A 230,686-nucleotide genomic window follows, 5' to 3' on the forward strand; every position below is an offset into this window, starting at 1 on the left:
AACTCGACAGCGTTACGGCGGTCATAGCGAAGGGGAAACGCCCGGTCCCATTCCGAACCCGGAAGCTAAGCCCTTCAGCGCCGATGGTACTGCACTCGCCAGGGTGTGGGAGAGTAGGACGCCGCCGGACATCATTCAGAAAGAGCCACCCCTACGGGGGTGGCTCTTTCTGTTTCCCGGGCGGCTTTCCTGTGCGGTCTCGGGATCCCCTCGGGAGTGCGTCCGTGCAGGTCAGAGGAGTGACTCGACCGTGTCGGCGAGCGTCTCGACCGGCAGTCGGCCGTCGAGGACGAGCGTGGCGCCGCGCCGCAACAATGGTTCGACGGTGCTGACGTATTCCGTGATCTGCGCGCGTTCGGCCGCACTCCTTCCGTAGGGGTTGGTCGTCCGCGTGGCGACGCGCGTGAGCAGGACGTCGAGCGGTGCGGTGAGCAGGACGACGTGCTCGAGGCGGTCGTAGAAATGCCTTTGGTTCTCCACCGCGCCCGAGATCACGACGTGGTCGTGGGTGGCGAGCAGGTGCGCGACCCGGAGTTCGTCCCAGGTGCCGTCAGAAGGAGCCCGCACCCAGGGGTGCGGGCTCCTTCTGTCGAGACGCCGGGTCCGGGTCAGCCGGCCTCGAAGACCACCACGCCCAGCGGGGGGACGCGGATCGACGCGGAGTACGGGCGGCCGTAGTGCGGCTCGGGCAGGGCCTCGATCTCGCCCAGGTTGCCCACGCCGGAGCCGCCGTACGCCTCGGAGTCGGAGTTGAAGATCTCGCGCCACCGGCCGCCGCGGGGCAGCGCCAGGCGGTAGCCCTCGTGGGGGATGCCCGCGAAGTTGACCACCACGGCGACGGGCGGGGAGTCGTACCCCTTGCGCAGGTAGGCGAGGGTGTTGCGGAAGGCGTCGTCGGAGTCGATCCACTCGAAGCCGTCGGGCGAGTGGTCCAGCTGCCAGAGGGCCGGTGTCTCCTTGTAGACCCGGTTGAGGTCCGCGACGGAGCGCATGACGCCCTGGTGGGCCGGGTCGTCGAGCGCGTGCCAGTCGAGGGAGCGGGACTCGGCCCACTCGGTCTGCTGCGCGAACTCGGAGCCCATGAAGAGCAGCTGCTTGCCGGGGTGGGTCCACTGGTAGCCGAGCAGCAGGCGCACGCCGGCGAGCTTCTGCCAGTGGTCTCCGGGCATCCGCTCGTACAGGGATCCCTTGCCGTGTACGACCTCGTCGTGGCTGATGGGGAGCACGAAGCGCTCGGAGTAGGCGTAGACCATCGAGAAGGTGATCTCGTTGTGGTGGTAGCGCCGGTGGACGGGCTGCTCGGCCAGGTAGCGGAGCGTGTCGTTCATCCAGCCCATGTTCCACTTCAGGCCGAACCCGAGGCCGTTGCCGTCGGTGGGGGCGGTGACGCCCGGCCACGCGGTCGACTCCTCGGCGATCATCATGATCCCGGGGGTGCGCCGGTAGGCCGTCGCGTTGGCCTCCTGGAGGAACGAGATGGCATCCAGGTTCTCGCGGCCGCCGTACTGGTTGGGCCGCCACTGGCCGGGCTTGCGCGAGTAGTCGAGGTAGAGCATCGACGCGACGGCGTCGACGCGCAGGCCGTCGACGTGGAACTCCTCGAGCCAGTAGGTGGCGTTGGCGACGAGGAAGTTGCGCACCTCGGACCGGCCGAAGTTGAAGACGTAGGTGCCCCAGTCGGGGTGCTCGCCGAGCAGCGGGTCGGGGTGCTCGTACAGCGGGGTGCCGTCGAACTGCGCGAGCGACCACTCGTCCTTGGGGAAGTGGGCGGGGACCCAGTCGACGATCACGCCGATGCCGGCCTGGTGCAGGGTGTCGACGAGGTGACGGAAGTCGTCGGGGTGCCCGAACCGTGAGGTCGGGGCGAAGTACGACGACACCTGGTAGCCCCAGGAGCCCCCGAACGGGTGCTCGGCGACGGGCAGCAGCTCCACGTGGGTGAAGCCGAGCGACGCGACGTGCTCGGTCAGCTGCTGCGCCAGGTCGCGGTAGGACAGCCCGACGCGCCAGGAGCCGAGGTGGACCTCGTACACGCTCATGGGTGCCGTGTGCGGGTCGCGGGCGCTGCGGGCGGTGAGCCAGGCGGCGTCGGACCACTCGTAGCGGGACTCGATGACGACGGACGCGGTCGCGGGCGGGATCTCGGTCCCCTGAGCCAGCGGGTCCGCCTTCTGGCGCCACGACCCGTCGTTGCCCAGCACCTCGAACTTGTAGCGTGCGCCGGCACCGACGCCGGGTGCGAAGACCTCCCACACCCCGCTGTCGCCGAGCGAGCGCATGGAGTGCGACGCGCCCTGCCAGTAGTTGAAGTCGCCGACCACGCGGACCGCGCGGGCGTTCGGGGCCCAGACCGCGAACGACGTGCCGTTCACGTCCCCGAGCTCCCCCGGGTAGCTGCGCGTGTTGGCGCCCAGGACGGTCCACAGCTGCTCGTGCCGGCCCTCGCGCACCAGGTGGCGGTCCAGCTCCTGCACCGTGGGCAGGAAGCGGTACGGGTCGTCGACGACGGAGGCGTGGCCGTCGTACGTCACCTCGAGCCGGTAGTCGGGGACCACCGCACCCGGGAGCACGGCCACCCAGACGCCGTCCTGCTCGTGCCGGGCGGCGACGCGTGACGTCGAGGTGGTCACGACGACCGACTCGGCCAGCGGGCGCAGGGTGCGGATGGTGACGCCGCCCCCTCCGACGTGCGGGCCGAGGACGTCGTGCGGTGCGTAGTAGGCCCCGTGGGCGACTGTGCGAAGGGTGTCGGCGTCGACGGGGACCGGGGACGGTGCGGCCGGGCTCATGCCCCTACCCAACCACCCGCAGGGGTTCCGCGCAGGACGGTCGCCCCGGTGACCTGCGTCTCAGGCACCGTCAGGCGTCGGCGGCCGGTGCTGTCGTCGTCGTACCGCGTGCGACCAGGCGGGGGAGGGGGGCCGTGTAGGAGCGGACGGTGCCGGAGGCGAGCAGGTTCAGGACGCAGTCGGCCACCTGGACCCCCATGGCGTGCACGTCCAGGCTCATGGCCGACAGGGCGGGGTGCGAGAGGCGGCAGAGGGCCGAGTCGTCCCACGCGAGCAGCGACAGCCGCTCGGGGACGGCGATGTCCATCTCGTGCGCGACGCCGAGTCCCGCGACGGCCATGACGTCGTTGTCGTAGATGATCGCCGACGGCGGCGTGCCCCGACCGAGCAGGACGCGGGTGGCGCGGGTGCCGGACTCCTCGCCGTAGTCGCCCTCGACCACCACGCCGTGCGCCCCGAGGCGTGCGCACTCGCCCATGAACGCGTCCGTGCGGGCCTGCGTGTGGGCCAGGTGGCGCGGGCCGCTGACGCGGGCCAGGCGACGGTGCCCGAGGCCGACGAGGTGGGTGACCGCGGTCCGCATCGCCTGGGCGTTGTCGATCCACACGTTGGCGAACGGAAGGTCGGGACGCGGTCCGCCGACGACGACGGTGGGGATGCCGAGCTCCGCCAGGACGTCGAGCCGCGCGTCCTCGAGCGCCACGTTGACCACGACGACGCCGTCGACCAGCTTGCCCTCGCCCCAGCGTCGGTAGGTGCGGATCTCGGCGTCGTGGTCGGGCACGACGTGCAGGAGCAGCGACCGCCCCTCGACCGCGAGCGATTCCTCGATGCCACCGATGAGCTCCATGAAGAAGGGCTCGAAGCCGAGCATCCGGGCGGGCCGAGCCAGGACCAGGCCCACCGCGTCGAGACCATTCGCCATGGTCGCGAGCGTACCTGCGGTGGGCTCCCGGTCAGGCCGGCGACTGGGTGAGGTCACGCGCACCGAGCCGGGGCACCACCACGTCGTTCGCGGACCGCAGCACGGGTTCCCGGGTGAGCTCGGCGGGATCGAACCGGGCCCGCGTGCGCACGAGGAAGGACGCGGTGCCGCCCGCGGGGATGTCGACCAGGGCGGTGTCGACGATCGCGTCGGGGTCGACGCGGTCGACGAGCAGCGTGACGTCCCGCGCGAGCGAGGTGGCCGTGACGTCGACCCGGTAGCCGTCCTGGACCGGCGTCACCGACGCGCGCAGCGGAGCCGGGTCGAGGGCCAGGTCGACGTCCTCGACCCACGTGTGGACCGCCTGGAGCGAGCCGAGCCGGACGACGAGCACCTCGTGCGCCGGGTCGTCGGGGGTCGCGACCGTCGTCGGCAGGGCGAACTGCCCCACCGACCACGCACCGACGGCGAGCGCGAGGTCCTCCTCCGCCAGCACGGTGCCGTCGAGACGCTGGCGGGACAGCCGGACGACGCCTTGCCAGATGACGGGGGTCTCGTTGACGACCGCCAGGACCTCGCGGCCCTCGCGCGGCTGCACGGTCAGCAGGCGGGTGGCGTACGCCGACCGCAGGGCGTACCAGAGGGGCTTGCGGCGCTCGTCGCCGTCGATCGCGGACCACGAGGTCACCGGCCAGCAGTCGTTGAGCTGCCAGACGATCGCGCCCGCGGTCCGGGGCCACCAGGAGCGGTAGTGCTCGATGGCGAACTGCACGGCGCGCGCCTGGTTGAGCTGGGTGGCCCAGTGCCAGTCGGCGAAGTCGTCGGGCACGCCCAGGTGCGGCTCCAGGCCGCGGTCGAGCTTGCCGTTGCCGTCCTCCGCCTTCTGGTGCAGCAGGAAGGCCGGGTCGTCCTTGGTCAGCGGGCCTCCGTCGACCGCGTGCACGGCGCGGGTCAGGGTGGCCCACGTGGGCGGTCCCTGGAACCCGAACTCCGAGCAGAAGCGCGGGACCTCGTCGCCGTAGACGCGGTAGTCGACGCGGTTCCACACCTCCCACTGGTGGTGCGTGCCGTGGTCGGGGTCGTTGGGGTGCACGTCCTCGAGGGCGAAGCCGGGGGAGTACGGGCTGCCGTCGGCGTAGGGCCGGGTGGGGTCGAGCTCGGCGACGACGTCCTTGAGCAGCTCGGTGGCGTAGCGGAACCCCCAGGTGCGCCCGTCGAGCGCCTCCTGCCAGTTCCAGTCCATGAACCCCCAGAGGTTCTCGTTGCCCCCGTTCCAGAGCACGAGGGACGGGTGCGGGGTCAGGCGGGCGACGTTCTCGCGGGCCTCCGCCTCGAGCTCGTCCCAGAGCGGCTGCTCCTCCGGGTAGGCCGCGCAGGCGAGCAGGAAGTCCTGCCACACCAGCAGCCCGCGTTCGTCGCAGAGCTCGTAGAAGTCCTCGGACTCGTAGATCCCGCCGCCCCAGATGCGCAGCAGGTTGAGGTTGGCGTCGACCGCCTGGTCGAGCCGGTGCGCCAGGCGCTCGCGGGTGATCCGGGTGAGCAGGTGGTCGTCGGGGATCCAGTTGGCGCCCTTGACGAAGATCGGGCGGCCGTTGATCCGGAACGTGAAGGCGGTGCCGTCCTCGTCCGCGCTGGTGTCCAGCTCCACCGTGCGGAAGCCGATCCGCCGGGTCCACGTGTCCAGGGGCTCCTCGGAGGCCGGGCCGGCGAGGGCGACGACGAGCTCCGCCAGCGGCTGGGCGCCGTGGCCGACCGGCCACCACAGCGGCGCGTGCGGGACCTCGAGCGCGACGACCGCGGCGCTGCGCGTGCCCGGCACGGTGACGGTGACGTCCGCGCCGGCGACGTGCGCGCGCACGGTCAGCGGCCTGTCGCCGCCGGGCAGCCCGGAGCGCTCGACGTCGACGTGCACCTGGACGTGACCGGTGCCTGCGGCGTCGACCGTGACGAGCGGGCGGACGGCCGCGAGGCGTGCGTGGGTCCAGCGCTCGACGCGGACCGGTCGCCACAGGCCCGCGGTCTGGAGGTCCGGTCCCCAGTCCCAGCCGAACGAGCAGGCCATCTTGCGGACCATGTTGAACGGCTGGTCGTACGCGAGCGGGCGGGCACCGAGGCGTGCTGCCTCCGCCTCGGCGTGCACGAGGGCCGACGAGAGCGCGACGGTGAGCCGCTGGGTGGTGGGCCGGAGCCGGGTTCGGACGTCGAACCGGTAGGAGCGGTGCTGGTTGGCGGTGCGACCGATCACGTGTCCGTCGAACGCGACGGTGGCGACGGTGTCGATGCCGTCGAACACGAGGTCGACGCGCTCGTCGGGTGCGGCCGGGGCGAGGTCCAGGTCGCGCTCGTACGCCCAGTCCGTGCGGCGCATCCAGGCGAGCTCCTCCTCGTGGCGGTCCAGGTACGGGTCGGGGATCAGCCCCGCCTCGAGCAGCGCGGTGTGGCTGGTGCCCGGCACGCGGGCGCGGACGCGGCGGCCGACGAGATCGGCGGGGACGGGGCCGGCGACGGCGGTCAGCGTCCAGCCGTCGTAGAGGTCCTGGGTGTGCATCGTCGAGCTCCTGGGTCCGGGGGTCCGGCGCGTGTCCGCCGCATCCTCGCGACGCACGTCGTCGGCTCCCCACGCGAGGGGCCGATCGTCTGGCAAGTACCCTGGACCCATTCTTAGACAACTGAATAAAGTAAGTCAATGACGCAGGTAGCGTGGCGCCGTGAGCGACGACACCACACGCACCGTGCCCGCCGACCTGATCCACCTGCGCGCCTCGGGCGTGAGCGTGGTGGTGGACCTGACCGGCGGCACCCTGCCGCGGGTCCTGCACTGGGGGAGCGACCTCGGTGACCTCGACGCCGCCGCGCTGGACGCCGCGCGCAGTGCCTGGCGACCGGTGCCGCACGGGTTCCCCGTCGACGGCGAGGTCGAGATCGCGGTGCTGCCGCAGGAGTCGGCCGGCTTCCTGGGCACCCCCGGTCTGGTCGGGAGCCGGGCGGGGCAGGACTTCTCGACGCAGTTCGCGGTCCGCACGCACGACGTCGCGACGACCGACGACGGCACGCAGCGACTGACCGTGCACGCGGTCGACGACGCCGCCCGCCTGGCCCTCACGCTGGTGCTCGAGCTGACCGCGCACGGCCTGGTCCGCCAGCACGCGGTGCTGACCAACGACGCGGACGACGTCTACGGGCTCGACGGGCTCCTGCTGACGCTTCCGGTGCCCGCCGTGGCCACCGAGCTGCTCGACTTCTCCGGCCGTTGGGCACGGGAGCGCAGCCCGCAGCGCACCGCGTTCACGCACGGCACCCGCCTGCGCGAGAACCGGCGCGGACGTACCGGGTACGACTCGGCGTTCGTGCTGGTGGCCGGCACCCCCGGGTTCGCGAACCGCACGGGTGAGGTCTGGGGCCTGCACACCGCGTGGTCCGGCAACCACCGGTCGCTGGCCGAGCGCAGCCACTACCACTCCGGTCTGCTCGGCGGCGGCGAGCTGCTCGGGTCCGGGGAGGTCCGGCTGGGTCGCGGGGAGTCGTACACCAGCCCCTGGGTCTACGGGTCGTGGGGGGTCGGGCTCGACGCGTTGGCGGGCCGGTTCCACGCCTGGATGCGCGCGCGCCCGCAGCACCCGCGCTCGCCGCGGCCGGTCACGCTCAACACCTGGGAGGCGGTCTACTTCCAGCACGACCTCGGCCGGCTGACCGCGCTCGCGGACGCCGCGGCCGCCGTGGGCGCGGAGCGGTTCGTGCTGGACGACGGCTGGTTCGGCGACCGGCGCGACGACACCCGAGCCCTGGGCGACTGGTACGTGTCGGCGGACGTGTGGCCGCAGGGTCTGCACCCGCTGGTCGAGCACGTCACCGGGCTCGGGCTCCAGTTCGGCCTCTGGGTGGAGCCCGAGATGGTCAACCCCGACTCCGACCTGGCCCGCGCGCACCCCGACTGGATGCTGCGCGTGCCGTCGCGGCTGCCCCGGGAGGCGCGGCACCAGCAGGTGCTCGACCTGGCCGTCCCCGAGGCCTTCGCGCACATCCTCGAGCGGCTCGACGCGCTGCTCACCGAGTACCCGATCGGGTACCTGAAGTGGGACCACAACCGCGACCTGGTCGACGCGGGCCACGGGGGAGCACCCGGCGTGCACGGGCAGACCGTGGCGATCTACCGGCTGCTCGACGAGCTGCGGGCGCTGCACCCGGGCGTCGAGATCGAGTCCTGCTCGTCCGGCGGCGCGCGCGTGGACCTCGAGGTCCTCCAGCGGACCGACCGCGTCTGGGCCAGCGACTGCATCGACGCGCTCGAGCGGCAGCAGATCCAGCGCTGGACCAACCTGCTGATCCCGCTGGAGCTGATCGGCGCGCACATCGGGTCCGGCCACGCGCACAGCACCGGCCGGCGCCACGAGCTGCCGTTCCGGGCGGCGACGGCGCTGTTCGGGCACCTCGGGATCGAGTGGGACCTGAAGGAGGCCGACGACGCCGAGCGCGCCGACCTGGTGTCGTGGATCGCGCTCTACAAGGCCGTGCGGCAGCTGCTGCACTCGGGGACGTCCGTGCACGCGGACGTCGTCGACCCGGTGCTGGCGGTGCACGGGGTGGTCGCGCGGGACCGCGCGGACGCGCTGTACGCGGTCGCCATGACGGGTCGGTCGACGAACACCGCCCTGCCGCGCGTGACGCTCCCGGGCCTCGACCCGGACGCGCTGTACGACGTGCGCCCGCAGGCGCCGGGTGACGCGGTCGACCACGCGCCTGCGTGGTGGTCCCCCGAGGGCGTGCGGCTGCCCGGACGGCTGCTGTCCGGGGTGGGCCTCGAGGCGCCCCTCCAGCTGCCGGAGCGCATCGCGCTGGTGCGGGCGACGCGCGTGTGACGCACGACGGGGCGGCCGGGACCGGCCGCCCCGTCGGCTACTTCGTCGCGCCCGAGGTGAACCCGTTGTAGATGTACCGCTGGAGGAACAGGAAGAGCAGCAGGATCGGGATGATCGTGATGACCACGCACGCGCAGATGGCTTCCCACTGCGAGCCGTACGGCCCCTTGAACGCGAAGAGTGCCGTGGAGACCGGGAGCGTGTCCGGGTCGTTCAGGTAGAGGTACGGCAGGTAGAACTCGTTGTAGATGCCGATGCCCTTGATGATCACCACGGTGGCGATCGCCGGCTTGAGGTTGGGCAGGATGATCTGGAAGAAGATCCGCAGGTGGCCCGCGCCCTCGATCATCGCGGCCTCGTCCAGCGAGCGCGGGATGCTGCGCATGAACTGCACGAAGATGTAGATCGAGACGATGTCCGTCCCCATGAAGAGCAGGATCAGCGCCCACCGCGACCCGTAGAGCCCCAGGCCGTTGATGATCTGGAACGTGGCCACCTGCGTGGTGACGCCGGGGACCAGTGTGGCCAGCAGGAACAGGATGAGGACCGTGCTGCGGCCCCGGAACCGGAACCGGTCGAGCGCGTACGCCGTCCCGGCGCCGATGAAGATGGTGCCGATGATGGCGGCGACGAAGATCAGCGCCGTGTTGAAGAACGCCAGCGCCATGCCGCCCCGCGTGAACGCGAGCGCGTAGTTGTCGAAGTTGAGCCAGTTCTCGGGCGGCTGGAACGGGTTCGTCGAGAGGAACTCCTGGTTCGTCTTGAACGACCCGAACAGGATCAGCCCGAGCGGCAGGAGCGTGGCGATCGAGGCGATGACGAGCGTGACGTACTTGGTCGTCCCGGCGGCGAAGGTCTTCACGTGAGGTCCACCTCCTCCTCGGGGACGAGCTTGCGCTGGAGCCAGGTGACCAGCAGGACGAACAGCAGCAGCACGACGGCCATCGCGGACGCGAGCCCGACCATGTTGCGCTGGAAGGCCATCCACACGGTCCGGATGACGAACGTCTCCGTCCCGTTGGCGCCGTTGGTCATGACGAACGGGATCTCGAAGACCGACAGCGAGCCGGAGATGCCGAGGATGAAGGCCAGGCCGACGATGGGCCGGATCGACGGCAGGATGATCGACCAGAACTCGTGCCAGCGGTTGGCGCCGTCGAGGGCGGCCGCCTCGTAGATCTCCGAGTTGATGGACTGGATCGCGCCCAGGAACATCACGAACGTCAGACCCGTGTACCGCCAGACGGAGACGGCGGCGAGCGAGTAGTTGGCGACGTCCGGGTCACCCGTCCACTGGTGGATGAGGCTCTCGAGACCGGTGTTCAGCAGCACCGTGTCGAGGCCGCCGCCCGGCTTGAGGAAGTTGAGGAAGATCAGGCCGATGGCGACGCCGTTGATGAGGTACGGGAAGAACAGGATGCCCTTCCACATGTTCTTGAAGCGGACCTTGAACGACAGGATCGTCGCGAAGTACAGGGCGAGCGCCATCTGCACGAGCGAGCCGACGATGTAGAACAGCGAGACGTAGAAGACCCGCAGGTTGTCCGGGTCGGTGAAGACCTCCACGTAGTTGTCGAGGCCGATGAAGTTCTTGGTCTTGTCCAGCCCGTCCCAGTCGGTGACCGAGTACCAGAACATGTTGATCACGGGCGTGTACGTCAGGAGCAGCAGCAGCCCGATCGGGACGAGCAGGAACAGGTAGGGCGTGAGCCGGCGGTACCACGCGGAGCGGGAGCCCGCCCCACCCGGAACCTTCCGGGTGGGGCGCGCCAGGTCCGGCTCCGCCGCGTTCGCGGCGACCTGGCCGGTGACGCTGGAGGATGCGGTGGTCATGGTGTCCTCAGGCGCCGGCGTCGGCGCGTCCCTCGGCCCACTTGGCGTTCAGGTCGTCGAAGATCTGCTCCTTGGTGCGGGCACCGGAGCGGGCGTCGTCGATGATCTGGAGGCGGTACTTGGGATCGGTGGTCACGATGCCCGACGCGGTGTCGATGTCCGCGAACAGCGACTCCTTGCCCTCGGGGGCGGGGTTCATCGTGATGAGCTCGACGTCCTCCATGAAGCTTGCGAGCGCGGCCGGGACCGCCCCGTCGATCATCGGCGAGAGGCCGACCTCTGCCTCGGAGTAGCCCGACTCGTGGTTGAACCAGTCGATCCACGCCCGGGCGGTCGCCTTGTTCTTCGAGTTCACGTTGATGCCGAGGTTGTAGTCGCCACCCGCAACCGCGTGGAACTTGCCGTCGACCTGGACGGGGATCGGCATGTAGCCGATGTCCTCCGGGTCGGCGCCCGCCGCCTCGGCGGCCGCAGCCATCTGCGGGATGGCCCACGAGCCGAGCTGCATCGTCGCGATCTCGCCGACGCCGATCATGCGCTTGGAGCCCTCCCAGTCGGTGGTGGTCGGGTCCGCCTCGGTGAGGCCCTGGGCGACGGCGTCATAGAGCGTGCCGTCCGTGGCGCCGTAGTCGGAGTCGTCCGTCCACGGCGTGTCGGACTGCGTCATCTCGTTGATGGCGTCCGGGTTCGCCGTGACCGCGCCGCGCCAGCCGTCCCACTGCGAGAGCGCCCACGAGTCCTTGTAGTTGGTGTAGAGCGGGGCGACCGCGATGCCCTTGTCCTTGATGGCCTGGAGGTCGTCGAGGTACTCCTGCGGGGTGGTCGGGAACTCCGTGACCCCGGCCTCCTCCCACACGCGCTTGTTGTAGAGGACTCCTTGGACGTTGCCGACGACGGGGATGCCGTAGGTCTTGCCCTCGAAGGACTTGTCGTTGATCCAGCGGTACTCCTTCTCCATCTCGGCCTGGTCGCCGAGCGGCTCGAAGAAGTCGGGCAGCTGGTCGGGGGTGACCGAGCCCGGGATGGCCAGGACGTCGCCGTACTCGTCGGTGTTCATCCGGGTCTTGATGGTGCCCTCGTAGTCCTTGACGCCCTCGACCTTGACGTCGGTGACCTCCGGGTACTTGGCCTTGAACTCCTCGACGTACTTGTCGAACGTGCCGTCCTCCACGCGGTCCGTGCGCCACGTCAGGACGGTGATCGAGCCCGAGGGGGTGCCGTCGTCGGCAGCCTCGTCTTCGTCACCGCTCGCGCCGCCCGAACAGGCGGCGGTGAGGGCAAGGATCGAGGTGGCGGCCGCCATCGCCATCAGGCGTGTGCGTCGCTTCTGAGGGAACATCGTTGATCCTCTCGTCGTGCCGGCACCTCCGCGTGCCGACCGGGGTCTGATGAGGCAGAGCGGCCCGGGGGCCGAGCCGCTGTGCTCCGTGTGGCATTCTTAGGCAAGTGAACAAAGTAAGTCAACGGGCGTGTCGTGGGCACGGCCGTCCGTTCCCGGATCGTTATGGTGTGCGACGAGGGGGACACCCCATGGAGGAGGACGGGTGAGCGGCTCCCAGCCGGGTCTCGGCGCCGCGCACGCGAGCAGCCGGTCGGCGATCCTCGACCTCATCCGGGCCGCCGGCACGATCAGCCGCGTCGAGCTCACGCGCGCGACCGGCCTCACGGCCGCCACCATCTCCACCGTCGTCCGGCGACTGATCGACGACGGCCTCGTGCTGGAGGTCGGCCGCGCCGAGTCCACCGGCGGCAAGCCCCGCATGCTCCTCCAGCTGGACCCGTCGGCGCGCTACGCCATCGGCGTCCACCTGGACCACGCCGGCATCACCTACGTCATCGCCAACCTCGGTGGCGCGATCGTCGCCCGCTGGCGCCGGCCGGGCGCGGGCTCGGACGACCCGCGCGAGGTCGTCGCCCGCATCGCCGCCGAGATCCGCACCACGGTGACGCGCGTGGGCGTCGACCCGGCACGCATCCTCGGGCTGGGCGTCGTCTCGCCCGGTCCCATCTCCGCGTCGACCGGCATGACGCTCACCCCGCCCGTGATGCAGCGCTGGACCGAGTTCCCGCTGGGCGCCGCGCTCGAGGAGGCCATCGGCCTGCCCGTGCTGCTGGACAACGACGCCACCGCCGCGGCGATCGGCGAGTACTGGTCGGGCGGCATCTCGACCGGGTCGGCGTTCGCCGCGCTCTACATGGGCACCGGGATCGGCGCGGGGATCCTCGTCGACGGCACGGTGTACCGCGGCTCCAGCTCGAACGCCGGGGAGGTCGGGCACATCTGCGTCGACCTCGACGGTCCCGAGTGCTGGTGCGGCAACCGCGGGTGCGTCGAGGCGCTGGCCGGGCCCGCCGCCGTCGTCGCTGCGGCGCGGGACGCGGGGATCGATCTGGCAGGCCGGAACGTCGCGGAGAACTTCGGCTCGCTCGCGCGCGCCGCCAGCCGCGGTGAGGCGCTGCCGATGGAGCTGCTCCAGCGGTCGGCCCGGTACCTCGGGGTCGCCGCGCAGACCCTGGCCAACGTGCTCGACCTCGAGCTGGTCATCCTCACCGGACCGGCGTTCGCGCTCGCGGGCTCGCTCTACCTGCCCGAGATCGAGCGTCGGCTGGGCCAGTCGTTCTTCGCCCGCGGCAGCCACCCCGTGCGGGTGATCATCTCCTCCAACGCTCCCGAGGCCGCCGCGGTCGGTGCGGCAGCGCTGGTGCTCCAGAGCGAGCTGGCGCCGCGGCAGGCAGGCGTGCGGATGCCGCTGGAGCTCCCGCTCGAGGTCACCGCGGGCTGATCAGCCGGTCAGCCGCTCCAGCCCCGCGAGGGGGATCGGCAGCCACGACGGGCGGTTGCGGGACTCGTACACGGCCTCGTAGAGCGTCTTGTCGAGCTCCAGCGCGCGCAGGAGCGTCTGGTCCCCGCCTCCGTACCCGCGCAGCAGGCCGGCGCGGGCGTCGGCCGTCCAGGACGCTGCGTCGGCGCCCGTGAGCCCGCCGACGGCCGCGGCGTAGTCGATCGAGCGCAGCAGCCCGGCGACGTCCCGCAGGGCCAGGTCCGGCCGGGTGCGCTGCGCGAGCGGGGCGAGAGGCTCGCCCTCGAAGTCCATGATGAACCAGGTGTCGTGCGACCGGAGCACCTGCCCGAGGTGCAGGTCGCCGTGCACGCGCTGGCGCGGCGGTGCAGACGACAGCGCCCGGACCTCGGCGACGACGGCCGCGACCCCGTCGGCGAACCGCGCCAGGGCCGGGACCGCGGACAGTGCCCAGGAGAAGCGGGCCGCGACCGCGCGGGCGACCTCCTCGGGGCCGTCGTCGGACGGGTCGACCCCGTACGCCTCGACCAGGGCGACGTGCATGGTGGCGGTGATCGCGCCCAGCTCCGCGGCCAGGGGTGCGAACGTCTCGGCGCGGCCCGCGTACGCGCAGGCCAGCTCGAAGCCGTCCTCGGCCGCGTCGACGAACGCGGCGAGGACCCCGAGGTAGCCGGTCACCGGGTCGCCGTCGTGACCGGGCCACTCGGCCTGCAGCCACGCCAGCGGCGCCGGCACGTTCGCCCAGCCGACGTCCACCAGGTGCCGGGGCACGTCGACGTCGGGGTTCTCGCCCGGGGCGATGGCGCGCAGCACCTTGAGGATGCCCGGCCGGGCGCCCGGCAGGATCACCGAGGTGTTGGACTGCTCGCCGGAGACCACCCGGGCCGCGGACACGTCGACCTCGGCACCCGGACCGTCCGCGGCCGCGAGCCACGCGCGCAGGAATGCCGGGTGGTGGGCGCCGTCCAGCACCGTCCGGCCGTCGAGGGTGCCGAGGGCCTCGGGGGACGGCTCGTCGGTGAGGACCAGCGGCACCTGCAGGACGACGTCGATGGATCCCGCGCGCGCACGGACCAGCAGGATCGTGACGTCGGGGGCGAGCGCGAACGACGCCACCGGCGACAGCTCCGCCGCCTGACCCTTGGCGGGGAACCAGCGGCGCGTGGGCAGCCAGTCCCGCAGCACGTCGAGCAGGCGCGCGTCGTCGGGGGAGGTGCGGGCGCTCAGGCTCACGGGGCGGTCAGCTCCAGCCAGTAGAAGTCGCGCGACCCGAGCGTGAACGAGGCGGTGCCGTCGGGCCGGATCGAGGCGAACGGAGCCCCGCCGAAGACGTCGTGCACGGACCAGCCGGCGCGGTCCTTCAGGGTCACCGTGGCCGCACGGGCGGTCGACGCCAGGTTGGCCACCACCAGGATCGTCTCGTCGGCGGTCCGCCGGCAGAACGCCAGCACCGAGTCGTTGTCGCAGGCCAGCACCTCGAAGTCTCCGGCGCCCAGTGCCGGGTGCAGGCGCCGGACGGCGAGCATGCCGTGCACCCAGTGCAGCAGCGAGGTGGGCTGCGCCAGCTGGGCCTCGACGTTGGTGTGGCTGAAGTGGTGCACCAGCGACTGGACGAGCGGCAGGTAGAGCTTGCCGGGATCCGCCGTGGAGAAGCCGGCGTTGCGGTCGGGAGTCCACTGCATAGGCGTGCGCACCGAGTCGCGGTCGGGCAGCCAGATGTTGTCACCCATGCCGATCTCGTCGCCGTAGTACAGGCACGGGCTGCCGGGCAGGGAGAGCAGCAGCGCGTGCGCGAGCTCGATCTCCTTGCGGGAGTTGTCCAGCAGCGGGGCCAGCCGACGCCGGATCCCGACGTTGGCGCGCATCCGGGAGTCCGGCGCGTACCAGCCGTACATCGACGCGCGCTCCTCGGTGGAGACCATCTCGAGGGTGAGCTCGTCGTGGTTGCGCAGGAACGTGCTCCACTGGGCGCCGTTGTTCGGGATCGGCGGCGTGTCGGCCAGGATGTCGATGATCTGCGTCGCCCGCTGGTCGCGGATCGAGTAGTAGATCCGGGGCATCACCGGGAAGTGGAAGCACATGTGGCACTCCGGCTCCTCCTCGGTGCCGAAGTAGTGCACGACGTCCTCGGGCCACTGGTTGGCCTCGGCCAGCATGATCCGGCCCGGGAACTCGTCGTCGATCATCTTGCGGACCTTGCGCAGGAACGCGTGCGTCTCGGGGAGGTTCTCGCAGTTGGTGCCCTCGGCCTCGAACAGGTACGGCACCGCGTCGAGGCGGAACCCGTCCACGCCGATGCCCAGCCAGAACCGGCCGACGTCGAGCATCGCCTCGACCACCCGCGGGTTCTCGAAGTTCAGGTCCGGCTGGTGGCCGAAGAACCGGTGCCAGAAGAACTGCCGCCGCACGGGGTCGAAGGTCCAGTTGGACGTCTCGGTGTCGACGAAGATGATGCGCGCGTCCGGGTACTTGGTGTTGTCGTCGCTCCACACGTAGAAGTCGCCGTACGGCCCGTCGGGGTCGGAGCGGGAGGCCTGGAACCACGGGTGCTGGTCGCTGGTGTGGTTCATCACCAGGTCGACGACGATGCGCATGCCGCGGGCGTGCACCTGCTCGATGAGCTCGGTGAAGTCCGCCATGGTCCCGTACTGGCCGGCGATCGCTGTGTAGTCGGCCACGTCGTAGCCGCCGTCGCGCAACGGGCTCGGGTAGAACGGCGGCAGCCACAGGCAGTCGATGCCGAGCCACTGGAGGTAGTCCAGCCGGTCGATGAGCCCGCGCAGGTCGCCGCTGCCCTGACCCGAGGAGTCGGAGAAGGTGCGGAGCATGACCTCGTAGAACACCGCGGTCCGGTACCACTCACGGTCCTGCGTGAGGCCGCCCGCGACCTCGACGGGGTGCGGCATCGCGGGCTGGCGACGAGCGGGCAGCGCGATCTGGGCGGTGGTGGGCGCAGGCTCGCGGGCGTGCCGGCCCGCGGGGGTCTCGGTCACGGCGCGACCAGGTTCACCACGTGAGCCGCCCGGATCATCGGGTCGAGCCGGACGAACACCGACGAGCCCCACTCGTACGCCTCGTCGGAGAGCACGTCGTGCGCGACCACCGGCCGGCCTGGATCGAGGCCGTACGCGTGCAGGTCGAGCTGCACCGTGCCCTCCCGGGCGTTCCACGGGTCGAGGTTGACGATGACCACGATGGTGTCCGCCCGACCGGTCGGCGAGTGCTCGGCGTCGAGGTGCTTGGAGAAGGCGACGAGGGCGTCGTCGGACGTCGGGAGCACCCGCAGGTTCCGCAGCTGCTGGAGGGCGGGGTGGGTGTGCCGCAGCTCGTTCAGGCGGCCGAGGAGCAGGTTGATGCCGATGGCGTCGGCCTTCGACCAGTCGCGCGGCTTGAACTCGTACTTCTCGTTGTCGATCTGCTCGTCGACGCCGGGCCGCGGCACGTCCTCGACCAGCTCGTAGCCGGCGTAGATGCCCCACGTCGGCGCACCCAGGGCGGCCAGCACGGCCCGGACGGCGAACCCGCGCACGCCCGTGGCCTGGAGGTACGGCGGCAGGATGTCGTGCGTGGTCGGCCAGAAGCTGGGCCGCATCCACGCGCCCTGCTCGCCCGAGACCTCCGCCAGGTACTCGGTGATCTCGTCCTTCGTGTTCCGCCAGGTGAAGTACGTGTACGACTGGTGGAACCCGATCTTGGCGAGCGTCTGCATCATGGCCGGCCGCGTGAACGCCTCGGACAGGAAGATGACCTCGGGGTGGTCGGCCCGCACGGACTGCAGGATCCGCGCCCAGAAGTCGAGCGGCTTGGTGTGCGGGTTGTCGACGCGAAACAGGGTCACCCCGTGGTCGATCCAGACCTGGAGCACCCGGCGGATCTCGGTGTAGATGCCCTCGGGGTCGTTGTCGAAGTTCAGCGGGTAGATGTCCTGGTACTTCTTCGGCGGGTTCTCCGCGTACGCGATCGTGCCGTCGGCGCGCGTGGTGAACCACTCCGGGTGCGCGGTCACCCACGGGTGGTCGGGGGAGCACTGGAGCGCGATGTCCAGGGCCACCTCCATGCCGAGGCCGCGGGCATCGGCGACGAAGTCGTCGAAGTCGTCGAAGGTGCCGAGCGAGGGCTCGATGGCGTCGTGCCCGCCGACGGGGGAGCCGATGGCGTAGGGCGAGCCCGGGTCGCCCAGGTCGGCGAAGAGCGAGTTGTTGGGGCCCTTGCGGTACGTCGCACCGATCGGGTGCACGGGCGTCAGGTAGACCACGTCGAAGCCCATGCCGGCGATGCGCGGCAGGTCGAGGGCGGCGGTGCGCAGCGTCCCGGAGTGCCACTGGCCGATCTCCGGGTCGTACTTGGCACCCTGCGAGCGGGGGAAGAGCTCGTACCAGGACCCGGCGAGGGCGAGCGGGCGGTCGACCACCAGCGGGTACGCGGGCGACCGGGTGACGGAGTCCCGCAGCGGGTGGGCGGCCAGGACCGCGTGCACCTGCGCCGACAGCCCGGCCGAGAGGCGCTCGCGCGGGGCGTCGCGGACGTCGCGCAGGCCGATCACCGCGTCGGTGAGCACGCGGGCTGCCGCGCGGGGCATCGCGTCCGCACCGGTGCGGGCTGCGGCGCGCTCGAGCAACAGCGCACCCTCGGCGAGCATCAGCTCGACGTCCACCCCGGCCTCGACCTTGATCGTCGCGTCGTGCACCCAGGTGCCGTACGGGTCCGACCAGCCCTCGACGCGGAACGTCCAGTCGCCGGTGCTCGTCGGGACGAGGCGGGCCTCGAACCGGTCGAGGCCGGGCGCGATGTCGACCATCCGCGCGCTCGCGCGGTCGACGCCGGTGGGATCGGTGAGCACCGCCGTGGCGCCCACGGCGTCGTGCCCCTCGCGGAACACGGTCGCCCGCACGGGTACGGCTTCACCGACGACGGCCTTGGCCGGGAACCGTCCGGCTTCCGCCACAGGAGAGACATCGACGACGGGGATGCGGCCGACGGAGGTGCCCAGGGGCACGGGGCTGATCGTCACACTCCCGAACCTATCCGTTGGTCCTGGTAGCAGGCATCTGGAGCGCCGGTTATGCGCCGAGCGCCCTGCCCACCGTGCGACCCGTGAACAGGCAGCCGCCGAGGAAGGTCCCCTCCAGCGCGCGGTGCCCGTGCACGCCACCACCGCCGAACCCCGCGGCCTCGCCGGCCGCCCACAGCCCCGGCAGCACCTCGCCGTCGGGGCGCAGGACGCGGCCCTCGAGGTCGGTGTGCAGGCCGCCGAGGGTCTTGCGGGTGAGCACCGAGAGCCGCACGGCGAGCAGCGGACCGTGCTGCGCGTCGAGCAGCCGGTGCGGCTTGGCCACCCGGATGACCTTGTCGACGACGTACCGCCGCGCCATCGCGGTGGCCACCACCTGGGCGTCCTTGCCCAGACCGGTCTCCACCTGCCGGTCCCGGGCGACGATCGTCCGCTCCAGGGCGGCGGCGTCGATCCGGTCGGTGCCGGACAGCGCGTTCATCTTCACGGCCAGCTCGGCGGGCGTGTCCGCCCAGAGGAACTCGTCGGACTTCTCCGCGAACGCCTCGACGGGCCCGACCGCGCCCGGCTTGACGCGCTCCAGCAGCAGCCTGACGTCCTTGCCGGTCAGGTCCGGGTTCTGTTCCGAGCCCGAGAGTGCGAACTCCGAGCCGAGGATCGTCTTGTCCAGCACGAACCACGAGTGGTCGTCGCCGCGCTCGGTGACGTGCTGCAGCGCGCCGAGCGAGTCGAAGCCGGGGAACAGCGGGGCGGGCAGCCGGTGCCCGTCGGCGTCGAGCCACAGGCTGCTCGGGCCGGCGAGGATCCGGATGCCGTGCCGCGACCACACCGGAGAGTGGTTGGTGATGCCCTCCGGGTAGTGCCACATCCGGTCCTCGTGCACGACGGCCGCGCCGGACGCCTTGGCGGCGGCGATGCCGGAGCCGTCCACGTGGTCCGGCACCCCGGCGAGCATCCGCGCGGGCAGCCGGCCGGCCGACGCCGGCCACGTCGAGCGGACCAGGTCGTGGTTGGCGCCGATGCCGCCCGTGGCGACGACGACCGCGGCCGCGGAGATCTCGAACGGTGCGGCGACCTCGCGGGAGCTGGGCACGGCGCGCGCCACGGGGTCCGCCACGAGCACGTCGCCCCGCACGCCGGTGACCCGACCGTCCGTGGTCACCAGGTCGGTCACCCTGTGCCGGAACCGCACGTCCACCAGTCCCTCGCGGCGGGCGTCGAGCAGCGCGCGGACGAACGGCTCGAGGACGCCCGGTCCGGTGCCCCACGTGAGGTGGAACCGCGGGACCGAGTTGCCGTGACCGTCGGCCAGGTACCCGCCCCGCTCGGTCCACTGCACCAGCGGGAACCAGCGCACACCCAGGCCGTGCAGCCACGACCGCAGGTCACCGGCGGCGAAGTCGACGAAGCCCTCGGCCCACGCGCGTCCCCACCGGTCGGAGCCGTCGTCCGCGAAGCCCGCGGACCCGAGCCAGTCGGCGAGCGCCAGGTCCGCGGAGTCCTTGACGCCGAGGCGGCGCTGCTCGGGGGTGTCGACGAGGAACAGGCCCCCGAACGACCAGAACGCCTGGCCGCCCAGGCTCGCGGCAGGTTCCGCGTCCAGCAGGGTGACCCGGCGGCCCGCGGCGACCAGCTCGGCGGTGGCGACGAGCCCGGCCAGGCCCGCGCCGACGACCACGACATCGGAGTGCGTCATGGTGGGCAACTCTACGATCCGTCTCGTGACCTATGTGCTGAGCGACGCCCTCGACCGCGTGGACCGGGAGGCGGTCTGGCGCCTGCTGTCCACCGAGGCCTACTGGGGTCGGTGGCGCAGCCGCGAGGACGTCGAGCGCCAGCTCGACGGTGCGTGGCGGGTGGTCGGCGCGTACGTCGAGCCCACCGGCGAGCTCGTCGGGTTCGCCCGCGCGGTGTCCGACGCCGTCGCCTTCGCCTACCTCGCGGACGTCATCGTCGACCCCGCGCACCGGGGAGCCGGGCTCGGCCGCCGGATCGTCGCGACGATGATCGACGAGGGACCCGGCGCCGACTTCCGCTGGACCCTGTTCACCGGCGACGCCCACGGCCTGTATCGGCAGTACGGCTTCACCGCACCGGACGAGACCGCGATGGTCCGCCCGGGCCGTCAGGGCTGAACGAGCACGTACACCCGCAGGCTGAGCGCCTCCACGACCGTGGCCTCGCCGGGCTCCGCGTGCAGGCTGCCCTCGATGGCCGCCGCACGCTCCTCCGCGGGGTTCTCCCAGACGGAGTCCCACGCCAGGCGCCAGCGGCCGCCGTGGTCGTCGGCCAGGATCAGGTGCACGGCGTCGAGCGACCCGTTGATCACCAGCAGCACGGTGTCCCGCTCGGGCAGCGGCGCGGTGCGCACCATCTGGAGGGTGCGGATGGACGGGTCGTGCCAGCGGTCGTGGTCGAACGGCAGGCCGAACGAGTCGAACCAGGCGAGGTCCGGGCGGCGTCCCGGCACCGCCGGGCGACCCGAGTAGAACTCCTCGGTGCGCAGGGCCGGGTGCTCGCGGCGCAGCAGGAGCAGCCAGCGCGCGGTGGCCAGCATGTCCTTGCGCCACGGGCTCAGGTCCCAGTGCACCCAGGAGATCTCGGTGTCCTGGCAGTACGCGTTGTTGTTGCCCTGCTGCGAGCGGCCCATCTCGTCGCCGGCGGTGATCATCGGCGTGCCCGCCGCGAGCACGAGCGTGGCGAACAGGTTGCGGATCGAGCGCCGCCGCAGGGGCACGATGTCGACCGCGGGCGAGTCGGGCCCCACGTGGCCCTCGATGCCGTGGTTCCAGGAGCGGTTGTCGTCGCTGCCGTCGCGGTTCTGCTCGCCGTTCGCCGCGTTGTGCTTGTGGTCGTAGGCCACCAGGTCGGCGAGCGTGAACCCGTCGTGGGCGGTGATGTAGTTGACCGACGCGCCCGGCCCCCGCACCAGCGGGGGGTCGCTGTGGCCGAACAGGTCCACGGACCCCGACAGGCGGGTGGCCAGGTCGCGGACGCGGTGCCCGGGCAGACCGTGCGCGGCGCGGCCGGGGTCGGCCAGCCAGAACGACCGGGCCGCGTTGCGGAAGCGGTCGTTCCACTCCGCGAACGGGAGGGGGAACTGACCCGTGCGCCACCCGCCGGGGCCGACGTCCCAGGGCTCCGCGATCAGCTTGAGCCCGTGCAGCGACGGCTCGGTGGCCATCGCGACGAGCGCAGCGTGGTCGGGCGAGAAGCCGGACGGGTCGCGGCCGAGCGTCACGGCCAGGTCGAACCGGAACCCGTCCACGCCGACGACGTCCGCCCAGTACCGCAGCGAGTCCATCGTCATGCGGACCACCTCGGACCGGCGGAAGTCGAGGGAGTTCCCGGTACCCGTGACGTCCGCGAGCGCGGCGGGCGCCCCGCCGTCGTGCGCGTAGTAGGTGGCGTTGTCGAGCCCGCGCCACGACAGGTGCTGGCCGGGCAGGCCGCCCTCGCAGGTGTGGTTGTAGACGACGTCGAGCAGCACCTCCAGGCCCGCCTCGTGCAGCGCGTGCACCGCGCCGCGCAGCTCGGCGAGCACGGCAGCCGGGCCGGCAGCCTGCGCGGCCGCCGTCGCGAAGGCCGCGTGCGGGGCGAAGAAGCCGAGCGTGCTGTAGCCCCAGTAGTTGGTCAGGCCCTTCTCGATCAGGTGCGGCTCGGAGGAGAACGCGTGCACCGGGAGCAGCTCGACAGCGGTGACCCCGAGGCCGAGCAGGTGGTCGACGACCGCGGGGTGCGCCAGGCCCGCGTAGGTGCCGCGCAGCTCCTCGGGCATCCGGTCGTCCAGCAGGGTCAGCCCCCGGACGTGGGCCTCGTAGACCACGGTGTGCGACCACGGGGTCCACGGGCGGTTGCTCGTCGGGTCCGGGCCGGGCAGGTCACGGGTGTCGACGACCACCGAGTACGGCACGTGGCCGACCGAGTCGCGGGGGTCGGCCGGGCCGTACGGGTCGCCCGCCAGGTCGGGGCCGACGACGTGGCCGTACGTCTGCGGCGTGTGCGCGACGTCGCCGACGAGCCCTCGGGCGTAGGGGTCGACCAGCAGCTTGGCCGGGTTGTAGCGCAGGCCCGCGGCGGGCTCCCACGGTCCCTGCGCGCGGAACCCGTACCGCTGACCGGCGCGGACGCCGGGGATCGAGGCGCTGAACACGCCGTGCACCGGACCGTCGAGGGGGACGCGTCGCTCGGCCGGACCGTCGAAGAGGCAGAGCTCGACGCCCGTGGCGTGAGCCGCGTAGACGGCGACGTCGATGCCCTCGTCGGTGGCGTGCACACCGAGGCGGGGCGCTCGGCGGCGCGGGGAGGGCGGGGTCACCCGGACATTGTGCGGGACACAACCCCACACGTGTCGGGTGTCTTCGCCCCTGGACGCGGTGTCCGTGGTCACGTGGGCGGACGGTAACGTTCCGCGGGTGAGGATCGTCGTCTGCGTGAAGCATGTGCCTGACATCCAGTCCGAGCGGGCCCTGGGCCCCGACGGTCGCGTGGTCCGCGACGGTGGGGACGGCACGATCAACGAGCTGGACGAGAACGCCGTCGAGGCGGCGCTCGCCCTGGTGGAGGCGTCGGACGGTTCGGTGGTGGCGCTGACCGTGGGTCCGGCCGACGCCGCCGACGCAGTCCGCCGCGGCCTCCAGCTGGGGGCCGACGAGGCCGTCCACGTGGTCGACGACGCGATCGCCGGGTCCGACGTGATCGGGACCGCCCGGGTGCTCGCCGCCGCCGTCCGGCACCTGGATGCCCAGGAGCACGTCGACCTGGTGATCACCGGCATGGCCGGCCTGGACGGGCTGACGTCCCTGCTGCCGACCGCGCTCGCCGAGCTGCTCGACCTGCCCGCCCTCCCGCTCGCCGCGGAGCTCACGGTCGAGGGCAGCACGGTGCGCGTCCGTCGCAACCTCGACCACGCGTCGGAGGTGCTCGAGGCCACCCTCCCGGCGCTCGTCTCCGTGACGGACCAGGCCAACGAGCCGCGCTACCCCAACTTCAAGGGCATCATGGCGGCCCGCAAGAAGCCGATCACCACCCTGACTCTGGCGGACCTGGAGGTCGACGCGTCCCGCGTCGGCGCCCTGGGGGCCCGCACCGAGGTGCTCGAGGCCGCCGCCCGCCCGCCCCGCGACAACCGCGTGCTGGTCCAGGACACGGGCGACGCCGGGATCCGGCTCGCGGCGTACCTCGTCGACAACCAGCTCGTCTGACGTCCCGAACCGAAGGATCACTGCCGTGACCGCACCCGTGCTCGTGCTCGTCGACCACACCGAGGGCGGGGCCGTCCGCGCTCCCGTGCGCGAGCTGCTCACGCTCGCGCGCGGACTGGCCGGCGACGCCGGTGTGCACGCCGCCTGGGCCGTCGACGGCGTGGAGCCGTCCGCCGAGGTCGTCGCCGAGCTCGGCGCGCTCGGGGCGACGCACGTGCACCGGGTGGTCGCCGACGCGGACCTGCACCTGTCGGCGGTGCTGGCCGAGGCGCTCGCGTCGCTGCTCGACGCGACCGGCGCCGGGCTGCTCCTGCTCGTCTCGTCGTTCGAGAACAAGGAGGCCGCCGCGCGCCTCGCGGTGAGCACAGGGGCGGGCGTCGTCACGGACGCGGACGGCCTCGCGCTCGTCGACGGCCGGTACGTGGCCTCCAAGACGGTCTTCGCCGGCACCTGGACCACGACGTGCGCGGTCACGGCGCCGCTGGCCATCGTCGCCCTGAAGCCCAACTCCGTGCAGCCGTCACCGGCCGAGGGCGCCCCGGCGCCGCAGATCGGCGAGCACGTGGTCGCCGTGAGCGACAAGTCGCGGCGCGTGACGCTGGTCGAGCGCACCGAGCGCCCCGCGAGCGGGCGGCCGGACCTCGGCAGCGCGAGCATCGTCGTGGCCGGCGGCCGCGGCACCGAGGGCGACTTCTCGGTGGTCGAGGAGCTGGCCGACGTGCTCGGCGGAGCGGTCGGCGCCACCCGCGTGGCCACGGACGAGGGCTGGATCGGGCACGACGCGCAGATCGGCCAGACCGGCGTCACCATCGCGCCTCGCGTGTACATCGGGGTCGGTGTCTCCGGCGCCGTGCACCACCGCGGCGGCATGCAGGCGTCCGGCACCATCGTCGCCATCAACTCCGACCCCGACGCGCCGATCTTCGAGATCGCGGACTTCGGCGTCGTCGGGGACCTGTTCACGGTCGTTCCCCAGGCCGCCGCGGAGATCCGCCGCCTCAAGGGCTGATCAGCTCGCGGCGTGGGTACGGTGCCCTCATGACCCGGCGCGCGCAGATGCTGGCGGTCGAGCTCGTCGAGCACGACGAGCTCGAGGACGCGCCGTCGACGCCCCCGCCCGCTCGGTGGCGGCCGCCGTGGCGGTGGGTCGCCGTGCCCGTCGCCCTCGTGCTGGCGCTGGCCGGGGCGCAGGCCGTCACCGACGCGCGCGAGCGGGCGCGCCTCGCGGAGCTGGCGGCCGTGCCCGGTGTCGTCCGGCCCGTCGACCGGGACCTGCGCGTGCTGTGGACCCCGCAGGACGGGACCGACTCGGTGCTGTGGTCGGGGATCGAGGCGGCCGGTGCGATGGTCGGTCTCGCACACGCCCCCGACGGCTCGCAGGCGGTCGTCGCGGTCGACCGGCTGACCGGCGACCAGCGGTGGACCACGCCGGTGGCCCCCGCGCCGGCGGTCGCTCCGGCAGATGGCGGCGGGAGCGGCGTCGGTGGCTGCGTCCCCCTCCCGGAGGTGTCCCGCCGCGTGCTCTGCCTGGTCAGCGACACGTACCTGGAGTACGGCGAGCTGTCCGTCCGGACGGTCGTCGGCACGCTCAGCCGGCTCGTCGTGGTCGACACCGGAGACGGGGCCGTGCTGGGCGACCACCCCGCGCCGGGCGCGGTGGCCTTCACGGCCCTCCCTGGGCTCGCCGTCGTGGGGGTCCCCGTGGGTGACGGCGGGCTCGTGGTGACCGCGTCCGACCTGGTCACCGGCGAGCAGGCCTGGCGGACGAGCCTGCCGGCTCCACCCCGGGATGCGGACGACGACCTGTACGTCGACGGGAGGATCTCGCTGTTCGGCACGGCCGAGGGGATGGGCGTGGTCCAGTCCCCGGGCCGGATGACCCTGCTGGACCCCGGCGGGGTCGTGGTCCGCTCGGGCATCGACGCCCGCTCCGGGTTCGAGGTCGACGCGGCCACCCGCACCGTCGCGGCGCTGTCGTTCGCGCCCGACGGCCTCCAGCGCACCACGTTCCTGAGCCGCGGGCCGGACGTCATGCTCACGGGCAACCGGGTGACGCTGTCCGCCGACGACGGCAGCGTGCCGGGGCTGGTCCTCATGTCCGACACGACGGTGCGCGCGTACGACCGAGGCCGGTCGACCCCGCGCTGGTCGATCTCGCACGCGGTCGCCGGCAACGCGCTCGTCCTGCGCGGCCGGGTGTACCTGAGCACGGACGTCGGCCTGGTCGCGGTCGACGCGCGTACGGGTGAGGAGCTCTGGCGGGCGTCGACCCCCGCGGGCCGGACGATGGGCGCGCTCGTCACCGACGGACGGCACCTGCTCAGCGCGCAGGAGCGTCCCGACGGCGCGGGTGAGGTGACCCAGGACGACTGGCCGGGCGTCGGCGAGCTCGTCGCCTACCGGTTCGCCGACGGCGGCGAGGACTGGCGCGTCGACCTGCCCGGCGACCTGCTGGGCGTGTGGTCCACCGGCTCCACGCTGGTCGGCTGGGGGCCCGCGGGCTCCTCCGTGCTGGGCTGACCGGGTGACTGCCGCGAAGTGCCGGACAGGGGGCCGTGCGCTCCGCTAACGTCTCGGTCGGTCCTGGCCGTGGTGCGCCGGGAGGGGCGCCCGAGGAGAGACCGTGATCCGTTACCTGCCCTACCTGATCGAGGCCGCTCTGCTGGTCTACTGCCTGATCGACTGCATCCAGACCGACGTCCCGCGCAACCTCTCCAAGACGACGTGGGTGTTCGTCATCATCCTGGTGCCGATCGCGGGCGGGGTCGCGTGGCTGGTGGCGGGGCGCCCCGAGCACCGGCCCGCGCGGAACGTGGCGTGGCCGTCGACGCAGACCGCGGGCTTCCCCGAGTACGAGCGGCCGCGCCGGTCGTCTCCCGACGACGACCCGGAGTTCCTGGCGGGCATGCGCGCGTCCGACGACGAGCACGAGAAGATGCTCAAGGACTGGGAGGCGCAGCTGCGCGACCGCGAGGCCAGGCTCAAGGACGACCCGCCACCGAGCGCCTGACGCTCAGGACAGCTCGCGCAGCCACCGGACCGTGGCGACGCCCTGCGCGGCCTGGAACCGCCGCAGGTTCGGGATGCCCAGGGGTGCGGGCTGCCGCGCGCTCCACGCGAAGTAGCCCGACAGGCCGGCCAGCCCCGCCCGCAGGTCGTCGTCGTGCACCCCGTCGGAGATCGCGTGGTTCCGGAAGTTGGTGGCCGGGTCGCCGCCGCCCTGGAGCGCGACGCTGGGCAGCATGAACGCCAGGTCCAGCCACGGTGCGCCGACGCTCGCGTGCGGCCAGTCGATGAGCCACACGCGGTGCTGGTGGTCGGGGTCGATCATCACGTTGTCGGCCCGCAGGTCGCCGTGCACCAGCGCGTCACCCGCGCACACCCGCAGCGAGTCCTGCTCCCAGCGGATCAGCTGCTCGACGTTGTCCAGCGCCCACCGACCGACGTCGCCCGCCAGCTCGGCGTAGCCGGTCTGCGTCTCGAGGTCGAGCGCGTGCAGCTTGCGCCAGCCCGTGAAGTCGTCGGCCAGCTGGTCGTCCGTGCGCGGCAGCGAGTGACCCGGGAGCGGCTCGGCGTCTGCAAGCGCTCCCAGCGCGTCCGCGACGGCCTGGAGGTCGACGGGCTTCCACGGCAGCTCGGGGGAGCGGCCGTGCACCACCTCGAACCCGAGGATGACCCAGTCGTCGTCGTCGGACGACCACAGCAGCCGCGGCGCGGGTACCTGCGGCGGCAGCGCGTGGGACACCCGGATCTCGTTGCGTGCCAGGTCCGGGGAGACGGGGTTCTGCTCCGCCGAGACGGCCTTGACGAACACGCCGCGCCCGTCGGCGAGCTCCAGCACGGCGGCGAACCCGGGGCTGAACCCGCTGGTCGCACTGATCTCCGCGGTCACCTGGGAGCCTGCCAGCTCGGCGATCCGACCTCGGACGTGGCGGGGCAGATCACGCCAGTCCAGCCGCTGGCCACTGAAGGCGAGCGGGAGGGCAATGACGTCGTCGGCACTCACGCGGCACATCCTGCCAGGTCGCGCGCAGCACCTACCGGGTGATCCCACCAGGTGTGCGGTCGGGGCCTGGGCCGTTCCGTTCGTAGACTGGAGCCGATGAGCGTGTATCTCGACCATGCGGCGACCACGCCCATGATCCCGGAGGCCGCGCGGGTGCTCGCCGAGCAGCTCGCGCGCACCGGCAACCCCTCCTCCCTGCACGCGTCGGGGCGTGCCGCCCGTCGCGTCGTCGAGGAGTCCCGCGAACGGCTGGCCGCCGCGCTCGGCGCCCGCCCCAGCGAGGTCGTGTGGACGTCCGGCGGCACGGAGGCGGACAACCTCGCGGTGAAGGGTCTGTTCTGGGCGCGCCGCACCCAGGACCCACGACGCCGCCGCCTGCTCGTGTCCGCGGTGGAGCACCACGCCGTCCTGGACCCGGCGTTCTGGATGGCCGAGCACGCCGGGGCGGAGCTGGTCCTGCTGCCGGTCGACGCCGACGGGGTGCTCGACGTCGACGCGCTGCGCGAGGAGCTCGAGAGCAACGGGGACCAGGCCGCGCTGATCTCGGTGATGTGGGCGAACAACGAGGTGGGTGCGCTCCAGCCGCTCGACGACGTCGTCTCGCTGGCCCGCCGGTACGGGGTGCCGGTGCACGCCGACGCGGTGCAGGCCGTCGGCCAGGTGCCGGTCGACTTCGGGGCCTCCGGGCTGGACGCGATGACGGTCACCGGCCACAAGGTCGGCGGTCCGGGTGGCGCCGGTGCGCTGCTCGCCCGCCGGGGCCTCGACCTCACGCCCGTGCTGCACGGGGGCGGGCAGGAGCGCGGGGTGCGGTCCGGCACGCTCGACGCGGCGCTGCTGGCGTCGTTCGGGCTCGCGGTGGAGCGCGCCGTCGGGGACCGGTCGGCGTTCGCGGCACGGGTGGGAGCGCTCCGCGACACGCTCGTCGCCGGGGTCGAGGCGCTGGTGCCGGACGCGGTGCTCCGGGGGCCGCGGGACACCGCCCGACGGCTGCCCGCGAACGCGCACTTCACCTTCCCCGGCTGCGAGGGCGACTCGCTGCTGTACCTGCTGGACTCCGCGGGGATCGAGGCGTCGACCGGCTCCGCCTGCCAGGCGGGCGTGCCGCGGCCCAGCCACGTGCTGCTGGCGATGGGGGTCGACGAGCTCGCCGCGCGCGGTGCGCTGCGGTTCAGCCTCGGGCACACCTCGACCGACGCCGACGTCGAGGCGCTGCTCGCGGTCCTGCCGGGCGTCGTCGACCGCGCCCGCGCCGCCGGGCTCGCGACCGTCGGGGCGGGCTCCTGATGCGCGTCCTCGCGGCACTCTCCGGCGGGGTGGACTCCGCCGTCGCGGCGGCGCGCGCGGTGGACGCCGGGCACGACGTCGTCGGCGTGCACATGGCCCTGTCCCGCACCCGCGACCAGTTCCGCACGGGCTCGCGGGGGTGCTGCTCGATCGAGGACGCCGGCGACGCACGCCGGGCCGCGGACGTGCTGGGCATCCCGTACTACGTGTGGGACCTGTCGGAGCGGTTCGAGGAGACGGTGGTCGCGGACTTCGTCGCCGAGTACGAGGCCGGCCGCACCCCCAACCCGTGCGTCCGCTGCAACGAGCACATCAAGTTCGCCACGCTGCTGGACAAGGCCGTGGCCCTCGGGTTCGACGCCGTCTGCACCGGCCACTACGCCCGCATCGAGACCCGTGCCGACGGCACCCGGGAGCTGCACCGTGCCCGTGACCTGGCCAAGGACCAGTCGTACGTGCTCGCCGTGATGGGCCCGGAGCGGCTGGCACGCTCGATGTTCCCGCTCGGCGACGTCGAGTCGAAGGAGCAGACGCGCGCCGAGGCCGCCGCGCGCGGGCTGTCGGTCTCGGCCAAGCCCGACTCGTACGACATCTGCTTCGTCGCCGACGGCGACACCCAGGGCTTCCTGCGCCAGCGGCTCGGGTCGCAGCCGGGCGAGATCGTCGACGCCTCCGGCACCGTGCTGGGCGCGCACGACGGCGCGTACGCGTACACCGTGGGCCAGCGCCGGGGGCTGTCGATCGGGCGGCCCGCCGCCGACGGGAAGCCGCGGTACGTGCTGTCGGTCGAGCCGGTGAACAACCGGGTCGTGGTCGGGTCGGCCGAGGATCTCGCGGTGCGCTCGGTGGAGGCGGACCGCGCGGTGTGGTTCGACGGGACCGACGAGTCCTTCGACTGCGCGGTGCAGGTCCGTGCGCACGGCGCCGCGGTGCCCGCACGAGCCACCCGCCGGGACGGCACCGTCGAGATCGCGCTCGACCAGACCGGTGCGCTGCGCGGTGTCGCGCCGGGCCAGTCGGCCGTGCTGTACGACGGCACCCGCGTGCTGGGCCAGGCCACCGTGACCGCCGCCCTTCGCTCACTGGGCGCCACCTCTGGTCTCGTCAGGTGAGCGGGGGACGACCGGGCGTCACAGGCACGGGGCCGTGGCCGGGTCTGGACGCGCTCGAGGCGCAGACGGTCGTCGTCGGCGACCTCGTCGACACCCCGTCCGAGGTGGCCGGTCTGCCGTTCACGGTGCTGCTGGCCGAGCGCGGGCCGTGGGGTGACCGGGTGGGCCGCGCCGCCGCTCTGCTCGCCGAGCTGCCCACCGAGCTGGGGCCGCACGGCTGGAAGCTCGCCGACCGGCCCAGCCGTGACGTCGCCCGGGCGCAGGCCTACCTGCGCGAGGACGTCGACGCGCTCGCGGTCGCCTGCCACGGCTGGACCGGCCCGCTGGTCGTGCCGGTCCTGGGGCCGATGACCCTCGCCGCCAACCTCTACCTGGCGCGCGGTGACCGCGTGGTGTCCGACCCCGGCGCCGTCCGGGAGCTCGCCGCGTCCCTGGCTGCCGGGATCGTCGAGCACCTGGCCGCGATCCGCCGGTCGGTGCCCGGCATCGAGCCCACCGTGCTCCTCCAGGAGCCCCTGCTGGCCCAGGTCATGGCCGGCGTGCTGCCGTCGTTCTCGGGCTACTCCGCGCTCCGCTCGGTGCCCGGGCCGGTGGCTGCCGAGCGCATCGGCGACGTGGCCTCCGCCTTGGACGGCGTCCGCGTGATCGTGCACGGCGGCAGCGCATGGACGTCGCTCGGCGCCATCCGGGCATCCGAGGTCGACGGGTTCGCGCTCGCGGTCTCCGCGCTCGACGAGCGCAGCTGGGAGAAGGTCGCCGAGGCGGTCGAGGGCGGGCTCGCGTTCTGGCCCGAGCTGCCCCCGCAGGCGTCCTCGCAGTGCGCCGGCCCGGACGTGACCGGTCAGGCCGATACGCTCACCCGGCCGTGGCGGTCCGTGGGGCTGGCGATGGCGGGGCTGCGCGACGTCGTGCTGCTGGCCGGCGACATCACCGGCCGCGGCAGCCCGGACGAGGCGCGGGCGGTGCTGGCCGGACTGGCGCGGGCCGCACGGATCGTGGCCGAACGAGCGGAGGACTGAGCGTGGCTGCTGCACAGCCGAGCGTGGGGCGCGCCCTCGCGCTCCTGGTGGCGTCGGGGGCGGCGATCGTCGGCATGGTCCTGCTCGTGATCTGCTACACGGGCATCGGGGTGACCAGCCTGACGTCCTCGGTCGACGACATGGACCCGTGCGTCGAGGCGTACTCGGCCGGGACCGACTCCGCGAGCGTGCGGTACACCGTCGCGCCGCCGCGGGCCATCTGCACGTGGGACGTGGACGGCGAGCCGACCGATGTGGTCGTGGCCGCTGCGTCCGTGCCGCTGTTCGCCACCGGTGCCGTGCTCGCCGTGGGCGGCGTGCTGGTGTGCGGGGTGCTGGTGGTCGGGCCGTGGCTGAGCCGACGACGGCGGCTCGACGAGGCGTAGGTCTTCGCCTCGATCGATCACCCACCACCGACCCTCACCTGCTTACTGCGTCGCCCGCCCGTACTCCGCGGCAACCGCGTCGAAGATGCTGGGACCCGAGGCCCCTGGCGCGACAGACATCCAGCAGCCGGGCACGAGCTGCAGGAAGTGGACGAGTCCGTCGCGGCCTTCCGCATCGACCAAGCCGCGAAGCTGGATCTCCAGCGCGTCCCACGGCATGCTCGCGAACGGCAGACCGCGGGAGTCGCCGCCCGCGCCCCCCGCGTCGACAGCTGCCGCGTCGACCGCATCCGACGTCAGTCGGGGCAGGTCGAGCTCTCCGGGCGGTGGGCCGCCGATGGGCCATGCCTCCAGGTGTGCGTACGCGGCACGGCACACCCCGATCTCCACCGCGATCTGCTGGGCCGTCCACGCCCTCTGATCGTCCGGTGCCGCCGCGATGACATCCCCCTTGAGCGCGAGCGCCTCGTCCACCACCGCTGGCTCGAGGCCCTCGAACAGGGGGTCTTCAGCGGCTAGAGGCCCGCGACCACCGACGCAGCCGCCCAGCAGCATCCCCACGGCCGCCACCGCCACGAGCACGTTCGTCCGTGTGCTGCGGTGCGCGTTCGCCATGGGGGCGACCATAGCGGCGCGACCGCGAGACGGACATCGTCGGCTGGTGGGCAGACGACGACCGCGAATCACCACGCCGTGGGTGCGCGGCGGCGAGTGCGCGCTGGCGGGTGCGTCGGGACAGCGCACTGTGGGCGGTGCGCGAGAGGATGTGCTGGTGAGCGACGAAGCACCCGCGCCCGTGAGCGCGTCCGCGGAGACCGAGATCCCCTCGCAGGCCCGCCACCGGTGGACGGAGCTGGCCGGCCTGATCGAGGCGGACCAGTTCGCGTACTACATCCGCGACGCCCCGGTGTCGTCGGACAAGGAGTACGACGAGCGGCTGCGCGAGCTGATGGCGCTCGAGGACGAGCACCCCGGCCTGCGCACCCCCGACTCACCGACGCAGCGCGTGGGCGGCACGTTCTCCACGGAGTTCGCCTCCGTCGAGCACGTGGAGCGGATGCTCTCGCTGGACAACGCGTTCTCCGACGAGGACATCTCGACCTGGGCCGGCAGGCTGCACCGGGACCTCGAGACGGATGCCGCCCTGCACTACCTGTGCGAGCTGAAGATCGACGGCCTGGCCATCGCGCTGCTGTACGAGAAGGGCCGGCTGGTCCGGGCCGCGACGCGCGGCGACGGGCGCACCGGCGAGGACGTCACCCTGAACGTCCGCACCATCTCGACCATCCCCGACGTCCTCGGCGGGGACCCTGCGACGCACCCCGACCGCATCGAGATCCGCGGCGAGGTGTTCCTGCCGGTCGCGGCCTTCACCGAGCTCAACGCGTCCCAGGTGGAGGCGGGCAAGAGCCCGTTCGCGAACCCGCGCAACGCGGCCGCCGGCTCGCTGCGGCAGAAGGACCCGCGGGTCACGGCGTCGCGGGACCTGCGGATGTACGCGCACGGCATCGGAGCGCTGGTCTGGGGCACCGGCCGCGGGACCGGGATCGAGCGGCAGTCGCAGGTGTACGACCTGCTGGCGTCCTGGGGCGTGCCGGTCTCCGGGCACACGCGGATCGTCGAGGGGCTGGACGGCGTGCGGGAGATGATCGCCTACTACGGCGAGCACCGGCACGACGTCGAGCACGAGATCGACGGCATCGTGACCAAGGTCGACGAGATCGCGCTCCAGCGCCGGCTCGGGTCCACCAGCCGGGCGCCGCGGTGGGCGATCGCGTACAAGTACCCGCCCGAGGAGGTGAACACCACGCTCCTCGACATCCGCGTGAACGTCGGCCGCACGGGTCGCGTGACGCCGTACGGCGTGATGGAGCCGGTGTTCGTGTCGGGGTCGACCGTCGAGATGGCGACGCTGCACAACGCGAGCGAGGTGGCGCGCAAGGGCGTGCTCATCGGGGACACGGTGGTGCTGCGCAAGGCCGGGGACGTGATCCCGGAGATCGTCGGCCCGGTGGTCGACCTGCGCGACGGCACCGAGCACGCGTTCGTCATGCCGACGCAGTGCCCGTCCTGCGGCACCACGCTGGCGCCGGCCAAGGAGGGCGACGTCGACATCCGCTGCCCCAACCAGCGGTCCTGCCCGGCGCAGCTGCGCGAGCGGCTGTTCCACGTGGCGTCCCGCGGGGCGTTCGACATCGAGGCGCTCGGCTGGGAGGCGGCCAACGCGCTGCTCACCGCGGGGGTGGTCACGGACGAGGGGGACCTGTTCGCGCTCGACGCGGAGGCGCTGCGCAAGGTGCCCCTGTTCACGCTCTCCACCAGCTCCAAGGTCGGCGGGGTCGTCCGCGAGGCGGGGGACCTGAACGCGACCGGCACCGCGCTGCTGGGCAACCTGGAGAAGGCGAAGCAGGCCGCCCTGTGGCGGGTGATCGTGGCGCTCTCGATCCGGCACGTGGGACCGACCGCAGCACGCGCGCTCGCGCAGCACTTCGCGTCGATCCCGGCGATCGCCACGGCCGGCGAGGAGGAGATCGGCGCAGCCGAGGGCGTCGGCCCGACGATCGCGACGGCGGTGGTGTCGTGGTTCGAGCAGCCCGGCGAGGACGACAAGTGGCACGCGGCGATCGTCGAGAAGTGGGCCGCGGCGGGCGTGCGGATGCAGGAGGAGCGCGACGAGTCCGCGCCCCGCACGCTCGAGGGGTTGACGGTCGTGGTCACCGGCGGGCTCGAGCGGTTCACCCGCGACGGCGCCAAGGAGGCGATCCTGGCGCGCGGCGGCAAGTCGGCGGGGAGCGTCTCGAAGAAGACGGACTACGTGGTGGTGGGGGAGAACGCGGGGTCGAAGGAGGCCAAGGCGCGCGAGCTCGGGCTGCGGATCCTCGACGAGGCGGGGTTCGAGCGGCTGCTGGCGGAGGGGCCCTCCGGGGTGGGAGACGCTCCGGCCGAACCTGCGGAGGCGTGAGGTGGCCGCCGGCGCCGTCGTCCGTGTGGCGGTCGGTGGGCAGGTGGCCGACGCCGGGGCGCTGACCGCCGAGGCCTACCTGGCCGACCGGCTGGTGGACGCGACCGACTCCTACGCGGACGAGCTGCGGGACGCGGAGCGCCGGGCGCGTGAGGCGACCCTGCTGGTCGCCCTGCTGCCCACGGACGACGGAGAGCCGGTGGTCGTCGGCACCGTCACGCTCGCGCCCTACGGCACGTCGTACGCCGAGATCGCGGAGCCGGGCGAGCTGGAGATCCGCATGCTCGCGGTGGCTCCGGAGGCGCGGCGGCGGGGGATCGCGGAGCTGCTGGTGTCGGCGGCGCTGCGCGAGGCGGTCGCCGGCGGGGCGCGCCGCGTGGTGCTCTCGACGCTCGACTCGATGGAGGCCGCGCAGCGGCTGTACAAGCGGCTCGGCTTCGTCGCGGTGCCGGAGCGGGACTGGGGGCATGTCGAGGTCCACCTGCGCGTGCACACCTGGACCCCGCCCGATGCGCCCGGGGCGCTGGTGGAGTCGGCGACGTGGCTGCCCGCCCGCGTGGTCGACGTCGACGGCTGGCGGGTGGGCCTGTCGGGTGGCCTGACGCGACGCGCCAACAGCGTGCTGCCGCTCGGTGCGCCCGTGGACGTCACGGCCGCGCTCGACCGGGTCGAGGAGCTCTACGCCCGCGAGGGCCAGCCGTCGATCGTGCGGGTGTGCCGCGCGTCGCCCCGCGGCCTGGACGACCTGCTCGCCCTGCGCGACTACGAGGTGGCGTCGCGCACGGACGTGCTGGTCCGGGAGCTCGACGGGATCGAGTTGCCGCACGGCGCCCCGCGCACGGGTGCGGGTCCGGTGCGCATCGCCGTCGCCGACCGACCGGACGACGCCTGGCTCACGGAGTGGTCCGGCTCCAAGGCCCGCCTGCACGCCACGGGTGCCGCCGCTCAGGCCGACGAGACGAGCCTGCGGCTGGCCCGCACGGTGCTCGGCGGCGCACCGGCGATCTACCTCACGGCGACCGATCCCACGGGGCTGGTCGGCGTGATCCGCGCCGCGTTCGCGGAGGACTGGGTGGCTCTGTCGTGCCTGGTCGTCGCGGCACGCGCCCGCCGCCGCGGACTCGGTCGGGCCCTGACCCTGCGCGCGCTGGACGAGGCCGCCCAGCGCGGTGCCCGGAGGGCGTTCCTCCAGGTGGAGGCGGAGAACACGGGTGCCGGGTCGTTGTACTCAGGCCTCGGGTTCCAGCCCGCGGAACGGTACGTGTACCGGGAGCGTCGCTAGAGCGGGTGGTCAGCGGGCCTCCCCGGCGGGGTCGAGCGCCTCGAGCAGCGCCCGGCGCGCTCCGGCCGTCCCGTCGCGTGGCACGCGCAGGTCCAGGACGACGCGACCGGGCCGGTCGGAGAGCACCACCACCCGGTCCGCCAGCAGCAGCGCCTCGTCGACGTCGTGCGTCACGAGCACCACCGCACGCCCGCGGCCCGCGAGGTCGAGGCCGGCGAGCCAGGCGTTCATGCGGCGTCGCGTGATCGCGTCGAGCGCGCCGAACGGCTCGTCCAGGAGCAGGATCGGGCGCCCCGGCAGGCAGGTCCGGAGCAGGGCGAGGCGCTGCCGCATGCCCCCCGACAGCTCGTGCGGCCACGCCCGCTCGAACCCCGCCAACCCGAACTCGTCGAACAAGGCCCGCGCCCGGGCGTCGGCGACCGCCCGGTCCATTCCCGCGATCCGTGCCCCGACCAGCGCGTTCGGGAGCGCCCGGCGCCACGGGAGCAGCCCGTCCCGCTGGGGCATCCACGCTGCGCTCCGGCCGCACGCCGTACCCGTGGAACGGCCCGTCACGGTCGCGCCGGGCGGCGTCAGTCCGGCGAGCACCCGCAGCAGGGTCGACTTGCCGCAGCCGGACGGGCCGACGACCGCGACGAACTCCCCGACCGCCACCTCCAGGTCGACCTCCTGCAGTGCGACGACGGCGCCCACCGCGCGGCGCCCCGTGCCGGGGAACGTCACGGTGAGCCCGGCGACCTCGAGTGCCGGCGCCGCCGCCGTCGGCGCCTCAGTCGACGGGGAGGTAGTCATCGGTCCACGCGGCGTCCGTGTCGAACCCCGCGTCGGCGAGGTCGTGCTCCTGCAGGAACCCGACGAAGTCGTCCCAGACCGTCGCCTCCTGGACACCCCAGTGCTCAGGGTCGTCGGTGTAGCGGGGGGCGAGCCACTGCGCGCTGAGCGTGAGCAGCTCCGGGTCGATCTCGGGCGCCGCCGCGTGGATCGCGTCGGCGGCGGCCTGCGGCTCGGCGATGGCGTCCTGGTACCCGTGCGTGAGGGCGGCGAGGAAGTCGCGGACCAGCGCGGGGTCGTCGTCGAGGTGCTGCTGCGAGGTGGCGACGAGCGGCGTGTACCAGTCGGGGATGCAGTCGGTGTGGTCGATGAAGGGGATCGTCGAGACGTCCAGGCCGTCGATCTGGCCGAGCCGGATCGTGTCCCACGCGTCGAACACCCACGCGGTGTCGAACTGGCGCTCCGTCAGGCCGATCCGGAAGTCGTCGCTCGAGAGCGGGGTCAGCTCGACGGCGTCCGGGTCGCCGCCGTCGCACGCGACGAGGGTCCGGATGAGCGCCTCCTCGAGCTCCGAGCCGTACGACCCGTACGAGTGGCCCGCCAGGTCGCGGGGCCGGGTCACGCCCGTCTCCGTCAGGGAGATCAGGCTCGACGTGTTGTGCTGGATGACGGTCGCCACGGAGACGACCTCGGCCCCCTGCTCCCGGGCGGGGACGAGTCCCTCGGCCACGGAGAACGCGAAGTCGGCCTTGCCCGCGGCGAGCAGCTGCAGGCCGGAGGTGTCACCGGGCTCGACGATCGTCAGGTCGATCCCCGCGTCGGCGAAGTAACCGCGTGCCTGGGCGAGGTAGAGGCCGGAGTGGTTGGTGTTCGGTGTCCAGTCGAGGATGACGGACACGGGTCGCAGCGCGGGCTCGTCGGCGGCGACCGCCGTGCAGGCGGTGAGCAGAGCGAGGCTCGCGACAGCAGCGAGGAGACGGGTTCTCACAAGGGGGTCCTTCCAGGACGAGAGGGGAGCGACGGCCGCTGCCACGGGGTGGCAAGCCGGGCGAGGCCGTCGACGAGCAGGAACAGCAGGCCGGTGAGCACGGCGACGAGGGCGACGGCGACGAGGATCTGGTCGACCTCGTAGCCCTTGCGCGAGCGCTGGACGAACACGCCCAGGCCGCTCTGGCCGGCGAGGTACTCGGCGACGACGGCCGCGCCGATCGCGTACGTCGCGGCCACGCGCAGGCCGCCGAGCGCTCCGGGCACGGACGCCGGGAGCTGGACGAGCCAGAACTGGTGGCGGCGGGTGCCGCCGAGCCCGGCGACCATCTCGGAGTGCTCCGCGTCGACGGTGGCCATCGCGGTCACGGCCGCCACCAGCACCGGGAAGAACGCCGTGAGGGCGACGAGCACGATCTTGGGCAGCAGGCCGAAGCCGGCCCACAGGATGAGCAGGGGCGCGAGCACCACCGTCGGCACGGTCTGCGTGAGCGTGACCAGCGGGTAGAGGGTGTCCGACACCCACGGGAACGCCGCGATGAGCACGGCGAGCAGCAGCCCGACGACGGCCCCGACGACCAGCCCGAGGCCGGCCTCGGTCAGGGTCGTGGCGACGTCGGTCCCGAGCAGCGGCGCGACCTCGACCGCGGTGCGCGCGACCTGCGACGGCGGTGGCAGGACGAACGCCGGGAGGTCGGACAGGCGCACCCCGACCTCCCAGCCGACGAGCAGGACGAGCCCGGCCGCCGCCGGTGCGACGACGCGGCGCCAGCGATGCCTGACGAGCATCGCGTCAGGCCCGGAACTTGCCCACGAGGTCCTGGATCGTGGGTCCGGTGTCGTCCTTGGCCTGCCCCACCTTGATCACGCTGGAGACGCCGGACGCTCCCGCCAGCACGGTCGCCTCGTGCACCGCGCGCAGCAGCGGCCAGAGCTGGTCGGGCGTGCCCTGGATGGTGGTGCCCATGGCGCCGACCTCGTAGACGAGTCCGGACTGCTGGATGACGGCGATGGCGGCGTCGACGTAGGCGTAGCGGTCGTCGTCTGTCCCGCTCGGGCGGGGAGAGACCTGGATCTGTGCGAGCACGGTGTTCCTCCGGGGGTCGGACCGGGCACGCTGCGCCGAGGTCCGTCCGCACGGGTACGACGACGACGGCGGCCCGGCGACGGACACGACCGCCCACGCCGCGCTCGGTGGCGCATCCCTCCGCTGGCATTACCCAGTTCAGGTTCTCGGGTCGACCTGCGCTGACACCGTGGTGTCGCGGCACGTCCTCTCAGCCCGGCTGTCCCGAGCTCCCCTGCGTTGGCAGGGCGAACCTACCCCTACCGGACAGCCCTGGCGGACTCCTTCTCACACTGCGGTCAGCGCCGCGGCGGGGGCAGGGTCGCGCGCCACACGTTGGCCGGGTCGAGGCCGGCCGGCAGCCCGGCCCGGGCAGCCGCAGCCTCCGCGAGCGCCCGCAGCAGCGCGGGGTCGACGGTCTCGGTGACGCGCGCGAGGACGCGTTCGTCCGGGGTCGCGACGAGCTCGAGGACGTGGCCGTCGATCGTGAGCGCGCCGGTGTACTCGCCGTCGGAGACGTCGGGCCACTCGAGGTGTGCCTGGACCTGGTCGACGTCCCTGAACGTCTCGACGTCGCCGGCCTTGTCGCGCAGGAACGTGCCGAGGCCGCGCAGGCGGTCGGTCGCGCGCAGGCCGTACGGCGCGTGGCGCGTGGCGGTGCGCCACATGCCGGGCCACGGCAGCCCGCGTCGGAGGGTGACCACGCTGCCGTCCTCGCACAGGACCCGGGCGTGCTGACCGGACCGGCCCGCCTCCTGCGACCTCCCGGCGAAGACGGCCGTCGCCAGCGTGGTGAGCCACTCCGACGGACGGTCCAGCCCGACGACTTCGCCGGTCGTGGCACCGATGGTGACGAGCAGGCAGTCGCCGTCCTCGACCGCGACGGTCAGGGGCGCGGCGCCGGCCGCGTGCGGCGTCACGACCGTGAACCAGGCGTGCGCTCTCTCGAACCACTCGAGGCGGACGTCGGCGACGTCGTCGCCGAACGGTCGCAGGGCGGCCAGGACCGTGGCGTGCACCGCGCGGTCCCGCTCGTCCGGTTCCGAGGTCACGGCTGCAACCTAGGGGATCAGGAGATCAGGGCGTCGATCGCCGCCGCCGACAGCACGTGCTCGGCGGCCATCGCGCTCGCACCGAGGACCCCCGCGCGGCCCTTGGTGCGGGACGCGACGATGCGCAGGTGCTGGGTGGCCAGCGGCAGGGAGCGCCGGTAGACCACCTCGCGGATGCCGGCCAGCAGGTGCTCGCCCGCCTCGGCCACGACGCCGCCGATGACGATGACCGACGGGTTGAGCATGCTCACGCACGCGGCGAGCACCTCGCCGATGTGCCGGCCCGCCTCGCGCACCTCCCGGCTGGCGTCGAGGTCACCCGCACGGACCAGCGCGACGACGTCGGCGCTGGTGGTGGCGTTCTTCAGGGCGCTCGCGATGGCCGGACCGCTGGCGACCGCCTCGAGGCAGCCGGTGTTTCCGCAGCGGCACGGCAGGTCCAGGCCGCCCGGCACGGCGATGTGCCCGAGGTCGCCGGCCGCGCCCTGGGCGCCGCGACGGATCTGGCCGTCGGAGATGATCCCGGCACCGATGCCCGTCGCCACCTTGACGAACAGCAGGTGGTCCACCTCGGGCCACTGCGACGTGTGCTCGCCGAGGGCCATGACGTTCACGTCGTTGTCCACCAGCACGGGGACGCGCAGCTTGCGGGACAGCAGCGCGGGGACGTCCGCGTCGTCCCAGCCCGGCATGATCGGCGGGTTGATCGGCCGGCCGGTCGAGTGCTCGACGGGTCCGGGGAGCCCGACGCCGACGCTCACGAGGTCGCTGACCGGGCGCCGGGCGGTCGCCAGCAGGTCGAGCCCGACCTCGACCACCCGGTCGAGGACCGGGCCGGGTCCCTCGGCGATCGCGATGGTCTCGTGGTGCTCGGCGAGCACGGTGCCGACCAGGTCGGTGAGGGCGAGCCGCGAGTGGGTGGCGCCGAGGTCGACCGCGAGGACCACGCGGGCGGCCGGGTTGAACGCGAACGTGGCGGGCGGGCGACCGCCGGTCGAGCTGGCCTCGCCGGCCGGTGCGACGAACCCGGAGGACAGCAGGAGGTCGACGCGCGTCGCGATCGTGGAGCGGGCCTGGCCCGTGAGGGTGGCCAGGTCAGAGCGGGTGCGCGGGTGGCCGTCGCGGAGGAGCTGGAACATCTCTCCGGCGCCCGTCGGCCGGGGAGCGACCTTGAGGAGCTCGTCCATGCGCACAGTGAACCATTCCGCCTTACGTAGGTCACGTTCCCGTAACCATGACACATCAGTGGCGACTTTTGCTTGACGCACGGCAGAAGTGGGTTCTACGGTCCTGCTCATGGTCAACGAGGACCCGCCGCTGCTCCAGATGCGCGGCATCGTGAAGCAGTTCCCGGGAGCCCGGGCGCTGGACGGAGTCGACCTGGAGATCCGGGCGGGCGAGGTGCACTGCCTGCTGGGTCAGAACGGTGCGGGCAAGTCCACGCTCATCAAGGTGCTCGCCGGTGCCCACCAGCCCACCGAGGGCGAGATCCTGCTCGACGGACAGCCGGTCACCATCACGCACCCGGTCGCGGGCCTCAAGCTCGGCATCGCGACGATGTACCAGGAGCTCGACGTCGTCGACGGCCTGTCTGTCGCGGAGAACATCTACCTCGGGCACGAGCTGGCGACCGGCGGCTTCTCGCAGCGCCGCGCCGCCACGGCCAGCACGCGGGCGCTGCTCAAGCGGCTCGGCCATGGCGACATGTCGCCCCACCGCGAGGTCGGCCGGCTCTCGGCCGCCGGCAAGCAGATCGTCAGCATGGCGCGCGCCCTGTCCCACGACGCCCGGGTGATCGTCATGGACGAGCCGTCCGCCGTTCTCGACGCGGAGGAGGTCACCAACCTGTTCCGTGTGGTCCGCGAGCTCACCGCGTCGGGCGTGGCCGTCGTCTACATCTCCCACCGCCTCGACGAGATCCGGCAGATCGGCGACCGGATCACCGTGCTCAAGGACGGCCGGACGGTCGCGACGGGGCTGCCGGTGGCGGACACCCCGACCGCCGAGCTCATCAAGCTCATGACCGGCCGCAACGTCGAGTACGCCATCCCGCCTCGCGACACCATCGCGCCCGATGCCCCGACCGTGCTCACGGTCGACGGGCTCGCATTGCGGGGGGCGTTCTCCGACGTCTCGTTCGAGGTGCGCGCCGGCGAGGTCGTCGGGCTGGCGGGACTGGTCGGCTCCGGCCGCACCGAGATCCTGGAGACCGTCTTCGGGGCGCGCAAGGCGACGGCCGGCACCGTTCAGGTCGGGGACCGCCGGCTGCGCGCAGGCTCGGTCAGCGACGCGGTCACCGCCGGCATCGGCTTGTGCCCCGAGGAGCGCAAGAGCCAGGGCCTGATCCTCGACGAGCCGGTGTACCGCAACATCACGCTCTCGACCTTCGCGCGCAACGCCACCGCGTCGTTCCTCGACGAGGGCGCCGAGCGCAAGGTGGCGCGCGAGCAGATCCACGCCCTCGACGTCCGACCGTCCGACCCCGACCGCAGCGCCCGCACGCTGTCCGGCGGCAACCAGCAGAAGGTCCTGCTCGCGCGCTGGCTCGTGCACGGCTGCCGGGTGCTGCTGCTCGACGAGCCCACCCGCGGCGTCGACGTCGGCGCCCGCGCCGAGATCTACGGCCTGATCGCCGACCTGGCCGCCCAGGGGGCTGCCGTCGTGGTCGTCTCCAGCGACATCCCGGAGGTGATCGGCCTGTCCGACCGCGTCCTGGTCGTCTCCGAAGGGCGGGTGGTCCACGACGGACCGGCGTCCGGCATCGACGAGCACCGCGTGCTCGACCTCGTCATGGAAGGAAGTGCCGCGTGAGCGAGCATGACGTGACAGCCCCTGCCGCCGACGAGTCCGCTCGGGTCGAGCAGGTGGCCAAGGCCGGTGAGACGTCCCGCGGAGGACTCCTCAGCGGAGCCACCGGGCGCAACCTCGGCCTGGTCATCGCCCTCGTGGCGATCTGCGCCTTCGGCGTCATCACCGCAGGCGAGCGGTTCGCCAGCATCGACAACGTGCTGACGATCCTGCGGCTCGCGTCGGTGCTCGGGGTGATCAGCATCGGCATGACCTTCGTCATCACGGGCGGCGGCATCGACCTGTCCGTCGGCTCCGTCATCGGGCTGGCGTCGGTGTGGGCCTCCACGCTGGCCACGCAGACCATGGCGGAGGACCTCCACTGGACGATTATGGTGCTCTGCGCGCTCGGGGTCGGCATCGGCGCCGGCCTGATCAACGGCGTGCTCATCGCGTACGGGAAGGTGGTCGCGTTCATCGCGACGCTGGCCATGCTCGTGTCCGCCCGCGGCCTGGCGGAGATCATCGCCAGACGGCAGACCCAGATCGTCAGGGTCGACCCGTTCCTCGACTTCTTCCGGTCGTCGCCGCTCGGCGTGCCGATGCTCGTGTGGATCTTCGTGCTCGTGTCCGTCGCCGGCTGGGTCCTGCTGAACCGCACCACGTTCGGTCGCCGGACCATCGCGGTCGGCGGCAACCCCGAGGCCGCGCGGCTGGCCGGCATCAAGGTCAAGCGGCACACGATGTACCTGTACGCCCTGTGCGGTCTCACGGCCGGCATCGGCGGCGTCATGATGCTCGGTCGCACCACGGCCGGCAGCTCCACCAACGGCCAGCTCTACGAGCTCGACGCGATCGCCGCCGTGGTCGTCGGCGGCACCCTGCTCATCGGCGGTCGCGGCACGATCGTCGGCACCTTCCTGGGCGTCCTGATCTTCACGACGCTGAGCAACGTGTTCACGCAGAACAACCTGTCCATCTCGGCGCAGGCCATCGCCAAGGGCGTGATCATCGTCGTCGCCGTGCTGCTCCAGCAGCGCATCGCCGAGCGCTCCCGCGCCGGAACCTGACCCCCCCAAGCCCCAGCTCCCCGCCCTGCCATGTCCCGATCAAGGAGGATCGTCATGTCTTCATCCACGTGCCGCAGGTGGCTCGCCGCCGCCGGCACCGCGGCAGCCCTCGCACTCGTCGTCGGCTGCACGTCCAACACCCCCGAGGCCGAGGACACCGGTGCCGCGCAGGCGCCGGCCGCCGCAGCCACCGGCAACGACGAGCCCGGCGACAAGGTCGTCATCGGCTTCTCCGCCCCGGCGGCCGACCACGGCTGGATGGGCTCGATCACCAAGTCCGCTGTCGCCGAGGCCGCCAAGTACTCCGACGTCGAGCTGGTGCAGGCCGAGGCCACCAACGACGTGAACCTGCAGATCAGCCAGATCGAGCAGTTCATCAACGACGGCGTGGACGCGATCGTCCTGCTGCCGTTCGACGGGGCCGCCCTCACCGAGGTCGCCATCAAGGCCATGCAGGCCGGCATCGTCGTCGTCAACGTCGACCGCGAGTTCGAGGACTCCGACGCTGCGCGCACGACGATCCTCGGCGACAACTACGGCATGGGCGTCAGCGCCGGTGCGTACATCTGCGGCGAGCTGGGCGGCACCCCCGACGCCAAGGTCGCGGAGATCGCCGGCATCGACTCGCTGCCCCTGACGCAGGACCGCAGCCGGGGCTTCTCCGACGCGCTCTCCGCCTGCGGCCTCGAGGTGAGCAACCGCGTCGCGGCCGACTTCACGGTCCAGGGTGGCGAGGCCGCGGCGGCCAACCTGCTCCAGGCGGCGCCGGAGCTCGACGCCATCTGGAACCACGACGACGACCAGGGCGTCGGCGTCATGGCGGCGATCGAGAACGCCGGTCGCGACGAGTTCATCATGGTCGGCGGCGCCGGCTCGAAGAACGTCATGGAGGCCATCCAGGCCGACGACTCCGTGCTCAAGGCCACGGTCATCTACCCGTCCACGCAGGCCGCGGACGGCATCAAGCTGGCCCGGCTGCTGGTGCAGGGCAAGTCGATGAGCGACCTGGTCGAGGTCGAGGTGCCGCGCACGATCCAGCTGTACGCACCCGTGGTCACCAAGGAGAACGTCGAGCAGTACCTGCCCACGGCCTTCGAGTCCTGAGCCAACCTGACCGAGCCGGGCGGGTCCCACCGCAGGGGACCCGCCCGGGGCCAGAAGGAGGAGTCGTGACAGAAGCAGTCCCACGCCTGGGCATCGGCATGGTCGGGTACGCGTTCATGGGCGTCGCGCACTCGCAGGCCTGGCGCAACGCCCCCCGGTTCTTCGACCTGCCGCTGCGTCCTGACATGGCCGCCGTCGCCGGGCGCGACGCGGCAGCCGTGCAGGCCGCCGCCGAGAAGCTGGGGTGGTCCAGCACGGAGACGGACTGGAAGGCGCTCGTCTCCCGGGACGACATCGACCTCGTCGACATCTGCACCCCCGGCGACACCCATGCCGAGATCGCGATCGCCGCGCTCGAGGCCGGCAAGCACGTGCTGTGCGAGAAGCCGCTGGCCAACTCGGTCGAGGAGGCCGAGGCGATGGTCCGGGCCGCCGAGCGCGCCCCGGGTTTGGCGATGGTCGGCTTCACGTACCGCCGCGTCCCCGCCATCCAGCTGGCCCGCACACTCGTGGCGGACGGCCGCATCGGCACGGTCCGGCACGTCCGTGCCCAGTACCTGCAGGACTGGATCGCCGACCCGCAGGCGCCGCTGTCGTGGCGGCTGGACAAGCAGAAGGCCGGGTCGGGGGCGCTCGGGGACATCGGCGCGCACATCGTCGACCTCGCGCAGTTCGTCACCGGGGAGTCCGTCACGGGCGTCTCGGCGGTGCTGGAGACGTTCGTCAAGGAGCGCCCGATCGCCTCCGCGCACTCGGGTCTGCACGGCACGGCGGGCACCGAGACCGGACCGGTCACCGTGGACGACGCCGCGATCTTCCTCGGCCGGATGTCCGGCGGGGGACTGGCCACGTTCGAGGCCACCAGGTTCGCGTGGGGCCGCAAGAACGCGATCCGCCTCGAGATCAACGGCTCGGCCGGGTCGCTCGCGTTCGACTTCGAGGACATGAACGTCCTGCACTTCTTCGACGCGTCGCAGCCCGCCGCCGAGGCCGGCTTCCGGCGGATCGTCGTCACCGAGCCCGAGCACGCCTACGTGGCAGCCTGGTGGCCTGCGGGTCACGGCCTCGGGTACGAGCATGCGTTCACGCACCAGGCGGTCGACCTGATCACGGCGATCGCGTCGCGTCGGCAGCCGGAGCCGAGCTTTGCCGACGGTCTCGCGGTGCAGCGGGTGCTCGACGCCGTGGAGCGGTCCGCGGCCGACAACAGCACGTGGACACCTGTGGCGAAGGAGAGCTGACCATGGCGCGACCGATCACCCTGTTCACCGGCCAGTGGGCGGACCTGCCGTTCGAGGAGGTCGCGCGACTGGCCAGCGGCTGGGGGTACGACGGCCTGGAGATCGCGTGCTGGGGCGATCACCTGGACCCCTGGCGCTGGGACGACGAGGAGTACGTCGCCGGGAAGCTCGCGCTGTTGGAGAAGTACGGCCTGAAGGTCTACGCGATCTCCAACCACCTCAAGGGCCAGGCGGTCTGCGACGACCCGATCGACCAGCGGCACCGCGACATCCTGCCCGACGTCGTGTGGGGCGACGGGGACCCCGAGGGCGTCCGGCAGCGCGCGGCCGAGGAGATGAAGCACACCGCGCGGATCGCCGCGAAGCTCGGCGTGAAGACCGTCGTCGGGTTCACCGGATCGAGCATCTGGAAGTACGTCGCCATGTTCCCGCCGGTCTCCCAGGAGGCCGTCGACGCGGGCTACCAGGACTTCGCGAGGCGGTGGAACCCGATCCTCGACGTGTTCGACGAGGTGGGCGTGCGGTTCGCGCACGAGGTGCACCCCAGCGAGATCGCCTACGACTACTGGACGACCGTGCGCACCCTGGAGGCGATCGGCCACCGCGAGGCGTTCGGGCTCAACTGGGACCCCAGCCACTTCATCTGGCAGCAGCTGGACCCCGTCGACTTCATCCTCGAGTTCGCCGACCGGATCTACCACGTCGACTGCAAGGACGTGAAGCTCCGGCTGGGCAACGGCCGCAACGGCCGGCTCGGCTCGCACCTGGCGTGGGCGGACCTGCGGCGCGGCTGGGACTTCGTGTCCACCGGCCGCGGCGACGTGCCGTGGGAGGCGTCGTTCCGGGCGCTGAACTCCATCGGGTACGACGGGCCGATCTCCGTGGAGTGGGAGGACGCGGGGATGGACCGGCTGCTCGGCGCTCCCGAGGCGCTGGAGTTCGTGAAGCGCAACGCGTTCGACCCGCCGACGGCCTCCTTCGACGCGGCGTTCAGCACGCGCTGAGCGGATGCCCGGGCGGATACTGGGGCGATGATCTCCGTCGAGCGTGCCCTTCAGCTCCACGAGGCCGGGCTGCGATGGCACCCCCTGCCGGGTGACCGGTTCGCGGTCCGGACGCTCGAGGACCAGGTGTTCACGATCTCGGACATGGTGGTGGAGCCGCACGAGTACCCGACCGGCACCGTCCTGGGCTTCAACGGGACCACGGAGTGGGCGCTCGACTCGGTCGCGCAGGAGGACGCCCTGTGGCTGCCCCGTGAGGACCAGCTGCGCGAGCTCCTGGGCGGCACGTTCCGCAGCCTCGCTCGGTCCACCGACGGGCAGTTCGGGGTGGTCATCGAGCACTCGGGCCGCCCGGAGCGCCTCTTCACCGCGGACACGGCGGCGGACGCCTACGCGCAGGCGCTGCTGGCGCTGGTGGCCGCCGCCGTCGACCGCGTGTAGTCCCGCCCACCCCTCGGTCCGGCCAGCGGCGGCCGTGAGGGTTTGCGAGGATGCGCGGCATGCCGACATCCCCGCACCACCCCCGTGCCCGCGCGTCGATCGCGGCGCTCAGCGTCGTGGCAGTCCTGGGGCTCACGGCCTGCACGTCACCTGAGCCCGACCCGGAGCCCGCGACGTCGGAGACGGCGACCGCCGACGCCAGTGCGTCGGCGACGCCAGAGGTGTCTGTCGAGCCGGTCGTCGCCACGTTGCCCGACGAGCGCGGAACGGTCGACGTCGCCGTCCGCTCGCTCGTCCTGGACGACAACGGCACGACCATGACCCTCCGCGTCGACTTCACGCCGCACCTGGTGAAGCCCGAGGACGGGATGACCCTGTCGATGATCAACAACTTCTTCTTCATCTTCCCGGAGCTGCTCGACCGTGAGCACCTCAAGCGCTACTCGGTGATCACCGGCGAGGGCCCCCAGGACTGGCTGACCAACGAGGACACCCGGACCGAGAACGACGAGACGCTCTCCTCCTGGTTCGTCTACGCGGCCCCCGAGGACGACGTCGAGGCGTTCACGCTGACCATGGACGGCTGGGCACTCGAGGTCCCGGGCGTCGAGGTGACCGCATGAGCGCGGTGCCGGTCCTCGTCGTGGTGGGCATGCTGCTGCCGTTCGCGTACGTCGACCGCGCCGACGCGCCCGAGCCGTCGGCCGAGAAGATCGAGCGCTCCGTCAGCACCTACTCCCTCGAGGGCAGTGTGGAGCGCGTCGAGCCCCCGAAGCCCACCTCCGCCGGCGTGACTCTGACCATCGGCTCCGACGTGCTCTTCGCGTATGCGAGCGCCGTCGTCGACGAGAGCGCGCAGGCTGCCGTCGCGGCGCAGCTGGACCAGATCCCCGCGGGTGCCCAGGTGACCGTCGAGGGCCACACCGACTCGCGGGGCGGGGACGCCGTGAACCTCCCGCTGTCCGCCGCCCGCGCGGAGGCCGTGGCGGCGGTGCTGCGTGCCCACCGTCCCGACCTGGTGCTGGCGGTCGTCGGCAAGGCGTCGAGCGAGCCGGCCGTGTCCGAGACGGACGAGCAGGCGATGGCGAGGAACCGTCGCGTCGAGCTCAGCTGGGCCGGCTAGGACCGTTCTGCTCGTTCCGGGGATAGCGCTGGACGGGGTCGTGGATCGGCACGAAGGTGCCCGCGTCGCCCGACACCGCCCACCCGGCAGCGTCTCCTCCGGGCGTCGCTCGGGGTGGGATCCGGATCGGCTGGGTGTCGCCGGGGCGGACGGGCGGCCAATCGGGCTGGCCGTCGGGCACCGCAGCCGGTCGGCGCACGGCGACGGACGGCGGCCGGAAGTGCGTCGCCTGGGCGGGCGTGAAGATGATCCCGCACAGCTCGCGGTAGGTGGCGTCGGGGTCGGCCACCCACGCGATGCGGCTCAGCGCCTGGTCCTGTCCGGCTGACTCCAGCGTGAACTCGCCGTAGCCGAGCACGCGACCGGCGATGGACCGCGAGTACCGCATGTCGGTGACCTTGACCAGCGGCATCATCGAGACCTTGTGCGTGATCAGCCCGTAGAGCATCAGCATGCGCTTGTCGGTGGCGACGAACCACTCGTTGCGCCAGTCGAGCACCCGCCAGCCGAGCCGGGTGAGCAGGGCGAACCACAGGAACCACAGCCAGGCCGACCGGTCGCCGACGACGGGGCCGGCCACGTCGACGAGCCACGCCACGAGCACGAAACCGGCGAGCGTGGTCACGCAGGGCTCCACGAGCTTGGCCCAGTGGGACCGGCGCGTCAGGACGACGCGCTCGCCGGGCAGCACGTACTTGCGCAGCGTCCGGTGCCCCGCAAGGGTCTGCTCGACGGTGGGCATGTCAGCTCACGTCACTCGGCCAGGTTGGCGAAGAACCGGCCGAAGCTGGAGAACGCGCTGACGATGATGTCCCACAGGGCGCGCACGAGGTCGGCGGCGCGGTCGGGGCTGGTGATGATGGCGTACACGAGGAAGATCGCGACGATCCAGAAGAGCGCAGTCTTGAGCTTCGGCGGCATAGGGGTCCTCGCAGGCACGGTGGGGGAGCACGGTCGGGGGCAGCGGCGGATCGCGACCCGCGGCGCAGGGGCCGGCCGACACCACCAGTCCCGGCAAAGCGTACTTACCGGGCGGTGCCGAGCGGGGAGCACACACCGGGAAAGTGAACGAGTGTCCGACTACCGGCCGTTCTGCTCGTACGCCGCGCGCAGCAACGGCAGGAGGCCCTCGACCTGGGAGACGTGCGTGACGCCGACCTTGTGGGTGGCGGACCCGGGCGCCTTCGCCGGCACGAGGTCGGGGTGGGACGGCGGGTCGACGAACCGCAGCCCGACGTACACCCGCGTGGCCGTGGTCGCGGCGACGGCGGCGAACTGGCGCGCGCGGACGAACGGGACGTAGGTCGACCGGCCCTCCCGGCGCACGTCCTCGCCGAGCCCCAGGAGTGCCGCCTCCAGCGCGTCGTACACGGGCCGCAGCCCAGCGGTGCGGCCGGCGTACTGGCGGTCGACGTAGCCGTCGACGTCCGGGCGCACCCAGCCGGCCCGCTCGGCGACCTCGAACGCGATCGTCCACCGGCTGTTCTGCGGGACGCCGTGCACGTCCTTGAGCCAGCGCCGCACCGCGTTCTGGTCCAGCGGGTCGACGCCGCTGGTGTCGTGCACCAACGTCGCCCACGCGTCGAGCGTCCGGCCGGTCCGGTCGGCCATGCTCGCGGTCACCGCTGCCCGCATGTCGTCGGGGCTCGTCGCCATGCTGCCCAGCGTAGGCAGCCGGTCCCCACCGTCTAGACTCCGACCCATGTCCACCCTCTCTCGCGACGAGGTCGCGCGCGTGGCGGGCCTGGCACGGATCGACCTCACACCGACGGAGCTCGACCGCCTCGCGGGCGAACTCGACGTCATCGTCGAGTCGGTCGCCCGCGTGAGCGAGATCGCCACGCCCGACGTGCCGGCCACCAGCCACCCCCTGCCGCTGACCAACGTGTTCCGCCCCGACGTGCCCGTGGAGCCGCTCGACCGCGCCCTCGTGCTCGCCGCCGCCCCGGAGCACATCGACGGCAAGTTCGCGGTCCCGCAGATCCTGGGGGAGGACGCATGAGCGGCGGGACCGAGCTGACTCGGCTGTCTGCCGCCGCGCTCGCGGACAAGCTCACGGCCAAGGAGGTGTCCAGTGTCGAGGTGACGCAGGCGCACCTCGACCGGATCGCCGACGTGGACCACGCGATCCACGCGTTCCTCCAGGTCAGCGGCGACGCCGCGCTCGCCGCCGCCGCGGACGTCGACGCCCGTCGCGCTGCCGGTGAGGAGCTGCACGCGCTCGCGGGCGTGCCGATCGCGGTCAAGGACGTCGTCGTCACCAAGGGCCTGGAGACGACCGCCGGCTCGAAGATCCTGAAGGGCTGGATCCCGCCGTACGACGCGACGCTCGTCGAGAGGCTCAAGGCCGCGGGCCTGCCGATCCTGGGCAAGACCAACATGGACGAGTTCGCCATGGGGTCGTCCACGGAGCACTCCGCCTACGGCAACACGCACAACCCGTGGGACCTCGACCGCATCCCCGGCGGCTCCGGTGGCGGGTCCGCCGCGGCGGTCGCCGCCTACGAGGCGCCCCTGGCGATCGGCACGGACACGGGCGGCTCGATCCGTCAGCCCGCGGCCGTCACCGGCACGGTCGGCGTCAAGCCCACGTACGGCGGGGTGTCCCGCTACGGGCTCATCGCGCTGGCGTCGTCGCTGGACCAGGCCGGTCCCGTCACGCGCACGGTGCTCGACTCCGCGCTGCTGCACGAGCTCATCGGCGGCCACGACCCGCGCGACTCGACGTCCATCGACGAGCCGCTGCCGGCGCTCGTCGCCGCGGCCCGTCAGGGTGCGAACGGCGACCTGTCGGGCGTGCGCGTCGGCGTCATCCGCGAGCTCCAGGGCGAGGGCTACCAGCCCGGCGTGCTCGCGCGGTTCGAGGAGTCGCTCGAGCTGCTGCGGGGGGCCGGCGCCGAGATCGTCGAGGTCTCCTGCCCGCACTTCACCTACGCGCTCGCGGCCTACTACCTGATCCTCCCCGCGGAGGCGTCGAGCAACCTGGCCAAGTTCGACGGCATGCGCTTCGGCCTGCGCGTCGTGCCCGAGGACAACCCGACGGCCGAGCGCGTCATGTCCGCCACCCGCGGGCAGGGCTTCGGCGACGAGGTCAAGCGCCGGATCATCCTGGGCACCTACGCCCTGTCGGCGGGCTACTACGACGCCTACTACGGCTCGGCGCAGAAGGTCCGCACGCTCATCCAGCGCGACTTCACCGCGGCGTTCGAGACGGCGGACGTGCTGGTGTCCCCGACGGCGCCGACCACGGCGTTCAAGCTGGGCGAGAAGCTGGACGACCCGCTGGCCATGTACCTGAACGACGTCGCGACCATCCCGGCCAACCTCGCGGGTGTGCCGGGCCTGTCGCTGCCGAGCGGGCTGTCCGACGACGGCCTGCCGGTCGGGTTCCAGGTGCTGGCCCCGGCCAAGGCCGACGACCGGCTGTACCGCGTGGGTGCCGCGCTCGAGGCGCTGCTGGAGAACGAGTGGGGCGGGCCGCTGCTGCTCAAGGCTCCTGAACTCGCAACAGAACTGGAGGCCGGAAAATGAGCACCCTGGTCGACTACGACGACGCCGTCGAGCGCTACGACACCGTCATCGGCATCGAGGTGCACGTCGAGCTGGGCACCAGGACCAAGATGTTCGACGGGGCACCGGCCGGGTTCGGCGAGGAGCCGAACACCTCGATCACGCCGGTCTCGCTCGGCCTCCCGGGATCGCTGCCCGTGGTCAACGGGCTCGCGGTCGAGTACGCGATCCGCATCGGCCTGGCGCTGAACTGCTCGATCGCGCAGACCTGCCGGTTCGCCCGGAAGAACTACTTCTACCCGGACGTGCCCAAGAACTTCCAGACCTCGCAGTACGACGAGCCCATCGCGTACGAGGGCTGGGTCGACGTCGAGCTCGACGACGGCAGCATCTTCCGCGTCGAGATCGAGCGCGCGCACATGGAGGAGGACGCCGGCAAGAACACGCACATCGGCGGCTCCGACGGACGCATCCACGGCGCCGAGTACTCGCTGGTGGACTACAACCGCGCGGGCATCCCGCTGGTCGAGATCGTCACCAAGCCGATCACCGGTGCCGGCGCCCGGGCGCCCGAGGTGGCACGTGCGTACGTGCAGACCCTGCGGGACCTGTTCCGTGCGCTGGAGGTCTCCGAGGCCCGCATGGAGCGCGGCAACGTGCGCGCGGACGTCAACGTCTCGATCCGCCCGACGCCCGGGTCGCCCCTGGGCACCCGCACCGAGACCAAGAACGTGAACTCGTTCCGGTCGGTGGAGCGGGCCGTGCGGTACGAGGTCAGCCGGCAGGCGGGCGTGCTCGACGACGGTGTGGCGATCATCCAGGAGACGCGCCACTGGCACGAGGACACCGGGACCACCGCGTCCGGCCGCGTGAAGTCGGACGCCGAGGACTACCGGTACTTCCCGGAGCCCGACCTCGTCCCGATCGCCCCGGACCGCGCGTGGATCGAGGAGATCCGCGCACGCCTGCCCGAGCTGCCGGCCGCGCGACGCAGGAGGCTGCAGGGGGAGTGGCAGTACGCCGACGCCGAGATGCGCGACGTGGTCAACGCCGGCGCCGTCGAGCTCATCGAGACCACGATCGCCGCGGGGGCCAGCCCGGCCGCCGCGCGCAAGTGGTGGATGGGCGAGCTGGCGCGCACTGCCAAGCAGCAGGAGGTCGAGCTGGCCGACCTGCCCGTGACGCCCACCCAGGTCGGGCAGCTCCAGAAGCTGGTCGACGACGGCCGGATCAACGACAAGCTGGCCCGCCAGGTGCTCGAGGGCGTGCTCGCGGGCGAGGGTGACCCGGAGACGGTGCTCGTCGCGCGCGGCCTGGAGGTCGTGTCCGACGACGGCCCGCTGCTCGAGGCCATCGACGCGGCGCTCGCCGCGCAGCCGGACATCGCGGAGAAGATCCGCTCGGGCAACCTCGGGCCGGTCGGCGCGATCATCGGTGCGGTCATGAAGGCGACGCGCGGGCAGGCCGACGCCGGCCGCGTCCGCGAGCTGCTGCTGGAGCGCATCGCGCAGTGACGGCACTGGTCAGCGCCCCGCTGCGGCGGGGCGCTGACCGTGCGGCGTGATCCGCCGGTAACGTCCCCGCCATACCCGGGCCGTAGCGTTCGCCGCTGGTGAGCAGGGACGAGGAGGCAGCGATGGAGAAGCCCACGCTCCAGGGCGAGATGATCGTGCTCCGACCGATCCGGGCGGATGACGCGGACGCGGTCTGGGAGTCGGTGAGCGACCCCGACGGGCGGCGACTGACCGGCACGACCGCGGTGTTCACCCGGCCCGAGATCGATGCCTGGTGCGAGGCGATCGCCTCCGCCGAGGGACGGATCGACCTGGCGGTCACCGTGAACGGGTCCGACGAGTACCTCGGCGAGATCGTGCTCAACGACATCGACGACGTCGTCGGGTCCGCCAACCTCCGGCTCGCGATGCGTCCGGGCTACCGCGGCCGCGGGTACGGCACCGAGGCGATCCAGCTGATGCTCGGGCTCGCGTTCGACGGCCTGGGCCTGCACCGGGTGGAGCTCGACGTGCTGAGCATCAACGCGCGCGCCAAGTCCCTGTACGAGAACCTCGGGTTCCGCATCGAGGGGCGTAAGCGGGACGCGTACCGCGACGGCGAGGGCTGGTGCGACGGGATCCTCATGGGGCTGCTCGAGGACGAGTTCCGGGCGAGCCAGATCCCTTAGCGGGGCAGGTACTTCTCGACGGAGGCCAGGTAGGCGTCCGGGTCGAAGTCGGGGAGCACCGACCACTGCAGGACATAGCCCTGCACGGCCGAGATCAGCAGAGGGACCTGCTCGGCGGCGAGGATGTCTGCCTCCTCGACCGCCACGCCGTACGTGCGCTGGTGCCAGACCGAGACGTAGGCGGTGAGCGCGCCGCGCAGCTGCAGGATGACGTCGAGGACGAGCGCGCGCAGCTCGGGCTCGGTGACGGCCTCGCCCCACAGCTGCAGGAGGACCGAGGGGTCTCCGACCTCGCGCCGCATGCCGGTGATGAGGGTGCGCGGCACGGTCGGCGGGGCAGCGAGCGGGTCCTGGTCCGCCAGGTTCCGCAGGTCGACGATCCTCGACCCGACGACTCTCGTGGCGACGTCGACGACGATGGCGGCCTTGCTCGGGTAGTGGCCGTAGATCGCGCCGGCGGACAGCCCGGACTCCGCGATGATCTCCGCCATCGACGTGGCCTGGAACCCCTTGCGACGGAACGCGCGAAGCGCGGCCTCGGCGATCTCGTCCCGCCGGGCGACGCGGTACTCCTCGGTGACCTTGGGCACGGTGCAGCATAAAAACGAATGATCGTTCTTGACAAGCGTGACACGGGAGGACGACGATTCTCTAGAAGAACGAACGTTCGCTTTAGACGAGAGGACCTGTCATGCACACGCAGCCGCACACCCCGTGGCGACGCCTGCTCGGCCTCGGCGCCGGCCTCGCTGCCGTCCTGACCGTGCTGGCGCTCGCCTTCCTGTGGCCGGCGGTCACGTCCGAGCCGCGGGACCTCCCGGTCGCCGTCGCCGGACCGCCCGCCGCCGTCGATCCGTTCGCCACGGCGCTCCAGGAGCGGGCGCCCGGCGCGTTCGACGTCGTGGCCGCGCAAGACCGAAGCGCCGCCGTCGACCTGATCGAGACGCGCGAGGCGTACGGCGCGGTCGTGCTCGGCGCGCAGCCGGAGATCCTCACCGCGTCGGGGGGCAGCCCGCTCGTCGCGCAGCAGCTCGCCGCCCTGGCGCCGGCCCTGCAGGCGCAGGTGGGGGCACCCGTCCGGGTGACCGACATCGCGCCCTTCGTCGAGGGCGACCCTCGCGGTGCCGTCCTCGGCGCGGTCACGTTCCCGCTGGTCATCGGCGGGATGATCGGCGGCATCGCGATCTCGCTCACCGTCGTCGGCGTGTGGCGCCGGATCACCGCGGTCGTCGGCTACTCGGTGCTCGGGGGGCTCGCGGTCGCGGGCGTCCTGCAGGGCTGGTTCGGTGCGCTGGCCGGCTCCTACGCTGTGAATGCGGGCATCGTCGCGCTCGCGATCCTGGCGGTCGCCGGGGTGATCGTCGGGTGCGTGTCGGTGGTCGGCCGCGCGGGGATCGCGATCGGGCCGGTGCTCTTCCTGCTCGTCGCCAACCCGATCGCGTCGGCGGCCCAGCCGTGGCAGATGCTGCCGACGCCGTGGGGTGCGATCGGCCAGTGGATGCCCCCGGGGGCCGCGGCAGCGCTGCTGCGCGACGAGTCGTACTTCCCGCACGCCGACACCACGCAGCTCTGGGTCGCGCTCGCATCGTGGGCGGTGCTCGGCCTGCTGCTCGCGACCGTGGGCCACTTCCGCGACGCGGGAGCGGCGACTGCCGCCGCGGTCGAGGAGGCCACCCCGGAGCTCGTGACCGTCTAGGCGTCGCGCCCGCGGTGGAAGTCGTCGAGGGCCACCTTGCGCTCCACCGCGTGGTCCACGATCGGGGCCGGGTAGTCCTCGGGTGCCTCGAGCCCCAGCCTCCACGGCTGGTGCACGGCGCGCCCGGGGATCCCGCGAAGCTCCGGCACCCACTCGCGCACGTAGGCGCCGTCGGGGTCGAACCGCTCGCCCTGCGTCACCGGGTTGAACACCCGGAAGTACGGCGCGGCGTCCCGGCCGGTGCCGGCCACCCACTGCCAGTTGAGCTGGTTCTGCGGCACGTCACCGTCCACGAGCCAGTCCATGAAGTGCTGGGCGCCCCGCTGCCAGCGCACGTGCAGGTCCTTGACCAGGAACGATGCCACCACCATGCGGACCCGGTTGTGCATCCAGCCGAGCGCGCGCAGCTGGCGCATGCCGGCGTCGACGAACGGGTAACCGGTCCGGCCCTCGGCCCACGCGGCGAACGACGCGTCACCGTCGTCCCACGAGTCCTCCGGGACCACGGCCCGCAGTGACCGACGCGCGGCACAGGGGTGGTGCCAGAGCACGTCGGCATGGAACTCGCGCCAGGCCAGCTCGGACCGGAACGTCGCCGTGTCGAACGGCGCCTGCGTCAGGTCCGCCAGGAGCGTCCGCGGGTGCAGCTCGCCGTACTTGAGCGGGATCGAGAGCATCGACGTGCCGTCCAGGTCGGGCCGGTTCCGCAGGGTGCCGTACTCGGCCAGACCGTCCTGCACGTAGGCCGCCCACCGGGCATGCGCGGCGCGCTCGCCCGCAGCGGGGAGGTCCACGTCCGTGCCCGGCTCGTCCGGGACGCCGTCGGACGGGACGTCGGCCCACGGCACCCGCTGCGGTCGTCGAGCAGGGACGGACCAGCCGTGGTCCAGCCACGCGCCGCGGAACGGGGTGAACACCTGGAACGGGGTGCCCGCCTGCGTGGTCAGCCGGCCGGGCGCAACCGCGTAGGGCGAGCCGGTACGGACCAGGGGGACGTCGAGGGCGCGTTCCACCGCCTCGTCGCGACGCCGGCCGTACGGCTCGGTCGCCGCCGTGACGTGCACGCTCGGCGCCCCGACCTCGCGCGCGACCGCGGGGAGCACCGACGAGGCGGCGCCGTGCCGGACGACCAGCCGGCCGTCGAGCGCCTCGTCCAGCGCGCGCAGGCTGCGCGCGAGGTAGGCCAGGCGCGGCGCCCCCGCGGCGCGCCACAGGGCGGGGTCGACGACGAACAGGGGCACGACCTCGTCGTCGGCGACTCGGGCCTCCTCGACGGCGGCGAGCAGCGCGGGGTTGTCCGCGAGCCGCAGGTCGCGGCGGAACCAGTGGAGCGAGGGCACCCGGCGACGGTAGCCGTGGGGCCGCCACCGCGCCGCCCGAGCGGCCGGGGTGGTGGACCGAGGGGCGCGAGGCCACGGGGGCGCGGGCGGTGCTGCAACGCTGAACGTCCGGTGGCAGGGTGGACGGATGGCTGACACCACGCTCCTGCGTCACTCCGACGTCACCGCCGCGGTCGACTCCCGGCACTGGCGTGTCCTCCTGCAGTCGCTGCGCGCCACCTTCGCGACGCCCGACTTCAGCACCGCCGCGGCCTTCGTCGCCCGGATCGCGGCAGCCGCGGACGCGGCGAACCACCACCCCGACGTGGTCCTGCGCTGGGGGCAGGTGACGGTGACCACCACGAGCCACGACGCCGGCGGGCTCACCCAGCGCGACATCGACCTCGCCGCCACCGTGAGCGCGCTGGCCGACGAGCTCGGGGTGACCGGCGACGTGCCGCGCAGCGAGATGCTGGAGATCGCCGTCGACGCGCTCGACATCGGCGCCGTGCGGCCGTTCTGGGCCGCCGTGATGGGCTACGACGTGACCGAGGCCGAGGACCTGGTGGACCCGGCGGGCATCGGACCGTCCATCTGGTTCCAGCAGATGGACTCGCCGCGGCCGCAGCGCAACCGGATCCACTTCGACGTCATCGTGGCGCACGACCAGGCGGAGGCACGCGTGGCTGCGGCGGTCGCGGCCGGCGGCCACCTGGTCAGCGACGAGCGGGCGCCGGCGTTCTGGGTCCTCGCCGACCGTGAGGGCAATGAGGTCTGCGTGTGCACCTGGCAGGCGCGCGGCAGGAGCTGAGCGCGGGCAGGCCGAAGGCCCCGGATCGGAGTGGAGGTTGATCCGGGGCCCTCGGCGGTCAGCAGGCGCGGGCCGTCAGCTCCGGCCTCGCGGCGAGGGCGACACGGTGGCCGCGGCCGTCGTGGCGCGCCCCTCGGGGTTGGTGAACACCGCGCGGTAGTCGGTGGGCTTGCTGCCCACCTTCACCGTGAGCGACGTCCGGTGGGCGCCCCCTACCCAGTGCCAGCCGCCGTGGCCGGTGCGCTGCTGCCAGCGCACGGTCGGCTCCGGGTACCCGGTGGCCGCCGCCGTGAGCGTCACCTTCGAGCCCGCCTTCGCGGTGACCGAGGTGGGCTGCACGGTGATGACCGGTGCCGCGCGGGTGATCCGCACCCGGGCGACCGCGGTGGTGGCCGAGCCCTCGCTGTTGGTGAACACCGCCCGGTACCGGCCACCGTCCGAGCGCGCGGTCAGGCTGACCGTGAGCGTCGTGGACGTTGCCCCGGGCACGTCCCTCCACTGCCACGGCAACCAGCCGCGCACCTGCCACTGGACCGTCGGCTCGGGGTACCCCGACGCGGCGGCGGTGAGCGTGACCTGCGACCCGAGGGCACCGGTGACGGACGCCGGCTGCTCGGTGACCACCGGTGCCGACGGCTCCGGCGTCACGGGAGCGACCAGCTGGGCGACGCCCCACCGCGAGGTGTTCTGGTACGAGCGCCCGGTCGGGTCGGACCAGGTCCGCACCGACCCGCGCACCCCGGCGGTGCCGTCGTTGACCTGGAAGTCCAGGCCCGCCAGGTCACCGGCGGTGACCGCGCGCCCCAGCGAGAGCGACGCCTCGACCACGTACCCGCCGTCGACCACGGCGGTCGCGCTGGTCAGGCGGTCACCGATCACCGCGAGGTCGCCGGAGATCGACACCGCGTTGAGGTAGTTGATCCGGTACTGCCCGTCGGCCGGGTTGTACGGACCGGACTTGGCGTTGACCGGGTCGAGGAAGATCTCGACCGAGTCCTGCTCCCACGCGTTGGAGCTCGTCGCGTCGAGCGACGGGTCCGTGACCTGCGCCAGCACGTCGATGCGGTCGTCGTGCCAGAGCACGCGCACGTCCGCGGTCGCGCCGGGCGTGCCCTCGACCTGCACGTCGGTCCGCAGCACGGGGGCGTCGGCCCACGCGTCGTCGACCGCACCGTCGATGTCCGGCGCCGCAGAGGTCTGGGGGACCGCCACGTAGCCGACCGGCTCCACCAGGGTGACGACGCCGAGCGGGCCGCCGGTCTCCTGGTGGTGGGCCAGGTCGTTCCAGGACACCAGCCCGCCGCTGCCGTCGGCGACGCGGACGTCGAACGGCACGGTCGTCCCGACGGCACCGGGTGCGGCGAGCGGCAGCTGCGCCACCGCGGTCCACCCGTCCGCTGTCGCGGTACCCGCCGCGCGGGTGACCACCACGGGGTCTCCCGAGCCGAAGAGCGTCACGGTGTCGGCCGCGCCGTCGTCCGTCGCGTCCACGACGTGCACGTACGCGGTGAGCTGGTCGCCGGACCAGCGCAGCTGGAACCCGGTCCCGCCGGAGATGGTCTGCAGCGGCAGCAGGCTCCACTGCAGGTCGTCCGGGGCGTCGGCCTGCGGGGCGTTCGCCTGCCGGGTGAGGGTCGGCAGCTGTGTCGGGTCGACGATGCCCCAGTAGGCCGGCTTGGCCTGCAGGTCGTCGTCGAACGGCAACGGTGCGCCGTCCCGCCAGCTCCGGCTGTCGTACGGACCCCAGATGGTGACGGCGAACAGGTCCGGGAACTCGCGCAGCATCGAGAAGACGCTGGCGTAGTAGTAACCCTGCTCGACCAGCTTCTCGGCGGTGACCGTGCCGTCGATCTGCACGTCCAGCTCGCTCACGTCCTGCAGCAGGCCCAGGGGGGCGAACGTCTGGAGCGTGGTGCGCAGCTGGTCGACCGACTGCGACAGGCTGATGTGGAACTGGTGCCCGACGCCGTCGACCGGCACGCCGTCGGCCAGCAGGCCCTCGACCAGGTCGAACATCGCCTGGCGCTTGGCGGGCAGCTCCGTGTTGTAGTCGTTGATGAACAGCTGGACGGGCCCGTCCGGGTCGCCGCCGTTGAACGCCTGGGAGGCGATCTCGAACGCGTCCGTGATGTAGCTCGCCCCGAGCGTGGCGAACCACGCGCTGCGGCGCAGGCCGTCGGCCTCGCTCTCGGCGATGACCTCGTTGACCACGTCGACGCTGACGATCGGGTTGCCGGCGGTGCCGAACTCCCCGTACGTGGTGCGGTAGTGGTCCGCCACGGTCTCGATGTGCGTCCGCATCCGCCCCAGCAGGAGGGCCTGGTCGTCGGCGCTGTCCGCGAGCGGCGTGCCGTCGGCGTGCTGGAAGAACCAGTCCGGCGTCTGGCTGTGCCACACGAGCGTGTGGGCGTGCACGCGCTGGCCGTTCGCGATCGCGAAGTCGATGATCTCGTCGGCGGCCTCGAACGTGAACGTGCCCTCCGTCGGCTGGATCGCCTCGGGCTTCATCGCGTTCTCGTGGGTGATCTGGTCGTAGTGCTTAGTGACCAGCTCTGCGCCCGTGCCCACGGTCTCGCGGGCGTCGATGGCGACGCCGACGGGCCACGGCAGCACGTCCTGCAGCGACGGGATGTCCTGCTGGACCGGGGGAGCGGTGGACCCGGTCACCACGATGTCGTCCACGAGGAACGACGGCGTGCCGGAGGCGGTCTCGACGTAGAGCAGTGCGCTCTCGGCCGCGGCCATCGTGTACGACGCCTGGACCTGCACCCACGCGTCCGCGGTCACCCCGGTCGCCGTGGCGACGGTGTCGTAGGACGACGAGCCGGCGTTGTCGCGCTGGACGCTGACGCGCACGTCGGCGGGAGCCGTCTCGCCCGCGGCGAGCTTGACCCACGCCGAGATCTGGTAGGTCCGGCCGGCCTGGAAGATGCCGGTCACCGGTGCGCCGAGGCCGTGCCAGGTGTCGGTGCGGCCGGACACGGAGGCCGCCTGCACGCCTCCGTGCGCCTCCGCCGTGGTGGTTGCGACGACCGGTGCGGTGCCGTTGCCGCGCGCGGTCCAGACGCCGAGACCGTCCTCGAACCCGGTCGACAGGGACGTGGTGGGGACGCCGGGGTCGTCGGAACCGCCCACGGGGAGCGTGAACTGCCAACCGGCGGCGAGCCGCTCGGAGACGACCGTGCGCACCGCGGCGAGGGTGCCGGAGCGGTCACCGCCGCCGTCGTGCGCGAGCACCACCTGTCCGGGCTTCATCGCCGCGCGCAGGTTGGTGGTCAGCGTCGGGACGTCCTGCGTCTCCCAGTCGCTGATCGTGTTGATCACCGCGAGCGGCTGCATGCCGAGCGACACGGCGACCGCCGGGGACTGACCCCAGCTGCCGTTGGGCGCCCGGAAGTACGGCACCTTGGCGTTCGGGTCGCCGAGCGCGTCCCGGATGATGCCCAGGTTCTCGACGAGGTCCGCCTGCACCTGCTCCGGCGTCCAGCTGCCCATGTCCGCGTAGCTGGTGGTGTGGTTGCACAGGGTGTGGCCCTCGCTCACGATGCGCTGGAGCACCGCGGCGCCGCCAGGGGCGGTGATGTTCTGGCCGATCACGCAGAACGTCGCGTGGAGGCCCTGCTCGCCGAGGTAGTCCAGCAGCGCCTCGGTGGTCGCGCCGTTGGGTCCGTCGTCGAACGTCAGCGCGGCGACGTCGCCGGTGCCCCGCGCGGCGGTCACGGGCGTAGCGGTCGGGTTCACGGCCCCGCCGGGCACGACGCCGGGCACGGGGTCGGTGCCGCCCGCGGCGGTGATCAGCACGTCGTCGACCAGGAAGCTCGGGTGCGCCGAGCCGATCACGCCGGCCTCGAGGTACAGGGTCGCGGCCGTCACGGCGGCGTCCTTGGTGTACGTGCCGCCCACCTGCACCCAGGCGTCCGCGGTCACGTCGACGGGGGAGCCCACCCAGGCGTACTGGTTGTCGGCCGGCGTCTGCTCCACGGTGAAGTGCACGGGCGCAGTGCCGACGGTGCCGGGGGCGAGCTTCACCCAGGCGGACACCGTGTAGGTGGTGCCGGCGTCGAACAGGGTCGCGACGTTCGTCGCGGGTCCGTTCCAGTCGCCGGTGCGCCCGGTGACCAGCAGGCTCCCGGTGCCGGCGTGCGCGTCGTCCGCGGTCACCGCCAGCGTGACCGGCCCCCGCGGACCCCAGGGGGCCGGGTCGGGCGACTCGAAGTCGTTCTGCAGGACCACCGTCGGCTCGGTCTCGGCGGCCAGCGCGGGCGGGGTCGTCGTCAGACCCAGTGCCACAGATGCTGCCACCGCGGTGAGGACTCGTGCACGTCTCATCAGCGCTCCTTTGCGCGATCGTCTCCACTCCGGGCGGGAGATTACGCACGAATGGGACGGGGCGCCAGGGATCTCGACAACGTTATTGATAACGTTATCGAATCGTGAAGTCGCTCCCGCAGGATCGTGCGGGTGTGCTCAGCGGCGCGGCGGCGCGCAGGACGCGCGGACCACGAGCTCGGTCGGCAGCCGCAGGTGCGTGGACCGGTCCTTGCCGTCGATCAGGTCCACCAGCAGGCGCAGCGCCTCGGCGCCCATCTCCTGGAGCGGCTGGTTGATCGTGGTCAGCGGGGGAGAGGCCAGCGCCGACTCCGGGACGTTGTCGAACCCGATCACGGACAGGTCGGCGGGCACCGACCGGCCGAGCTCGACGGCGACGGCCATCACCTGGATGGCCGAGAGGTCGTTGGCGGCGAACACGGCGGTGGGCGGGTCGTCGCGGTCCAGGAGCACCCGTGCGGGCGCGTCGGCCGTCTCGCGCCGGTACCCGCCGACGCCGACCAGCGACTCGTCGACCGGCAGCCCGGCCACCTCCATCGCGTGGCGGAACCCGGCCTCGCGCAGCCGGGCGGACTCGAGGTCCAGCCGCCCGCCGAGGAACCCGATCCGGCGGTGGCCCAGGCCGATGAGGTGCTCGGTGGCCAGCACGGCGCCGGCGTAGTTGTCGGAGTCGACGGTCGGCAGGCCGGTGGGTCCGGTGTGCGGGTCGACCGCCACGACGGGCACCCCGGTGTTGGCCTCGACCACCGTGGGGGTGACGATGATGGCGCCGTCGATCAACGTGCCCGACAACCGCGAGAGGTACCGGCGCTCCCAGCCGACCGAGCCGCCGCCGCCGCCGGAGTACGCGAGGAGCTCGTAGCCCGTGGCCCCGACCGCCGCCGACGCACCCTTGAGCAGCTCGGTGCTGAACGGCTCGAACTCCGCGACGAGGATGCCGAGGACGTTGGTCTTGTGGCTGCGCAGCGACCGCGCACCGAGGCTGGCCTCGTACCCGAGCTGGTCGATGACCTCGCGCACGCGGGTCAGGGTGCTCTGCGCGACGCCGTACCGCCCGTTGACGACCTTGGACACCGTGGCGACCGAGACGCCGGCCGTGCGGGCGACGTCTTCCATCTTCACGCGAGGTGTCGAGTCCACGTGGGGGAGCATAGAGCATGGTTTCGATAACGTTATCGAGACGAGATAATCCGTGTCGATAACGTTATCGACAACGATTGACATCCACAGACCCGAGTGCCAACCTTGGCGCCGTCCAGCCCTGTCAGTGACGACGAGGAGATTCAACGATGATGAGGACAACAGTCCTTCGCACCCTTGCCCTGGGTGCTGGTGTCGCCCTGCTGGCATCTGCCTGCAGCTCGGGCGGCGCGGGAGACGACACGACCGACGGCGCTTCCGGCGACGCGACGACCATCACCTGGTGGCACAACTCGAACACCGGTGACGGCAAGGACTACTACGACAAGGTGGCAGCCGACTTCGAGGCCGCAAACCCGGGCGTGACCGTCGAGGTCAGCGCGATGCAGCACGAGGACATGCTCACCAAGCTCGACGCCGCGTTCCAGAGCGGCGACGCCCCCGACGTCTACATGGAGCGTGGTGGCGGCGAGCTGGCCGACCACGTCGAGGCCGGCCTGACCAAGGACATCTCCGAGGCGGCCGCCGACACGATCGAGAAGATCGGCGGCTCCATCGCCGGCTGGCAGGTGGACGACAAGACCTACGGCCTCCCGTTCTCGGTCGGCGTCGTCGGATTCTGGTACAACAAGGCGCTCTTCGAGCAGGCCGGCATCACCGAGCCGCCCGCCACCTGGGACGACTTCAACGCGGACGTCGACAAGCTCAAGGCCGCGGGCATCGAGCCCGTCTCCGTGGGTGCCGGTGACAAGTGGCCGGCCGCGCACTACTGGTACTACTTCGCGCTGCGCGAGTGCTCGCAGGACGTCCTGACGGACGCCGTGCAGACCCTCGACTTCTCCGACCCGTGCTTCGTCAAGGCGGGCGAGGACCTCGAGGCGCTCATCGGCACCGAGCCGTTCAACGCGGGCTTCCTGTCCACCCCGGCCCAGACGGGCGCGACCAGCGCCTCGGGTCTCCTGGCCACCGGCAAGGTCGCCATGGAGATGCAGGGCCACTGGGAGCCGGGCGTCATGCAGGGACTCACGGAGGACGGCAACGGCCTCGGCGAGAACACCGGCTGGTTCCCGTTCCCGGCCGTCGACGGCGGCGAGGGCGACCCGGAGGCCGCACTCGGTGGCGGTGACGCGTGGGCCGTGTCGCAGGAGGCGCCCGACGCCGCGGTGGACTTCGCGGTCTACCTGCTGTCGGACGAGGTCCAGAAGGGCTTCGCGGAGCTCGACATGGGTCTGCCGACCAACTCGACGGCCTCGCAGTACGTGTCGGACCCGGCCCTGGCCGAGCTCCTCAAGATCCGTGACGCGGCGCCGTACGTGCAGCTCTACTTCGACACGGCGTTCGGTGCGTCCGTCGGTGGCGCCATGAACGACGAGATCGCCCTGGCCTTCGCTGGCCAGGCCACCCCGCAGGACATCGTCGACGCCACGCAGGCGGCGGCTGACGCGGAGAAGTGACCGACGTGGCAGACGAAGCGACCGCCCGCGTGGGCGTCACCGCCTCGCCTGCGACGTCCACCCCAGAGGTCTCGGTCGCCGGTCGCGCTTCGGCGCGGCCGGCGGCCCCGGCCCCGGGCGGACGCCGTGGGACGGGATCGGCTCTCCGCAAGCGCCTGGAGATCGCCTTCTTCGTGGCACCCGCCCTCCTGCTGTTCCTGTTCTTCGTGGTGGTGCCGATCGTCCGGGCCATCCAGCTCTCGGCCTACCGGTGGAAGGGCTACGGCCCGCTGGTCGACTTCGTGGGCCTGAAGAACTACGTCAGCGTGCTCCAGAACGACGTCTTCATCGGTGCGCTCCAGCACAACCTGATCATCGTGGTGGCCTCGATCGCCATCCAGCTCCCGCTCGGCCTGGGCATCGCCCTGCTGCTCAACCGCAAGATGTGGGGCCAGGGCATCCTGCGCACGATCATCTTCGTCCCGTACGTGCTGGCCGAGGTCATCGCCGGCGTCGTGTGGTTCCAGCTGCTCCAGCCGAAGTACGGCGTGGTCGACACCCTGTTCGACGCGGTGGGCATCAGCGGTCCGGAGCAAGGCTTCCTCGGCACCCCCGAGTACGCGCTGTGGACCGTCATCGTCGTCCTGACCTGGAAGTACCTCGGTCTGGCGGTGATCCTGTTCCTCGCCGGCCTCCAGAGCGTGCCCGAGGAGCTGTACGAGGCCTCGCAGATCGACGGTGCCAGCTGGTGGCAGACCCAGCGGAAGATCACCATCCCGCTGCTCGGCCCCACCATCCGCACCTGGGCGTTCCTGTCGATGATCGGCTCGCTCCAGCTGTTCGACATGGTCTGGATCCTCACCGGCGGAGGCCCCGCCAACGCGACCACCACCATGGCGACCTTCCTCATCAACGAGGGCACCAAGCGGCAGAACTACGGGATCGCCTCGGCGGCCTCCGTGATCCTGTTCGTCGTCGCCCTCGTCCTGGCCCTGCTGTACCAGCGCTTCATCCTTCGCCGGGACATCCAGGACCCCGCACTCCAGAAGAAGGCGAAGGCATGAGCGCTGGAACCCTGACCGCGACGTCGCCGACCACCGAGGGGTCGCGACGCAAGAGCGGCAAGTACACGGGCGGCAACCCGCTCGTCTACGCCCTCGCCCTCGTCGTCGTCGCCCTGACCCTCGGGCCCGTGATGTACGGGGTGCTCGGCGGCTTCCGGACCAACGCGCAGCTGGCCGCGACCCCCGCCGGCCTGCCGGACCCGTGGGTGCTGACCAACTACACCGGGGTGCTCACCAACCCGAGCTTCTGGAAGTACGCGCTCAACTCCACGGCGATCGCGCTGCTCACCACGGCGCTCGTGGTGGTGTTCGGGATCATGGCCGCGTACCCGCTGGCCCGGTACAAGTTCAAGGGCCGCGAGCAGCTGTTCCTGGTCTTCGTGCTCGGCCTGCTGTTCCCGGCCACCGTCGCGATCATCCCGCTGTTCATCCTCATCACCGACCTGGGCATGGGGAACACCTGGTGGGGCGTCGCGCTCCCGCAGGCCGCGTTCGCGCTCCCGGTGACCGTGGTGATCCTGCGGCCGTTCCTCCAGGCGCTGCCCGACGAGCTGGAGGAGGCGGCCCTGCTCGACGGCGCGTCCCGCATCGGCTTCTTCTGGCGGATCCTGCTGCCGCTGTCGGGTCCCGGGATGGTCACGGTCGGCGTGCTCGCGTTCGTCGGCTCGTGGAACGCCTACCTGCTCCCGCTGCTCCTGCTCCAGAGCGACATGAAGACCCTGCCGCTCGGCGTCGCGGACTTCTCGTCCGAGCACGCGTCCGACACGGCGGGCGTGTTCGCGTTCACCACCCTGGCCATGATCCCCGCGCTGGTGTTCTTCCTCGCCATGCAGAAGCGGATCGTCAACGGCCTCCAGGGCGCGGTCAAGGGCTGATCCGTGACCACCCGGCAAGCACAGCACGTCACCACCGAAGGAGACAGATCCGTGACGGATCTCCAGACCCTGGCCGTTACCGCGCCGGTCGACCGCGCGAGCGAGCTGCTCGCCCGGATGACCCTCGAGGAGAAGCTGGCGCAGATCGTCGGGTTCTGGGAGAAGGGCGACGGCGAGGTCGTCGCGCCGCTCCAGGGCGAGTTCACGCGCGAGCAGACCCTCGACGAGGCCACGCGGCACGGGCTCGGGCACATCACCCGCGCCTACGGCACGCGCCCCGTCGACGCGGTTGAGCGGGCACGGTGGCTGTGGAACCTGCAGCGGCGCCTCGTGCGTGAGACGCGGCTCGGCATCCCGGCACTCGTCCACGAGGAGTGCCTCACCGGGCTGTCGGCGTGGCGCGCTGCGACGTTCCCGACACCGCTGGCCTGGGGGGCGTCGTTCGACCCCGACCTGGTCGCCGAGATGGGTGCCGCCATCGGGGGGTCGATGCGGACCCTCGGCGTCCACCAGGGCCTGGCACCCGTGCTCGACGTCATCCGGGACCCGCGGTGGGGTCGGGTGGACGAGTGCATCGCGGAGGACCCGTACGTCGTCGGCACGATCGGGACGTCGTACGTCCGCGGCCTGCAGTCGACCGGGGTGCACGCGACGCTCAAGCACTTCGTCGGGTACTCCGGGTCCCAGTCGGGCCGCAACTTCGGGCCGGTGCACGCGGGACCGCGCGAGGTGGCCGACGTGCTGCTCGTGCCGTTCGAGATGGCCGTGCTCGACGGCGGCGCACGCTCGGTCATGTCCTCCTACACCGAGATCGACGGGGTCCCGGTCGCGGCGGACCCGACGCTGCTCACCGGGGTGCTGCGCGAGCGGTGGGGCTTCGACGGCACCGTCGTCGCGGACTACTTCGGGGTGGCGTTCCTGCACCTCCTGCACGCGGTCGCGGGTGACCTCGGCGAGGCGGCCGGGCTCGCGCTCGCGGCCGGCGTCGACATCGAGCTGCCGACCGGGGACGCGTACCTGACCCCGCTCGCAGAGGCCGTCCGTGCGGGCCGGGTCGACGAGGCCCTGGTCGACCGGGCGGTCCTGCGCGCGCTGCGCCAGAAGGACGAGCTGGGTCTGCTCGACGCCACGTTCGACGACGAGCCGCCGACCAGCGTCGACCTCGACGGCCCGGAGCACCGCCGGATCGCCGCCCGCCTGGCGGAGGAGTCCGTCGTCCTGCTCTCCAACGACGGGACCCTGCCGCTGGCCGGGTCCGCCCGCGTGGCGGTGATCGGACCCAACGCGGACCGCGCCGAAGCGCTGTTCGGCTGCTACTCCTTCCTCAACCACGTGCTCGCGCACCACCCCGAGGTGGAGGTCGGGTTTGAGAGCCCGACGGTCCGCGAGGCGCTGGCCGCCGAGCTGCCGGCCGTCGAGCTCGCCTACGAGCGCGGCTGCGCGGTGGACGACGACGACCGGTCGGGGTTCGACGCGGCGGTGCAGGCGGCGACGTCGGCCGAGGTGGCCGTGCTCGTCGTCGGCGACCATGCCGGGCTGTTCGGCCGAGGCACCGTGGGGGAGGGCTGCGACCGCGACGACCTGGAGCTGCCGGGCGTCCAGCGGCAGCTGGTCGAGGCGGTGCTGGCCACGGGCACGCCGGTCGTCCTGGTCCTGCTCACCGGTCGCCCGTACGCGATCGACTGGGCGCTGGAGCGCTGCGCCGCGGTGGTGCAGGCCTTCTTCCCGGGCGAGGAGGGCGGCACGGCCCTGGCCGGCGTGCTCTCCGGCCGGGTCAACCCGTCGGGGCACCTGCCCGTGAGCATGCCGCGGTCGGCGGGCGCGCAGCCGTTCAGCTACCTGCACCCGCCGCTGGGCGGGAATGGCGACGTCACCAACCTGGCCAGCACCCCGGCGCTCCCGTTCGGGCACGGGCTGTCGTACACGACCTTCGTGCACAGCGAGCTCGCCGTGCACGCGCAGGTGCCCACGGACGGCCGCATCGACGCGAGCGTCCGCGTCACCAACACCGGCGACCGTGCCGGCGACGACGTGGTGCAGCTGTACGCCCGCGACCTCGTCGGCTCGGTGACCCGCCCGGTGGCGCAGCTCGTGGGCTACCGACGCGTCCGTCTCGAGCCGGGCGAGTCCGCGGTCGTCACGTTCTCCGTGCCGACCACCCGGCTGGCGTTCTCCGACCGGGACCTGGTGCGCGTGGTCGAGCCCGGCGACGTGGACCTGTGGGTGGGACCGTCGTGCGCCGAGCGCGAGACCGAGGGGCGCCTGACGCTCACCGGTCCGGTCCACCCCGTCGGCGTCGACGCCGCGCGGTGGACCACGGTGTCGGTCGCCGGCTGACCCGACGCGAGCCGTCGCCCGTGGCACTCCACGGGCGACGGCTTCGCTGCGTCCGGGTGGATGACAAGTGAACTTGACATCCCGATGCGCGCACCTATACCGTGTCAAGTGTACTTGACACGGACGGAGAGGGGTCGGATCGTGCACGCACCGCAGGACACCAGCACCTATCGGGCCGAGATCAGGGCGACCGGAGGTCTCGCTGCCTGGACGCTCGCCTGGGTGGGAACCCTTGCCCTGGCCCGCTTCGGCCCCGAGCTCTGGGGAGACGGGCGACCGGCGGCGACGTGGGCAGCGGTGGTCGTGAACCTGGTCGTCGGGGTGCTCTGGATCGTCGCCTACACCCGCTTCCTGCGAGCTGTCGACGAGCTGCAGCGCAAGATCCAGCTCGACGCGCTGGCGGTCACGCTCGGAGCGGGGTGGATCGCCGGGTTCGGCTACGTCGTCGCGGACGCGGCCGGACTGGTGCAGGCCGAGATCAACGTCGCGGCGCTCCCCGTGCTCATGAGCGTCGTCTTCCTGGTCGCCGTCGCGGTCGGGCAGATCAGGTACCGATGAAGAACCGCATCGCGGAGCTCCGGTCCGACCGCGCCTGGACGCAGGCCGACGTCGCGCAGCGCCTGGGCGTCTCCCGGCAGACGATCAACGCGATCGAGACCGGGAAGTTCCATCCGAGCCTCCCGGTGGCGTTCCGCCTCGCCCGGCTGTTCGAGCTGACGGTCGACGAGCTGTTCTCCGACGAGCACTGAGTGCCGTCGTCCGCAGGGTGACCCTCCCGCGGGATGCGCTGAGCGCAGTCATACACTCGCGAGCATGACCGTGACGTCGGACAACGCTCCCAGCTCAGTGGCCGGTTCCCCCGGCGAAGGCATCGACATCAAGCCCCGCTCGCGCACCGTCACCGACGGTCTGGAGGCCACCGCGTCGCGCGGCATGCTCCGCGCCGTCGGCCTCGGCGACGACGACTTCGCGAAGCCGCAGATCGGCGTCGCCAGCTCGTGGAACGAGATCACGCCCTGCAACCTCTCGCTCCAGCGGCTGGCCCAGGCGGCCAAGTCCGGGGTGCACGCGGCGGGCGGCTACCCCCTCGAGTTCGGCACCATCTCGGTGTCCGACGGCATCTCCATGGGCCACGAAGGCATGCACTTCTCGCTGGTGAGCCGCGACATCATCGCCGACTCCGTCGAGACCGTCATGCAGGCCGAGCGCCTCGACGGCTCCGTGCTGCTGGCCGGCTGCGACAAGTCCCTGCCGGGCATGCTCATGGCGGCCGCCCGCCTCGACCTGGCCAGCGTCTTCCTGTACGCCGGGTCGATCGCTCCGGGCTGGGTCAAGCTCGAGGACGGCACCGAGAAGGACGTCACGATCATCGACGCGTTCGAGGCCGTCGGCGCCTGCGCCCGCGGGCTGATGAGCCGCGAGGACGTCGACCGCATCGAGCGCGCGATCTGTCCGGGTGAGGGCGCGTGCGGCGGCATGTACACCGCCAACACCATGGCGTCGGTGGCCGAGGCGATCGGCATGTCGATCCCCGGGTCCGCGGCCCCGCCGTCGGCCGACCGCCGGCGCGACGCGTTCGCGCACAAGTCCGGCGAGGCCGTCGTCGAGCTGCTGCGCAGGGGCATCACCGCGCGCCAGATCATGACCAAGGAGGCGTTCGAGAACGCCATCGCCGTGGTCATGGCCTTCGGCGGCTCCACCAACGCGGTCCTGCACCTGCTGGCCATCGCGCACGAGGCCGAGGTGGACCTCACGCTCGCCGACTTCTCCCGCGTCGCCGCCAAGGTGCCGCACCTGGGCGACCTCAAGCCGTTCGGCCGCTACGTCATGAACGACATCGACCGCATCGGCGGCGTCCCCGTCGTGATGAAGGCGCTGCTCGACGCGGGCCTGCTGCACGGCGACTGCCTCACGGTGACGGGCAAGACCATCGCGGAGAACCTGGCGGACGTGAACCCGCCGGACCCCGACGGCAAGATCCTGCGGGCCATGAACAACCCGATCCACAAGACCGGCGGCATCACGATCCTGCACGGCTCGCTGGCGCCCGACGGCGCCGTGGTGAAGTCGGCCGGCTTCGACTCCGACGTCTTCGAGGGCACCGCCCGCGTGTTCGAGCGCGAGCGCGCCGCCATGGACGCCCTGGAGAACGGCACGATCGTGGCCGGCGACGTCGTCGTCATCCGCTACGAGGGCCCCAAGGGCGGTCCGGGCATGCGCGAGATGCTCGCCATCACCGGCGCGATCAAGGGTGCCGGCCTGGGCAAGGACGTCCTGCTGCTCACCGACGGCCGTTTCTCCGGCGGCACCACCGGCCTGTGCGTCGGCCACGTGGCCCCCGAGGCCGTCGACGGCGGACCGATCGCGTTCATCAAGGACGGCGACCGGATCCGGCTGGACGTGGCCAACGAGACGCTCGACGTGCTGGTCAGCGACGAGGAGCTCGAGGGCCGCAAGGATGGCTGGGCGCCGCTGCCGCCCACGTACACGCGCGGGGTGCTGGCCAAGTACGCGAAGCTGGTCCAGTCGGCGTCGAAGGGCGCCGTGCTCATCTGAGTGCACGCAGCGACGGGCCCGCTCCTCTCGGGGAGCGGGCCTGTCGTCACGTCGGCCTACTTGATCGACCCCCGGGTGACCCCGGAGATGACCCAGCGCTGGCTGAAGATGTAGACCACCAGCAGGGGTGCCATGGCCATGAGGTAGGACGCGAACGCCACCGTGTAGTCGGTGTTGAACTGCCCCTGGAACACGTACTGCGCGAGCGACAGCGTCCGCGCCCCGGGGTCGGTGAGCACCACCAGCGGCATGATGAAGTCGTTCCACGCCCAGACGCACGTGAGGATGCCGACCGTCGCGTTCATCGGTGTCAGCAGCGGGAAGATGATCTGCCGGAACACCCGCCACGTCGACGCACCGTCGACCCGCGCCGCCTCCTCGAGCTCGATCGGGATCGAGCGGATGTAGGCGGTGTAGATGAAGATGTTCAGCGACAACCCGTAGATCGTGTAGAGCACGATCATCCCCGCCTGGTTGTCCAGGCCCAGGAGCGAGGTCTGCTTCACCAGCGGCAGCATGATGATCGGGAACGGGATGAACAGGGCCGCCAGCAGGTAGAAGAACACGCCCTTGAAGAACGGGCGGTGGATGTTCCGCGCGATGCCGTAGGCGACGACCGAGCTGGTCAGCAGCGTGAAGACGACCGACCCCACGGTGATGATCGCCGTGTTCATCAGTGCCTGCGAGAAGTTGGTCCGCTCCCACGCCTCCGGGAAGTTCTCCCAGCGGATCGGGTTCGGCCACTCGAAGCCGGTGCCGGTCGTGAGCTGGTCGGGGGTCTTGAGCGCGACGACCACGGCCAGGTAGAGCGGGACGAGGATCGTCAGCGAGCACACCGCGATCAGTGCGGTCACCCACCAGTTGATCTTGCGGGTGTCGTCGTCCGCGACGTTCTTGGTGCGGCGCCGACGGGGCCCGGGCAGGACGGGCTCGGCCTGGCCGAGCACGGTTCCGGCGGTGGTCATCAGAAGTCCGCCTCTCTGCGCTGAAGAACTCGGAACTGGAAGAGCGAGACGATGGTGATGACGATGAAGAAGATCACCGCGTTCGCGGTCTGGTAGGCGAACTCCCCGCCGGAGAACCCGCCGCGGAAGATGAGCAGCGTCACGGACTCCGTGGCGGTGCCCGGGCCACCGTTGGTCAGGGCGACGATCGGGTCGAAGACCTGCAGGAAGTTCTTGAGGCTCAGCACGACGTTGATCGTGAAGAAGGCGCTGATCAGCGGGAAGGTGATCGCGGAGAACTGCCTCCACGGCTTCGCACCGTCCAGGGACGCGGCCTCGTAGAGCTCGCGGGGGATCGTCTGCAGCCCGGACAGGTAGATGATGATCGCGAAGGCGCAGGACTGCCAGACGGCCAGGGCGACGATCGCGGTCCACGCCCAGGTCTCGTTGGTCAGGATGTTGTTCGCGAACAGCGGGATGCTCGCCAGGATCTTGGGCAGCGAGTTCGAGAAGAAGAACTGGAACACGTAGCCGATGACCAGGATCGCCAGCACGTAGGGCACGAAGTACACGCCCCGCCAGAAGTTGCGGGCCATGATCTTGGAGTTGAGACCCATCGCGATGGACAGCGAGATCAAGTTGGTCAGCACGGTCGCGGCGATCGCGAACAGGAACGAGAACCCGTACGCCTGCAGGACGCGGTCGTCCTTGAACAGGTTGACGTAGTTGGACAGGCCGACGAAGTTCCAGGCGCCGTACCCGGCGTAGTTCGTCAGGCTGAAGAAGATGCCGACGAGCACCGGGACGGTGTGGAACAGGAAGAACGCGATGACCGCGGGCCAGACCATCCAGTAGAACGTGGACTGCGCGCGGTCCTTCGCGAGGCGCCGCGCCGGGGGTGTGTCGGCACCGCCGGCGCCGCGTGCCGCGGGCAGGGCTTGCGTGGAGGACGTCATCGTCATTCTCCCGTCACGGGGATGGTGCGAGCGGCGACCTTGCTCCACTCGCTGTCGAGGGTGGCGAGCGCGGCCTCGGCGTCGCCGCTGAACAGGAACTGCTGGTCGATCGCCGCGAGCGGGATGCTCGGCGGGATCTGGTGGTCGATGAAGCCCGCGATGCGGCCCTCGTCGAAGTACGGGGCGACCGACTGGATCGCCGGCTCGTCACTGAGCTCCGCGCCTTCGACGGACGGGATCATGTTCTGCGAGGCGGCGAACTCCTCGATCACGTCCTTCTCGAACAGGTACTCGATGAAGCGCTTCGCCTCGGCCTGGCGCGGCGAGTCCTTCGGCATCGTCACGACGACGTCGACACCCGAGACCAGCACGCGGTCGGCGGGGTCGTCGGTGGCCGGGTACGGGAAGATCCCCGCCCGGATGTCCGGGTTGATGCCCTTGATCGGGCTCAGCGCCCAGATGCCCTGCAGGAGCATGGCGACCTCGCCGGCGGCGAACGCGGCGTTGCCGTCGTCGTAGGTCTTGCCGCGGTAGCCCTCCTGCATGTACCCGAACAGCTGGTACTGCTGGTCCATCGCCTCGGCGAAGTTCTTCTGGAACGACACCTCCGAGTCCGGACCCGTCTCCTCGCCCTGCTCGCGCATCTGGTCAAAGAAGTCGTCGCCGGCGGGGTAGGCGCCGAGCGCGTTGAAGGAGGGCAGCCCCGTCCACGAGTCGGCGAGGGTCCCGTAGAACGGGGTGATGCCGGCGCTCTGGAGCGCGTCGCAGACGGCGACCAGCTCGTCCCAGGTCTCCGGGACCTCGAGGCCCTGCTCCTCGAAGATGTCCTGGTTGTAGATGACCCCGTTGGCGTTGTTGACGTAGCCCAGGCCGCTGACCTCGTCGCCGTACGTGCCGAGGTCCGCGATGATCTCCTGCACCGCCGGGTTGATGGTGTCCAGCACCGGCTCGTCGGAGAAGTCGTAGAACACCCCGGCCTGGACGAGGCGGCCGAAGTTCCCGCTCGCGTTCAGGGCGATGACGTCCGGCGCCTTGTCCTTCACCAGGAGGGTCCGGATGGCCGTGTCGCCGTCGGCGACCTGGTTCTGCACCACGCGGATGTCAGGGTTCTCCGCCTCGAAGTCGGCGATGATCTGGGTGAAGTCCTCGAGCGCCTCACCCTTGAACTGGAAGAAGCTCAGGGTGGTCACGCCGTCGGACGGTTCGTTCGCACAGCCGCCGACTGCGGCCAGCAGAGCGACGAGGGCCGCCGCTGCTGCGGTTCGACCGTGTCGCTTCTCTCGGTATCTCATCGTGCGCCTCCTTGCGCGTGTGGTCGTGCTCAGCTCTGGGCGACGAGCTCGATGACGGTGGATCTCTGGGGGTACTGGACCGGCGGCCGGAGGCCGACGGCGTCGAGCTCGCGCCCCGTGAGGGTGATGTCGTGCGTCTGCCAGGCGAGCTCGGACTGGCCGGCGGTCCCGGTGGGGCCGCCGACGACGCTGACGCGGTACCGCCGGCCGGGGTCGAGCCCGGGGATCCGGACCCTGCCCGGCGGGTAGGCGACGGTGGTGTCGGTCTGCGTGAGGGTGAACACCGCCGACGTGCCGTCGTGCGCGACCACACCGCGGACGTCGATGCCCGGCTCGGTGTCGTCGACGGAGATCGTGCGGCCGGTGGCCACCAGCGGGCGGATGCGCTTGGCGTACTCCACCCACGCCGCGATCCGGGAGCGGGTCGGCTCGTCGGTCGCCGTGAGGTCCCACTCGATCCCGACGTGCCCGAAGAGCGCGACCGCGGCGCTGAGGTCGAGGTCCACGGTCCTGCCGGTCGAGTGGACCACGGGGCTGGTCAGGTGCATGCCCATCATCTCCGGCGGGACCACCAGGCCCGTGTACCGCTGGTTGACCAGGCGGTCGAGCGGGTCGAGGGTGTCGCTGGTCCAGATCCGGTCGGTGCGCGCCAGGATGCCGAGGTCGACACGCGCACCCCCGGAGGCGCAGCTCTCGATCTCCAGGCCGGGATGGGCCGCCTTGAGCTCGTCCAGCAGCCGGTAGAGGGCCAGCGTGTGCTCGCGGACCCGGGCGACGCCCTGCGGACCGCTCCCGGCGTCGAGCAGGTCGCGGTTGTGGTCCCACTTCAGGTAGGCGATGGGGTACTCGTCGAGCAGGGCGTGGAGCCGGCCGGCGATGTACGCGTAGGCGTCGTCGTGCGCGAGGTCGAGCACCTGCTGCTGACGCGCGGACGGCGGCAGCGTCGTCCGCGCGCGCAGGATCCAGTCGGGGTGCGCACGGGCGAGGTCGCTGTCCGGGTTGACCATCTCGGGCTCCACCCAGAGGCCGAACTCCATGCCGCGGCGCACGACGTGGTCCACCAGGGGGTGCAGCCCGTCGGGCCACACGGTCGCGTCCACGTACCAGTCGCCCAGGCCCGAGGTGTCGTCGCGACGCCCGAGGAACCACCCGTCGTCGAGGACGAACCGCTCGACCCCGACCGACGCGGCGGCGTCCGCCAGCGCGGTCAGCCGGTCGAGGGAGTGGTCGAAGTAGACCGCCTCCCACGTGTTGAGCGTGATCGGGCGCGGCCGGACGGGATGGGCCGGACGGCGGCGCCACTCGTCGTGGAAGCGGTGGGCGAGCTCGCTCAGCCCGTCGCCCCACGACCCGATCACGTCGGGCGACGTGAGCGAGGCACCCGGCGCGAGGATGACCTCCCCGGGCGCGAAGAGCTCTCCCCCCGCGAGGACGGCCTCCCCGGCCGCGGACCGTTCCGCGAGCAGGCGGTGGTTCCCGCTCCACGCGACGTGCACGGCGTGCACGCGCCCGCGCTCGAAGCCGAAGCCCGGGCGGCCTGCGGCGAGGACGAGGGTGGCGTCCGCACCCGGTCGGCCGCGGCGGCTCTCGCGCAGGTGCGTCCCGTACGTGAAGGGGCGCCGCTGGGGAGTGCGTTCCTTCAGGTGCCGACCCGTGGTGTCGAGGATCTCGGTCGCGTCCCACGGCACGGGGAACGCGAGGTGGAGCGACTGCACCGTGTAGGGGGAGTCGCCCGTGTTGCGCAGCGTGATCCGCTGGTGCAGGAGCCCGCTCGGGCCCACCCGCAACTCGAGCACCGCACTCAGGTCGGCCTCCCGGTCGACCAGGGAGAGCCGGACTTGGTGATCGTCGGCCCGGATGTCCTCGAGCTCCAGGCGGACGCTGAACGCGGCTCCGTCGCGGTGGCCCTCCAGGCCGGGCGTGCCGAGCCAGCCGGCCGCCTGCGAGGTGACGAGCGTGGCGCGAGCCGGCTCGTCGAGTCCGCCGGAGACCCGCTGCGGGAGGGCCGCCACGGCCAGGCCGTGCAGCGTCTGCTCGCTCGAGTCGGCCAGCTCCTCGCCCCAGTGCACGATCGCCGGGTGGGGGGCGACGTCGAGGTCGATCACGACGCTGGTGCCGCCGCGGTGCAGGTGCAGGACGCGTCGGGCAGTGGTGTCCGCAGTCACCTCGTCGTGAGAGAGCATGTATTAGTTCTAACACGGAAGAAACAACCGGGACAAGTTCTGATTCCGGTACATTTCGGGCCAGGTGGGTCGGTTTTCGTGTCATGATGGAACCAATGAACGGGTTGAGCGGATGCTGAGCGAGAGCGAGCGCGCTCTCGCTCGCGCCGTGCTCATCCACGGGCCGATCTCCCGCAGCGAGCTCACCAGTCGCCTGGGCCTGTCGCCGCCGAGCCTCACACGCCTGGTCAAGCCGTTCCTCGACCGCGGGCTGTTCGTCGAGCTGGACGACCGGACCGACGGGTCGATCGGCCGACCCGTGCGCCCGCTCGACGTCCGGCCGGGACTGGCCAGCTTCGCGGGCGTCAAGGTGGCGGGCGAGTCGCTCTACGTCGTCGCGACGGACGTCCGCGCCGGACTGCTCGCCTACCAGGAGCACGCGCTCGGTCGCCGCGACCCGGACGGCGTCGCCGACGAGATCGCAGCGGCCGTGCGCGGTCTCGGCGTCGACCAGATCGCCGGCGTCGGGGTGTCGCTCGGCGGGGCCGTGAGGGACGGTCGCGTCGAGTTCGCCCCGTTCCTCGACTGGACGGACGTGCCGTTCGCCCAGCTCGTCGAGGACCGGCTGGGCATCCCCGTGTCGCTCGAGAACGACCTCGTGGCGCTCGCCGAGGCCGAGCGCTGGTTCGGGCTCGGCCGCGGGATCCCCGGGTTCGCCGTGATCACCATCGGCGCCGGCGTCGGGTACGCGCTGGTCGTGAACGGGCAGGTCGTGCACTCCCGCGAGGCCGGTGTCGGCCTCGGCGGCCACATCCCCCTGAGCACCACCGGCCCGGTCTGCCACGTGGGCCATCGCGGGTGCGCCGAGGCGATGCTGGCCTCGGGATCGATCGCCGCCCAGGTGTCGGCCGCGCTCCAGCGTCCGCTCGACTACGACGACGTGCTCCGCCTGGCGGCGCAGGGCGATCCCGCGGCGACGACCGTCGTCGACGAGGCTGCGGCCGCCCTCGGACGGTTCGTCGCGCTCGCGGTCAACCTCACCCTCCAGCCGGCGGTCGTCCTCGCAGGCGAGGGCATCGGGCTCTTCGCCCTCGCGGAGGATCGGGTGCGGGCCGCCATCGCCGCCGACCGCGACCCGCGCGCCGAGCCGGTCGGGCTCTACGTCGACGAGTCCGGCTTCTCGGCGTGGGCCCGAGGGGCGGCGACGATCGCGATCCAGGACGCCGTCGACCGCATCCGTCTCGACGAGCGCGCGCCGGTGCTGCTCTCCGCCGATGCAGGAGCGATCACATGAGCTGGACCCCCGAGGACGCCCCGTGGTGGACCCGAGCCGTCGTGTACCAGGTGTACCCGCGCTCGTTCGCGGACTCCGACGGAGACGGGATCGGTGACCTGCGAGGCATCCTCGGGCGCCTCGACCACCTGGCGGAGCTGGGGGTGGACGTGGTCTGGCTGTCGCCCATCTACGCCTCCCCGCAGGACGACAACGGCTACGACATCAGCGACTACCAGGCCGTCGACCCGATGTTCGGCACCCTCGAGGACCTCGAGGAGCTGATCGCGGCGCTGCACGACCGGGGCATGAAGCTGGTCATGGACCTCGTCGTCAACCACACGTCCGACGAGCATCCGTGGTTCGTCGAGTCCCGGGACCCGGACAGCCCGAAGCGGGACTGGTACTGGTGGCGGCCGCCCCGCGCGGGCATGGCAGCGGGCGCTCCCGGCGCCGAGCCCACCAACTGGCGGTCCTTCTTCGAGGGACCCGCGTGGGAGCTCGACGAGCGCTCGGGCGAGTACTACCTGCACCTGTTCAGCCGCAAGCAGCCGGACCTCAACTGGGAGAACCCTGCCGTCCGGGACGCGGTCTACTCGATGATGCGCTGGTGGCTGGACCGAGGGGTCGACGGCTTCCGCATGGACGTCATCAACCTCATCTCCAAGGACATCGCCCTGCCGGACGGCGTGGTCACCGACGGCCTGCTCGCCGACGGCTCGGCGTCCTACGTCTGCGGTCCGCGCATCCACGAGTTCCTCGCGGAGATGCACAAGGCCGTGTTCGCCGGTCGCCCCGAGCGGCTGCTGACCGTGGGGGAGATGCCCGGCGTCACCGTCGAGCAGGCGCGCGACTTCACCGACCCGGCGCGGGAGGAGGTCGACATGGTGTTCCAGTTCGAGCACGTCGGCCTCGACCACGGACCGGGCGGGAAGTTCGACGTCCGCCCGCTGCGGCTGCGGGACCTCAAGGCGTCGTTCGGGCGCTGGCAGACCGCGCTGGCCGACGTCGGCTGGAACAGCCTGTACTGGGACAACCACGACCAGCCGCGGATCGTGTCCCGCTTCGGCGACGACGGGCGGTACCGGCGCGAGTCGGCCACCATGCTCGCCACCGTGCTGCACCTGCACCGCGGCACGCCGTACGTCTACCAGGGCGAGGAGCTCGGGATGACGAACGCGCACTTCACGCGGTTCGACCAGTACCGGGACATCGAGACGCTCAACCACGTGGCGGTCGCGAAGACCGTCGGCACGGGGTCCGACGAGGACCTGCTGGCCGGCATCGCGGCGACGGGTCGGGACAACGCCCGCACTCCGATGCAGTGGGACGGCTCCCCGAACGCGGGCTTCACGACGGGCACCCCGTGGATCTCGGTCAACGAGAACTACCCGACGGTCAACGCCGAGGCGGAGCGCGCGGACCCCGGCTCGGTCTTCCACTACTACCGGGCGCTCATCGCCCTGCGGCACGACGACCCGGTCGTGGCCCTCGGCGACTTCACCATGCTGCTCCCGGACCACGAGCACGTGTACGCGTTCACCCGCCGGCTCGGCGGCGTCACGCTCACCGTCCTGGGCAACTTCTCGGGCGAGGTGCAGGAGACTGGGCTCGAGCTGGGCGAGCTGGTACTGGGCAACTACCCGGACCCGGCGGGGTCGGCCCTGCGGCCGTGGGAGGCGCGGGTCCACAGGTCCTGACCGTCGGGTCTGCCACCGTGCCGACCCGGGGGCTGGCGGGACAGACCGGGGTGTTCCGGGCTCGTTAGCGTCCCGAGCATGACGATCGCGACGGCCCCGCCCCACCCGCTGCCCGTCCGGACGCGCCGCCGGTGGGCGGGGTGGACGGCGGTGCTCCTGACCTCGCTGGCGATCGCCGCGTACTCCGTGACGCCGTACCTGACCTCGTCGCTGCGGGCGCTCACGGACGACGGGTTCGGGCTCGCGTCCGCCTACCTCGACCAGCCCGCGGCCGTGCGTGCTGCCTTCTACGTCCACGTCGTCGGCGCAGGGCTGGCGCTCCTGCTGGGCCCGTGGCAGTTCTGGGCGGGCCTGCGCCGGCGGCTCCCGCGCGTGCACCGGTGGACGGGCCGCACGTACCTGACGGCGGTCGGTGTGGGCGGCGTGGCCTCGCTGGTGATGGCGCCGTTCAACAGCGTGGGCTTCGTCGGGTTCTTCGGGTTCGGCACGCTCGGCGTCCTGTGGCTCTGGACCGGCTGGCGCGGCTACCGGGCGATCCGCTCCGGCGACGTTCGGGCGCACCAGGCCTGGATGATCCGGAACTTCGCCCTGACGTTCGCCGCGGTGACCCTGCGCGCGTGGACGGGCTTGCTGCTCGGGGTCCAGCTGCCATTCGTCGACGGCGACCAGGGCGTCGAGGCGGCCTTCGCCAACGCGTACGCCGCGGTCCCGTTCCTGTGCTGGCTCCCGAACCTCGTCATCGCCGAGCTGATGGTCCGGCGCCGAGGGCTGCCGGCGCTGCGGATCACCGACGGTGGCTACGCTCGCACGGAGGTCGTCGAGAGGTAGGAGCAGGCGTGGGCACCGTGCACGAGAGCATCGACGGTCGGCTGCGGGCGTTCGTCGAGGCGCAGCCGATGTTCTTCGTCGCGACGGCGCCGAGCGGCCCGGACGGGCACGTCAACCTGTCACCCAAGGGCATCGCCGGCTCGTTCGTGGTCCTCGACGAGCACACGGTGGCGTACCTCGACCTCACAGCGAGCGGCGCCGAGACGATCGCGCACCTGCGGGACAACGGCCGGATCACGCTCATGTTCTGCGCGTTCGAGGGGCCGCCCAACCTCGTCCGCCTCTACGGTCGCGGCCGGTTCGTCACGCTCTACGACGAGGGCTTCGACGAGCTCGCGGCCCTGTTCCCCGAGACGCGCGGCGCCCGAGCCGTGATCGTCGTCGAGGTGGACCGGGTGTCGGACTCGTGCGGCTACGGCGTCCCGCGGATGGCGCTGGAGGGGGAGCGGGACCTGCTGCCGCAGCACATGGAGCGCAAGGGGACCGACGGCCAGGCCGCGTACCGACGCCTGAAGAACCGGACCAGCATCGACGGCCTGCCGGCGTTCGACATGGATCCCGAACCGTCCACGGCGTCCACTGGATGATCTCGTGAACCACGATGTGAGATGGCCGGGGGGCGACGTGACACATCGGAAACCTGGGCGTAGTGTCCACAGCGTGCAGACGATCCTTCTCGTAGTACTTCCTGAGCGCGCCGGCTAGAGGCCTCCCGCACAGGCCCCGTCAGCGCGCTCGCCCCTCGTCCAGCCCGTACGTGGCTCGAGGGGCTTTTTCGTGCTCAGGCAGTACCCCACGCAGTACCCGACGCACGACCCACGCAGCACCACTCAGGGAGACATCGATGGTCCAGGGCCCTCACCCGGCGCCGCCGCGAACATCCGCACCCGGCGCACCGTCCGCGCCGCGAGTCCCTGCCCCGACGACGGTCGAGCAGGTCACCGGCGCGCAGTCGATCGTCCGCTCGCTCGAGGAGGCCGGCGTCGAGGTCGTCTTCGGCATCCCCGGCGGCGCGATCCTCCCGACGTACGACCCGCTGATGGACTCCACCAAGGTCCGCCACATCCTGGTCCGGCACGAGCAGGGCGGTGGCCACGCGGCCGCCGGCTACGCCGCCGCGACCGGTCGGGTCGGCGTCTGCATGGCGACCTCAGGCCCGGGCGCGACGAACCTCGTGACCCCCATCGCCGACGCGCACATGGACTCGGTGCCGCTGGTCGCGATCACCGGCCAGGTGTCCGCGTCGATGATCGGCACGGACGCGTTCCAGGAGGCGGACATCGTCGGCATCACGCTGCCGGTGACCAAGCACAACTACCTGGTGACCGATCCCGACGACATCCCGCGCGTCATCGCCGAGGCGTTCCACATCGCCTCGACGGGGCGCCCGGGTCCCGTGCTGGTGGACATCGCCAAGTCGGCGATGGTCTCCCGCACCACGTTCTCGTGGCCACAGGAGCTCGACCTGCCGGGCTACCACCCGGTGACCAAGCCGCACGCCAAGCAGATCCGCGAGGCCGCCCGGCTCATCGCCACGTCCCGCCGGCCCGTGTTCTACGTCGGCGGCGGCGTCATCCGGGCTCGCGCGTCGGCGGAGCTGAAGGCGCTGACCGAGGCGTCCGGCGCCCCCGTCGTGACCACCCTCATGGCCCGCGGCGCGCTGCCCGACTCGCACCCGCAGAACCTCGGCATGCCTGGCATGCACGGCACGGTCGCCGCCGTCGCCGCCCTGCAGAAGGCCGACCTCGTCGTCGCCCTGGGCGCCCGGTTCGACGACCGCGTGACGGGCCTGCTGTCCAGCTTCGCGCCCAACGCGACGATCGTGCACGCGGACATCGACCCGGCCGAGATCGGCAAGAACCGCACGGTCGACGTGCCGATCGTCGGGGACCTCAAGGAGGTCATGGCGGACCTGCTGCCCGAGCTCGCCCGCGAGCACACGCAGCACGGCAAGCCGGACCTCGAGGGGTGGTGGCGCCAGCTGGACGACTGGCGCGCGACGTTCCCGCTGGGGTTCGACGAGCCCGCGGACGGCCACCTGGCCCCGCAGTACGTCATCCAGCGGATCGGCGAGCTGTCCGGGCCGGAGTCGATCTTCGCGGCGGGCGTCGGCCAGCACCAGATGTGGGCCGCGCAGTTCATCAAGTACCAGCGGCCCAACTCCTGGCTGAACTCCGGGGGCCTGGGCACCATGGGCTACGCGGTGCCGGCGGCGATGGGCGCCAAGGTCGGCGACCCGTCGCGGACCGTGTGGGCCATCGACGGCGACGGCTGCTTCCAGATGACCAACCAGGAGCTGGCCACCTGCACGATCAACGAGATCCCGATCAAGGTCGCGATCATCAACAACTCGTCGCTCGGCATGGTGCGGCAGTGGCAGACCCTGTTCTACGAGTCCCGCTACTCCAACACCGACCTCAACACCGGGCACGGCACGGTGCGGATCCCCGACTTCGTGAAGATGGCCGACGCCTACGGCTGTGCGGGACTGCGCTGCGAGACCGTCGGTGACGTCGATGCGACCATCAAGCGAGCCCTCGAGATCAACGACCAGCCGGTCGTCATCGACTTCACCGTGTCGCGCGACGCGATGGTGTGGCCGATGGTCGCCGCCGGCGTCTCCAACGACGACATCCAGTACGCGCGGGGCATCAGCCCGGCGTGGGACCGGGAGGACTGAACCATGTCGCGCCACACACTCTCGGTCCTCGTGGAGAACAAGCCCGGCGTGCTGACGCGCGTCGCCGGCCTGTTCGCGCGGCGGTCGTTCAACATCCACTCGCTCGCGGTCGGTCCCACCGAGCACGACGAGATCTCGCGCATCACGGTCGTCGTCGACGTCGACGCCCTGCCGCTCGAGCAGGTGACCAAGCAGCTGAACAAGCTGATCAACGTCATCAAGATCGTCGAGCTCGAGGACTCCGCGTCCGTGCAACGTGAGCTGCTGCTGGTCAAGGTTCGCGCCGACGCCAGCCAGCGCACCGGGGTCCTCGAGGTCGTCCAGCTGTTCCGGGCGCACGTCGTCGACGTCGTGCCGGACACCGTCGTCATCGAGGCGACCGGCGGACCGGGCAAGCTCGACGCCCTGCTCGCCGCCCTGGAGCCGTTCGGCATCCGGGAGATCGTGCAGTCCGGCACCGTGGCCATCGGCCGCGGGTCCCGCTCGATCACCGACCGCGCCCTGGAGCGCGTCAACCGCTCCGCCTGACCTGTTTTTCGAACGAACCACACACCGAGGAGACCCATCGTGGCCGAGCTGTTCTACGACGACGACGCCGACCTGTCGATCATCCAGTCCAAGAAGGTCGCCGTCATCGGCTACGGCAGCCAGGGGCACGCGCACAGCCTCAACCTGCGCGACTCCGGCGTCGACGTGACCGTCGGCCTGCGTGAGGGCTCGGCGTCCCGCGCCAAGGCCGAGAACCAGGGCCTCACGGTCGCCTCGGTGGCCGACGCGGTCCGCGAGGCCGACGTCGTCGTGATCCTGGCGCCCGACCAGGTGCAGCGGATCGTGTACCGCGACGAGATCGAGCCCAACCTGAAGGACGGCGCCGCGCTCGTCTTCGGCCACGGCTTCAACATCCGCTTCGGCTACATCAAGCCGGCCGCGCAGCACGACGTGCTCATGGTCGCCCCCAAGGGCCCGGGTCACCTGGTACGCCGCGAGTACGTCGACGGGCGCGGTGTGCCGGTCATCGTCGCGGTCGAGCAGGACGCGTCCGGCTCCGCCTGGGACCTCGCCCTGTCCTACGCCAAGGCGATCGGTGGCCTGCGCGCCGCCGGCATCAAGACGAGCTTCACCGAGGAGACCGAGACCGACCTGTTCGGTGAGCAGGCCGTCCTGTGCGGCGGCGTCTCGCAGCTCATCCAGTACGGCTTCGAGACGCTGACCGAGGCCGGCTACCAGCCCGAGGTCGCGTACTTCGAGGTCCTGCACGAGCTCAAGCTGATCGTCGACCTCATCTTCGAGGGCGGCATCACCAAGCAGCGCTGGTCCGTGTCCGACACGGCCGAGTACGGCGACTACGTCTCCGGTCCGCGCGTCATCACGCCGGACGTGAAGGAGAACATGAAGGCGGTCCTCGCCGACATCCAGAACGGCGCCTTCGCCGAGCGGTTCATCAACGACCAGGACGCCGGCGCACCGGAGTTCAAGGAGCTGCGCGAGAAGGGCCAGAACCACCCGATCGAGCCCGTCGGCCGCGAGCTGCGCAAGCTGTTCGCCTGGGTCAAGCCTGCCGAGTCCGACTACGTCGAGGGCTCGGCGGCGCGCTGACGGAGGTACGGGCCGCCCGAAGGGTGGCACGTGCCGGAGGCAGCGCAGAGCCGAGCGCGACCATGAGCGCTGAGGGTTCTGCAGCGCGCTGATCCCTGCTCCACCGAGCGGCACCCCGGCTCCGGCCGGGGTGCCGTTCTGCGTGGTCGTGCCGGTCACCTGCGGGTACGCAAGGATGGGCGGACGACCGACGGAGGGGACGACGATGACCGACCAGCAGGTGGAGCCGCCCGAGGGTGTCGAGGGCGCCGTCGAGGACGAGCGGATCGCGGCGTTCTGGCAGGCGGCCCGGGGACACGTCGGGTTCGGCAAGCTGGACGCGATCGTCGGCGGGACTCCCGAGGACGTCGTGCCGCCGCCGTCGTGGTCGTACGGCGACGACGCCGAGGCCGAGGACCTGCTGGCCCGGGTGCTCGACGGTCGCAAGACGGCCACCGCGCTGGCGGTCGCGGAGCTGGAGCAGGTGGGCCTCGAGCTGCCGCGCGTCGGAGACCTCTCGATCGTCGTCGACGGCGAGGGAACCCCGCGGGCGCTGCTGCGCACGACGGAGGTCGAGGTCGTCCCGTTCGACCAGGTGGGCGCGGAGCACGCCGCGGCGGAGGCCGAGGACGACGGGACGCTGGAGTCGTGGCGGACCCAGCACGAGGAGTCGTGGCGGCGGGTGCTGGGCGAGGCCTTCTCCCCGTCGCTGGACGTCATGCTCGAGCGGTTCGAGCTGATCTACCCGACGAGCGGTCCGACGCCCGCGGTCGACTGAGCGTCGCGTTCCGTCAGATGAGACACCCGTCCCGAGCGGTGGGACGGGGTCTACGCTCGATCCATGGTCGACACCGCTGCTGCCCGGGACATCCGCCTCGCCGTCGTCGCTGGTGACGGCATCGGCACGGAGGTCGTCGAGCAGGGCCTGCTGGCGCTCGACACCGCGCTGCACGGCAGCGGGGTCACCGTCACGACGACGGACTTCGACCTCGGCGCCCGCCGCTACCACGCGACCGGCGAGACCCTCACGGACACCGACCTCGAGGCCATCCGCGCGCACGACGCGATCCTGCTGGGCGCCATCGGTGACCCGAGCGTGCCGTCCGGCGTGCTGGAGCGGGGGCTGCTGCTCAAGCTGCGCTTCGCGCTGGACCACTACGTCAACCTGCGGCCCAGCCGGCTGTACCCGGGCGTCGCCTCGCCGCTGGCCCACCCGGGCGAGATCGACTTCGTCGTCGTCCGCGAGGGCACGGAGGGCCCGTACGTCGGCAACGGCGGCGCCATCCGCGTGGGCACCCCGCACGAGGTGGCCAACGAGGTCAGCGTGAACACCGCGTTCGGCGTCGAGCGCGTGGTCCGCGACGCGTTCGCCCGGGCCGCGGCGCGCCCGCGCAAGAAGCTCACGCTCGTGCACAAGCACAACGTGCTCGTGCACGCCGGCCACCTGTGGCGCCGCACGGTCGAGGCCGTGAACGCCGAGTTCCCCGGCGTGACGGTCGACTACCTGCACGTGGACGCGGCGACCATCTTCCTGGTCACCAACCCGGCGCGGTTCGACGTCATCGTCACCGACAACCTGTTCGGCGACATCCTCACGGACCTCGCCGCGGCCATCACCGGCGGCATCGGGCTGGCGGCGTCGGCCAACATCAACCCGGACCGCACGACGCCCAGCATGTTCGAGCCCGTGCACGGCTCCGCGCCGGACATCGCGGGCCAGGGCAAGGCGGACCCCACGGCCACCGTGCTGTCGGTCGCCCTGCTCCTCGAGCACCTCGGTCTGCCGGAGGCCGCGGCGCGTGTCGAGAAGGCGGTCGCCGACGACATCGCCGACCGCGGGACGGACCGAGTACGGTCGACGGCCGAGGTGGGCAAGGACCTCGCCGCGCGCATCGCCGGCTAGTCCGTACGCAGGCTCCACGCCTTCGTCTGTCACCCGGCCGTCCTCACCGGTACCGTCAAACCTGACTCTGGTGAAAGGCCCCCGCACATGAGCACCACGACCAACCCCACGTTCACCCCGTCGGCTGTCGACACGTTCGACGTCACGCGGACCGACACCCCCGTCCCTGCGGAGCAGCGCGAGGCAGCGCTCGCGTCGCCGAAGTTCGGCACCGTCTTCACCGACCACATGGCCCGCATCTCGTACTCGAACGAGGACGGCTGGACCCGTCGTCGCGTCGAGAAGTACGGCCCCCTGCTGCTGGACCCGGCCACGGCCGTCCTGCACTACGGGCAGGAGATCTTCGAGGGCATGAAGGCGTACCGGCACGCCGACGGGTCGGTGTGGACGTTCCGGCCGCGCGACAACGCGGCCCGGTTCGCGCGCTCGGCCCGACGCCTCGCTCTGCCCGAGCTGTCCGAGGCGGACTTCCTCGGCGCCATCGAGGCGCTCGTGGCCACCGACGTGGTCTGGGTGCCGTCCGGCGAGGAGACGAGCCTGTACCTGCGCCCGTTCATGTACGCCTCCGAGACGTTCCTCGGGGTGCGGCCCTCGCTCGAGGCCGAGTTCCTGGTCATCGCCTCACCCGTCGGGCCGTACTTCGCGGGGGGCGTGCGACCGGTGTCGATCTGGGTGGACCAGAAGTTCCACCGCGCCGGCGCGGGCGGGACCGGCGACGCCAAGTGCGGCGGCAACTACGCCGCGAGCCTCCTGCCGCAGCAGCTGGCCTACGCCAAGGGCTTCGAGCAGGTGTGCTTCCTCGATGCGTCGACCAACACCCAGCTCGAGGAGCTCGGCGGCATGAACGTGTTCGTCGTGCAGGCCGACGGCAGCGTGGCGACGCCGCCGATCTCGGGCTCGATCCTCGAGGGCGTCACGCGCTCGTCGATCCTGCGGCTGCTCACCGATGCGGGGCACGAGGTCTCCGAGCGTCAGATCCCGCTCACGGAGCTGCGCGAGGGCCTGGCCGACGGGTCGGTGCGCGAGGTCTTCGCGTGCGGCACGGCAGCCGTGATGACTCCCATCGGCCGCATGGCCAGCGACGACTTCGACCTCACCGTCGGCGACGGGGAGGCAGGACCGGTTACCACGCGGATCCGCGCGGAGCTCACGGACATCCAATACGGCCGCGCCACTGACCGGCACGGCTGGCTGCACCGCCTGGTCTGATGACTCTCGCGGCAGACGTCGACCGGATCGCGGCCGAGAGCGACTTCGCGGGAGTGGTGCGGGTGGACCGCGCCGGGTCCACGGAGCTCTCGGCGGCGTACGGCCTGGCGGACCGGCGGCACGGCATCCCCCTGACGCCCGACTCCCAGGTGGCGATCGCGAGCGGGTCGAAGGGGATGACCGCGCTCGCGGTGATGAGCCTGGTCGAGGACGGCACCCTCTCGCTGGGGACGACCGCGCGCTCGCTGCTGGGCTCCGACCTCCCACTCATCGCCGACGACGTCACCGTGGAGCACCTGCTCGCGCACACGTCGGGCATCGGCGACTACCTCGACGAGGACGACGACGTCCCGATCAGCGCGTACGCGATGACGGTCCCCGTGCAGCACCTGGCCACCACCGAGCAGTTCCTGGCGGTCCTGGACGGGTTCCCGACCGCGTTCCGGGCGGGGGAGAAGTTCTTCTACTGCAACGGCGGCTTCGTGGTGCTCGCCCTGCTGGCGGAGCGGGCGTCCGGGGTGCCGTTCCACGACCTGGTGCGGCAGCGCGTCTGCGCGCCGGCCGGCCTGGTGGACACCGACTTCCTGCGCTCGGACGCGCTGCCCGGCCGCGCGGCGCTCGGGTACGTCGAGATGGACGGCGAGTGGCGGACCAACGTGTTCCACCTCCCGGTGCTCGGCACCGGTGACGGCGGGATCTACACCACCGGAGCCGACGTGCACCGGTTCTGGACAGCGCTGTTCGCCGGCGCGATCGTCCGCCCGGAGACCGTGGCCCAGATGGTGCGACCGCGCAGCACGGCACCGTACGACGACCGGCGGTACGGGCTCGGGTTCTGGGTGCACCCGACGCGTGACGTCGTCCAGCTCGAGGGATACGACGCCGGGGTGTCGTTCCTGAGCAACCACGACCCCGCCGAGGGGCTCACGGTGACCGTCGTCGGCACCACCGCCGAGGCGGCGTGGCCCCTGGCGAAGGCGCTCCAGGCGCAGCTGATCGACTGACCGGCGTCAGTCGACGAGCGTGCCGGGGCGGAACGTCCGACCCAGCACGCCGAGCAGCAGCGACCAGATCGCGATGCCGATCAGGGCGTTGATCACGCCCGAGGAGATCGCGGACTCCGTCACGTCGGTCCAGGTCAGCGGCAGCAGGGCGGCGGTCAGCGTGGCGAGGAACATGATCCAGCCGAAGAACGCCCGGGGCTTCGGCGTGGTGAGCGCGAGCAGGTGGAGCAGCCCGCCGGCGACCAGGGAGGCGAGCACGCCGCCGACGACGAACGCCGCACCGGTCGAGCCCGTCCCGAGCGGGTCCTGCACCACGAGGTCGATCTGGAGGATCCGGTCGACGACCACCACGCCGACGACGCCGATGAGGGCGGCGACCAGCGCCGTCGCGGCCACACCGGCCCAGTAGCGGCCGGCGTCGACCGACGGCCCCGCCGGGACCGGTGCGACGGGGGCCGCCGGCGCGGGTGCCTGCGGCTGGATCGCGGCGGGGAAGACGATCGTCGGGTCCGGCGGGGGCGGAGGCGGAGGCGGGGGTGCGGGCGACGGGGACGGCGTCTGGTGCGGGAAGGCGGACTGGCGCTCCGGCGGGGGAGTAGGCACCGACATGTGTCCTCCTCGGGATCGGTGCCGTCGCGGCACCCTGTCACCGTAGCGAGAGGACGGGGCGAGCGGACCCGGCGCTGGACAACCTGTCCAAGGGGTGGAACGCGTGACCCCCGGACGTGACGTGTGCCACGATGCAGGGGTGACCCGCTCCTCCCTCATTATCGAGTAGCGCGTCGGCCCACCAGCTGACGCGCAGACCTCCCGTACCCCGGGGGGTCTTTTTGTTGGTCGGGGCACCACCACCGCCCCGGCTACCGTCGACTGCACCGGCACACCCCCGCCGGCGGATCGTTCTCAGCAGTAGTGACGTTGCCCGTCCCAGCACCGAAGAGAGCCCATCGTGTCCGTCCCCGCCAGCACCCCGTTCCAGGTCTACGACACGACCCTGCGCGACGGCGCCCAGCAGGAGGGGATGAACCTCTCCGTCTCCGACAAGCTGGCCATCGCGCCGCTGCTCGACGAGCTCGGGGTCGGGTTCATCGAGGGCGGCTGGCCCGGCGCGGTCCCGAAGGACACGGAGTTCTTCAAGCGGGCCGCCAAGGAGCTGGACTTCCGCAACGCCGAGCTGGCGGCGTTCGGCAGCACCCGCAAGGCGGGTACGCGCGCGGTCGACGACCCGCAGGTGCGCGCGCTCGTCGACTCCGAGGCGCCGGTCGTCGCGCTCGTCGCCAAGCACGACCTGCGGCACGTGGAGCGGGCGCTGCGCACCACCGGGGACGAGAACATCGCCATGATCGCGGACACGGTCGCGTTCCTGGTGCGCGAGGGGCGGCGTGTGGTGGTCGACGCCGAGCACTTCTTCGACGGCTACCGGTTCGACCCGGCGTACTCGCGGGCGGCCGTGCTGGCGGGCTTCGAGGCCGGTGCCGAGGTGGTCGCCCTGTGCGACACCAACGGCGGGATGGTGCCCACCTGGGTGGCGGACATCGTGCACGAGATCCGCGGCGCGGTAGGCCCCGACGCCGTGCTGGGCATCCACGCGCACAACGACTCGGGCTGCGCGATCGCCAACACCCTCGCCGCGGTCGAGGCCGGGTGCACGCACGTCCAGGGCACCGTCAACGGGTACGGCGAGCGCACCGGGAACGCCGACCTGCTGTCCGTCGTGGCCAACCTCCAGCTGAAGTACGGCCTGCCGGTGCTCAAGGTCTCCGAGGGTCTCCCCGGGGGCCTGACCGAGCTCACCCGGATCGCGCACGCGATCAGCGAGATCACCAACATCTCCCCGTTCGCCCGCTCGCCCTACGTGGGAGCCAGCGCGTTCGCGCACAAGGCCGGCCTGCACGCGTCGGCCATCCGCGTGGACCCCGACCTCTACCAGCACACCGACCCGGCCAACGTGGGCAACGACATGCGCATGCTCATCTCGGACATGGCCGGCCGCGCCTCGATCGAGCTCAAGGGCCGCGAGCTCGGGTTCGACCTGGCGGGGCGTCCCGAGCTGCTCGGGCGCGTCACCGACCGGGTCAAGGACGCCGAGGCCAACGGCTACACCTACGAGGCGGCGGACGCCTCGTTCGAGCTGCTGCTGCTCGAGGAGATCGACGGCCAGCGCCCCCAGTTCTTCCGCGTCGAGTCGTGGCGGACCATCGTCGAGCGGTCGGGCGGGCGCGGCACGCCGGCCACCGCGGAGGCCACGGTCAAGCTGCACGCCGGCGGTGAGCGGATCGTCAGCACCGGGGAGGGCAACGGGCCGGTGAACGCGCTCGACCACGCGCTGCGGCAGGCACTGGTCACCGTGTACCCGGAGCTCGAGTCGTTCGAGCTCATCGACTTCAAGGTGCGCATCCTCGACTCGATGCACGGCACCGACGCCATCACGCGCGTCCTCATCGAGATGACCGACGGCCAGCGGTCGTGGAGCACGGTCGGCGTCGGCCCCAACCTGCTGGAGGCGTCGTGGGAAGCACTCACGGACTCCGCCATCTGGGGTCTGCGGCACCGCGGCGTGACGCCGCTGTGAACTTCATCCCTGCGCGTTCGAGCCGGGCAGCCTAGCCTCGGGGGACCGGCCGCTGCAGCGCGGCCGCCGACGTGCGGAGGGAGCGGTCGTGTCCGGCAGCGTGCCGCCGCCCGACCCTGGGCCCCCACCGGGTCGGTCGCGGATCGGCTGGTGGTGGCTCCTCGTCGCCGTGCTCGCGATCGCACTGATCACGGCGCTGGTGGCGCAGCCGTGGGCGCCCGTCGAGACGGAGCCGTCGCTCACCCCGAGCATCACCGTCACGACCCCCGAGCCGACCGTGCCGCCCGGCACGCCGTCGCCCTCGGCCGAGGTCCCCGGCGCGGACGCGGTCTTCGACCCGACCACCGGCCTCACCCTGTTCGTCGACGCCGCCGACCTGGTGGCGCAGATCCCTGCGGCCGACCCCGAGGTGCAGCCACGGATCACCTCGGGCCAGCTGCCGTGGGGCCTGCCGCTCGGATCGACCATCGAGCCGCCGGAGTGCCTCGTGGCTGCCACCGTCGTCGCGGTGCCACCCCCGTGGTACGACACGCTGATGTGGGGCAACGGCGCCCTGGCGTTCCAGCAGGAGGTCGTCCTGCTGACCGACCCGGCGGCGGCGCGCGAGGCGTTCCGCACCCTGGTCACCACCGTCGACGCGTGCCCGGAGTACAGCCAGGTGAACCCGGACATCGACGGGGCCACGTGGACGGCCGAACCCGCGATCGAGGGGCAGGGCGTCTTCCCCTCGATCGTGCAGGAGGTCACGCACTCCGCCGAGGGGTCCGAGGTGCCCGGCTACCGGGGACACCTGCTGGTGGGGAACACGATCGTCACGTGGACGGCCGAGGCCCTGACGGCCGGTGACCGGCAGGCGGCGCTGGCGACCCTGGGCGACCCGGCCGACCTGGCGGCGATGGTCCAGGGGCAGGCGCAGTCGGCGGTCCGGTCCCTCGGCTGACCACGCCACCTACGCTGGGCCCGTGCATGGTGAGTACAAGGTGCCCGGCGGCAAGCTCGTCGCGGTCGACCTCGACGTGGTGGACGGGCTGCTCAGCGGCGTCAGCGTGAGCGGCGACTTCTTCCTCGAGCCCGACGAGGCGCTGGCGGTGGTGTCGTCGTCGCTGGACGGGCTGCCGCGGGACTCGCCGGTGAGCCGGTTGGCGGACGCGGTGACCAGCGCCCTGGCCCGCGAGGACCAGCCGGTGCACATGGTCGGGTTCGACGCCCACGCGGTCGCCGTGGCCGTGCGGCGGGCGCTCGGCTTCTCCACCGCCTGGGCCGACCACACGTTCGAGCTGATCCACCCCGGTCCGCTGCCCCCGGCCCTGCACGCCGCGCTCGACCAGGTGCTCACCGAGGAGCTCGGCGCCGGCCGTCGCGGTCCCACGCTGCGGTTCTGGGAGTGGGTGGAGCCGGCCGTGATCATCGGGTCGTTCCAGTCGCTGCGCAACGAGGTGGACCTCGAGGCCGCCGACCGGTACGGGATCACGGTGGTGCGCCGGATCTCCGGCGGCGGCGCGATGTTCATGGAGGCCGGCAACTGCATCACGTTCTCGCTGGTGGTGCCGGCGTCGCTGGTGGACGGGATGACCTTCGAGGACTCCTACGCGTTCCTCAACCAGTGGGTGCTCGGCGCGCTCGCGGACGTCGGCGTGCAGGCGTTCACCAGCGGCCTGAACGACATCGCGTCCCCGGCGGGCAAGCTGGCGGGCTCGGCGCAGAAGCGGATGGTCGGCGGTGCGGTGCTGCACCACGTGACCATGTCCTACGACATCGACGCCGACAAGATGCTCGAGGTGCTCCGGATCGGCCGAGAGAAGCTGTCGGACAAGGGCACGACGAGCGCGAACAAGCGGGTGGACCCGGTGCGCTCGCAGACGCAGATGCCGCGCGAGGAGGTCATCTCCGCGTTCGCCGCGCACTTCCGCAGCCGCTACCCGACGGTGGACGGCGTGCTCCGGCCCGAGGAGCTGGAGCGGGCCACCGAGCTGATGCGCACCAAGTTCACCGATCCTGCTTGGACCGCACGGGTGCTCTGAATCAGCGGCCGCGGAGCACGACGAAGGCCACGGCGGCGACACCGATGACGACGACCCCCGCCGCGCTGGCTGCGACGAGCCGTCCGCCCGGAGGCAGCGCTCCGTCGGCGACGTGACGACGGTGCGAGACGACGGTCAGGGCGACGGCGATGATCACGCCGGTGGCCGCCAGGCTCCAGGCGGCGGCGCCCAGGAACTCCTGGAGCAGGTGAGCGGCAGCCACGCCGCCGCCGGCGAGGCCGATCGCGGTACGGCGCCAGGCCAGGTGCGTGCGCTCGGCGGCCAGGGTCGGGACGTCGCCGGCTGTGCTCACGCGGCGATCAGCCCGACGAGCACGAGGCCGCCCGCGACGCACACGCCGACCACCAGCAGACCGAAGGCGGACGGTGCGGGCAGCGCGGAGCTCTGCCGGATGGCGCGCTCGCCGCGGGCCCAGCTGATCCACGCGAGCACCGGGGCGAGCACGCCGATGGTGACGAGCACGAGCGCGGCGGCGAACCGCAGGTCGGGCTGCACCGGCAGATTGAGGGCCTCCAGAGCCACGCCGCCCGCCAGCAGAGCCAGCGAGGTGCGGATCCAGGCGAGGAACGTGCGCTCGTTGGCCAGCGAGAAGCGCGCGTCGGGGTCGGTCCCGGTGCCGTAGACCCACCGGGGGAACCGTCGCTCGTCGCTCATGGGCCCATCCTCGCGCGCGGACGTGTATCAGGTGCCCCGGCGCGCGCTCCTGGTGGTCGACGAAGGGGAGAGCGATGGACACGGACCTGGACCGCCAGCTGCGCCGACTGGGCGTGCTGCACGCGCGCGAGCTGTCTGCCGTCCGCCGCCGGGTACCCGGCGCCTCGGCACGCGTCGCCGAGGTGGTGCTCCTGCGCGGCGGTCACGTGGCCCGTGCGCCGAAGACCGCGCTGCCGACGCGTACCAGGGTGGCTCCCTCGGCGATCGCCAGCTCGAGGTCCCCGCTCATGCCCATGGACAGCTCCGTGGCGGTCTGAGTCCCCGACGCCACGAGCTCGTCGCGCAGGCCGCGCAGCAGCGCGTAGCCGGCGCGCACCACCGCGGGGTCGTCCGAGCGCGCCCCGACCGTCATGAGTCCGGCCACGCGCAGGTTCGGCAGGGCGGCGACCGCCCCGGCGAACGCGACCGCCTCGGCCGGCTCCACGCCGTGCTTCGTGTCCTCGCCGGACACGTTCACCTGCACGTAGACGTCGAGCGGGTCGGTCGCCCGCGCGGAGAGCCGCTCGGCCAGGTCGATCGACGCCACCGACTCGATGCACGAGGCCCAGCGCAGCGCCGCGTTCACCTTGTTGGACTGCAGCGGTCCGATGAGGTGCAGCGCGGTCAGGCCCGCGAGCGACGGGCCCTTGGCGACGAGCTCCTGCACCCGGTTCTCGCCGACGAGCACCGCGGCGAGCGTGGGGTCGTCGGCGCGCGCCCGGGCGTCCGCGTCCAGCGCCTCGCGCACGCGCTCGACCGGCTGGGTCTTGGTGGCCAGGAGCAGGCGCACGTCCGCGGGGTCGCGACCGGCGTCGATCGCAGCCTGCGCCACGCGTCCACGCACCTGGGCCAGGCGCCCGGCGATCACGCGTCGGACCGGGCGATGTCGGCCACGGTGGCCGAGGTGAGCCGGATGAGGTCGTCGGGGGAGAGCTCCACGTCGAGCCCGCGGCGGCCGCCGGAGACCAGGACGGTGTCGAACAGCCACGCGGTCTCGTCGACCACCGTCGGGTGCGCGCTGCGCTGCCCGAGCGGCGAGATCCCGCCGAGGACGTACCCGGTGGCGCGCTCGGCATCGGGCTTCGGCGCCATCGACGCCTTCTTCCCGCCGACCGCCTGTGCGAGAGCCTTGAGGTCCAGCTGACCGGTCACGGGGACGACGGCCACTGTGAGCGTGCCGTCCACCACCGTCATCAGCGTCTTGAACACCTGCTCGGGCGGGACGCCCAGTGCCGCCGCCGCCTCGAGCCCGTAGCCGAGCGTGCTGGCCGGGTCGTGAACGTAGGCGTGCGCCGTGTGCGGGACGTCCGCCGCCGTCAGTGCCACCAGAGCGGGCGTACCGGTCGGGGCATGCTCCTTCTTCGCCACGCAGCCACGATAGGGGCCGATCAGGGTCATCCCGGATACCGTCCGCGACGGCGCAGGGTGCAGGCTGGGCGCGTGAAGACCCTGCTCAACATCATCTGGCTCGTGCTCGCGGGCTTCTGGCTGGCGCTCGGCTACGTGCTCGCCGGGATCATCTGCTGCATCCTCATCATCACGATCCCGTTCGGCATCGCGTCGTTCCGGATGGCCAGCTACGCGCTGTGGCCGTTCGGGCGCACCGTCGTCGACAAGCCGACCGCCGGTGCGTGGTCCGTGATCGGGAACGTCATCTGGGTGATCGTCGCGGGCTGGTGGCTGGCGCTCATGCACATCATCACCGGCATCGCGGAGGCGCTCACGATCGTGGGCATCCCGTTGGCGCTGGCCAACTGGAAGATGGTGCCGATCTCGCTGTTCCCGCTGGGCAAGCAGATCGTCCCGTCCGACCGGCTCATGGCGGCCTACGGGCAGTGACTACTGCCCGGTGATCAGCACGATCAGCAGGTAGATCAGGGTGCCGGCCGCGACGCCGGTGCTCGCCGCGAACCAGAGCGCGGGGTTCTTGCCGCGAGCCTGCAGCACCATCGCGGTGACCACGAGCACCACGGCTGCGACGAGGGTGAGGATCCCGAGCACCCAGACGGCCGACACCAGCGCGGCGACCAGGCAGATGAGGAACACGAACCGCGGCGACCTCGTGGTGCGCGCGGGAGGCTCGGTGGGCTGGGTGCTCATGCGCGAACGGTAACCCGGAGCGGCCCGTCTCAGTCGGGACCGTCCGGATGGCTCGCCAGCCACGCCTTCGCCACGCGCCTCGGCGCCTGCGTGAGCCACGCCTCGACGACGAGCTCCCGCAGCTCGTCGGTGTCCATCACCTCGAGCCGCGCGAGCACCGCCGGGTAGCCGTCGAAGTGCGGCGTCACGAAGTAGACGTCGGGGGCGCGGACCAGCAGCTCCTCCTTGGCCTCCAGGTCGGGGACGCGGGCGCCGAGGACCGGTCCGGCGGGCGCCGACGCGCCGAGCGCCTCGTGGTCGACGGCGCGCAGCGGCCGGTCCCACACGAGCGGCTTCGTCCCGACGCGCCAGCTGCGCCCGGGCTGCTCGGAGGTCTCCGGCAGCGCCGCCACGGCGTCCCGCACGTCGTCCCACGTGGCCATGACGGTCACGCTAGGCCTCAGGCGCCGAGGTCGCCCAGGGGTCCGACGGCCACGATCCGCAGCTGCACCTCGCTCGTCTCGTCGGAGCCGGCCAGGTCCACGACCGCGTCGATGCGCCAGTCGTGGTCGCCCTCCGGGTCATCGAGGAGCTGGCGCACCTGCCAGGTGCCCCGGCCTGGGGTGACCTGGAACAGCCCCGGGCCGCGGGCGGGCGCACCGGTGAGGATCTCGTCGTGGTCGTCGTAGTACGGGTCCAGCGCCGTCCGCCAGCGGTCGGCGTCCCACGGCGCGTCCTCCGGGTCGAGGTCGCCCAGCTGCGCGAGCCCGCCGTAGAACTCCCGCGCGGCCAGCTCGACGCGCCGGAACAGCGCGCCGCGGACCAGCGCCCGGAACACCCGGGGGTTGGCTGTGATCGGCTCGGGAACGTCCTCGTCGATTCCTCCGGGGGCGTCGGCGCCGCGCTCGTCGAGCGGGTTGCTCAAGCGCTCCCACTCGTCGAGCAGGCTCGAGTCCGTGCGGCGGACGAGGTCACCGAGCCACTCGATGATCTCCCACAGCTCCTCGGTGCGGGCCTCCTCGGGGACGGTCTGCCGCAGGGCGCGGTAGGCGTCGGCGAGGTACCGGAGCAGCACGCCCTCGGTGCGGTCCAGCTGGTAGTACGCGACGTACTCGGCGAAGCCCATCGCGCGCTCGTGCATGTCGCGCACCACGGACTTGGGGGACAGGGCGAGGTCGGCGACCCACGGGTTGGTCTGCCGGTACGTGACGAACATGGCCTCGAGCAGCTCGGCGAGCGGCTTGGGGTAGCCGACGTCCTCCAGGAGGGCCATCCGCTGGTCGTACTCGAGACCGTCGGACTTCATCTGGGCGACGGCCTCGCCGCGGGCGCGGTTCTCCTGCGCGGAGAGCACCTGGCGGGGGTCGTCGAGGGTGGCCTCGATGACGGAGACGACGTCGTGCGCGTAGGCCGGGTCGTCGCGGTCGAGGAGGTCCAGCGCCGCGTACGCGAACGGCGACAGCGCCTGGTTGAGCGCGAAGTTCGGGGCCAGCTCCGCGGTCAGCTGCACCGCGCGCCGCCGACCGTGCGGGGCGGTCGGGTCCTCCACCCAGGGGCGCTCGATCACGCCGGCGGCCCGCAGCGAGCGGTACACCGCGATCGCGCGGCGGACGTGCAGACCCTGCGCCCCCTCGGGCTCGTGGTTGTCGGTGAGGAGCTTGGTCATGGCCGCGACCGGGTCGCCCTCGCGGGCCAGCACGTGCAGGACCATCGCGTGCGACACGGAGAAGCTCGACGTGAGCGGCTCGGGCGGCGCGTCCCGGAGGCGCTCGTACGTCTTGTCGGTCCAGTTGACGTGGCCCTCGGGTGCCTTCTTGCGGATGATTTTCTTCAGCTTGCGCGGGTCGTCCCCGGCCTTGAGCAGCAGCTTGCGGTTCTCGATCACGTGCTCCGGTGCCAGGATGATCACCTCGCCCACGGTGTCGAAGCCGGCCCGCCCGGCCCGCCCGGAGATCTGGTGGAACTCGCGCGCGGACAGGTGCCGCATGCGGACGCCGTCGTACTTCACCAGGCTGGTGAGCAGGACCGTGCGGATGGGGACGTTGATGCCGACGCCGAGCGTGTCCGTGCCGCAGACCACCGGCAGCAGGCCGCGCTGCGTCAGCCGCTCGACCACCCGGCGGTACTTGGGCAGCATCCCCGCGTGGTGCACGCCGACCCCGTGCCGCAGCAGCCGGTTGAGCGTGCGGCCGAAGCCGGGACCGAAGCGGAACCCCGCGATCTCGTCGGCGATCCGGTCCCGCTGCTCGCGGCTGGCCAGGGGCGTCGACATGAGCGACTGCGCCCGCTCGACGGCCTCCTTCTGCGTGAAGTGCACGACGTAGACGGGGGCGCGACGGGTCTTCACCAGCTCGTCGAGCAGCTCGTGCAGCGGCTCGATCGCGTAGGAGAACGTCAGCGGCACGGGACGCTCGGCGTTCGCGATGACGGCGACCGGCTGGTGCGTGCGGCGCGTGAGGTCCTCCGCGAAGAAGCCGACGTCGCCGAGCGTCGCGGACATGAGCACGAACTGGACCGTGGTGAGCTCGAGCAGCGGCACCTGCCACGCCCAGCCGCGCTGCGGGTCCGCGTAGAAGTGGAACTCGTCCATGACCACCTGGCCGACGTCGGCACCGTCGCCGTCGCGCAGGGCCACGTTGGCCAGGATCTCCGCGGTGCAGCAGATGATCGGCGCCCCCGGGTTGACCGCCGAGTCGCCGGTCATCATCCCGACGTTGGCGGAGCCGAACGCCTCGACGAGCGCGAAGAACTTCTCGCTGACCAGCGCCTTCAAGGGGGCGGTGTAGTAGGTGCGGCGCCCCTGGGCGAGCGCGACGAAGTGCGCAGCGACCGCGACGAGCGACTTCCCCGAACCCGTCGGCGTCGACAGGATCACGTGCGCCCCGGTGACCAGCTCCAGCAGCGCCTCGTCCTGGTGCGGGTAGAGCTCGAGCCCCTGGTCGGTGGCCCAGCCGGTGAAGGCCTCGTACAGCGCGTCGGGATCGGAGGGGTCGGCGGGGATGCGGTCGGCCAGGGTGGGGGTGCTCATCGTGCCTCGATGGTCCCATGCGCTCGTGCGTCTAGGGTGTGGGCCGTGACCGAGCGCCCGACCGTGGAGATGTGGACCGACGGGGCCTGCAAGGGCAACCCGGGCGTCGGCGGCTGGGGCGCCTGGATGCGCTACGGCGACCACGAGCGCGAGCTGTTCGGCGGCGAGCCGGTGACCACCAACAACCGCATGGAGCTCACCGCGGTCATCGAGGGGCTGCGCGCGCTGACCAAGCCGTGCGACGTGGTGCTGCACGTCGACTCGATGTACGTGATGAACGGCGTGACCAAGTGGATCGCCGGCTGGAAGCGCAACGGCTGGCGCACGGGGGACAAGAAGCCCGTGAAGAACCAGGAGCTGTGGCAGGCGCTGGACACCGAGACCGCCCGGCACACGATCAGCTGGGTGTGGGTCAAGGGGCACGCGGGGGACCCGGGCAACGAACGCGCGGACCAGCTGGCCAACCGTGGGGTCGACGAGGTGCGGGCCCGGGCCTGAGCGCGGGTCGCCTGGCAGCCATAGCATCGTCGGGCAGGGGGATCCGCCGACCGGAAGGGCCCATGGTGCAGAGCCTCGCCGACGTGCGGGATCGCGCAGGCACCGCACTGTTCCTGCGCGTCGCAGGACCGGACGGGCTGGCCAGCCGCGAACGCATCCACGGCACCCCCGGCCCCCGGTGGTTCCCGCCGGGCTCCGCCATCCGGACCGTGCACGGGGACGCCTCGATGTTCGTCGGCGGCATGCGCGCGCTGCTCCTGCAGTCGCTGCACCCGGCCGCCATGGCCGCCGTCGCCGCGCACTCCGGCTACCGGGGCGACCCCTGGGGCCGGCTGGCGCGGACCAGCACGTTCCTGGCCGTCACCACGTTCGGCACCATCGACGACGCCACGGCGGCCATCGAGCGGGTCCGCTGGGTGCACGAGCGGATCCGCGGCGTCACGCCCGAGGGGCTCGCGTACTTCGCGGGCGACCCCGCGCTGCTGCGCTGGGTGCACGTGGCCGAGGTGGACAGCTTCCTGCGGGCGCACCGGGTGTACGGGCAGCGCCCGCTCGACGCGGCGGGCGCCGACGAGTACGTCGCGCAGGCCTCCCGCGTGGCGGTCGAGCTCGGTGCCGAGCGGGTGCCGGAGTCGGTGGCCGAGCTGGCCAAGGCGCTGGAGGAGTTCCGCCCCGAGCTGGCCCCGTCGACCGCGGCACGTGACGCCGCCGACTTCCTGCTGCACGAACCACCTGTGCCGCGGTCGCTGCGGCCGGGCTATGCGCTGCTGGCGCGGGCCGCGGTGGCGTCGATGCCCCCGTGGACGTTCGAGCTGCTCGGCCTGGACCGGCCCGGCCCCGTCGGGCTGAGCGCGTCGCGGACGGCCGGCGCCGTGGCGACGCGGTCGATCCGGTGGATGCTCGGACCGGACGACGCCAGCCGGGTGGCGGGCGTCGGATGACCCGGTTCCTGCTCCTCAGCTCGCGCGCCGAGGACGTCGCGGCAGTCGGGGAGCATGCCGCGTTCCTCCGGTTCGGCGGCCTGCGCGCCGACGAGCTGGAGCAGGTCCGGATGGAGGCGGCGCCGTTCCTGCCCGTCGACCTCGACCGCTACGACGGCGTCATCGTCGGCGGGAGCCCCTTCGACGCGAGCAAGCCCGAGAGCGAGAAGTCGGCGACCCAGCGTCGCGTCGAGGCCGAGGTGTCGACGCTGCTGGACGACATCGTCGATCGCGACCTGCCGTTCCTCGGCGCCTGCTACGGCGTCGGCACGCTGGGGGTGCACCAGGGCGCGGTGATCGACCGCACCTATGCCGAGCCCATCGGGGCGGTGACGGTCACGCTCACCGACGAGGGTCGCGCCGACCCGCTGCTCGCGGAGCTGCCGGCGTCGTTCGACGCGTTCGTCGGGCACAAGGAGGCGTGCCGCGTGCTGCCGCCCGCGGCCGTGCTGCTCGCGTCGTCGCCCACCTGCCCGGTGCAGATGTTCCGCGTGCGCCAGAACCTGTACGCCACCCAGTTCCACCCCGAGCTCGACCTGGCCGGCATCACCACCCGGATCGGCGTCTACCGCGACTACGGCTACTACCGCCCGGGTGAGTACGACGAGGTGATCGCCCGGGTGCGCAGCGCGGACGTGTGGGCGCCGCCGCGCATCCTCGAGGCCTTCGTGCGCCGGTACCGCAGGGACTGAGCGGACCGTTCTGAACAGATGAGAAACGGCACGGTGAATCGGTTCGGGAAACCGGTTCCCCTGTTCAGGAGCGGCGACGCTGCCTAGCCTGGCCGACGAGCGGAAAGCGCTTCACCACAGGGGTGCGGATCGGCCGGTCCGCCCCCGTCCTCGACGCCCTCCCGGACGTCGTCGGCTCATCTCCACTCGAGCATCCCCAGGGGGATCGATGAGGATCCAGAAGAAGACCAGGCGGCTCGTCGCCGCGTTGGCATCAGGCATCACGCTCGCACTGGCCGGAGTCACGCTCGCGGCGCTGCCCGCCCAGGCCGCCACGGTCGACACCAGCGCCTACTACGTGCTCGTCAACCGCCAGAGCGCCAAGGCGCTCGAGGTGCGCGACTTCTCCACGGCCGACGGCGGCATCATGCAGCAGTGGACCCGCAACGACGGGAACTGGCAGCAGTTCAAGTTCCTCGACTCGGGCTCCGGCTGGTACCGGCTGCAGAACCGGCACTCGGGCAAGGTGCTCGACGTGTGGGGCTGGAGCACCGCGGACGGCGGTGAGATCCGGCAGTACACGGACGCCAACGCGGCCAACCAGAAGTTCAAGCTGGTCGACTCCGAGGGCGGCCGCGTGCGGCTGGTGAACGAGCACAGCGGCAAGGCCGTCACGGTCACCGACCGGTCCACGGCCGACGGCGCCACGATCACGCAGCTCGCCGAGAAGAACCAGTACAACCAGCAGTGGGAGCTGGTGAAGGTCGGCAGCGGCACGACGCCGACCACGCCGCCCACCAACCCGCCGGCCACCGGCCTCGTGGGCTGGGCGTCGCAGAACGGCGGCACCACCGGCGGCGGCTCCGGGTCCACCACCACGGTGACCAGCTCGTCGGCCCTGTCCAGCGCGCTGTCCGGATCGGCGCCCGTCGTGCGCGTGCAGGGCACCATCTCCTGCTCGGGCATGCTCACCGTCGCGTCCAACAAGACGGTGCTCGGGGCCAGCGGCGCCAAGCTCGTCGGCTGCGGCCTGAACATCAAGAGCGCGAAGAACGTCATCGTCCGCAACCTGACGTTCGACGACTGGGGCGACGACGCCATCAACATCGAGACGTCGACCAACATCTGGATCGACCGCAACACGTTCTTCACGGGCTACGACGGCTCGGTCGACACGAAGCGCGGCTCGGACTACGTGACGATCTCGTGGAACCACTTCGACGGCCAGGACAAGAACTCCCTGGTCGGCCACTCGGACGACAACGGGTCGCAGGACCGCGGCAAGCTGCGGGTGACCTACCACCACAACTGGTTCGACGGTACCAACCAGCGCAACCCGCGGGTGCGGTTCGGCAACCCGGTGCACGTGTTCAACAACCTGTACTCGAGCGTCGGCTCCTACGGCGTGGCGTCCACCATGGAAGGTGGCGTGCTCGTCGAGGGCAACTACTTCGAGAACACCGACGACACCTACCACCTCGGTGAGGGCTCGTCGCCCGCGGGCACGCTCGTCGCCCGCAACAACCACTTCGTCAACTCCTCGGCCGGTCAGACCGGGGGATCGGTGAAGGCCGTGACCTACTCGTACACGCTCGACACCGCCTCGTCGGTGAAGTCGATCGTGAGCGCGGGGGCCGGCGCCCGCTGACCGACGATGGCCCGCGGCGGACCCCTCACCGCCGCGGGCCATCGCACAGCGCACGGACAGGTAGCTCCGAGGATCCTCGGAGAACCCCCACCCAGACTCGTCTCATGACCACGTCGACCTGGGAGGCGCCCCCCGTGGCGCCGACCGCCCAGCCGCGACCGACCCGCACCGTCAGCGGCGTCCTGCCGACGCTCTGGCTCGGCGTCGTCGCGGTGCTGGCGTTCTGGTGGGCGGGCACGACCGCGGCCACCGGCACGACTCCCGGTGGCGCACTCATGTCGCTCGGCGAGCTGTCCGGGCTGCTCGCCTCGTACCTCGTCTGTGCGCAGCTGCTGCTCATCGGGCGCGTGCCCTGGTTCGAGCGGGGGATCGGCTTCGACCGGCTCGTGGCCTGGCACCGGTCGCTCGGCACGTCCGTGGTCCTGCTCGTGCTCACGCACGTGGTCCTGATGATCGTCGGCGGGTCGCTGCTGGACGGTCTGAGCGTGTGGTCCGAGGTGCCCTCGGTGCTGGCGACGCAGCCGTACCTGTGGCCCGCACTGATCGGCACGGTCCTGTTCCTCGCCGTCGGGGTGTCCAGCGCCCGGCTCGCCCGGCAGCACCTGTCGTACGAGGTCTGGTTCGCGGTGCACCTGTCGATCTACGTGGGGATCTTCCTCGCGTTCGCCCACCAGGTGGCCGGCGGCACCCACTTCGTCGGCTCGCCGGTGGCCCGCGGCCTCTGGATCCTGCTCTACGCCGGGACGGCCGCGGCGCTGCTGACCTGGCGCGTGGTCCTGCCGCTGATGTCGCACCGCCGGTACGCGATGCGCGTGTCCGCGGTGGTGCCCGAGGCCGACGGGCTGGCGAGCGTCTGGGTGCACGGCCGGGGGCTCACGCGACTGGAGGCCCGCGGCGGGCAGTTCTTCCTGGTCCGCTTCCTCACCCCCGGCCACCGGGCGACGGCGCACCCGTACTCGCTGTCCATGGCGCCGACCGACGACCACCTGCGGTTCACCGTGGGGGCGCTCGGGGACCACTCGTCGGCGGTCACGGACCTGCGGCCCGGCACCCGGGTGCAGGTCGAGGGGCCGTTCGGGCACTTCACCGCGGACCAGGCGAGGTCCGACCGCGTGCTCCTCGTGGCCGGCGGCGCGGGGATCGGGCCGGTGCGTGCGCTCGCGGAGGAGCTGCTCGACCAGGGCCGCCAGGTCGTCGTCCTGCACCGCGCGCACGACGCCGCCGGCCTGGCGCTGGCCGCCGAGTTCACGCCGTCGCCGAGCCTGACCTACCTGCCGGTCCCCGGTCGCCGTGCCCACCTCGGCCACGACCCGCTCGCCCCGCAGCACCTGCGCTGGCTGGTCCCCGACATCGCCTCGCGCGACGTCTTCGTGTGCGGCCCGCCCGCGATGGCCGACGCCGTCGCCCGCTCCGCCCGCGCCCTCGGGGTGCCGCGGTCCGCCATCCACCGAGAGGAGATCGACTCATGAGCACGCCACGCTGGCGCGGCACCCTGATCTACGCGGGGTCCCTGGCCGCCATGGGAGCCGCGGGCTTCGCGAAGTTCGCCGTGCTGACGCCCGCGGACACGGTCGCGGAGTCGAGCACGGACGGCATGGCCGCGTCCGTCCCCGCATCGGACGACATGTCCGCGTCCGACGACGACGCGGCGGGTTCCGACGACGACACTGCGGCGGCCGACTCGGGGCAGGCAGGGTCCACCACCGACCCCGCCACGAGCACCGACACCGGCTCGACCACGAGCGACACCGTCACGGTCGTCGGCTCCTCGGTGCAGACGAGGTACGGACCCGTGCAGGTGTCGGTCACGTTCGCCGCGGGCCAGATCACCGACGTGCAGGTCCTCCAGGTCCCCGGCGGCCACCACGAGAGCGTCCAGATCAACGCGCGAGCGACGCCGATCCTCGCGCAGGAGGTGGTCGACGCCCAGTCGGCGCAGATCGACACCGTGTCCGGTGCCACCTACACCTCGGAGGCGTACGCCGAGTCCGTGCAGTCCGCCATCGACCAGCAGGGCTGACGCGTGCGCCACCTGGAGCTGGTGATGGGCATCCCGATGTCCGTGGACGTCCGCGGCGCGCTGGACGAGCAGGCCGAACGCGCCGCGGTCCGGGACGCGTTCGACCGGATGCACGACGCCGACCGCCGGTTCAGCCGGTTCCAGCCGGGCAGCGAGGTGAGCCGGTACGACGACGGCGTGGACGCCAGCACCGACCTTCGCGAGGTCCTCGACATCGCCGCGCGCTTCGGCGACCTCTCCGGCGGCGCGTTCTCGGTCCGCCGGCCCGACGGCACGCTGGACACCGACGGCGTCGTCAAGGGCTGGGCCGCCCAGCGGGCCGCCGACACGCTGACGGCCGCCGGGCTGACCACCTTCTGCCTGAACGCGGGCGGCGACGTCGTGGTCCGGGGCGAGCCCGAGCCGGGCCGCGGCTGGAACGTCGGCGTGCGGGACCCGGACGACCCCGACGCGTTCCTCACGGTGCTGGAGGTGCGCGACGGGGCGGTGGCCACGTCCGGCACCTACGAGCGCGGCGAGCACGTCTGGGACGGCCGCACCGGACAGGCCGCGACCGGGCTGCGCGCGGCCACCGTCGTGGCGGCCGACCTCACGACCGCCGACGTGCTGGCCACCTGCGTGCTGGCCCTGGGTCTCGACGGGATCGCGTGGGCGGCGCAGCACGGCGCCGCCGCGGTGCTCGCCGTGGACGCCGACGGTGAGCTGGTCACGGCGGTCCAGGCCGCTCCTGCGTGATCGCGGCGCCGGGAAGCCCGTCCGCGCGCGCAGCGGCGCTGACCGACCCGCCGTGCTGGGCGGCGACCTCCCCGGCAGGTCCGTCGTGGCTGCCCGTGAGCATGCGGACCGTGCCCACCTCGGTGGGTGCCGTCGTCCACGTGTCCTCCCCGCTGGGTACGGCCCGGCACCGTACGGTGGCCGTACTCGCCCCGAGCACCGGGACGGACGACACGAGGAGACGCGATGCCCGGACGGTCTCGCCGCATCGCCGGCCTGGTCGCCGGCACCGCCCTGCTGCTGGCGTCGTGCGCCGACGGCGGACCTGCGACGCCCTCGCAGACGGCGACGACGACCCCGCCCGCTCCGAGCGCGAGCGCCACGCCGACCACGGACCCGGTGCCGACGGCGGTGGCCACCGAGACCGAGGAGCCCGTCCCGTTCCCGGCGGACCTGGAGCCCGACGAGCAGGCGTCGTCGGACGGCGCGATACTGACCCTGACCGACGTGACCACCGGCGAGCACGACGGCTACGACCGCGTGGTCTTCCGGTTCGGCGGGACCGGCGCGCCCGGGTGGATGGTGCGCTACGTGGACCGCGCGACCGACGACCCCGCGGACACGGTGCTCGACATCGCCGGCGACGGCACCCTGGCGGTCACCCTGCTCGGGGTGCAGATCCCCGACACCACGGGCATCCCCGAGTGGAGCGGGACCAACCCGATCCTCACGCCCGGGTACACGACCCTGCGCGAGGTGAACGTGCGCGGTCAGTTCGAGGGGCAGGAGCTCGCGTTCCTCGGCCTCGACACGGCCGACCACCCGTTCCGCGTCTTCGCGCTCGCCGACCCCGCCCGCGTGGTGGTCGACGTCCGGCACGACGGCTGACGGTCGATCAGGCGGGGAGCGCCTCGCACACGTCCACCAGCCGGGCGCGCAGCAGGTTCCCCCGCTCGGCGAACACCCGCTGCCGGGCGACGTACTCCGCCTTGCCCTCGGGCGTCTCGATGCTCACGGGATCGAGCCCGTAGGTGGTGACGTCGTACGGCGACGCCTGCATGTCCAGCGTGCGGATGTCGCGTGCCAGCTCGAAGCAGTCCAGCAGCAGGGTCCCCGGCACCGCAGGCCCCAGCTTGGTGGCCCACTTGTAGACGTCCATCCCCGCGTGCAGGCAGCCGGGCTGCTCCATCGCGGTCATCGAGGAGCGCGTCGGCCGCAGCGTGTTGCGCTCCACCGCGTCGGGCGTGAAGAAGCGGTAGGCGTCGAAGTGGGTGCAGCGGATCTTGTGGGCCTCGACGACGGCGTCGGTGCCGGCCGGCCCGAGCCGTAGGGGGAGCGGGTGGCGGTGCTCGTCGGTCTCCCGGTAGACCATCGCCCACTCGTGCAGGCCGAAGCAGCCGGTGGCCGCCGGACGGGAGAGCGTGGCGGTCAGCAGGGCGTGGACGAACCGGACGGCCTCACCGCGGTCGACGACGAACGCGTCCACGTCGAGCCGGACCGTGCCGTCGTCGGACGTCCGGTACCAGCGCCACCCGGCGTGCGGGGCGGGCGGCTCGAGCGCGACGCCGACCCCGGGGTGCCAGCGGCGCAGCGCGGCGGGGGTGACCGGGTAGTACTCGAACAGGAAGTCCTCGATCGCGTGCTTCTGCTGGCGGGACCGGCGCTCGCGGCGCCCGGCGGTGAAGGCGTCGGCCCGCTCGCCGTGCGTGGCCGCGAGCGACTGCCAGGTGGCGGCGTCGAGCGCGGGCGCGGCGGTCAGGGGCACGTCTCCAGGGTAGGCGAGCCTGACAGACTGACCGCGTGCTGATCCTCGCCTCGGTGTTCGCCGTCCTCGCCGCCCTGCTGCACGTCCTGTTCTTCGCGTACGAGTCGGTGCTCTTCGAGCGGCCGGACGTCCACGCGAGGTTCCAGACGCGCACCGAGGACGTCCCCGCGGTGAAGCCGTGGGCGTACAACCAGGGCTTCTACAACCTGTTCCTCGCCATCGGCGCCCTCGTCGGCGTCGGCCTCGCGCTCGCGGGGCAGGAGTCGGTCGGCCTGGCCCTGATCCTGCTGGCCTGCGGGTCGATGCTCGCCGCGGCGCTCGTGCTCGTCGCGACCAACCGCCGCATGGCTCGGGCCGCCGCGACGCAGGGCACGTTCCCTCTGCTCGCGGTCGTCTTCGCCGTGGGCGCGCTCGTCGCCTGACGTCCCACCCCCAACGCCGCTGCGGTCGACGGACGTTATGGGTGCAGGACGTCGTCGCGAGAGGTGCGTGGTGTGAGCAGACGGTGGGAGGACCTGCTGGAGCAGGTCGCGCGCGAGCGCTATCAGCGTCTGGTCGCTCACGCGACGCTGGTGTCGGCCTCGCCGTCGGACGCCCAGGACCTGGTGCAGGAGGCGCTGATCGCCGCGTTCTCCGGGCGCGCCAGGTTCGGGTCCGTCGAGCAGGCGGAGGCGTACGTGCGCCGCGCCATCGCGTCCCGGGCGATCGACGCCGGCCGCCGCAGGACGCGGGAGGCCCGCCTGCTGGCCCGCGCCGCGGCGCAGACCCCCGAGGTCGTCCGGCACGACGACCGGCTCCCCGGCGCCGACGTCGTCCGGGCGCTGGCCACGCTCAGCCCGCGGGAGCGCGCGTGCGTGGTCCTGCGGCAGATGGAGGACCTGTCCGTCGTGGAGACCGCCAGTGCGCTCGGGCTGTCCGAGGGTGCGGTCAAGCGGTACACGTCCGACGGGCTCGCGCGGCTGAACGCTGAGCTCGGCAGCACGGCGGTCGCAGTGGAGCGGATCCCCGTCACCCAGCTGACTCCGACGGAGGTGCGTCGTGACCGATGACCTGCACGCCCTGCTGGCTCAGGCGTCCGACGAGATCGAGGGTGCTGCGCCGGCGCTGGACGCCGGCCGGCTGGGCGTGGTCCGGTCGGCGGCCCGTCGCCGGCGGATCACGCGGCGGACGGCTGAGTCGTTCGCGGGCGTCGGGGTGGTGGGCGCGCTCGGGGTCGGCCTGTGGTTCGGGCTGGGCCAGCAGCCGCCGGAGCCGGTGGTGCCCGTCGTGACCCCGACGGTCATCCCGACCCCCACCACGACGCCGAGCCCGACCCCCACGACGGCCCCGACACCGACCGGGCCGGTGACCCGGGCGGAGTCGATCGACGACGCGACCGTGATCGCGCGGCTGAGCGCCCCGAGGACGGGGGAGGTGTGGCAGACGCCGACGCCGGCGCCGGACATGACCCAGCTGCGGCAGTTCGACGAGGACACATCACCGGTCTTCCTCGTGGGCACTCGCGGCGCGTCGTCGATCTACCTGACGACGTACGAGCAGCTCGGCACGTGGTTCGTCAGCGGGCTCTACGAGGTCGACGCGCAGGGCGCCCGGCTGATCGCGTGCCCGAGCGCGCGCACCACCGACCCGTGCGCCTCCGAGGTGAACATCTCCCTGCCCCCGGGGGTCGTGCGGGACGTGGAGACGTTCTACGACACGCTGACGCTGCCGACGTCGATCGACCTGGGAGACGACTTCCGGGTGACGACGACGAGCACCATCGGGTCGCCGTTCTACCCGTCCTCGCTCTACGGAGACGCCGACCCGCTCATGGACGACACGTTCGAGCACCGGGTCCTGCGCGAGCCCGGTCCGGTCGCGCTCGCGGTCCGGGTGCGGGAGGCGTCGGTGCCGGGACTGACCAACCTCACCTACGGGATCCTGACGCCGTTGGGCACGTTCCTCCGGCTCCAGCCGGGCGACGTCCCGGGCGGGGACTTCACGGCGATCCGCTGGGACGACGGAGTCGCGCGTGGAGCACCGGACCCCGTGGACGAGTACGACGACCCGGACGTGACCATGGCGCCCGGCGGGCAGAGCTGCGTCGCGACGACGTACTCGCAGGAAGACGCGCACGTGGCCGCGGACTGGCGCCCCGCGGGGACGACGCCCGACGGGCACCGGGTCTACGTGCCGGTGGCCGGCGGGAACCCGGTCTCGCGGGCGGTGCGGGCGTGGCACGAGGACAACTCGTCGACCATCGCGCCCGAGGGCGTGCAGGGCGACGAGTACGGGGCCGTGCACGGCGCCGCAGCGGGCTACCCGTACACCACCGACGCGGCGTTCCTCGAGGCGAACGCCCTGTTCGCGCTGCAGGGTCCAGCCGGCGAGTGGCTGCTGGGCATGCGGTCCGACGCCGCCAACATCGTCTACGAGTGCGCCTGACGGTCGACGTCCTGCCCAGGCCCCGGTGCCGGCGACGGCGGGGCGTCGGGAGCGATGTCCGCGGCCCTCGTCGACACCCGGTGCAGCACCCACTCGAGCGGTCCGCGGCCGACGGTCGCCGCCCAGAGCCAGCAGAGTGCGACGGTCGTGACGAGGAACCCGAGCCACACCTCGGCGGTCGCCTCGTAGACGACCGTCCGGCCCAGGGCGGCGATCACGACGATGTGCACGCTGTACGCGGTGAGGGCCAGCGACCCGACCGCGGCGAGCGGGGCGAGCGCTCCCGGCCACCGGTCGGCGACCGCGAGGCACGCGGCGATGACCAGCATCGCGACACCGACGTTGCCCACCACCTCGAACGTGGTCGACGAGTGCGGCTCGGTGGTGGCCAGTGCGGTGGGCCAGCCGAGCACGTGCAGCGCCACCCAGGAGCCGCCGTGCCCGAGGACCACCAGGCCGACGCCGACGAGCGCGCCGAGCCCCCGCAGCCGGGTCGAGCGCAGGTCGCTGCGGCCGAGGGCGAGCCCGACCAGCAGGTACGCGGTCCACACGATCGCCGGGTAGTAGTGGCCGACCGTGATCTCGGCGAGCACCGTCGGCCGGGCACCTTCGAGGCTCGCCGCGACGCCCTGGCCGAGCGGGGGGCCGACGACGGCGACGACCCCCGCCGCGGTGAGCAGGGCGGCCCGGGACCAGCGCAGCGCGACGCACCCGATCGCGAACAGGAGCCCGTAGGTCGGCAGGATCACGACGACCGGCGTCGCGAGCAGGATCAGCAGCTCACCGAGGGCGAACAGGAGCAGCGCCCGGACCAGGATCCGTACCCGCGCCTGGACGAGCCGGGTGCCGACGACGGGCGCGGAGCTGCCCGAGAGCAGGGCGAGCGAGACGCCCGCCAGCACCACGAACAGGGCCGCGGGCCGCCCGTCCGCGAGCTGCGAGAAGCCGCCGGGTGGGACCGGTCCGTGGTCGTCGGGACCCACGTGCGCGGTCATCATGCCGAGCACGGCGAGCCCGCGGGCGACGTCGATCCCCACGATGCGGCGCATGGAGGGATGCTAGCGAGCCGCGTGATCTCGCATGTCGAAACGGTTCGTCCCGTTTATTGAACTCTGGGCCTCATCGATGATTACAGTCTGATGTGAACTCCCCGACGCACCCCGACGTGTACACCCACGGACACCACGAGTCCGTGCTGCGCTCGCACCGTTGGCGGACCGCCGAGAACTCCGCCGCGTACCTGCTGCCCGCCCTCGTCCCGGGGACCCGCCTGCTCGACGTCGGGTGCGGACCGGGTTCGGTGACCATCGACCTGGCGGCCCGGCTCGAGCCCGGCGAGGTCGTCGGCGTCGACACCTCGGCCGCCGTCGTCGAGATCGCGCAGAAGGCCGCAGCCGACGCCGGCGCGGACAACGTGACGTTCCAGGTGGCCGACGCCTACGGCCTGCCGTTCGAGGACGACGCCTTCGACGTGGTGCACGCCCACCAGGTGCTCCAGCACCTCACGGACCCGATCGCCGCACTGCGGGAGATGCGCCGCGTGACCAAGCCCGGCGGCATCGTGGCGCTCCGGGACGCGGACTACTCCGGCATGACCTGGTACCCGCCGTCGAACGGGCTGGACGAGTGGCTGGCGCTCTACCACGAGGTCACGCAGGCCAACGAGGCCGACGCGAACGCCGGGCGCAAGCTGCTGTCGTGGGTGCGGGAGGCCGGGTTCGACCCGGCCGGCATCGTCCCCAGTGCCGGCGTCTGGTGCTACGCCACGCCGGAGGACCGCACGTGGTGGGCCGGGCTGTGGGCGGACCGCTCGGTCGCCTCGAACTTCGCCGCGCAGGCCATCGCGCACGGGCTCGCCGACGAGGTCGGTCTCGAGCTGCTCGCCGACGCCTGGCGCGAGTGGGGCACCCAGCCGGACGGCTGGTTCGCGGTGCTGCACGGCGAGGTGCTCGCTCGCGCCTGAACTAGGGTGACGACGTGCGCATCGCCAGGTTCACCACCGGGGGAGACCCCCGCTACGCCCTGATCGACGGAGACCCCGGCTCCGAGGAGCTCGTGGTCATCACGGGGGACCCGCTCTACACGCCGGTGCAGCCCACGGGCGAGCAGATCCGGCTCGACGACGACAGCGTCCGCCTGCTGGCGCCGGTCATCCCGCGCTCCAAGATCATCGGCGTCGGCCGCAACTACGCCGCGCACGCCGCCGAGATGGGCAACGAGCTGCCGCCCGCCCCGCTGCTCTTCCTCAAGCCGAACACCTCGGTGATCGGCCCGGACGACCCGATCGTCCTGCCCGACTGGACCGAGCACGTCGAGCACGAGGCCGAGCTGGCCATCGTCATCGGCAAGGTCACCAAGGACGTCACGCCGGACCGCGCCCTGGAGCACGTCTTTGGCTACACCGTGGCCAACGACGTCACCGCGCGCGACGTGCAGAAGGCCGACCTCCAGTGGACCCGGGCCAAGGGCTTCGACGGCTCCTGCCCGATCGGTCCCTGGATCGTGCCGGGCCTCGACGTCGACGACCTCTTCGTCCGCGCCCGCGTCAACGGCGTGACCAAGCAGGACGGCCGCACGTCGCAGATGATCTTCGACGCGGCGTACCTCGTCTCCTACGTGTCCGAGGTGTTCACGCTCCTGCCCGGCGACCTCATCCTCACCGGCACCCCGGCGGGCGTGAGCCCGATCGTGGACCGGGACATCGTCGAGGTCGAGGTGGAGGAGATCGGCGTCCTGCGCAACCCCGTGCTGCGCCGCCACTGAGTCTCCACGCCGGCTGCGGCGGAAAGACGAGCGTCCTGCGCAACCCCGTGCTGCGCCGCCACTGAGTCTCCACGCCGGCTGCGGCGGAAAGACGAGCGTCTTGCGCAACCCCGTGCTGCGCCACTAAGTCTCCCGCCCGCTGACGCGGGAAGACGAGCGTCCTGCGCAACCCGGTCCTGCGTCGCCACTAACCTTGAGGCCGTGACTTCTCCCACCGGCTCTGCTGTGCGCGTCCGTTTCTGTCCCTCGCCCACCGGGACGCCGCACGTCGGCCTCATCCGAACGGCGCTGTTCAACTGGGCGTACGCGCGCCACACGGGCGGCACCTTCGTGTTCCGCATCGAGGACACCGACGCGGCGCGCGACTCGCAGGAGTCGTACCTCCAGCTGCTGGACGCGCTGCGCTGGCTCGGCCTGGACTGGGACGAGGGCGTCGAGGTGGGCGGCCCGCACGAGCCGTACCGGCAGTCGCAGCGGATGGACCTGTACGCGGACGTGGTCCGCCGCCTGGTCGAGGGTGGCCACGCGTACGAGTCGTTCTCCACCCCGGAGGAGATCGAGGCCCGGCACAAGGCTGCCGGCCGCGACCCGAAGCTGGGCTACGACGGTGTCGACCGCGACCTGACCGACGAGCAGAAGGACGCGTTCCGGGCCGAGGGCCGCGAGCCGGTCCTGCGCCTGCGGATGCCCGACGCGGACCTGACCTTCGTGGATCTGGTGCGCGGCGAGGTCACGTTCAAGGCCGGCTCGGTGCCGGACTTCGTCATCGTCCGCGCCAACGGCCAGCCGCTGTACACGCTGGTCAACCCGGTGGACGACGCCCTCATGGGCATCACGCACGTGCTGCGCGGCGAGGACCTGCTGTCCTCGACGCCGCGGCAGATCGCGCTCTACCAGGCGCTCGAGGCGATCGGCGTCGGGTCCGGGTCGCCAGTGTTCGGGCACCTGCCGTCGGTGCTGGGCGAGGGCAACAAGAAGCTGTCCAAGCGCGACCCCGAGTCCAACCTGTTCCTGCACCGCGACCGCGGCTTCACACCCGAGGGCCTCCTCAACTACCTGGCGCTGCTCGGCTGGTCGATCGGCCCGGACCGCGACATCTTCTCGATGGCGGAGATGACGGCCGCGTTCGACGCCGCGGACGTCAACCCCAACCCGGCGCGGTTCGACGTGAAGAAGGCCGAGGCGATCAACTCCGCGCACGTGCGGCTGCTCGCGCCCGAGGACTTCCGCGACCGGCTGGTGCCGTACCTGCACCGCGCGGGCCTGGTGCCGACGGACTCCTACGCGGACCTCTCGCCGGAGCACCGTGCCCTCCTCGACGCGGGCGCGCCGCTCATCCAGGAGCGCATCACGCTGCTGGGCGAGGCCGAGGGCATGCTCGGGTTCCTGTTCGCCTCGGACGACGCCCTGACGATCGCCGACGACGCGCGCGGCGCGCTGCGCGAGGAGTCGCCGGCCGTGCTCGATGCCGCCGCGGCCGCGCTCGGGGGTCTCACGGAGTTCACCACCGCCACCACGCAGGAGGCCCTCCAGGCTGCGCTGGTCGACGGGCTCGGCCTCAAGCCGCGGTTCGCATTCACCCCGCTGCGCGTCGCCCTGTCCGGTCGACGCGTGTCACCGCCGCTGTTCGAGTCGATGGAGATCCTGGGCAAGGACTCCACGCTTGCGCGGATCGCGGCCCTGCGCGCCACCCTGTGATGCGCGTCGACGGGGTCCTGTTCGACATCGACGACACGCTGGTCGACACGCGGGGCGCGTTCGGCCACGCGCTGGCCGGCGTCGCCCGCCGCTACCTGCCCGACCTGCCCGTGGACCGGCACGCCGAGCTGGTGACGGTCTGGCGCGCGGACGTCGGCGGCCACTACGCGGCGTACACGCGCGGCGAGGTCGGCTTCGTCGAGCAGCGGATGACGCGAGCCAACGAGCTGCACGAGCAGTTCGGCGGACCGGTGCTGGACGCCGCGGGGTTCGAGGTGTGGGACGAGGCGTTCCAGACGGAGTTCGCGGACGCCTGGACCGCTCACCCCGACGTCGACGACGTCCTCGACAAGCTCCTCGCCGCCGGCCTCGCGGTGGGCGCTCTGTCCAACGCGTCGGTGGAGCTCCAGACCATCAAGCTCGAGCGGGTGTCGCTGCTGGAGCGCGTGCCGATGCTCGTCGGCGTCGACACCCTCGGCTTCGGCAAGCCGGACCCACGGGTGTTCGCGGAGGCGTGTCGCCGGCTCGGCACCGACCCGACGCGGACGGTGTACGTCGGTGACGAGCTCGACGTCGACGCCCGGGCGGCGGTCGCGGCCGGTCTGGTGGGCGTCTGGATCGACCGTCCGGGTGAGAGACGGCTCCCGGTGTCGCCGGAGGATCTCGCGGTCGCGCGACAGGCCGGTGTGCGGGTCATCGCGTCGCTCGCCGAGCTCCCGGGTGTGCTCGGGATCGACGAGTAGGGCGCATCTAGGAGTACGGCGCGGTCGTGCTCCACGCCAGGCGCGGCTTTCCCGGCATGGTCAGGAGCCATCCCTTGAAGCTCGACCGGGCGGCTTCGCGCACCGAGCCATCGGGCAGGCGCACGCGGTAGTGGGTCTGGCCGCGGCCGGTACCCACCTCGATGGCGCCCGTGACCGCCGCGTCGACCACGGCTCTCACCGTCGCGACGCCCGCCGTCGTCCGTGGGAACTCCCACTGCTCGCACCCGTAGACGCCGGCGACGAGGCAGTCGTCGAACTGCTCCCAGCTCACGGCGACCGCGCCGACCGCGCGGGGCGTGATCCATGCTCCGGTCGGCGGCTTGGGTGCCTCGTCCAGGATGAGCTCGACGGTGGCGACGCCGGACAGCCGCGACGCCTGGTCGGTGCACAACGCGCCGACCTGCGCGGTCACCTGGTCGTCGGGGAGCTCGATGCCGGGGCGGCGTCCAAAGAGGGGCACGCGCAGATCATGGCCTACCGCAACGACGCCCGGTAGCACTCGGTCCGGTACGGCACCTCGATCCACTCGCGTCCGCGCAGGTCGGGATGCGTGGCGACGAGCCGGTCGACCTCGTCGAGGAGCGCGTCCCGCTGGTCGGCGGGGAGCAGGATCAGGTGGCTGCGGCTGGCGGCGAGCGTGCGCAGGTCGGCGGCGCGCAGGCGCTGCGTCCAGGGGAACGTCGCGTGCTCCGGCTCGGTGAACGCGTCGCCGAGCTCGGGGTTCCGGTAGCTGGTCTCCAGGGTGTCGCCGCGGTGCACGATCTCCGTCCAGCGCGCCACCCAGTCGTGCTCCTGGTCGCGCACGTTCCAGATCGGCGCCACCGAGCCGCCCGGCCGCAGGACGCGGGCGATCTCGGCGGAGGCCACGGGCGGGTCCACCCAGTGCCATGCCTGCGCGATGGTGACGGCGTCGACGGAGGCATCCGGCAGGTCGAGGTGCTCGGCCGTCCCGGGCCGCGCCTCGACGCCCGGCAGCGCGGCCGTCAGCTCCGCCCGCATCGCGTCGGACGGCTCCACCGCGACTACGTGCCACCCGAGCGCGACCAGCCGCTGGGTGAGCTTCCCGGTCCCCGCGGCCAGGTCGAGCACGTCGCGCGCCTCCGCCGGGACGGCCCACCGGACGGCCTCGTCGGGGTAGCCGGGCCGGGTGGCCTGGTAGACGGCCGCGGCTCGGTCGAACGAGGCGGCGCGGTCGCCGCGGTCGTCGGTGCTCATGGCACCGATCGTCCCGCGACTGCGGGGATCACGCCTCCGGCAGCGGGTCCAGGTACTCCAGGGCTGCCCCGTGCAGCCGACCGTTCGACACCAGCGCCGAGCCGCCGAACGGTCCGGGGACCCCGCGGATCGACGTGAACATCCCGCCGGCCTCGGTGACGATGGGGACGAGCGCGGCCATGTCGTGCAGCGACAGCTCGGGCTCGGCCGACAGGTCCACCGCGCCCTCCGCGACGAGCACGTGCGACCAGAAGTCGCCGTACGCGCGGGTGCGCCACGTCCGACGGGTCAGGTTCAGGAACGCGTCGAGCTGGCCGCGCTCCTCCCAGCCGCCCAGTGACGAGTAGGACAGCGAGGCGTCCTCGAGCCGGTCGACCTCGGAGACGTGCAGCTGGCTGGCGGCGGCGAGCGACTTGCCGGTCCACGCGCCGTTGCCCTGCGCCGCCCACCAGCGCCGACCGAGCGCGGGTGCACTGACGAGCCCGACGACGACCTGGTCGCCGTCCAGCAGCCCGATGAGCGTGGCCCACACGGGCACCCCGCGGACGAAGTTCTTGGTCCCGTCGATCGGGTCGATGACCCAGCGCCGCGGCCCGTGGCCGGTGTCGCCCATCTCCTCGCCGTGCACCGCGTCCCGCGGCCGCGCCCGGGACAGCTGCCCGCGGACGATCTCCTCGGCGGACTTGTCGGCGTCGGTGACCGGCGTCAGATCGGGCTTCGTCTCCACCCGCAGGTCCTGCGACTTGAACCGCGCCATGGTGATCGAGTCGACCTGGTCCGCGATCACGTGGGCGAGGCGCAGGTCGTCGTCGTACCCGGGGCGCAGGCTCATGCCCGACACGGTAGTGGGTCGAGTTCCCACGTCAGGGACGTGCGGGCTCCCGGTTGTCCGGCTCGCCGCTGCCGAGCCGGCTGGCCAGGAGGCGACGGAAGGACTCGACGCGGGCGGCGCGGGCCGCGCGGGTCACGTCGTCGGGGGAGGCATCGACCCACTCGTCGAGCGCGCAGTCGGGGGCGTCGTCCGCGTGCGTGCAGCCGCGGGGGCACTCCTCGGCGACTTCCGCCAGGTCCGCGAACGCGCCCAGCAGGTGCTGCGGGTCCACGTGCGCCAGCCCGAACGAGCGCACGCCGGGGGTGTCGATGACCCACGTGGGCTTCGACGTCCCCGGCACGCGCAGCGCCACCGCCGAGCTCGACGTGTGCCGCCCGCGGCCGGTCACGTCGTTGACCACCCCGACGGCCCGGTACGTGCCCGGGACCAGGGCGTTCACCAGCGTGGACTTGCCGACGCCGGAGTGCCCGACGAGCACGGAGGTCTTGCCCTCCAGGGCCGCGCGCACGTCGTCGAGCCCGTGGATGATCCGGCCGCCCACGGACTTCTCCGCGCTGGTGACCACCACCTCCACACCGATCGGGGCGTACATGCCGACCAGTTCCGCCGGGTCCGCCAGGTCCGCCTTGGTCAGCGCCAGCAGGGCGTCCATGCGGGCGTCGTAGGCCGCGGCGACGCAGCGGTCGATCATCCGCGTGCGCGGCTCGGGGTCCGCCAGCGCCGTGACGATCACTAGCTGGTCGGCGTTGGCGACGATGATCCGCTCGATGGGGTCGGTGTCGTCGGCGGTCCTCCGCAGGACCGTCCGGCGCTCGCTGATCCGCACGATCCGGGACAGCGAGCCGTCGTCGCCGGACGTGTCGCCGACGATGTCCACCCGGTCGCCGGGCACCACGCGGTCGCGGCCCAGCTCCCGGGCCTTCATCGCGATCGCGACGCGCTCGTCGGGACCGTCGGGGTCCACCAGGATCGCGTAGCGACCGCGGTCCACGGCGGTGACCAGCGCCACCTCGGCGTCGGCGTGCTCGGGGCGCTGCTTGGTCCGGGGGCGCGAGCCGCGACCGGGACGGATGCGGACGTCCCGCTCGTCGTAGCGCCGGGTCCCCATCAGGCGAGCACAGCCGATCCGGCCAGCATCCCGGCCCACAGCCCGACGAAGTCGGGGAGCGTCTTGGCGGTCGTCGCGACGTCCTCGACCTGCACGCCCGGCACCCGGAGCCCGATGAGGGCGCCCGCGGTGGCCATCCGGTGGTCCTCGTACGTGTGCCAGGTGGTGCCGGTCAGCGGTCGCGGCGTGATGACCAGGCCGTCCGACGTCTGCTCCGCCTGCCCGCCCAGCCGCGTGATCTCGGCGGCCAGCGCCGCCAGCCGGTCGGTCTCGTGGCCGCGCAGGTGCGCGATGCCGCGCAGCCGCGTGGGGGAGTCCGCCAGGGCGGCGAGGGCCGCGATCGTCGGGGCGATCTCGCCCGCCGCGTGCAGGTCCAGGTCCACCCCGCGGACCGCGCCCGTGCCGGTCACGCTCAGCACGTCGCCGTCCAGCCGCGTGGTCGCGCCCATCCGCTCCAGGATGCCGGGCAGCAGGCCGCCGGGCTGCGTCGTGGCGGCGGGCCAGCCGGGGACGCGCACGGTGCCGCCGGTCACCAGCGCCGCGCACAGGAATGGGGCCGCGTTGGACAGGTCGGGTTCCACGCGCACGTCGCGGCCGGCGATCGGGCCGGGGGACACCTGCCAGATGGCGGGGCGCGAGTCGTCGACCACCACGCCCGCCTCGCGCAGCAGGGCGACGGTCATCTCGATGTGCGGCAGGCTCGGCAGCGTCCGCCCGGTGTGCCGCAGGGTCAGCCCGCGCTCGAGCCGCGCGGCCGCCAGCAGCAGCCCGGAGACGAACTGGCTCGACGCGGACGCGTCCACGTCTACCTGGCCGCCGAGCAGGGACCCACGGCCGTGCACCGTGAACGGCAGGTGTCCGGGCTCGCCGTGCTCCTCGACCCGCACGCCCAGCGTCCGCAGCGCCGTGAGCACCGGGCCCATCGGGCGCGCGAGGGCGGAGTCGTCCCCGTCGAACCGGACCGGGCCGTCGGCGAGCGCCGCGACGGCCGGCAGGAAGCGCATGACGGTGCCGGCCAGGCCGCACTGGACGGTGGTCGAGCCGCGCACGGGTCCGGGCGTCACCACCCAGTCGCTGCCGTCCTCGTCGATCCGGGCACCCAGGCGGGTCAGGGCCGCGGCCATCAGGCGCGTGTCGCGCGAGCGCAGAGCACCGCGCAGGCGGCCGGGGGAGTCGGCGAGCGCGGCGAGGACGAGGTACCGGTTGGTCAGCGACTTCGAGCCGGGCACCTCGACGAGCGCGTCCAGCGGGGCGTCGGCGAGCGGTGCGGTCCACAGGTCCATGGCACCCAGGTTATCGGGGGTGCCGAGGAGCACCGTGAGCGTCTCAGGCTCCTCAGTCGGAGGCCTTCGCCGCCGCGTGCTCGCTGCGGGCCTTCTGCACGCGCCAGCCGATCCCGGGCCTGCCCTCGAGGTCCACGCCGGCGATCAGGGCGCCTCCGGTGAACGCGAGCGCCCGCACGAGCTTGTCGCGCCGCTCGCGCCGCAGCCGGGGGTCCTCGCCCTTGACCCGCTTGGTGGGCAGGTTCAGCAGGACGAGCGGCGCCGTGAGGGCCGCGAGCGCGAGCGCAGCCGTGCGCGGGGCCTTGCCCAGGGCGAGCAGCACGCCCGCTCCGGCGAGCGCGGCTCCGTGCGCCTGGACGATCGTGGTCAGCTGCCGGTCACTGAGCTCGCGGCCGATGGCCTCGCCGGCCGGTCCCTGCCGGACGGTGTCGGGCAGGCGGGAGCGCAGCGTGGTCAGTGCGCCGCGGGCGTCGGCGGCGTGCGCGGCGGGATGCCGGACGACGTCGAGACCCTCGGTGACGAACCACGAGGCGAACAGGGGACGCGCGAGACGGCGCAGCAGCACGGCAGCTCCTCCTACAGGGCGCCGCCGGCGGCGGACGGCGCGTCGGCGGACTCGCCACCGTCGCCGATCTGCTCGCGGGCGACATAGTTCTCGAGGTCGAACAGGTTGTCGCCGGCTCGCGTGGCGACGGTGAGCAGGGTGGTCGCGGAGGCGACCTCCTCCACCTGCTCCTTGAGGAACCAGAGCAGGAACTGCTCGCCCAGGGCGTCGCCCTCGGCGCGCGCGGCCGCGAAGATCGCCTCGATCTGGGACGTGACCTGCTTCTCCTGCTGGAGCGCCAGGCCGATGGGCTCGGTGACCTGGGTGAAGTCGTTGCGCACGGGGCTGCCGGACGGGATCGCCACCGGGAGGTCCCGGTCCAGCAGGTACTGCACGATCATCAGCGCGTGATTGCGCTCCTCGATCGCCTGCCGGTAGTAGTGCCGCGCGAGCTGGGGGAGGTCCTGCCCGTCGAACCACACCGCGATCGCCACGTACTGCTGGTGGGCGTCGAACTCGTGGCCGATCTGCTCGCGGAGCAGGCGCAGGAACGTGGAACCGTCGGTGCTGCTGGTCATGTCGTCAACCTAGTGCCGTCCCCCGAGGTTGGCGACGGAGGGAATGGCTCGCGCGCTCGTGCCGTTGTGCTGGCCATGAGCTTCGCTACCGAGACGCGACCTGCGCCGGTCCCTGTGACCGGGTGGGCGATCGGATTCCCCGTAGACACCCTTCCGTCCCAGCGGCCCGCACAGATGCAGGCGTCCGGGGTGGATCTCGGGGTGGATGTGGCGTGGCCCACGCCGGTCGGTGGTCCTCAGGGTCCGGGGCTAGGCTCGTCGGCGATGAGCGAGGACACGAACCGCGCGCCCGAGTCCGAGGGCGACGCTGCGCGGACCGAGAGGTTCGAGGCCGAGGCGCTGGTCTACCTGGACCAGCTGTACGGCGCTGCCCTGCGGATGACGCGCAACCCGGCCGACGCCGAGGACCTGGTGCAGGAGACGTTCGCCAAGGCGTTCGCCGCGTTCCACCAGTACCGCCCGGGCACCAACCTCAAGGCGTGGCTGTACCGCATCCTCACCAACACGTACATCAACTCGTACCGCAAGAAGCAGCGCGAGCCGCAGCAGTCCCGCTCCGAGGAGATCGAGGACTGGCAGCTGGCCCGCGCCGAGTCGCACACGTCGAGGGGTCTGCGGTCTGCCGAGGCCGAGGCGCTCGACCACCTCCCGGACTCCGACGTCAAGGACGCGCTCCAGCGCCTGCCGGAGGAGTTCCGGATCGCGGTGTACCTCGCGGACGTCGAGGGCTTCGCGTACAAGGAGATCGCCGAGATCATGGGGACGCCGATCGGGACGGTGATGTCCCGGTTGCACCGAGGCCGCGCACAGCTGCGCGACCTGCTGTCGGACTACGCCCGCGGGCGCGGTCTGGTCGCGGTGGCCCCCGTCGCGCCGGAGGGCGAACGATGAACGACTGGAAAGACGCACCGGACCTGTCGACTGTGTCGTCGTCCAACTGCGGCAACAACTGCGCCGATGCCCTCGACCGGCTCTGGGAGTACCTCGACGCCGAGCTGGGTGCGCCCGACGCGGAGACCGTCCGGTCGCACCTCGCCGAGTGCGAGGGCTGCCTCGAGGAGTACGACGTCGACGTCGTGGTGAAGACCATCGTGAAGCGGGGCTGCCAGGAGGCGGCGCCGGAGCACCTGCGCCTGAAGATCCACGAGCAGCTTACCGTCATGCGGGTCACGCTCGACTGAGCGCCCACAGACGGACGAAGGCCCGGCGCAGCGATGCTGCCCGGGCCTTCTGACTACCTGTCTGCCAACGCTCAGGCGTTGGGACGGTTGCCGTGGTTCGCTGCACTGCCCTTGCGGGAGCGGCGCTTGCGGCCTCGCTTGCTCATGGGATCTTCCTTCGTCGACGAACGGGTGGTCGGCGCCCGTGCTGCACGCCGGACTCGCTCCATCGTCCCACATCTCACGTGCCCTCAAGTGCGCGGCCCTCGCGTCCGATATCCAGAGCGTGAGCCATCCGACACAGTCCGTGATCCCGTTCCTGCACGCCCTCGCGAGCACGGGCGGATCCGACCTGCACTGCAAGGTCGGATCAGCACCCCGCGTGCGCGTCGACGGGCGGCTGCGCAAGCTCCAGGTCCCCGACCTCAAGCCCGCGGACACCGAGCGCATGCTCGAAGAGGTCCTGCCCGACGACCTGGTCGACGCGTTCCGGGAGCACAAGGAGGCGGACTTCGCCTACTCGGTGTCCGGCGTCGGCCGGTTCCGCGTCAACGCCTACCAGGCGCGCGGCACGTACGGCCTGGTGTTCCGCCGGGTGGCGGTCGGTGCGCAGGCGCTGGCCGAGCTGTCGCTGCCCGAGGTCGTCGGCGAGCTGGCGCTGGAGCCCCGCGGGCTCGTGCTGGTGACCGGCCCGACCGGCTCCGGCAAGACGACCACGCTGGCGTCGATGGTCGACCTCATCAACACGCTGCGCGAGGTCAACATCGTCACCATCGAGGACCCGATCGAGATCCTGCACCAGGACAAGAAGTCGATCGTGTCCCAGCGCGAGGTCCGTCAGGACACGGCCGACTTCACGGTGGCGCTGCGCGCCGCGATGCGCCAGGACCCGGACGTGATCCTGGTCGGCGAGATGCGTGACGTCGAGACCGTCCGCGCGGCCCTGTCCGCGGCCGAGACCGGTCACCTGGTCCTGTCCACGCTGCACACCATCGACGCGGCCGAGACGATCAACCGCATCATCGACTTCTTCCCGCCGCACGAGCAGAAGCAGGTCCGCATCGCGCTGGCCCAGGCGCTGCGCGGCATCGTGTCGCAGCGGCTGGTGCGGCTGGCCAACGGCACGGGCCGTCGCCCGGCCATCGAGGTCATGGTCAACACGGGCCGGACGCGCGACGCGATCCTGGAGCCGGAGGACGCCCCGCCCCTGATCGACCTGATCCGCGAGGGCGACTTCTACAAGATGCAGACGTTCGACCAGCACCTGTTCCAGCTGGTCCGCGACGACATCATCACCTACGACGAGGCGCTCTCCGCGTCGACCAGCCCGCACGACCTCACGGTCGAGCTGCGGCAGGCCGGCCTCGTGTCCTGATCGCACCCCCGAAGAGCCCGTGACCGTCCGCGGTCACGGGCTCTTTCGCGTCAGCAGACGCGATATGACGTGAGTTCTTGCGCGCGACCCGAACGCGATATAACGTGTCTCTGACACGAGATATATCGCGAATGGAGAACGGATCATGGCAAGCGAGTCCTGGGTCGTCGCCGGCCCGCAGATCATCGAGATCGAGGCGGTCTCCGACCTCCGGGTGCAGCTGGTGGGCGGCCGCGTGGACGTCGTCGCGCACGACGGACCGGGAGCCCGGATCGAGGTGCACGACGTCGACGGGCGGCCCCTGGAGGTCAGCCTGTCCGACGGCGAGCTCCGCGTCGGGTACCAGTTCACCCTGGGCGGCTGGGACGGGTTCCTGGAGAAGTTCCGGAACTTCCGCGGGAAGGACCGCGCGGACGTGCACATCGCGATCCCGCGCGGCATCCGCGCCAAGGTGGGCACGGTGAGCGCCGACGGCCTGCTGGCCGGCGTGACGGAGGACGCCTCGGTGTCCACCGTCTCGGGCACGCTCATCACCGACGGCACCGTGGGCCGCCTCGGCGCCAACACCGTCTCGGGCGAGATCGTGATCCGCGACCACCGCGGCGACCTCAAGCTCAACTCGGTCTCGGGCGAGCTCGCGGCCTCGGGGGAGCTGAGCCTGGTCCAGGCCAACTCGGTGTCCGGCTCGCTCACCCTCGACGTGACGTCCGGGACGTCCAGCGTGACGGCGACGACGGTCTCGGGGGACGTCACCGTCCGGCTGCCCGCAGGCAAGGGCGTCCAGGTGAAGGGGCAGTCCGTCTCCGGGCGGCTCGTCGTGGACGGCGAGGAGTACAAGGGCACGTCTCCCGGTCACCGCAAGGTCGACCTGCGCACCGGCGACGGCGCGTGCTTCGTCTCGTCCAGCACGGTGTCGGGGCACCTGACCGTGCTGCGCGGCGCAGGGACCGGGGTCGCGTGATGATGGCCCCCGTCTTCGCGCACGGACAGCTGCGCCTCTACCTGCTGTCGCTCCTGGAGAGCGGCCCCAAGCACGGGTACGAGCTCATCACGGCCCTGTCGGACCGCTTCGGCGGGACCTACCGGCCCAGCCCGGGCACGGTCTACCCGCGCCTCGCCCGCCTCGAGGAGGAGGGCCTGGTGCAGCGGGTCGACGAGGAGCGCAAGAGCACGTACGCGCTCACCGAGGCCGGCTACGCCGAGCTGAACGCCCGGCGGGCGGAGCTGGGCCACCTCGAGGAGGGGATCGCCGAGTCCGTCCGGGAGCGGGCCGCGCAGGTCCGCGAGGACGTGCGGGGATCGATGCGTGGACTGCGCGCCGATCTCGCGGCGGCCGCCCAGCAGGCCCGTGCGGACGCGGTGCCGCACCCGGCGGGCGCGCCCGACGAGCCACGGGTCGCGTCGCACGTGCGGACCAAGGACGCCGAGGCGATGATCCAGCGGTTCCGCGACGAGATCCGCGCGGACCTGCGGCGGGCCGACGCGCGCGGGAGCGTCGAGCAGCTCACGCTCGACACCCTGCGGACCGTGCTGGACTCGGCGCTGACCGCGGTGCGCGGAACGCTGCGATGACGCTCGGGGTGCGGTGGCTGTCAGGCGCCGTCGTCGGGCAGGCCGAGCCAGGCGTGCCAGCCGGTGTGCAGGACCAGCCAGGCCATCAGGCCGTAGCCGGCCTGCCCCGGTAGGACCCCGTCGCCCGCGGCGAGGTCGCCCAGCCACTGGTCGTGGGCGGCCAGGGGGGTGTAGGTGTCGACGAAGGGCACCCGACGCCGGGTTGCCACGTCTGCGTACGCGGCTGAGAGGTCCGCCAGCTTGTCCGCGTCGGCCGTGCCGCCCGGCGGGGGGCCGACGACGAACGTCGGGATCCTGCGCTGGTCGGCCACGTCGAGGATGTTCGCGAGGTTGAGCCGGCTGCGTGCCAGCGAGAGGCCCGCGGCGACGTCGGCGCGGCCGAGGGCGACGACGAGGCGGTTGTCGGCCTCGGGGGACAGGCGACGAGTGACCTCCTCGTCCCATCGGGCGCCGAGGGCGGTGCTCGTCTCGCCCGGGACCGCGAGGGTCAGCACGGTGAGCGGGGTGGGGGTCGGCGTCCTGGCGGTCACGCGCCCGACCCAGCCGAGCCCCTTGGGGTCACCAGCGCCGGCCACGAGCTCGTCGCCGACCACCGCCAGCCTCAGCGGCAGCTCGCCCACACGCCTCACCTCTCGCCGTCCGACCCGTCGTGCGACGGCCGTCGCCGCACAGTCTCTCAGGGTGGGGCGGCGGTCGCCGGTTCATCGGCGGGCCTGTCGCGGGGTGGGCGCGGGTGGGTCAGGCGCTGCGGTACGGGTGGCTCGGCAGGTCGGACGCCATGTCCGACCAGTCGGCGTGCGAGACGGGGGGTCGGCTGCTGCCCAGGCCGTCGCGGCGCACCGTGACGACCAGACGGGCGACCAGCCAGGCTGCCGCGAGGAGCGTGAGGACGATCCATAGGGTGGTCATGGCAGAAAGTCTCCGCCCGGCCAGAACGCGCCACGAGTGGCAGAACCGACGCTGACCGTTGACATTCCGCCACGTCGTGCCGATGCTGGCCCCATGCTCCGATCCGTCGCCGCCATCGCCCTGCCGAACGTCGCCCCCTTCGAGCTCGGGGTGGCCTGCGAGGTCTTCGGCATCGACCGCCGCGACACCGGGGGCCCGGCATTCGACTTCACCATCTGCGGGATCGAGCCCGGCGTCGTGCCGACGAAGGGCGCGGGCTACTCCATCGTCGTCGAGCACGGGCTCGAGGCCACCCAGGACGTCGACCTGGTGATCGTGCCGGCGTACGGGGAAGCCGACGAGGTGCCGGAGGTGGTGCTCGACGCCCTGCGGGCCGCCCACGCGCGCGGCGCCTGGGTGCTCAGCATCTGCAGCGGGTCGTTCGCCCTCGGCTACGCCGGCCTGCTGGACGGCCGGCAGTGCACGACGCACTGGATGTACACCGACGAGATGAGCCGGAGGTTCCCGGAGGCCCGGCTCAACCCCGCCGTCCTCTACGTCGACGACGAGCACGTCATCACCAGCGCCGGCACCGCGGCCGGCATCGACGCGTGCCTGCACCTGGTCCGTCGTGAGCTGGGGGCCGCTGCCGCGTCGGCCATCGCCCGGCGGATGGTCGTCCCGCCGCACCGCGACGGCGGCCAGGCCCAGTACGTCGACACCCCGCTGCCCTGCGACGCCGACACCTTGGCCCCGCTGCTCGCGTGGATGGTGGAGAACCTCGAGGAAGAGCTGAGCGTGCCGGACCTCGCGGCCCGCGCCTTCGTCTCCGAGCGGACGTTCGCCCGCCGCTTCCGCGCCGAGACGGGCACCACGCCGGCCGCGTGGGTCACCCGGCAGCGGGTGGTCCGGGCGCAGGAGATGCTCGAGCGGTCCGATGCGGGCATCGAGGAGATCGCCCGGCTGTGCGGGTTCGGCACAGCCGCGGTGCTCCGCCACCACTTCGCCCGGACGCTGGGCACCAGCCCGCAGGCCTACCGCCGCACGTTCGCGCCCACCCCGGTCTCCTGACGCCCGGCACCAGCCCGCAGGCCTGCTGCACGGTCGCGCCCACCTTGGTCTCCTGACGCGACGAGAGCCGCACCCCGTGGGGAGTGCGGCTCTCGGTCGACCAGACCTCAGCGCCCGAAGGCGGTCTCGACGAGGGTGGCCTGCTGCGCCTGGTGCTTCTTGGCGGACCCGGCGGCCGGCGACGCCGACTCCTTGCGGGACACGACCCGGAGGGTGCGTCCGAGCAGCTGCGGCAGGTGCATGGACAGGAACGTCCACGGGCCCTGGTTGCGCGGCTCGTCCTGCACCCACACCAGCTCGGCCCCGTCGAACGGCGCGACCGCCGCACGGACCGACTCGGAGTCGAGCGGGTAGAGCTGCTCCAGCCGGACGATCGCCGTCTGCTCGTCGCCCGTCTTCACGCGGTGCGCCAGCAGGTCCCAGTAGACCTTGCCCGAGCAGAGCAGCACGCGGGTGACCTGGTCGGCCTTCGCGGACGCGAGCTCGTCGCCGATGACCGTGCGGAACGTGCCCGAGGTGAAGTCCTGCACGTCGGACGATGCCGACTTCAGGCGCAGCATCGACTTCGGCGTGAACACCACGAGCGGGCGACGCGGCCGGGCATACGCCTGACGACGCAGCAGGTGGAAGTGCGACGCCGGGGTGGACGGCTGCGCGATCGTCATGTTGTCCTCGGCCGCGAGCTGGAGGAATCGCTCGATGCGCGCCGACGAGTGGTCCGGACCCTGGCCCTCGTACCCGTGCGGCAGGAGCAGGACCACCGAGGACCGCTGCGCCCACTTCTGCTCGGCCGACGAGATGAACTCGTCGATGATCGTCTGGGCCCCGTTGACGAAGTCGCCGAACTGCGCCTCCCAGAGCACCAGCGCGTCGGGACGCTCGACCGAGTAGCCGTACTCGAACCCGAGCGCGGCGTACTCCGAGAGCGAGGAGTCGTAGACCCAGAACTTCGCCTGGTCCGCCGACAGGTAGAGCAGCGGCGTCCACTCGGCACCGGTCTCGCGGTCGTGCATGACCGCGTGCCGCTGCACGAAGGTGCCGCGGCGCGAGTCCTGCCCGGCGAGCCGGACGGGGGTGCCCTCGACCAGCAGCGAGCCGAACGCCAGCAGCTCGCCGTAGCCCCAGTCGATGCCGCCCTCGCGGGTCATCGCCTCGCGCTTGGCCAGCAGCTGCGCCAGCTTCGGGTGCACGGTGAAGCCCTCCGGCGGGCGCACGTGCGCGCGGCCGATGCGCTCCAGGGTGCCGGCGTCGACGGCCGTCTTCCAGCCGACCATGACGCCCGCGTCCTCGAGCTGCGACTCCGGTCGCTCCAGGCCCTTGACGGCCTCGGCCTCCGGCGGAGCAGGGGTGTACCCGTCCTCGCGCGTCTCGGTGAACACCCGCTCCAGCTGCGACTGGTAGTCCTGCAGCGCCTGCTCGGCGTCGGCGATCGTGAGGTCCCCGCGGGCGACCAGCGTCTCCGTGTAGAGCTTGCGGACCGAGCGCTTGGCCTCGATGAGGTTGTACATCAGCGGCTGCGTCATCGAGGGGTCGTCGCCCTCGTTGTGGCCGCGGCGGCGGTAGCAGACCATGTCGATGATGACGTCGCGGTCGAACTGCTCGCGGTACTCGAACGCCAGCTCGGCCACCCGCACGCACGCCTCGGGGTCGTCCCCGTTCACGTGGAAGATCGGCACCTGGAGGCCCTTGGCCACGTCGGTCGCGTACTGCGACGAGCGCGACGACGACGGCCCGGTGGTGAAGCCGACCTGGTTGTTGATGATCACGTGGATGGTGCCGCCGGTGCGGTACCCGCGCAGCTGGGCGAGGTTGAGCGTCTCGAACACGACGCCCTGCCCCGCGAACGCCGCGTCACCGTGGATGAGGATCGGGAGCACGGAGAAGCCGTCGCCACCGAGGTCGATGCGGTCCTGCTTGGCGCGGACGATGCCCTCGAGGACCGGGTCGACCGCCTCGAGGTGCGAGGGGTTGGCGGCCAGGTACACCGCAGTCGTCGCGCCGGACTCGGCGGTGAACGTGCCCTCGGTGCCCAGGTGGTACTTCACGTCGCCGGAGCCCTGGACCGACTTGGGGTCCTGGTTGCCCTCGAACTCGCGGAAGATCTGCGCGTAGGACTTCCCGGCGATGTTGGCCAGGATGTTCAGCCGGCCGCGGTGGGCCATGCCGATGCCGACCTCGTCGAGACCGTTGTTGGCGGCCCGGGACAGGATCGCGTCGAGCAGGGCGATGACCGACTCGCCGCCCTCGAGCGAGAACCGCTTCTGGCCGACGTACTTGGTCTGGAGGAACGTCTCGAAGGCCTCGGCCGCGTTCAGGCGACGCAGGATGCGCAGCTGGTCCTCGCGGGGCGTGCGGGCGTAGCCGGACTCCAGGCGCTCCTGGAGCCACTTGCGCTGGCGCGGGTCCTGGAGGTGCATGTACTCGCTGCCCACGGTGCGGCAGTACGAGTCGCGCAGCAGGCCGAGGACCTCGCGCAGCTTGGCGCGGGGCTTGCCGGTGAAGCCACCCGTGGGGAACACGCGGTCCAGGTCCCAGAGCGTGAGGCCGTGCGTCTGCACGTCCAGGTCGGGGTGCTTGCGCTGGCGGTAGGCCAGGGGGTCGGTGTCGGCCATGAGGTGGCCGCGGGACCGGTAGGAGTGGATGAGCTCCGCGATGCGGGCGGGCTTGATGGCCTCGGCGTCGGGGTCGGCGGCCTCCCGCACCCAGCGGACGGGCTCGTAGGGCACACGCAGCGACGCGAAGACGCGGTCGTAGAAACCGTCCTCGCCGAGCAGCTTGCGGCCGATGATCCGCAGGAAGTCGCCGGACTGCGCGCCCTGGATGATCCGGTGGTCGTAGGTCGAGGTGAGCGTGAGGACCTTGGAGACGCCCATCTTGTTCAGCGCGTCCTCGGACGTGCCCGCGAACTCCGCGGGGTAGTCCATGGCGCCGACGCCGATGATCGTGCCCTGGCCCTGCATCAGGCGCGGGACCGAGTGGACCGTGCCGATGGTGCCGGGGTTGGTCAGCGAGATGGTGGTCCCCGCGAAGTCCTCGACCGTGAGCTTGTTGCCGCGCGCCCGGCGCACGACGTCCTCGTAGGCGGACCAGAACCCGGCGAAGTCCAGCGTGTCCGACTTCTTGATCGACGGGACCATCAGCTGGCGCGTGCCGTCGGGCTTGGCCAGGTCGATCGCGATGCCGACGTTGACGTGCGCGGGCGTCAGGACGCTCGGCTTGTCGTCGTGCACGGTGTACGAGGTGTTCATCGCCGGCATCTCCGCCAGCGCCTCGACCAGCGCGAAGCCGATGAGGTGCGTGAACGAGATCTTGCCGCCGCGACCACGGGCGAGGTGGTTGTTGATGACGATGCGGTTGTCGACCATGAGCTTGGCCGGGATGGCGCGCACCGAGGTGGCCGTCGGGACCTCGAGGGAGGCCTCCATGTTGGTCACCACGCGCGCGGCGGGACCGCGCAGCTTCTGGATGTCGTCGGCGGCCTCGGCCTCGTCGGCGGCTGAGCTGCGCTGCGCTACCTGGGCGTAGGGGGCGGTCGCCGGCTGCGCGGTGGCGATGGGCGACGTCACCGCGGGCGGCTCGACGAACGTGGCCGGCTGCGCGGGGGCAGCGGGAGGCGCGACGGGTGCGGGGGCCGGGGCGGCCTGGACCGGCGTCGGCTTCGTCGCCGGGCTGCCGTTCACGGCTGCGGGAGCGGCAGCCGAGCCGTTGGCGGAGGCGTCCTCGGGCTTGTAGCCCTCGAAGAAGTCCCACCACGCCGGGTCGACCGAGTTCTTGTCCCGCTGGTACTGCTCGAACAGCTCGTCCACGAGCCACTCGTTGGCGCCGAAAACGGCGCGCGTCGAGTCAGGATCCGCCATCTGGGTCACGCTGGGATCGCCCACTTCCGCTGCGGTCCGTGACCGCGCCTTTGCTGGTTGGGTTGCGACATCTGTTGATGACAACACTACGGCCTGAGCGCCTCCCGCCCCGCCTCAGGACGGCTGTTCGGGGCGGATCCGCAGGCGTCTTCACCTGGTCAGCACACGCGGGTCAACACGGGGCAACGTGCCCGTTCGGGGCGCCTCAAGGCGGGGTTGTCGGCACCCCTGCGAGGTCATGCTTGTGCACACCCGCTCAGGGCGGGCGCGCGCGGTCACGTGATGTCGCGGCGGAACGTGGTCAGGCGCCCGATGAGGGCCAGCCCGAGGCCGTACGCGAGGAGCACGAGGGCGCCCTGCCACCACTCCAGGAGCGTGCCGACGCCGGTCTCGGAGTAGAAGCTCCCGCCGGAGATCGCCTCTCCGGCCGCGCCCGGCAGGTACGCCGAGACACCCGCCCCCCAGCTGGTCAGACCGAGCACGAAACGCAGCACCGGCTCGACGAACTGCGTGAAGGCCAGCACGACGACGATCACGGCCACCTGGTTGGTGAGCACCGAGCCGAACCCGACGCCGACGACCGCCCACAGGGCCAGCGCCAGCACCGACAGCCCGATCGTCCGCCAGGTCGAGGCCTGGTCGAGGAACGTGGGCTTGTCGAGCAGCGTCAGCACGGCAGCTCCGGCGCCGACCGAGGCGAGCGTGCCGACGAGCCCGTAGACGAGGCCGAGGATGCCCGCGGAGATCACCTTGGCGGACACCAGGACCGTCCGGCGCGGCTCCGCGAGCAGGGTGGGCGTGATCGTCTGGTGCCGGAACTCGGACGCGACGGCCAGCGCGCCCACGACCAGCGGGAAGACGTAGCCGAACGTCACGGCGATCGTGTAGACCGCCCGGACGACGGCGTCGGGCGCCAGGACCACCTCCTCGCCACCCGTGCCGCTGGACATGTTCCCGCCCTGCGAGATGGCCCAGCCGAGCCCGGCGGCCAGGAACGCCATGTAGACCCCCATGGCCAGCAGGAGGATCCACCACAGGCGCGTGGTGACGAGCTTGCGGTACTCGGTGACCAGTGCGGCGCGCATCAGGCCACCGCCGACTCGACGGCGCCGACGAGCTGGAGGAACAGCCCTTCGAGCCCCGGGTCCCGGCTGCTGAGCTCGTGCAGCTCCAGGCCGGCGGCGAACGCGGCGGCGCCGACCGTCGCGGCGTCGACGTCCCACAGGTCCGCCACCCGGGGGTCGCCCGCGTCGGTGCGCGTCCACGCGGACCGGTCCACGAGGGCGGTGAGTCCCGCCGCGTCGGGGGAGACCGCGCGCACCTGGACGCGCGCCATGCCGGCGAGCTCGGCCAGGGACGAGGCGTGCGCGAGCCGGCCGCGGGCGATGATCACCACGTCGTCCACGGTCTGCTCGACCTCGGAGAGCACGTGGCTGGACACCAGGATCGTGCGGCCCTCGGCGGCCAGCGCGCGGAGGAACCCGCGCAGCCAGCGGATCCCCTCCGGGTCGAGGCCGTTGGCCGGCTCGTCGAGCAGGAGCACCCGCGGGTCGCCCAGCAGGGTGGTCGCCAGGGCGAGCCGCTGCCGCATGCCGAGCGAGAACCCGCCGACCCGGCGGTGCGCGGCCTCCGACAGGCCGACGAGCTCGAGGACCTGCGACGCGCGGGCGTCGGGGACGCCGACCTGCGGGGTGTAGAGCCGCAGGTGGTCGAGCGCGGTGCGTCCCGGGTGGAAGCTCGCCGCCTCCAGCGCGGCGCCGACCGTGCGCAGCGGCCGGCTGATCTGACCGTAGGCCTCGCCGCCGATGGTCGCGACGCCCGACGTCGGCCGGACCAGTCCCAGCAGCATCCGCAACGTGGTCGTCTTCCCCGCACCGTTCGGTCCGAGGAAGCCCGTCACGCGACCGGGTGCCACCTCGAACGAGAGGTCGTCGACCGCGCGGACGGGACCGAACGACTTGGAGAGGTGCTCGACGATGATGGTGCCGTCGCTGGTCATGGGGGCAACGCTATCCGGCGGCCCGGCCCGTCGCGGGGAGTGTGACGCGCATGGTGCAGCCCACCTCGGTGTCCGCCACCTCGATCCGGCCCCCGTGCAGCTCCACCGCCCACCGCACGATCGCGAGGCCCAGGCCGGTGCCACCCGTCGAGACCTGACCGGTGAGCGCGGGGGTGTTGCCGCGGACGAACCGCTCGAACACGTGCGGTCGCTGGTCGCGCGCGATGCCGGGGCCGTGGTCGACCACGTCGATGCGCACCTCCGTCCCCACCCGCGAGGCCTCCAGCCGCACCTCGTCGTCGTCGGGGGAGTGCCGGACCGCGTTGTGCAGGAGGTTGGCGACCACCTGGTGCAGGCGGTCGGGGTCGGCGGGCACCGTGAGGTCCGGGGGCTCGACGACGACGGGGAAGCGAAGCCGCTTGGCGGCGCCGACCAGCATCGCCCCCTCGGCGGCCTCCTCGAGGAAGTCCTGGAGCCGCACGTCGGCGACCTCCAGCGGGACGTCGCCCGCCTCCAGCCGGGACAGGTCGAGCAGGTACGTGACCAGCCGACCGAGGCGCTCCGTCTGCGCCAGCGCGGCCTGCATGGTGGCGGGGTCCGCCTCGGTCACCCCGTCGACGATGTTCTCCAGCTGTGCCTGGAGCGCGGTGACCGGGGTGCGCAGCTCGTGCGAGACGTTGGCCACCAGCTCGCGCCGGAACAGGTCGGCCTTCTCGAGGTCGTCGGCCATGGTGTTGAAGGCGTCCGCGAGCTGGCCCACCTCGTCCAGGCTCGTCGCCCGCACCCGACGGCTGTAGTCCCCGGCGGCCATCCGGCGGGCCGCGTAGGTCATCTCCCGCAACGGGGACGTCATGCCGCGAGCCAGCAGCTGCGTGACGATGAGCGACCCGATGATGGCGATCGGGAGCGTACGTGAGGGCCCCAGGTGGTTGTACAGGCCGACCCAGGTGATGAACGCCGCGGCCGTCACCGTGGCCGCCACCAGGACTCCGAGCTTGATCTTGATCGAGCTCAGGCGGTCGAGCGGCCGGACGTCCGGGATCCGCGAGCGGGCGAACTCGCCGCGGACGTGCCGGGGTGCGTTCACGCGCCCTCGGGGACCTGCGCCCCGCCGGCGTCGCCGGTGCCGTCGTTCGGCTCGAAGGCGTAGCCGACGCCGTGCACCGTGCGGATCAGGTCGGCGCCGAGCTTGCGACGCAGCGCCTTGATGTGGGAGTCGACGGTGCGGGTGCCGCTGGCGTCCACCCAGTCCCACACCTCTGCCAGCAGGCGCTCGCGGGTGAGCACGGTGCGGGGCGTCGCGGCGAGGGCGAGCAGCAGGTCGAACTCGGTGGGGGTCAGGTGCACCTCTGTCTCGCCGCGCAGCACGCGGCGCTGCGCCCGGTCGACCGTGACGTCGCCCAGCACCAGCGGCGGGTCCGGCTGCTCGGCCGAGGCCATCTCTGCGGCCCGCGTCGCGCGCTCGGTGCGCCGCAGCAGGGCCTTGGTGCGCGCCACCAGCTCCCGCATCGAGAACGGCTTGGTCATGTAGTCGTCGGCGCCGACGCCGAGCCCGATCAGCATGTCCGTCTCGTCGTCGCGGGCGGTGAGCATGAGCACCGGAACCGGCCGCTCGGCCTGGATGCGGCGGCACACCTCGAGCCCGTCGATGCCGGGGAGCATCACGTCGAGCACCACCACGTCCGGGCGCAGCCGCGACGCCGCGCTCACCCCGCTCAGCCCGTCGCCGACCGACTCGACCGTCCAGCCCTCCGCGGAGAGCCGGTGCACGATCGCCTGCGCGATCGCCGGTTCGTCCTCGACCACCAGGACCGTGGTGCCGGCTGCTCCGCCGGGCGCCGTCGTCGGCCCACCGCTCACGTTCGCCATGGCGCCAGCGTGGCACAGGCTCGCGGCGTTGACGCCCCGATGCGTGGACGTACCGGGTGGAGTCGCGCGGTCGCCCGTATGATCGAGCCCACCATGAGCAGCTCAAGTCGCTGCCGGCGTCCCGCCCGGGCCCACCAGCTCGGGGGAGACCATGCCGGCCACCTCTTCTCCTTCTCACTCCCTCCGGGGATCCCCACCAGCGCCGACCTCCGGGTCGGCGTTCGTCGTGGCTCCGGTCCTGCGGACGGCAGCGCGACGTGCTGACCGAGTGGCTCCTGGTCGGGCTGGGCGTGCTGCTCACGCTCGGCACCGCGGTGTTCGTCGCCAGCGAGTTCTCGCTGGTCACCCTCGACCCGGGCCTCGTCGAGGGTCAGGCGGCTCCGGACGACCGGCGCAGCCAGTCGGTCCTCAAGGCGCTCCGGCGCCTGTCGACCGAGCTCTCGGGCGCGCAGCTGGGCATCACGTTGACCACGATCCTGCTCGGGTACACCACGCAGCCGGCCGTCGCGCGGCTGCTGCGCCTGCCGCTCCAGGACTCGGTGCTCGGCCGGGCGGTCGGGGGTGTCGTCGCAGCGGTGCTCGCGATCGTCCTGGTGAACGGGTTCTCGATGGTCGTCGGCGAGCTCATCCCCAAGAACCTCGCGATCAGCCGCCCCCTGCCCACCGCCCGCATGGTCGCCCCGCTCCAGAGCGGTTTCACCAGCGCCCTGCGGCCGCTCATCACCGTGTTCAACGGGAGCGCCAACACCCTCCTGCGCAGCGTCGGCATCGACCCGCGCGAGGAGCTCTCCGGCGGGCGCTCCCCGCAGGAGCTCGCCGCGCTCGTGCGCCGGTCGGCGGAGGTCGGGACCCTCGACGAGTCCACCGCGACCCTGCTCACCAACTCGATCGAGTTCACGGAGCTGACGGCGGTCGACGTGATGACGGACCGGCTGCGGCTGGTCGTCGTCCGGCGTGAGGAGTCGGCGGCGGACGTCATCGACCTCGCCCGCCGCACCGGCCACTCCCGGTTCCCGGTGATCGGCGACTCCAGCGACGACATCGTCGGTCTGGTGCACCTGCGCCGGGCCATCGCGGTGCCGTACGAACGCCGGGCGGAGGTGCCCGCAGCCGCCCTCATGGTGGACGCACCGCGGGTGCCCGAGACGGTGCACCTGGGCCCCCTGCTGGTCGAGCTGCGCGAGCAGGGCCTCCAGATGGCCGTTGTCGTCGACGAGTACGGCGGCACCTCGGGCGTCGTGACGCTGGAGGACGTCGTCGAGGAGCTGGTGGGGGACGTCGCCGACGAGCACGACCGTCGACGCGCCTCGACCGCCCGGTCGGCCGACGGGTCGTGGCTGCTGCCCGGCGTGCTGCGGCCCGACGAGCTGGTGGAGGTCACCGGTCTGCACGTCCCGGGCGAGGGGCCCTACGAGACCCTCGGCGGGCTCCTGATGTTCGTGCTCGGCCGCATCCCGGCCGACGGTGACCAGATCGTGGTCGACGGGGTCCAGCTGCAGGTCGAGGCCATGGCCGGACGCCGGGTCGAGCGGGTGCGGGTGCGCGAGGCCGCGACCGGCCAGGAGGACGAGTCATGAGCTCGAGCCTCGCGCTGGTCGTCGGCGTCCTGCTGCTCGCCGCGAACGCCTTCTTCGTCGGTGCCGAGTTCGCCATCATCTCCGCGCGACGCAGCGCGATCGAGCCCCTCGCTCGCGAGGGCGACCGCCGCGCGATCACCGTGGTGTGGGCCATGGAGCACGTCTCGCTCATGCTCGCGTGCGCCCAGCTGGGCATCACCGTGTGCTCGACGAGCCTGGGTGTGGTCGCCGAGCCGGCGATCGCGCACCTGATCGAGGGCCCGCTCGACGCGCTCGGGGTCGACGAGGACCTGACGCACCCGATCGCGTTCGTCGTCGCGCTCGCCATCGTGGTGTACCTGCACGTGGTGCTCGGCGAGATGGTGCCCAAGAACCTCGCCGTCGCCGGCCCCGACCGCGCGGTCCTCATGTTCGGCCCGCCGCTCGTGTGGATCGCCCGCCTGGTGCGCCCGGTCATCACCGCCCTCAACTGGATCGCCAACCACGCGCTGCGGCTGTTCGGCGTCGAGCCCAAGGACGAGGTGGCCTCCGCCTTCACGGCGCAGGAGGTGCAGTCGATCGTCGAGCGGTCGCAGGCGGAGGGGCTCCTCGAGGACGAGCAGGGGCTGCTGGCCGGCGCGCTCGAGTTCTCCGACCGCACCGCGCACGACGTCATGATCAGGACCGAGGAGCTGGTGACCGTCGGTGAGGGCAGCACTCCCGAGGACGTCGAGAAGCTGGTCGCCCGGACCGGGTTCAGCCGGTTCCCGGTCGTCGACGACACCGGGTCGCCCACAGGGTACCTGCACCTGAAGGACGTGCTCTACGCCGACGAGCAGACGCGGAGCGCGCCCGTCCCGGCCTGGCGCGTCCGGGCGCTGGCCGTCGTCGGACCGCAGGACGAGGTCGAGGACGCGCTCGCGGCCATGCAGCGCTCGGGGTCGCACCTGGCCCGCGTCGACGAGGCCGGGGCGGCTGTCGGGGTCGTCTTCCTCGAGGACATCCTGGAGGAGCTGGTGGGCGAGGTGCGCGACGCGATGCAGCGGGGCCAGCTGTCCTGAGCGGTCGTCCGGTTGTAAGGATCGCGTGCGCACCGTCGGCGTGTCGCTCCGCGTGTCGCCCGGTTTGTCCGTTCCCTGGACTGGACGATCGTCCAGAGACTTGGAAGCGCGTTCATCAGCCGTTATGGTTTCGTGACCGCAGGACGCCGGGCTGCGCGCAGCGCGCCCGACGACGACGTCGCGGCAGATCAGAGACGTGTGAGGGACTGGAGGTGTCGTGGGGTCGCACAGCGAGCAGCCCATGACGGCACCGCCGACCCGCCGCAGCCTCCGAGAGGCGGAGCGGCGGGCCGCCTCTGAACCCACCCCGGTGACCGCCCCGCGACCTGATCCCGACGCCCCGACCGCTGCCCACCACGTACCGGCGTGGGCGCACCACGAGCCCGCTCCGACGCCCGTCACCGAGGCGTTCGCCGTGCCGGCCGGCCGCGTGCAGCACCCCGCCGGCCCGCAGGCCCGCTCGGCCTGGACCTCGTCTCCGCAGACGCGCAGCGCGTCGCCGATCTCGTCCGCCCCGCCCGCGCGCACCGCGCCGTCGACTCCCTCGCTCCAGCAGCGCACCGCAGCCGCCTTCACGCAGACGATCCCCGCGCCGCCGGTCCGCTCGGCTCCCGCGCCCGCCGTCGTCGCTGCGCCGCCGACCCCGGTCGCGACGGTCACCTGGCCGGCGCCGCCCCGCGCATGGGCCGGCAGCACGCCGGTCGCCGCGGACCCCGAGCCCGAGCCCGCACCGTCGGCCGCGCCCGCCCCGGTGGTCGCGCGGTCGGCCGCTCCTGAGCCGGTGGTCGCGCCCCGGGTCGAGGACGTCCCCGAGCTCGCCGGCGTCCCGCACGGCACGGTCGGCCGCCGCACCCGCCGTCCCACCCGCACCGCCGCCCGGCTCAGCGTCCTCGGCGTGCTGGCGGGCATCACCGTGGTGATCCCCGTCAGCCAGGGCGTCGTGACCGGCCCGGCGGCGTTCGGCTCCGACGCCTTGGCCGACTCGACCCTGCCGTCCACCGTGTCCGCGCTCGCCGGGTCGTCGCTGTCGGCCCTGCCCCCGTCGTCGCTGGTCTCCGCGGACGGTGCCCTCCAGGCCCGCGGCCTCGCCGCCGCCAGCCGCACGGAGGAGCGCTCCGCACTCCCCGGGTGCGACGGCTCCCTGCGCGCGGCCGGCCAGAACGGCCTGCTCAAGGTCGCCGACCTGTGCACGCTGTGGGACAACCACACGCAGCTGCGCGCGGACGCGGCCGTCTCGCTCGCCGAGTTCAACCAGGCCTTCGCCGCCCGGTTCGGCGGCGACCTGTGCCTCAGCTCCGGATACCGGACGCTCGCCGCGCAGCGGGCCGTCAAGGCGCAGAAGGGTGGCCTCGCGGCGGCCCCCGGCAAGAGCAACCACGGCTGGGGACTCGCCGTGGACCTCTGCCAGGACCAGACGTCCGGCGTGAAGTGGCGCTGGATCACCGAGAACGGCCCCACCTACGGGTGGGACAACCCCGACTGGGCGCAGCCGGGCGGCAGCGGCCCGTTCGAGAAGTGGCACTGGGAGTTCACCAAGGGCGTCCAGCAGGACGGCGAGTACTACGACGGCTGACGCCTGGGCGACGCCGCTCAGAGCAGCGCGAGGCCCCACGTGATCGTGTGGCTGGCGCCGGGTGCCAGGTGCACCAGGTCGTCGCCCGTGCGGAACGCGTCGGCGATGCAGGTCATCGGCTCCGCGGCGACCCCCCGCCGCGCGATGTGCACCACCGTGTCGCCCGTGCACACCTGCCAGGCCCGTGTCGCGTCGTCCGCCCAGAGCGCGACAGTGCGTCCGTCCGGGCAGCCGAGGCGGATCCAGGACAGGCCGTCCGCGTCCTGCGTGACGTCGATCCAGGCGTCGTCCAGGTCGAGGCCCTTCAGCGACTGCGGCGAGCGCAGGTCGTAGTCCCCGTCCACCCGCTCCGCCCCCGTCGGGAGCAGCCGGTCATCGATGGTGACGTGCCGCGCGGCGTTCACCTGGAGGGTGCAGTCGTCCACCTCGGCGCCGCCGGGGGACAGCCACGGGTGGAACCCGATCCCGTACGGCGCCGTCGTGGTGCCCAGGTTGGTGCCCTCGGCCCGCACGTGCAGGCCCGCGTCGGTGAGCGTGTAGGTGAGCCGCACCCGCACCGGCCACGGGTACCCGTGGGTGGGGACGACGACGTGCTCGAGCGTGACGGAGGTCGCGTCCGCGTCGGTCGTCTCGAAGGCGGTGTGGGCGACGAGGCCGTGCAGAGCCGTCTGCCGCGCGTGCTCCGTGAGGGGGACCTCGTAGGTGTGACCCTCGTAGCCGAACTCGCCGTCGCGCAGCCGGTTCGGCCACGGCGCGAGCACCGCGCCCGAGAACGCCGGGGGGATCTCCGTCTCGTCGAACGGGAGGACGACGTCCCTGCCGTCGACGGAGTACGAGCGGATGCTGGCACCGACGGCCGTGATGACCGCGCGCTGACCGTCCAGCTCGAGGACGTGCTGGCGGCCGGTGGGCAGGGGAGTGGTGAGGGTCGTGGACACGCTCACACGCTAGCGGGCCGGACCCACGACCCGTGGGAACGGCTCATGTGTCCCCGCCGGCGGTGCGGTGGATCAGCTGGCTCTCTCGTCGGTGGGCCAGCCGTCCAGGCTCAGGAGGAACGGCCGCAGCGCCCTCTCCTCGAGGGTGAGGTGCGCCAGGAGGTGGTCGGACAGGGCGTCCAGCGCCTCGACCACGTCGCGCGTGGCGTCGGCCTGCAGATCAAGCCGGTCCACGGCCGCCTCGATCTGGTCGAGGAGGTGGGAGACCACCCGGTGGTCGGCCTCGAGGCGGTCGACCACGGGGGCGAGGTGCGGGGCGTCGCGGCGCACCAGGGGGAACAGGGTCTGGTCCTCACCGCCGTGGTGCGCGTGGACCAGCCCGCAGAAGCGCATGCAGTCCACGCCGAGGCGCAGGTGCGGGCTCCTCCGGCCGAGCTGGTCGACCGCACCGCGCAGCTCCGCGGCCGGGGCGCCCGCTCGGGCGGCGTCCGCGAGGTCCTGGCAGGCGCGCAGGTCGTGGCGCAGCATGTCGTGCACCCGTTCCAGCTCCTGGATCAGAGCGTTCGTCGGGGGTTCGTCACGGGGAGTCGTGGTCATACCCGCAGTCTCGGCGCCACCAGAACCGTTGCCAAGCACAGCGTAAGTCGCTTACTTTGGGTAAGTGGCCCCGACCCGCACCGGCCCGCCGCCGACCGCCGTGCACTTCGTGGTCGGCGACGAGCGGTGCAGCTCCTACCAGGCCCTGCTCGAGTTCGTCGGTCGGCGCTGGGTGGGCGCGGTGCTCCTGGCCGGCGCGCAGGGCGCGCGGCGCTACGGCGAGTACCGCACGCTCGCGCCGGGCATCTCGGACCGCATGCTCTCCCTGCGGCTCAAGGAGCTCGAGCAGTCCGGTCTGCTCCGGCGCGAGGTCGTCCCGACGACGCCGGTGCAGATCCTCTACACCCCGTCCCCGATGGGCGCGGGGCTGATCGAGGCGCTGCAGCCGCTGATCGCGTGGAGCCGCGACCGTCCGGAGCTGTAGAGCGAGGATCGCCGTGGGCGCTCAGCGCTCGGTGTCGTCGTTTCGGCCGCGGGCCATGACGACGAGCGCCGTCCCGCCGACGAGAGCGACGGTGCCCAGCACCATGATCGTGCGGCTCGCGAACCCGGTCGATGCGAGCTGACCCGGCGGGGCTGCCAGGACCTCGCTGACGAACGACGGGCTCGAGGAGAGGACCTCGGCGATGGGCTCCGGGTCGGTGACGGCCGGGGTGCCGGGGTCGATCGGGTCGATCGGGTCGGTGGGGTCGAGAGGGTCGACCGGCGTGCCGGGGTCGACCGGGTTGACGGGGTCGATCGGCTCGACGGGGTCGACCGGGTCCGTCGGGTCGACGGGCTCGATCGGGTCGATGGGCTCGACGGGGTCGATGGGATCGATCGGGTCGATCGGGTCGACGGGGTCGATCGGGTCGACGGGGTCCACCGGCTCCACCGGCTCGACCGGGTCGGTGCAGACCGGTGCCTGGCCGCCCTCACCGAAGTGCTCGTTGAACCCGCTGATCTGCACCCAGGTCACGCAGTGCCCGTCGGGGAACGCGCCCGCGAACGCGGGGTGGTCGGCCCAGGCGTAGGCGCTCTTGCCGACGTACGCCGCCTGGGGCCAGACGCCGTTGTGCGGCACGGACTGGTGGACGTTGAACGTCCGCTCCCCGGTGCCGTCGAGCGCGGTCACGCGGTAGTTCAGGTGGCCGTTGGCCTCGAACGTAGCGCCCGCCGGGAGCGTGACGCCCTCGGCCGTGACCGTGTAGGGGGTCGGGCTGTCGGAGCCGCCGGCGTGGGCGGCGGTCGGGATCAGGATGAGTGCGGCCGTCAGGGCAGCGGCACCGAGGGTGCGGATGTGCATGGTGATCCTTTCGGGGTGCGTGGGTGCGCCTCGAGGTGTTCGGAATGGTGGTGGTGACGACGGCGGGAACCGACGGGCCTCAGCTGGGGGCCCGGGTCGGAAGTCGGGACGGGTCGTCGACCGCGTCCGCTTCTCCCTGCTCGATGTCATGACAATTGTCGCGTATCCGGTTGCCCCGGGCATGGGACAGAGGTCCCACGGAGTCCTTCGTGCGGGTGAACGGGGCCTTGTCTGTGGACAGCGAGGTGTGCCACCCCTCTCGCGTCCCCTAGGGTTCCGGCCAGTGCAACCGGACATGACGGATGAACCGGACACCCATGACGCGAGGAGGGGGCACCGGTGGACGGTGTGGCGATCCTCGAGACGGAGGTCCGTGAGCTCATCCGACGGCGAGGGCTCGACCCGGTGCGGGACCGTCCCGGCGTCATCGCGCTGGTCTCGGACGCCATCGCCGACTACGACGAGCGGTCCGTCGTCGGCGCGGTCCCACCGCTCGTCGATGCGGTCGCTGCGCACAAGTCGGTGGTCGACGCGGTCGCCGGGCTCGGCCCGCTCCAGAAGTACCTCGACGACCCGGAGATCGAGGAGATCTGGATCAACTCCCCGACGCAGGTGTTCGTCGCCCGCCGCGGCGAGGCCGAGCTGACCACGACCATCCTCACCGACGGCCAGGTCCGCGACCTGGTCGAGAAGATGCTCAAGGTCTCCGGGCGGCGGCTGGACCTGTCCAGCCCGTTCGTCGACGCCAGCCTGCCGGGCGGGGAGCGGCTGCACGCGGTCATCCCCGACGTCACGCGGCGGCACTGGTCGGTGAACATCCGCAAGTACGTGGTCCGGGCGACGACGCTCGACGACCTCGTCGGCCTGGGCACGCTGACCCCGTACGCGGCGGCGTTCCTCCAGGCGTCCGTCCGGGCCGGGCTGAACGTGCTCGTCTCCGGCGGAACTCAGGCCGGGAAGACCACGATGTTGAACGCGCTCGCTGGTGCCATCCCCGCTCGGGAACGCGTCATCACGTGCGAGGAGGTGTTCGAGCTCCGGCTCGTCGCGCGCGACTGGGTGGCCATGCAGTGCCGGCAGCCCAGTCTCGAAGGGACCGGGGAGATCCCCCTGCGCCGGCTGGTCAAGGAGGCGCTGCGCATGCGCCCGAACCGCCTGCTCGTCGGAGAGGTGCGCGAGGCGGAGGCGCTCGACCTGCTGATCGCGCTGAACGCGGGCGTGCCGGCCATGTGCACCATCCACGCCAACTCGGCACGGGAGGCGTTGACCAAGCTCTGCACGCTGCCGCTCCTGGCGGGGGAGAACGTGTCCGACCGGTTCGTGGTCCCCACGGTCGCCTCCGCGGTGGACCTCGTCGTGCACCTCGACCTGGACGGCGACGGCCGTCGGCTCGTCCGGGAGATCGTCGCGGTGCCCGGCCGGGTCGAGCAGGGGATCGTCGAGACGGCGGACGTGTTCCACGCGCGGGACGGGCACCTGGTCCGGGCCGACGGCTATCCGCCGCACCCGGAGCGCTTCGCCCGGACGGGCACCGACCTGTCCGCGCTGCTGCGAGGGCGGGGCTGATGGGGGTGGTCGTCGGCCTCGTGCTCGGGGCCGGGGTCGCTTGCATCTGGTGGTCGTTCTGTGCCGAGCCGCGACGGCCCGCTCCGGCGCGCAGGGCCGGGTGGCACGCCCGCACCCAGGACTCCCTCGTCCAGGCGGGTGTCACGGGGGTGAACCCCGGCGGGCTGGTGCTCGCCAGCGTGCTGCTCGGGTTGGTGGTCCTGGTCGTCGGGACCGCCCTGACCCGCATCCCGTCCATCGCGCTCTGCTTCGCGGTGTTCGCGGTGATGGCTCCCTGGGCGGTGGTGCGCTCGCGTGCCCGACGGCGCCGAGCCCGCCTCCGACAGCTGTGGCCGGAGGTGGTCGACCACCTCGGCTCCGGCATCCGGGCAGGACTGGCGCTGCCCGAGGCGGTCGCGCAGATCGGGGAGCGCGGCCCGGTCGAGCTGCGGGAGGCGTTCACCGCGTTCGCGGAGGACTACCGGGCGACGGGCCGGTTCGGGGAGTGCCTCGACCTGCTCAAGGCCCGCCTCGCGGATCCCGTCGCCGACCGGATCATCGAGGCACTGAGGCTGACCCGCGACGTCGGCGGCACCGATCTCGGCCGGTTGCTGCGCACCCTGTCCACGTTCCTGCGCGAGGACGTGCGCACGCGCGGCGAGCTCGAGGCGCGGCAGAGCTGGACGGTCTACGCCGCTCGGCTCGCGGTGGCCGCCCCGTGGATCGTCCTCGCGCTGCTGGCCACGCGTGCCGAGGCCGCGAGCGCCTACGACACCGCGGCGGGCTTCGCCGTCCTGGTGGTCGGCGGCGCCTGCACGGTGGTCGCGTACCTGATCATGCTGCGCATCGCGCGGCTGCCCGACGACCCGCGGGTGCTCCGGTGAGCCCGGGCGTCGTCGGCGCTCTGGTGGGGCTGCTCGGTGGCCTCGGTCTGACGATCGTCGTGCTCAGGCTGCGCTCCCGGCGCATCAGCCTCGACCAGCGGCTCGCGCCCTACCTGCGGCCGCAGCCCACGTCCTCGGGATTGCTGCGGGCGCCCACCGTGCGGGGACCGTTCGCCACGGTCGAACGGCTCGTCGCACCCGTGATGTCCGACGCGGTCCGGCTGGTCACGCGCCTCGGATCGCCCACGTCCGAGCTGCGCCGCCGCCTGTCGCGCGCCGGCCGGCCGGAGACCGTCGAGCAGTTCCGCGCCGGGCAGGTGGTCTGGGGCGTGCTCGGCCTCGCCGGCGGCCTCGCGCTCGCGCTCGTGCTCGCCGCGACGCGTGGCACCGGCGTCGCCGCCCTCGTCCTGCTGGTCGTCATCTGCGGGCTGACCGGCGTGCTCGCCCGCGACTGGGCGCTGACGCGCGAGGTGCAGGCGCGGGAGTCCCGGATGCTCACGGAGCTGCCGACCATCGCGGAGCTGCTCGCCCTGGCGGTCGGCGCCGGCGAGGGAGCGGTCGGCGCGCTCGAGCGGGTGGTCCGGAGCACGCACGGCGAGCTGTCCGCCGAGCTGGCCCGGACCCTCGCCGACGCCCGCGCGGGCGCCCCGTTGACCGTCGCGCTCGACAACCTCGCCGACCGGACCGGGCTCACGGCGCTCGCCCGCTTCGCGGAGGGGGTCGCCGTGGCGGTGGAGCGCGGCACGCCCCTGGCCGACGTGCTGCGGGCGCAGGCGCAGGACGTCCGCGAGGAGGGGCGCCGCGCGCTCATGGAGACCGGTGGGCGCAAGGAGGTGCTGATGATGGTCCCGGTGGTCTTCCTGATCCTGCCGGTGACCGTCGTCTTCGCCGTCTTCCCCTCGATGGTGGTCCTGCGGGTCGGTCTGTGACCCGCACGGGAACGTGGCACGGCGCCCCAGGGGCGTCCGACGAAGGGAGTACCGATGACGAGCGGCACCGAGAGCACCGACGACCGACCGGCCGGACGCACCGCGGCGCTGCTGTGGGGCTCGCTGGTGTGGGGAGCGACGGCGTGGACAGGGGTCCAGCGACGCCTGCGGACTGGTGGGACCGACCGGGGCGACGTCCCGGGCTGGGTGCTCGTGACCCTGATGACGGCGGGGCTGGTGACCGCGCTCTGGATCATCGCCGGCGACGCCCTGGGCCGGGTGTTCGAGGACGCCATCACCAGCGTCAAGGCGCCCTGAGGGCGGATGCCGGCTCGGCGATCGTCGACTTCGCCCTGGTCGGTGGCCTGGTGACGGTGCTGTTCGTCGCGGTGCTCCAGCTGACGATCGTGCTCCATGTGCGGAACACGCTGGTCGACTCGGCGGCCGAGGGCGCGCGCTACGGGGCGCTGGGGGGTCACGAGCCTGCCGACGGGGCCGAGCGGTCGCGGGACCTGATCGCGCAGTCGCTGTCGTCGGCGTACTCCCAGGGGGTCAGCGCCACCCGGACCACCCTCGACGGGCTGGACGTCGTCGAGGTCCAGGTCGAGGCCCCGCTGCCGCTCGTCGGCCTGGTCGGTGCCGCCGGGACCCTGACCGTCCGCGGGCACGCCCTGGTCGAGGACCCGTGAGCCTGCGCGGACGACTCACCGGCGACGCGGGAAGCTCGGTCGTCGAGTTCCTCGGGCTCTCGCTCGTCCTGCTGGTGCCGCTGGTGTACCTGGTGCTCGTGCTGGGCCGCATCGAGGCCGCGACGTTCGCCGCGGAGGGTGCCGCGCGGGAGGCGGCGCGCACGTTCGTCGTCGCCGACCGGTCCGACGAGGGCACCGAGCGGGCGCTGGCCGCGGTCGGGATCGCCCTGCGGGACCAGGGCTTCGACGACGACCCCTCCGACGCCCTCACGCTCACCTGCTCGGCGTCGCCGTGCCTGGCGCCCGGCAGCGACGTGGCGGCCCGGATCGACGTGCGCGTGCCGCTGCCGTTCGTGCCGGGTTTCGTGCGGGACGTCGTCCCGCTGGAGGTGCGGGTGAGCTCCGAGCGGGTCGCGCCGGTCGACACCTACAGGTCGACCCGGTGAGGCGCGGGACGTCCGACGACCGTGGGCAGGTGATGATCCTGACCATCGGGTTCGTGGTGGTCGCCCTGCTGCTCATCACGGTCGTCGTGTCGGCGGCGGGCGTGCACCTGGAGCGCAAGAGGCTGCTGGCGCTCGCGGACGTGCTGGCGCTCGAGGCGGCCGACGCGGTGAGCGACGACCGGTACTTCGCCCCCGGGGCCGGGCAGGGAGACCCGGACGTGGAGGGGCTCCCGCTCACCGACGGGTCGGTGCGGGCAGCGGTCGACGCCTACCTGCGGGACAACCCCGACGCGGCCACCGCCTGGGACGACTTCGCGGTGCTCTCGGCGTCGACGACCGACGGCCGCTCGGCGCACGTGCACCTGGCCGCCGTGGTCCGTCCGGTGCTGCTCAGCTGGGTGCTCGCGCCGTGGCAGGACGGGATCGCGCTCGAGGCGGAGTCGGTCGCGCGGGGTTCGTGAGGCTGGGGGAGAACTCAGCTCCGTAGCCCGAGCATGAACTCCGTCCCGACCGAGACCGTCGTCCAGTCGGCAGCGGTGCCGACCTGCGTCGGAGCCCACCTGTCGACGGCCGTCCCGTCCCCGAGCTGGCCGGCCGAGTCTCTGCCCCAGGCCCACAACGTCCCGTCGGTGGCGATCGCCGCGGCGCTCGCGCCGCCGAGCTGGACCGTCTTCCACGTGCGGTCGGTCGCGACCTGCTGGGGGACCAGCCTGTCGGTCGTCGTCCCGTCGCCCAACGTCCCCTGGGTGTTCCGACCCCAGGTCCACAACCCGCCGTCGGCGGTGAGTGCCGCGCTGTGATCGCCGGCCGCGGCGACCGCGGCGAACGCGGTGCCGGGCGCGATCGGGACGGGCGTCGAACGGGTCGTCGTCGTGCCGTCGCCTACCTCGCCGAAGGCGTTCCTGCCCCACGCCCAGAGCGAGCCGTCGGCGCGCAGGGCCAGCGTGTGGTCCGCCCCGGCCGCGATCGCGGCCCAGTAGCCTCCGCCGACCTGGGTCGGGACGCTGACGTACTCCTCGGGCGAGCCGGTGCCGAGCTGACCGCTGTCGTTGCGGCCCCAGGTCCACAGCGTGCCGTCGCTGCGCAGACCCACGCCGTGGTCGGAGCCGAGCGCGACGTCGACCCAGCCGGTGCCCGGGACCTGGACCGGTGCCGAGCTGTCCGCGAGAGAGCCCCAGAGCCACAGCGTGCCGTCGTCCATGATGCCGGCCGAGGAGACGCTCCCGGCCTCGATCTGCGTCCACGCGCTGGACGTCCCGACCTCGCCCGGGTCGACGCCTGGTTCCTCGCTGATCCGGCCGAGCTGGCCGAAGTCGGTCGAGCCCCACGACCACAGGGTCCCGTCGTCGGCCAGAGCGAGGCTGTGCTGACCGCCGGCCGCGACGTCGGTCCAGGTGCGCACGGTGGAGGTCACCACGGGTGTCGACCGGTCGGTGAGGGTTCCGTCGCCGAGCTGGCCGAACTCGTTGTCGCCCCAGCCGTTGAGTCCCGGGCCGGTCGTCCGGGGTTCGGGCAGCACCACGTGGGTGCTGCCGGTGAGGGTCGGCCGGCGCACGTCGGTCGCGGTCACGGTGTGGTCCCCCGGGGTGAGCAGGGTCAGGCCGTCCGGCAGCTCCAGCGCCACCCGTCCGACGTCGGCGCGGGTGAACCGGATCCGGGCCGGCGCCACCCCTGCGCCCTGGGCAGGGTCGGTCGTGCTCATCGCGACGGTGCCACGGTAGGAGGTGGCGATGTTGCCCCAGTCGTCCCAGGCGATGACCTCGATCGGCACGGTCACCCCGGCGACGATCGGCTCCGGCGGGATCGCCACCGCGAGCTGGGTCGCACGCCCCGGCCGGACGGTGATGCCCCGCCCCGTCCCGGCGACGGACAGGTCCCCGAGCTCGTGCGTGCTGAAGGCCCAGCCGCCCGCGGTGAAGACGGTGACCGAGAAGGCATGGCGTCCGCGGTCGGCTGCGGTGAACGTGTACGTCTCCGGGAGCCCGGAGTAGTCGTGGGGGCCCTGGCCGAAGCTGATCGTGCCTCTGTACGAAGGGACCGCTCGGCCCGCCGCGTCCCGAGCGGTGACCGTGAGGCGGAACGGGACACCCGCGACCGCGCACGCCGGCGTCGTGATCGAGAACGACGCCACGGGGCCGGAGCCGATCGGGCGCTCGACCCTGGCCGGGCCGACAGCGGCGCCGGCGGAGACGGCGACGACACCGAGGACGGTCAGGAGGACGGCGAGGAGCCGCAGGAGGCCCGTGATCGGGCGTCGGCTGGGGGAGGGGGATGTCATCGCGCACCTCGATCGCGCGTCGGCCGCGGGACCGTCTCGGGCCGTCCGCTTCAGCCCACGTTGGCCCGGTCCGGCGATGCGGTCCAGGGTCCAAAGGCCTCAACGGCGGCTCCGTCGGCCGGCCGGGCTCGTCCGGAGGGAGCGGCGGCGTGGGACCCGGTAGCCTGGACGGTTGTGGCCACCACCGACTTCCCCTCCGCGATCCGCGAGCTGCGCAGCACCCTGGGCACCATCCAGGCGGTGAGCGACCCGACCGCGCTCCAGGCGAAGGTCGCGCAGCTGTCGGAGCAGGCGTCGGCCCCGGACCTGTGGGACGACCCGGACGCCGCCCAGAAGATCACCAGCGCGCTGTCGTCGACGCAGGCGGAGCTGGACCGGATGAGCAAGCTCGACGGGCGCATCGACGACCTGGAGACGCTGGTCGAGATGGCCGCCGAGGAGAACGACGAGGACACGCTCGCCGAGGCCGAGGCCGACCTGCTGAAGATCAAGAAGGACCTGGGCGAGCTCGAGGTCCGCACGCTGCTGGCCGGGGAGTACGACCAGCGCGAGGCCGTCGTGACCATCCGCTCCGGCGCGGGCGGCGTCGACGCCGCGGACTTCGCCGAGATGCTGCTGCGCATGTACCTGCGCTGGGCGGAACGCCACGGCTACCCGACGTCCGTGCTCGACACCTCCTACGCCGAGGAGGCCGGGCTGAAGTCGGCCACGTTCGAGGTGAAGGTGCCGTACGCGTTCGGCAACCTGTCCGTCGAGGCCGGCACGCACCGCCTGGTCCGCATCTCCCCGTTCGACAACCAGGGCCGCCGCCAGACGAGCTTCGCGGCCGTCGAGGTGATCCCGCTCATCGAGTCGAACGACTCCATCGACATCCCCGAGTCGGAGATCAAGGTCGACGTCTTCCGCTCGTCGGGCCCGGGCGGGCAGTCGGTCAACACCACCGACTCCGCGGTGCGCATGACGCACATCCCCACGGGCATCGTCGTGTCGATGCAGAACGAGAAGTCCCAGATCCAGAACCGCGCCGCCGCGCTGCGCGTGCTCCAGTCCCGCCTGCTCCTGGTCCGCAAGGCCGAGGAGGACGCCAAGAAGAAGGCGATGGCCGGCGACGTCAAGGCGAGCTGGGGGGACCAGATGCGGTCGTATGTCCTCCAGCCGTACCAGATGGTCAAGGACCTGCGCACCGAGCACGAGGTGGGCAACCCCGCGGCCGTGTTCGACGGCGACATCGACGACTTCATCGAGGCCGGCATCCGCTGGCGCCGGTCCCAGGACAACACCTCCGCCTGACCGCGCTGGCTTCGAAGGCCGAAGTTATAGGTCGAAGGTCCTTCGGAAAACGCTCTCAAACCCCCGCAGGACACGGGTTGGTAACGACACTTGCGCCAACCTAGCCTTCAGGTCTTGAATGCAACCGACATGACCGGCCATGCGGACCGGTAGGACCAGAGACGGTCCTGCTCGGGCCGCCGGGGCACAGATGCCTCGGCGCCGCAGGTCGGACGGTGCAACGAGAGAGCGGACAACGATGTCATTTGCATGGAAGAAGGTGGCCGTCGGCATCGCCACGGCTGGCCTGGTTATCGGCCTCTCCGCCTGCAGCCAGGAGCGGGACGCGGCCGACGAGCCGACCGGCGACGCAGCGGTGGAGGACACCCTGATCGGCATCGCGATGCCGACCAAGAGCCTCGAGCGGTGGAACCGTGACGGCGCGCACCTCGAGGAGCTCCTCAAGGAGGCGGGCTACGAGACGACGCTGCAGTACGCCGACAACAAGGTGGACCAGCAGATCACGCAGCTCGAGAACATGATCAACCAGGGCGCCAAGGTCCTCGTGATCGCCTCGATCGACGGCACGGCGCTCGCGCCGGTCCTCGAGCAGGCGGCGACCAACGACGTCAAGGTCATCGCGTACGACCGCCTCATCAACGACACGGACAACGTCGACTACTACGCGACGTTCGACAACGAGAAGGTCGGCACGCTCCAGGGCGAGTTCATCGTCGACGCCCTCGACCTCGAGAACGCCGCGGGCCCGTTCAACCTCGAGCCCTTCGCCGGCTCGCCGGACGACAACAACGCGAAGTTCTTCTTCTCCGGTGCGTGGGACATCCTCCTGCCGTACGTGGAGGCGGGGAAGCTCGTCGTCCCGTCGGGCAAGTCGCCCGCCAGCAACGACGACTGGGCCAGCATCGGCATCCAGGGCTGGGGCTCCGACACCGCCCAGGCCGAGATGGAGAACCGGCTCAACTCGTTCTACGGCGCCGGCCAGAAGGTCAACGTCGTCCTGTCGCCCAACGACTCGCTCGCGCTGGGCATCGCCCAGGCGCTCGAGGGCGCGGGCTACGCCCCGGGTCCGGACTACCCGGTGCTGACCGGGCAGGACGCCGACCAGGCGAACGTGCTCAACATGCTGGCCGGCAAGCAGTCCATGTCGGTCTGGAAGGACACTCGCGCGCTGGGTGACCAGGTCGCCAAGATGATCCAGCAGATCATCGACGGCGAGACGGTCGACGTCAACGACGAGGAGACGTACGACAACGGCAACAAGGTCGTCCCGACGTACCTCCTGGACCCGCAGGTCGTCACGCCCGACACCGTCGAGTCCGTTCTCGTCGAGTCCGGCTTCTACGAGGCCTCCGACCTGGGTCTCTGACCCAACCCGGAGAATGCTGCTGACCGCCGGCCCGTGCGACCTGCACGGGCCGGCGCTCGGCGGCCTCGCCTGACGACACACTGTGAGGAAGCATGAGCAACGACCACATCCTTGAGATGCGGGACATCACGAAGCGGTTCCCCGGAGTCGTCGCGCTCCAGGACGTGAACCTGTCGGTCCGCGCCGGCGAGATCCACGCGATCTGCGGCGAGAACGGCGCAGGAAAGTCCACCCTCATGAAGATCCTGTCGGGCGTCTACCCGCACGGGACGTACGAGGGGGAGATCGTCCTGAGCGGCGAGCCGGTCGAGTTCCGCGGGATCCGCGACTCCGAACGGCACGGCGTCGTCATCATCCACCAGGAGCTCGCGCTGAGCCCGTTCCTGTCGATCGCCGAGAACATCTTCCTCGGCAACGAGCAGGCGGAGCGGGGCGTCGTCGACTGGAACAAGACCAACTCGGAGGCCGCCAAGCTCCTCGCCCGCGTGGGCCTGGACGAGCGCCCCGACACCAAGATCGTCGACATCGGCGTCGGCAAGCAGCAGCTCGTGGAGATCGCCAAGGCGCTCTCCAAGGAGGTGAAGCTGCTCATCCTCGACGAGCCCACCGCGGCCCTGAACGACGAGGACAGCGCCCACCTGCTCGGCCTGATCCGGAGCCTCAAGGAGCACGGGATCACGTCGATCATCATCAGCCACAAGCTCAACGAGATCGAGGCGGTCGCCGACACCACGACGATCATCCGCGACGGCAAGACCATCGAGACCCTCGAGATGCACGGGGACGACGCGGTCAGCGAGGAGCGGATCATCCGAGGGATGGTCGGCCGCTCGCTCGACAACCGGTTCCCGGACCACGTCTCCACGATCGGCGAGGAGGTGCTCCGGATCGAGGAATGGACGGTGCACCACCCCATCGACCAGGCGCGCAAGGTGGTCGACAACGCGTCGATCGACGTGCGCCGCGGGGAGATCGTCGGCATCGCCGGCCTCATGGGTGCCGGCCGCACGGAGCTCGCGATGAGCCTGTTCGGGCGCAGCTACGGCGCACGCATCTCCGGCCGGGCCTTCAAGGACGGCAAGCAGGTGGAGCTGCGCTCCGTGGGTGCGGCCATCAGGCACGGCATCGCGTACGCGACCGAGGACCGCAAGCGGTTCGGCCTCAACCTCATCGACACCATCCAGCACAACGTCTCGGCGTCCGCGCTGGGCAAGCTCGCGCGCTGGGGCGTCGTCGACAGGACCGCCGAGGAGAAGGTCGCCGAGCAGTACCGGCGCGACCTCAACATCAAGACGCCGACGGTCTCCGCCCTCGTGGGCAAGCTGTCCGGCGGCAACCAGCAGAAGGTCGTGCTGAGCAAGTGGATCTACGCCGATCCTGACGTGCTCATCCTCGACGAGCCCACCCGAGGCATCGACGTGGGCGCCAAGTACGAGATCTACACGATCATCAACAGGCTCGCGGATGCGGGGAAGGGCGTCATCGTCATCTCCTCCGAGCTCCCCGAGCTGATCGGCATCTGCGACCGCATCTACGCCCTGAGCCAGGGCCGCGTCACGGGCGAGGTCGCCCGCGCCGACGCCACGCAGGAGCGCCTCATGCAGTACATGACCATGGAGAAGGACGTGACCCCCCGATGACTACCGACCTCACCCCCGCCCCTGCAGCCCCTCCGGGAGCTCCGGCCCGCGTGCCGCTCGGACAGCGGATGGCCGGCCTCGGCGGTAACGCGCGCCAGTACGGCATCTTCGGCGCGCTCGTCGTGATCGTGCTGCTGTTCCAGGTGCTCACCGACGGCAAGCTGCTGCTCGCCAACAACGTCGCGGCCCTGTTCCAGCAGAACGCCTACGTGATGATCCTGGCCATCGGCATGGTCATGGTGATCGTCGCCGGGCACATCGACCTGTCGGTCGGCTCCGTGGTCGCGTTCGTCGGTGGCATCGTCGCCGTGAGCATGCGAGACATGGGGCTGCCGTGGATGGTCGCCGTCCTGCTCGGGCTCGCGGTCGGCGGTGTCGTCGGCGCGTGGCAGGGGTACTGGGTCGCGTACGTCGGGATCCCGGCGTTCATCGTGACGCTGGCCGGCATGCTCATCTTCCGCGGGCTCGCGCTCGTCATCGTCGGTGAGACCGTCGCCGGCCTGCCGTCGCAGTTCATCGCGATCTCGAAGGGGTCGCTGCCGAACTTCCTGGGCTACGCCAACAACATGGACGTCGTCACGATCCTCATCGGCGTCCTGGCGATCGGGGCGATCGTGGTCTCGCAGGTCCGGGCCCGCCGTTCGCTGCGCAAGCACGAGCTGTACGTCGAGCCGGTGGGCCTGTTCGCCACCAAGCTCGCACTCGTGGCGATCGGTATCGGCGTCCTCACGGTCATCCTGTCGTTCTCCGCGGGTGGCACGCCGACCGTGCTGGTGATCGTCGGGGTGCTCATCGTCGCCTACACGTTCCTCATGGGGCGCACGGTGTTCGGCCGGCACATCTACGCGATCGGCGGCAACCGCCTCGCCGCGAGCCTGTCGGGTGTGGACACCCGTCGGGTCGACTTCTGGATCTTCGTCAACATGGGCGTCCTCGCCGGTGCTGCGGCGATCGTCACCACGGCCCGCGCCGGTGCCGCCATCGCGTCGGCCGGGCAGAACTTCGAGCTCGACGCCATCGCCGCGTGCTTCATCGGCGGCGCGGCCGTCACGGGTGGCATCGGCCGGATCTCGGGAGCGATCGTCGGCGCGCTCATCATGGGCGTGCTCAACATGGGCCTGTCGATCCTGTCGGTCGACCCGTCCTGGCAGATGGCGATCAAGGGCCTCGTGCTCCTGTTCGCCGTGGCGTTCGACCTGATCAACAAGCGCCGGGCAGGGACGCGCTAGCAAGGCGATGACTGCATGGACGACGAGTTGCACTAGGTTCGCACGGTGAGCAGGCGAGCACCCGCAGCCGGCTCCCAGTCGTCCCTGCGCGACGCGAACCGCAACCTCGTCGTCGAGACGGTCAAGCGGTACGGCGGGCTCACGCAGGTCGAGCTCTCCGAGGCGACAGGTCTGTCGCAGGCGACGGTGTCGACGATCGTCCGGGAGCTCCTGGCTGCCGGCGTCGTCGACACCGCCACGACCACCCGCAGCGGGCGGCGTGCCCAGATGGTCACGCTCGCCCGCCGCGTGGGTCTGGCGGCGGGCGTGCAGATCGGGCACCGGCACCTGCGCCTCGTGCTCGGGGACTTCAGCCACCAGGTGATCGCGGAGCAGACCCTCCCGCTGCCGGCGGACCACCGGGTGGACACCAGCCTGGACCGCGTGGCCCTGCTCGTGGTCGACCTGGTCGAGCGCGTGGGGGCGTCGCTCGACGACGTCGTCGGGCTCGGCGTCGGGCTGCCCGCGCCGGTCGACGCGTCCACCGGCATGGTCTCGGTGCGCGGCATCATGCCCGGCTGGGACACGGTGCACATCGGCCAGGTGCTGTCCAAGCGGCTCGGCCGGCCGGTGTACGTGGACAACGACGCCAACCTCGGCGCGATCGCCGAGAGCACCCTCGGTGCGGCGCGGCAGTACAGCGACAGCGTGTTCGTGCGCGCCTCGTACGGCACGGGTGCCGGGATCGTCATCAACGGCCAGGTCCACCGCGGCGTCGCCGGCACCGCGGGCGAGATCGGTCACGTGCAGGTCGCGTTCCCGGGCGAGCTGTGCCGCTGCGGCAACCGCGGCTGCCTCGACACCGTCGTCGGCGCCTCCGCACTCATCGACCGGCTCCGCGTGAGCTCCGGACCCCTGGCACTGCGCGACGTGGTGCAGCGCGCGATCGACGGCGACGAGCGCTGCGGCAAGGTGGTCGCGGAGGCGGGCGCCATGATCGGGATGGTGGTCGCGGGGCTCGGCGTTGCGGTCAACCCGCAGCTGGTCGTCGTGGGCGGCGAGCTGGCGGAGACCGGGGAGCTGCTGCTCCGTCCCCTGCGTGAGGCCGTCCGCAGGAACGTGCTGCTCAACCAGATCGCCCCGCTCGAGGTCGTCGCCGCCTCGCTGGGCTCCCGGGCCGAGGTGATCGGCGCCCTGGTGCTGGCCCTCCAGTCGACCGCCCTGCCGCTCCGCGTCGACGACGACCAGGCGGCCGTCGGGGTCGGAGCCACGCAATGACGCGATTGACGCCGCACATGGTGGAAGATTCACTGCACGTGTCACGTGCCCAACGGGGAGCAGGTGAGTGGCGATGAGCACGGCCAACGACGTGCCCCTGCTGTCGCTCAGGGGTCTGGGCAAGCGTTTCGGTGCGGTGGAGGCCCTGGTCGACGTCGACCTGGACGTCTACGCGCACGAGGTCGTCGCGCTCGTCGGCGACAACGGAGCCGGGAAGTCGACGGTGGCCAAGATGATCTCCGGCGTGCTCGTCCCCGACACCGGGCTCATCGAGATCGACGGCGAGACCGTCACCATCCCGACGCCGATCGCGGCGCACGCGCTCGGCATCGCGACGGTGTTCCAGGAGCTCGCACTGGCGGACAACCTCGACGTGACGTCGAACCTGTTCCTCGGCCGCGAGCTGCACCGCGGTCGCGTGCGTGACGACGAGACCATGGAGCAGATCGCCCGGAAGGTCCTGCGGGACCTGAACAGCCGCATCCCGTCGGTCAAGTCGCCGCTGTCCACCCTGTCCAAGGGGCAGCGGCAGTCGGTGGCGATCGCCCGCACCCTCATCGGCCGGCCCAGGATCGTGGTGCTCGACGAGCCGACGGCCGCGCTGTCGGTGTCCCAGACGGCCGAGGTGCTCACGCACATCGAGCGGCTGCGCGACCTGGGGCTCGGGGTCGTGCTCATCAGCCACAACATGAACGACGTCCGCGCGGTGTCCGACCGGATCATCGTGCTCCGGCACGGGCGCAACAACGGGGAGTTCGACGCGGCCACGGTCAGCCACGAGGCGATCCTGGCTGCGATCACCGGGGCGCCGTCCACCCGCGAGCTCGACTCACGGGCGTTCCTGCCGACCCCCCACTGACAGGCGTTTCGGGGCAGTTTGCCCGACCTGCCCGAGGGTGGCTGAGGTTCACAGGTTCCGCTGCGGCGTGTCACCACCCGGGGCGGGCGGGTCCGCTGCCTACTCTCGACAAGGCCAGCAGTAGTCCCGTCCGTCATGCCCATCCCCGAACCTGGTCGCTTCGAGCACCGTGATCAGATTCGAGAACGTCACCAAGGTCTACGCGCGCGGCGCCCGACCGGCGCTGGACCGCGTGTCCCTGGATGTCGAGCGGGGAGAGTTCGTCTTCCTCGTCGGCGCGTCCGGTTCCGGCAAGTCCACGTTCCTGCGCCTCGTGCTGCGCGAGGAGCGAGCCTCCGCGGGCCGCGTGTTCGTCGCCGGCAAGGAGCTGGGCACCCTGTCGTCGTGGAAGGTGCCGACGCTGCGCCGCCAGATCGGCGCGGTGTTCCAGGACTTCCGCCTGCTGCCCAACAAGACGGTGTTCGAGAACGTGGCGTTCGCGCTCCAGGTGATCGGCAAGCCGCGGCACCACATCCTCACCACCGTGCCGGACACGCTCGAGATGGTCGGCCTGGCCGGCAAGGAGAAGCGTCGCCCGCACGAGCTGTCCGGTGGCGAGCAGCAGCGCGTGGCCATCGCGCGCGCGTTCGTCAACCGCCCGAACATCCTGCTGTGCGACGAGCCCACGGGAAACCTCGACCCGACGACGTCCCTGGGGATCATGCGCCTGCTCGACCGGATCAACCGCACGGGCACCACGGTGGTCATGGCGACGCACGACGACGAGATCGTCGACCAGATGCGCAAGCGCGTGATCGAGCTGTCGACCGGCGCGATGGTGCGTGACCAGTCGCGCGGCGTCTACGGGTCGGACCGCTGATGCGCCTCCAGTTCATCCTCTCCGAGATCGGGCTTGGCCTCCGGCGCAACCTGTCGATGACCATCTCCGTCATCCTCGTCACCTTCGTGTCGCTCACGTTCGTCGGCGCGGCCGCGCTGCTCCAGACGCAGATCGGCAAGATGAAGGACGACTGGTACGACAAGGTCGAGGTGTCGGTCTTCCTCTGCCCGCAGAACTCCACGGAGCCCACCTGCGCGAGCGGTGAGGTGACCGACGAGCAGAAGGCCGACATCCAGGCGGCGCTCGCGTCGCCCGAGGTCAAGCCGTTCGTCGAGAAGATCTACACGGAGACCAAGGAACAGGCCTTCGAGGCGTTCCAGGAGCAGTTCAAGGACCAGTTCTGGGCCTCGGCCGCGACGGTCAATGACATGAACTCCTCCTACCGGATCAAGCTCACGGATCCCGAGCAGTACCCGGTGGTCGCGGAGGTGGTCTCGGGCCGGCCCGGCGTCGAGGAGGTCAAGGACCAGCAGCGGCTGTTCGACCGGCTGTTCTCGGTGCTCAACAACGCGACCCTGCTGGCCGGTGGGCTCGCCGCCGTGATGCTCCTGGCCGCGGTGCTGCTCATCACGACGACCATCCGGCTGTCCGCGCTGAGCCGCCGTCGCGAGACCGGGATCATGCGCCTGGTCGGGGCGTCCACCGTGTTCATCCAGCTGCCGTTCATGCTCGAGGGGGCGATCGCCGCGACGATCGGCGCCCTGCTGGCGGTCGGCGCTCTGTGGCTGGGCGTCGGCTACCTCATCGACGACTGGCTGGGCGAGCAGGCGGCATGGATCCCGTACGTCAACACGTCCGACGTGCTCGCCGTGGCGCCGATCCTCGTCGGGGTCGCGATCCTGCTCGCCGCGATCTCGTCCCTGGTCACCCTCAGCCGCTACACGAGGGTGTGACCGTGTCGCGCGCCCGGATGCCCGCGTTCCTCGTCGTGCTGGTCCTCCTGCTCACCGCGCTGGTCAGCACGCCCGCCTACGCCGACAAGATCGACGACCGACGCAAGGCGGCGGAGGCGCAGAAGGCCGCGATCGCGAAGGCGCGCGACGACACCGAGGCCGCGATGGAGGGCGTCGACGCCAACCTCCAGGCTCTGGCGATGCAGCTGGCGGACACGCAGGCGAAGATCCCCGCCGCGCAGGCCGTGCTCGACGAGGCCAAGGCGGCGCTGGAGAAGGCGCAGCGCGAGGCCGCGATCATCGCGGCCCGGCTGGTCGACGCCGAGGACCAGCAGGCGACGATCACGACGACGATCACGCAGGACGCCGAGTACGCCGCGCAGATGCGTGCCGCGATCGGGCAGATGGCCCGCGAGGCGTACAAGGACGGCGGCGGCGTGTCCGGCGTCGACGTGATCCTGGACGCGCAGAGCTCCGACGACTTCGTGCAACGGTACGGCCTCATGGCCACGGCGCTGCGCACCCAGGCGCAGATCCTGGACCAGCTCAAGGCCGCCGAGTCCGCCAACAAGAACGCCGAGGCCCGGCTGGGCGCCGTGAAGGACAAGATCGCCCAGCTCAAGGCCGAGGCCGACCAGAAGGTGGTCGAGGCCGACGCCGCGAAGGCCGCCGCGGCCGCGGCGAAGGCGTCATTGGACGCGCTGCTCGCGCAGCAGGTGCAGCAGCAGGCGGCCCTGGACGCGCAGCGCGCGGCCCTCGAGGCGCAGCTGGCTCAGGCCGACGCCGAAGCCGCAGCGATCCAGAACGAGCTCCAGGCGGCGATCGCCGCCCAGAAGGCGCGCGACGCTGCAGCCGGTCAGCCGCACGGCCCCGCCGGACCCATCGGCAACGCGCTGTTCGGCAACCCGACCAGCGTCAACCCGATCTACGTGACCTCCGAGTACGGCATGCGGTTCCACCCGACGCTGCACTACACGCGACTGCACGCCGGCATCGACCTGCGCACCTACTGCAACACCCCGCTGTACGCCGGCCGTTCGGGCACGGTCACGTGGGCCAAGGCGCGGTACGGCTTCGGCAACCAGGTGATGATCGACAGCGGGTTCGTCAACGGGAACGCCCTGTCGGCCAGCTACAACCACCTCACCAGCTTCGCCGTCAGCTCCGGGCAGACGGTGGAGCGGGGCCAGCTCATCGGCCGGTCGGGCAACACCGGGACGTCGGCCGCGTGCCACCTGCACTTCGAGGTCTACGTGAACGGGGCGACGGCGAACCCGCGGCCGCTGCTGGGTCTCTGACGCGCACCTGATTTCGGGTGGCGCTCGACGGGTAGTCTCGACCCGCACCATTCGCGCGCTCAGGAACGAGGTTCGACCACCGTGGCCAAGGACATCGGGCGCAAGGTCGTCGCCTCGAACCGGAAGGCTCGGCACGACTACGTGATCGAGGACGTGTTCGAGGCCGGCATGGTGCTCAGCGGTACCGAGGTCAAGGCGCTGCGGATGGGCCGGGCCTCGCTGGTGGACGGCTGGTGCGAGGTGACCAACGGCGAGCTGTGGCTCGAGGGCGTGCACATCCCCGAGTACTCGCAGGGCACCTGGACCAACCACGCCCCCCGCCGCAAGCGCAAGCTGCTGCTGCACCGCTCGGAGATCGACCGCCTGGAGTCCCGCACGCGGGAGAAGGGGCAGACGATCATCCCGCTGTCCCTGTACTTCCTCGACGGGCGCGCCAAGGTGGAGATCGCGCTGGCCCGCGGCAAGCGCGAGTGGGACAAGCGGCAGGCGCTGCGCGAGCGGCAGGACAACCTGGAGGCCACCCGGGCCATCCGCGAGAAGCGCGACCTGTGAGGGCCCTGCGCGCGGTCCTGCTGGCACTCGGTCTCGTCGTCGCGCTGACGGCCGCCGCTGCCCCCGACCAGACGAGCGGACGGGAGATCACGCGGTACGACGTCACCGCGTCGCTCGCCCCCGACGGCACGATGCGGGTGACACTCGACTTCGACTTCGACTTCGGTGACGACCCCGGTCACGGGCCGTTCCTCAGCCTGCCGACGAGGGTCTACTACGACGAGACGCTGGACCGCGCGTTCCGCTACACGGACATCTCGGCATCGTCTGCGTCTGGAGCGCCCGACCAGGTGAACGAGGAGTCGACCTCCGACGCCCTGATCCTGCGCATCGGCGACGAGGACATCGACGACGTCTCCGGCGTGCAGACCTACCACGTGGAGTACACGGCCGACGGGCTGCTCAACCCCGCCAACGCGCAGCACTCCGGCGACGAGCTCTACTGGAACGTCATCGGCGCGGGCTGGGAGATCCCGCTCGGAGACCTGTCCGTGGCGGTCGACGGCCCGGCCCCGGTCGAGGGCGCCGCCTGCTTCGCCGGACCGTACGGGTCCACCACCCCGTGCACCTCGTCGTCGTTCTCCGGCTCGACGTCGAGCTTCACGCAGGACCTGGTGCCCGTCGGCGACCAGTTCTCCACCGTGACCGGCTGGCCGGCCGGGACGTTCCCGGGCGTGGAGCCGATCCTCGTCGACAAGCCCGACCCGCTGGCCCCCGTGCGGCCGGCCTCGGCGTTCGGGATCGTCGCGCTGCTGGTGCTCGTCGGCGGCGGCGTCCTCGCGTTCCTCCGGGTGCGCCGCGTGGGCCGCGACAAGGCCTACCTCGGACTGACCCCGGGGCTGCGACCCGCCGACAACCAGCCGGGCGCCGCGACGGGCTACCGCGACCGGCGCGAGGTCGTCTCGGTGCAGTTCCAGCCGCCCGCGGGCGTGCGGCCGGGGGAGGTGGGCACGCTCGTCGACGAGAAGGCCGATCCCGTCGACGTCACCGCCACCCTGGTGGACCTCGCCGTGCGCGGCTGGCTGCGCATCGAGGAGGTGCCGCGGTCCAACCCGAAGAAGAAGGCCAAGGACTGGACCCTGGTGCAGCTGAAGAACAAGGACGGCTCGCTGCTCCCGTACGAGGACGAGCTGCTGTCCTCGATCTTCGCCTCGTCGACCACTGTCAAGCTCTCCGACCTGAAGACCACCTTCGCCGCCTCGATGGCCAAGGTGCAGGACGGCCTGTACGACCACGTGACGCAGTCCGGCTGGTTCCGCGCGAACCCCAAGTCGGTGCGCGCCCGGTGGTACGGGGCCGGCATCGCGCTCGCCATCCTCGGCATCCTCCTCACGTTCGTCGTGTTCGGCGTCGGCCTGTCGGTGGGTGGCCTCGCCCTGGTGCCCATCGCGCTGGTGGTCGTCGGCGTGCTGGTCACGATCCTCGGCAAGGCGGCCCCCGCCCGCACCGAGGACGGCACCGCGGTGCTGGCGCAGTCCCTCGGGTTCCGCCGCTACCTGGCCACCGCCGAGGCGAACCAGCTGCGGTTCGAGGAAGGCGAGGACATCTTCAGCCGGTACCTGCCCTACGCGATCGTGTTCGGGCTGGCCGACCGGTGGGCGCGGGTGTTCGCGGAGCTGGCCGCGCAGGGCCGGTCGTTCGAGCAGCCCGGCTGGTACGTCGGCGGGTACTACCCGGGCGCCAACATCTACTGGGCGACCGCGTTCGCGTCGTCGCTGGACCGGTTCCAGTCCGTGGCCACCGAGGCGATCTCCGCGCCGACGCCCGGATCCTCGGGCGGGTCCGGGTTCAGCGGCGGGTTCTCCGGCGGTGGCGTCGGCGGCGGTGGTGGCGGGGGCTGGTAAGACTGGTGTCCATGACGCTGCCGGTGATGCCGCCCGTGGACCCCATGCTCTCCAAGTCGGCTCCGTCGATCCCGCCCGGGAAGCTGTACGAGCCCAAGTGGGACGGGTTCCGCGCGATCGTGTTCCGCGACGGGGACTCCGTCGAGATCGGCTCGCGGAACACCAAGCCGATGCAGCGGTACTTCCCGGAGATCGTCGAGGCGGTGCTGTCGTACCTGCCCGAGCGGTGCGTCGTCGACGGGGAGATCATCGTGCCGTCGTCGACCCACAGCGGCCTCGACTTCGACGCACTCCTGCAGCGGGTGCATCCGGCGGAGTCGCGGGTGCGGTTGTTGTCCGTCGAGACGCCCGCGCTGCTGGTGCTCTTCGACGTGCTGGCTCTGGGGGACGACGACCTGACGGGGTTGCCCTTCGCTCAACGCCGTTCGGTGCTGGAGTCGTTGGTCACGCCGGGCGGGCCGATCTCGATCACCGCCCAGACCTCCTCGCTCGACGTCGCGACGCAGTGGTTCTCGCAGTTCGAGGGCGCGGGGCTCGACGGGGTCGTCGCCAAGGACCCCGCGGGGGTCTACGAGCCCGGCAAGCGGACGATGCAGAAGATCAAGCACGAGCGGACCGCCGACTGCGTGGTCGCCGGGTACCGGCCGCACAAGTCCGGGGACGACGCGGTCGGGTCGCTGCTGCTGGGGCTGTACAACTCGTCTGGCACGCTCGCCTCCGTGGGAGTGTCGGCCTCGTTCCCGATGGCTCGTCGGCGGGAGCTGGTGACGGAGCTCGCGCCCCTGGTCGTGCCTCTGGAGGGCCACCCGTGGGACTACTCCGCTCTCGGCCGCACGCCGCGTGAGGCGGCGGGGAGCCGCTGGTCCGCGGGGAAGGACCTGTCGTTCGTGCCGCTCTCACCGACCCTGGTGGTCGAGGTCGCCTACGACCACATGGAGGGCGACCGGTTCCGGCACACCGCGCAGTTCCGCCGCTGGCGCCCGGACCGCGACCCGTCGTCGTGCACCTATGCACAGCTCGAGGAGCCCGTGTCGTACGCGCTGAAGGACGTGCTCGCGACCAGCTGACCGTTCCACAGGCTGCGCACGGGTGGGCTCCAGCGACCTCTCGGGTGCGGGGCGTTCTCTGTTCCCTGACGGCGCCAGACGGGGGCCGTCGGGGAGGTCAGAGCCATGGACGAGCAGCAGGTTTCCGGAGCGTTGGGCGCTCCTGTCGAGGGCGTTCCCGTGCCCGCCGGGTCGGTGCCTGGTGCGGGCTCGGTTTCTCTCGGCGCCACTGCGCCGCTGGATGCGGGGCACTCGGTTGCCGCCGCGTCCGGGCCGGGCGGTGTCGCCGTCGCGACCAAGCCCGCCGTCCGTCGCGGCCTCGCGTTCGGCGCCGCCGGAGGGGCCCTCGCCCTCGGCCTGCTGGCCGGTGGGGCGACCGGCGGCCTGATCGTCGCGGCCCAGGCGTCGACCGACACCGACAACGCCGCGGCGTCGACGGTCGAGGGCGCGGCGTACGAGCCGCCCTCCGCCGAGGTTCCGTCGTTCGCCCCGCCGTCCTGGGGCAGCACTCCGTCCACCTCTGACCAGGCGGCCGCCAGTGCGGCGAGCGCGGATCAGCAGGTCGGCGTCGTCACCATCACCACGACCCTCGGCTATCAGAACGCGTCGGCGGCGGGCACCGGCATGGTGCTGACGGCGAACGGCCTGGTGCTCACCAACAACCACGTGATCGAGGGTTCGACGTCCATCGAGGTGACCATCGAGTCGACCGGTGCGTCGTATGTCGCCACCGTCGTCGGCACCGATGCCTCGTCGGACGTCGCGCTCCTGCAGCTCGAGGGCGCGTCAGGGCTGGCCGCGGTCTCCCTGGACGACGACAGCGGCGCGGCGGTCGGCGACGCGGTGACGGCGGTCGGCAACGCGGAGGGCGGGGGAGACCTGCTTGCGGCGGTCGGCAGCGTGACCGCGCTGGACCAGACGATGACGGCCTCGACGGACGGATCGTCGGCCGAGACTCTGTCCGGATTGATCGAGTTCTCCGCGGCCGTCGTGCCCGGCGACTCCGGTGGCCCGGTGTTCGACGACGAGGGCGAGGTCATCGGCATGACGACCGCCGCCTCCAGCAGCACCGTGGACACGGTCGCGTTCGCGATCGACATCGAGGATGCCCTGGTGATCGCCAACCAGATCCAGTCCGGCGTCGCCTCCGACACCGTCACGATCGGGTACCCGGCGTTCCTCGGGATCTCGCTCGGCTCCGACGGTTCCGTGGCGGGCGTGCTGGAGGGCACGCCCGCGGCATCATCCGGTCTCGTGGCCGGCGACGTGATCACGGCCGTGGACGGGGTGTCCGTGTCCTCTGCTCTGTCGTTGTCCGACCTGCTGGCCGCCTACTCGCCCGGCGACACCGTGACCCTGACCTGGACGGTCGGTACGTCTGGCGCCTCGACCTCCGCGCCGGTCACCCTGATCGCCGGACCGGCCGACTGACCCGGAATGAGCACGACCGGCCTGCCGTTGAGAGGTAGGCTGGTCGTGCTAGCTCCGCTTCGGTGTGGCTGGTGCTTGATAACTGAACATGGGGGTGATCGGTTTCGACGGTGATCGTCGAACCAGGAGAAGCGGGTCGAGGACGCACGGTTATCTCGTCAACGCTCCGTGCAAACCAATAGGTGCCAATACAAACCGCACCGACTTCGCCCTCGCCGCCTGAGCGAGTCCCGAAGTCCGTTGGCCTGAGTTTGCTCTCGACTCAGTAACCAGCGTCATCTAGAGAGCCACTGCTGGTAATCGTCGTCAGTGCGATTGCCGGGACTTTTAGCTGACTGGGCCTGTCCACGGCTTGCCTGTGTGACCGTGGGGGCCGAGAAAATCACAGCAGGCTGCACCCGGAGAATCCCTGGTACTGCGTCACCGGACGCGGGTTCGATTCCCGCCACCTCCACCAGTTTGACCTGCGGAAACGCAAGTCATGTTGACCAAAAGTAGCCATCCGTTGACTCGGGTGGCTATTTTTGTGTCCGTGGCGAGCATCCGCGAGCGGCGCCGAGCCGATGGCACGAGGGCGTACGCCGTGCTGTGGCGAGATCCTGACACCGGTCGCCAGACGTCGCTTACCTACGATGATAAGCGCGATGCCACGGTGGCATGCCAATTGATCGAGGCGGCCGGCGGGCATGCTTTGGAGGCCGCCCGGATTGCCGAAGGAATCCGCAAGACAGGACCGTCGGTCGATGACGTGATCACCGAGCACATCGACCTGCTGACGTCTGTCGGCCCGGATACCCGCAAGCACTACTCGAACCAGCTCGCGGCTCACATCAGCCCGACGCTCGGCCCGTACCCGGTCGCCGCGTTGACGTACCGCCACATCGCCGGCTGGGTACGCGAGATGAGCGAGAAAGGGCTGGCGCCGAAGACGATCGCCAACGTGCACGGCTTGTTCTCCGCCGCGATGACTACAGCCGTCCGCCTTGGCTATCGCGACGACAACCCGTGCGCCGGCGTCGTCCTGCCGAAGTCGCGGGCGACGCACGACGAGATGACGGTGCTGACGCGCGACGAGTTCGGTCTGCTGCTGTCGAAGGTCTCGCCGTTCTACCAGCCGCTCGTCATCACCCTCGTGGCCACCGGGCTCCGGTGGGGCGAGGCCACGGCGGTCACCGTCAGCGACTTCGACCTGGCCGGTCCGACGCCGACCGTCCGGGTGACGAAGGCGTGGAAGCGCGACGCGGAGCGACACTGGTACGTCGGCCCGCCAAAGACGCGGCGAGCGAGGCGCACCGTCGCTCTGCCCGACGATCTCATCGACGTCCTCGCGCCCGTCATGGCCGACAAGGCACCCGGCGACCTCGTGTTCACCAACACGATTGGGTCGCAGCTGTCGTCGTCGCGGTTCTGGACACAGACATGGACACCGGCGCTCGATGCGGCGAACGCACCGCTGCGGGCTGACGGGACGCCGGATCCGAAGGCTCCCCGGCTGACGAAGCGACCCCGGGTGCACGACCTCCGGCACACGCATGCGTCGTGGATGATCGCGGCGGGGGTCGACCTGTTTGTGCTCCAGCGGCGACTCGGGCACGAGTCGATCACTACGACGACCGAGACCTACGCGCACCTGTTGCCGGATCAGCAGGCTGCTGCTGCGGCGGCAGCGGGACGCGCCCTGAGCGGGATCCTGCTCGGCTCCGCGCGTCCCGAGCCGTGACCGTTGGTCTCACGCGTCGCGTCGCGATGACTGTGCAGTTCGTAGTTCCTGCGACTACGAACTGCACAGTGAAGCCACATGTTGCTGAAGGCTGAGCCCAGACCCAGCGTCTGATTCTCACCGCTCCCGCGGTGCTCAAGAGGCCGATCGATCACACAGCACCGTCAGAGCACCACCACATGCGCGGTTCGATAGACGGATCTATCACGGGGCCCGTGAGGGCGGGTCACACAGAGGAGATCGATAGACGGATCTATGACACGGCGTCGGTGGCCCCGGCAGCTCGCGCCGGTGACGTATCAGGCGACGGGAAATGCTCCGGCGAGGGCGCGATGGATCTCGCTGACAACGTCCGTCTGGATCGGGCCCGGAGCGACGAGCTGCTCGGCGGCCTTCTTCGGCCACAGGACGTCGACACCGTCGATCGCGAACGAGCCGCCGAACAGAGGCCAGTCAGCATCGACGAAGCAGAGCATCCCTCGGACAGCGACGTCGGGGAAACCGGCATTGTCGAGAACGGCACGGACGAGGGTGACCTGCTTGTGCACCCCGTCGACGAGCTTCGTGGAGACGCGCGATCCGACCACCAGCGTCGAGGTGCGGGGACGGAACAGACCACCCGTGGTCACCACGTGCGGGCGCCCCTTGTATCGCTTGGCATCGATGACGAACACGCCGGCTGCACTCACGGCGATGTGATCGATGTTGGTCGGCGTCCGAGGGATTCGACGGTCGTGCAACGCCAACACTCCCCGGTCACTCAGCGAGTCCAGGCCCCGGCCGAGCACCTCCTCGCCCTTCGCGCCACGAGCCCAGGCTGTGGTGGTCTGGGGCTCGTCAGACAACGCCAGGATCAACCCGCCCAGCCGGGGGTGTGCGTCGCGGATCCGGGTCTCTCGCTTGGCCGATCGACGCTCGTACTCACGCCGCGCCGAGGCGCCAGCAGCACCGGTCTCGATGGGCGCTGGGCGAGGCTCGGGAATGGCGGGGATGCTCACCACCTCGACGGCCTCCGCGGCCTCCACGGCGGCGTCGGGGACGGGGCAGGCCACGCACGTCACTGTCTTCGTCGATCGGTCGTACACGGCGCGAACTCCGGCGTCGAGGTCGACTCCGCAGTCGCGGCACGTACCCGCGTATCGCAGTCGCATGATCTTCGTCGTTGCTGGGATGTCGTCGATCGGTGTGGCCACTTGGAAGTGATCGGCGCGCGCAGCTCCCGGATCAAGGCTCGAGCCAGGTCAGTACATCTGGGTGTCACCCTGGACATGCGGTCGGCGCTGGTGCGCCCGGATGGACTTCACCGTCGCCCCGAGCGCTCCAAGGTCGACAGACGCGGCGGCTGGCGGCGCATCCTCCGGAGCGTGGCCTTCCACCGTGACTAGTCGCACGAGCGCGTCGACGTGCTCAGGCAGGAAGCGAATGCGGCCGCGACCAAACCGGAGGTGGGGAACGCGGCCACGCCGCGCCTGCTCGCGCACCCAGTACGGCGACGTGCCTAGCATTTCGGCGATCTCCTCCGGCGTCAGGGTCTTGTAGTCGATGCTCATCGCACGTGCCTTTCTCTCGGGTCACTCCAGGGATGCACTTACTGACCGCGCAAGGTGGTCTTCCACGGAATTTGTGGACGGCGCCGTTGCAGCCGCCTTGTGGACGGATTGGGCGCCGTAGTGCTGTCGAGCACCCTGGCGAGTGATTCCGAGGAGCTGGCCGATCTCGTCCCAACTCAGGCCACAGCTGCGTGCCTGCTCGACCTGGTGCTCAATGGCGGACTCAATGCGGACCAACTCGCGCCGCACGCGGCGCCGGCGGGCGACGAGGTCGGTGACCACCGTCCGGTCGTAGTCCAGACGGGGGACGTAGCTCTGTGCGCGCCCGTTGAGCAGGCCGCGTCGGGGGTCACGTCGATCGAGTTGCCGTTGGCCGGGTGCTTCCTCGACGCGGAGCTGCGGCTCGGGCTCGATGCGCTCTACGGCTGCGACCGCCTTGATCTGCTCGAGCCAGGCGGCGTCGCGGGCGCTGAGCCGAGAGTCCTCGAGGGCGCCGATGCCGAAGGCCGCACCGCGCGAGGGGACGGGCGCCTCCTGGGCACGAGCCATCGCCCGTTCTCGTCGTGCGCGGCGCTGGTTGCCCATCGTGCCCTCCCTCGCGAGTCCGCTCGCTGGTGATCGCCGCGAGCTCTTCTTGGAAGTAGTGCGCCAGATTGTGTGGAACACGCGACTCAGTCGCTCGCGCGAGACGCGGACCGCTGGTGCTTTCCGGCCGCGGGCGTAGCAACGTCGGGGGGTCGCAGGCGTGGGGGTGTCAGCTCGTGCCGGCGGGAGGGGTGACATGAGCGCGCGGTCGGTCGAGCCGCCAGACCATCGAAGAGATCCGGTGATCGAGCAAGCCGAGCAACGCAAACCCGACTGATCACAGCGGCTTCACGAGAGCGATCGCGGAGGCCGTCCTCGGCGTCGTGGTTGGGCTGATGGCGAAGACGAGAAGGGGTATGACACCTCTGGCACCAATGGCAACGGGTGTTGTCGTCCCGGGCAGGTCAGAAAGGGCGCGCTGGCTGGGCGACGGCGTGGTCGACGACGGCCCCGGCAATGACCCCGAGACGCGCAACGTCGCGCCTGGCGTGGCCAGCACGCGAGAGCCGACAGACTCGAGCCATGACCTCGACGTTTGGCTGGCTCGACACCGATGATGAGCAGCGCCGCAAGATGCTCGAGGTCGTCGACCTCTTCAAGGAGGAAGGCACGGTCGACGAGCTGGGGATTGGCTCTATCCGGGACGCGCTCGCCGATGCGCTGTTCCCTGGGACTTCGGTCTTGCACACCAGGCTGCGCTACGTCCTGTTCGTGCCGTGGCTGATGCAGCGCGCCGCGCAGAAGCCCACACCGACGGAGATGAGCGCCGAGTTCCGCAGCCTCGAGTTTCGCTTGATTGGCAGCCTGCTCGCGGGCGGCGAGACGCTCGGCGTGGTCGGGAACAGGGCTCGCGGCAATCTCAAGCGTCTGCCCAGCGGCATGTACTGGTCCACCCTCGGCGCCTGGGGAATCCGGCAGTCGGACTTCACGTCTGACGCGTTCTTCCGTCGACAGTCCGACTACCGGCAGCTGGTCAGACGGACCGCCGCGACGGACGATCCGGAGGGGCGTCAGGTGTTGCCAGGCACTGGCTTCGATCCTCACCTCCCGAAGGCGCCCGGGGCGCTGCTCTCGTCCGTCGACTTCGCACTAAGGCCCGCCGAGGAGGAGTACTTGTCGGACCTCATCGCGAGCTCGACGAAGGGGTCGATGCTCTCTTGGCTGGTTCATCACGAACCGGGGAATCTGCCTGATTACGTGTGGGAGGTCGACAATCTCGACGACGCCCCGTCTCAGCTCGCCGAGCTGAGCGACCACGCGAGGCGGTTTCACACGGCGATTCATGGCGCGGCCCTGGTCTATAACCTGCTGCTCGCCCGAAAGACGGGGCGCGACGAAGCGGTTGCTCAATACGAGGGCGCGATTGAAACCTGGCGGGACGAGCTACGGCGCACGGCGGCGCTGGTCGGGTGGAGTCGCACTGATTGGTGGGCCACAATCGGACGCCAGAACCCTCGGGTTCGGCCGATGACTCGGCAGTTTGTCGACCGCTGGCTCGACTTCTTGGAGTCCGACGTGCACCCCGCCACCAGCGCCGCTGCCGCGAGCCTCGTCGGCGGGCGCGAGCGGCAGATCAAGGGCGGCCGGGCGCGGCTGGTGAATCAGTCGGCGCTGGATCGTTGGTCTGGCGGAAGCGGGCTTGGCCGACACGAATTCCGTTGGACGACCGCCAGGCGCCATCTCGAAGACCTGTACGTCGCGAGAGCTGCCTCATGACCCTGACTCCTGAGGCCCGAGTGCTGCTGACCGATGCGTTGCGTCCGCCCGCCGGGTACCGGGTCGACGCAGCGGTAGGAACGACCTACTCGCTTGACCTGACGGCGCTCCTGCTCGCCCCACTGTCCTTCGCGGTCTTCGACCAGGCGGACACCGGCGACGTGGGCAGGGTGGATCCGATCCGATTGCTGGACGCCGTGCGCCGGCACGCGGAGCACACCACGATCTTCTGCCAGGCCGGCGGGATACACGTGCCGTCGAACTACCGCAGCATCCTCACATTCGTCGAGGAGAGCGTCCTAGAGGTGATGCCGATCCATGAAGACACGATCTTCCACCCGAAGATCTGGGCGTTGAGGTTCGTCGACCCGGACGGTGGGTGGCTGCACCGCGTGGTTGTCCTCAGCCGGAACATGACCCTCGACCGCTCGTGGGACACGGCGCTCGTGCTCGACCAGACGGACGACGGCGTGATCGACGCCGCCCCGGCCGCAGATTTCGTGCGACGGCTGCCGGGTCGGGCGATCCGCACGGTGTCTAGTCGGCGGGCGCGGGAAATCGAGGGTGTGGCCGACAGTTTGGGCAGCGTCCGGCTGGCTGCACCGAGTCCTTTCACCGAAGGGCACCTGCTGCCGATCGGCTTGATCGACGACCCCGTCTGGCCGTTCCCGCAGCAGGCTCGACGACTGCTCGCAATGAGCCCATTCCTGACCAAGCCCGCGGTCCGAGCTCTGGGCAGTCTCACGGCGAACCGAACCTTGGTGTCCCGGGCGGAGTCGCTCGAGCTGATCGGCTCGGAGATGCTCGACGGTTGGGCGATCAACGTTCTGCAGCGGCTTGCCGAGGTCGACTCAGATGAAGACATCACCGACACGCCATCGAAGGCCATGAACGAGTTCCAGGGCACGAACGAAGGGCTCCACGCGAAGACCTTCGTGGTCGACTTGCCGCGCAGCCAGTCGATGGTCGTGACCGGAAGCGCCAACATGACGGGTCAGACCTGGGGCCGCAATGTCGAGTTCGACGCGGTGCTGATCGGGCCGACGTCGGCATGCGGTGTCGAGGCGGTGCTGAACGGTTCACCGGAAGCACCCGGCTTGAGCCGGATCCTGGAGGAGTACACGGTCACCGAGAAGACCGGCGCCAGCGACGCCGCAATAGAGACCTCTTGCACGATTGAGCGGTTCCACCAGCAGCTCGCAGTCAACAATCCCGACCTGCACGTTTCCGAGGCGGTCGACGAACGCGTCGAGGTAACGCTCACGATGAGCATTCCGGCCGAGGCCCCCGGATCGACACGGGTGTGGCTCGCATCCCTGCCGGGCGATGTCCAAGGCCAGTGGATAGCCGAGTCGCTGACCTGGACGGTAGCGCCGCTCAACATCACGCCGTTCATCGCGGTCGAGACGACTGCCGGGGAGGGCGATGCCAAGGTCACACGCCGCTGCGTCCTGAAAGCGTCACTGAGCGGCGCGGTGGACGGACGGCGATCGGACGCGGTGTTCTCGATCCTGCGCAACAAGCAAGACGTTCTGCGCTATCTCGTCTTCCTGCTGGGCGATCCCTCGTACGACGCACTCTTCGACCAGATCGCGGGCGTCGACAGCGGAGGGTTCTTCGGCAGCGAACAATCGAACGCTGGGACGGTTGATGTCGCTTTGTTCGAGCCGTTGGTGCGGGCCACCGGACGCGACGCAGACGCTCTTGCACGAGTCGCCGGCCTTGTGGCGGAGATCCGTCAGCTCCCCAACGGCGATGAGCTCGTTCCCGACGGCTTCGACGCGCTGTGGGACATTGTGTGGCAAGCCCACCTGGAGCACACCGCATGAGACCCGACCCAGCGCCGGCGCTCGCGAGCCTCAAGGACTTTCAGCACGACACCGTGGAGTACGCGTTCCGCCGGTTGTGGACCGACGAGGACCAGGTCAAGCGGTTCCTCGTCGCCGATGAGGTCGGACTCGGCAAGACCATGGTCGCCAAGGGCGTCATCTCCAAGACCGTCGAGCACCTGTGGGACACCGATAAGCGCATCGACATCGTCTACATCTGTTCCAACAGCCAGATCGCACGTCAGAACCTGAGCCGGCTCAACGTGGTCGGCGGATCCGAGGTCAAGCACGCCGACCGGCTGACCTTGCTGCCCAAGGTCATCCGCAACCTGCGCGAACAGCGCGTCAACTTCGTCTCCTTCACTCCCGGAACATCGTTCAAGGTCGGAAACTCGGGCGGCGCGTACGCGGAGCGCGTCCTCCTCTACTGGATGCTCGCCGACTGTTGGGGAACAGAAGTCAGCGGGCGCGTTCGCTGGAAGAAGTTCTTCGAGGGCGGCATGAATCGTGGCAACTTCCAAGATCAGCTCGCGTGGTTCGACCGCTCGAGCCTCGACGAGGATCTGTGCGTGTCGTTTGGGCAGGCCATCGAGGGAGCGACGGGTCCGAACGGGGGTCCGCTCCGGGCGGAGCTCGACGCCTGTGCAACGGAGTTCAACTACATGCGCGGTCGACCGTCGGGCGATCTGGGGTCGCGCCGCGATCGGCTCGTCGGCACGCTTCGTCAGCTCGTGGCACGGGCCGCCGTCGAGCACCTCGAGCCCGATCTCGTGATCCTGGACGAGTTCCAGCGGTTCAAGGATCTTCTGGACGCTGACGACGAAGGAGCGCGGCTTGCGAACGCGATCTTCGACCACCCGGACGCCAAGGTGCTTCTCCTGTCGGCGACCCCTTACAAGATGTACACGCTGCCCGACGAACCCGAGGGTGACGACCACTACCAGGACTTCACGAGGACCGTGCGCTTCCTGGCCGGAGACGAGCGGGCGCACGTCGTCGAGCGTGAGCTTCGGGCCATGCGAGAGACGCTCGTGCTCGGCGGCGATCCGCAGCGGGCTCGGGACGCGCGGCACCGAGTCGAGATCGAGCTCCGGCGGGTCATGAGCCGGACGGAACGGCTGTCGTCGACGCCCGACCGGGACGGCATGCTCAGCGAGAGCACGATGCCTGGGGTGGAGCTCGCAGTGCAGGACTTGCGCTCCTGGCGCACCTTCGACGACGTCGCCCGGCAAATCGATCGCCATGACGTCTTCGAGTACTGGCGTTCCACCCCGTACCCGCTCAACCTCATGGAGCGCGGAAGCTACCAAGTGCGGACCAAGTTCCAGGCAGCTGCCGAGTGCAACGATCCAAAGGTCGCGACCATACTTGCCAGCTCGCAAGGGCTGCTGAGCTGGAACGACATCCGGACCTACCAGCAGGTCGACCCGGGGAACGCCAAGATGCGCGGGCTATCGGCGGACGTGCTCGACCGTGGCGCCTGGCGCTTGGCTTGGCTGCCACCGGCTCTGCCGTACTACGAACCCGCCGGCGCGTACGCCGAGCCTGACCTGCGCGCCTTCACCAAGCGTCTGATCTTCTCGGCGTGGGCCGTGGTGCCGAAGGCCATCGCAGTCATGATCAGCTACGAGGCCGAGCGTCGCGGCGTTGAGGCCGCAGGCTTGAGCGCGCGTGCATACGACGACCGCCCGATCACACCACCGCTCCAGTTCCGGATGGACGGCGAGCGTGTTGCTGGCATGCCCGCCCTCGCGTTGCTCTATCCGTCGCTGAGCCTCGCACTCGCGGGTGACCCACTGGAGATCGCTCGTTCGCGCGCTCGCGAACTGCCCATGGCTCGGGAGTCGTTGCTCGAGGTCGCTCGTGAACGTGTACGAGTGCTCCTGCAGGAGCTGCCGGACGGACATCCTGGAGCAGTGCCCGACCAGCGCTGGTACTGGGCTGCTCCATTCCTGTTCGATCGCGTCCTGTGGGGCTCGGAGAACGAGCCGTTCCTCAAGACGATGCGCACGTGGAATTCCGAGGACGATGACGTCGAGTCACGAGTGGGCGCTCATATCCGCGCCGCCGACGCCGTCGACGAGCTCGTTCTCGGCCCGCGTCCCGACGATCTTGGCGACGTCCTGGCGACGATGGCCATTGCGGGCCCGGGGGTTTGTGCACTTCGAGCGTTGTCTCGAGTGACCGGCGGTTCGCCTGCACTCGCCGATCCAGTGATCCGCGCGTCCGCATACGAGATCGCCCAAGGGCTCCGATCGTTGTTCAACAAGCCGGAGATCGTCGCGCTCCTGCGGTCCGGCGAGGAAGACGAGGCCTACTGGCGCGCCGTCCTGGACCACGCGCTGGATGGCTGCCTCCAATCGGTGCTGGATGAGTACGCGCACGTGCTCATCGAGTCAGAGGGCCTGCAAGACGCCAGCGCCCACACTCGGGCGTCGACGTTGACCGACACCATGACCGAGGCGCTCTCGATCCGCACCGCGGCCAACGCGGTGGAGGACGTCCAGGTCGTCGACGGAGAGATCCGGCTCGAAGACCGCCGCATCAATAGCCACTTCGCCGCTCGCTACGGGCGGACGCAGTCCAGCGACCAAGCGATGGTGCGTGAGACGACCGTGCGGACCGCCTACAACTCTCCGTTCCGACCCTTCGTTCTCGCGTCGACCTCCGTCGGGCAGGAGGGCCTCGACTTCCACACCTACAGCCACGCCATCGTGCACTGGAACCTGCCCGGGAACCCCGTCGACCTCGAGCAACGCGAAGGACGCGTGCACCGCTACAAGGGGCACGCCGTACGCAAGAACGTCGCGGCCGAGCACGGCGGGGCCGCGCTGGAGCCGCGGCACGACGACCCGTGGGTTGCCATGTTCGACGCAGCTCGATCCAACAGGGCGCCCGAGGACTCCGACATCAAGCCGTTCTGGATCTTCACGCGTCCTGGCGGAGCTGTGATCGAACGGTACGTGCCGGCGCTGCCCCTGAGCCTCGAAGCCCAGCAGTACCACCGCCTGTTGCGCACCGTTGGCGCGTACCGGCTGATCCTGGGTCAGCCCCGGCAAGACGACCTCGTGCGATATGTCGGGGCCGATGCAACGTGGCTCCGTATCGACTTGACGCCACCAAGTCGGCCTCGAGCGGCCGTCAAATCGACCGCTACTGCAGGAAGTGGAGCGATCGCGAACAGCTGAAGGCCGGCGCCCTCAGCTGACGCTGTGGATGGGTCCCGACGAGGTGACGGGCTACGTCAGATTGACCCCGAATTGATCGCGCAGCAAGCCGTAGTCGAGTCTCACGGTGGTGAGGTCCGAGTCCAGCGTCAGAACCTCGTAGCCGTCGACGTTGAGCGAGCGTCGCAGTGAAGCAAACGTCGGGTCGAACGCACGACCTTCGAGCCCGGGCACGACTGAGAGTTCGCTCGATGTCACTCGCCCGTCGCAGGAGAGCAGCTGAGCCAGAACCCCGTGGACGATGTCGTCACGTAGCGCTGCCCTGCCCGCTCGTTCACGTTGCAGCTTGAATGAATCGCTCGCGAGTATCAACGAGGCCTGCTTCCACGCAGGCGAGTCCGGGTTCAACGGCCGGAGCGTGCGCGGCTCGTGCCGCAGGCCCGGAGTTACGTCGGCACGAGCGGAGCGATTGTCCGGAGCGAACGCGGCTAGCTTCACGCGTAGGTATCGGTCGTTGTCGGGCCGTACCGTGCCGAGGCCGGCTTTCTGCCAGGCAGCGATCTCAGACGGGCTCGAGCGGACATCAGCGTTCGTGCGATTGATGTAGATGCTCCGCTCCTCGTCGAGGTCGACCACCTTGCCGTAGCCGGGCCACGCCGCTTCTGGGGCTACGAGTTTGAGCCCGAGCGCTTCACAAACGCGGACTAGGGGTGAGACCTGCGACTGCGGGGTTCCGGCGGGAATGGTGTCAGCCATGAGGCGCTTCCGCCGCGCCTCAACCTCGCCTGGTTCGGATGTCGTTCGAGTCTGTCCACCCGTTTCTTGGAAGGCGGCGGTGTGAGCGCCCGATGCCGGACCGCGGCCGACGTCGAGCGTGGTTCTGCGGTCCGAATCGGTTCTACGAAGGGCTGAGCCCTCGTAGACCAGGACCAGGATTCCTGTGAGGTCGAGCGTGACGCCCACGCTCGTGACCAGCGACCGAACGTCGCGCTCAACGGAGGGCGCAGTGCTCGAACCCTTGTACCGGTCGGGCAGGACTAGTGCGACCCACCGGACGTGGGGGTGCGACGCCCCCGCGAGGACAGCCAGGATCGCCTCGTTGTTGCTTTTGGCGCGACCGGTCTGCACGCTGATGGCCATACCGGATGGCGAGACGAGATCGAGGACATTCGCAAACGGGTGGTCGCCCGGAGGAGTCAGCGGTTCGCCGAGTGTGTCGGGCTCGAGCGCAGCGAGTAGGTCGTTCTTGCGCAGACCGCCGTCGGGAGGAATCACCTTGGAGAGGTAGCTCATCCGCGCGTCGAGGATGCGGGCCATCGCGCCAATGGAGGCGCTGGCTTCGCCGGCATCGGTCGTCGCGGAGATCCACTGCACGCCTTAGCTTCGCAGCTGATCCAGGATCCGAGATCGGAACTTCGGATCCTGCGTGCGTCGGACGCTCCGCCAGCGAGTCCGGGTTCACCCGTTCGCTCGCTCGATGCACAATTCCGCGCGCCATCCGCATCTCGGTCCGTCACAGCCGGCCGCGCCGATAGCATCCGAGGACCCGGACACCGGGGCTGGCGCGTGACTACACGGCGGGTGACTGGCAATGACGCAGGACGACCTTTTCTACCGCCCTCTTCGTGCAGGTCTGGCATGGCTCACGGCTGAAACTCCGCAACGCGTCCTTGTCCTGGGTACCCCCGACGCCAGCCAGGTCGCCGCACTCGAGCGATTGAGCTCCGACGTTCGCCAGGCGGATGCGGCCGACGGAGCCGAGAGGCTGCACTCCGGGGTGTACGGATTCCTCCGGCGCGGTGCCTGGGAGGCGCTCGTGGTCAACGGGTGGGGCGACGAGCAATCTCCGATTGGCGCTCGACACCGGTTCACCGACGAGGGCTCACGCCGGCATCTGGGGATTGCTCGTGAGGTCTTGCTCGAAGGATGGGACGAGGGGCGTCCCTTCTTCGGCTCGAGTGGTCTGAAGATCGACGACATCGTCAAGATCCGCGGGTTGGACACGATCGGGCGCGTGCGGCGAGTGCAGCGAACGGACGCCGGGTACCGCGTCGAGGTCTACGCAGACGGCGAGATCCATACCGCTAGCGAAGAGTCGCTACTGAAGATCGACGGTGATCCGCGGGACCCGGACTTCTGGGTGAAGCAACCGCCTGCTCCAGCGGACGACATCGCGCTCACGTTGACATGGACGAAGCTGCGCAAGCCGTTGTCCAACACGCTCTACTCGTTCCAGGCATCGAAGACGGTGTTTCGCGCGTATCAGTTCATCCCGGCACTCAAGATCTTGAACTCGGCGACGGGTCGGTTGCTGATTGCGGACGAGGTCGGACTCGGCAAGACGATCGAGGCAGGACTGGTCTGGAGCGAGCTCGAGCAGCGCACGCAGCTGCGTCGGACGCTCGTTGTCGCGCCGTCGTCGCTCACCCTGAAGTGGCGCACGGAGATGAGCCGGAGGTTCGACCGTCAGCTCGAGACCATCAAGCCGCAGCGGCTCGCAGAGATGGCAGATGACCTCCTGGCAGGCAGCGACCCTGAGTTGCATGCCGTGATCTCCCTCGAATCACTGCGGTCCGCCAGTGATGTGCTGGACAAGCTCACGACGATCCGCCCTCGGTTCGATCTCGTCATCGTCGACGAGGCGCACGCACTGCGCAATGCAGGCAACCGGTCGCACATCCTCGGCGGCCTGCTGTCCGACTGGGCGGATCACCTGCTGTTTCTCTCTGCCACACCGATCAACCTGCGCTCGAACGACTTGTACAACCTGCTTTCGTTGCTCGACGACGGCATGTTCCCCGACGCTGACGTCTTCCACCTTCAGCTCGAGCCGAACGAGCACCTGAATGCGGTCGCGCGCAAGATTGCTCTGGGCGAGCCTGGTGCTCGGGTCGTGGCTCATCTCGACGCGATCCGGTTGTTGCCGTTCGGGCGGCTCGTCGCGGCGCGGCCAGACTTCGTTCGGCTCGCTGAGCTCGTTGCGACGCCGAAGGCGCTGCCGCACGACCAGCGCGCGGAGGTCAAGCAGCTGGTTGCCGAGCTCAACACATTGAGCGGGATCCTGTCTCGGACTCGCAAGATCGACGTTCCTGACGCCAAGGCGATCCGCGAGCCGCACGAGATCCACGTCGAGTGGAGTCCGGCGGAGAAGGACTTCTACGACTCGGTCTTCGGCTACTACATGGCACGAGCGATGAGCTCGGGCACGACGCCAGGATTCGCCATGCAGATGCCGCTGCGGCAGGCAGCGAGCTGCCTCCCTGCGCTGCAGGCCACGCTCCGCCGCCGCGATCCGTCGTTGTTTCGCGACGACGTCGATGACGTCGATGATGACGAGCCGCTTGAGCTCGACGACCTCGTTGATGTGCCGGTCCTCGCCCGCCCGCTCGGGCCGGATACGAAGTTCGCTGCCCTTCGGACCCGGCTCATCCACCTACGTGAGCAGGGCCTCAACCAGGCGATGATCTTCTCGACGTTCCGCGGCACCATCACGTACCTCGTGGACCAGCTGAGCAAGGACTTCTCGGTTCGAGAGATGCACGGCGGCGTCCCGATGGGGGACCGGCAGCCGATCATCGATGGTTTCCGCGCGGGCGAGTTCGACATCTTGGTCGTGAGTGAGGTCGGCTCGGAGGGCCTCGACTTCGAGTTCTGCAACGTGTTGGTGAACTACGACCTGCCCTGGAATCCGATGCGTGTCGAGCAACGGATCGGGCGCCTGGACCGGTTCGGGCAGAAGAACGAGAAAATCTTCATCTTCAACATGCACGTGCCCGGAACGATCGAGACAGACATCCTCGCTCGCCTTTATCAGCGCATCGGCATCTTCGAGAACTCGATCGGCGATCTCGAGCCCATCCTGCGCGACGAGTTCAGAGACATCACGAAACAGCTGCTCGATCCGCGCCTCACCGACGAGCAGCGACGGCGTCGGGCCGATGAGATCGCGATCGCCATCGAAACCAAGGCCAAGCAGCTCAAGAAGCTAGAAGAGGAGCGAGCGACGCTCTCAACTATCGATCAGCTCAAGGTCGACGGTATGACCGAGTCCGGCCCGACCGATGGCCGCTATGTGGGGGCCTCCGAGATCAGGTCCCTGATCGAGACGCTGGTCCGGGCTACCGGGGCGACACTGACCGGACCGGACCGAACTGGGGTGTTCCATCTGCGTGGCACGCCTGAGCTCTCCGATCGACTCTGGCGGTCTCGCAAGAAGGACAAGGGCAGCAAGTTCTCGGTGACCGCCTTGCAGGGCAAGCTCCGCAACGGCGATCCGATCGAGGTGACTTTCGACGCCGAGCTCGCTAGCGGGCGCGACGTGGAGCTGCTGTCCGTTCGCCATCCGCTGGTCGACCTGGCTCTCGACAACCTCGAGACAGACCACCTCCACCTGCGCCGCTATGGAAGCGTGACGGTGCCAGGAGTGCCGGCCGGGCGCCGGTACGTGGTCCAGGTCGACCTCGTCGAAACCACGGGCATCCGTCCGTCCAGGGAGTTGTGGGCGACCGCTGTCGACGTGGACACTCGCGAACCCGACGATGACGTCGGCCCCGCGATCCTCGCTGCGCTCGCCGCGGGCCAGCTGACGGACGCCGCCGGCCTGGTCTCGATGACGAGCAGGGACGTTCTCAACCTCGTGAAGGACGCGGCGTGGGCGCGGCGCCAGAGCGACGAGCACCGTCGGCGCCTGGATAACGACGCATTGTCCGCGGCTCGTCTTGCGTCACGGCGCGAGTCATTTCGCTTGAAGGCTGCGAAGGCGCGAAGCACGCTCGCTCTCGTGCGGGCCGACGACCGAGACCAGCGCATCATCAGGCTGGCCGAGGGGCGCCTGCGCAACATCGAGGATGACCTGCGTGAGCTCGAGGCGACGATGGCCAGACAGCGCGAGTTGTCTCTGACGATGACGACGGTCGCACTGCTCGACGTGATCGGAGCCGGGTAGCCGACTACTTCGTATCGTAGGCGCGGCGTTCCATCGGCACCCAACGCGGCTTTTCGATGTTGAGGGCCAACCGGCCGAAGCCTGATCGGAGGGCAGGCCACCTGTCGACGCGCATAGTCTGCTGGTAGAGGCGACCGTCAGTCAGCGTGAGTGATCCATCGGGCGCTAGCGTGAAGCGCACATCTCTGAGTCCGAAGTCCACTCTGAGACGATCGACCTCATCATCGCCGTGGCGCAGGGTCACAGGCGAACCGTCGAGTGCGACGACGCGCATGGCACCTGAGCCATGGTCGGGCAGGTCACGAACAGCCTCGCTGCGGTATGCCGTCGCGCCGTCGGGCCAGCTGTAGTAGAGGCGATCCCTCGACATCGCCTCCCACGGCTCGTAGAAGCGAGTGTGAGCGCGATACAAGGTGGCGGTCTGCTGGGTGCCGTCACGGTCGATGTAGTCGAGGACAAAGTCGAAGCCGGGCAGGTGCAGGTTCACGCGTTCGTAGGTTGTGTTCTCGGCGAGACCGGCCGCAATCGACTCCTGCACGCGAATGCTCGCGTCCTGATGGACTACCGCGTTGGCGAACCTCGGGCCGAGGAACCGGGCGACGCCCGGCACCCGACTCATGCCGCCGGTGAGCAGCACGTGAGTGATCTTGGAGGTCAACTGCTCGGCGCTCAGCTTGCGCAGGTCGGACGCGCGAGACTGCGGACCTTCGCGCGTGAGGTAAGCGGCTCGGAGTGTGGACTCGACAAGGCTCCAGGCGCGCTCCATCTGCGGGCGCAGCGCATCGTCGAGCTGCTCGACGCTGTAATGCAGTCGCGGGAGCTGCACGGCGGCGTATGCCACATCGATGTCGGTCTCGCTGACATCGGTCAATGCAATCTTGGCTTCGGTTGCTGCCCGATCGAGATACGCCCGCGCCAGTCCTTCATCCGGCAGGTCGCCGAGGAAAATATCCCGTTCCCCAAGGATGTCCTCTAGGTTTTTCGCAATTGCGGTGTCCAGCACGTCGCCAGCCTCGTCGACGCCGGCCGAAGCGAGCACGTAGATCTCCGGGTCGCGGTCGGGGCTCGTCGTGACGTCGAGGATCGCGACGTCGAGCGTCCCGCCACCCATGTCGAAGACGAGGACTCGAGCGCCGTCGAGGTAGATGGCGCGTCTCGTCTGCTCAGTGATCCACATGAGTCCGGCGGCTACGGGCTCGTCAATGAGAGTCGACGCGCCGACGGCGAATCCGGCGGCGGAGGCAAGGTTCAGAAGTCTCAGTCTCTGGTCCGCATCCCACATCGCTGGACATCCGAGGCGAGTCGTTCCCGGCTCCGAGATGGGAAGCCGCTCGAACTGTGCTCTGGAGGCAAGCTCAGTGAGGACCGCGCCAATAACCTCATCTGCACTGCGCTCGAACGACTTGTCGGCGCTGCAGACCGTCGTAGCGCCCGTCGTGATGCACCGCTTGACCGACCGGATCAAGCTCCCGGGGCTCTGCCTGAGCGCGTCCTCACCGACGATCAAATCTGCGCCCCGGGGCGATGCAACGGACGGCATCCAGCTGGTGCTGTCGCCCATGGGAACGATCGAGGGCTTCCCGGTGGGTCCGCTTTCGGCAATCAGCGTCGTGCTGGTGCCAAAGTCGACTCCGAGAGTGCGCAATGACGTCGCCAACGTGGCTCCTATGTGGCTCGCTCGACCAAGGCTCGGGCGAGCACAATCTCGCCGTCAGGTCCGTCCCATGTGTAGCCCACGTGTCTGACAACGACCGCCGTTCCTGGCTCTGCTGGAGAACCCACGAGGTCGTGTTCGGACGGTTTGTACGGGACATGCTCGCCAGGTTCACCCAATCGGGTCAGTCCCTCGCGCGCAGCGATTGCCGCCACTCGGCCGCCGATCCGCTCCGCGGACTGCCGTTCAAGCGCGCTTCCGACGTAGGACGCCATGTCCGCCAGCGCCCGCATCGCGTCGACCCGAATTTGCCGGGACTGGGAGTCGCGAAGCGCGTCGGTTGTGTCCGAGGCATCGCGCAAGCGCTGCTCGGCGCGCTGAAGGCGGTCGGTCGCGGCGGCGGTCGTTGCCTGAGCCTCTGCGACGGAGCTCGTGAGGGTGTGCGCCTCTTGCACGGCCGCGTCGAGGCGGTGCTCGAGAGCGGCTTTCCCCCGATCGTCACGAATTTCGCCGAGCCACTCGCGGGTGAGGTCGTCGTCGGCGGCGACCCGAGTAATCGCCTCCCGCACGTGATCGGCGCCAAGCGCTGGGGCAATCTCTCCAGGGGCTGCCAGCACGGTCATCAGACGCCGCCGCGTCGACGCGTCGTCCAGCGCTCGTCGAGTTCGCGGGTCTACGACCGACGACCTGATTGCGGGATCAGTGAGAATCGATCGGGTGGACGAGCTTGCGATGGCGACGAGGTCGTCGAACGTCACGCGTTCCCACCACGCAGCGTCTCGAATCTGATCGGGCTCGAATCGCCACACGGTTGTCATCAATCGGACGCGCGCAGTCCCCGGGGCCAGCGCGCCGCGGGCTGCACGTCGGGCTATTGAGGCCTTGTCGGCGGCCGGGAGCCGCGCCCAGCCGTCGCGGCCGAGAGTCACGATCGAGGCATTCAAGGCCCCGACAGATGCCTCGTGGTCCTCTTTTTGTGGTCGGAGCCGATCTGCGGCGGCCGCTGTCGACAGAACGGTCGACGGTGCTAATCGACTGGCAATGGGCTCGGCCAGGACCCGATCCAGAAGGAAGCCCAGGGCGGCCGCGAGGGGTTTCGCATCCGCGGAGGACCGATGGACGCGATGTTCCTCGATCGCCCTTCCCACAACTGCGACGATGCCCTCTGGGTCGAGTCCTGCATCAGGAACTGCCTTTGACGAGCGAGGGAGGGCCAGGAAGAGGAGGCCGAGAGCGCCCTGCGAACGGTCGAGCGCGGACGCAAGGACCTCATCGCCGAACTCCGCCATCGAGATCGCCGACTTCAGTGGCGTTGCGAGCGCTCGACCGAGAGCCGTCCGCCACTCGGAGGCACTGAGCGCCCCGTAGAGCGCCTGGACGGCGGGCGGTGCTGTTCGGACCTGGGCATCGAGCTCGTCGACCGGGAGGTCTGCGCCCTTGCCGCGCGCGAGTGCTTTGAAGTCCCGCACAAGGTTGCGCGCGGGCAGAGCGACCGGTGCCGTCGCGAGTGTCGCCACGTCGTGGGCCGTATCGATCTCTGTCTCAAGGGTGACGTCGGCGACCACGTCCGCCGGAGCGACCGAGGGCGTCTGCTCCGCGGGCGGTCTCTGCATCTCGTCTTCGCCGACCCACAGGTAGCGCCGCGCCCGATCGGCGCCCCTGACCCGAACTTCAGGAAGGTCCTCGAACGGCACCTTGGCCTTTCGCCACGCGGCAGCGACTTCCGTTCGGTCGAACGCGCGCTCCCAGCCGGCGATCAGGTCCTTGCTCAACTGGGGTTCGGTCGCGTCGCGGAGGGCGAGGAGGAATGCCTCGACGGGAACGCTCTGGAAGAGCGCACGAGCACCGTCAGGGTCAACGAGCAGTCGATGTTCGAGACCTCCCAGCACAGGCGTCACGTAGTGGTAGCCCCTCCGACGGCTGTCCCGCATCGTTTGCACGGTTCCATCCGACCATCGGACTTCGGGCGGGCTGCCCGGGGCACTGACGAGCTCGCCAGTACGCAGGACGTGTCGCTCCTCATCCAGTTCGAGCATCACGCGCTGTCGGCTCACCTTGCGGACTCTAGCGATCTCGTCCGTGGCTCGGACGTGGTGCGCAGGTCGCATTGCTGATCTCGAGGCGCCCGTGCGTGTCGGGATGGCATTGCCGACTCCACCGATGTCTGTCCGCTTCGATGGCGGGCGACGGTCGCAGCAACTAGTGAGGAGCCACCATGGACGACGGACGCAGCGGCTCCGGATTCGACACGTATCTGATGACATGGAACCCGGCGTTCTCCACGATCGACGAGGCCGCCTGGTCTGACGGGATCGCACAGGCGGCCGCGGGTGTGGCCTACGAGGATCGGTGGTCGACCGGACAGAACACCCGGATGGCGCCAGGCGACCGAGTCATTCTTCTCCGGCAAGGCACCGGCGTGCGTGGCCTCGTTGCTGCGGGGTGGGTCGAGTCCGATGTCTACCAGGGCGACCATTGGGATTCTGACCATGGCGGCCAGGCCAACTACGCCGATGTCCGGTGGGAGTCGCTGCTACCGCTCGACGCGCCGCTGCCCACCGAGGAGCTCCTTGCTTCCCTACCGCTCGTGAAGTGGAACTACATCTTGGGCAGCGGGACTCGCGTCAAGCCTGAGGCGGTCGCAGACCTCGAGGCCTCATGGAGCGCGTACTACTCGATCGGAACGTCGACACCCACCACAGGAACGTCGATGCGGCAGTCCGCAGCGGACCGGAAACTCATCGAGGACCGTGGGCAGCTCGTCATGACCGCCTGGTTCGAGTCACGCAAATGGGAGGTGAGCGACGTCCGCCTGACGAACCCCTTCGATGCTGTAGCGACCAGGGACGGCGAAACTCTGTACCTCGAGGCGAAAGGCACGACCGGAGCCGGTGCCTCCGTCATCGTGACGAAGAACGAGGTTCGATTCGCGCGTGAGCATCCGGGCCGATGCGTGATCGGCGTCGTCTCCAACATCCGGCTGGACGATGCCCCCGGCGCACCACGCCGAGCCATGGGTGGTGATCTGCGGCTCCTGAGCTGGACGCCCGACGACGTCGACCTGACGCCGCTCACGTACGGCTGGAAGACTGACGACGCCGCGCCGTTTGGCGGCTGAGAGGCGCGCTATGCCTTCGCGCTGAAGCCCACGACACCGGGCGCCAGCGAGACGAGCCCGCGAAGCGTCTCGAGCGTGTTGGTGCCCCAGTTGCTGAACAAGACCCAGGTCTGGCCCGAGTCGATGATGGGGTCATCGAGGAACCACCGTCGGCGATTCTCTGGCGTCCTGCCGTAGGTCTGAGCGAAGGCGGACCAGAGTTCGTCGCCCTCGGGCGTCCCTGCGACGACGAGGAACCGTCCAGCCGGCAGCTGTGTAGCGATCTGCTCCGGCGGGACGCCGAGCTCGTGCAGTGCCCGAACGAGGGCCTGGACCGCCTTCCGCTTGGGGAGCGGATCGGTCTCGCCTCCTGGTGTGGTGATCGCGTACCTCGTCAGATCGTGTGAGTCGTTCCGGCTCTCGCGCACGGCGGCTTCGCGGCGCTTGAGACGGACGACGAGCTCCTCCGCTTCCGGCAACGGAATGACCTGTTGCACGTCGAGCAACAGGTGGCCGTCGTGCTTGTACGGCGACAGTCGGACGCAACGGATGTCCATGCCGTAGAACTCGTTGAGCCACAGCACGGTGGTCGCGACTTCCTGGCTGAAGTCGGCCGACGCCAGGACGATGGCGACCTCGCGCCCGATGACCGGCTCCTCATCGCCGGTGCCGAGCCAGTCCAGCACCGCAGCTCGAACCGAGCTTTCGTCGCTCGATTCGAGTCCGAGACGTTGCTTGTGGCGTGCGTACGTGCTGACGAGGTCGTCGAACGTCATCACCGAGACCATCGCCGCGTAGCGCAAGGCCTGCAGCTCCATGTGTCCGCCGCCGTCGGTGCGCTTGAGCTCGACGACGACGAGGCGGCCTGATCGATCGAGGCACAGTAGGTCGATGCGGCGGTGGGCGTCCTCGAAGTCGCCGAACTCCTCCGCGATAACGAGCAGGTCTCCACCCAGGACTTCGATGTGATCACGCACCGCGGCTTGGAGATGCGTGCGCTCGAGGATGTGCTCGGCAGCAAACGTGGTCGGCGGGACCTTCTGGAGTGCGCCGGTGGTGAGGTCGTACAGCATGGGTGGGCTCCGCTACGTCGGATTGGGCGTGGCTGCTGTCAACGTACCGACCGTCACGACCGTGAATGGATGGCGTCGGAGATTCGATGGGGGACTTTCCCGACTATTGCCCCGGAGCGCACGGACGGTCCTGGGTGTATCGCTCACGCACTGGCAGGATGCCCAGGAGAACCACTTGGACCACGAAGCAGGGGACGCGCGCGCCATGACGCAGTGGGAGTCGCTGGGGGATCCGGCGAGCCCGGCGGAAGCCGAGGCGCTCGAACGGCTCCGTGCCGTCGTGTGTGCTGGACCGGTTGCGCGCGGTTGGACCAACGTCACGTTCGTCGACCTGAACGGCCGGACGGCTGAGCTCGACGCGGTGATCGTGACGCGCGTGGGCGTCTTCGTCGTCGAGCTCAAGGGCTGGTCCGGCAAGATCGGCGGAACCCAGCAGTCGTGGCGCGTCACGTCGGGCGCGGGAACCGTGCGGACCGAGAAGAACCCGCTGTGGCTGACCGAGCTCAAGGCCAAGCGGCTCAAGAGCCTCCTGATGGCCAAGGCACGGAACGCGCAGGAACGTTCGGCGGTGCCGTTCATCGGTGCGCTGGTGGTTCTGCATGCTCAGGGCAGCGTCGTCGATCTGGATGACCACGCCGGGCAGCGAATCTTGACGCTCGACGGTGCCGGCGTGAGCTGGGCTGGCGACCACACCCTCGGCACGTTCCTGGGCACGCCAGCGGATGACTCGAGCCGGATGATCGACGGGACCCAAGCTCGCAAGGTTGAGACCCTGATGTTGCACGCGGGGTTCGCGCCCACTCCGAAGACGCGGATGATCGGCGACTACTCGCTAGAGAAAGCCGACCCGTTGGGCGAGGGCCCGACTTGGCAGGACTTGCTGGCGATGCACCCGCACCTCCAAGGCGCGAAGCGTCGGCTCCGGCTGTTCGATGTCCCGCCCGGGGCGGGCGCGCAGCAGCGGGCCGAGATCGTCATCGGTGCCGAACGCGAGTTCACCCTGACCGACGGTCTGAATCATGACGGCATCGTCAGCCCGCGCGAGTTCTACCAGACGGACAGCGGGCCTGCGCTCCTGTTCGACTACAACCCGAAGGCGCGCTTCCTCGACGACTGGATCGCAGATCACGGTGCCGACCTGGACCTCGACAGTCGGCTGGCGATCATTCGGGATATCGGCGAGACGCTCCGCTGGGCGCACGAGCGTCGGCTCATGCACCGTGCACTAACGCCCCGCCAGATCGAGGTCATTGGTGAGGCGGGTGCCAAGCCGCACGTCGCCATCCGGGACTGGATGACCGGGCAGCGGGTCGCCAGCTCGCGCACGACGCAGCTGACTATCCACTCCCAGGGTGCCGCCGATGTGCTCAACCTCGTCGACGTGACCTCCCAGCTCTACCTGGCGCCGGAACAGCTCAGTGGTCGGGCGGACCTACCGCCAGTCCCGCTGGACGTCTACGGATTCGGCGCGCTTGCCTACCTGGTGCTCACGGGCACGGCACCCGCGACGACGTTCGCCGAGCTTGAGCAGAAGCTGGCATCGGCGGGCGGGCTCGATCCGTCAGCCGCCGCGCCGGACATCCCCGAACCGTTCGCGACCGTCGTCCTGGACGCCACCCGGGCTATCGAGACAGACCGCATGGCCAGCGTCGACGAGGTGCTCGACGCCCTCACCGCCGCCTACGAGCTGGTCACCGAGCCGATCACGGAGCCGCGGCCCGAGATCGACCCCGTCGACGCCCTTAAGGGGGCGATCCTCGGCGAGCGGTTCGAGGTGACCGGCAGACGTGGCTCGGGGAGCACGGGCATCGCGCTCGAGGTCACCGACTACGACTCGGGACAAGATGGGCTCATCCTGAAAGTCGCGCGCGACGAGCGCTCGATCGCTCGGTTGGCCGACGAGGCAGGGGTGCTCGCGCGCCTCGATCACCCCCGGGTGGTCAAGCTCGTCGATGGGCCGGTGAACATCCAGGGGCGCAGCGCGATTCTGCTCACCGATGCGGGTGCGGAGACCCTCGCGGCGCGATTGGAGGCCGAAGGCAGGTCGACCATTGAACAGCTCGAGAACTACGGCCGTGACCTCTTCGAGGCCGTCGCGCACTTGGACGAGCGGGGGGTGTTCCACCGGGACATCAAGCCCGCGAACCTCGCCATCGGTCCCGATCGGTCGACGCGCCGGCCACGGCTCAACTTGTTCGATCTGTCGCTCGCGGTCGAGCCGTTGACCAACCTGTCGTCGGGGACGGCCGACTACCTCGACCCGGGATTGGGCAAGGGGCGCCGCCGGCAGTTCGATCGGGCCGCCGAGCTCTACGCCGTCGCGGTGACCTTGTTCCAGATGGCTGCCGGTGCGATGCCGTGGTGGATGAGCGGGGGCTCGCAGCCGCAGGGCGCGTCGGACCTGGTCGGCTTCACGGAGTCGACATTTGAGCCGAGCGTGGCGTCCGGCCTGCTGGCCTTCTTCCGGTCGGCACTCGCCAGTGACCCGGATGGCCGCTTCGGCTCGGTCGACGAGATGGCGCGTGCCTGGCAGTCGATCTTCGACGAGATCGACGACCGACCCGACGACGAGCTGGACGCAAAGGCGCGAGAGGCACTCGCGGCCGCCGCGACGCTGGACACCACCGTGGAAAACGCTGGTCTCTCGGCGCGCGCGCTGTCGGGGGTTCGACGCCTCGGTGCGTCCACGATTCGCGAGCTCCTGGGTCGGAGCCCGGTCGAGGTCAACTCGATCGCCGGGCTGGGCGAACGGTTCCGCAAAGAAGTGCAGGCGCGGGTTCGTGAATGGCGCGGTCGCCTCCTCGACGAGGACGTGGCCGCCCTCGGCCGGATCTCGGTGCACGACGTTGACGCCTCTGCTGTTGAGGTCGTGGTCCAGCGACTTCTGGAGGCCCGGTCCGTCGCGATGACGCGATCGGTCAAGTTGATGGTTGGCGCCGCGGAGCCTGGTGACGAGGCCGCAGCAGATGCCCTTGGGATGTGGCCGGCGCTCGCGGACATCGCGACGGTGGTCGGTCTGCCGCGCTCGGAGGTCGCCGAACAGGTCGCGGCGGCCGCGACCGTATGGGCCGCTCGGAAGGCGGCCCGCCCGGATGACGACGTTGTCGCGCTGCTGCAGCAGTTGGGCGGCGTAGCGGCACTCGACGAGCTCACGCACGCCGTGCTCCGGACACACGGCTCTGCGGTCTCGGCACGGGATCGTGTGCGTCGCGCTGCGGGGTATGTCCGAGCCGCCACCGAGATCGATGCCGTGAGGCCAGCTCCCCGTCTGGCCGTGCGCCGCGTGGGGGAGCGCGTCGTCCTCGCGACCGCGCTGGAGTCGGGAGAGCGACCGGCCGCGGCAGCGGAGACGCTTCTCGACCTCGCCGAGCGGCTTGCCGCGGCGGCCGACGGACTCGTGGCGGCGGGTGAACCCGTCCCGCATGTCCGGGCGCGGAGCACACTGCGGGGCATCGGTTCGTCGGGCGCAATGGAGGATGAGCGGTTGGTCCGGCTGGCGGCGTCGGCGTCCGCATCCGCGTTGCTCTCGAACTCCGGCGAGCTCTACCTGCGGACCCTCGACTGGCGCGTCGCGGTGCGCGCCGTTCTCGCGGGCCAGGGCCTGCGGACGATCGATGTCGCTGGCATTCGACGGCGCGTCACGGCGCGATTCCCGAGCGTGATTGACGTTCCCGGCCGCCCTCAGCTCGACTCGGTCGTCGAGTCTGCTGTTCCCGGGATGCGCGCCACGGGCGACGTCTTCACGCGGGTCGAGTCCAGCACGGGCAGGACCGGAACCTCGACGGGTTCATCGGTTCATCGGGGCTTGGTTCCTGCCAGTCAGGTTGCCGCCCAGCTTGTGTCGTCGTTGCGCACCAAGTCAGCGGTCACGCTCTGCGCGCACCCCGACGCTTACGTCAGCACGACGCGAATGCTCGGGCGGGTATTCCCCGAGATCCGAACCGTCGACGTCGGTGCTGAGCTCGTGCGTGCCGCCCGAGCCGATGCGAAGGTGGTCGGTGCGTCGTGGGAGTTCGTGCTTGGCGCGGACGTTGAGCCGCCGACTTCGCCCTTGGGCTCGGATCTACGCGTCTTCCTCGAGCCAACGGTCACTGCGGTGTGGGATCGCCTCATGGCCGACACCTCTCCGCTTCTCCTGACGAACGCCGGCCCGCTACTGCGGTACGGCTTCACGTCGGCGCTGGCGGAGATGCTCGACTTGGCGACCGACCGACCCGCGGCGCGGTGGCTATTGGTGCCACGCCCCAGGGCGGTCGCGATCCCGACCCTCGATGGCCACGCCATTCCCCTCGGCGCCGACCGCCCGGTCGACGTCCCTCTTGATCTGGAGTCTGCGGTGTCTGGAGCTCACGCGTGATCGTCTCGAGTGCCCTGCTGAAAGACCTGCGAGGCCAGCTCAAGCTGGTGGAGACTGACCTGCGCCGGCAGGCGGGGGACTCCGAGGTCGCGTGGTCGGGCGAGCTCCGTGAGCAGTTTGACCACGCGACGGCCGCGGGCCGCACAGGCCTGACCTGGTCGGCGTGGCGGGACGGAGAGATCTCGCAGGCTGCCGTGGCGTGGCTGATTGCGGCGACGTTCATCCGGTTCTGCGAGGACAACGACCTGCTCGAGGGCGCGGTTGCCGACGGGCAGATCCCCGTACCGTGGATCGCCGGTCCCACAGACACCCCGACGGGCTCCCGTGTCGCGCGCGCCGTCGAGCACCAGACCGGCTACTTCACCGATCACCCCGCCCGCAACGATCGGCATTGGTGGCGCGAGGCCTTCTCTGTGTTGGCGAACCTGCCCGCTGGCAAGGCACTGGTCGACCCGGCGCACAACCCCGTGTGGCGCGCCGACATCTCCCCGGAGGCCGCACGCGCCCTGCTCGAGTTTTTCCGCCGTACCGACGAGTCGGGTGCGCTCGCCCACGACTTCACGGACGCCGATCTCGACACGCGCTTCCTCGGCGACCTGTACCAGGACCTGTCCGAGTACGCGAAGAAGACGTTCGCCCTGCTGCAGACGCCGGTGTTCGTCGAGGAATTCATCCTCGACCGCACCCTCGAACCTGCCATCGCCGAGTTCGGGCTCAAGGATTTCAAGATGATCGACCCGACCTGCGGCTCGGGCCACTTCCTCCTCGGTGCTTTCGACCGCCTCTTAGCCCACTGGACAGACGAGGCCCCAGGCCTCGACCGCCGAGAGCGCGTTCAACGTGCGCTGGACTCCATCCACGGGGTCGACCTCAATCCGTTCGCCGTTGCGATCGCTCGATTCCGCCTCACGGTAAGCGCGCTCAGGGCGTCCGGTGACCGTTCACTGCTGGGCGCCCCTGTATACCGTCACCACGTCGCGATCGGCGACTCACTATTAGGGGAGCAAGGGACGCAGGGTGACTTGCTAGTCCCTGATGAGACCTTTTTGTATGCGACCGAGGACATCGAGGACTATCGCGGCGTGCTGACGCCGGGTAGGTACCATTCGGTTGTGGGCAATCCTCCCTACATCACAGTAAAAGATAAGACGCTCAGCGAGTCTTACCGTCGAGCGTACTCGATGTGCCGCGGCAAGTATGCACTTTCTGTTCCATTCATGGAATTGTTCTTTCGATTGGCGGCACGGGCTGACGGATCGCATGGCGCAGGCTTTGTTGGGCAGATCACAGCCAACTCATTTATGAAGCGAGAGTTCGGGAGGCCGCTCGTTGAGATCCTGCTTGCCGGCCGTGACGAATCAAACCCAGTTGACTTAAGATCTGTTATCGACACGTCTGGTGCTTACATTCCTGGACATGGAACGCCGACGGTCATTCTTATCGGCAGGAGGCGTCGTCCACTGGGCGCGACGGTCCGAGCGGCCCTAGGAGTGAGAGGTGAACCTGGTCAGCCAACTGAGCCGGCCACTGGTCTGGTCTGGACGGATATAGTCGATCATCTGGACGAGCCGGGCTATCAAGGGCCTTTCGTAACGGTGTCGGATCTCGATCGCGATGCTCTATCGACGTTCCCATGGTCGCTTACGGGTGGCGGCGCGGGCGACCTAAAGGCGCGTATCGATTCGATGGGCACGCTCGTGCCGCGCGCCGTTGCCTATCGGATCGGCGTGTTTGGAATAATGGGCGCCGATGACGCGTTTATGGTCCCGCCCGACCTCGCTCGACGGTTGGGTGAACCCGACGACTTTCGGCCGCTGGTCGTCGGAGAGCAGGTCCGTGATTTCCAAATCATTAGTGCCGACCCAACGTTCTTTCCATACGGCAACAGTCATGTCCTGCTATCCCTCGATGCGTTTCCAGCGTCATCGCGGAGGTTGTGGAGTGTGCGTTGCGAACTCGGTAATCGAGCGACGTTCTCGGGTCAGACATATTTTGCAGAAGGGCGACCATACTACGAATGGCACCAACTGCCCAAAGATGTTGGGGCGCATGTATGGTCTATAACATTTGCGTATGTAGCTACGCATAATCATTTTGTGTTGGATCGGGGTGGGAAAGCATTCGGACGGACGGCGCCAGTGATTAAGTTGCCGGCTTCGGCGACCGAGGAGGATCACTTCAACCTCCTCGCGATCCTCAACACCAGTACCGCATGCTTCTGGCTCAAGCAGGTCAGCCATAACAAGGGTCGACCGGGGGCCGAGCTGGCCGGTGCGGACGAGCCGTGGGAGCACCGCTACGAGTTCACCAGCACGAAGGTGCAGGAGTTTCCTTTGCCGGCCATGCCTCTGGCTGAACGTGGCCGGGTACTCGATGCACTTGGCGGCGCCCTCTCAGCAACCGCCCCGGTCGAAGCGCTAGACGTAACATCCGCCCGGATGGCGAACGCCCTAGCGGAAGCCGAGGTCCGGTGGAACGAACTGCGCGGACAACTCGTGTTCGAGCAGGAGGAACTCGACTGGGCGTCCTACCAGGCGTACGGCCTCACAGACGAAGACTTCACGTATGGCGATGCAGACGTCAATTCTGTCGGTCCCTCCGAGCGTGCCTTCGCGATCGCGCTCGCTCGAGATGTCGACGCCGGACGCACGTCGACGACGTGGTTCACGCACCACAACCACAAGTTCGCTCCAACTGGCGAGATCCCGACAAAGTGGCCCAGCTCGTACCGCGCACTTATTGAGCGGCGGCTCGTCGAGATCGAGTCCAACCCAAACATCAGGCTTCTCGAGCGGCCGGAGTACAAACGTCGGTGGGCGACGCGCGGGTGGGACGCGCTGGAGAAGGACGCCGTGACAGCGGCGGTGCTTGACCGGCTTGAGAATGCGGAGCACTGGCGCGATGCGTCGGGTCCCGTGACTCGGTCGGTAGCTGAGCTGGCTGACCTGCTCCGTGACGACCGGATGCTCATCGAGCTGTTGGAGCGCCTAGCAGGCGGCGTTGACGTGGACGTCGTGCCGGCATTGGAACGTTTGATCGCTGAGGAGGCGGTGCCGTACCTCGCGGCGCTGCGCTACAAAGCGTCGGGAGTGGAGAAGTTCCGCGAGTGGCAGCACGCGTGGGAGCTTCAGCGGGAGGAGGACCGGATCGAATCCGGTGGTCCGGGGACCAAACCGACGATCGCGGTCCCGCCGAAGTACGGTCAGTTCGACTTCCTCAAGCCTGCCTACTGGAAGGCGCGCGGCAAGCTGGACGTGCCCAAGGAGCGCTTCATTGCGTATCACCGTGTGACCCGCACCGGCGAGGGCTCAACAGTGCTCGGCTGGGCAGGCTGGAACTACGCGGAGCAGGGCTTGGCACTCGCGCGGCTCGTCGGCGATGTCAAGGCGGCAGGCGCGATGGAGGAAACGGTGATCCCGCTGCTAGCAGGCCTGACCGAGGTTGAGCCGTGGGTCGCGCAGTGGCACAACGAGATCGACCCCGCGTTCGGCACGAGCCCGGCCGCAGCGGTCAGTGGCTTCCTTGACGGAGAGCTGCACGAGTACGGCGTCACCCGTGATGGCGTGACCGCTTGGACCCCACGGGCGGCCACCCGTGGCCGCCCCCGGAAGGACGCTTGATGAGCCAGACCATCCCGCTACGTGACGTCATCGGCACGCACGTCACCGCCGCCGTTTCCCCGGCGCCCGTTGCGTTTGGAGCTCACGCGTGATCGTCTCGAGTGCCCTGCTGAAAGACCTGCGAGGCCAGCTCAAGCTGGTGGAGGCCGACCTGCGCAAGCAAGCGGAAGATGCCGAGGTCGCGTGGTCGGGCGAGCTCCGCGAGCAGTTCGACTACGCGACCGCCGCAGGCCGCACGGGCCTGACCTGGTCGGCGTGGCGCGACGGCGAGATCTCCCAGGCAGCGGTGGCGTGGCTGATCGCGGCGACGTTCATCCGCTTCTGCGAGGACAACGACTTGCTCGAGGGAGCGGTCGCCGACGGGCAGATTCCCGCGCCGTGGATCGCCGGTCCTACAGGCACGCCGACCGGCTCACGTGTCGCGCGCGCCGTCGAGCACCAGACCGGCTACTTCACCGATCACCCTGCTCGCAACGATCGGCATTGGTGGCGGGAAGCCTTCTCGGTGCTGGCAAACCTGCCGGCGGGCAAGTCGCTGGTCGACCCGGCCCACAACCCGGTGTGGCGCGCCGACATCTCCCCGGAGGCCGCGCGCGGACTGCTTGAGTTCTTCCGGCGGACCGACGAGGCAGGAGCGCTCAACCACGACTTCACGGACGCAGACTTGGACACGCGCTTCCTGGGGGACCTCTACCAGGACCTGTCCGAGTACGCGAAGAAGACGTTCGCCCTGTTGCAGACGCCGGTGTTCGTCGAGGAGTTCATCCTGGACCGCACCCTCGAACCGGCCATCGCCGAGTTCGGGCTCAAGGACTTCAAGATGATCGACCCGACCTGCGGCTCGGGCCACTTTTTGCTCGGCGCCTTCGACCGCCTCCTCGCGCATTGGACCGACGAGGCCCCGGCTCTCGATCGCCGAGAACGTGTTCAGCGGGCTCTCGATTCTGTCCATGGTGTTGACCTCAACCCGTTTGCGGTTGCGATCGCTCGGTTTCGGCTGACGGTCAGCGCGCTCCGAGCGTCCGGCGAACGATCGTTCGTTGGCGCACCGGCTTACGGATTCCGCCTGGCAATCGGTGATTCGCTGTTGGGCGAGCAGGGAACTCAAGGGGATCTGCTCGCTAGCGAGGACGCATTTGCTTATGCCACGGAGGATCTGGGCGACTATAAAGGAATCCTGACGCCTGGTCAGTATCACGCGGTGGTAGGCAATCCGCCCTACATTACGCCGAAGGACAAGGCGCTCGCGGATCGGTATCGACTTGCATACCCCACTTGTCACAGACAGTACGCGCTATCGGTGCCGTTCATGGAGCTCTTCTTCCGCCTGGCTGCCCGAGAAGACCCGATCCGATCGGCGGGGTACGTCGGTCAAATCACCGCGAACTCGTTCATGAAGCGCGAGTTTGGACGGAAGCTGATCGAAGAGTTTCTCTCCGGTCGAGATTTTAGCAATCCGGTTGATCTGGAGCTCGTGGCAGACACGTCAGGCGCGTATATTCCTGGACATGGAACTCCGACGGTCATCCTTGTGGGACGCAGACGGCGACCCGTTTCTGGTTCAATCAAGACTGTGATGGGCATTCGTGGTGAGCCTGGACAGCCGACCGAACCTGCGCGAGGACTGGTCTGGTCAGAACTGGTGGCGAACGTGCAATCGGATCACTTCGAAGGCAAGTTCGTGACGGTTGCGGCCACTCCGCGTGATCAATTCGCACGGCATCCTTGGTCGCTATCTGGGGGCGGAGCCGGAGCGCTCAAGGAGGCGATTGATCGTCGGCCTGACCAGTTGGGTGCGCGGGTCGATCGCATAGGGTTCTTCGGTGACTCACACGCAGACGAGGCATTCTTCGCCGACAGATTGCCCGCCCAATTGGGCATTCAGAAGGAGGTTCGCCGGGCAACCCGAGGTGAACTGGTTCGCGACTACTCTGCGGAGTTCTCAGAGTCCGCGATCTTTCCGTACGACGAGTTTCACGAACTGCTAAGTGCGGAATTGCTGTCGGATGCAGTGAATCGCTTGCTGTGGCAGCGTCGAACAACACTGTGGTCGCGTCGGGTCTTTTCGGGGCAAACCTATCGGGAGGCTGGAAAGGCGTTCTACGAATGGCACCAGCTTCCGCAAGCAGGCGCAAGTCGATCCATCACGTTTGCGTTTGTGGCTACACATAATCATTTTGTGTTGGATCGTGGTGGTAAGGTTTTTAATCGGTCGGCACCCGTGATCAAGTTGCCGGCTTTGGCGACGGAGGAGGATCACCTCAACCTCCTCGCGATCCTCAACACCAGCACCGCATGCTTCTGGCTCAAGCAGGTATCCCACAGTAAGGGAAGTCAATCCGGAACCGGTGGGTTCATGCACGACGAGTGGGAGGAGTTCTACGAATTCACAGGCACCAAGCTTGAAAGATTTCCCCTGCCTGTTACTAATCTCATGGCATTTGGTAAGAAATTGGATGACCTGGCCCGAGCGCTTGATGATGGAGAACCCGATGCGCTCTTGGCTCGAAATACTGCATCCTCACAAGTCGGGATGCTCGATGAGAGTCGTCGTAGTTGGTTGGCCGTACTCGAGGAGATGGTCTTTCAACAGGAAGAGCTCGATTGGGCCGCCTACAGCGCCTTCGGACTCGTCGACGGCAACCTGACCTATGCCGGTGCGGGGCTCGCAGGCCTTGCACTTGGCGAGCGCGCATTCGAGATCCAACTTGCCCGACGGAACGAGTCTGGCGCGGACGAGTCCACTTGGTTCGTCCGCCACGGAAGCACTCCGATCACCGGCCTCCCCACTTCTTGGCCAGCGGACTACCGCGACGTTGTCGAGAGGCGCTTGGCGCTGATCGCGTCGGACCCGTTCATCGGCTTGCTCGAGCGGCCCGAGTACAAGCGACGGTGGGCGACGCGCGGTTGGGACACGCTTGAGAAGGATGCCGTGACCGCGGCGGTGCTCGACCGGCTCGAGCAGGCGGAGCTGTGGCGCGATGCGTCGGGTCCCGTGACACGGTCGGTCGCCGAGCTGGCTGACCTGCTCCGCGACGACCAGGTGCTTATCGATCTTCTGGAGCGCCTCGTGGGCGGTGCGGAGGTCGACGTCGTCCCTGCGTTGGAGCGGCTGATCGCGGAGGAGGCCGTTCCCTACCTTGCCGCGCTGCGCTACAAGCCGTCCGGGGTGGAGAAGTTCCGCGAGTGGCAGCACGTCTGGGACCTCCAGCGTGAGGAGGACCGCATCGATGTCGGTGGTCCAGGGACAAAGCCGACGATCGCAGTTCCGCCCAAGTTCGGTCAGGTCGATTTCGTCAGGACCGCCTACTGGAAGGCGCGCGGCAAGCTCGACGTGCCGAAGGAGCGGTTCATCGTGTACCCACGCGTGACGCGGACCGGCGAAGGTTCGACGGTGCTCGGGTGGGCGGGCTGGAACTACGCGGAGCAGGGATTGGCTCTCGCGCGCCTCGTCGGTGATGCCAAGGCTGCAGGCGCAACCCACGACACGGTGATCCCGTTGCTCGCGGGTCTTGCCGAGGTCGAGCCGTGGGTCGCGCAGTGGCACCACGAGATCGACCCGGCGTTCGGCACGAGCCCGGCCGCAGCAGTCAGCGGCTTCCTCGACGGAGAGCTGCACGAGTACGGCGTCACCCGCGATGGCGTGACGGCATGGACCCCACCGGCGGTCACCCGTGGCCGCCCCCGGAAGGACGCCTGATGAGCCAGACCACCCCGCTGCGGGATGTCCTTGACATCCCCACGCACGTCGCGGCGGCCGACTTTGTCCTCCAGCTGCACGCCGGCGTCGAGGCTGCCGACCGGACGCTGGGGGAGTACATCGTCACGGATGCGATCGCGAAGTCGTTCGACTCGGCGTTGGGACTGGTCGGGAGCGCGGTCAATTCGGGAGCGCCCAAGGGTGCGTTCGTCCATGGCTCGTTCGGGTCCGGCAAGTCGCACTTCATGGCGGTGCTCCATCTCCTGCTGACGGGGAACGCGACGGCGCGGGCCCTGCCTCGTCTCCAGGAAGTCGTCGCCAAGCACGAAGCGACCCTGACCAAGCGGTACCTCGCTGTCGACTACCACCTGCTGGGGAAGAAGTCGCTGGAGGAAGCGTTGTTCGGCGGGTACCTCGCCGAGGTGAAACGTCGCCACCCGGATAAGGCCCTGCCGGTTCTGCACAAGTCCGACTCGTTGCTGGCGGATGCGCGCGGCCTGCGTGCCGACTTCGGGGACGGGGCCTTCTTCACACGACTGAATGAGGGTGTGGCCGCCCCGGCCGGCGGAGGGTTCGGATCGAGGGTTGCCGCCGGAGGCGCCTGGACCCCTGAGTCCTTTGATGCAGCAGCCGCTGCAGGGCCCACCGACAAGCAGCGACTGGCACTCGTCTCCAAGCTGCGGGAGACGTTCTTCACCGCATCGGTCGACAGCGGTGAATGGCTGGAGATCTCCGACGGACTGCAGGCGATGACGGATCACACCCGCTCGCTCGGGTACGACGGTCTCGTCCTCTTTCTCGACGAGCTCGTCCTCTGGTTGGCCCAGCGGCTTGCGGATCCGACGTTCATCGCCACCGAGGTGGGCAAGGTCTCCAAGCTCGTCGAGACGGAGTCCGCGTCACTTGCCGTGCCGATCATCTCGTTCGTCGCGCGTCAGCGTGACCTGAAGGACTTCATTGGCGACGCTGGTGTGGGTGCCGAGAAGCAGGGCATCGCCCAGAATTTCGGCTTCTTCGAGGGCCGCTTCGACTCCATCACGCTCGCCGCGGCGGACCTGCCGAAGATCGTCCACCAGCGGATCCTGCAGCCGACGAGCGAGCATGCAGCGGGCGAGCTCCGCTCGGCGCTCGGGCAGATCAAGGCGAACCGCGCGGCCTGGTCGGCGTTGCTGACGGATGACGCGAACGCCGACGAGCGCGCGTTCGAGCTCGTGTACCCATTTTCGCCCGCCCTCATCGATGCGCTGGTTGCACTCTCGTCCCTGCTGCAGCGCGAGCGCACGGCGCTCAAGGTGCTCTCCGAGCTGCTGTGCCGGGGACGCGATGAGCTCGTGGTGACCGACGTGATCCCTGTCGGCGACCTGTTCGACATCGTCGTCCTCGAGCAGAAGGCGCTTGCGTCCGAGATGGAGCAGCGGTTCGAGGTGGCCCGTCGGTTCTACCGCGACCGGCTGCGTCCGCACCTGCTGGCCGAGCACGGGCTGACCGAGGAGGCCGCCGCGGACCTGCCGCGCACGCACCCGTTCCGCAACCATGACCGGCTCGCCAAGACGCTGCTCGTCGCGGAGATCGTCCCGGAGGCCAGTTCCCTGAAGAACCTGACCGCAGGGCGCCTCGCGGCGCTGAACTTCGGGTCGGTCCGTGCGATGCTCCCCGGCCAGGAGGCGACTCAGGTCCTGCAGATGGTCAAGGGTTGGTCGAGCCACTTCGGCGAGATCCGCGTCGGCACCGGCCAGGACCCGATCATCACGCTGACCTTGTCGGGCGTGGACTACGAGTCGGTCGTCGAGCGCGTCGCCGCCGAGGACAAGGCGGAGACCCGGCGGCGCCTCATCCGGGACATCCTGGGCACGGCGCTCGACCTCCCCGCACAAGAAGGCCTGCTGACCGATCGGCTGTACCACCACGTCTGGCGCGGATCGCGGCGTGACGTGGAGGTCATGTTCGCCAACGTCCGCGACTCGAACGTGCGAGATGACCAGCTGCGCGCGAACGCAGGCCGCTGGAAGCTCGTCATCGACTACCCGTTCGACGAGGCGGACTTCTTCCCCTCCGACGACTTCGCACGCCTCGACCGGCTCAAGTCCGAGGGGCTCGAGTCGGACACCGTTGCCTGGATCCCGTACTTCTTCACCGCGGAGCGGATGAACGCCGTTGGCCGGCTGGTCCTGCTGGAGTACCTCCTCACCGGCGACCGGTTCGACCAGAACGCAGATCACCTCGCGGTCCTGGAACGCCCACAGGCGCGACGCACACTCGAGACGCAGCGTGAGTCCCTCCGAGCGGACCTCGGGGAGGCGCTCCTGCAGGCGTATGGCATTCACGCGCCCCGAGAGTCCGACGTCGACGCGGGTAAGTCGGAACACCGCATCTTTGCGACGCTGCGCGCGGGGCTGCAGATCAGTAAGCCCAACGCCGCGACGTTGCGCGAGGGCCTCGCCAAGGTGCTCGACGAGGCGTATGCCGACCAGTACCCCATGCACCCACGCTTCGAGCCCAGCGCGTCCGAGGTCAAGCGGAGCGAGGTCACTACCGTTCTCGCCGCAGTCCGGCAGGCCATCTCCACGCCAGCCGGCCGTCTCGACGCGCTCGACCGCCCTCGTGCGCAGGTGCTTCGTCGCGTGACCATGCCCCTCGGACTGGGCGAGGCGCACGAGAATGTCTTCGCCATCTCGCAGGCGACGTTCCGCTGGTGGGGAGAGATCACGCAGTCCGTGGCGACTGCCGCCGCAGTGAACGGCGCGATCCGTGTCGGCGATATTCGGTCCGGGCTGTCGGGCTTCGGCATGGCACGCGACGTCGAAGATCTGCTCATCCTGACGTGGGCGGCTCTCGACGACCGGGAATACCGGCGGCACGGGGGTCGGTTGCCCGAGCCCGCCATCGGGGCACTTCCCGACGATGTCGAGATGTCCTCGCCGACCTTGCCGGACGAGGGGGAGTGGGCGGCGGCAGTCGCCCGCGCGGCGTCGCTCTTCGGAATCTCGGGCGAGCACCGCCGGTCGGCTCCCGCTGTGCAGCGGCTGGCCGCCAAAATCCGCGAAACGGCACGAGGTTTCGCTGCCCCCAACGAGCAACTCGTCGACGCACTGCTCCGACACGGGCCCGAGCTCGGCATCGACGTTGCCGGAGCGAACGCTCGCTTACAGACCGCCGAACGCGGGCGCGACCTTATCGTCGTGCTTAGTTCTCACGGTGACGACACGGACTTGCTCGTTGCTCTCGCTCGCGCGGACGTGCCGACCGAGGTCCAGCCGTTGGCGAAGTCGATGGCCTCCGCAGGTGAGGTGGCGAAAGCCATCTCCGGCGTCCGTTGGGACCAGGTTCGCGCTGCCACCAAGTTGCTTGGTGGCGGCGAGATTCTCGACCGCGTGCACGGTGCGGCCCGGGCGGAGGAACTGCACGCGCCGCTCGCACCGGCACTGCTGGCTGCGGGCGCGGACGCGGACTCTCTTGTCCTCGCGGAACTGGAGCAGGTTCGTCGCGAACGCGAGGAGCGGGAACGGCTCGAACATGAGCGGCTCGAACGTGAGCGGCTCGAAAATGAGCGGCTCGAACGGGAGCGCCTGGCTCGCGAGGCAGAAGAGCGCCATCGGCGGGAGCAGGGCGGATCGGGGGAATCCCATCGACCAATCACCGATCCCGATCACGTTGACCTCGTCGTCGAGGGCGCAGGGTCGGTGGATATTGACCGCGTGCGACGCGGCGTTGCGCAGTTTGCACAAGACCACCCGGGCAAGACGATCCGGGTCACATGGAGCGTCGTGGAATGAGTGTGGACAGCAGTCGCCGGATTCGCCCTGCCGATGCGGGCTATGTCCGGCAACGAGCGGCCGCGTTGGTCGAGCGCGCGTCCGAGCGAGTCGAGATTCTTCGCGCCGCTCCCGTGTGGGACGGGCCTGAAGCCCTCGTCGAGGCGGGATTCACTGTCCGTGTGCGAGCTTGCGTCTCAGCGTTGGCGGTGCTGGATGCGTACGAGCAGCTCGGTGCGGAGGACTACCTCGTCGTGCTGACGGACCGGGACGCCCATGATCTTGGCGACACGATCCTGCTTCGGGCGCGAGGTCACCGACCGCACGTCATCGATCCGTGGTCGGCGGTCCCCGAGATGTTCGGCGCACGAACCGCTGATCGGGACCTTCGTGCGCGGGGCTCATGGGTGCCCGAGGCCCTGCTCAGCCAGCGGCCGTCCCCTGGATGGCCGGCGGCTCCGGCCGGGACAGTGACCGAGGCCCACGCCCTGAGCAATCTGCTCTCCCACGTGTTGGGCATGCGGTTGCCGACGACCCTCGACGAGGGGAGCTTGCTCCTGCGGCTCGACACCCCCGAGGGGCGGCTGGCGTGGCAGTCGACGTCGCCCACGCTCCGCGATGGGCTCGCGGGCTGGGCCGGCGACGGCCTCGGCGCTGCGGCCGAGCTCGCTCTGCGCATCGCCGCGGCCCAGCAGGTTTCGGTCTGCGGGGTAGGCCTCGCGCTCGACGTCGTCTGGCCGCGTCCTGAAGATCACGCGGTGGTGACGGAGGACCAGAAGGCGGCGCGCATTCGCGCGGAGGCGAAGATTCACCCTGCCGCCAACGGGATCAGGTCGCGCGCCCTAGCCGATGCGGCCAGGTTGATCGCCACCCGCCACGAAGACTCCGGCGATGCGGCGTTGGGTGTCGCGCTCGACGCAGCGGAAGCCGTCCTCGGCGACCTTCAATGGGCCGACGGTGCCGAACGAAGTGACTGGTTGGCCACCGGGCTCCGAGCGCGGCTGCGGCATCTGACCGAGCACATCCGCGCCAATCTTTTGATGAACCCGGCCGGGGCTGGTCCCGAGAGCCAGTTGGCAGAGCTGCTCGAACACCGGCTCGCGCGCAGGAATGCGCGGGAGATCGTCGCCGCGCAGATGGCCGTGCGGCTGGTTCGGTGGCTTGGCTCACCGGACGGCGCCGGGCGCCCGCCGGCCGGCTCCCTGACAGAGGCGCTCCACATCCAGGTCGACGATGGCGCGTGGGTTGATCATGCCCTCGCCGCCGTGCACACGGGCTCGGCATTCCCCGAGGTCGCGCTGGTCTACGGAGAACTCGTTACGCGTGTTCGCGGGCAGCGACGCGAGCGTGACGCGATGGCGGCGGCCCTGCTCGCTCGTGCAACGGCCGATGACCAACCCCTCGACGACGTCGTTCCCCTCGAAGACCTGCGCCAGCGGGTCGTGGTTCCCGTGGCCAAGGCCACAGGCACGCTCGTTGTCGTCGTAGATGGAATGTCCGCGGCCGTCGCAACCGAGATCGTCGACTCGGGGCTCGCGCGGACGTGGACCGAGTTGCTCCCAGCCAACTCTGCACGCCGGGCCGTTGGGCTCGCCGTGCTGCCGAGCATGACCACGTACTCACGGACCTCGCTGTTCGCCGGTGCGTTGCAGACGGGCACGCAAGACGCCGAGAAGAAGCGGTGGCGCGACGATCTCGGTGCCGCGATCTTCCACAAGGAACAGCTGCAGACGGTGGCTGGCGCCATGCTCCCCGCGAGCCTGGTCGAGGCGCTCGAGGGACCGGACCGCGTCATCGGCGTCGTGCTGAACACCGTCGACGACGCGCTCAAGAGCGCCGACCCGGGCGGGACAGCATGGACCGACGAGACAGTCCGCTACCTGGCGCCGCTGCTCAACGCGGCGTACATCGCCGGCCGCACCGTCATCCTGACCTCCGACCACGGGCACGTGATCGAACGCGGCGGGGCGCTGCGCAACTACGCCGGCTCGGATGCACGCTGGCGTACCGCCGACTCCGTCGCGGCGGATGGCGAGGTGTTGGTGGCGGGACGCCGCGTTCTTACTCCCGGCGGTCGCGCGGTACTGGCGTGGGATGAGGACATCCGCTTCGGGAAGCGGTCCGCCGGTTACCACGGCGGGGCGAGCCTTGCCGAGATCACCGTGCCGATCATCGTTCTGGCCCCTACGCCCGATGCCGAGATCGCGGGATGGCGCGCGGGGCCACCGCAGATGCCGAGCTGGTGGAACGACCCAGTCATCGCTCGTCCGGATCCGTCGGTGGGTGGCAGGCGCGCTCTTCGAGCCGGCCCAGTGGTCGTGTCGGACCCGCCGGCCGCACGATCAAGCAAGTTGCGCCGGGACGCTGAGGATGCCGGGCAGGGAATGCTCGGCTTCGACGTTGCCGACCCTGTCACGCCCAAACCCGTTGATGCGGAGTCCGCGCTGGTGGACGCACTCCTACAGTCCCCGACTTACGCGGAGCAGCGTCGGCACAGCGGTCGCCACCCTCTCGACGACGGCGTCGTGCAAGCTTTCGTGCTCGGTGCGATTCGACGCGGTGGGCGAGCGCATCGATACACCCTTGCGGCAGAGGCAGGGGTGGCAACGCCGCTTGTGGCGGGGACGATCGTGAGTCTCCGTCGGCTCCTGAATGTGGACATGTACCCCGTCATCAAGGAGGACGAGGACGGAGTCACCCTCGTGCTCGACGCGGCGCTCCTCCGTCAGCAGTTCGACCTGGGATCCTGACGCCGTGGTCGTCATCAGCCCCCGTCGCCGTTCCGAAGTCATCGACGCACTCCGTCGTGGCACCGTGCCCCAACAGGGGCTTGACGTGCTTGCCGTCGGCCTGGAGAAGTTCGAATCCGCAATCGACGGCGAGCTCACGACCGTCGCCAACGGCGGCGGTCAGTTCAAGGCGGTTCGCGGCGAGTACGGCTCAGGCAAGACCTTCTTCACTCGCTGGCTCGTGGAGCGCGCTAAGCGTGAACGCTTTGCCGCCGCGGAGATTCAGATCTCCGAGACAGAGACCCCGCTGCACAAGCTCGAGACCGTGTATCGCCGCCTCGTCGAGAGCCTGTCGACTGCCGAGGCGCCTCCAAGTGCACTGCGGGACGTTGTCGACGGCTGGTTCCACGTCCTGACCGAGGACGTCATCGCGACCGGCACGGTGGACCCCTCTGATGCGACAGCACTCGAGCGCGCGACCGACGAGCTGATGGAACTGCGTCTCGCCGGCGTCAGTCGCACTGCACCCGCGTTTGCCACAGTGCTCCGTGGCTATCGACGTGCTCGGGCCGAGGGGGACGCGGTTCAGGCAGAGGGTTTGTTGGCGTGGTTGGGCGGTCAACCGCACGTCGCGGCATCGGTGCGACGTGCCGCGGGAGTGCGCGGGGAGCTGGACCATTTCGGCGCACTCGGATTCCTTCAGGGGCTGCTGACGGTCCTGCGGGACTCCGACTACCGAGGTCTGGTCGTCGTGCTGGACGAGGTCGAGACCTTGCAGCGAGTGCGCTCCGACGTCCGCGAGAAGTCGCTGAACGCGTTGCGCCAGCTCATCGACGAAGTCGACGGTGGCCGGTTCCCCGGCCTCTATCTGGTGATGACCGGGACGCCTGCGTTCTTCGATGGACAGCAGGGCGTGCAGCGCCTCGCTCCTCTGGCGCAGCGGCTTGCCGTGGACTTCGACACCGATGCGCGGTTCGACAACCCGCGGGCTGTCCAGATTCGGCTTCCCGGCTTCACGCCCGACTCGTTGCGGTCGCTCGGCATGCGGGTGCGCGACATCTACGCCGCGGGCGCAACGTCGCCCGACCGGATCGAGACGGTGGTCGACGACCGGTACATCGAGCTGCTCGCAGGTGCGGTTGCGGGGGAGCTCGGCGGCCGCGTCGGTGTCGCCCCCAGACTGTTCCTCAAGAAGCTGGTAGGCGATGTGCTCGACCGGGTCGATCAGTTCGCCGACTTCGACCCTCGCCAGCACTACAAGCTCACCATCTCGGGCTCCGAGCTGACCGAGACCGAGCTCGAAGCGAGCCACCTGGGCGATGCGCGCGCGGCGATCCGCACCGCACCTGCGAGCGTCGACGACATCGACCTCGATCTGTGAGCTCCGCGTGAGCGAGACGGGGCTGGACTCGGCGCTCGAGTACCACATCGTCAACACCCTCGGGTGGCCCGCCCTGCGCCCTTTGCAGCGGGCAGCGGTGCGGCCGGTGCTCTCGGGGGCCGACACGCTGCTCGTCGCTCCGACAGCGGGAGGCAAGACCGAAGCGGCAATGTTTCCCCTGCTCAGCAGGATGATCGCCGAAGAGTGGACGGGCACCTCGATCATCTATGTGACACCCCTGCGTGCCCTCCTCAACAATCTGCACCCACGCCTCGAGGCGTACGCCGGGTGGCTCGGCCGAACAGTCGGACTCTGGCACGGTGACGTCGGTGACGGCGCCCGGCGCAAGATCCGATCGGAGCGGCCCGACATCTTGTTGACCACGCCGGAGTCCCTCGAGGCGATGCTGGTCTCCCGGCGCACCGACCACCGGATCATGTTCGCGAACGTTCGCGCTGTCGTCGTAGACGAGCTCCACGCATTCGCGGGTGCGGACCGCGGATGGCACCTGCTCGCGGTCCTCGAACGCATCCAGCGCATCGCGAATGCACCGCTGCAGCGCATCGGGCTTTCCGCCACCGTGGGCAACCCTGCCGACATGATCACGTGGCTGCGGGGGAGCAGTGAGTCGTCTGCATCGCGGCCACCGGGAGTGTTCGTCGACATCCCACCTGCTGCAGACGCGCCCGCCGCCCAGATCACGCTCGACTACGTCGGCTCGCTGACCAACGCAGCCGTGCTGCTCTCGCAGATGTTCCGCGGCGAGAAGCGTCTCGTCTTCTGCGAAGCGCGCGCTCAGGCCGAGGAGCTGGCGTTCGAGCTCCGGGAGCGTGGAGTCACCACGTACGTCTCGCACTCATCGCTCTCGGTCGACGAACGACGGCTTAGCGAGCGGGCCTTTGCCGACGCGCACGACTGCGTCATCGTCGCGACCTCCACCCTCGAGCTCGGCATCGACATCGGCGACCTCGACCGCGTGATCCAGATCGACGCACCCCGAACTGTCGCATCGCTGCTGCAGCGCCTTGGGCGTACCGGTCGACGTCCAGGGTCGGTGCGCAACATGCTCGTCGTCGCCACGAGCAGTGACGCTTTGCTTCGTGCTGCCGGGCTCCTGCTTCTCTGGGGACGGGGGTACGTCGAGCCGGTCGAGCCGCCGCCGTCCCCAAGGCATCTGGCAGCACAGCAGTTCCTTGCGCTCGCGCTCCAAGAAGGGCGGTTCGGCCCGAGCACGTGGCGGCGATGGTGGGGTGACAGTGAGGTCATGGCCGACGGCGACGTCGTGCTGGACTACCTGCGCGCCGAAGAGTTCTTGGTCGAGGACGAAGGCATCTGCTTCATGGGTCCGCGCGCGGAGAGGGAGTTCGGGCGGCGGCACTTCATGGATCTGCTCGCGACGTTCACGGCCGACCTGGAGCTGCGAGTTCTTGCCGGAACGAAGGAGATCGGCTTCGTCTCGCCGCTTTCGGTCGGGAGCCATGCCCCGGGCGCCGAGTCGCGACTGCTCTTGTCCGGGTACGCATGGTTTATCGAGCACGTCGACTGGGAGAAGCACACAGTTTTCGTCCGGCCGGAGCCGGAGAAGGGGGTCTCGCGGTGGTCGGGCGGAGCAGTGTCCGAGTCGTTTGCCTTGAGCCGAGCTCAACGCGACGTGCTGCTTGGCGCAGATCCCCGCGTCACGCTCTCCAAGAGGGCCGTGGACCGACTTGCGTCCGTGCGTGAGGAGGAGCTCTGGACCGTTGACCGCGGCGGGCTCGTGCTGGAGCGTCGCGGACCGCGGAGCCGGTTGTGGACCTGGGCGGGCCGGCGGGCGAACGAGACCATCGTCGGCGCACTCGGCATCGCCGCCGACGCCGCGTCGAACAACCCGTACATCGATATGCCGGCCGAGATCGGCCCCGCCGAGCTGCGGGCTGCGGACATCTCCACGGCGCTGCCGGTAATCAGCCCCGAGGCCATCGAGGGGTTGAAATTCTCAGCAGCACTGCCCGCGGATCTCGCTCGTGCCACGCTCGCCGAGCGATTCGTCGATCGTCCCGGCGCCCTCGACGTTGTCCGTTCGTCGATCGTCGTCCTGTGACGCTCTACGCGGCGTCGACCCGGAACTGGTCGCGCAGCAGCGGCAGATCCAGGCGCACAGTCGTGCCGTCAGCGTCCAGCGCTAGCACGGTGTAGCCCTCGAGGTTCAAGAGCCGGCGCATCGCTGCGCAGGTCGGATCAAAGGAACGGCCTTCGAGTCCAGCGGCGGCAGCGAGCTCACGCGAAGACGCACGGCCATCGCCCGCGGCGAGCTGAGCGACGACCGCGTGGACGAGTCCGATCCGAAGGGCGTGGCGGCCGGATTTCACGTGCTGTTCGCGGAAGGTCGGGCTCTCGACCAGAGCCGAAGCCAGGGCCGCCTCGGGGCCGCTCGGATCGATGGCGCGCGGCTGGAGCGCTGGCTGGGTGCGGCGTTCAGCAAGCGTCGGTCGATCGGCGACTCGCGACAGCGGAGCGGCTGTGGGCCGTGTGCGTCCCACGCTCGGAATCGTTGGGTCCGGTAGCAGGCCCCAGTCACCGTTGTCGATCCGGAGGGTCAGCTCGCCCGCCGCCGCTGCCATCGCCACTGGATCCTCGAGGAACTCCTCCAACACGACCCGATCAAGACGGCCGCCTTTCGTCGCCTTGCCCTGGTAGTGAGGGAGCTGGGTCATGAGGTCTGCCGTCTTGCGGGAGACGCCGTTGATGTTCCGGAAGTTGGCTGGACGCCCTTCCGTCGGATGGACGAACGGCACCTGCAGTCGGCGCGAGAGCTCCGCGACGCGTGGATCGGACGGTCGCAGTTCCCACCAGTCGTTCTGGCGGACGAGATCACACGCCAGGATCAGCTCCTCGCGGCTCCAGTTGATCTGCACGTACCCATTCTCCGCGATGCTCACCTAGGTCCGATGTGCCGGTGGAGGTACGCGCGAAGTGCTGGATCGCACGCGTACACATACGTCCCCTGCATGCCTCGGGTCAGGAGGACTCGGTAGATGTTGACGATGAACTCGAGCAGGTCATCGTCGGAGTAGACCCGACCGAGCCGCGGGTTGTTCTCCTTGCCCTTGCGATCGCGGTAGTGATGGCGATGGACTACGAGCCGCCCACTGGCCATGTCGTAGGCGAGCTCGGGGCCGATGATGACGCCGGCGTAGTTCAGGTCGTAGCCCTGGACCGTGTGGATCGACCCGACCTCGTTGAGCGAGCCGGACGAATTGATCCAGTCCTTGTCGGTGCTGTTCCAGCGCAGCCTGCAGCCGTCGAGCTCGATGTCGAACGCGTCACTGTCCTTCTTGCTCCTCCATTCCCAGGCGTACCCCGCTACGAGACGCGCAAGGCCGATGTCGTGGTCCCGGGAGACGATCGCGCTCTGCATGTCGCCGAGGTCGTCGAAGACACGCAGGTCGTAGCCCTCGTATGCCCGGCGATCGGGCGCGAGCTGCGCCGGAGCAGGATGGAGGAGCTGTCGCACGAACTCCACGTAGTCGGCTCCAGCCTTGACGCGCATCTGCGTCCTCAAGGTGTACAGCCTGTCCGTCTGCCGTGCGGATCGAGCAAGTTGACCCAGGGTTTCGTTAGGCAGGTCTGCCGGACGGATTCGTTGCTCGGCGTCGACGAGAAAGATCTGGTGACTGCTCTGTGCGCGGATCCAGTCCAGCTGAGTCTTTGCGTTGTCGTCCGCCCCGAACAGGCGCTCGTTGATCTCGCCGAACTTCTTGTTCTGCGCTGCCGAGGGCTGGTTCGCGCGTTGATTTAGCCGGTGGGTCTCGTCGACGATCAGCAGGTCGAACTTGTCTCCGCCGCCGACTTGGGATGGGGAGAGCACCATGCTCTTGTCGAGTCCCGGAGTGCGGTGGAACACCCGCTGGATCGAGGTGCGCAGGGACTGCTGCGGCACGACGAGGCCCATGCGGAAGCCTGCGAGCAGCTCCCTATGGCCCTCAGCGAAGTAGTCGGCAAACATCCAGTCCCGATCGAGCACGTCCGCGGGTGCGGTCGAGGCGATGTCGGTGAGCAGCTTCATCAGGTAGATCGCGACGATTGTCTTTCCGGTGCCTGGCTGCCCCTGGATCACCATCGTGCTAGGCGCGCTAGCCTCGAGATCCGCAAACAAGCCCTCGAGGATGTCGTCTACGGCGACGGCCTGGTCTTCCGTCAACGCCTTGAACGGTGACAGCTTGAATAAATCGCTGTTCTCGATCTCGGTGATCGTGCTCGAGAACAGGCCCTCGTGACGTAGCCGCTCGAAGATGTCCTTGAACCGCGTCCGGTAGGACTCGCGGTGAAAATAGTCTGCGTCGGTGATGCCGCCGTTGAGATTGAGGACGGCAAAGTTGCCGTCGCCGGAGAACCACCGGATCAGATGGGACTCGAGGTCGAGGCACACCGACTTGTTGAACTCGTCGTCGACCACGACTCGGACGTTGCGCATCCCGCTTTTCGAGCCTGAGTCGATGTGCTGCCGGATGCGCGTCCGGACGTTCAGCGTCTCGCCGACATACACGGACGACGTGGTTGGTGCCGATGTCGGGAGGCCGTCAATGACGTAGACGACGGGCCAGTTGGCGCCTCGGGGATCGGAAGCAGCCCAGGCGTCAAACGCGCGGGCGGTGAACTCGAGACGCTCAAGCTCAGAGCTGGTCATACTTCGTGCTTCGTCCGCGAGCCTTCTTGGCTGGGTACTTCGCTCGAGTTACGAGCAGCTTGTCGAGGATCAGGTGCCGCGAGTTCGTGCGAATCTGGTCAGGGTCGGCTTCAGCAACCCATTGGAAGCATTCGAGCAGCTCTCCCGCCTCGATCGCAATGCACTTTGTGAGATTCTCCGGAGTGTGGAATTGCGCCCAGTCTCGCTGCGCTACGAATGCGGCGGGCTCGGCTCGGACCTTCGGGTCGACCATTTGGGCACGCTAGCAGAGGCGTACGTCGCCACGGTGACGACGTCTCGCTCGTTCGATAGCTCGTGCCCGACGGCGCGCGGGCAACGACCGTGGCGGCGCGAACTGTGCTGGCGTCATGCGCTGCGATATCTGTCCGATCGGAGCTGGAGGCCGTCGCACGGGCGTCGAGCACGTACCGGGACGCCGTGCGGTTGCACTGGGCGATACCCCGGACGTCGCCCGCGAGGTGCCTTTGACTTCCGATTGAGAGGCCGTAGGTCAGAGCAAGCGCCAACGGGTGTCGGACGGGCTGACTAGCCTTGGCGACGATGACACTGACATCCCATGCAGCGACCGGCTCTCGTGCAATGCCATTGCTGTCTTGTCGCGGCTGTGCCGGGACCGGTCCCGCACGGGGGTGGCGTGGTGAGTGCTGAAGGGACGAATTCTGTGGCAAAGAGTGTCGACGATGTCGTCCCCGACCGCCCGACCTGGAACGGGGATCTGGCTGAACTCGAAGCGGCGCAACAGCCGGGCCTGACGGGTGCCGTCGCTGAAGCCGCAGCCTCCGGGCTCGCAGAATTGACCCGTTTGGACGCGATCGTCGCCGAGGCCGAGTCGCGCCTGCTGGACGCGTGGCTCGAGATATCGTCCCCCGGATCAGTCCTGTCCAAGGACGACGACGGGTTCTACGTCATTCTGGAGACCGTCGTAGCCGACCTGAGAGATCGGCTCGAAGACAGTCGTCGCGTGGCGTCGACATTCAACATCGCGTTCTTCGGCCGAACCGGAGCCGGTAAGAGCACCCTGCTATCGGCTCTCGGCAGGCTCGACGGACAGTTGGTCTCAGACGGCCGAAGTGACTTCACCACTGACGTCCAGCCGCTCGACTGGCACGGCTGCCGTCTCTTTGACACCCCCGGAATCAATGGGTGGGGCCGGACGCGCCCACGACGGGACCTCGAAGAGGCCGCCAGAGAAGCCGTCGAGGTCGCCGACATCGTGTTGCTCTGCTTCGACAGCCAGAGTCAACAGGCATCAGAATTCACCAAGGTCGCCGCATGGGTGCGCGCCTACCGGAAGCCGGTCATCGCCGTTCTCAACGTCCGCAACACGATGTGGCGCCACCCCGCCAGGGTCGCCGCCGCCGCTCAGCGCCAGGGGCTGTCCCGAACGGCACAACAGCACGCCGACAACATCACCAGCGAACTCGAAGCGATCGGTCTTCAGGATGTGCCAGTTGTGGCCATCCACTCGAAGCGCAGCCTGTTCGCCCGCGCCTCGACACCGTTCTTTGGCCCCGCGGCAACGGAGCTCGAGGCCGAGAGATCGACGTACGGACTCGCCTACCTGGACCGGATGTCTAACCTGCCGGTCCTCGAGCGATTGATCTCTGCGTGCGTTGTCGAGGGAGCTGCCGACCTCAGGCTCGCTGCGCTGCGTGAGGGCCTCCAGGCTGCACTGCTGGCCTGGGCGGACGAGATCGAGTTTCTCGCAAACCAACAGCAGCGTCGCGGGAAGACGATCGAAGGGGTCGTTGCAGAGGGTCTGAACATCCTCGGCTATCCCGATCCGAAGAGACGCCGAGCGCTCTTGCCGCACGACGATGGCGCCGACTTGGTGGAAAGGTTGGAGGCTGCGCGGGGCGAGCCATTCACGGCGCCTTCCTCGGGACGTTTGGAAAGCCACGTGAGGCATCTCCTCCGATCACACCTCTACCAGCATCGCGATCATTCGCACGGGGCAGCTGACGAGCTAATTCTTGACGCCTTCGACCGGCGCCGTCAGGTTTCCAAGGACGAGTTCGAGTCGAAGGTCTTCGATGTCGAGGAGGTCGCCAAGTCAATAGCAGCTGTAGGCAACCTTGCAGCGGACTTCCTCGTGGAGAATTTGGACATCGTGAGAATCGACGCGCGGATCGACCTGGACCTGATCGACCGCTCTCCGACCGCGATCAGGGGAAACACGGGCCTAGGGCGTCGCCGCGCTGCTGACGCGCTCAAGGCCGGCGGACTTCTCAGCAGCGGAACGGGGGCCGCCCTCGGAGTCGTGCTGTTGACGAACTTCTGGAACCCCGCCGGCTGGACCGCAGCCGCCATACTCGGCGGGCTGGGCATCGCGAGCGCCGTGCTCGGTTTCTTCGGCAAGCGCAGTCGAAGGAGCTCAGAGGAGCGTCGCGTCGAAACCCGCGCTCGCGCCTTGGCGGACGCACGGACCAGCGTCAACACGTTCTTCGATGAGTGCGAGGCCCAGCAGTTGGCCAAGATCATGGACGACGCTTGGGCGAGCGCCCGGAAGTCCTTGGCGGGTCAGCTTGCTGAGGCGCTTCATGTTCGCGCCGGCTGCCACAGGCTCGCGGCGGATGCGGTGTGGTTGCGTGAACAGGCAGCCAGTCAACCGCCGGTGCCGTCACCGGCCGACATCATCCTCTGCGCGTCCGGACGGGTGCTCGCGGACGCGTCTTCGAGCCTGCCCGTGCGAGCCTTGCTCCTTGGCGAGGACTGGCTTGACGACAGCAGCCACGGCGACCCATCGGAACAACTGTCCGAGGCAGATCGCGAGTTCCTCGCAGCGGTAGAGCAGGAGAACAGACATTCCTTCGCTTCCTACCTCGCGAGCACTTACCGGGAATTTGTAGAACCGGTCGAGAGCTGGTTGGACAGTCTCGCGTCATCCGCCTACCTGGACGAGACCGCCCAGACGGAGGTGCGGCGGGCCAGAGCACTTCTCGGCCAGCCACCGAGGGTCGTCCTCTTGGGTGACTACAGCTCCGGAAAGACAAGCCTCATCAAACGGTTACTGGCAGAAGCCGGGGTGGAGACCCCTCGAAACATGCAGGTCGACGCGCGTGCGGCCACGAGCACGCCGAGCCGCTACGCGTTCGGCCGCCTGGAGCTGGTCGATTCCCCCGGATTCCAGAGCGGGCACGATGAGCACGACGCCGCGGCGCTGGAGGCGTCCGACGTGTCGGCCATGACCGTCGTCGTGCTCCACGTCAACCTGCTGATCGGTGACACGTCTCGACTGGACCGGTTGCTCCTCGGCGACGAAACCAGCGTCGGCAAGGGTCGCCGCACGATCTTCGTGGTCGGCCGCATCGACGAGATTGGTGTCGATCCCATCGCCTCGCCCCGCGAGTTCGTCGTGCGCAGACGCCAGAAGGTGGACGAGTTGCTCAGCATCCTTGAATCCAAAGGCATGGGCATCGCGCGGGATCAGGTGCTCACGCTCGCTGCTGATCCGTACGGACTGGTTGCGGACAAGCCGGCGGTGACGGCAGCGGACTACGCCGCAGGCAATCGCATCTGGGATGGTGCAGGCGCGATGAGCGCGCCCCTCCTTAGCGCCGACGATCAGACGCTGTCCGGGATGGCCGCTGTGACGGCGATTGATCTCGGCCGGTCAGCCCTCCTGGCCGCACAACACCGAACCAAGTTGGAGATTGACGATCTGGAAGGCGCCCAGGCCGCGGGTGAGCGCTTCGAGCAACTCATGGAGACTTCGCTCGCGGAGCTCAGATTGTTGGAGCAGTCTGTCGAGCGGCGCGTGCGTGGAGCGATCGATGACCACGCCAACGAGGTCTTGGCTGAGGCGTTGGGCGCTGGTCCCGACGAGGTCGAGACCATGTCGAAGCGCTTGCAGTTCTGGTGGCAGGACCCTCGACTGGGTAGCGCGATCGCCGCGCTTGAGCCCGAGATCAGACGCAATCTCACCGATTGGTCGCGCCGTCACGCCTCCGAGTTCGAGCGTGAGGTTCGACGCATGATGTTCACGGTGGAGGCTGACGAATACGACGCGATGGGCAAGGACGCGAAGAACAGCGTCAAAGACGGGGTCCGCGTTGCGGGCGAGATCACAAAGCACACGGCGACGATGGTGAAGGCGGCAGGAACTCGCGACGCCGTCTACGCCATCGTCAAGTCATTCGGAGGCAAGTTCAAGCCGTGGGGGGCCGTCAAGCTCGGTACGAAGGTGGCCAAGGTTGGCGCCGTCCTGGGCGTGATAGCGGTCGGATTCGATATAGTCGAATGGGTGGTCGCTGCAAAGAAGGAAGACAATCGCGAGAGCGCGCGACTGGAGGCCGTGCGACATGTGCGCGCCACCCGAGAGATCGTCGCGAAGGATCTCTTGAGTCAACCAGATAGCCCGATCGAAGCATTGCAGGAATTGGGAGCCGGCATCACCGAGAGCCTGGGACGCCTCCAGATCGCCGCTGACGAGCGGCGAAGGTCAGCGCAGGAGGCCAGTCAGCGGCTCGATAGTGTGAGCACACTTCTTGACGCTGGCGACACGTTGTCCCACCGAGCCACAACCGAGGTAACCACGTGAGCACAGCACCCATCGCCGACCTGCGAGCCTGGATCAGCGAAGCGGCGGGAGCCGCCGCGCTCGACGTGCTCGATTCTCGATGGGCGGAGTTCCTGTCCTACGGGCAGCCGGTCGTCACGCTGTTCGGTGCCTACGACACCGGCAAGAGCTCGATCCTGCGCCGCCTCGTCGTCGACTCGGGCCAGCCGATCCCCGACTGGCTCACCGTCAGCGCTCGACACGAGACCTCTGTGTCCAGCCTCATTGAGGTGGACGGCTGCCTCGTCCGAGACACGCCCGGCTTGTCACCCGAAGGGCAGGACGCCCGATCGCTCAAGAACTCGGATGCCGCCCGAGCAAGTCTTGGGCTCACGGATGTGCTGCTCGTGACTCTCAACACGCAGCTACCCACCGGGGAACGTCCTGAGCTCCTCGCCACCTTGGCCGCCGGGTGGCCGGTCTCGTGCGTCTGGTTCTTGATCTCGCGAGCCGACGAGGGAACGGTTGATCCCGCAAGTGACCAGATCGGCTTTCAGGAGTGGGCGGAGAGAAAGCGACAGGAGCTACGTGAATCCTTAGCTCTTGACGCCGACAGCCCGATCCACGTCGTTGTTCCCGACTACGCGGGTCTCGGCGCGTTCGAGCCTCAGCCAGAGCCCGCGACATGGGACATCTCCCGGGCCTGGGACGGTATGGACACACTCAGCAACGCCCTCAGCCAGCTCTCGAACGACGAGCTCACGAGCTCCCGAGCTGCGGCGGAGCAGCGCTTCTGGAGCATCGCGGTCGGCCAGCGTCTAACGGGGCTGCGCGCTGAGCTTGCAGAGCTGACGATGTCCAGTGATGTCGCAACCTCCTCGCTTCGCAGGGCGACTGTCTATCTGAAGAGGGTGGACGCGCTGGTCGACGCTGCCAGGGTTTCGCTCGGCGGTGCCATCGATTCTGCGATCCGACGCACGCTCAATGGCCCCCAGATTGACGAGACCTCGATCCGGGAAGCGGTCGACCCAGTTCTGAGTGAGTGGTGGCACGAGCAGCAAGCCCAGCTCGCGCGCATCCGCCAAGACGCGATCCAGGCATTCGTCACGGAGCGCTCGGGGCGCGGTTGGGCCCAGCTCGAGTCCCTGTACTCGACCTTCGCCCGGCCGGACGAGGGCACCAGCCAACCAGGTCTGAGTTTTGCCCCACTCATCCAATCCCTGGGTAGAGAGGCTGCTGATGCCCTGAAGGCCATGGACAAAGTTCGCCGCGCTCAGGAAACCGCGAAGCGCCCGTCGCGGGCCGGCGAGGTCCTCGAATCGGCTCTCGATCTCGGCCACGCGGCAGACGTCGTCAACGCGGTGCTGCCATTTGTCACCGAGCTAGCTTCGCTGATAGAAGGCAAGGTCCAGTCGGAGGCTGAGAGGACACGCGAGCGCACTCGACGCCAACAAGTCGAGGCCGAGGTACGGCGCATCGTCACCGACGCGGCCGACAGGGCAATGCTCAGCCTTGAGCCCGACGTCGAAGCGCTTCGGCAGGAGATCAGCGAGCACGCGATCGGAGAGGACGCGGTGGCCGACCTGCAGAAGGCGTGCGACCTCGCCGACGACCTCGTCCGGCGCGGCTCGGCGCTCCTGTCATTCGAGGGGCAGAAGGCGGCCACGGCCGCGTCGTCTTGAGGTCTGCGCACAATTCAGGCAACGACCGTGGCGGCGCGAACTGTGCTGGGATGGACATGCGACGCCGTGCAAGGTCTTCCGAAAGGTGCCCATGTTCGACGTGACAACGACGGCATACGGCGTGCCCGCGCTGACTGCCCTGCGAACGATCGTCTCGCACCTGAAGCGTGACGACCCGATGGCCCCGGTCGTCGTCGTGTCACCCAGCCAGCTCGCGGGCACGGTTGCTCGCCGGCATCTCGCGCAGCACGGGTCGACGGCGACCGACGTCCCGGGGATCGCCGGGATCGAGGTCACGACCCTCGATCGGCTGGCCGAGCGGCTCGTTGCGCAGAGCCTCGCGCCGCGCCGGCCCGCGACCAGACCTGTTGTCGCAGCCGCGTGGAGGCGAGCCCTGCGCGACGACGCGGGCGTCTTTGCCGAGGTCGCGGACCATCCGGCGACGGTGCGTGCTCTGACGCGGGCGCACCGTGAGCTGCGGGACCTGTCCGACGACGAGCTGGAGGCCGCCGCGGCGGCGTCGAGTACGGCGCGGGACACGGTGCGGCTACATCGGGTGGTCACGCAGACCCTGGCGCGCGACTGGTACGACGTGCGCGATCTGCTCGACCGGGCTACCGAGCGCGTCACACAGACCGCGTCCGTCGTCGTCTACCTGCCGCAGGATCTGAGTGCGGCGCAGCGGCGGTTTCTCGAGGCGCTCGCGGGCGTGGGCGACGTGCACGTGCTGGTGGGGACCACGCATACCGAGCGGGCGGACGCGGGAGTTCGTTGGCTCCTCAACACGCACGACACGACGGGCAAGGTCGCGACCGCGACCCGCGTGCTCAACACCTCCGACTCCGACGACGAGGTCCGGGCGGTCGTCCGGGACGTAGTCGAGACCCTGAAAACCACCCCGGCTGAGCGGGTCGCGGTGCTGTACGCGAGCGCCAACCCGTATGGGCGGCTTCTGCACGAGCAGCTCCAGGCGGCACAGATCCGGGTGCAGGGGCCGGGGACGCGGCCCGTGGCGGAGCGGGCGATCGCCCGGGCGGTTCTCGGCATTCTGCACCTCGCCGACGGGGACGTGCCGCGCGCGGAGCTGTTCCGGGCGCTCGCGGATGCGCCCGTGCGCGACTACACCGGGCGGCGCGTCCCCGTGTCGCGGTGGGAGCGGACGTCGCGCGAGGCGGGAATCGTGCGCGGTGACGACTGGGACGGGCGCCTGGCGGCCTACGTCGCGAAGCAAACGGCCAAGGCGAACGTAGCGCCAGACGACGCCGACCAGCGGGCACGCCGGCGGGCCGAGGCGGGCGCCGAGCTGCGCGCATTCGTCGGGCGGTTGCGCGACGAGCTCGCCGCCGCCGACCGCACGACCTCGTGGGCGGAGCTGTCGGCGTGGTGTCTGGAGCTGGTGAGCGACCTGATCGGCGTCGGCGACGATCTCGCCACCCTGCCGCCTGAGGAGCGGAACGCGCTCGCAACCATCACGTCGGTGCTGCGCGGGTTGGATGTCCTGGACGACATCGGCGACGACGCGTCGCTGACCGCGCTGCGCGAGACCCTGGAACTAGAGCTCGACGACGCACTGCCGCGGGTCGGTCGGGTCGGGGACGGGGTACTCGTTGCGCCGCTGTCCGAGGCCATCGGGCTCGACCTAGACGTCGTGCACATCGTCGGGCTGAGCGAGGACTTGTATCCGGGGCGGCCTCGGGTCGATGCTCTCTTGCCGGACGCCGTGCGCACGGTCGCCGCGGGGGGTCTGCGGACTTCTCGTGACGCACAGAATCGCGCGTTCCGGCACCTGCTTGCCGCGTTCTCGTCGGCACCCGAGGTTGTGGCGTCCTTCCCGCGCGGGGACCTGCGCAGCTCGAGCCGCCGGCTGCCCAGCCGCTGGCTGCTGGGGTCCCTGCGAGAACTGAGCGGCAACAAGGAGCTCGCTGCCACTGAGTGGCAGCAGGCGCAGTACACCGAGGACTCGCTGGCGACCGCCGGGTCGTTCGCGAACGCCTTGCTCACGACGCCGCACGTGGCGACGGACCAGGAGTGGCGCACGCGCCGGGCAGTCGAGGGTGGGCTCGAGGACGGCGTCGTCACCGCCGCGGGGGAGATGCGGCGGGCCCGGGGCAGCGAGGTGTTCTCGCGCTTCGACGGAAACCTGGGTGCTTTGGCGGGGCTGCCGGACTTCGCCGACGGAAGCCGGAGCATCTCGCCGACGGCCCTCGAGAGCTACGTCTCCTGCCCGCACTCGTTCTTCGTGCAACGGCTTCTCGGTGTCAGTCCGATCGAGGCCCCCGAAGACCTGGTCACCGTCAGCCCGGCCGATGTCGGGACCCTCGTGCACGAGTGCCTCGACCGACTCGTGCAGGACTTTGCCGACGACCTGCCCGGAGCCGGCGTGCCGTGGTCTCCGGACCAGCGGGCGCGGCTCGTCACGATCGCGCAGGAGCTGGCCGCCGGTGTCGAAGCCGAGGGGCTGAGCGGGCATCCGAGGCTGTGGGAGCGGGAGCGTGAGCGGATCGAGGCGGACCTGCAGGAGATGCTGGATCGCGACGACGAGTGGCGCGCGTCGGTCGGGGCGCGGGTCGTCGCGAGCGAGATGCCGTTCGGCGCGGACGACGTCCCTGCTCTCGGCGTCGCCGTCACCGGGGGCACGGTGCTCCTGCGCGGTAGCGCTGACAAGGTTGACATCGGATCGGACGGGACCATCTACGTCACCGACCTCAAGACCGGCAGCCGGCGCTCGTTCAAGGAGATTACGCAGGACGACCCGCTGGCGGGCGCGACGAAGTTCCAGCTCCCGGTGTACGCGCTCGCCGCGCGCGAGCAGTTCGGCGCGACGACCTCGGCCGTCAAGGCCGGCTACTGGTTCGTGCGCAAGGACCCCGGACGCATCGATATCGACTTGACGCCCGAGGTCGAGGAGTCCCTCGCGCACGGCGTCGACGTCATCGTGCGCTCCATCGCGGCCGGTCGGTTCCCGCTGCGGGCGCCCGACGCGCCGGACTTCGCCTGGGTCCAGTGCCCGTACTGCAACCCCGACGGGATCGGGCACGGCGCCAACCGTGAGCGGTGGGAGCGCAAGCGTCACGATGTCGACCTGCGCGAGCTCGTCGAGCTGATCGAGCCGGAGGCGCTCTCATGACGGTCCCCGTCGATCAGGCCGCGCGCGACCGGATCAGGACGGACACCGCGTCGACCCTCTTTGTGAACGCCGGCGCGGGCTCGGGCAAGACGACGGCCCTGATCAGCCGGATCCTCACGCTCGTTCTCGACGACGGCGTCCCGCTCGCCTCGATCGCGGCGGTCACGTTCACCGAGAAGGCCGGCGCCGAGCTGCGGGATCGCCTGCGCGCCCAGCTCGAGGCCGAGAGGCGCACCTCCGAGGGCGAACGCCGGGTCTGTGCGTCGCAGGCGCTCGATGACCTTGACGGTGCCGCGATCGGCACGTTGCACGCCTTCGCGCAGCGGATCCTCGCGCAGCACGCGATCGCCGCGGGGCTGCCGCCGGTGCTCGAGGTGCTGGACGAGGTGGGGTCGTCCGTCGCGTTCGCGGAGCGGTGGGCCGTCCTGCAGACCGCGCTGCTCGACGACGACGATATGGAGGAGCCGCTCCTGCTCGGGCTGGCGATCGGGCTCAAGCTTGAGCACGTGCGCTCTCTCGCCAAGGCGCTGGGCGCGAACTGGGACCTGATCGCGTCTCGCGTCCTGGTGGGCGATCCCGGTCCCATACGGCTGCCCGACCTGACGGCGTTCCTTCGCCAGGCACGCGACGTGGTGGCAAGCGCCGCGACCTGCACCAATGCCGACGACCTGCTCCTGCCGAAAATCCTCGCGGTGTCCGAACCGCTTACCGCCCTCGAAGCCGCAATCGACGACGGCGCCCGCATGTCCGCGATCCGCGCGATCAGCGCTCTGAAGTTCTCGCACGGTCGAGCAGGCTCGTGGGCCGACATCGACGCGATCCGGACAGCGGCGAAGGACCTCGCCGCCGACGCCACCGAGCTCGTCGCCGGTCTACTCGACGCGTGCCTGCGCCGCGTGACCCGCTGGACCGCGGAGCGAGTGCTCGACACCGCCGCCGCGCGTCGGCGCGACGGACGCCTCGAGTTCCACGACCTGCTCGTGCTAGCCCGCGAGCTGCTGGCGCGCGATGCCGCCGCCCGCGCCGACCTGCACGACACCTACCAGCGGCTGCTCCTCGACGAGTTCCAGGACACAGACCCGATCCAGATTGAGATCGCTGTCCGGATCGCCGGAGGCGCCGACGCGGACCAGGCGCAGTGGACCGACGTCGTCGTGCCGTCGGGACGGCTGTTTGTCGTCGGCGATGCCAAGCAGTCGATCTACAAATTCCGCCGCGCCAGCATCGCCACCTACCTCGACGCTCAGGAGCACGTGGGCGAGCCCGTCAGCCTCACGACGAACTTCCGGACCGTCGCGCCCGTCCTCGACTGGGTCAACACCGCCTTCTCGCAGCTCATCACGGCTACCCCGCAAGCGCAGCCCGCCTACGAGCCGCTGGACCAGTTTCGCGACGAGCTGGGCCGCGGCTCCGCCGTCGTCCTCCTGGGTGCCGACGCCCACACCGACCTGCCCCGGGCCGCGGCCGCGATCCTGCGGGAGCGCGAGGCGACGGACGTCGCAGGCATCGTGCGGCACGCGATCGACGACCATTGGCAGGTCTACGAAGAGTCCGCACACGCGTGGAGAGCCGCGGAGTTGAGTGACGTCGCGATCCTCGTCCCGGCGCGCACCTCGTTGCCATTCCTCGAGGACGCGTTCGAGGCGGCCGGTGTGCCGTACCGGGCCGAGTCCAGCTCGCTCGTCTACGAGGCCGCCGAGGTCCGTGACCTACTCGCCTGCGCGCGTGCCATCGCCGACCCGACGGATGAGCTCTCCCTGGTCACGGCGTTGCGCTCGCCGTTGTTCGGGTGCGGCGACGACGACCTGTGGCGGTGGAAGCGAGACGGCGGCCGCTTCGTGCTCTGGTCGCGAAAGGACGAAGACGCCACGGGACCGGTCGCGGACGCGTTGCTGGCGCTTCGACGGCTCTCGGCGGCGGCACGGTGGAGTTCGCCGAGTGAGCTCCTCGGCGCGATCATCGACGACCGTCGCATGCTCGAAGTCGCCGCCACCGGGCCGCGTGCCAGGGACGGCTGGCGCCGGCTGCGGTTCGTCGTCGATCAGGCTCGCGCCTGGTCCGAGGTGTCGCACGGCGGCCTGCGGGCGTACCTCGCATGGGCCGCGTTCCAGGGGCAGGAGGCAACGCGTGTCGCCGAGTCCGTGCTACCCGAGACCGACGTCAACGCCGTGCGCGTGATGACCATCCACGCGGCGAAGGGGCTCGAGTTCCCGATCGTCATCATGTCCGGCATGACGGCCCAGCCCAACCGACCTCGCGGTGTGCAGCTGCTGTGGCCGCCTGCCGGCGGGTACGCCGTCAAGCTCGGGGCGGGGGTGCAGACCGGGGACTTCGACGACGTGGCGCCCGTCGACGAGCAGATGGACGCGATGGAACGGGTGCGCTTGCTCTACGTCGCCGCCACTCGGGCGCGCGACCACCTGGTGGTCTCGCTGCACCGCGCCGCGGGATCTACCGCGGGAACTTCGGCGGCGATTCTCGCGGGGGCTGCGGGTGCGACAGATGGTTTGTCGTTTGTGGCCCCGACTCTCCAGACACCGCATCGACAGGTCCCGCAGGCCACTGTGGTGTCAGTCCCGCCCTACGACGAGTGGCAGCGCGGGATCGTCGCGGCACGGGCCTCTGCGGCGAAGGACGCCTCGATCGTCGCCTCCGGCCTGGAAGGCACCGAGCCGGAGGTAGTCCTGACCGACGTCATCGACCCGGGGCTCGCCAAGGGTCCGCGCGACCTCGAGCTGCCGCCGTGGTCGAAGGGCCGCTACGGCTCGGCCATCGGTCGCGCGGTACACGCGGTCCTGCAGACCGCCGACCTCGCGACCGGTGACGGGCTGCCCTCCGCGGCCGCGGCGCAGGCCGTGGCGGAGGGTGTAACGGCGCAGGTGCAGCTCGTCGAAGACTTGGCCCGGTCCGCGATCGTCAGCGACCTCGTGCGCCGGGCCGCCACCCGGGAGAACTGGCGAGAGACGTACGTCGGGACGCTCCAGGACGACGGGACGATTCTCGAGGGGTACGTCGACCTGATCTTCCGCGACGACGACGGGACGCTCGTGGTCGTCGACTACAAGACCGACGCCATCCCGGCCGGGGCTGTCGAAAGCCGGGTCGTCTACTACCGCCCCCAGCTCGAGGCCTACGCGCGGTGCGTCCGCGACGCGACCGGCGCACCGGTCCGGGCGGTGCTGTTGTTCCTGCACCCGGAAGGATCCGTGGAACGGGAAGTCGGCCTCGACCCGTCCTTCGCCGGAGATCGTTGAGTTGCTGTCGAGCGCCGCGCCGTTGAGGTCTCCATCCTGACGAAGTCGCGGATCGATGTCGGTGGTTGCCGATAGCGTGAAGCACATGCGGCGACCTGAGGAACGCGACACAGACCTGTCGAGGCGCGAGCTGGTCGCTCTGTCCGGGGCCTTCGCGGACGACGACGCCGCCGATCCGCATTCCCTGTCGCGGGCAGACCTTCGGCGTCGCGTGAGGCACGCGTCGAGTCGTCAGGACGACATCCGCCGACGAGCCGAACCGCGGAATCTACCCGCCTGGTTGACCGACTTCACCGGCCGCGCGCACGTCGGTTGGGAGGACGACTGGCTCGACGGTGCTGCGGCCCTAGTGCTCGGCGACGGCGAGCGGACGTGGGAGCTCCCCGCCGGCATGACGGATGGCGACGTTCTGCTGACAGTGCTTGGCACCGACCCTGCTCTGGTTGTGAGTGCGGAGCTCGTGAGCGACGAAGGCCGAGCGTTCGAGCGAATCATGCTGACCGACGCGATCCCGTGGGACGGGCTCGCCGTCACCGTCGATGGCGAGCCGGTGGCGGACACCACGACACTCGACACCTGTGGCCGGGCCATCGACGCGTTGGTCGCGATGGTGAATGCGCCGCACGCCGTTCTTATCGACGGGTCGCAATGCTTCGAAGCGCACAGTGCGGCCCACGTTTTGAAGCTGCTTCAGGACCGCGACGAGTCCACCGTGTGCGGTAGCTGCGACGAGCCGTTGCACCCTGCCGACTCCTCGCTGCATCACGAGCCGCTCCCGAGTCGCGTAGAGCTCCAGGACCTTGTCGACGAGGCGAGCCTGCTGTGCGTTCCGTGCCATCGCCTCCTGCATTTCCCGACCCTCGACGGACTGCGGCGGCGGACCCGTCCGTCCTGCCCGAGGTGTGGCCTGCGAGAAATGGTGCGTCCGATCGTCTGGGGATTGCCGTCGATCGATGACGCCTCACGCGAGGACGTCATGTTCGCCGGTTGCGTGGTTCCGGCCGGCGTCCTGCCGACTTGGTCCTGCGACGCCTGTGATCTGCCGTTCGCGAGCGTCAGCGTGCTCGACGGTGACATTCGCGAGTCGGATCCCCGTGGCTTGTCCCGAAGTGCCGGAGGGTTCATCGCCTCGCCGCGGGCGTTGTGCTGGTATCTCGGTGCGCGCGACCTGGACGACGCTGCGGTTGAACTGTCGGACGACGAGCCGTGGACCTTCGCACTCGAGAGCGACGAGGCGGACCTCGACATCCGGTACCGGGCGGTGAAAATCACGCTCGCCTATCCGTTCACGGTGCGTGAGTTCCATGGCGTGCTCGAGGATTTGACCAGTGGAGAACTCGGCTGAGCGCGGCGATGTCAGCGGTCCTGACTACGGTTCGGTGGTATGAGCAGCGCACACCGCCATGGTTCCGGGGTTTCCAACCCCAGCCCACCCGGGCGGGATTGAGCCTCGAGGATTCAACATGTCGTTCTCCCCGTCTTCGTTCCGCGCGTTTCTGAACGAGCGCGGCTTCCACTCCGGCGCCTACGTGCGTCCGACGCCACTGCGCGCTCGGCTGGGCCACGCCCCTAGAGTTCGAGAACACCACCCGCCCGCAGCCGACCGCTCCTCACCAATGAGTCCGTCGAACCGGGCCAAGATCAAACTGTCCGGGAAACCGGGCCAGGCTCCCTGGCGCCATGGTGCTGCTCGGGGTGTGCGCAGCTCGTAGGGGATGCCCTTCTGGCGGCGCAGGGCCGACAGCACGGCGAGTATCTCGTGCCGGGCTAGGTCCGGAATGAGGGTGACGTGTATCGGCCGGCCTTCGCCGATCTTGTTTTGCGCGGTGATCACACCGTCGTCCCGCCACCGCTCACCCGCCGACCTGCGCCGACACCGCCACCACTGCTGGTCGAGGCTGACGAGTTCGTCCTCCCCGCAGTGGTGCCGGCTCTGGCGGTCACGACCTGGGTCGCTACGCTCGGATGGTTGGTGCACCACACCAGGGGGCGCTCTCGTCTCGTCATCAGGAGGCAGTCGTGGGACGCAAGGTGGACACGTCCCTGATGACGCACGCCGAAGTGTTGGAGTACGAGCGCCGCACAGGGGTGCTGCGGTACATCTCGCAGACGAATGCGACCGACCATCTCCCGGAAACGGCCATGTCCCGGCTGCACCGGTTGAAGGTCGGGTACTGGGTTGGTGGGCTGACCGCTACCGGTCTGGCGGTGCTCGCCCCGTTCATCGTGGGTGCAGAACCGATCATGGGCATGGTCGCGGGGATTCTCACTGCGTTCACGTTGGGCTGCTTGTTGTCGGTTACGTACTCATGCCAGGTTCAGCTCGCGACCCAGCGGTGGAAGCGCGGCTACTTGATGGAGATCGGATACCACACCCGTACGGAACGTCCCGGCTCGGCCCCATCAGGCTCAAGCAGCAGTGGTGGTGGGTATTCGTCCGGTCAGTCGTACCCGGTGACTGATGGCATGCACGACCCGGTGACGTACTCCCACCGTGGTGGGTATGACACGTTCGGGCGCATGGAGGCGTTCGGCATCGATGACTACGAGACGTACAAGAACAACGTCGAGGAAGCCGAGTAACCCGACCGGCGGTGTGCCGCACACGTGACGGTTCGTCGCGTTGACCCTCAACCACTTGGGGGAGCACTTACCTGTGGTGACCACCTCGGTGCCGGGTTGGTGGTGACTGTTCACGGTGCGACGTCCCCGGACCGCGCCGAGGGCGACCGGGGCGCGATCGCTCGCATGCAACTGACCGGGCCAGCGATCCCCTTGACGATCGAGGGCCCAGCGATGGGCGTCGTCGGGGTGCCGCTGTGACTATGGACCGACGTCGGCCCGACGACGCGGGGTTCGAACTTCGCCATGGGGTCCGTGACCGGGCTGGCCGTGACCGAGACCGCGCAGGTTCGGCAGATCGTGTGGGACATGGGTGACGGCCGCGCCGAGACGTGCCGAAGCGACGCGACGGCGCACTACACGGGGGGATCGTGTCCCCCACGTGTCAGCACATCTACGAGAAGTCATCTGCCGGGCAGTCAGGTGAGGCCTACCCGGTCACCGCGACTACCACGTGGATCGTGGAGAGCGATACCTAGAACAACGAGCAGCTGGGCCGCGACGCCGGCAGCTACCATTCGCTCGCCTCGACCGCGTCCAAGATCCGGCTTATTAGGACGTCCGGACGGTCGGTCAAAGCTAGCAAGCCCGCCGGTACCGGACGAGCCAGGTCGACACTGCCGATGTAGCCAATCACCGGAATGCCGTATTGCTCAGCGACGTCGCGGGCCAGGTCGATGCCGGCCGTTGGTGACTCGGCTCGCTCAATGTCCGTGATGACGACGCCGAAATCGTCCTCGTCGAGTAGCTGGAACGCGCGCTTGGATGTCCTGGCGTTCACGACAGTCAACCCCGCCACGCGTAGGAAACGGCGCTCGACCTTGTTGCCGTGCGGTTGATCGTCGACCCATAGGACCTGGACGCCCATCAGTCGCGGCGCGAGGCGAGCAGCGCGTTCCTCGATACCTCGGGCGATGCCTGCCGAGACCTTTTGATTGGGTTTCGCTTCGATCAATGCCTGCGTCGCCAGCTCAAGCTCGAATCCGGCGACCTTGATCCGGGTCGTGCGGCTGGTCAATCCCGCGATCTGCTTCCGGAACACTACGAGGACGATCCCGATGACCAGGAGCGAGCACACAGGCACGATCAGGCCTATCAGTGCGACCTGCACGTCGTCGCTCACGGTCTTTCCTTCCGTTGCATCTCCGCACGGTAGCGGCTCCTACTAGCGAGCGCCGATCATCTGTGAGGCCGCCACTTGAAGTCCTGCGTCTCGCCCCTCGACGCGCTCGGCGGTACGCGAGCGAGACCGGTCGCAGGGCTTGAGCGGCCGGGCTGGCCTCGATCTGTCTCGCCCCGGGTTCAGTTGATGCTCGCACCTGAAGCTTCGGCCTCCGCCGCAGCGGTGTTCAGGCCTCATCCTCGGTTCCAAGGTCAGGATCATCCAAGCGACCCAGGGCGATTCAAGTGGGGCGAGACGGTCCGTCTCGACCCCTTCACAGCCGCGGCAACCAGACCGATAGCTCACCGACTAAACGCGATCGTCGCGAAGCTAGTCAGCAGTGGCAACGCTGTTGAAGGCGGAGCCGTGACTGCGCTGACGTCCTCGAGCGCAATGGGTGCTCTTCACGAGGAACTCGAGCGGATAGTTCAGATGAGAGCCGCGGATCTCATCTCCGACGATGAAGGAGCGGTGTTTCGAGCCAGGCTTATGGGCTGATTCGAACGACAGGCTTGTTCTGGTCGGTTCGTGGAATGGCAGATGCCGCGGTTACCGTCCCGCGATTGCCGATACAGGGCTACCCTCCGACCATGAGCGAGGATCCGTTCGCGCCCGAGCCCTTCCTAATCGTCTTGGGCAAGGTCGTCATGGAACTCGCGATCCTCGAGTCCTCCCTCATCGGACTGATCGGCCAGCTCCGGCCTTCGGCTGACGCGTCGGGCGACCACTTCATCAAAAAGGTGTACGCGTCAACCACTGCGACGATTCGATCTGAGCTCGCCGCGACCGCCACCCGACACGAGGACAACCACCCGGCAGTCGTCGCGCTGAGCGAAGGGTTCGGTGCACTCGCCGACCGTCGTAACCTGTTCATACATGGGGTCTGGACCGACTTCGATCCTGAGCGAAATTCAGCAACTATCACGAAGCAAGACGCGGGCGTTCGACGGTCGAAGAAGTTGGCAGATGCACGCGTCTCGACCACGATCACACTTGAGGAGTTCCTCACATTCGCAGATGAGGTCGAGAGGCTCAATCGTGAAACAGCTCGTATCTGGGCTGGGATCCGAGGCGCAGAGGTTGCAGACGTGGCCGATGGTGAGCCTCCACGGGATCCGGCCCGGTAAATGCGCTCGGCCGGGAGTGCGCATTCAACGAGCTCCCGTTGACCACGTCAACGAAACGGCTCCGAATCTGAAGATCGCGCCGGAGGGACCGTAGCGGAGCTGCAGGTCAGACGTCCGCCGGCTCGTGTCAACGAGAGCCGTATCGTCTTCGATTCCCGCCACCTCCATCTGCCCGCCCTGCGGAAACGCATGGCCATGTAGGAAGGAGCGTCTCGTTGACGTGGAGCTGCTTTAGTGTCTGTGGCCCCCCATCAGGGAGACACGGCCTAGAACATCACGTCAGCGCCGACAGGCCCGCGGCGACGGCGAATCCCAGGACAGCTGCCAGGCCAGCCTTGTCCCGGGCCTTCTCCGTGGCCTCGGGGATCATCGAGCCCACGAGCATGACGAGCAGGGCGCCTGCGGCGAAGCCGTCGACCGCGGCCTCGAACCGCTCTGCGGTGACCCGTGCGACCGCGTAGCCACCGAGTGTCGCCAGCGTGCAGGCGACAGCGACCAGCGCCCACAACCTCATGATGCGTCCAGGGGACTGGCCGGCCGCTCTCATGTCGCTGGACGAGCCGATCGCCTCGGGCAGGTTCGACACGAAGATCGAGACCAGCAGCGCGACGCCGACGCCTGCACCTTCAGCCAGCCCGAGCCCGAGCACCGCTTGCTCGGGGATGCCGTCGAGCAGGGCCCCGAGAGCGAGGGGGAGGCCGGCGAGACCGGCAGCCGACCGGGTGCCCAGTCGCTGGACGAGGCGATCGGCGATGTAGAACGTCACGGCGCCGGCGGCGAGGCCAGTCGCCAGCGCCAGTCCTCCGCCCTTGACGTAGCCCTCCTTGACCAGCTCGAACGAGACGCTCGAGATGAGAGCTCCGGCACCGAAACCGAGGACGACCCCGATCAGTCCGCGGGGCCATCGTCGTGAGATGCCCAACGCGGCGCCGATGACGAGCGACGATGCAGCTACACCGCCCCAGCCCAGTGCTTCCCACATCGTTGGTCCCTCCGCCCTCAGAAGCCTCCGGCGGGCTGTCTGAGCTCCGAAACTCCCATCCCCAATGCCACGACGTCCACGGTTGCGGCGAGCTCTGAATGAGCGTGGACAGGCGACGACCTCCCGGCGTGGAGTGGGGACTGCTGAAGGTTCGCACTCGATGACCAGGAGGTCGTCGTGTGATGCTGCTTTGACCCCGGTGGTGCCCCTGCGCATCGCGCGGCTGATCGTCGATGAAGGGTGGCCGGTCGCCCGGTCGGCCGAGGGGTTTCACGTCTCGCGGCCGACCGCGAAGCTGGAAGAAGCGGTTGTCCCCGATCGCGATCGGTGCCCGCCTGGGCATGCCGGCCACGACGGTGCACACCGTGCTGACCCCTGCCGGCTCAACCGGCGCTCCCACGTGGACATCCGCACCGGGGAACCGATCCGCCGCTGCGAGCCCCCTACGCCGGGGCGATGACTCACGTCGACGTGAAGAAGCTCGGCAACATCGACGGCGGCGGGGTGGCGGTTCGTCGGCCGCCAGCAAGGCGACCGACACCGCTCAGCGACGCCGGTCGAGACCAAGAGTGAGCGGTTCAGCTAGCCCTCTCACCAGGCCCTTCGTCCCGCACGAGAGCCGGGGACTACTCACTAGCGTCCTGGGGAGGACCACCCGGGAGGCTCACGTGGACGAACGCCGGAACACGGCACGACAAGCGTTGGCGTCGGTGCCGGTCAACGCGATGTTCGCCCAGGCGGCGCTCGACCTCGGAGCGCCGCTGTGGTCCGACCGAGAGGCCGACGCGCGCGCGTTCCACGTCGTGCACCCGTACGGCATGTCGTTCGTGTGGGGGCCGGCGGTCGACGAGGCCTTCCCGCTAGTCGTCTCGCACCTCGCCGGCCGGCGCGCGGGCGAGGAGTGGCTCCAGGTCGAGCCGCGATGGACGGGGCTCGGCTGGGACGACGCCTTGAGAGTCGCGGACGCCTCGTCGCCCGGCTGTGGCGGCGTGACGACGGCCCGGCACACACGCGTGAACTTCGCCTTCGACGAGGCTGCGCACGCGGTGCGCCGGGGGGAGTCCGTCCCGCCGGATGGGTGGGTCGCTCGACGGGCCACCGCCGAGGACTTCGGCTGGGCGGGGTCGGTCGTGCCGAGTCGTTTCTGGTCCGACGCCGGGTCGTTCCTCGCGCAGGGCGGCGGCGTCGCTCTCGCGCGTGGCGACGAGGTCGGTGCGATGGCGTTCGCCTCGTACCGTCAGGGGAGTCGGGTAGAGCTGGGGATCGAGACCGCGCCACCGTGGCGACGGCGGGGATTCGCGGCCGCCGCTGCAGCGACGATGATCGACGTGGCACTCGATGCGGGCCTCGTTCCCGTGTGGTCCTGCCGGGAGGACAACGTCGGTTCGTTCCGCCTCGCCACCGCGCTCGGCTTCACGCCGACCACACGGACCCCGTACTTCCACCTGGTCGCGTCCGGTCGGGGCGGCCTGGCCTCCTGAGGGGCGCCCCATCCGGCGGTAGCCGCGCCGAGACGCTATCGGCCCTCACGCCTGGCGTGACACTCCGGACCAGTCCAGGTGCTTCGCGGCGAGGACGAACCGGTCGGCCTTGATCGCGGCGGACGCTAGCCAGCGCGCTAACACGCGGCAGGTGCCTAAGGCTCAACCGGAAGCGGGATCTCCTCAAGCACGACGCCGGTCTCGATCAACGTGCTCAGGGTCTGGGTGAACCGCGCTGCAGGTGCCCCGTCGATCACGGCGTGATCAAAGCTCAAGGTCAGCGGCAGCATCGGCCGAACGACCACGACTCCGTCGCGCACGACTGAGCGGTCCGCGATCCGCCCCACCGTCGCGATCACCGTCAGAGGTGCGAGCGGAATGGCCCACCCCCACCCGCCGGCGAACATCCCGATCGACGTGACTCCGACCGCGGGTCCGAACGTGGCGGCGATGTCGGGTCTGGTGGCGGCGACTCGGATGGCGGTCCGCCGAAGGGGTCCGGGCAGGCGGATCAGCGCCCCGATGAGCCCGCTCGGGCGGTGCAGCTCACCCGGCCCGTGCTTCGCGCACTGCAGGGTCTGCGAGATCGTCGCGCAGGACTGCCGGTCGGCGTCGGCCACGGTGATGGCGTCGAGGACGGTGCGTCCCTGCCAGTGCCGCTCCACGGTCGCGCCGATGTCGACGCGGTCGAAGGAGACGATCGCGTTGCCGGCCTTGCGGGCGTTCACCTCGGGGTGCATCGCGACCGCCCGTGCCACGCTCGCGATGACGAAGGCGGTCCACGACACGTGCGGCTCGGATGCGGCGATGCGCGCCATGGGGGCGGTCACGTCGAGCTCGAGCAGGGCGTGGACCGGGAACCGTCGACTCGCGCCCGCCAGCCTGTCCAGGATCGGCTGGCGTTCCCGGGGCACAGCCCGCACGACGTAGGCCATGGTCAGCGGATGCCCTCCCAGAGCGCCCGCTCCCAGGCCCGGGGGTCGTCGACGACCTCGGAGGTGGTGCCGAATCGCATCGTGGCCCTGCGGTGGTGGTCGTACGGGGGCCAGCCGGGGTCACCGGTTCTGGCGAAGGCGATCCAGGTGGCGTGCATCCGATGTGCGAGGTCCTGCGGCGGGTGGGCGCCGAGCATCGGGCCGAACAGCGGCGCGTCGGGAGTCGCTGTGTCGAAGACGAAGGGCACCTCGACGGCATGGACCGCGCCGAGCCCGGGGGC

189 protein-coding genes, 1 rRNA gene and 1 other RNA gene (1 of these 191 cut by a window edge) are annotated in these 230,686 nt (G+C 70.6%); 117 read left to right on the top strand and 74 right to left on the bottom strand.

From position 1 onward, the window contains the following. The first annotated feature begins 13 nt into the window (after positions 1 to 13). Positions 14 to 130, top strand: a 5S ribosomal RNA gene (gene rrf / locus HP550_RS13650). 101 nt (positions 131 to 231) lie between these two features. Here rrf and HP550_RS13655 read toward each other — a convergent pair. From HP550_RS13655 to HP550_RS13670, 4 genes are all read right to left on the bottom strand, one after another. Beyond that, positions 232 to 567, bottom strand: a complete 336-nt coding sequence (locus tag HP550_RS13655; protein WP_175348233.1) for a nucleoside/nucleotide kinase family protein — start codon at positions 565 to 567, stop codon at positions 232 to 234. Between the two features lie 41 nt (positions 568 to 608). Next, a complete protein-coding gene (gene glgB / locus HP550_RS13660; protein ID WP_175348234.1) occupies positions 609 to 2,789 on the bottom strand; it encodes a 1,4-alpha-glucan branching protein GlgB in 2,181 nt (726 codons plus the stop codon). A 70-nt stretch (positions 2,790 to 2,859) separates the two neighbouring features. Further along, a complete protein-coding gene (locus tag HP550_RS13665; protein WP_175348235.1) occupies positions 2,860 to 3,714 on the bottom strand; it encodes a LacI family DNA-binding transcriptional regulator in 855 nt (284 codons plus the stop codon). A 31-nt stretch (positions 3,715 to 3,745) separates the two neighbouring features. Further along, positions 3,746 to 6,262, bottom strand: coding sequence for a glycoside hydrolase family 2 protein (locus tag HP550_RS13670; protein WP_175348236.1), 2,517 nt, complete (start codon positions 6,260 to 6,262; stop codon positions 3,746 to 3,748). A gap of 160 nt (positions 6,263 to 6,422) precedes the next feature. On the opposite strand from HP550_RS13670, the gene HP550_RS13675 reads away from it, so the two are divergent. Next, entirely contained in the window at positions 6,423 to 8,570 is a 2,148-nt protein-coding gene (locus HP550_RS13675; RefSeq protein ID WP_175348237.1) for an alpha-galactosidase, read from the top strand. A 37-nt stretch (positions 8,571 to 8,607) separates the two neighbouring features. Here HP550_RS13675 and HP550_RS13680 read toward each other — a convergent pair whose 3' ends face one another. Genes HP550_RS13680 through HP550_RS13690 form a run of 3 tightly spaced genes read right to left on the bottom strand, consistent with a single transcriptional unit; the run spans position 8,608 to position 11,742 of the window. Continuing rightward, the gene (locus HP550_RS13680) at positions 8,608 to 9,432 is read right to left on the bottom strand and encodes an ABC transporter permease subunit (RefSeq protein WP_175348238.1); all 825 of its coding nucleotides are present in this window, start codon (positions 9,430 to 9,432) and stop codon (positions 8,608 to 8,610) included. Further along, a complete protein-coding gene (locus HP550_RS13685; RefSeq protein WP_175348239.1) occupies positions 9,429 to 10,403 on the bottom strand; it encodes a carbohydrate ABC transporter permease in 975 nt (324 codons plus the stop codon). Before HP550_RS13685 ends, HP550_RS13680 begins: the two co-directional genes overlap by 4 nt. 7 nt (positions 10,404 to 10,410) lie before the next feature. Beyond that, positions 10,411 to 11,742, bottom strand: a complete 1,332-nt coding sequence (locus HP550_RS13690; RefSeq protein ID WP_175348240.1) for an ABC transporter substrate-binding protein — start codon at positions 11,740 to 11,742, stop codon at positions 10,411 to 10,413. A 205-nt stretch (positions 11,743 to 11,947) separates the two neighbouring features. On the opposite strand from HP550_RS13690, the gene HP550_RS13695 reads away from it, so the two are divergent. Continuing rightward, entirely contained in the window at positions 11,948 to 13,186 is a 1,239-nt protein-coding gene (locus HP550_RS13695; RefSeq protein WP_175348241.1) for an ROK family protein, read from the top strand. On the opposite strand, the gene HP550_RS13700 is transcribed toward HP550_RS13695, so the two are convergent. The 4 genes from HP550_RS13700 to HP550_RS13715 form a co-directional block, all read right to left on the bottom strand. Then, positions 13,187 to 14,437, bottom strand: a complete 1,251-nt coding sequence (locus HP550_RS13700) for a maltokinase N-terminal cap-like domain-containing protein (protein WP_175348242.1) — start codon at positions 14,435 to 14,437, stop codon at positions 13,187 to 13,189. Then, on the bottom strand, positions 14,434 to 16,110 hold the full coding sequence (treS, locus tag HP550_RS13705; protein WP_175348459.1) for a maltose alpha-D-glucosyltransferase: 1,677 nt from the start codon (positions 16,108 to 16,110) through the stop codon (positions 14,434 to 14,436). Before treS ends, HP550_RS13700 begins: the two co-directional genes overlap by 4 nt. Positions 16,111 to 16,193: 83 nt before the next feature. Continuing rightward, a complete protein-coding gene (locus HP550_RS13710; protein WP_175348243.1) occupies positions 16,194 to 18,215 on the bottom strand; it encodes a maltotransferase domain-containing protein in 2,022 nt (673 codons plus the stop codon). A gap of 49 nt (positions 18,216 to 18,264) precedes the next feature. Then, a complete protein-coding gene (locus tag HP550_RS13715) occupies positions 18,265 to 19,911 on the bottom strand; it encodes an FAD-binding dehydrogenase (protein ID WP_175348244.1) in 1,647 nt (548 codons plus the stop codon). A gap of 25 nt (positions 19,912 to 19,936) precedes the next feature. Here HP550_RS13715 and HP550_RS13720 point away from each other — a divergent pair, with 25 nt between their 5' ends. After that, a complete protein-coding gene (locus HP550_RS13720; RefSeq protein ID WP_343048174.1) occupies positions 19,937 to 20,350 on the top strand; it encodes a GNAT family N-acetyltransferase in 414 nt (137 codons plus the stop codon). On the opposite strand, the gene glgX is transcribed toward HP550_RS13720, so the two are convergent. Next, positions 20,341 to 22,533 (bottom strand): glycogen debranching protein GlgX, encoded by a 2,193-nt coding sequence (gene glgX / locus HP550_RS13725; protein WP_210768150.1) that lies wholly within the window; start codon positions 22,531 to 22,533, stop codon positions 20,341 to 20,343. The genes HP550_RS13720 and glgX overlap by 10 nt on opposite strands. Positions 22,534 to 22,630: 97 nt before the next feature. Here glgX and HP550_RS13730 point away from each other — a divergent pair, with 97 nt between their 5' ends. The 4 genes from HP550_RS13730 to HP550_RS13745 all read left to right on the top strand — a co-directional run bounded on the left by HP550_RS13730 (position 22,631) and on the right by HP550_RS13745 (position 26,429). Further along, positions 22,631 to 23,419, top strand: coding sequence for an electron transfer flavoprotein subunit beta/FixA family protein (locus tag HP550_RS13730; RefSeq protein WP_175348247.1), 789 nt, complete (start codon positions 22,631 to 22,633; stop codon positions 23,417 to 23,419). A 16-nt stretch (positions 23,420 to 23,435) separates the two neighbouring features. Beyond that, positions 23,436 to 24,428, top strand: a complete 993-nt coding sequence (locus tag HP550_RS13735; RefSeq protein WP_175348460.1) for an FAD-binding protein — start codon at positions 23,436 to 23,438, stop codon at positions 24,426 to 24,428. A gap of 29 nt (positions 24,429 to 24,457) precedes the next feature. After that, positions 24,458 to 25,939, top strand: coding sequence for an outer membrane protein assembly factor BamB family protein (locus tag HP550_RS13740; RefSeq protein ID WP_175348248.1), 1,482 nt, complete (start codon positions 24,458 to 24,460; stop codon positions 25,937 to 25,939). Positions 25,940 to 26,042: 103 nt separating this feature from the next. Further along, a complete protein-coding gene (locus HP550_RS13745) occupies positions 26,043 to 26,429 on the top strand; it encodes a PLDc N-terminal domain-containing protein (protein WP_175348249.1) in 387 nt (128 codons plus the stop codon). A gap of 3 nt (positions 26,430 to 26,432) precedes the next feature. Here the strand turns inward: HP550_RS13745 and HP550_RS13750 are convergent, their stop codons facing one another. Further along, a complete protein-coding gene (locus HP550_RS13750) occupies positions 26,433 to 27,425 on the bottom strand; it encodes a phosphotransferase (protein ID WP_175348250.1) in 993 nt (330 codons plus the stop codon). Positions 27,426 to 27,521: 96 nt separating this feature from the next. On the opposite strand from HP550_RS13750, the gene HP550_RS13755 reads away from it, so the two are divergent. Genes HP550_RS13755 through HP550_RS13770 form a run of 4 tightly spaced genes read left to right on the top strand, consistent with a single transcriptional unit; the run spans position 27,522 to position 31,229 of the window. Continuing rightward, on the top strand, positions 27,522 to 28,712 hold the full coding sequence (locus HP550_RS13755; RefSeq protein ID WP_175348251.1) for a cysteine desulfurase family protein: 1,191 nt from the start codon (positions 27,522 to 27,524) through the stop codon (positions 28,710 to 28,712). Beyond that, positions 28,712 to 29,824 (top strand): tRNA 2-thiouridine(34) synthase MnmA, encoded by a 1,113-nt coding sequence (gene mnmA, locus HP550_RS13760; RefSeq protein WP_175348252.1) that lies wholly within the window; start codon positions 28,712 to 28,714, stop codon positions 29,822 to 29,824. The genes HP550_RS13755 and mnmA overlap by 1 nt, the downstream gene beginning before the upstream one ends. Continuing rightward, complete coding sequence (locus HP550_RS13765) at positions 29,821 to 30,843, top strand: uroporphyrinogen decarboxylase/cobalamine-independent methonine synthase family protein (RefSeq protein ID WP_175348253.1); 1,023 nt, start codon at positions 29,821 to 29,823, stop codon at positions 30,841 to 30,843. Before mnmA ends, HP550_RS13765 begins: the two co-directional genes overlap by 4 nt. Positions 30,844 to 30,845: 2 nt before the next feature. After that, on the top strand, positions 30,846 to 31,229 hold the full coding sequence (locus HP550_RS13770) for a hypothetical protein (protein ID WP_175348254.1): 384 nt from the start codon (positions 30,846 to 30,848) through the stop codon (positions 31,227 to 31,229). A gap of 42 nt (positions 31,230 to 31,271) precedes the next feature. Here the strand turns inward: HP550_RS13770 and HP550_RS13775 are convergent, their stop codons facing one another. Beyond that, positions 31,272 to 31,844, bottom strand: coding sequence for a hypothetical protein (locus tag HP550_RS13775; protein ID WP_175348255.1), 573 nt, complete (start codon positions 31,842 to 31,844; stop codon positions 31,272 to 31,274). 157 nt (positions 31,845 to 32,001) lie between these two features. Between HP550_RS13775 and ligA the strand changes: the two genes are divergently transcribed. Both ligA and HP550_RS13785 read left to right on the top strand, forming a co-directional pair. Beyond that, complete coding sequence (gene ligA / locus HP550_RS13780) at positions 32,002 to 34,191, top strand: NAD-dependent DNA ligase LigA (RefSeq protein ID WP_343048175.1); 2,190 nt, start codon at positions 32,002 to 32,004, stop codon at positions 34,189 to 34,191. Between the two features lies 1 nt (position 34,192). After that, positions 34,193 to 35,473, top strand: a complete 1,281-nt coding sequence (locus HP550_RS13785) for a GNAT family N-acetyltransferase (protein ID WP_343048176.1) — start codon at positions 34,193 to 34,195, stop codon at positions 35,471 to 35,473. A 9-nt stretch (positions 35,474 to 35,482) separates the two neighbouring features. Here the strand turns inward: HP550_RS13785 and HP550_RS13790 are convergent, their stop codons facing one another. From HP550_RS13790 to HP550_RS13815, 6 genes are all read right to left on the bottom strand, one after another. Further along, positions 35,483 to 36,265: an ABC transporter ATP-binding protein gene (locus HP550_RS13790; RefSeq protein ID WP_175348257.1), complete on the bottom strand. Its 783-nt coding sequence runs from the start codon at positions 36,263 to 36,265 to the stop codon at positions 35,483 to 35,485. After that, positions 36,243 to 37,232, bottom strand: a complete 990-nt coding sequence (locus HP550_RS13795) for an ABC transporter substrate-binding protein (RefSeq protein ID WP_343048177.1) — start codon at positions 37,230 to 37,232, stop codon at positions 36,243 to 36,245. The genes HP550_RS13790 and HP550_RS13795 overlap by 23 nt, the downstream gene beginning before the upstream one ends. Then, the gene (locus tag HP550_RS13800; RefSeq protein WP_175348259.1) at positions 37,229 to 38,020 is read right to left on the bottom strand and encodes an ABC transporter permease; all 792 of its coding nucleotides are present in this window, start codon (positions 38,018 to 38,020) and stop codon (positions 37,229 to 37,231) included. The genes HP550_RS13795 and HP550_RS13800 overlap by 4 nt, the downstream gene beginning before the upstream one ends. 4 nt (positions 38,021 to 38,024) lie before the next feature. After that, positions 38,025 to 38,318, bottom strand: a complete 294-nt coding sequence (locus HP550_RS13805) for a thiamine-binding protein (protein ID WP_175348260.1) — start codon at positions 38,316 to 38,318, stop codon at positions 38,025 to 38,027. A gap of 278 nt (positions 38,319 to 38,596) precedes the next feature. Beyond that, positions 38,597 to 39,349 (bottom strand): hypothetical protein, encoded by a 753-nt coding sequence (locus tag HP550_RS13810; RefSeq protein WP_175348261.1) that lies wholly within the window; start codon positions 39,347 to 39,349, stop codon positions 38,597 to 38,599. 17 nt (positions 39,350 to 39,366) lie between these two features. After that, on the bottom strand, positions 39,367 to 40,536 hold the full coding sequence (locus HP550_RS13815; RefSeq protein ID WP_175348262.1) for an ROK family protein: 1,170 nt from the start codon (positions 40,534 to 40,536) through the stop codon (positions 39,367 to 39,369). 109 nt (positions 40,537 to 40,645) lie between these two features. Between HP550_RS13815 and HP550_RS13820 the strand changes: the two genes are divergently transcribed. From HP550_RS13820 to HP550_RS13855, 8 genes are all read left to right on the top strand, one after another. Then, positions 40,646 to 42,160 carry a sugar ABC transporter ATP-binding protein gene (locus tag HP550_RS13820; RefSeq protein ID WP_175348263.1) on the top strand — a complete coding sequence of 505 codons (1,515 nt, stop codon included), beginning with the start codon at positions 40,646 to 40,648 and terminating at the stop codon, positions 42,158 to 42,160. Then, positions 42,157 to 43,206 (top strand): ABC transporter permease, encoded by a 1,050-nt coding sequence (locus tag HP550_RS13825; RefSeq protein WP_175348264.1) that lies wholly within the window; start codon positions 42,157 to 42,159, stop codon positions 43,204 to 43,206. Before HP550_RS13820 ends, HP550_RS13825 begins: the two co-directional genes overlap by 4 nt. Before the next feature lie 54 nt (positions 43,207 to 43,260). After that, complete coding sequence (locus HP550_RS13830) at positions 43,261 to 44,310, top strand: substrate-binding domain-containing protein (protein ID WP_175348265.1); 1,050 nt, start codon at positions 43,261 to 43,263, stop codon at positions 44,308 to 44,310. A 98-nt stretch (positions 44,311 to 44,408) separates the two neighbouring features. Beyond that, complete coding sequence (locus HP550_RS13835; protein WP_175348462.1) at positions 44,409 to 45,551, top strand: Gfo/Idh/MocA family protein; 1,143 nt, start codon at positions 44,409 to 44,411, stop codon at positions 45,549 to 45,551. Between the two features lie 2 nt (positions 45,552 to 45,553). After that, positions 45,554 to 46,555, top strand: coding sequence for a sugar phosphate isomerase/epimerase family protein (locus HP550_RS13840; RefSeq protein WP_175348266.1), 1,002 nt, complete (start codon positions 45,554 to 45,556; stop codon positions 46,553 to 46,555). A gap of 27 nt (positions 46,556 to 46,582) precedes the next feature. Next, the gene (locus tag HP550_RS13845) at positions 46,583 to 46,996 is read left to right on the top strand and encodes a pilus assembly protein CpaE (RefSeq protein WP_175348267.1); all 414 of its coding nucleotides are present in this window, start codon (positions 46,583 to 46,585) and stop codon (positions 46,994 to 46,996) included. A gap of 59 nt (positions 46,997 to 47,055) precedes the next feature. Next, the gene (locus HP550_RS13850; RefSeq protein WP_175348268.1) at positions 47,056 to 47,619 is read left to right on the top strand and encodes a hypothetical protein; all 564 of its coding nucleotides are present in this window, start codon (positions 47,056 to 47,058) and stop codon (positions 47,617 to 47,619) included. Further along, positions 47,616 to 48,119, top strand: a complete 504-nt coding sequence (locus HP550_RS13855) for an OmpA family protein (RefSeq protein ID WP_175348269.1) — start codon at positions 47,616 to 47,618, stop codon at positions 48,117 to 48,119. The genes HP550_RS13850 and HP550_RS13855 overlap by 4 nt, the downstream gene beginning before the upstream one ends. Here the strand turns inward: HP550_RS13855 and HP550_RS13860 are convergent. The 3 genes from HP550_RS13860 to HP550_RS13870 form a co-directional block, all read right to left on the bottom strand. Next, complete coding sequence (locus HP550_RS13860; protein ID WP_175348270.1) at positions 48,103 to 48,861, bottom strand: PH domain-containing protein; 759 nt, start codon at positions 48,859 to 48,861, stop codon at positions 48,103 to 48,105. The two genes, HP550_RS13855 and HP550_RS13860, sit on opposite strands and share 17 nt — an antisense overlap. 11 nt (positions 48,862 to 48,872) lie before the next feature. Beyond that, positions 48,873 to 49,040 carry a hypothetical protein gene (locus tag HP550_RS13865; RefSeq protein WP_175348271.1) on the bottom strand — a complete coding sequence of 56 codons (168 nt, stop codon included), beginning with the start codon at positions 49,038 to 49,040 and terminating at the stop codon, positions 48,873 to 48,875. 159 nt (positions 49,041 to 49,199) lie between these two features. Continuing rightward, on the bottom strand, positions 49,200 to 49,775 hold the full coding sequence (locus HP550_RS13870; protein WP_175348272.1) for a DUF5655 domain-containing protein: 576 nt from the start codon (positions 49,773 to 49,775) through the stop codon (positions 49,200 to 49,202). 46 nt (positions 49,776 to 49,821) lie between these two features. Between HP550_RS13870 and gatC the strand changes: the two genes are divergently transcribed. From gatC to HP550_RS13890, 4 genes are all read left to right on the top strand, one after another. Then, on the top strand, positions 49,822 to 50,121 hold the full coding sequence (gatC, locus tag HP550_RS13875) for an Asp-tRNA(Asn)/Glu-tRNA(Gln) amidotransferase subunit GatC (RefSeq protein ID WP_175348273.1): 300 nt from the start codon (positions 49,822 to 49,824) through the stop codon (positions 50,119 to 50,121). Then, the gene (gatA, locus tag HP550_RS13880; RefSeq protein ID WP_175348274.1) at positions 50,118 to 51,650 is read left to right on the top strand and encodes an Asp-tRNA(Asn)/Glu-tRNA(Gln) amidotransferase subunit GatA; all 1,533 of its coding nucleotides are present in this window, start codon (positions 50,118 to 50,120) and stop codon (positions 51,648 to 51,650) included. Before gatC ends, gatA begins: the two co-directional genes overlap by 4 nt. Continuing rightward, positions 51,647 to 53,143 carry an Asp-tRNA(Asn)/Glu-tRNA(Gln) amidotransferase subunit GatB gene (gatB, locus tag HP550_RS13885; RefSeq protein ID WP_175348275.1) on the top strand — a complete coding sequence of 499 codons (1,497 nt, stop codon included), beginning with the start codon at positions 51,647 to 51,649 and terminating at the stop codon, positions 53,141 to 53,143. The genes gatA and gatB overlap by 4 nt, the downstream gene beginning before the upstream one ends. A 122-nt stretch (positions 53,144 to 53,265) precedes the next feature. Further along, positions 53,266 to 53,811: a GNAT family N-acetyltransferase gene (locus tag HP550_RS13890; protein WP_175348276.1), complete on the top strand. Its 546-nt coding sequence runs from the start codon at positions 53,266 to 53,268 to the stop codon at positions 53,809 to 53,811. On the opposite strand, the gene HP550_RS13895 is transcribed toward HP550_RS13890, so the two are convergent. Next, entirely contained in the window at positions 53,808 to 54,401 is a 594-nt protein-coding gene (locus HP550_RS13895; protein ID WP_175348277.1) for a TetR family transcriptional regulator, read from the bottom strand. The genes HP550_RS13890 and HP550_RS13895 overlap by 4 nt on opposite strands. Before the next feature lie 101 nt (positions 54,402 to 54,502). Here HP550_RS13895 and HP550_RS13900 point away from each other — a divergent pair, with 101 nt between their 5' ends. Next, positions 54,503 to 55,507, top strand: coding sequence for a hypothetical protein (locus HP550_RS13900; RefSeq protein WP_175348278.1), 1,005 nt, complete (start codon positions 54,503 to 54,505; stop codon positions 55,505 to 55,507). Here HP550_RS13900 and HP550_RS13905 read toward each other — a convergent pair. Beyond that, positions 55,504 to 56,847, bottom strand: coding sequence for an FAD-binding domain-containing protein (locus tag HP550_RS13905; protein WP_175348279.1), 1,344 nt, complete (start codon positions 56,845 to 56,847; stop codon positions 55,504 to 55,506). The two genes, HP550_RS13900 and HP550_RS13905, sit on opposite strands and share 4 nt — an antisense overlap. A 127-nt stretch (positions 56,848 to 56,974) precedes the next feature. Here HP550_RS13905 and HP550_RS13910 point away from each other — a divergent pair, with 127 nt between their 5' ends. Further along, positions 56,975 to 57,637, top strand: coding sequence for a 4a-hydroxytetrahydrobiopterin dehydratase (locus HP550_RS13910; RefSeq protein WP_175348280.1), 663 nt, complete (start codon positions 56,975 to 56,977; stop codon positions 57,635 to 57,637). A gap of 75 nt (positions 57,638 to 57,712) precedes the next feature. On the opposite strand, the gene HP550_RS13915 is transcribed toward HP550_RS13910, so the two are convergent. Next, positions 57,713 to 61,966, bottom strand: a complete 4,254-nt coding sequence (locus tag HP550_RS13915; protein WP_175348281.1) for an endo-1,4-beta-xylanase — start codon at positions 61,964 to 61,966, stop codon at positions 57,713 to 57,715. A gap of 138 nt (positions 61,967 to 62,104) precedes the next feature. Next, positions 62,105 to 63,082, bottom strand: a complete 978-nt coding sequence (locus tag HP550_RS13920; RefSeq protein ID WP_175348463.1) for a LacI family DNA-binding transcriptional regulator — start codon at positions 63,080 to 63,082, stop codon at positions 62,105 to 62,107. Between the two features lie 173 nt (positions 63,083 to 63,255). Between HP550_RS13920 and HP550_RS13925 the strand changes: the two genes are divergently transcribed. The 7 genes from HP550_RS13925 (at position 63,256) to ilvD (ending at position 71,371) form a co-directional block, all read left to right on the top strand. After that, positions 63,256 to 64,560: an ABC transporter substrate-binding protein gene (locus tag HP550_RS13925; protein WP_175348282.1), complete on the top strand. Its 1,305-nt coding sequence runs from the start codon at positions 63,256 to 63,258 to the stop codon at positions 64,558 to 64,560. Positions 64,561 to 64,565: 5 nt separating this feature from the next. After that, positions 64,566 to 65,603, top strand: a complete 1,038-nt coding sequence (locus HP550_RS13930) for a carbohydrate ABC transporter permease (RefSeq protein WP_343048179.1) — start codon at positions 64,566 to 64,568, stop codon at positions 65,601 to 65,603. Then, a complete protein-coding gene (locus HP550_RS13935) occupies positions 65,600 to 66,478 on the top strand; it encodes a carbohydrate ABC transporter permease (RefSeq protein ID WP_175348284.1) in 879 nt (292 codons plus the stop codon). The genes HP550_RS13930 and HP550_RS13935 overlap by 4 nt, the downstream gene beginning before the upstream one ends. Positions 66,479 to 66,529: 51 nt before the next feature. Continuing rightward, positions 66,530 to 68,815: a beta-xylosidase/alpha-l-arabinosidase gene (locus tag HP550_RS13940; protein ID WP_484482103.1), complete on the top strand. Its 2,286-nt coding sequence runs from the start codon at positions 66,530 to 66,532 to the stop codon at positions 68,813 to 68,815. Positions 68,816 to 68,956: 141 nt separating this feature from the next. Further along, positions 68,957 to 69,373, top strand: coding sequence for a hypothetical protein (locus HP550_RS13945; protein ID WP_175348285.1), 417 nt, complete (start codon positions 68,957 to 68,959; stop codon positions 69,371 to 69,373). Next, positions 69,370 to 69,564 (top strand): helix-turn-helix transcriptional regulator, encoded by a 195-nt coding sequence (locus HP550_RS13950; RefSeq protein ID WP_175348286.1) that lies wholly within the window; start codon positions 69,370 to 69,372, stop codon positions 69,562 to 69,564. The genes HP550_RS13945 and HP550_RS13950 overlap by 4 nt, the downstream gene beginning before the upstream one ends. A gap of 64 nt (positions 69,565 to 69,628) precedes the next feature. Further along, positions 69,629 to 71,371 (top strand): dihydroxy-acid dehydratase, encoded by a 1,743-nt coding sequence (gene ilvD / locus HP550_RS13955; protein ID WP_175348287.1) that lies wholly within the window; start codon positions 69,629 to 69,631, stop codon positions 71,369 to 71,371. Between the two features lie 56 nt (positions 71,372 to 71,427). On the opposite strand, the gene HP550_RS13960 is transcribed toward ilvD, so the two are convergent. The 4 genes from HP550_RS13960 to HP550_RS13975 all read right to left on the bottom strand — a co-directional run bounded on the left by HP550_RS13960 (position 71,428) and on the right by HP550_RS13975 (position 76,746). Further along, a complete protein-coding gene (locus tag HP550_RS13960; RefSeq protein ID WP_246280872.1) occupies positions 71,428 to 72,336 on the bottom strand; it encodes a carbohydrate ABC transporter permease in 909 nt (302 codons plus the stop codon). Beyond that, positions 72,336 to 73,271: a carbohydrate ABC transporter permease gene (locus HP550_RS13965; protein ID WP_175348288.1), complete on the bottom strand. Its 936-nt coding sequence runs from the start codon at positions 73,269 to 73,271 to the stop codon at positions 72,336 to 72,338. The genes HP550_RS13960 and HP550_RS13965 overlap by 1 nt, the downstream gene beginning before the upstream one ends. Before the next feature lie 2 nt (positions 73,272 to 73,273). After that, a complete protein-coding gene (locus tag HP550_RS13970; RefSeq protein ID WP_343048180.1) occupies positions 73,274 to 74,461 on the bottom strand; it encodes an ABC transporter substrate-binding protein in 1,188 nt (395 codons plus the stop codon). A gap of 131 nt (positions 74,462 to 74,592) precedes the next feature. After that, positions 74,593 to 76,746 (bottom strand): alpha-galactosidase, encoded by a 2,154-nt coding sequence (locus HP550_RS13975; protein WP_175348290.1) that lies wholly within the window; start codon positions 76,744 to 76,746, stop codon positions 74,593 to 74,595. 112 nt (positions 76,747 to 76,858) lie between these two features. Here HP550_RS13975 and HP550_RS13980 point away from each other — a divergent pair, with 112 nt between their 5' ends. From HP550_RS13980 to HP550_RS14030, 11 genes are all read left to right on the top strand, one after another. Then, positions 76,859 to 78,019, top strand: coding sequence for an ROK family transcriptional regulator (locus HP550_RS13980; RefSeq protein WP_175348291.1), 1,161 nt, complete (start codon positions 76,859 to 76,861; stop codon positions 78,017 to 78,019). Continuing rightward, positions 78,016 to 79,698 (top strand): glycoside hydrolase family 13 protein, encoded by a 1,683-nt coding sequence (locus HP550_RS13985; protein ID WP_175348292.1) that lies wholly within the window; start codon positions 78,016 to 78,018, stop codon positions 79,696 to 79,698. The genes HP550_RS13980 and HP550_RS13985 overlap by 4 nt, the downstream gene beginning before the upstream one ends. 78 nt (positions 79,699 to 79,776) lie before the next feature. Continuing rightward, entirely contained in the window at positions 79,777 to 80,526 is a 750-nt protein-coding gene (locus tag HP550_RS13990) for a DUF2306 domain-containing protein (RefSeq protein WP_175348293.1), read from the top strand. An 8-nt stretch (positions 80,527 to 80,534) separates the two neighbouring features. Next, on the top strand, positions 80,535 to 81,113 hold the full coding sequence (locus HP550_RS13995; protein ID WP_175348294.1) for a pyridoxamine 5'-phosphate oxidase family protein: 579 nt from the start codon (positions 80,535 to 80,537) through the stop codon (positions 81,111 to 81,113). Positions 81,114 to 81,370: 257 nt separating this feature from the next. Continuing rightward, complete coding sequence (locus HP550_RS14000) at positions 81,371 to 83,206, top strand: acetolactate synthase large subunit (RefSeq protein ID WP_175348295.1); 1,836 nt, start codon at positions 81,371 to 81,373, stop codon at positions 83,204 to 83,206. 3 nt (positions 83,207 to 83,209) lie between these two features. Continuing rightward, a complete protein-coding gene (ilvN, locus tag HP550_RS14005) occupies positions 83,210 to 83,734 on the top strand; it encodes an acetolactate synthase small subunit (RefSeq protein ID WP_175348296.1) in 525 nt (174 codons plus the stop codon). Between the two features lie 39 nt (positions 83,735 to 83,773). Then, positions 83,774 to 84,802, top strand: coding sequence for a ketol-acid reductoisomerase (ilvC, locus tag HP550_RS14010; RefSeq protein ID WP_056096857.1), 1,029 nt, complete (start codon positions 83,774 to 83,776; stop codon positions 84,800 to 84,802). Between the two features lie 205 nt (positions 84,803 to 85,007). After that, the gene (locus HP550_RS14015; RefSeq protein ID WP_175348297.1) at positions 85,008 to 85,559 is read left to right on the top strand and encodes an ASCH domain-containing protein; all 552 of its coding nucleotides are present in this window, start codon (positions 85,008 to 85,010) and stop codon (positions 85,557 to 85,559) included. Positions 85,560 to 85,622: 63 nt separating this feature from the next. Then, the gene (locus tag HP550_RS14020; protein WP_175348298.1) at positions 85,623 to 86,684 is read left to right on the top strand and encodes a 3-isopropylmalate dehydrogenase; all 1,062 of its coding nucleotides are present in this window, start codon (positions 85,623 to 85,625) and stop codon (positions 86,682 to 86,684) included. A gap of 87 nt (positions 86,685 to 86,771) precedes the next feature. Further along, the gene (locus tag HP550_RS14025) at positions 86,772 to 87,893 is read left to right on the top strand and encodes a branched-chain amino acid aminotransferase (protein WP_175348299.1); all 1,122 of its coding nucleotides are present in this window, start codon (positions 86,772 to 86,774) and stop codon (positions 87,891 to 87,893) included. Continuing rightward, positions 87,893 to 88,897 (top strand): serine hydrolase domain-containing protein, encoded by a 1,005-nt coding sequence (locus HP550_RS14030; RefSeq protein ID WP_175348300.1) that lies wholly within the window; start codon positions 87,893 to 87,895, stop codon positions 88,895 to 88,897. Before HP550_RS14025 ends, HP550_RS14030 begins: the two co-directional genes overlap by 1 nt. Positions 88,898 to 88,903: 6 nt before the next feature. Here the strand turns inward: HP550_RS14030 and HP550_RS14035 are convergent, their stop codons facing one another. Then, positions 88,904 to 89,506 (bottom strand): DUF6069 family protein, encoded by a 603-nt coding sequence (locus HP550_RS14035; protein ID WP_246280873.1) that lies wholly within the window; start codon positions 89,504 to 89,506, stop codon positions 88,904 to 88,906. A gap of 340 nt (positions 89,507 to 89,846) precedes the next feature. Between HP550_RS14035 and cimA the strand changes: the two genes are divergently transcribed. The 3 genes from cimA (at position 89,847) to lplAB (ending at position 93,490) form a co-directional block, all read left to right on the top strand. Further along, positions 89,847 to 91,469: a citramalate synthase gene (cimA, locus tag HP550_RS14040; protein WP_175348302.1), complete on the top strand. Its 1,623-nt coding sequence runs from the start codon at positions 89,847 to 89,849 to the stop codon at positions 91,467 to 91,469. Between the two features lie 88 nt (positions 91,470 to 91,557). Next, a complete protein-coding gene (locus tag HP550_RS14045; RefSeq protein WP_175348303.1) occupies positions 91,558 to 92,409 on the top strand; it encodes a sensor domain-containing protein in 852 nt (283 codons plus the stop codon). A gap of 22 nt (positions 92,410 to 92,431) precedes the next feature. Beyond that, the gene (lplAB, locus tag HP550_RS14050; RefSeq protein WP_175348304.1) at positions 92,432 to 93,490 is read left to right on the top strand and encodes a lipoate-protein ligase LplAB; all 1,059 of its coding nucleotides are present in this window, start codon (positions 92,432 to 92,434) and stop codon (positions 93,488 to 93,490) included. 1 nt (position 93,491) lies between these two features. Here lplAB and HP550_RS14055 read toward each other — a convergent pair whose 3' ends face one another. The 4 genes from HP550_RS14055 to ybaK form a co-directional block, all read right to left on the bottom strand. Continuing rightward, positions 93,492 to 93,803, bottom strand: a complete 312-nt coding sequence (locus HP550_RS14055; protein ID WP_175348305.1) for a DUF202 domain-containing protein — start codon at positions 93,801 to 93,803, stop codon at positions 93,492 to 93,494. Continuing rightward, a complete protein-coding gene (locus HP550_RS14060) occupies positions 93,800 to 94,165 on the bottom strand; it encodes a YidH family protein (protein WP_175348306.1) in 366 nt (121 codons plus the stop codon). Before HP550_RS14060 ends, HP550_RS14055 begins: the two co-directional genes overlap by 4 nt. 202 nt (positions 94,166 to 94,367) lie before the next feature. Further along, the gene (locus tag HP550_RS14065) at positions 94,368 to 95,072 is read right to left on the bottom strand and encodes a YggS family pyridoxal phosphate-dependent enzyme (protein WP_175348307.1); all 705 of its coding nucleotides are present in this window, start codon (positions 95,070 to 95,072) and stop codon (positions 94,368 to 94,370) included. Next, positions 95,069 to 95,572, bottom strand: coding sequence for a Cys-tRNA(Pro) deacylase (ybaK, locus tag HP550_RS14070; RefSeq protein ID WP_343048181.1), 504 nt, complete (start codon positions 95,570 to 95,572; stop codon positions 95,069 to 95,071). The genes HP550_RS14065 and ybaK overlap by 4 nt, the downstream gene beginning before the upstream one ends. A gap of 72 nt (positions 95,573 to 95,644) precedes the next feature. Between ybaK and HP550_RS14075 the strand changes: the two genes are divergently transcribed. Beyond that, positions 95,645 to 96,043, top strand: coding sequence for a YccF domain-containing protein (locus HP550_RS14075; RefSeq protein WP_175348309.1), 399 nt, complete (start codon positions 95,645 to 95,647; stop codon positions 96,041 to 96,043). Here the strand turns inward: HP550_RS14075 and HP550_RS14080 are convergent, their stop codons facing one another. The 3 genes from HP550_RS14080 to HP550_RS14090 are packed head-to-tail and all read right to left on the bottom strand — an operon-like array spanning position 96,044 to position 99,311. Next, entirely contained in the window at positions 96,044 to 96,304 is a 261-nt protein-coding gene (locus HP550_RS14080) for a hypothetical protein (protein WP_175348310.1), read from the bottom strand. Between the two features lie 29 nt (positions 96,305 to 96,333). Continuing rightward, positions 96,334 to 96,726, bottom strand: coding sequence for an MmcQ/YjbR family DNA-binding protein (locus tag HP550_RS14085; RefSeq protein WP_175348311.1), 393 nt, complete (start codon positions 96,724 to 96,726; stop codon positions 96,334 to 96,336). Positions 96,727 to 96,743: 17 nt separating this feature from the next. Next, positions 96,744 to 99,311: a DEAD/DEAH box helicase gene (locus tag HP550_RS14090; protein WP_175348312.1), complete on the bottom strand. Its 2,568-nt coding sequence runs from the start codon at positions 99,309 to 99,311 to the stop codon at positions 96,744 to 96,746. Positions 99,312 to 99,380: 69 nt separating this feature from the next. Here HP550_RS14090 and rnhA point away from each other — a divergent pair, with 69 nt between their 5' ends. The 8 genes from rnhA to HP550_RS14130 all read left to right on the top strand — a co-directional run bounded on the left by rnhA (position 99,381) and on the right by HP550_RS14130 (position 106,730). Continuing rightward, positions 99,381 to 99,809, top strand: a complete 429-nt coding sequence (gene rnhA / locus HP550_RS14095) for a ribonuclease HI (protein ID WP_175348466.1) — start codon at positions 99,381 to 99,383, stop codon at positions 99,807 to 99,809. Positions 99,810 to 99,871: 62 nt separating this feature from the next. Next, positions 99,872 to 100,750, top strand: coding sequence for an oxygenase MpaB family protein (locus HP550_RS14100; protein WP_175348313.1), 879 nt, complete (start codon positions 99,872 to 99,874; stop codon positions 100,748 to 100,750). After that, complete coding sequence (locus HP550_RS14105; protein ID WP_175348314.1) at positions 100,747 to 101,481, top strand: glutamine amidotransferase; 735 nt, start codon at positions 100,747 to 100,749, stop codon at positions 101,479 to 101,481. The genes HP550_RS14100 and HP550_RS14105 overlap by 4 nt, the downstream gene beginning before the upstream one ends. 208 nt (positions 101,482 to 101,689) lie before the next feature. Next, positions 101,690 to 103,108 carry a pectate lyase family protein gene (locus tag HP550_RS14110; protein ID WP_175348315.1) on the top strand — a complete coding sequence of 473 codons (1,419 nt, stop codon included), beginning with the start codon at positions 101,690 to 101,692 and terminating at the stop codon, positions 103,106 to 103,108. A gap of 104 nt (positions 103,109 to 103,212) precedes the next feature. Continuing rightward, positions 103,213 to 104,577, top strand: coding sequence for a ferredoxin reductase family protein (locus HP550_RS14115; protein WP_175348316.1), 1,365 nt, complete (start codon positions 103,213 to 103,215; stop codon positions 104,575 to 104,577). Beyond that, entirely contained in the window at positions 104,574 to 105,128 is a 555-nt protein-coding gene (locus HP550_RS14120; RefSeq protein ID WP_246280874.1) for an FMN-binding protein, read from the top strand. The genes HP550_RS14115 and HP550_RS14120 overlap by 4 nt, the downstream gene beginning before the upstream one ends. 3 nt (positions 105,129 to 105,131) lie before the next feature. Beyond that, positions 105,132 to 105,863, top strand: coding sequence for an FAD:protein FMN transferase (locus HP550_RS14125; RefSeq protein ID WP_175348317.1), 732 nt, complete (start codon positions 105,132 to 105,134; stop codon positions 105,861 to 105,863). A gap of 225 nt (positions 105,864 to 106,088) precedes the next feature. Beyond that, positions 106,089 to 106,730, top strand: coding sequence for an AMIN-like domain-containing (lipo)protein (locus tag HP550_RS14130; RefSeq protein WP_175348318.1), 642 nt, complete (start codon positions 106,089 to 106,091; stop codon positions 106,728 to 106,730). Positions 106,731 to 106,737: 7 nt separating this feature from the next. Here the strand turns inward: HP550_RS14130 and HP550_RS14135 are convergent, their stop codons facing one another. Continuing rightward, on the bottom strand, positions 106,738 to 107,601 hold the full coding sequence (locus HP550_RS14135) for a 3-methyladenine DNA glycosylase (RefSeq protein ID WP_210768127.1): 864 nt from the start codon (positions 107,599 to 107,601) through the stop codon (positions 106,738 to 106,740). A gap of 44 nt (positions 107,602 to 107,645) precedes the next feature. On the opposite strand from HP550_RS14135, the gene HP550_RS14140 reads away from it, so the two are divergent. The 3 genes from HP550_RS14140 to HP550_RS14150 all read left to right on the top strand — a co-directional run bounded on the left by HP550_RS14140 (position 107,646) and on the right by HP550_RS14150 (position 110,031). Further along, on the top strand, positions 107,646 to 108,029 hold the full coding sequence (locus HP550_RS14140) for a DUF1304 domain-containing protein (RefSeq protein ID WP_175348468.1): 384 nt from the start codon (positions 107,646 to 107,648) through the stop codon (positions 108,027 to 108,029). A gap of 72 nt (positions 108,030 to 108,101) precedes the next feature. Continuing rightward, complete coding sequence (locus HP550_RS14145; RefSeq protein WP_175348320.1) at positions 108,102 to 108,656, top strand: sigma-70 family RNA polymerase sigma factor; 555 nt, start codon at positions 108,102 to 108,104, stop codon at positions 108,654 to 108,656. Then, entirely contained in the window at positions 108,646 to 110,031 is a 1,386-nt protein-coding gene (locus HP550_RS14150; RefSeq protein ID WP_175348321.1) for a hypothetical protein, read from the top strand. Before HP550_RS14145 ends, HP550_RS14150 begins: the two co-directional genes overlap by 11 nt. Here the strand turns inward: HP550_RS14150 and HP550_RS14155 are convergent. Next, on the bottom strand, positions 110,016 to 111,080 hold the full coding sequence (locus HP550_RS14155) for a heparan-alpha-glucosaminide N-acetyltransferase domain-containing protein (RefSeq protein WP_175348322.1): 1,065 nt from the start codon (positions 111,078 to 111,080) through the stop codon (positions 110,016 to 110,018). The two genes, HP550_RS14150 and HP550_RS14155, sit on opposite strands and share 16 nt — an antisense overlap. Before the next feature lie 92 nt (positions 111,081 to 111,172). Here HP550_RS14155 and HP550_RS14160 point away from each other — a divergent pair, with 92 nt between their 5' ends. The 4 genes from HP550_RS14160 to HP550_RS14175 all read left to right on the top strand — a co-directional run bounded on the left by HP550_RS14160 (position 111,173) and on the right by HP550_RS14175 (position 115,235). After that, positions 111,173 to 111,994: a methyltransferase domain-containing protein gene (locus HP550_RS14160; RefSeq protein WP_175348323.1), complete on the top strand. Its 822-nt coding sequence runs from the start codon at positions 111,173 to 111,175 to the stop codon at positions 111,992 to 111,994. A gap of 14 nt (positions 111,995 to 112,008) precedes the next feature. Further along, complete coding sequence (locus HP550_RS14165) at positions 112,009 to 112,794, top strand: fumarylacetoacetate hydrolase family protein (protein WP_175348324.1); 786 nt, start codon at positions 112,009 to 112,011, stop codon at positions 112,792 to 112,794. A gap of 201 nt (positions 112,795 to 112,995) precedes the next feature. Further along, positions 112,996 to 114,492 (top strand): glutamate--tRNA ligase, encoded by a 1,497-nt coding sequence (gene gltX, locus HP550_RS14170; protein WP_175348325.1) that lies wholly within the window; start codon positions 112,996 to 112,998, stop codon positions 114,490 to 114,492. Continuing rightward, positions 114,492 to 115,235, top strand: coding sequence for an HAD family hydrolase (locus tag HP550_RS14175; protein ID WP_175348326.1), 744 nt, complete (start codon positions 114,492 to 114,494; stop codon positions 115,233 to 115,235). The genes gltX and HP550_RS14175 overlap by 1 nt, the downstream gene beginning before the upstream one ends. Before the next feature lie 7 nt (positions 115,236 to 115,242). On the opposite strand, the gene HP550_RS14180 is transcribed toward HP550_RS14175, so the two are convergent. The 7 genes from HP550_RS14180 to HP550_RS14210 are packed head-to-tail and all read right to left on the bottom strand — an operon-like array spanning position 115,243 to position 120,816. Then, positions 115,243 to 115,716: a hypothetical protein gene (locus tag HP550_RS14180; protein ID WP_175348327.1), complete on the bottom strand. Its 474-nt coding sequence runs from the start codon at positions 115,714 to 115,716 to the stop codon at positions 115,243 to 115,245. Between the two features lie 14 nt (positions 115,717 to 115,730). Beyond that, positions 115,731 to 116,471: a class I SAM-dependent methyltransferase gene (locus HP550_RS14185; protein WP_175348328.1), complete on the bottom strand. Its 741-nt coding sequence runs from the start codon at positions 116,469 to 116,471 to the stop codon at positions 115,731 to 115,733. A gap of 28 nt (positions 116,472 to 116,499) precedes the next feature. Then, on the bottom strand, positions 116,500 to 117,303 hold the full coding sequence (hisN, locus tag HP550_RS14190) for a histidinol-phosphatase (RefSeq protein WP_175348329.1): 804 nt from the start codon (positions 117,301 to 117,303) through the stop codon (positions 116,500 to 116,502). Between the two features lie 31 nt (positions 117,304 to 117,334). Continuing rightward, the gene (gene rsgA, locus HP550_RS14195; protein ID WP_175348330.1) at positions 117,335 to 118,411 is read right to left on the bottom strand and encodes a ribosome small subunit-dependent GTPase A; all 1,077 of its coding nucleotides are present in this window, start codon (positions 118,409 to 118,411) and stop codon (positions 117,335 to 117,337) included. After that, entirely contained in the window at positions 118,411 to 119,694 is a 1,284-nt protein-coding gene (gene aroA, locus HP550_RS14200; protein WP_175348331.1) for a 3-phosphoshikimate 1-carboxyvinyltransferase, read from the bottom strand. Before aroA ends, rsgA begins: the two co-directional genes overlap by 1 nt. Positions 119,695 to 119,746: 52 nt before the next feature. Further along, positions 119,747 to 120,259: a DoxX family protein gene (locus HP550_RS14205; RefSeq protein WP_175348332.1), complete on the bottom strand. Its 513-nt coding sequence runs from the start codon at positions 120,257 to 120,259 to the stop codon at positions 119,747 to 119,749. Between the two features lie 11 nt (positions 120,260 to 120,270). Beyond that, positions 120,271 to 120,816, bottom strand: a complete 546-nt coding sequence (locus HP550_RS14210) for a ferritin (protein WP_175348333.1) — start codon at positions 120,814 to 120,816, stop codon at positions 120,271 to 120,273. A gap of 174 nt (positions 120,817 to 120,990) precedes the next feature. Here HP550_RS14210 and HP550_RS14215 point away from each other — a divergent pair, with 174 nt between their 5' ends. Then, positions 120,991 to 121,707 (top strand): sigma-70 family RNA polymerase sigma factor, encoded by a 717-nt coding sequence (locus HP550_RS14215; protein ID WP_281362203.1) that lies wholly within the window; start codon positions 120,991 to 120,993, stop codon positions 121,705 to 121,707. After that, the gene (gene rsrA, locus HP550_RS14220; RefSeq protein WP_175348335.1) at positions 121,704 to 121,997 is read left to right on the top strand and encodes a mycothiol system anti-sigma-R factor; all 294 of its coding nucleotides are present in this window, start codon (positions 121,704 to 121,706) and stop codon (positions 121,995 to 121,997) included. The genes HP550_RS14215 and rsrA overlap by 4 nt, the downstream gene beginning before the upstream one ends. Before the next feature lie 71 nt (positions 121,998 to 122,068). On the opposite strand, the gene HP550_RS23220 is transcribed toward rsrA, so the two are convergent. After that, positions 122,069 to 122,143: a 50S ribosomal protein bL37 gene (locus HP550_RS23220; protein WP_155859599.1), complete on the bottom strand. Its 75-nt coding sequence runs from the start codon at positions 122,141 to 122,143 to the stop codon at positions 122,069 to 122,071. Positions 122,144 to 122,262: 119 nt separating this feature from the next. Between HP550_RS23220 and HP550_RS14225 the strand changes: the two genes are divergently transcribed. The 3 genes from HP550_RS14225 to HP550_RS14235 all read left to right on the top strand — a co-directional run bounded on the left by HP550_RS14225 (position 122,263) and on the right by HP550_RS14235 (position 124,923). Next, positions 122,263 to 123,351, top strand: coding sequence for a PilT/PilU family type 4a pilus ATPase (locus HP550_RS14225; RefSeq protein WP_175348336.1), 1,089 nt, complete (start codon positions 122,263 to 122,265; stop codon positions 123,349 to 123,351). A 145-nt stretch (positions 123,352 to 123,496) separates the two neighbouring features. Further along, a complete protein-coding gene (locus HP550_RS14230; protein ID WP_175348337.1) occupies positions 123,497 to 124,312 on the top strand; it encodes a DUF4097 family beta strand repeat-containing protein in 816 nt (271 codons plus the stop codon). Between the two features lie 2 nt (positions 124,313 to 124,314). Further along, positions 124,315 to 124,923: a PadR family transcriptional regulator gene (locus HP550_RS14235; protein ID WP_175348469.1), complete on the top strand. Its 609-nt coding sequence runs from the start codon at positions 124,315 to 124,317 to the stop codon at positions 124,921 to 124,923. Positions 124,924 to 124,943: 20 nt separating this feature from the next. Here the strand turns inward: HP550_RS14235 and HP550_RS14240 are convergent, their stop codons facing one another. Further along, on the bottom strand, positions 124,944 to 125,543 hold the full coding sequence (locus HP550_RS14240) for a GDSL-type esterase/lipase family protein (protein ID WP_175348338.1): 600 nt from the start codon (positions 125,541 to 125,543) through the stop codon (positions 124,944 to 124,946). Between the two features lie 118 nt (positions 125,544 to 125,661). Then, entirely contained in the window at positions 125,662 to 125,832 is a 171-nt protein-coding gene (locus tag HP550_RS14245; RefSeq protein WP_175348339.1) for a hypothetical protein, read from the bottom strand. Between the two features lie 93 nt (positions 125,833 to 125,925). Between HP550_RS14245 and HP550_RS14250 the strand changes: the two genes are divergently transcribed. Continuing rightward, on the top strand, positions 125,926 to 126,882 hold the full coding sequence (locus HP550_RS14250) for a GlxA family transcriptional regulator (RefSeq protein ID WP_175348340.1): 957 nt from the start codon (positions 125,926 to 125,928) through the stop codon (positions 126,880 to 126,882). 107 nt (positions 126,883 to 126,989) lie between these two features. On the opposite strand, the gene HP550_RS14255 is transcribed toward HP550_RS14250, so the two are convergent. The 5 genes from HP550_RS14255 to HP550_RS14275 form a co-directional block, all read right to left on the bottom strand. Continuing rightward, on the bottom strand, positions 126,990 to 130,739 hold the full coding sequence (locus tag HP550_RS14255; RefSeq protein ID WP_175348341.1) for a multifunctional oxoglutarate decarboxylase/oxoglutarate dehydrogenase thiamine pyrophosphate-binding subunit/dihydrolipoyllysine-residue succinyltransferase subunit: 3,750 nt from the start codon (positions 130,737 to 130,739) through the stop codon (positions 126,990 to 126,992). Between the two features lie 275 nt (positions 130,740 to 131,014). After that, on the bottom strand, positions 131,015 to 131,824 hold the full coding sequence (locus HP550_RS14260) for an ABC transporter permease (protein WP_175348342.1): 810 nt from the start codon (positions 131,822 to 131,824) through the stop codon (positions 131,015 to 131,017). Beyond that, entirely contained in the window at positions 131,824 to 132,738 is a 915-nt protein-coding gene (locus tag HP550_RS14265; protein WP_175348343.1) for an ATP-binding cassette domain-containing protein, read from the bottom strand. The genes HP550_RS14260 and HP550_RS14265 overlap by 1 nt, the downstream gene beginning before the upstream one ends. Positions 132,739 to 132,748: 10 nt before the next feature. Then, positions 132,749 to 133,825 carry an ATP-binding protein gene (locus HP550_RS14270; RefSeq protein ID WP_175348344.1) on the bottom strand — a complete coding sequence of 359 codons (1,077 nt, stop codon included), beginning with the start codon at positions 133,823 to 133,825 and terminating at the stop codon, positions 132,749 to 132,751. Beyond that, a complete protein-coding gene (locus tag HP550_RS14275; RefSeq protein WP_175348345.1) occupies positions 133,822 to 134,607 on the bottom strand; it encodes a response regulator transcription factor in 786 nt (261 codons plus the stop codon). The genes HP550_RS14270 and HP550_RS14275 overlap by 4 nt, the downstream gene beginning before the upstream one ends. Positions 134,608 to 134,864: 257 nt before the next feature. Here HP550_RS14275 and HP550_RS14280 point away from each other — a divergent pair, with 257 nt between their 5' ends. The 3 genes from HP550_RS14280 (at position 134,865) to HP550_RS14290 (ending at position 138,797) form a co-directional block, all read left to right on the top strand. After that, the gene (locus HP550_RS14280; RefSeq protein ID WP_175348346.1) at positions 134,865 to 136,184 is read left to right on the top strand and encodes a CNNM domain-containing protein; all 1,320 of its coding nucleotides are present in this window, start codon (positions 134,865 to 134,867) and stop codon (positions 136,182 to 136,184) included. Further along, the gene (locus tag HP550_RS14285; RefSeq protein WP_175348347.1) at positions 136,181 to 137,224 is read left to right on the top strand and encodes a hemolysin family protein; all 1,044 of its coding nucleotides are present in this window, start codon (positions 136,181 to 136,183) and stop codon (positions 137,222 to 137,224) included. Before HP550_RS14280 ends, HP550_RS14285 begins: the two co-directional genes overlap by 4 nt. Positions 137,225 to 137,465: 241 nt before the next feature. Then, positions 137,466 to 138,797 carry a D-alanyl-D-alanine carboxypeptidase family protein gene (locus HP550_RS14290; RefSeq protein ID WP_175348348.1) on the top strand — a complete coding sequence of 444 codons (1,332 nt, stop codon included), beginning with the start codon at positions 137,466 to 137,468 and terminating at the stop codon, positions 138,795 to 138,797. A 17-nt stretch (positions 138,798 to 138,814) separates the two neighbouring features. On the opposite strand, the gene HP550_RS14295 is transcribed toward HP550_RS14290, so the two are convergent. Next, positions 138,815 to 139,735 (bottom strand): aldose epimerase family protein, encoded by a 921-nt coding sequence (locus tag HP550_RS14295; RefSeq protein ID WP_175348349.1) that lies wholly within the window; start codon positions 139,733 to 139,735, stop codon positions 138,815 to 138,817. 72 nt (positions 139,736 to 139,807) lie between these two features. Next, complete coding sequence (locus tag HP550_RS14300; protein WP_175348350.1) at positions 139,808 to 140,332, bottom strand: hemerythrin domain-containing protein; 525 nt, start codon at positions 140,330 to 140,332, stop codon at positions 139,808 to 139,810. Between the two features lie 64 nt (positions 140,333 to 140,396). Between HP550_RS14300 and HP550_RS14305 the strand changes: the two genes are divergently transcribed. Beyond that, positions 140,397 to 140,756 (top strand): winged helix-turn-helix transcriptional regulator, encoded by a 360-nt coding sequence (locus HP550_RS14305; RefSeq protein ID WP_343048183.1) that lies wholly within the window; start codon positions 140,397 to 140,399, stop codon positions 140,754 to 140,756. Between the two features lie 21 nt (positions 140,757 to 140,777). Here HP550_RS14305 and HP550_RS22415 read toward each other — a convergent pair whose 3' ends face one another. Next, positions 140,778 to 141,617 (bottom strand): hypothetical protein, encoded by an 840-nt coding sequence (locus HP550_RS22415; RefSeq protein ID WP_246280875.1) that lies wholly within the window; start codon positions 141,615 to 141,617, stop codon positions 140,778 to 140,780. 339 nt (positions 141,618 to 141,956) lie between these two features. Between HP550_RS22415 and HP550_RS14315 the strand changes: the two genes are divergently transcribed. From HP550_RS14315 to HP550_RS14345, 7 genes are read left to right on the top strand one after another with little or no spacing between them, the layout of a single operon-like run. Beyond that, complete coding sequence (locus HP550_RS14315) at positions 141,957 to 143,183, top strand: ATPase, T2SS/T4P/T4SS family (RefSeq protein ID WP_175348352.1); 1,227 nt, start codon at positions 141,957 to 141,959, stop codon at positions 143,181 to 143,183. Continuing rightward, positions 143,183 to 144,046: a type II secretion system F family protein gene (locus HP550_RS14320; protein ID WP_175348353.1), complete on the top strand. Its 864-nt coding sequence runs from the start codon at positions 143,183 to 143,185 to the stop codon at positions 144,044 to 144,046. The genes HP550_RS14315 and HP550_RS14320 overlap by 1 nt, the downstream gene beginning before the upstream one ends. After that, a complete protein-coding gene (locus HP550_RS14325) occupies positions 144,043 to 144,975 on the top strand; it encodes a type II secretion system F family protein (RefSeq protein ID WP_175348354.1) in 933 nt (310 codons plus the stop codon). Before HP550_RS14320 ends, HP550_RS14325 begins: the two co-directional genes overlap by 4 nt. A 54-nt stretch (positions 144,976 to 145,029) precedes the next feature. Further along, positions 145,030 to 145,293 carry a hypothetical protein gene (locus HP550_RS14330; protein WP_425484451.1) on the top strand — a complete coding sequence of 88 codons (264 nt, stop codon included), beginning with the start codon at positions 145,030 to 145,032 and terminating at the stop codon, positions 145,291 to 145,293. A 50-nt stretch (positions 145,294 to 145,343) separates the two neighbouring features. Beyond that, positions 145,344 to 145,664: a pilus assembly protein gene (locus tag HP550_RS14335; protein ID WP_425484452.1), complete on the top strand. Its 321-nt coding sequence runs from the start codon at positions 145,344 to 145,346 to the stop codon at positions 145,662 to 145,664. Further along, entirely contained in the window at positions 145,661 to 146,110 is a 450-nt protein-coding gene (locus tag HP550_RS14340; protein WP_175348355.1) for a pilus assembly protein, read from the top strand. Before HP550_RS14335 ends, HP550_RS14340 begins: the two co-directional genes overlap by 4 nt. Positions 146,111 to 146,142: 32 nt before the next feature. Beyond that, positions 146,143 to 146,571 (top strand): hypothetical protein, encoded by a 429-nt coding sequence (locus HP550_RS14345; protein WP_175348473.1) that lies wholly within the window; start codon positions 146,143 to 146,145, stop codon positions 146,569 to 146,571. A gap of 14 nt (positions 146,572 to 146,585) precedes the next feature. On the opposite strand, the gene HP550_RS14350 is transcribed toward HP550_RS14345, so the two are convergent. Beyond that, positions 146,586 to 148,388, bottom strand: coding sequence for an RCC1 domain-containing protein (locus tag HP550_RS14350; RefSeq protein WP_175348356.1), 1,803 nt, complete (start codon positions 148,386 to 148,388; stop codon positions 146,586 to 146,588). A 174-nt stretch (positions 148,389 to 148,562) separates the two neighbouring features. Here HP550_RS14350 and prfB point away from each other — a divergent pair, with 174 nt between their 5' ends. The 15 genes from prfB to HP550_RS23090 all read left to right on the top strand — a co-directional run bounded on the left by prfB (position 148,563) and on the right by HP550_RS23090 (position 165,693). Next, positions 148,563 to 149,678, top strand: coding sequence for a peptide chain release factor 2 (gene prfB / locus HP550_RS14355; RefSeq protein WP_175348357.1), 1,116 nt, complete (start codon positions 148,563 to 148,565; stop codon positions 149,676 to 149,678). A 238-nt stretch (positions 149,679 to 149,916) separates the two neighbouring features. Continuing rightward, positions 149,917 to 151,044 carry a multiple monosaccharide ABC transporter substrate-binding protein gene (gene chvE, locus HP550_RS14360; protein ID WP_175348358.1) on the top strand — a complete coding sequence of 376 codons (1,128 nt, stop codon included), beginning with the start codon at positions 149,917 to 149,919 and terminating at the stop codon, positions 151,042 to 151,044. A 92-nt stretch (positions 151,045 to 151,136) separates the two neighbouring features. Next, positions 151,137 to 152,684 (top strand): multiple monosaccharide ABC transporter ATP-binding protein, encoded by a 1,548-nt coding sequence (gene mmsA / locus HP550_RS14365; RefSeq protein ID WP_175348359.1) that lies wholly within the window; start codon positions 151,137 to 151,139, stop codon positions 152,682 to 152,684. Further along, positions 152,681 to 153,913, top strand: a complete 1,233-nt coding sequence (gene mmsB / locus HP550_RS14370) for a multiple monosaccharide ABC transporter permease (RefSeq protein ID WP_175348360.1) — start codon at positions 152,681 to 152,683, stop codon at positions 153,911 to 153,913. The genes mmsA and mmsB overlap by 4 nt, the downstream gene beginning before the upstream one ends. A 45-nt stretch (positions 153,914 to 153,958) precedes the next feature. Next, positions 153,959 to 155,170 (top strand): ROK family protein, encoded by a 1,212-nt coding sequence (locus HP550_RS14375; RefSeq protein WP_175348361.1) that lies wholly within the window; start codon positions 153,959 to 153,961, stop codon positions 155,168 to 155,170. Positions 155,171 to 155,243: 73 nt separating this feature from the next. Beyond that, the gene (locus HP550_RS14380; protein WP_175348362.1) at positions 155,244 to 156,029 is read left to right on the top strand and encodes an ATP-binding cassette domain-containing protein; all 786 of its coding nucleotides are present in this window, start codon (positions 155,244 to 155,246) and stop codon (positions 156,027 to 156,029) included. 169 nt (positions 156,030 to 156,198) lie between these two features. Further along, positions 156,199 to 156,888, top strand: a complete 690-nt coding sequence (gene ftsE, locus HP550_RS14385) for a cell division ATP-binding protein FtsE (RefSeq protein ID WP_056096656.1) — start codon at positions 156,199 to 156,201, stop codon at positions 156,886 to 156,888. Continuing rightward, positions 156,888 to 157,802 carry a permease-like cell division protein FtsX gene (gene ftsX / locus HP550_RS14390; RefSeq protein ID WP_175348363.1) on the top strand — a complete coding sequence of 305 codons (915 nt, stop codon included), beginning with the start codon at positions 156,888 to 156,890 and terminating at the stop codon, positions 157,800 to 157,802. The genes ftsE and ftsX overlap by 1 nt, the downstream gene beginning before the upstream one ends. Before the next feature lie 2 nt (positions 157,803 to 157,804). Continuing rightward, a complete protein-coding gene (locus HP550_RS14395) occupies positions 157,805 to 159,100 on the top strand; it encodes a peptidoglycan DD-metalloendopeptidase family protein (RefSeq protein WP_343048184.1) in 1,296 nt (431 codons plus the stop codon). An 81-nt stretch (positions 159,101 to 159,181) separates the two neighbouring features. After that, positions 159,182 to 159,652, top strand: a complete 471-nt coding sequence (gene smpB / locus HP550_RS14400) for an SsrA-binding protein SmpB (RefSeq protein WP_175348364.1) — start codon at positions 159,182 to 159,184, stop codon at positions 159,650 to 159,652. Next, positions 159,649 to 161,496, top strand: coding sequence for a DUF2207 domain-containing protein (locus HP550_RS14405; protein ID WP_343048186.1), 1,848 nt, complete (start codon positions 159,649 to 159,651; stop codon positions 161,494 to 161,496). The genes smpB and HP550_RS14405 overlap by 4 nt, the downstream gene beginning before the upstream one ends. An 11-nt stretch (positions 161,497 to 161,507) precedes the next feature. After that, the gene (locus HP550_RS14410) at positions 161,508 to 162,563 is read left to right on the top strand and encodes an ATP-dependent DNA ligase (protein WP_175348366.1); all 1,056 of its coding nucleotides are present in this window, start codon (positions 161,508 to 161,510) and stop codon (positions 162,561 to 162,563) included. Between the two features lie 105 nt (positions 162,564 to 162,668). Further along, positions 162,669 to 163,973: a S1C family serine protease gene (locus HP550_RS14415; RefSeq protein ID WP_175348367.1), complete on the top strand. Its 1,305-nt coding sequence runs from the start codon at positions 162,669 to 162,671 to the stop codon at positions 163,971 to 163,973. A 90-nt stretch (positions 163,974 to 164,063) separates the two neighbouring features. Next, positions 164,064 to 164,430, top strand: a transfer-messenger RNA (tmRNA) gene (gene ssrA / locus HP550_RS14420). Positions 164,431 to 164,505: 75 nt separating this feature from the next. Then, the gene (locus tag HP550_RS23090; RefSeq protein WP_175348368.1) at positions 164,506 to 165,693 is read left to right on the top strand and encodes a tyrosine-type recombinase/integrase; all 1,188 of its coding nucleotides are present in this window, start codon (positions 164,506 to 164,508) and stop codon (positions 165,691 to 165,693) included. A 299-nt stretch (positions 165,694 to 165,992) separates the two neighbouring features. Here HP550_RS23090 and HP550_RS14430 read toward each other — a convergent pair whose 3' ends face one another. The 3 genes from HP550_RS14430 to HP550_RS14440 all read right to left on the bottom strand — a co-directional run bounded on the left by HP550_RS14430 (position 165,993) and on the right by HP550_RS14440 (position 167,828). Beyond that, on the bottom strand, positions 165,993 to 166,718 hold the full coding sequence (locus HP550_RS14430) for a nuclease-related domain-containing protein (protein ID WP_343048187.1): 726 nt from the start codon (positions 166,716 to 166,718) through the stop codon (positions 165,993 to 165,995). A 216-nt stretch (positions 166,719 to 166,934) separates the two neighbouring features. Then, the gene (locus HP550_RS14435) at positions 166,935 to 167,243 is read right to left on the bottom strand and encodes a helix-turn-helix domain-containing protein (RefSeq protein WP_175348370.1); all 309 of its coding nucleotides are present in this window, start codon (positions 167,241 to 167,243) and stop codon (positions 166,935 to 166,937) included. A gap of 21 nt (positions 167,244 to 167,264) precedes the next feature. Further along, on the bottom strand, positions 167,265 to 167,828 hold the full coding sequence (locus HP550_RS14440; protein ID WP_175348371.1) for a hypothetical protein: 564 nt from the start codon (positions 167,826 to 167,828) through the stop codon (positions 167,265 to 167,267). A 522-nt stretch (positions 167,829 to 168,350) separates the two neighbouring features. On the opposite strand from HP550_RS14440, the gene HP550_RS14445 reads away from it, so the two are divergent. From HP550_RS14445 to HP550_RS14455, 3 genes are read left to right on the top strand one after another with little or no spacing between them, the layout of a single operon-like run. Beyond that, on the top strand, positions 168,351 to 169,544 hold the full coding sequence (locus HP550_RS14445) for a DUF6361 family protein (protein WP_175348372.1): 1,194 nt from the start codon (positions 168,351 to 168,353) through the stop codon (positions 169,542 to 169,544). Beyond that, complete coding sequence (locus HP550_RS14450; RefSeq protein WP_175348373.1) at positions 169,541 to 171,373, top strand: phospholipase D family protein; 1,833 nt, start codon at positions 169,541 to 169,543, stop codon at positions 171,371 to 171,373. The genes HP550_RS14445 and HP550_RS14450 overlap by 4 nt, the downstream gene beginning before the upstream one ends. Next, positions 171,370 to 174,561 carry a DEAD/DEAH box helicase gene (locus HP550_RS14455; RefSeq protein ID WP_175348374.1) on the top strand — a complete coding sequence of 1,064 codons (3,192 nt, stop codon included), beginning with the start codon at positions 171,370 to 171,372 and terminating at the stop codon, positions 174,559 to 174,561. Before HP550_RS14450 ends, HP550_RS14455 begins: the two co-directional genes overlap by 4 nt. Positions 174,562 to 174,612: 51 nt before the next feature. Here HP550_RS14455 and HP550_RS14460 read toward each other — a convergent pair whose 3' ends face one another. Continuing rightward, complete coding sequence (locus HP550_RS14460) at positions 174,613 to 175,914, bottom strand: hypothetical protein (RefSeq protein WP_175348375.1); 1,302 nt, start codon at positions 175,912 to 175,914, stop codon at positions 174,613 to 174,615. Between the two features lie 217 nt (positions 175,915 to 176,131). Here HP550_RS14460 and HP550_RS14465 point away from each other — a divergent pair, with 217 nt between their 5' ends. Beyond that, positions 176,132 to 179,485, top strand: a complete 3,354-nt coding sequence (locus HP550_RS14465) for a DEAD/DEAH box helicase (RefSeq protein WP_175348376.1) — start codon at positions 176,132 to 176,134, stop codon at positions 179,483 to 179,485. A gap of 4 nt (positions 179,486 to 179,489) precedes the next feature. Here the strand turns inward: HP550_RS14465 and HP550_RS14470 are convergent, their stop codons facing one another. Continuing rightward, positions 179,490 to 181,142, bottom strand: coding sequence for an Hsp70 family protein (locus tag HP550_RS14470; RefSeq protein ID WP_210768104.1), 1,653 nt, complete (start codon positions 181,140 to 181,142; stop codon positions 179,490 to 179,492). A gap of 8 nt (positions 181,143 to 181,150) precedes the next feature. After that, the gene (locus HP550_RS14475) at positions 181,151 to 183,193 is read right to left on the bottom strand and encodes a hypothetical protein (protein WP_175348378.1); all 2,043 of its coding nucleotides are present in this window, start codon (positions 183,191 to 183,193) and stop codon (positions 181,151 to 181,153) included. 161 nt (positions 183,194 to 183,354) lie between these two features. Between HP550_RS14475 and HP550_RS14480 the strand changes: the two genes are divergently transcribed. Next, positions 183,355 to 184,257 carry a protein NO VEIN domain-containing protein gene (locus HP550_RS14480; protein ID WP_175348379.1) on the top strand — a complete coding sequence of 301 codons (903 nt, stop codon included), beginning with the start codon at positions 183,355 to 183,357 and terminating at the stop codon, positions 184,255 to 184,257. Positions 184,258 to 184,265: 8 nt separating this feature from the next. Here HP550_RS14480 and HP550_RS14485 read toward each other — a convergent pair whose 3' ends face one another. Beyond that, the gene (locus HP550_RS14485) at positions 184,266 to 185,309 is read right to left on the bottom strand and encodes a PDDEXK family nuclease (protein WP_175348380.1); all 1,044 of its coding nucleotides are present in this window, start codon (positions 185,307 to 185,309) and stop codon (positions 184,266 to 184,268) included. 175 nt (positions 185,310 to 185,484) lie between these two features. Between HP550_RS14485 and pglW the strand changes: the two genes are divergently transcribed. The 7 genes from pglW to HP550_RS14520 all read left to right on the top strand — a co-directional run bounded on the left by pglW (position 185,485) and on the right by HP550_RS14520 (position 206,928). Beyond that, positions 185,485 to 189,666: a BREX system serine/threonine kinase PglW gene (gene pglW / locus HP550_RS14490; RefSeq protein WP_210768105.1), complete on the top strand. Its 4,182-nt coding sequence runs from the start codon at positions 185,485 to 185,487 to the stop codon at positions 189,664 to 189,666. Beyond that, on the top strand, positions 189,663 to 193,286 hold the full coding sequence (gene pglX, locus HP550_RS14495; protein WP_175348382.1) for a BREX-2 system adenine-specific DNA-methyltransferase PglX: 3,624 nt from the start codon (positions 189,663 to 189,665) through the stop codon (positions 193,284 to 193,286). The genes pglW and pglX (HP550_RS14495) overlap by 4 nt, the downstream gene beginning before the upstream one ends. Before the next feature lie 88 nt (positions 193,287 to 193,374). Then, positions 193,375 to 196,986 (top strand): BREX-2 system adenine-specific DNA-methyltransferase PglX, encoded by a 3,612-nt coding sequence (gene pglX, locus HP550_RS14500; RefSeq protein ID WP_175348383.1) that lies wholly within the window; start codon positions 193,375 to 193,377, stop codon positions 196,984 to 196,986. After that, a complete protein-coding gene (locus tag HP550_RS14505) occupies positions 196,986 to 200,759 on the top strand; it encodes a BREX-2 system ATPase PglY family protein (protein ID WP_175348384.1) in 3,774 nt (1,257 codons plus the stop codon). Before pglX (HP550_RS14500) ends, HP550_RS14505 begins: the two co-directional genes overlap by 1 nt. Beyond that, positions 200,756 to 203,488: a BREX-2 system phosphatase PglZ gene (gene pglZ / locus HP550_RS14510; RefSeq protein ID WP_175348385.1), complete on the top strand. Its 2,733-nt coding sequence runs from the start codon at positions 200,756 to 200,758 to the stop codon at positions 203,486 to 203,488. The genes HP550_RS14505 and pglZ overlap by 4 nt, the downstream gene beginning before the upstream one ends. Before the next feature lie 4 nt (positions 203,489 to 203,492). Then, entirely contained in the window at positions 203,493 to 204,848 is a 1,356-nt protein-coding gene (gene brxD, locus HP550_RS14515) for a BREX system ATP-binding protein BrxD (protein ID WP_210768106.1), read from the top strand. Positions 204,849 to 204,855: 7 nt separating this feature from the next. After that, positions 204,856 to 206,928 (top strand): DEAD/DEAH box helicase, encoded by a 2,073-nt coding sequence (locus HP550_RS14520; RefSeq protein ID WP_210768107.1) that lies wholly within the window; start codon positions 204,856 to 204,858, stop codon positions 206,926 to 206,928. Positions 206,929 to 206,932: 4 nt separating this feature from the next. On the opposite strand, the gene HP550_RS14525 is transcribed toward HP550_RS14520, so the two are convergent. From HP550_RS14525 to HP550_RS14535, 3 genes are read right to left on the bottom strand one after another with little or no spacing between them, the layout of a single operon-like run. Beyond that, the gene (locus HP550_RS14525; RefSeq protein ID WP_175348388.1) at positions 206,933 to 207,742 is read right to left on the bottom strand and encodes a hypothetical protein; all 810 of its coding nucleotides are present in this window, start codon (positions 207,740 to 207,742) and stop codon (positions 206,933 to 206,935) included. Positions 207,743 to 207,762: 20 nt separating this feature from the next. Then, a complete protein-coding gene (locus tag HP550_RS14530) occupies positions 207,763 to 209,514 on the bottom strand; it encodes a DUF2075 domain-containing protein (protein ID WP_175348389.1) in 1,752 nt (583 codons plus the stop codon). Further along, on the bottom strand, positions 209,501 to 209,767 hold the full coding sequence (locus HP550_RS14535; RefSeq protein WP_175348390.1) for a nucleoside triphosphate pyrophosphohydrolase family protein: 267 nt from the start codon (positions 209,765 to 209,767) through the stop codon (positions 209,501 to 209,503). The genes HP550_RS14530 and HP550_RS14535 overlap by 14 nt, the downstream gene beginning before the upstream one ends. Before the next feature lie 429 nt (positions 209,768 to 210,196). Here HP550_RS14535 and HP550_RS14540 point away from each other — a divergent pair, with 429 nt between their 5' ends. The 6 genes from HP550_RS14540 (at position 210,197) to HP550_RS14565 (ending at position 224,679) form a co-directional block, all read left to right on the top strand. Beyond that, positions 210,197 to 214,075, top strand: a complete 3,879-nt coding sequence (locus tag HP550_RS14540) for a GTPase (RefSeq protein WP_175348391.1) — start codon at positions 210,197 to 210,199, stop codon at positions 214,073 to 214,075. Beyond that, the gene (locus tag HP550_RS14545) at positions 214,072 to 215,715 is read left to right on the top strand and encodes a GTPase domain-containing protein (protein WP_175348392.1); all 1,644 of its coding nucleotides are present in this window, start codon (positions 214,072 to 214,074) and stop codon (positions 215,713 to 215,715) included. Before HP550_RS14540 ends, HP550_RS14545 begins: the two co-directional genes overlap by 4 nt. Before the next feature lie 91 nt (positions 215,716 to 215,806). Then, positions 215,807 to 218,842 (top strand): PD-(D/E)XK nuclease family protein, encoded by a 3,036-nt coding sequence (locus HP550_RS14550; RefSeq protein WP_175348393.1) that lies wholly within the window; start codon positions 215,807 to 215,809, stop codon positions 218,840 to 218,842. Further along, a complete protein-coding gene (locus HP550_RS14555) occupies positions 218,839 to 222,096 on the top strand; it encodes a UvrD-helicase domain-containing protein (protein WP_175348394.1) in 3,258 nt (1,085 codons plus the stop codon). The genes HP550_RS14550 and HP550_RS14555 overlap by 4 nt, the downstream gene beginning before the upstream one ends. A gap of 85 nt (positions 222,097 to 222,181) precedes the next feature. Continuing rightward, positions 222,182 to 223,441 (top strand): hypothetical protein, encoded by a 1,260-nt coding sequence (locus tag HP550_RS14560; protein WP_175348395.1) that lies wholly within the window; start codon positions 222,182 to 222,184, stop codon positions 223,439 to 223,441. Positions 223,442 to 224,115: 674 nt separating this feature from the next. Next, positions 224,116 to 224,679 (top strand): hypothetical protein, encoded by a 564-nt coding sequence (locus HP550_RS14565; protein ID WP_175348396.1) that lies wholly within the window; start codon positions 224,116 to 224,118, stop codon positions 224,677 to 224,679. 550 nt (positions 224,680 to 225,229) lie between these two features. Here HP550_RS14565 and HP550_RS14570 read toward each other — a convergent pair. Continuing rightward, entirely contained in the window at positions 225,230 to 225,841 is a 612-nt protein-coding gene (locus HP550_RS14570) for a DNA-binding transcriptional response regulator (protein ID WP_175348397.1), read from the bottom strand. A 629-nt stretch (positions 225,842 to 226,470) separates the two neighbouring features. On the opposite strand from HP550_RS14570, the gene HP550_RS14575 reads away from it, so the two are divergent. Continuing rightward, positions 226,471 to 227,007, top strand: coding sequence for a hypothetical protein (locus HP550_RS14575; RefSeq protein ID WP_175348398.1), 537 nt, complete (start codon positions 226,471 to 226,473; stop codon positions 227,005 to 227,007). Between the two features lie 274 nt (positions 227,008 to 227,281). Here HP550_RS14575 and HP550_RS14580 read toward each other — a convergent pair whose 3' ends face one another. Further along, positions 227,282 to 227,989 carry a ZIP family metal transporter gene (locus HP550_RS14580; protein WP_175348399.1) on the bottom strand — a complete coding sequence of 236 codons (708 nt, stop codon included), beginning with the start codon at positions 227,987 to 227,989 and terminating at the stop codon, positions 227,282 to 227,284. A 668-nt stretch (positions 227,990 to 228,657) separates the two neighbouring features. Here HP550_RS14580 and HP550_RS14585 point away from each other — a divergent pair. Continuing rightward, a complete protein-coding gene (locus tag HP550_RS14585; RefSeq protein WP_175348400.1) occupies positions 228,658 to 229,470 on the top strand; it encodes a GNAT family N-acetyltransferase in 813 nt (270 codons plus the stop codon). 155 nt (positions 229,471 to 229,625) lie between these two features. Here the strand turns inward: HP550_RS14585 and HP550_RS14590 are convergent, their stop codons facing one another. Continuing rightward, a complete protein-coding gene (locus tag HP550_RS14590; RefSeq protein ID WP_175348401.1) occupies positions 229,626 to 230,405 on the bottom strand; it encodes a 2-oxo acid dehydrogenase subunit E2 in 780 nt (259 codons plus the stop codon). A 2-nt stretch (positions 230,406 to 230,407) separates the two neighbouring features. Continuing rightward, positions 230,408 to 230,686, bottom strand: the final stretch of a protein-coding gene (locus HP550_RS14595) for a carboxylesterase/lipase family protein (protein ID WP_175348402.1). 1,263 nt of this gene lie beyond the right edge of the window; only the last 279 of its 1,542 coding nucleotides appear in the window; the start codon falls outside the window, past its right edge; it ends in the stop codon at positions 230,408 to 230,410.

Source organism: Cellulomonas humilata, from assembly GCF_013359775.1.
GTDB lineage: Bacteria > Actinomycetota > Actinomycetes > Actinomycetales > Cellulomonadaceae > Cellulomonas > Cellulomonas humilata.

Coding starts and splice junctions, on each gene's coding strand:
- HP550_RS14185 (WP_175348328.1), bottom strand. CDS start 116,471: ATGAGCACCGACGACCGCGGCGACCGCGCCGCCTCGTTCGACCGAGCC.
- HP550_RS13985 (WP_175348292.1), top strand. CDS start 78,016: ATGAGCTGGACCCCCGAGGACGCCCCGTGGTGGACCCGAGCCGTCGTG.
- HP550_RS13790 (WP_175348257.1), bottom strand. CDS start 36,265: ATGACTACCTCCCCGTCGACTGAGGCGCCGACGGCGGCGGCGCCGGCA.
- HP550_RS14115 (WP_175348316.1), top strand. CDS start 103,213: ATGACCACGTCGACCTGGGAGGCGCCCCCCGTGGCGCCGACCGCCCAG.
- HP550_RS14060 (WP_175348306.1), bottom strand. CDS start 94,165: ATGAGCGACGAGCGACGGTTCCCCCGGTGGGTCTACGGCACCGGGACC.
- HP550_RS14235 (WP_175348469.1), top strand. CDS start 124,315: ATGGCCCCCGTCTTCGCGCACGGACAGCTGCGCCTCTACCTGCTGTCG.
- rnhA (WP_175348466.1), top strand. CDS start 99,381: ATGTGGACCGACGGGGCCTGCAAGGGCAACCCGGGCGTCGGCGGCTGG.
- HP550_RS14300 (WP_175348350.1), bottom strand. CDS start 140,332: ATGACCACGACTCCCCGTGACGAACCCCCGACGAACGCTCTGATCCAG.
- HP550_RS13840 (WP_175348266.1), top strand. CDS start 45,554: ATGGCGCGACCGATCACCCTGTTCACCGGCCAGTGGGCGGACCTGCCG.
- HP550_RS13815 (WP_175348262.1), bottom strand. CDS start 40,536: ATGGACGAGCTCCTCAAGGTCGCTCCCCGGCCGACGGGCGCCGGAGAG.
- HP550_RS13665 (WP_175348235.1), bottom strand. CDS start 3,714: ATGGCGAATGGTCTCGACGCGGTGGGCCTGGTCCTGGCTCGGCCCGCC.
- HP550_RS13920 (WP_175348463.1), bottom strand. CDS start 63,082: ATGGAAGACGTCGCCCGCACGGCCGGCGTCTCGGTCGCCACGGTGTCC.
- HP550_RS14105 (WP_175348314.1), top strand. CDS start 100,747: ATGACCCGGTTCCTGCTCCTCAGCTCGCGCGCCGAGGACGTCGCGGCA.
- HP550_RS14535 (WP_175348390.1), bottom strand. CDS start 209,767: ATGGTCGACCCGAAGGTCCGAGCCGAGCCCGCCGCATTCGTAGCGCAG.
- HP550_RS13965 (WP_175348288.1), bottom strand. CDS start 73,271: ATGACGTCCTCCACGCAAGCCCTGCCCGCGGCACGCGGCGCCGGCGGT.
- HP550_RS14100 (WP_175348313.1), top strand. CDS start 99,872: ATGGTGCAGAGCCTCGCCGACGTGCGGGATCGCGCAGGCACCGCACTG.
- HP550_RS14380 (WP_175348362.1), top strand. CDS start 155,244: ATGAGCACGGCCAACGACGTGCCCCTGCTGTCGCTCAGGGGTCTGGGC.
- HP550_RS13855 (WP_175348269.1), top strand. CDS start 47,616: ATGAGCGCGGTGCCGGTCCTCGTCGTGGTGGGCATGCTGCTGCCGTTC.
- HP550_RS14575 (WP_175348398.1), top strand. CDS start 226,471: ATGAGCGAGGATCCGTTCGCGCCCGAGCCCTTCCTAATCGTCTTGGGC.
- HP550_RS14245 (WP_175348339.1), bottom strand. CDS start 125,832: ATGACCACCCTATGGATCGTCCTCACGCTCCTCGCGGCAGCCTGGCTG.
- HP550_RS13835 (WP_175348462.1), top strand. CDS start 44,409: ATGGTCGGGTACGCGTTCATGGGCGTCGCGCACTCGCAGGCCTGGCGC.
- HP550_RS14030 (WP_175348300.1), top strand. CDS start 87,893: ATGACTCTCGCGGCAGACGTCGACCGGATCGCGGCCGAGAGCGACTTC.
- HP550_RS13670 (WP_175348236.1), bottom strand. CDS start 6,262: ATGCACACCCAGGACCTCTACGACGGCTGGACGCTGACCGCCGTCGCC.
- HP550_RS13830 (WP_175348265.1), top strand. CDS start 43,261: ATGTCTTCATCCACGTGCCGCAGGTGGCTCGCCGCCGCCGGCACCGCG.
- HP550_RS13910 (WP_175348280.1), top strand. CDS start 56,975: ATGGCTGACACCACGCTCCTGCGTCACTCCGACGTCACCGCCGCGGTC.
- HP550_RS14000 (WP_175348295.1), top strand. CDS start 81,371: ATGGTCCAGGGCCCTCACCCGGCGCCGCCGCGAACATCCGCACCCGGC.
- HP550_RS13800 (WP_175348259.1), bottom strand. CDS start 38,020: ATGCTCGTCAGGCATCGCTGGCGCCGCGTCGTCGCACCGGCGGCGGCC.
- HP550_RS13860 (WP_175348270.1), bottom strand. CDS start 48,861: ATGCCCACCGTCGAGCAGACCCTTGCGGGGCACCGGACGCTGCGCAAG.
- pglZ (WP_175348385.1), top strand. CDS start 200,756: ATGAGTGTGGACAGCAGTCGCCGGATTCGCCCTGCCGATGCGGGCTAT.
- HP550_RS13755 (WP_175348251.1), top strand. CDS start 27,522: ATGAGCGTGTATCTCGACCATGCGGCGACCACGCCCATGATCCCGGAG.
- HP550_RS14260 (WP_175348342.1), bottom strand. CDS start 131,824: ATGCGCGCCGCACTGGTCACCGAGTACCGCAAGCTCGTCACCACGCGC.
- HP550_RS14080 (WP_175348310.1), bottom strand. CDS start 96,304: ATGAGCACCCAGCCCACCGAGCCTCCCGCGCGCACCACGAGGTCGCCG.
- HP550_RS13740 (WP_175348248.1), top strand. CDS start 24,458: ATGACCCGGCGCGCGCAGATGCTGGCGGTCGAGCTCGTCGAGCACGAC.
- HP550_RS13975 (WP_175348290.1), bottom strand. CDS start 76,746: ATGCTCTCTCACGACGAGGTGACTGCGGACACCACTGCCCGACGCGTC.
- HP550_RS13900 (WP_175348278.1), top strand. CDS start 54,503: ATGCACACGCAGCCGCACACCCCGTGGCGACGCCTGCTCGGCCTCGGC.
- HP550_RS13960 (WP_246280872.1), bottom strand. CDS start 72,336: ATGACCACCGCCGGAACCGTGCTCGGCCAGGCCGAGCCCGTCCTGCCC.
- HP550_RS14435 (WP_175348370.1), bottom strand. CDS start 167,243: ATGAGCATCGACTACAAGACCCTGACGCCGGAGGAGATCGCCGAAATG.
- HP550_RS14465 (WP_175348376.1), top strand. CDS start 176,132: ATGACGCAGGACGACCTTTTCTACCGCCCTCTTCGTGCAGGTCTGGCA.
- HP550_RS14320 (WP_175348353.1), top strand. CDS start 143,183: ATGGGGGTGGTCGTCGGCCTCGTGCTCGGGGCCGGGGTCGCTTGCATC.
- HP550_RS13865 (WP_175348271.1), bottom strand. CDS start 49,040: ATGCCGCCGAAGCTCAAGACTGCGCTCTTCTGGATCGTCGCGATCTTC.
- gatC (WP_175348273.1), top strand. CDS start 49,822: ATGTCCACCCTCTCTCGCGACGAGGTCGCGCGCGTGGCGGGCCTGGCA.
- HP550_RS14090 (WP_175348312.1), bottom strand. CDS start 99,311: ATGAGCACCCCCACCCTGGCCGACCGCATCCCCGCCGACCCCTCCGAT.
- HP550_RS14230 (WP_175348337.1), top strand. CDS start 123,497: ATGGCAAGCGAGTCCTGGGTCGTCGCCGGCCCGCAGATCATCGAGATC.
- glgB (WP_175348234.1), bottom strand. CDS start 2,789: ATGAGCCCGGCCGCACCGTCCCCGGTCCCCGTCGACGCCGACACCCTT.
- mmsB (WP_175348360.1), top strand. CDS start 152,681: ATGACTACCGACCTCACCCCCGCCCCTGCAGCCCCTCCGGGAGCTCCG.
- HP550_RS13890 (WP_175348276.1), top strand. CDS start 53,266: ATGGAGAAGCCCACGCTCCAGGGCGAGATGATCGTGCTCCGACCGATC.
- HP550_RS14440 (WP_175348371.1), bottom strand. CDS start 167,828: ATGGGCAACCAGCGCCGCGCACGACGAGAACGGGCGATGGCTCGTGCC.
- HP550_RS14560 (WP_175348395.1), top strand. CDS start 222,182: ATGCGGCGACCTGAGGAACGCGACACAGACCTGTCGAGGCGCGAGCTG.
- gatB (WP_175348275.1), top strand. CDS start 51,647: ATGAGCACCCTGGTCGACTACGACGACGCCGTCGAGCGCTACGACACC.
- HP550_RS13870 (WP_175348272.1), bottom strand. CDS start 49,775: ATGGCGACGAGCCCCGACGACATGCGGGCAGCGGTGACCGCGAGCATG.
- HP550_RS14550 (WP_175348393.1), top strand. CDS start 215,807: ATGTTCGACGTGACAACGACGGCATACGGCGTGCCCGCGCTGACTGCC.
- HP550_RS13990 (WP_175348293.1), top strand. CDS start 79,777: ATGACGATCGCGACGGCCCCGCCCCACCCGCTGCCCGTCCGGACGCGC.
- gatA (WP_175348274.1), top strand. CDS start 50,118: ATGAGCGGCGGGACCGAGCTGACTCGGCTGTCTGCCGCCGCGCTCGCG.
- HP550_RS14275 (WP_175348345.1), bottom strand. CDS start 134,607: ATGGCGAACGTGAGCGGTGGGCCGACGACGGCGCCCGGCGGAGCAGCC.
- HP550_RS14130 (WP_175348318.1), top strand. CDS start 106,089: ATGCCCGGACGGTCTCGCCGCATCGCCGGCCTGGTCGCCGGCACCGCC.
- HP550_RS13845 (WP_175348267.1), top strand. CDS start 46,583: ATGATCTCCGTCGAGCGTGCCCTTCAGCTCCACGAGGCCGGGCTGCGA.
- HP550_RS14480 (WP_175348379.1), top strand. CDS start 183,355: ATGGACGACGGACGCAGCGGCTCCGGATTCGACACGTATCTGATGACA.
- HP550_RS13925 (WP_175348282.1), top strand. CDS start 63,256: ATGATGAGGACAACAGTCCTTCGCACCCTTGCCCTGGGTGCTGGTGTC.
- HP550_RS14255 (WP_175348341.1), bottom strand. CDS start 130,739: ATGGCGGATCCTGACTCGACGCGCGCCGTTTTCGGCGCCAACGAGTGG.
- HP550_RS13980 (WP_175348291.1), top strand. CDS start 76,859: ATGCTGAGCGAGAGCGAGCGCGCTCTCGCTCGCGCCGTGCTCATCCAC.
- HP550_RS14175 (WP_175348326.1), top strand. CDS start 114,492: ATGCGCGTCGACGGGGTCCTGTTCGACATCGACGACACGCTGGTCGAC.
- HP550_RS14285 (WP_175348347.1), top strand. CDS start 136,181: ATGAGCTCGAGCCTCGCGCTGGTCGTCGGCGTCCTGCTGCTCGCCGCG.
- HP550_RS14015 (WP_175348297.1), top strand. CDS start 85,008: ATGACCGACCAGCAGGTGGAGCCGCCCGAGGGTGTCGAGGGCGCCGTC.
- HP550_RS14445 (WP_175348372.1), top strand. CDS start 168,351: ATGACCTCGACGTTTGGCTGGCTCGACACCGATGATGAGCAGCGCCGC.
- chvE (WP_175348358.1), top strand. CDS start 149,917: ATGTCATTTGCATGGAAGAAGGTGGCCGTCGGCATCGCCACGGCTGGC.
- ftsX (WP_175348363.1), top strand. CDS start 156,888: ATGCGCCTCCAGTTCATCCTCTCCGAGATCGGGCTTGGCCTCCGGCGC.
- rsrA (WP_175348335.1), top strand. CDS start 121,704: ATGAACGACTGGAAAGACGCACCGGACCTGTCGACTGTGTCGTCGTCC.
- HP550_RS14590 (WP_175348401.1), bottom strand. CDS start 230,405: ATGGCCTACGTCGTGCGGGCTGTGCCCCGGGAACGCCAGCCGATCCTG.
- HP550_RS14025 (WP_175348299.1), top strand. CDS start 86,772: ATGAGCACCACGACCAACCCCACGTTCACCCCGTCGGCTGTCGACACG.
- HP550_RS14455 (WP_175348374.1), top strand. CDS start 171,370: ATGAGACCCGACCCAGCGCCGGCGCTCGCGAGCCTCAAGGACTTTCAG.
- hisN (WP_175348329.1), bottom strand. CDS start 117,303: ATGAGCCTGCGCCCCGGGTACGACGACGACCTGCGCCTCGCCCACGTG.
- HP550_RS13915 (WP_175348281.1), bottom strand. CDS start 61,966: ATGAGACGTGCACGAGTCCTCACCGCGGTGGCAGCATCTGTGGCACTG.
- aroA (WP_175348331.1), bottom strand. CDS start 119,694: ATGGACCTGTGGACCGCACCGCTCGCCGACGCCCCGCTGGACGCGCTC.
- HP550_RS14035 (WP_246280873.1), bottom strand. CDS start 89,506: ATGTCGGTGCCTACTCCCCCGCCGGAGCGCCAGTCCGCCTTCCCGCAC.
- HP550_RS13690 (WP_175348240.1), bottom strand. CDS start 11,742: ATGTTCCCTCAGAAGCGACGCACACGCCTGATGGCGATGGCGGCCGCC.
- HP550_RS14450 (WP_175348373.1), top strand. CDS start 169,541: ATGACCCTGACTCCTGAGGCCCGAGTGCTGCTGACCGATGCGTTGCGT.
- HP550_RS14265 (WP_175348343.1), bottom strand. CDS start 132,738: ATGACCAGCGACGGCACCATCATCGTCGAGCACCTCTCCAAGTCGTTC.
- HP550_RS14505 (WP_175348384.1), top strand. CDS start 196,986: ATGAGCCAGACCACCCCGCTGCGGGATGTCCTTGACATCCCCACGCAC.
- ilvD (WP_175348287.1), top strand. CDS start 69,629: ATGACCGTGACGTCGGACAACGCTCCCAGCTCAGTGGCCGGTTCCCCC.
- HP550_RS13820 (WP_175348263.1), top strand. CDS start 40,646: ATGGTCAACGAGGACCCGCCGCTGCTCCAGATGCGCGGCATCGTGAAG.
- treS (WP_175348459.1), bottom strand. CDS start 16,110: ATGCCGCACCCCGTCGAGGTCGCGGGCGGCCTCACGCAGGACCGTGAG.
- HP550_RS14250 (WP_175348340.1), top strand. CDS start 125,926: ATGCTCCGATCCGTCGCCGCCATCGCCCTGCCGAACGTCGCCCCCTTC.
- HP550_RS22415 (WP_246280875.1), bottom strand. CDS start 141,617: ATGCACATCCGCACCCTCGGTGCCGCTGCCCTGACGGCCGCACTCATC.
- HP550_RS14110 (WP_175348315.1), top strand. CDS start 101,690: ATGAGGATCCAGAAGAAGACCAGGCGGCTCGTCGCCGCGTTGGCATCA.
- HP550_RS14330 (WP_425484451.1), top strand. CDS start 145,030: ATGACGAGCGGCACCGAGAGCACCGACGACCGACCGGCCGGACGCACC.
- HP550_RS14345 (WP_175348473.1), top strand. CDS start 146,143: ATGATCCTGACCATCGGGTTCGTGGTGGTCGCCCTGCTGCTCATCACG.
- HP550_RS14410 (WP_175348366.1), top strand. CDS start 161,508: ATGACGCTGCCGGTGATGCCGCCCGTGGACCCCATGCTCTCCAAGTCG.
- HP550_RS14415 (WP_175348367.1), top strand. CDS start 162,669: ATGGACGAGCAGCAGGTTTCCGGAGCGTTGGGCGCTCCTGTCGAGGGC.
- mmsA (WP_175348359.1), top strand. CDS start 151,137: ATGAGCAACGACCACATCCTTGAGATGCGGGACATCACGAAGCGGTTC.
- HP550_RS14020 (WP_175348298.1), top strand. CDS start 85,623: ATGGTCGACACCGCTGCTGCCCGGGACATCCGCCTCGCCGTCGTCGCT.
- HP550_RS14085 (WP_175348311.1), bottom strand. CDS start 96,726: ATGGCCACGTGGGACGACGTGCGGGACGCCGTGGCGGCGCTGCCGGAG.
- HP550_RS14210 (WP_175348333.1), bottom strand. CDS start 120,816: ATGACCAGCAGCACCGACGGTTCCACGTTCCTGCGCCTGCTCCGCGAG.
- HP550_RS13715 (WP_175348244.1), bottom strand. CDS start 19,911: ATGACGCACTCCGATGTCGTGGTCGTCGGCGCGGGCCTGGCCGGGCTC.
- HP550_RS14120 (WP_246280874.1), top strand. CDS start 104,574: ATGAGCACGCCACGCTGGCGCGGCACCCTGATCTACGCGGGGTCCCTG.
- mnmA (WP_175348252.1), top strand. CDS start 28,712: ATGCGCGTCCTCGCGGCACTCTCCGGCGGGGTGGACTCCGCCGTCGCG.
- HP550_RS14350 (WP_175348356.1), bottom strand. CDS start 148,388: ATGACATCCCCCTCCCCCAGCCGACGCCCGATCACGGGCCTCCTGCGG.
- HP550_RS14155 (WP_175348322.1), bottom strand. CDS start 111,080: ATGCGCCGCATCGTGGGGATCGACGTCGCCCGCGGGCTCGCCGTGCTC.
- HP550_RS14580 (WP_175348399.1), bottom strand. CDS start 227,989: ATGTGGGAAGCACTGGGCTGGGGCGGTGTAGCTGCATCGTCGCTCGTC.
- HP550_RS13850 (WP_175348268.1), top strand. CDS start 47,056: ATGCCGACATCCCCGCACCACCCCCGTGCCCGCGCGTCGATCGCGGCG.
- ilvN (WP_175348296.1), top strand. CDS start 83,210: ATGTCGCGCCACACACTCTCGGTCCTCGTGGAGAACAAGCCCGGCGTG.
- HP550_RS14485 (WP_175348380.1), bottom strand. CDS start 185,309: ATGCTGTACGACCTCACCACCGGCGCACTCCAGAAGGTCCCGCCGACC.
- HP550_RS14215 (WP_281362203.1), top strand. CDS start 120,991: ATGCAGGCGTCCGGGGTGGATCTCGGGGTGGATGTGGCGTGGCCCACG.
- HP550_RS13775 (WP_175348255.1), bottom strand. CDS start 31,844: ATGGCGAACGCGCACCGCAGCACACGGACGAACGTGCTCGTGGCGGTG.
- rsgA (WP_175348330.1), bottom strand. CDS start 118,411: ATGGGGACCCGGCGCTACGACGAGCGGGACGTCCGCATCCGTCCCGGT.
- HP550_RS14555 (WP_175348394.1), top strand. CDS start 218,839: ATGACGGTCCCCGTCGATCAGGCCGCGCGCGACCGGATCAGGACGGAC.
- HP550_RS14530 (WP_175348389.1), bottom strand. CDS start 209,514: ATGACCAGCTCTGAGCTTGAGCGTCTCGAGTTCACCGCCCGCGCGTTT.
- HP550_RS14290 (WP_175348348.1), top strand. CDS start 137,466: ATGACGGCACCGCCGACCCGCCGCAGCCTCCGAGAGGCGGAGCGGCGG.
- HP550_RS13950 (WP_175348286.1), top strand. CDS start 69,370: ATGAAGAACCGCATCGCGGAGCTCCGGTCCGACCGCGCCTGGACGCAG.
- HP550_RS13935 (WP_175348284.1), top strand. CDS start 65,600: ATGAGCGCTGGAACCCTGACCGCGACGTCGCCGACCACCGAGGGGTCG.
- HP550_RS13685 (WP_175348239.1), bottom strand. CDS start 10,403: ATGACCACCGCATCCTCCAGCGTCACCGGCCAGGTCGCCGCGAACGCG.